At 42.2% G+C, this 230686-nt stretch carries 209 protein-coding genes and 11 pseudogenes (2 of these 220 only partly in view); 101 read left to right on the top strand and 119 right to left on the bottom strand.

Translation table 11 applies throughout. The features are described 5' to 3' along the window. Window positions 1-400: the beginning of a hypothetical protein gene (locus tag V7K49_RS07795; protein WP_335205103.1), read on the bottom strand. 563 nt of this gene lie to the left of the window's left edge; the window shows 400 of its 963 coding nt (coding positions 1-400); its start codon is at window positions 398-400; its stop codon lies off the left edge, out of view. Window positions 401-817: 417 nt separating this feature from the next. Then, window positions 818-1123: pseudogene (locus V7K49_RS07790) on the bottom strand (3-deoxy-7-phosphoheptulonate synthase); the annotation flags it as partial. Between the two features lie 78 nt (window positions 1124-1201). Between V7K49_RS07790 and V7K49_RS07785 the strand changes: the two are divergent. Further along, a pseudogene (locus V7K49_RS07785) lies at window positions 1202-1464 on the top strand (helix-turn-helix domain-containing protein); the annotation flags it as partial. A 103-nt stretch (window positions 1465-1567) separates the two neighbouring features. Here V7K49_RS07785 and V7K49_RS07780 read toward each other — a convergent pair. The 3 genes from V7K49_RS07780 to V7K49_RS07770 all read right to left on the bottom strand — a co-directional run bounded on the left by V7K49_RS07780 (window position 1568) and on the right by V7K49_RS07770 (window position 5093). Then, window positions 1568-2770, bottom strand: a complete 1203-nt coding sequence (locus tag V7K49_RS07780) for an AAA family ATPase (protein WP_334864601.1) — start codon at window positions 2768-2770, stop codon at window positions 1568-1570. A 661-nt stretch (window positions 2771-3431) separates the two neighbouring features. After that, the gene (argJ, locus tag V7K49_RS07775; RefSeq protein ID WP_335205102.1) at window positions 3432-4595 is read right to left on the bottom strand and encodes a bifunctional glutamate N-acetyltransferase/amino-acid acetyltransferase ArgJ; all 1164 of its coding nucleotides are present in this window, start codon (window positions 4593-4595) and stop codon (window positions 3432-3434) included. A 135-nt stretch (window positions 4596-4730) separates the two neighbouring features. Then, window positions 4731-5093, bottom strand: a complete 363-nt coding sequence (locus V7K49_RS07770; RefSeq protein ID WP_335205101.1) for a sensor histidine kinase — start codon at window positions 5091-5093, stop codon at window positions 4731-4733. Window positions 5094-5763: 670 nt separating this feature from the next. Between V7K49_RS07770 and V7K49_RS07765 the strand changes: the two genes are divergently transcribed. Then, on the top strand, window positions 5764-6549 hold the full coding sequence (locus tag V7K49_RS07765) for a hypothetical protein (protein WP_335205100.1): 786 nt from the start codon (window positions 5764-5766) through the stop codon (window positions 6547-6549). A 128-nt stretch (window positions 6550-6677) separates the two neighbouring features. Here the strand turns inward: V7K49_RS07765 and V7K49_RS07760 are convergent, their stop codons facing one another. Together V7K49_RS07760 and V7K49_RS07755 are read right to left on the bottom strand one after the other, a co-directional pair. Continuing rightward, complete coding sequence (locus tag V7K49_RS07760; protein ID WP_335205099.1) at window positions 6678-8738, bottom strand: potassium channel family protein; 2061 nt, start codon at window positions 8736-8738, stop codon at window positions 6678-6680. A gap of 158 nt (window positions 8739-8896) precedes the next feature. Further along, window positions 8897-9670 carry a glucosamine-6-phosphate deaminase gene (locus V7K49_RS07755; RefSeq protein ID WP_335205098.1) on the bottom strand — a complete coding sequence of 258 codons (774 nt, stop codon included), beginning with the start codon at window positions 9668-9670 and terminating at the stop codon, window positions 8897-8899. A gap of 194 nt (window positions 9671-9864) precedes the next feature. On the opposite strand from V7K49_RS07755, the gene V7K49_RS07750 reads away from it, so the two are divergent. Continuing rightward, complete coding sequence (locus tag V7K49_RS07750; protein WP_335205097.1) at window positions 9865-10563, top strand: HAD family hydrolase; 699 nt, start codon at window positions 9865-9867, stop codon at window positions 10561-10563. A 373-nt stretch (window positions 10564-10936) separates the two neighbouring features. Here the strand turns inward: V7K49_RS07750 and V7K49_RS07745 are convergent, their stop codons facing one another. Further along, window positions 10937-11563 carry a PadR family transcriptional regulator gene (locus tag V7K49_RS07745; RefSeq protein ID WP_334864613.1) on the bottom strand — a complete coding sequence of 209 codons (627 nt, stop codon included), beginning with the start codon at window positions 11561-11563 and terminating at the stop codon, window positions 10937-10939. A gap of 260 nt (window positions 11564-11823) precedes the next feature. After that, complete coding sequence (locus V7K49_RS07740) at window positions 11824-12726, bottom strand: alpha/beta hydrolase (protein WP_335205096.1); 903 nt, start codon at window positions 12724-12726, stop codon at window positions 11824-11826. Window positions 12727-12918: 192 nt separating this feature from the next. On the opposite strand from V7K49_RS07740, the gene V7K49_RS07735 reads away from it, so the two are divergent. After that, window positions 12919-13389 carry a helix-turn-helix domain-containing protein gene (locus V7K49_RS07735; RefSeq protein ID WP_335205095.1) on the top strand — a complete coding sequence of 157 codons (471 nt, stop codon included), beginning with the start codon at window positions 12919-12921 and terminating at the stop codon, window positions 13387-13389. A gap of 228 nt (window positions 13390-13617) precedes the next feature. Here V7K49_RS07735 and gatA read toward each other — a convergent pair whose 3' ends face one another. Continuing rightward, window positions 13618-15078 carry an Asp-tRNA(Asn)/Glu-tRNA(Gln) amidotransferase subunit GatA gene (gene gatA, locus V7K49_RS07730; RefSeq protein WP_335205094.1) on the bottom strand — a complete coding sequence of 487 codons (1461 nt, stop codon included), beginning with the start codon at window positions 15076-15078 and terminating at the stop codon, window positions 13618-13620. 410 nt (window positions 15079-15488) lie between these two features. Between gatA and V7K49_RS07725 the strand changes: the two genes are divergently transcribed. Together V7K49_RS07725 and V7K49_RS07720 are read left to right on the top strand one after the other, a co-directional pair. Then, complete coding sequence (locus tag V7K49_RS07725; RefSeq protein WP_041565237.1) at window positions 15489-15629, top strand: hypothetical protein; 141 nt, start codon at window positions 15489-15491, stop codon at window positions 15627-15629. Window positions 15630-15805: 176 nt separating this feature from the next. Continuing rightward, entirely contained in the window at window positions 15806-18745 is a 2940-nt protein-coding gene (locus V7K49_RS07720; RefSeq protein WP_335205093.1) for a glycerol-3-phosphate acyltransferase, read from the top strand. 386 nt (window positions 18746-19131) lie between these two features. On the opposite strand, the gene V7K49_RS07715 is transcribed toward V7K49_RS07720, so the two are convergent. From V7K49_RS07715 to V7K49_RS07705, 3 genes are all read right to left on the bottom strand, one after another. After that, window positions 19132-19563 carry an NUDIX hydrolase gene (locus tag V7K49_RS07715; RefSeq protein WP_335205092.1) on the bottom strand — a complete coding sequence of 144 codons (432 nt, stop codon included), beginning with the start codon at window positions 19561-19563 and terminating at the stop codon, window positions 19132-19134. A gap of 8 nt (window positions 19564-19571) precedes the next feature. Continuing rightward, a complete protein-coding gene (locus V7K49_RS07710; protein WP_273762926.1) occupies window positions 19572-20024 on the bottom strand; it encodes a DUF3531 family protein in 453 nt (150 codons plus the stop codon). A 99-nt stretch (window positions 20025-20123) separates the two neighbouring features. Then, entirely contained in the window at window positions 20124-21056 is a 933-nt protein-coding gene (locus V7K49_RS07705) for a Sll0314/Alr1548 family TPR repeat-containing protein (protein WP_334864628.1), read from the bottom strand. 317 nt (window positions 21057-21373) lie between these two features. Between V7K49_RS07705 and V7K49_RS07700 the strand changes: the two genes are divergently transcribed. Next, window positions 21374-22048: an ABC transporter ATP-binding protein gene (locus V7K49_RS07700; RefSeq protein WP_334864630.1), complete on the top strand. Its 675-nt coding sequence runs from the start codon at window positions 21374-21376 to the stop codon at window positions 22046-22048. Between the two features lie 212 nt (window positions 22049-22260). Then, on the top strand, window positions 22261-22998 hold the full coding sequence (rsmG, locus tag V7K49_RS07695; protein ID WP_335205091.1) for a 16S rRNA (guanine(527)-N(7))-methyltransferase RsmG: 738 nt from the start codon (window positions 22261-22263) through the stop codon (window positions 22996-22998). Window positions 22999-23498: 500 nt separating this feature from the next. On the opposite strand, the gene V7K49_RS07690 is transcribed toward rsmG, so the two are convergent. The 5 genes from V7K49_RS07690 to V7K49_RS07670 all read right to left on the bottom strand — a co-directional run bounded on the left by V7K49_RS07690 (window position 23499) and on the right by V7K49_RS07670 (window position 26764). Further along, window positions 23499-24278 (bottom strand): superoxide dismutase, encoded by a 780-nt coding sequence (locus V7K49_RS07690; protein ID WP_335205090.1) that lies wholly within the window; start codon window positions 24276-24278, stop codon window positions 23499-23501. A 115-nt stretch (window positions 24279-24393) separates the two neighbouring features. After that, the gene (locus V7K49_RS07685; RefSeq protein WP_334864637.1) at window positions 24394-25512 is read right to left on the bottom strand and encodes an ABC transporter ATP-binding protein; all 1119 of its coding nucleotides are present in this window, start codon (window positions 25510-25512) and stop codon (window positions 24394-24396) included. 49 nt (window positions 25513-25561) lie between these two features. Further along, window positions 25562-25792, bottom strand: a complete 231-nt coding sequence (locus V7K49_RS07680; protein WP_335205089.1) for a type II toxin-antitoxin system HicA family toxin — start codon at window positions 25790-25792, stop codon at window positions 25562-25564. Window positions 25793-25821: 29 nt separating this feature from the next. Continuing rightward, window positions 25822-26010 carry a type II toxin-antitoxin system HicB family antitoxin gene (locus tag V7K49_RS07675; protein WP_335205088.1) on the bottom strand — a complete coding sequence of 63 codons (189 nt, stop codon included), beginning with the start codon at window positions 26008-26010 and terminating at the stop codon, window positions 25822-25824. A 25-nt stretch (window positions 26011-26035) separates the two neighbouring features. Continuing rightward, window positions 26036-26764 carry a GUN4 domain-containing protein gene (locus V7K49_RS07670; RefSeq protein ID WP_335205087.1) on the bottom strand — a complete coding sequence of 243 codons (729 nt, stop codon included), beginning with the start codon at window positions 26762-26764 and terminating at the stop codon, window positions 26036-26038. Window positions 26765-27038: 274 nt separating this feature from the next. Between V7K49_RS07670 and V7K49_RS07665 the strand changes: the two genes are divergently transcribed. Further along, window positions 27039-28460: an NADP-dependent isocitrate dehydrogenase gene (locus tag V7K49_RS07665; protein ID WP_335205086.1), complete on the top strand. Its 1422-nt coding sequence runs from the start codon at window positions 27039-27041 to the stop codon at window positions 28458-28460. Window positions 28461-28918: 458 nt separating this feature from the next. On the opposite strand, the gene V7K49_RS07660 is transcribed toward V7K49_RS07665, so the two are convergent. The 4 genes from V7K49_RS07660 to mtnA all read right to left on the bottom strand — a co-directional run bounded on the left by V7K49_RS07660 (window position 28919) and on the right by mtnA (window position 33506). Further along, window positions 28919-29554 (bottom strand): hypothetical protein, encoded by a 636-nt coding sequence (locus tag V7K49_RS07660; protein ID WP_335205085.1) that lies wholly within the window; start codon window positions 29552-29554, stop codon window positions 28919-28921. 3 nt (window positions 29555-29557) lie between these two features. Continuing rightward, on the bottom strand, window positions 29558-31711 hold the full coding sequence (locus V7K49_RS07655) for an ATP-binding protein (RefSeq protein WP_335205084.1): 2154 nt from the start codon (window positions 31709-31711) through the stop codon (window positions 29558-29560). Window positions 31712-31718: 7 nt separating this feature from the next. Next, window positions 31719-31853 carry a hypothetical protein gene (locus V7K49_RS07650; protein ID WP_335205083.1) on the bottom strand — a complete coding sequence of 45 codons (135 nt, stop codon included), beginning with the start codon at window positions 31851-31853 and terminating at the stop codon, window positions 31719-31721. A 591-nt stretch (window positions 31854-32444) separates the two neighbouring features. Then, window positions 32445-33506 (bottom strand): S-methyl-5-thioribose-1-phosphate isomerase, encoded by a 1062-nt coding sequence (gene mtnA / locus V7K49_RS07645; RefSeq protein ID WP_335205082.1) that lies wholly within the window; start codon window positions 33504-33506, stop codon window positions 32445-32447. 414 nt (window positions 33507-33920) lie between these two features. Between mtnA and V7K49_RS07640 the strand changes: the two genes are divergently transcribed. The 4 genes from V7K49_RS07640 to V7K49_RS07625 all read left to right on the top strand — a co-directional run bounded on the left by V7K49_RS07640 (window position 33921) and on the right by V7K49_RS07625 (window position 38749). Further along, entirely contained in the window at window positions 33921-34280 is a 360-nt protein-coding gene (locus V7K49_RS07640) for a hypothetical protein (protein WP_335205081.1), read from the top strand. Window positions 34281-34672: 392 nt separating this feature from the next. Beyond that, the gene (locus tag V7K49_RS07635) at window positions 34673-35680 is read left to right on the top strand and encodes a DUF2235 domain-containing protein (protein WP_335205080.1); all 1008 of its coding nucleotides are present in this window, start codon (window positions 34673-34675) and stop codon (window positions 35678-35680) included. Window positions 35681-35830: 150 nt separating this feature from the next. After that, the gene (locus V7K49_RS07630) at window positions 35831-37471 is read left to right on the top strand and encodes a peroxidase family protein (protein WP_335205079.1); all 1641 of its coding nucleotides are present in this window, start codon (window positions 35831-35833) and stop codon (window positions 37469-37471) included. Between the two features lie 96 nt (window positions 37472-37567). Then, a complete protein-coding gene (locus tag V7K49_RS07625; protein WP_335205078.1) occupies window positions 37568-38749 on the top strand; it encodes a catalase in 1182 nt (393 codons plus the stop codon). A 108-nt stretch (window positions 38750-38857) separates the two neighbouring features. Here V7K49_RS07625 and V7K49_RS07620 read toward each other — a convergent pair whose 3' ends face one another. The 5 genes and pseudogenes from V7K49_RS07620 to V7K49_RS07600 all read right to left on the bottom strand — a co-directional run bounded on the left by V7K49_RS07620 (window position 38858) and on the right by V7K49_RS07600 (window position 43993). Then, window positions 38858-39241 (bottom strand): M10 family metallopeptidase C-terminal domain-containing protein, encoded by a 384-nt coding sequence (locus V7K49_RS07620; RefSeq protein WP_335205077.1) that lies wholly within the window; start codon window positions 39239-39241, stop codon window positions 38858-38860. Then, window positions 39242-39295, bottom strand: a pseudogene (locus V7K49_RS07615) (hypothetical protein); the annotation flags it as partial. Beyond that, the gene (locus V7K49_RS07610) at window positions 39285-40448 is read right to left on the bottom strand and encodes a calcium-binding protein (RefSeq protein WP_335205076.1); all 1164 of its coding nucleotides are present in this window, start codon (window positions 40446-40448) and stop codon (window positions 39285-39287) included. The pseudogene V7K49_RS07615 and the gene V7K49_RS07610, both read right to left, overlap by 11 nt. Window positions 40449-40907: 459 nt before the next feature. Beyond that, window positions 40908-42815 (bottom strand): 1-deoxy-D-xylulose-5-phosphate synthase, encoded by a 1908-nt coding sequence (gene dxs, locus V7K49_RS07605; RefSeq protein ID WP_335205075.1) that lies wholly within the window; start codon window positions 42813-42815, stop codon window positions 40908-40910. Between the two features lie 728 nt (window positions 42816-43543). Further along, a complete protein-coding gene (locus V7K49_RS07600; protein ID WP_335205074.1) occupies window positions 43544-43993 on the bottom strand; it encodes a hypothetical protein in 450 nt (149 codons plus the stop codon). A gap of 268 nt (window positions 43994-44261) precedes the next feature. Here V7K49_RS07600 and V7K49_RS07595 point away from each other — a divergent pair, with 268 nt between their 5' ends. Together V7K49_RS07595 and V7K49_RS07590 are read left to right on the top strand one after the other, a co-directional pair. After that, entirely contained in the window at window positions 44262-44432 is a 171-nt protein-coding gene (locus tag V7K49_RS07595) for a hypothetical protein (protein ID WP_334864671.1), read from the top strand. A 281-nt stretch (window positions 44433-44713) separates the two neighbouring features. Continuing rightward, window positions 44714-45490: an intradiol ring-cleavage dioxygenase gene (locus tag V7K49_RS07590; RefSeq protein WP_334864673.1), complete on the top strand. Its 777-nt coding sequence runs from the start codon at window positions 44714-44716 to the stop codon at window positions 45488-45490. 628 nt (window positions 45491-46118) lie between these two features. Here V7K49_RS07590 and V7K49_RS07585 read toward each other — a convergent pair. The 4 genes from V7K49_RS07585 to V7K49_RS07570 all read right to left on the bottom strand — a co-directional run bounded on the left by V7K49_RS07585 (window position 46119) and on the right by V7K49_RS07570 (window position 48903). Then, window positions 46119-46886, bottom strand: coding sequence for an alpha/beta fold hydrolase (locus V7K49_RS07585; protein ID WP_334864675.1), 768 nt, complete (start codon window positions 46884-46886; stop codon window positions 46119-46121). A gap of 100 nt (window positions 46887-46986) precedes the next feature. Further along, window positions 46987-47109 (bottom strand): hypothetical protein, encoded by a 123-nt coding sequence (locus V7K49_RS07580; protein ID WP_335205073.1) that lies wholly within the window; start codon window positions 47107-47109, stop codon window positions 46987-46989. A 16-nt stretch (window positions 47110-47125) separates the two neighbouring features. Continuing rightward, entirely contained in the window at window positions 47126-47950 is an 825-nt protein-coding gene (locus V7K49_RS07575) for an alpha/beta hydrolase (RefSeq protein ID WP_335205128.1), read from the bottom strand. Window positions 47951-48132: 182 nt separating this feature from the next. Then, a complete protein-coding gene (locus V7K49_RS07570; RefSeq protein WP_335205072.1) occupies window positions 48133-48903 on the bottom strand; it encodes an SDR family oxidoreductase in 771 nt (256 codons plus the stop codon). A 213-nt stretch (window positions 48904-49116) separates the two neighbouring features. Here V7K49_RS07570 and V7K49_RS07565 point away from each other — a divergent pair, with 213 nt between their 5' ends. Next, on the top strand, window positions 49117-50055 hold the full coding sequence (locus V7K49_RS07565) for an AraC family transcriptional regulator (RefSeq protein WP_334864680.1): 939 nt from the start codon (window positions 49117-49119) through the stop codon (window positions 50053-50055). A 190-nt stretch (window positions 50056-50245) separates the two neighbouring features. Beyond that, the gene (locus V7K49_RS07560) at window positions 50246-50491 is read left to right on the top strand and encodes a hypothetical protein (RefSeq protein WP_334864682.1); all 246 of its coding nucleotides are present in this window, start codon (window positions 50246-50248) and stop codon (window positions 50489-50491) included. 112 nt (window positions 50492-50603) lie between these two features. On the opposite strand, the pseudogene V7K49_RS07555 reads toward V7K49_RS07560, so the two are convergent. The 13 genes and pseudogenes from V7K49_RS07555 to V7K49_RS07495 form a co-directional block, all read right to left on the bottom strand. After that, window positions 50604-50768: pseudogene (locus V7K49_RS07555) on the bottom strand (Uma2 family endonuclease); the annotation flags it as partial. A gap of 129 nt (window positions 50769-50897) precedes the next feature. After that, on the bottom strand, window positions 50898-51788 hold the full coding sequence (gene modA / locus V7K49_RS07550; protein ID WP_334864684.1) for a molybdate ABC transporter substrate-binding protein: 891 nt from the start codon (window positions 51786-51788) through the stop codon (window positions 50898-50900). Window positions 51789-52473: 685 nt separating this feature from the next. Continuing rightward, complete coding sequence (locus V7K49_RS07545; protein ID WP_335205071.1) at window positions 52474-54087, bottom strand: iron uptake porin; 1614 nt, start codon at window positions 54085-54087, stop codon at window positions 52474-52476. A 128-nt stretch (window positions 54088-54215) separates the two neighbouring features. Then, window positions 54216-55262 carry a Gfo/Idh/MocA family oxidoreductase gene (locus V7K49_RS07540; RefSeq protein ID WP_335205070.1) on the bottom strand — a complete coding sequence of 349 codons (1047 nt, stop codon included), beginning with the start codon at window positions 55260-55262 and terminating at the stop codon, window positions 54216-54218. Between the two features lie 361 nt (window positions 55263-55623). After that, on the bottom strand, window positions 55624-57024 hold the full coding sequence (locus V7K49_RS07535) for a sugar porter family MFS transporter (protein ID WP_335205069.1): 1401 nt from the start codon (window positions 57022-57024) through the stop codon (window positions 55624-55626). A gap of 190 nt (window positions 57025-57214) precedes the next feature. Next, window positions 57215-58213 (bottom strand): ABC transporter permease subunit, encoded by a 999-nt coding sequence (locus V7K49_RS07530; RefSeq protein WP_334864692.1) that lies wholly within the window; start codon window positions 58211-58213, stop codon window positions 57215-57217. Continuing rightward, window positions 58210-59766, bottom strand: a complete 1557-nt coding sequence (locus tag V7K49_RS07525) for a sugar ABC transporter ATP-binding protein (protein WP_335205068.1) — start codon at window positions 59764-59766, stop codon at window positions 58210-58212. Before V7K49_RS07525 ends, V7K49_RS07530 begins: the two co-directional genes overlap by 4 nt. Before the next feature lie 271 nt (window positions 59767-60037). After that, window positions 60038-61090 (bottom strand): ABC transporter substrate-binding protein, encoded by a 1053-nt coding sequence (locus tag V7K49_RS07520; protein ID WP_334864697.1) that lies wholly within the window; start codon window positions 61088-61090, stop codon window positions 60038-60040. Between the two features lie 120 nt (window positions 61091-61210). After that, window positions 61211-62224: an ABC transporter substrate-binding protein gene (locus tag V7K49_RS07515; RefSeq protein ID WP_335205067.1), complete on the bottom strand. Its 1014-nt coding sequence runs from the start codon at window positions 62222-62224 to the stop codon at window positions 61211-61213. Window positions 62225-63134: 910 nt separating this feature from the next. Continuing rightward, window positions 63135-64031: an inositol oxygenase family protein gene (locus tag V7K49_RS07510; protein ID WP_335205066.1), complete on the bottom strand. Its 897-nt coding sequence runs from the start codon at window positions 64029-64031 to the stop codon at window positions 63135-63137. Window positions 64032-64173: 142 nt separating this feature from the next. Then, a complete protein-coding gene (locus tag V7K49_RS07505; RefSeq protein WP_335205065.1) occupies window positions 64174-64659 on the bottom strand; it encodes a gluconokinase in 486 nt (161 codons plus the stop codon). Window positions 64660-64935: 276 nt separating this feature from the next. After that, entirely contained in the window at window positions 64936-65706 is a 771-nt protein-coding gene (locus tag V7K49_RS07500; protein ID WP_335205064.1) for a DsbA family protein, read from the bottom strand. A 42-nt stretch (window positions 65707-65748) separates the two neighbouring features. Beyond that, a complete protein-coding gene (locus V7K49_RS07495; RefSeq protein ID WP_335205063.1) occupies window positions 65749-66630 on the bottom strand; it encodes a 4-hydroxybenzoate solanesyltransferase in 882 nt (293 codons plus the stop codon). 481 nt (window positions 66631-67111) lie between these two features. Between V7K49_RS07495 and V7K49_RS07490 the strand changes: the two genes are divergently transcribed. The 6 genes and pseudogenes from V7K49_RS07490 to V7K49_RS07465 all read left to right on the top strand — a co-directional run bounded on the left by V7K49_RS07490 (window position 67112) and on the right by V7K49_RS07465 (window position 74677). Beyond that, window positions 67112-68764: a Ppx/GppA phosphatase family protein gene (locus V7K49_RS07490; RefSeq protein ID WP_335205062.1), complete on the top strand. Its 1653-nt coding sequence runs from the start codon at window positions 67112-67114 to the stop codon at window positions 68762-68764. A gap of 517 nt (window positions 68765-69281) precedes the next feature. Continuing rightward, window positions 69282-69572 carry a hypothetical protein gene (locus V7K49_RS07485; protein ID WP_335205061.1) on the top strand — a complete coding sequence of 97 codons (291 nt, stop codon included), beginning with the start codon at window positions 69282-69284 and terminating at the stop codon, window positions 69570-69572. Window positions 69573-70233: 661 nt separating this feature from the next. Beyond that, window positions 70234-71004, top strand: coding sequence for a PIG-L deacetylase family protein (locus V7K49_RS07480; RefSeq protein ID WP_334864713.1), 771 nt, complete (start codon window positions 70234-70236; stop codon window positions 71002-71004). Window positions 71005-71123: 119 nt separating this feature from the next. Further along, window positions 71124-71975, top strand: a complete 852-nt coding sequence (locus V7K49_RS07475; RefSeq protein WP_334864715.1) for a hypothetical protein — start codon at window positions 71124-71126, stop codon at window positions 71973-71975. Window positions 71976-72350: 375 nt separating this feature from the next. Further along, window positions 72351-73435 (top strand): annotated as a pseudogene (locus tag V7K49_RS07470) (DMT family transporter). A 111-nt stretch (window positions 73436-73546) separates the two neighbouring features. Then, window positions 73547-74677 carry a peptidoglycan-binding protein gene (locus tag V7K49_RS07465; protein WP_334864717.1) on the top strand — a complete coding sequence of 377 codons (1131 nt, stop codon included), beginning with the start codon at window positions 73547-73549 and terminating at the stop codon, window positions 74675-74677. 195 nt (window positions 74678-74872) lie between these two features. Here the strand turns inward: V7K49_RS07465 and V7K49_RS07460 are convergent, their stop codons facing one another. Further along, complete coding sequence (locus tag V7K49_RS07460) at window positions 74873-75304, bottom strand: DUF2141 domain-containing protein (protein ID WP_442942145.1); 432 nt, start codon at window positions 75302-75304, stop codon at window positions 74873-74875. Window positions 75305-75883: 579 nt separating this feature from the next. On the opposite strand from V7K49_RS07460, the gene V7K49_RS07455 reads away from it, so the two are divergent. From V7K49_RS07455 to V7K49_RS07435, 5 genes are all read left to right on the top strand, one after another. Continuing rightward, window positions 75884-76369, top strand: coding sequence for a glutathione peroxidase (locus V7K49_RS07455; RefSeq protein ID WP_334864722.1), 486 nt, complete (start codon window positions 75884-75886; stop codon window positions 76367-76369). A 139-nt stretch (window positions 76370-76508) separates the two neighbouring features. Continuing rightward, window positions 76509-77333, top strand: a complete 825-nt coding sequence (locus V7K49_RS07450; RefSeq protein WP_335205060.1) for an SDR family oxidoreductase — start codon at window positions 76509-76511, stop codon at window positions 77331-77333. Between the two features lie 22 nt (window positions 77334-77355). Further along, window positions 77356-78285: an alpha/beta fold hydrolase gene (locus tag V7K49_RS07445; RefSeq protein ID WP_335205059.1), complete on the top strand. Its 930-nt coding sequence runs from the start codon at window positions 77356-77358 to the stop codon at window positions 78283-78285. Window positions 78286-78361: 76 nt separating this feature from the next. Next, on the top strand, window positions 78362-79096 hold the full coding sequence (locus tag V7K49_RS07440; RefSeq protein ID WP_335205058.1) for a redoxin family protein: 735 nt from the start codon (window positions 78362-78364) through the stop codon (window positions 79094-79096). A 609-nt stretch (window positions 79097-79705) separates the two neighbouring features. After that, window positions 79706-80464: a phosphatase PAP2 family protein gene (locus V7K49_RS07435; RefSeq protein WP_335205057.1), complete on the top strand. Its 759-nt coding sequence runs from the start codon at window positions 79706-79708 to the stop codon at window positions 80462-80464. 178 nt (window positions 80465-80642) lie between these two features. Here the strand turns inward: V7K49_RS07435 and V7K49_RS07430 are convergent, their stop codons facing one another. After that, entirely contained in the window at window positions 80643-81374 is a 732-nt protein-coding gene (locus V7K49_RS07430) for a class I SAM-dependent methyltransferase (RefSeq protein ID WP_335205056.1), read from the bottom strand. A gap of 398 nt (window positions 81375-81772) precedes the next feature. Here V7K49_RS07430 and V7K49_RS07425 point away from each other — a divergent pair. Beyond that, window positions 81773-82152: pseudogene (locus V7K49_RS07425) on the top strand (DUF1634 domain-containing protein); the annotation flags it as partial. Window positions 82153-82282: 130 nt separating this feature from the next. Here the strand turns inward: V7K49_RS07425 and V7K49_RS07420 are convergent. From V7K49_RS07420 to V7K49_RS07405, 4 genes and pseudogenes are all read right to left on the bottom strand, one after another. Continuing rightward, on the bottom strand, window positions 82283-82513 hold the full coding sequence (locus V7K49_RS07420) for a hypothetical protein (RefSeq protein WP_335205055.1): 231 nt from the start codon (window positions 82511-82513) through the stop codon (window positions 82283-82285). A gap of 161 nt (window positions 82514-82674) precedes the next feature. Then, window positions 82675-83202 carry a Fur family transcriptional regulator gene (locus V7K49_RS07415; RefSeq protein ID WP_442942146.1) on the bottom strand — a complete coding sequence of 176 codons (528 nt, stop codon included), beginning with the start codon at window positions 83200-83202 and terminating at the stop codon, window positions 82675-82677. 295 nt (window positions 83203-83497) lie between these two features. Next, window positions 83498-84358 (bottom strand): annotated as a pseudogene (locus tag V7K49_RS07410) (PepSY-associated TM helix domain-containing protein). Window positions 84359-84612: 254 nt separating this feature from the next. Beyond that, window positions 84613-85620 carry a TonB-dependent siderophore receptor gene (locus V7K49_RS07405; protein WP_335205054.1) on the bottom strand — a complete coding sequence of 336 codons (1008 nt, stop codon included), beginning with the start codon at window positions 85618-85620 and terminating at the stop codon, window positions 84613-84615. Between the two features lie 32 nt (window positions 85621-85652). Between V7K49_RS07405 and V7K49_RS07400 the strand changes: the two are divergent. Next, window positions 85653-85848: pseudogene (locus V7K49_RS07400) on the top strand (IS701 family transposase); the annotation flags it as partial. A gap of 57 nt (window positions 85849-85905) precedes the next feature. On the opposite strand, the gene V7K49_RS07395 reads toward V7K49_RS07400, so the two are convergent. The 3 genes and pseudogenes from V7K49_RS07395 to V7K49_RS07385 all read right to left on the bottom strand — a co-directional run bounded on the left by V7K49_RS07395 (window position 85906) and on the right by V7K49_RS07385 (window position 87649). Beyond that, entirely contained in the window at window positions 85906-86052 is a 147-nt protein-coding gene (locus tag V7K49_RS07395) for a hypothetical protein (protein WP_335205053.1), read from the bottom strand. A gap of 56 nt (window positions 86053-86108) precedes the next feature. Next, window positions 86109-86357 (bottom strand): annotated as a pseudogene (locus V7K49_RS07390) (TonB-dependent receptor domain-containing protein); the annotation flags it as partial. A gap of 287 nt (window positions 86358-86644) precedes the next feature. Beyond that, window positions 86645-87649 carry a helix-turn-helix transcriptional regulator gene (locus V7K49_RS07385; protein WP_335205052.1) on the bottom strand — a complete coding sequence of 335 codons (1005 nt, stop codon included), beginning with the start codon at window positions 87647-87649 and terminating at the stop codon, window positions 86645-86647. A gap of 550 nt (window positions 87650-88199) precedes the next feature. Here V7K49_RS07385 and V7K49_RS07380 point away from each other — a divergent pair. Continuing rightward, window positions 88200-88661, top strand: coding sequence for a hypothetical protein (locus V7K49_RS07380; RefSeq protein ID WP_335205051.1), 462 nt, complete (start codon window positions 88200-88202; stop codon window positions 88659-88661). Between the two features lie 96 nt (window positions 88662-88757). Here V7K49_RS07380 and V7K49_RS07375 read toward each other — a convergent pair whose 3' ends face one another. Beyond that, the gene (locus V7K49_RS07375; protein ID WP_335205050.1) at window positions 88758-89567 is read right to left on the bottom strand and encodes a prohibitin family protein; all 810 of its coding nucleotides are present in this window, start codon (window positions 89565-89567) and stop codon (window positions 88758-88760) included. A gap of 312 nt (window positions 89568-89879) precedes the next feature. Here V7K49_RS07375 and V7K49_RS07370 point away from each other — a divergent pair, with 312 nt between their 5' ends. After that, complete coding sequence (locus tag V7K49_RS07370) at window positions 89880-90134, top strand: hypothetical protein (protein WP_335205049.1); 255 nt, start codon at window positions 89880-89882, stop codon at window positions 90132-90134. Between the two features lie 118 nt (window positions 90135-90252). On the opposite strand, the gene V7K49_RS07365 is transcribed toward V7K49_RS07370, so the two are convergent. The 6 genes from V7K49_RS07365 to folK form a co-directional block, all read right to left on the bottom strand. Further along, window positions 90253-92013 carry an ammonium transporter gene (locus V7K49_RS07365; RefSeq protein WP_335205048.1) on the bottom strand — a complete coding sequence of 587 codons (1761 nt, stop codon included), beginning with the start codon at window positions 92011-92013 and terminating at the stop codon, window positions 90253-90255. Between the two features lie 824 nt (window positions 92014-92837). After that, window positions 92838-93071, bottom strand: coding sequence for a hypothetical protein (locus tag V7K49_RS07360; protein WP_335205047.1), 234 nt, complete (start codon window positions 93069-93071; stop codon window positions 92838-92840). A 4-nt stretch (window positions 93072-93075) separates the two neighbouring features. Then, on the bottom strand, window positions 93076-93360 hold the full coding sequence (locus tag V7K49_RS07355) for an ADP-ribosylglycohydrolase family protein (RefSeq protein WP_335205046.1): 285 nt from the start codon (window positions 93358-93360) through the stop codon (window positions 93076-93078). Between the two features lie 38 nt (window positions 93361-93398). Beyond that, window positions 93399-93716 carry an ADP-ribosylglycohydrolase family protein gene (locus tag V7K49_RS07350; RefSeq protein WP_335205045.1) on the bottom strand — a complete coding sequence of 106 codons (318 nt, stop codon included), beginning with the start codon at window positions 93714-93716 and terminating at the stop codon, window positions 93399-93401. A gap of 7 nt (window positions 93717-93723) precedes the next feature. Then, on the bottom strand, window positions 93724-94272 hold the full coding sequence (locus tag V7K49_RS07345; RefSeq protein ID WP_335205044.1) for an NUDIX hydrolase: 549 nt from the start codon (window positions 94270-94272) through the stop codon (window positions 93724-93726). Window positions 94273-94340: 68 nt separating this feature from the next. Next, window positions 94341-94856: a 2-amino-4-hydroxy-6-hydroxymethyldihydropteridine diphosphokinase gene (folK, locus tag V7K49_RS07340; RefSeq protein WP_334868514.1), complete on the bottom strand. Its 516-nt coding sequence runs from the start codon at window positions 94854-94856 to the stop codon at window positions 94341-94343. A gap of 847 nt (window positions 94857-95703) precedes the next feature. Between folK and V7K49_RS07335 the strand changes: the two genes are divergently transcribed. Further along, the gene (locus V7K49_RS07335) at window positions 95704-97971 is read left to right on the top strand and encodes a transglycosylase domain-containing protein (protein ID WP_442948653.1); all 2268 of its coding nucleotides are present in this window, start codon (window positions 95704-95706) and stop codon (window positions 97969-97971) included. A gap of 260 nt (window positions 97972-98231) precedes the next feature. Then, window positions 98232-98459, top strand: coding sequence for a photosystem II assembly protein Psb35 (psb35, locus tag V7K49_RS07330; RefSeq protein WP_334868510.1), 228 nt, complete (start codon window positions 98232-98234; stop codon window positions 98457-98459). Between the two features lie 141 nt (window positions 98460-98600). Here the strand turns inward: psb35 and V7K49_RS07325 are convergent, their stop codons facing one another. The 4 genes from V7K49_RS07325 to V7K49_RS07310 form a co-directional block, all read right to left on the bottom strand. Beyond that, window positions 98601-99023: a tellurite resistance TerB family protein gene (locus V7K49_RS07325; protein WP_273769603.1), complete on the bottom strand. Its 423-nt coding sequence runs from the start codon at window positions 99021-99023 to the stop codon at window positions 98601-98603. Window positions 99024-99080: 57 nt separating this feature from the next. Further along, entirely contained in the window at window positions 99081-100568 is a 1488-nt protein-coding gene (gene rsmB, locus V7K49_RS07320) for a 16S rRNA (cytosine(967)-C(5))-methyltransferase RsmB (RefSeq protein ID WP_335205042.1), read from the bottom strand. Between the two features lie 85 nt (window positions 100569-100653). Next, window positions 100654-102108, bottom strand: a complete 1455-nt coding sequence (locus V7K49_RS07315) for a glycoside hydrolase 100 family protein (protein ID WP_334871036.1) — start codon at window positions 102106-102108, stop codon at window positions 100654-100656. A 532-nt stretch (window positions 102109-102640) separates the two neighbouring features. Then, the gene (locus tag V7K49_RS07310; protein WP_335205041.1) at window positions 102641-104413 is read right to left on the bottom strand and encodes a DnaJ domain-containing protein; all 1773 of its coding nucleotides are present in this window, start codon (window positions 104411-104413) and stop codon (window positions 102641-102643) included. Between the two features lie 447 nt (window positions 104414-104860). Here V7K49_RS07310 and V7K49_RS07305 point away from each other — a divergent pair, with 447 nt between their 5' ends. Further along, window positions 104861-105160: a hypothetical protein gene (locus tag V7K49_RS07305; RefSeq protein WP_335205040.1), complete on the top strand. Its 300-nt coding sequence runs from the start codon at window positions 104861-104863 to the stop codon at window positions 105158-105160. A gap of 438 nt (window positions 105161-105598) precedes the next feature. On the opposite strand, the gene V7K49_RS07300 is transcribed toward V7K49_RS07305, so the two are convergent. Beyond that, window positions 105599-105862 carry a type II toxin-antitoxin system HicB family antitoxin gene (locus V7K49_RS07300; RefSeq protein ID WP_335205039.1) on the bottom strand — a complete coding sequence of 88 codons (264 nt, stop codon included), beginning with the start codon at window positions 105860-105862 and terminating at the stop codon, window positions 105599-105601. A 54-nt stretch (window positions 105863-105916) separates the two neighbouring features. On the opposite strand from V7K49_RS07300, the gene V7K49_RS07295 reads away from it, so the two are divergent. Next, complete coding sequence (locus tag V7K49_RS07295; protein ID WP_335205038.1) at window positions 105917-107110, top strand: Coenzyme F420 hydrogenase/dehydrogenase, beta subunit C-terminal domain; 1194 nt, start codon at window positions 105917-105919, stop codon at window positions 107108-107110. Window positions 107111-107839: 729 nt separating this feature from the next. On the opposite strand, the gene V7K49_RS07290 is transcribed toward V7K49_RS07295, so the two are convergent. The 7 genes from V7K49_RS07290 to lepB all read right to left on the bottom strand — a co-directional run bounded on the left by V7K49_RS07290 (window position 107840) and on the right by lepB (window position 114978). Next, a complete protein-coding gene (locus tag V7K49_RS07290) occupies window positions 107840-108370 on the bottom strand; it encodes an ATP-binding cassette domain-containing protein (protein ID WP_442948650.1) in 531 nt (176 codons plus the stop codon). Between the two features lie 5 nt (window positions 108371-108375). After that, window positions 108376-108729, bottom strand: coding sequence for a hypothetical protein (locus V7K49_RS07285; RefSeq protein ID WP_335205036.1), 354 nt, complete (start codon window positions 108727-108729; stop codon window positions 108376-108378). 230 nt (window positions 108730-108959) lie between these two features. Next, window positions 108960-109580 (bottom strand): hypothetical protein, encoded by a 621-nt coding sequence (locus V7K49_RS07280; protein ID WP_335205035.1) that lies wholly within the window; start codon window positions 109578-109580, stop codon window positions 108960-108962. Window positions 109581-109640: 60 nt separating this feature from the next. Next, window positions 109641-111374 carry a R3H domain-containing nucleic acid-binding protein gene (locus V7K49_RS07275; protein WP_334865206.1) on the bottom strand — a complete coding sequence of 578 codons (1734 nt, stop codon included), beginning with the start codon at window positions 111372-111374 and terminating at the stop codon, window positions 109641-109643. Between the two features lie 527 nt (window positions 111375-111901). Beyond that, complete coding sequence (gene ldpA / locus V7K49_RS07270; protein ID WP_335205127.1) at window positions 111902-113089, bottom strand: circadian clock protein LdpA; 1188 nt, start codon at window positions 113087-113089, stop codon at window positions 111902-111904. 144 nt (window positions 113090-113233) lie between these two features. Continuing rightward, complete coding sequence (locus V7K49_RS07265) at window positions 113234-114019, bottom strand: MOSC domain-containing protein (RefSeq protein WP_335205126.1); 786 nt, start codon at window positions 114017-114019, stop codon at window positions 113234-113236. A gap of 317 nt (window positions 114020-114336) precedes the next feature. Continuing rightward, window positions 114337-114978 (bottom strand): signal peptidase I, encoded by a 642-nt coding sequence (gene lepB / locus V7K49_RS07260; RefSeq protein WP_334865204.1) that lies wholly within the window; start codon window positions 114976-114978, stop codon window positions 114337-114339. Between the two features lie 409 nt (window positions 114979-115387). On the opposite strand from lepB, the gene V7K49_RS07255 reads away from it, so the two are divergent. Next, the gene (locus tag V7K49_RS07255; protein ID WP_335205034.1) at window positions 115388-116707 is read left to right on the top strand and encodes a dihydroorotase; all 1320 of its coding nucleotides are present in this window, start codon (window positions 115388-115390) and stop codon (window positions 116705-116707) included. A gap of 670 nt (window positions 116708-117377) precedes the next feature. After that, on the top strand, window positions 117378-118553 hold the full coding sequence (locus tag V7K49_RS07250; RefSeq protein WP_335205033.1) for a patatin-like phospholipase family protein: 1176 nt from the start codon (window positions 117378-117380) through the stop codon (window positions 118551-118553). Between the two features lie 792 nt (window positions 118554-119345). Here the strand turns inward: V7K49_RS07250 and tsaE are convergent. Both tsaE and V7K49_RS07240 read right to left on the bottom strand, forming a co-directional pair. Then, complete coding sequence (tsaE, locus tag V7K49_RS07245; protein WP_335205032.1) at window positions 119346-119801, bottom strand: tRNA (adenosine(37)-N6)-threonylcarbamoyltransferase complex ATPase subunit type 1 TsaE; 456 nt, start codon at window positions 119799-119801, stop codon at window positions 119346-119348. Between the two features lie 85 nt (window positions 119802-119886). Then, entirely contained in the window at window positions 119887-121257 is a 1371-nt protein-coding gene (locus V7K49_RS07240) for a gluconeogenesis factor YvcK family protein (RefSeq protein WP_334865196.1), read from the bottom strand. A 174-nt stretch (window positions 121258-121431) separates the two neighbouring features. On the opposite strand from V7K49_RS07240, the gene ruvC reads away from it, so the two are divergent. Next, window positions 121432-121923 (top strand): crossover junction endodeoxyribonuclease RuvC, encoded by a 492-nt coding sequence (gene ruvC / locus V7K49_RS07235; RefSeq protein WP_334865194.1) that lies wholly within the window; start codon window positions 121432-121434, stop codon window positions 121921-121923. Window positions 121924-122014: 91 nt separating this feature from the next. On the opposite strand, the gene V7K49_RS34600 is transcribed toward ruvC, so the two are convergent. Next, window positions 122015-122134 (bottom strand): type I restriction enzyme subunit R domain-containing protein, encoded by a 120-nt coding sequence (locus V7K49_RS34600; protein WP_442948652.1) that lies wholly within the window; start codon window positions 122132-122134, stop codon window positions 122015-122017. A 47-nt stretch (window positions 122135-122181) separates the two neighbouring features. Next, entirely contained in the window at window positions 122182-122484 is a 303-nt protein-coding gene (locus V7K49_RS07230) for an NERD domain-containing protein (RefSeq protein WP_335205031.1), read from the bottom strand. Between the two features lie 243 nt (window positions 122485-122727). On the opposite strand from V7K49_RS07230, the gene V7K49_RS07225 reads away from it, so the two are divergent. Beyond that, a complete protein-coding gene (locus V7K49_RS07225) occupies window positions 122728-123093 on the top strand; it encodes a hypothetical protein (protein WP_335205030.1) in 366 nt (121 codons plus the stop codon). Between the two features lie 161 nt (window positions 123094-123254). On the opposite strand, the gene V7K49_RS34595 is transcribed toward V7K49_RS07225, so the two are convergent. The 7 genes from V7K49_RS34595 to V7K49_RS07195 form a co-directional block, all read right to left on the bottom strand. Continuing rightward, window positions 123255-123458 carry a hypothetical protein gene (locus V7K49_RS34595; RefSeq protein WP_442948649.1) on the bottom strand — a complete coding sequence of 68 codons (204 nt, stop codon included), beginning with the start codon at window positions 123456-123458 and terminating at the stop codon, window positions 123255-123257. Window positions 123459-123846: 388 nt separating this feature from the next. Further along, a complete protein-coding gene (locus V7K49_RS07220) occupies window positions 123847-125394 on the bottom strand; it encodes a hypothetical protein (RefSeq protein WP_335205029.1) in 1548 nt (515 codons plus the stop codon). A gap of 2 nt (window positions 125395-125396) precedes the next feature. Next, window positions 125397-127007 (bottom strand): hypothetical protein, encoded by a 1611-nt coding sequence (locus tag V7K49_RS07215; protein WP_335205028.1) that lies wholly within the window; start codon window positions 127005-127007, stop codon window positions 125397-125399. After that, on the bottom strand, window positions 127000-127410 hold the full coding sequence (locus tag V7K49_RS07210) for a hypothetical protein (RefSeq protein WP_335066761.1): 411 nt from the start codon (window positions 127408-127410) through the stop codon (window positions 127000-127002). Before V7K49_RS07210 ends, V7K49_RS07215 begins: the two co-directional genes overlap by 8 nt. 315 nt (window positions 127411-127725) lie before the next feature. Next, window positions 127726-128559 (bottom strand): type III-B CRISPR module RAMP protein Cmr4, encoded by an 834-nt coding sequence (cmr4, locus tag V7K49_RS07205; RefSeq protein WP_335205027.1) that lies wholly within the window; start codon window positions 128557-128559, stop codon window positions 127726-127728. A gap of 1 nt (window position 128560) precedes the next feature. After that, window positions 128561-129547 (bottom strand): type III-B CRISPR module-associated Cmr3 family protein, encoded by a 987-nt coding sequence (locus V7K49_RS07200; protein ID WP_335205026.1) that lies wholly within the window; start codon window positions 129545-129547, stop codon window positions 128561-128563. Then, window positions 129532-131097, bottom strand: coding sequence for a Cas10/Cmr2 second palm domain-containing protein (locus V7K49_RS07195; protein WP_335205025.1), 1566 nt, complete (start codon window positions 131095-131097; stop codon window positions 129532-129534). Before V7K49_RS07195 ends, V7K49_RS07200 begins: the two co-directional genes overlap by 16 nt. A gap of 488 nt (window positions 131098-131585) precedes the next feature. Here V7K49_RS07195 and V7K49_RS07190 point away from each other — a divergent pair, with 488 nt between their 5' ends. From V7K49_RS07190 to V7K49_RS07150, 9 genes are all read left to right on the top strand, one after another. Then, the gene (locus V7K49_RS07190; RefSeq protein ID WP_335205024.1) at window positions 131586-131756 is read left to right on the top strand and encodes a hypothetical protein; all 171 of its coding nucleotides are present in this window, start codon (window positions 131586-131588) and stop codon (window positions 131754-131756) included. Window positions 131757-132183: 427 nt separating this feature from the next. Then, a complete protein-coding gene (locus V7K49_RS07185; RefSeq protein ID WP_335205023.1) occupies window positions 132184-134262 on the top strand; it encodes a WYL domain-containing protein in 2079 nt (692 codons plus the stop codon). Between the two features lie 678 nt (window positions 134263-134940). Further along, the gene (gene csx18 / locus V7K49_RS07180; RefSeq protein ID WP_335205022.1) at window positions 134941-135204 is read left to right on the top strand and encodes a CRISPR-associated protein Csx18; all 264 of its coding nucleotides are present in this window, start codon (window positions 134941-134943) and stop codon (window positions 135202-135204) included. A gap of 44 nt (window positions 135205-135248) precedes the next feature. After that, a complete protein-coding gene (gene cas1 / locus V7K49_RS07175; protein WP_335205021.1) occupies window positions 135249-136241 on the top strand; it encodes a CRISPR-associated endonuclease Cas1 in 993 nt (330 codons plus the stop codon). Continuing rightward, window positions 136242-136520 carry a CRISPR-associated endonuclease Cas2 gene (gene cas2, locus V7K49_RS07170; RefSeq protein ID WP_335066750.1) on the top strand — a complete coding sequence of 93 codons (279 nt, stop codon included), beginning with the start codon at window positions 136242-136244 and terminating at the stop codon, window positions 136518-136520. A gap of 201 nt (window positions 136521-136721) precedes the next feature. Beyond that, window positions 136722-136943: a hypothetical protein gene (locus V7K49_RS07165; RefSeq protein ID WP_335066748.1), complete on the top strand. Its 222-nt coding sequence runs from the start codon at window positions 136722-136724 to the stop codon at window positions 136941-136943. Between the two features lie 266 nt (window positions 136944-137209). Continuing rightward, window positions 137210-137521, top strand: coding sequence for a hypothetical protein (locus tag V7K49_RS07160; protein WP_335205020.1), 312 nt, complete (start codon window positions 137210-137212; stop codon window positions 137519-137521). Then, window positions 137514-137798 carry a helix-turn-helix domain-containing protein gene (locus V7K49_RS07155; RefSeq protein WP_335205019.1) on the top strand — a complete coding sequence of 95 codons (285 nt, stop codon included), beginning with the start codon at window positions 137514-137516 and terminating at the stop codon, window positions 137796-137798. Before V7K49_RS07160 ends, V7K49_RS07155 begins: the two co-directional genes overlap by 8 nt. 105 nt (window positions 137799-137903) lie before the next feature. Further along, window positions 137904-139211: a hypothetical protein gene (locus V7K49_RS07150; RefSeq protein ID WP_335205018.1), complete on the top strand. Its 1308-nt coding sequence runs from the start codon at window positions 137904-137906 to the stop codon at window positions 139209-139211. Between the two features lie 130 nt (window positions 139212-139341). Here V7K49_RS07150 and V7K49_RS07145 read toward each other — a convergent pair whose 3' ends face one another. Beyond that, entirely contained in the window at window positions 139342-139965 is a 624-nt protein-coding gene (locus tag V7K49_RS07145) for a ribbon-helix-helix protein, CopG family (protein ID WP_335205125.1), read from the bottom strand. 242 nt (window positions 139966-140207) lie between these two features. Here V7K49_RS07145 and V7K49_RS07140 point away from each other — a divergent pair, with 242 nt between their 5' ends. From V7K49_RS07140 to V7K49_RS07120, 5 genes are all read left to right on the top strand, one after another. Then, complete coding sequence (locus V7K49_RS07140) at window positions 140208-141056, top strand: TnsA endonuclease C-terminal domain-containing protein (RefSeq protein WP_335205017.1); 849 nt, start codon at window positions 140208-140210, stop codon at window positions 141054-141056. Between the two features lie 18 nt (window positions 141057-141074). Continuing rightward, entirely contained in the window at window positions 141075-143270 is a 2196-nt protein-coding gene (locus V7K49_RS07135; RefSeq protein WP_335205016.1) for a hypothetical protein, read from the top strand. Next, on the top strand, window positions 143260-144867 hold the full coding sequence (locus V7K49_RS07130) for an ATP-binding protein (RefSeq protein ID WP_335205015.1): 1608 nt from the start codon (window positions 143260-143262) through the stop codon (window positions 144865-144867). The genes V7K49_RS07135 and V7K49_RS07130 overlap by 11 nt, the downstream gene beginning before the upstream one ends. Window positions 144868-144878: 11 nt before the next feature. After that, window positions 144879-146195, top strand: coding sequence for a TnsD family Tn7-like transposition protein (locus tag V7K49_RS07125; protein ID WP_335205014.1), 1317 nt, complete (start codon window positions 144879-144881; stop codon window positions 146193-146195). Window positions 146196-146479: 284 nt separating this feature from the next. Then, window positions 146480-148411 carry a TnsD family transposase gene (locus V7K49_RS07120; RefSeq protein ID WP_335205013.1) on the top strand — a complete coding sequence of 644 codons (1932 nt, stop codon included), beginning with the start codon at window positions 146480-146482 and terminating at the stop codon, window positions 148409-148411. A gap of 386 nt (window positions 148412-148797) precedes the next feature. Here the strand turns inward: V7K49_RS07120 and V7K49_RS07115 are convergent, their stop codons facing one another. Then, a complete protein-coding gene (locus V7K49_RS07115) occupies window positions 148798-149079 on the bottom strand; it encodes a hypothetical protein (RefSeq protein ID WP_335205012.1) in 282 nt (93 codons plus the stop codon). On the opposite strand from V7K49_RS07115, the gene V7K49_RS07110 reads away from it, so the two are divergent. Together V7K49_RS07110 and V7K49_RS07105 are read left to right on the top strand one after the other, a co-directional pair. Continuing rightward, entirely contained in the window at window positions 149070-149663 is a 594-nt protein-coding gene (locus tag V7K49_RS07110) for a hypothetical protein (RefSeq protein WP_335205011.1), read from the top strand. The two genes, V7K49_RS07115 and V7K49_RS07110, sit on opposite strands and share 10 nt — an antisense overlap. A 351-nt stretch (window positions 149664-150014) precedes the next feature. Then, complete coding sequence (locus V7K49_RS07105) at window positions 150015-150269, top strand: hypothetical protein (protein WP_334865188.1); 255 nt, start codon at window positions 150015-150017, stop codon at window positions 150267-150269. A 5-nt stretch (window positions 150270-150274) separates the two neighbouring features. On the opposite strand, the gene V7K49_RS07100 is transcribed toward V7K49_RS07105, so the two are convergent. Continuing rightward, entirely contained in the window at window positions 150275-151264 is a 990-nt protein-coding gene (locus V7K49_RS07100) for an AraC family transcriptional regulator (RefSeq protein ID WP_335205124.1), read from the bottom strand. A gap of 409 nt (window positions 151265-151673) precedes the next feature. On the opposite strand from V7K49_RS07100, the gene V7K49_RS07095 reads away from it, so the two are divergent. The 13 genes and pseudogenes from V7K49_RS07095 to V7K49_RS07035 all read left to right on the top strand — a co-directional run bounded on the left by V7K49_RS07095 (window position 151674) and on the right by V7K49_RS07035 (window position 161315). Further along, the gene (locus tag V7K49_RS07095; RefSeq protein ID WP_335205010.1) at window positions 151674-152069 is read left to right on the top strand and encodes a (R)-mandelonitrile lyase; all 396 of its coding nucleotides are present in this window, start codon (window positions 151674-151676) and stop codon (window positions 152067-152069) included. A 51-nt stretch (window positions 152070-152120) separates the two neighbouring features. After that, on the top strand, window positions 152121-153116 hold the full coding sequence (locus V7K49_RS07090) for an aldo/keto reductase (RefSeq protein ID WP_335205009.1): 996 nt from the start codon (window positions 152121-152123) through the stop codon (window positions 153114-153116). 103 nt (window positions 153117-153219) lie between these two features. Beyond that, window positions 153220-153705, top strand: a complete 486-nt coding sequence (locus V7K49_RS07085) for a lipocalin-like domain-containing protein (RefSeq protein WP_335205008.1) — start codon at window positions 153220-153222, stop codon at window positions 153703-153705. A gap of 88 nt (window positions 153706-153793) precedes the next feature. Continuing rightward, on the top strand, window positions 153794-154420 hold the full coding sequence (locus V7K49_RS07080) for a TMEM175 family protein (protein WP_335205007.1): 627 nt from the start codon (window positions 153794-153796) through the stop codon (window positions 154418-154420). 43 nt (window positions 154421-154463) lie between these two features. After that, on the top strand, window positions 154464-154733 hold the full coding sequence (locus V7K49_RS07075; RefSeq protein WP_335205006.1) for a hypothetical protein: 270 nt from the start codon (window positions 154464-154466) through the stop codon (window positions 154731-154733). Between the two features lie 115 nt (window positions 154734-154848). Continuing rightward, window positions 154849-155346, top strand: coding sequence for a (R)-mandelonitrile lyase (locus V7K49_RS07070; protein ID WP_335205005.1), 498 nt, complete (start codon window positions 154849-154851; stop codon window positions 155344-155346). A 116-nt stretch (window positions 155347-155462) separates the two neighbouring features. Next, window positions 155463-156233: an SDR family oxidoreductase gene (locus tag V7K49_RS07065; protein ID WP_335205004.1), complete on the top strand. Its 771-nt coding sequence runs from the start codon at window positions 155463-155465 to the stop codon at window positions 156231-156233. Between the two features lie 110 nt (window positions 156234-156343). Then, window positions 156344-157333, top strand: a complete 990-nt coding sequence (locus tag V7K49_RS07060) for an aldo/keto reductase (protein ID WP_335205003.1) — start codon at window positions 156344-156346, stop codon at window positions 157331-157333. A gap of 29 nt (window positions 157334-157362) precedes the next feature. Next, on the top strand, window positions 157363-158082 hold the full coding sequence (locus tag V7K49_RS07055; RefSeq protein ID WP_334869083.1) for a carboxymuconolactone decarboxylase family protein: 720 nt from the start codon (window positions 157363-157365) through the stop codon (window positions 158080-158082). Window positions 158083-158133: 51 nt separating this feature from the next. Beyond that, window positions 158134-159393: an arabinose transporter gene (locus tag V7K49_RS07050; protein ID WP_334869084.1), complete on the top strand. Its 1260-nt coding sequence runs from the start codon at window positions 158134-158136 to the stop codon at window positions 159391-159393. Window positions 159394-159415: 22 nt separating this feature from the next. After that, the gene (locus tag V7K49_RS07045) at window positions 159416-160411 is read left to right on the top strand and encodes an aldo/keto reductase (RefSeq protein ID WP_335205002.1); all 996 of its coding nucleotides are present in this window, start codon (window positions 159416-159418) and stop codon (window positions 160409-160411) included. A gap of 185 nt (window positions 160412-160596) precedes the next feature. Beyond that, window positions 160597-160968: pseudogene (locus V7K49_RS07040) on the top strand (zinc-binding dehydrogenase); the annotation flags it as partial. Between the two features lie 149 nt (window positions 160969-161117). Next, complete coding sequence (locus tag V7K49_RS07035) at window positions 161118-161315, top strand: hypothetical protein (RefSeq protein ID WP_334869091.1); 198 nt, start codon at window positions 161118-161120, stop codon at window positions 161313-161315. Window positions 161316-161379: 64 nt separating this feature from the next. On the opposite strand, the gene V7K49_RS07030 is transcribed toward V7K49_RS07035, so the two are convergent. The 4 genes from V7K49_RS07030 to V7K49_RS07015 form a co-directional block, all read right to left on the bottom strand. After that, window positions 161380-162651, bottom strand: a complete 1272-nt coding sequence (locus V7K49_RS07030) for a lactate racemase domain-containing protein (protein WP_335205001.1) — start codon at window positions 162649-162651, stop codon at window positions 161380-161382. Between the two features lie 2 nt (window positions 162652-162653). Next, complete coding sequence (locus tag V7K49_RS07025) at window positions 162654-163490, bottom strand: SDR family oxidoreductase (RefSeq protein WP_335205000.1); 837 nt, start codon at window positions 163488-163490, stop codon at window positions 162654-162656. A gap of 389 nt (window positions 163491-163879) precedes the next feature. Next, complete coding sequence (uxaC, locus tag V7K49_RS07020) at window positions 163880-165298, bottom strand: glucuronate isomerase (protein WP_335204999.1); 1419 nt, start codon at window positions 165296-165298, stop codon at window positions 163880-163882. A 220-nt stretch (window positions 165299-165518) separates the two neighbouring features. Beyond that, window positions 165519-166547, bottom strand: a complete 1029-nt coding sequence (locus tag V7K49_RS07015) for a LacI family DNA-binding transcriptional regulator (protein WP_335204998.1) — start codon at window positions 166545-166547, stop codon at window positions 165519-165521. 238 nt (window positions 166548-166785) lie between these two features. Here V7K49_RS07015 and V7K49_RS07010 point away from each other — a divergent pair, with 238 nt between their 5' ends. Beyond that, entirely contained in the window at window positions 166786-169008 is a 2223-nt protein-coding gene (locus tag V7K49_RS07010; RefSeq protein WP_335204997.1) for an FdhF/YdeP family oxidoreductase, read from the top strand. Between the two features lie 202 nt (window positions 169009-169210). Here the strand turns inward: V7K49_RS07010 and V7K49_RS07005 are convergent, their stop codons facing one another. The 4 genes from V7K49_RS07005 to V7K49_RS06990 form a co-directional block, all read right to left on the bottom strand. Then, the gene (locus tag V7K49_RS07005; RefSeq protein ID WP_335204996.1) at window positions 169211-169660 is read right to left on the bottom strand and encodes an orange carotenoid protein N-terminal domain-containing protein; all 450 of its coding nucleotides are present in this window, start codon (window positions 169658-169660) and stop codon (window positions 169211-169213) included. Window positions 169661-170295: 635 nt separating this feature from the next. Continuing rightward, entirely contained in the window at window positions 170296-170850 is a 555-nt protein-coding gene (locus V7K49_RS07000) for a GUN4 domain-containing protein (RefSeq protein ID WP_335204995.1), read from the bottom strand. 142 nt (window positions 170851-170992) lie between these two features. Continuing rightward, on the bottom strand, window positions 170993-171574 hold the full coding sequence (locus V7K49_RS06995; protein ID WP_335204994.1) for a toll/interleukin-1 receptor domain-containing protein: 582 nt from the start codon (window positions 171572-171574) through the stop codon (window positions 170993-170995). Window positions 171575-171577: 3 nt separating this feature from the next. Next, window positions 171578-172069 carry a hypothetical protein gene (locus V7K49_RS06990; RefSeq protein WP_335204993.1) on the bottom strand — a complete coding sequence of 164 codons (492 nt, stop codon included), beginning with the start codon at window positions 172067-172069 and terminating at the stop codon, window positions 171578-171580. Between the two features lie 55 nt (window positions 172070-172124). Here V7K49_RS06990 and V7K49_RS06985 point away from each other — a divergent pair, with 55 nt between their 5' ends. Then, the gene (locus tag V7K49_RS06985) at window positions 172125-172331 is read left to right on the top strand and encodes a hypothetical protein (protein WP_335066826.1); all 207 of its coding nucleotides are present in this window, start codon (window positions 172125-172127) and stop codon (window positions 172329-172331) included. Here V7K49_RS06985 and V7K49_RS06980 read toward each other — a convergent pair. Beyond that, window positions 172296-172484, bottom strand: a complete 189-nt coding sequence (locus V7K49_RS06980; protein ID WP_335204992.1) for a GUN4 domain-containing protein — start codon at window positions 172482-172484, stop codon at window positions 172296-172298. The genes V7K49_RS06985 and V7K49_RS06980 overlap by 36 nt on opposite strands. A 78-nt stretch (window positions 172485-172562) precedes the next feature. Here V7K49_RS06980 and V7K49_RS06975 point away from each other — a divergent pair, with 78 nt between their 5' ends. Continuing rightward, the gene (locus V7K49_RS06975; protein ID WP_335204991.1) at window positions 172563-173252 is read left to right on the top strand and encodes a Uma2 family endonuclease; all 690 of its coding nucleotides are present in this window, start codon (window positions 172563-172565) and stop codon (window positions 173250-173252) included. 33 nt (window positions 173253-173285) lie between these two features. Here V7K49_RS06975 and V7K49_RS06970 read toward each other — a convergent pair whose 3' ends face one another. Next, window positions 173286-174467, bottom strand: a complete 1182-nt coding sequence (locus V7K49_RS06970) for a serine hydrolase domain-containing protein (RefSeq protein WP_335204990.1) — start codon at window positions 174465-174467, stop codon at window positions 173286-173288. 143 nt (window positions 174468-174610) lie between these two features. Here V7K49_RS06970 and fdhD point away from each other — a divergent pair, with 143 nt between their 5' ends. Together fdhD and V7K49_RS06960 are read left to right on the top strand one after the other, a co-directional pair. Further along, on the top strand, window positions 174611-175480 hold the full coding sequence (fdhD, locus tag V7K49_RS06965) for a formate dehydrogenase accessory sulfurtransferase FdhD (protein WP_335204989.1): 870 nt from the start codon (window positions 174611-174613) through the stop codon (window positions 175478-175480). 429 nt (window positions 175481-175909) lie between these two features. Continuing rightward, a complete protein-coding gene (locus V7K49_RS06960) occupies window positions 175910-176701 on the top strand; it encodes an MFS transporter (protein ID WP_335204988.1) in 792 nt (263 codons plus the stop codon). 251 nt (window positions 176702-176952) lie between these two features. On the opposite strand, the gene V7K49_RS06955 is transcribed toward V7K49_RS06960, so the two are convergent. The 4 genes from V7K49_RS06955 to V7K49_RS06940 form a co-directional block, all read right to left on the bottom strand. After that, on the bottom strand, window positions 176953-178074 hold the full coding sequence (locus V7K49_RS06955; RefSeq protein WP_335204987.1) for a hypothetical protein: 1122 nt from the start codon (window positions 178072-178074) through the stop codon (window positions 176953-176955). Between the two features lie 407 nt (window positions 178075-178481). After that, window positions 178482-179849, bottom strand: a complete 1368-nt coding sequence (locus V7K49_RS06950; protein ID WP_335204986.1) for an NACHT domain-containing protein — start codon at window positions 179847-179849, stop codon at window positions 178482-178484. Then, entirely contained in the window at window positions 179810-180064 is a 255-nt protein-coding gene (locus tag V7K49_RS06945; RefSeq protein ID WP_335204985.1) for a hypothetical protein, read from the bottom strand. The genes V7K49_RS06950 and V7K49_RS06945 overlap by 40 nt, the downstream gene beginning before the upstream one ends. Before the next feature lie 734 nt (window positions 180065-180798). After that, window positions 180799-181374 carry a TMEM175 family protein gene (locus V7K49_RS06940; RefSeq protein WP_335204984.1) on the bottom strand — a complete coding sequence of 192 codons (576 nt, stop codon included), beginning with the start codon at window positions 181372-181374 and terminating at the stop codon, window positions 180799-180801. A gap of 827 nt (window positions 181375-182201) precedes the next feature. Between V7K49_RS06940 and V7K49_RS06935 the strand changes: the two genes are divergently transcribed. From V7K49_RS06935 to V7K49_RS06925, 3 genes are all read left to right on the top strand, one after another. Next, on the top strand, window positions 182202-183257 hold the full coding sequence (locus tag V7K49_RS06935) for a metal ABC transporter substrate-binding protein (RefSeq protein ID WP_335204983.1): 1056 nt from the start codon (window positions 182202-182204) through the stop codon (window positions 183255-183257). 18 nt (window positions 183258-183275) lie between these two features. After that, window positions 183276-184109, top strand: coding sequence for a metal ABC transporter ATP-binding protein (locus tag V7K49_RS06930; RefSeq protein ID WP_335204982.1), 834 nt, complete (start codon window positions 183276-183278; stop codon window positions 184107-184109). A gap of 106 nt (window positions 184110-184215) precedes the next feature. After that, on the top strand, window positions 184216-185070 hold the full coding sequence (locus tag V7K49_RS06925) for a metal ABC transporter permease (RefSeq protein ID WP_335204981.1): 855 nt from the start codon (window positions 184216-184218) through the stop codon (window positions 185068-185070). A gap of 603 nt (window positions 185071-185673) precedes the next feature. On the opposite strand, the gene V7K49_RS06920 is transcribed toward V7K49_RS06925, so the two are convergent. Further along, entirely contained in the window at window positions 185674-186312 is a 639-nt protein-coding gene (locus V7K49_RS06920) for a transaldolase family protein (protein WP_335204980.1), read from the bottom strand. Between the two features lie 277 nt (window positions 186313-186589). On the opposite strand from V7K49_RS06920, the gene V7K49_RS06915 reads away from it, so the two are divergent. Then, on the top strand, window positions 186590-189115 hold the full coding sequence (locus V7K49_RS06915) for a sigma 54-interacting transcriptional regulator (protein WP_335204979.1): 2526 nt from the start codon (window positions 186590-186592) through the stop codon (window positions 189113-189115). Between the two features lie 405 nt (window positions 189116-189520). Then, window positions 189521-189859, top strand: a complete 339-nt coding sequence (locus V7K49_RS06910; RefSeq protein ID WP_335204978.1) for a hypothetical protein — start codon at window positions 189521-189523, stop codon at window positions 189857-189859. A 194-nt stretch (window positions 189860-190053) separates the two neighbouring features. Here V7K49_RS06910 and V7K49_RS06905 read toward each other — a convergent pair whose 3' ends face one another. Both V7K49_RS06905 and V7K49_RS34590 read right to left on the bottom strand, forming a co-directional pair. Then, window positions 190054-190389, bottom strand: coding sequence for a hypothetical protein (locus tag V7K49_RS06905; protein WP_335204977.1), 336 nt, complete (start codon window positions 190387-190389; stop codon window positions 190054-190056). After that, window positions 190292-190489 (bottom strand): hypothetical protein, encoded by a 198-nt coding sequence (locus V7K49_RS34590; RefSeq protein WP_442948648.1) that lies wholly within the window; start codon window positions 190487-190489, stop codon window positions 190292-190294. The genes V7K49_RS06905 and V7K49_RS34590 overlap by 98 nt, the downstream gene beginning before the upstream one ends. 55 nt (window positions 190490-190544) lie before the next feature. Here V7K49_RS34590 and V7K49_RS34585 point away from each other — a divergent pair, with 55 nt between their 5' ends. After that, window positions 190545-190805: a hypothetical protein gene (locus tag V7K49_RS34585; protein WP_442948647.1), complete on the top strand. Its 261-nt coding sequence runs from the start codon at window positions 190545-190547 to the stop codon at window positions 190803-190805. Beyond that, entirely contained in the window at window positions 190756-191757 is a 1002-nt protein-coding gene (locus V7K49_RS06900) for a hypothetical protein (protein ID WP_442948646.1), read from the top strand. The genes V7K49_RS34585 and V7K49_RS06900 overlap by 50 nt, the downstream gene beginning before the upstream one ends. Before the next feature lie 402 nt (window positions 191758-192159). Here V7K49_RS06900 and V7K49_RS06895 read toward each other — a convergent pair whose 3' ends face one another. After that, complete coding sequence (locus V7K49_RS06895; protein ID WP_335204976.1) at window positions 192160-192627, bottom strand: hypothetical protein; 468 nt, start codon at window positions 192625-192627, stop codon at window positions 192160-192162. 807 nt (window positions 192628-193434) lie between these two features. After that, entirely contained in the window at window positions 193435-195276 is a 1842-nt protein-coding gene (thrS, locus tag V7K49_RS06890) for a threonine--tRNA ligase (RefSeq protein ID WP_335205123.1), read from the bottom strand. 410 nt (window positions 195277-195686) lie between these two features. On the opposite strand from thrS, the gene V7K49_RS06885 reads away from it, so the two are divergent. The 4 genes from V7K49_RS06885 (at window position 195687) to V7K49_RS06870 (ending at window position 198090) form a co-directional block, all read left to right on the top strand. Continuing rightward, entirely contained in the window at window positions 195687-196001 is a 315-nt protein-coding gene (locus tag V7K49_RS06885; RefSeq protein WP_335204975.1) for a DUF2605 domain-containing protein, read from the top strand. A 319-nt stretch (window positions 196002-196320) separates the two neighbouring features. Beyond that, entirely contained in the window at window positions 196321-196650 is a 330-nt protein-coding gene (locus V7K49_RS06880; RefSeq protein WP_298914881.1) for a DUF2973 domain-containing protein, read from the top strand. Between the two features lie 420 nt (window positions 196651-197070). Next, window positions 197071-197244 (top strand): hypothetical protein, encoded by a 174-nt coding sequence (locus V7K49_RS06875; RefSeq protein ID WP_335204974.1) that lies wholly within the window; start codon window positions 197071-197073, stop codon window positions 197242-197244. Between the two features lie 186 nt (window positions 197245-197430). Further along, window positions 197431-198090: a hypothetical protein gene (locus V7K49_RS06870; RefSeq protein WP_335204973.1), complete on the top strand. Its 660-nt coding sequence runs from the start codon at window positions 197431-197433 to the stop codon at window positions 198088-198090. 122 nt (window positions 198091-198212) lie between these two features. Here V7K49_RS06870 and V7K49_RS06865 read toward each other — a convergent pair whose 3' ends face one another. Further along, the gene (locus tag V7K49_RS06865) at window positions 198213-200504 is read right to left on the bottom strand and encodes an amylo-alpha-1,6-glucosidase (protein WP_335204972.1); all 2292 of its coding nucleotides are present in this window, start codon (window positions 200502-200504) and stop codon (window positions 198213-198215) included. A 581-nt stretch (window positions 200505-201085) separates the two neighbouring features. On the opposite strand from V7K49_RS06865, the gene V7K49_RS06860 reads away from it, so the two are divergent. The 4 genes from V7K49_RS06860 (at window position 201086) to trpE (ending at window position 205751) form a co-directional block, all read left to right on the top strand. Next, complete coding sequence (locus V7K49_RS06860) at window positions 201086-201280, top strand: hypothetical protein (protein WP_334869147.1); 195 nt, start codon at window positions 201086-201088, stop codon at window positions 201278-201280. Between the two features lie 209 nt (window positions 201281-201489). Beyond that, a complete protein-coding gene (locus V7K49_RS06855; RefSeq protein WP_334869149.1) occupies window positions 201490-203505 on the top strand; it encodes a DICT sensory domain-containing protein in 2016 nt (671 codons plus the stop codon). A 204-nt stretch (window positions 203506-203709) separates the two neighbouring features. After that, window positions 203710-204138: a photosystem I reaction center subunit II PsaD gene (locus V7K49_RS06850; protein WP_334869151.1), complete on the top strand. Its 429-nt coding sequence runs from the start codon at window positions 203710-203712 to the stop codon at window positions 204136-204138. Between the two features lie 98 nt (window positions 204139-204236). Further along, a complete protein-coding gene (gene trpE / locus V7K49_RS06845; protein WP_335204971.1) occupies window positions 204237-205751 on the top strand; it encodes an anthranilate synthase component I in 1515 nt (504 codons plus the stop codon). Between the two features lie 344 nt (window positions 205752-206095). Here trpE and V7K49_RS06840 read toward each other — a convergent pair whose 3' ends face one another. Then, window positions 206096-206848 (bottom strand): SDR family NAD(P)-dependent oxidoreductase, encoded by a 753-nt coding sequence (locus V7K49_RS06840; protein WP_335204970.1) that lies wholly within the window; start codon window positions 206846-206848, stop codon window positions 206096-206098. Between the two features lie 388 nt (window positions 206849-207236). Between V7K49_RS06840 and V7K49_RS06835 the strand changes: the two genes are divergently transcribed. Together V7K49_RS06835 and V7K49_RS06830 are read left to right on the top strand one after the other, a co-directional pair. Beyond that, the gene (locus V7K49_RS06835) at window positions 207237-208001 is read left to right on the top strand and encodes an ABC transporter ATP-binding protein (protein WP_335204969.1); all 765 of its coding nucleotides are present in this window, start codon (window positions 207237-207239) and stop codon (window positions 207999-208001) included. Window positions 208002-208190: 189 nt separating this feature from the next. Continuing rightward, the gene (locus V7K49_RS06830) at window positions 208191-208481 is read left to right on the top strand and encodes a GNAT family N-acetyltransferase (RefSeq protein WP_335204968.1); all 291 of its coding nucleotides are present in this window, start codon (window positions 208191-208193) and stop codon (window positions 208479-208481) included. Window positions 208482-208586: 105 nt separating this feature from the next. Here the strand turns inward: V7K49_RS06830 and V7K49_RS06825 are convergent, their stop codons facing one another. Continuing rightward, window positions 208587-209117, bottom strand: a complete 531-nt coding sequence (locus V7K49_RS06825) for an orange carotenoid protein N-terminal domain-containing protein (protein ID WP_298914922.1) — start codon at window positions 209115-209117, stop codon at window positions 208587-208589. Window positions 209118-209333: 216 nt separating this feature from the next. On the opposite strand from V7K49_RS06825, the gene V7K49_RS06820 reads away from it, so the two are divergent. Further along, window positions 209334-209711, top strand: coding sequence for a hypothetical protein (locus V7K49_RS06820; RefSeq protein ID WP_335204967.1), 378 nt, complete (start codon window positions 209334-209336; stop codon window positions 209709-209711). A gap of 151 nt (window positions 209712-209862) precedes the next feature. Here the strand turns inward: V7K49_RS06820 and V7K49_RS06815 are convergent, their stop codons facing one another. After that, on the bottom strand, window positions 209863-210498 hold the full coding sequence (locus V7K49_RS06815) for an HAD-IA family hydrolase (RefSeq protein ID WP_335204966.1): 636 nt from the start codon (window positions 210496-210498) through the stop codon (window positions 209863-209865). Next, complete coding sequence (queG, locus tag V7K49_RS06810) at window positions 210473-211447, bottom strand: tRNA epoxyqueuosine(34) reductase QueG (protein ID WP_335204965.1); 975 nt, start codon at window positions 211445-211447, stop codon at window positions 210473-210475. The genes V7K49_RS06815 and queG overlap by 26 nt, the downstream gene beginning before the upstream one ends. A gap of 272 nt (window positions 211448-211719) precedes the next feature. Between queG and V7K49_RS06805 the strand changes: the two genes are divergently transcribed. After that, the gene (locus V7K49_RS06805) at window positions 211720-212151 is read left to right on the top strand and encodes a ketosteroid isomerase family protein (protein ID WP_335204964.1); all 432 of its coding nucleotides are present in this window, start codon (window positions 211720-211722) and stop codon (window positions 212149-212151) included. A gap of 107 nt (window positions 212152-212258) precedes the next feature. On the opposite strand, the gene V7K49_RS06800 is transcribed toward V7K49_RS06805, so the two are convergent. From V7K49_RS06800 to V7K49_RS06790, 3 genes are all read right to left on the bottom strand, one after another. Then, on the bottom strand, window positions 212259-212684 hold the full coding sequence (locus V7K49_RS06800; protein WP_273763103.1) for an ATP-binding protein: 426 nt from the start codon (window positions 212682-212684) through the stop codon (window positions 212259-212261). A 3-nt stretch (window positions 212685-212687) separates the two neighbouring features. Beyond that, window positions 212688-214361, bottom strand: coding sequence for a SpoIIE family protein phosphatase (locus tag V7K49_RS06795; protein ID WP_335204963.1), 1674 nt, complete (start codon window positions 214359-214361; stop codon window positions 212688-212690). Window positions 214362-214522: 161 nt separating this feature from the next. After that, window positions 214523-215242, bottom strand: a complete 720-nt coding sequence (locus V7K49_RS06790; protein WP_334721400.1) for a response regulator transcription factor — start codon at window positions 215240-215242, stop codon at window positions 214523-214525. A gap of 329 nt (window positions 215243-215571) precedes the next feature. Here V7K49_RS06790 and V7K49_RS06785 point away from each other — a divergent pair, with 329 nt between their 5' ends. Together V7K49_RS06785 and ftsE are read left to right on the top strand one after the other, a co-directional pair. Continuing rightward, window positions 215572-216327, top strand: coding sequence for a WecB/TagA/CpsF family glycosyltransferase (locus tag V7K49_RS06785; RefSeq protein ID WP_335204962.1), 756 nt, complete (start codon window positions 215572-215574; stop codon window positions 216325-216327). A gap of 188 nt (window positions 216328-216515) precedes the next feature. Beyond that, window positions 216516-217262, top strand: a complete 747-nt coding sequence (ftsE, locus tag V7K49_RS06780; protein ID WP_335204961.1) for a cell division ATP-binding protein FtsE — start codon at window positions 216516-216518, stop codon at window positions 217260-217262. A 36-nt stretch (window positions 217263-217298) separates the two neighbouring features. On the opposite strand, the gene V7K49_RS06775 is transcribed toward ftsE, so the two are convergent. Both V7K49_RS06775 and V7K49_RS06765 read right to left on the bottom strand, forming a co-directional pair. Beyond that, on the bottom strand, window positions 217299-218072 hold the full coding sequence (locus tag V7K49_RS06775) for an armadillo-type fold-containing protein (protein WP_335204960.1): 774 nt from the start codon (window positions 218070-218072) through the stop codon (window positions 217299-217301). Window positions 218073-218787: 715 nt separating this feature from the next. After that, a pseudogene (locus tag V7K49_RS06765) lies at window positions 218788-218991 on the bottom strand (hypothetical protein); the annotation flags it as partial. A gap of 138 nt (window positions 218992-219129) precedes the next feature. On the opposite strand from V7K49_RS06765, the gene V7K49_RS06760 reads away from it, so the two are divergent. Continuing rightward, window positions 219130-220026, top strand: coding sequence for an alpha/beta fold hydrolase (locus tag V7K49_RS06760; RefSeq protein ID WP_334869175.1), 897 nt, complete (start codon window positions 219130-219132; stop codon window positions 220024-220026). Window positions 220027-220981: 955 nt separating this feature from the next. Beyond that, window positions 220982-222916 (top strand): hypothetical protein, encoded by a 1935-nt coding sequence (locus tag V7K49_RS06755; RefSeq protein WP_335204959.1) that lies wholly within the window; start codon window positions 220982-220984, stop codon window positions 222914-222916. A 2-nt stretch (window positions 222917-222918) separates the two neighbouring features. Here V7K49_RS06755 and V7K49_RS06750 read toward each other — a convergent pair whose 3' ends face one another. Then, entirely contained in the window at window positions 222919-223506 is a 588-nt protein-coding gene (locus tag V7K49_RS06750; RefSeq protein ID WP_335204958.1) for a Uma2 family endonuclease, read from the bottom strand. A 24-nt stretch (window positions 223507-223530) separates the two neighbouring features. After that, window positions 223531-223815: a hypothetical protein gene (locus V7K49_RS06745; RefSeq protein ID WP_335204957.1), complete on the bottom strand. Its 285-nt coding sequence runs from the start codon at window positions 223813-223815 to the stop codon at window positions 223531-223533. A 55-nt stretch (window positions 223816-223870) separates the two neighbouring features. Here V7K49_RS06745 and V7K49_RS06740 point away from each other — a divergent pair, with 55 nt between their 5' ends. Both V7K49_RS06740 and V7K49_RS06735 read left to right on the top strand, forming a co-directional pair. Continuing rightward, window positions 223871-224989 (top strand): AAA family ATPase, encoded by a 1119-nt coding sequence (locus V7K49_RS06740; RefSeq protein ID WP_335204956.1) that lies wholly within the window; start codon window positions 223871-223873, stop codon window positions 224987-224989. 2 nt (window positions 224990-224991) lie between these two features. Continuing rightward, on the top strand, window positions 224992-225477 hold the full coding sequence (locus tag V7K49_RS06735) for a hypothetical protein (protein WP_335204955.1): 486 nt from the start codon (window positions 224992-224994) through the stop codon (window positions 225475-225477). Between the two features lie 401 nt (window positions 225478-225878). On the opposite strand, the gene V7K49_RS06730 is transcribed toward V7K49_RS06735, so the two are convergent. Together V7K49_RS06730 and V7K49_RS06725 are read right to left on the bottom strand one after the other, a co-directional pair. Further along, window positions 225879-226841: an orange carotenoid protein N-terminal domain-containing protein gene (locus V7K49_RS06730; RefSeq protein WP_334869187.1), complete on the bottom strand. Its 963-nt coding sequence runs from the start codon at window positions 226839-226841 to the stop codon at window positions 225879-225881. Window positions 226842-227977: 1136 nt separating this feature from the next. Beyond that, window positions 227978-228133: a hypothetical protein gene (locus tag V7K49_RS06725; RefSeq protein ID WP_334869191.1), complete on the bottom strand. Its 156-nt coding sequence runs from the start codon at window positions 228131-228133 to the stop codon at window positions 227978-227980. A 177-nt stretch (window positions 228134-228310) separates the two neighbouring features. Here V7K49_RS06725 and V7K49_RS06720 point away from each other — a divergent pair, with 177 nt between their 5' ends. Beyond that, window positions 228311-229774 (top strand): efflux RND transporter periplasmic adaptor subunit, encoded by a 1464-nt coding sequence (locus V7K49_RS06720; RefSeq protein ID WP_335204954.1) that lies wholly within the window; start codon window positions 228311-228313, stop codon window positions 229772-229774. Window positions 229775-229864: 90 nt separating this feature from the next. Further along, window positions 229865-230686: the 5' portion of an ABC transporter permease gene (locus V7K49_RS06715; RefSeq protein ID WP_335204953.1), read on the top strand. It continues 396 nt past the right edge of the window; only the first 822 of its 1218 coding nucleotides appear in the window; its start codon is at window positions 229865-229867; its stop codon lies off the right edge, out of view.

Raw genomic sequence — 230686 nt, 5'->3', positions numbered from 1 at the left:
CCGATATTCCCCAACCAACTAATGCACCAGCAAAAGTTCCAGTAGCAGCACCAATACTTGCGCCAACAAGGGTTGTAACCAAAGCAGTTGCGGCTGCCCCAGCCAGCATTATTGGCCCAACTCCAGGGATTGCTAAAGTACCAAGACCTACTAATAAACCAGTCAGCCCACCAACAGCGCCCCCTGAAAGCCCTCCTACTGTTGCACCTTCGTCGGCTTTATCACCAGTGCGCTCTTTAATTTGATCATCGGCAATCTGATTATTGCGGTCTACATTCTGTAGAACTACAGATACTTTTTCCATCGCCAAGCCAGAATCTCTCAACTCATATAGTGCCTGTTCTGCATCTCGACGATGAGTAAATACGCCTACAGCACGTTGATATTGACTTAAAACCATTATTACTCCTTGATAACAGAGGAAAATTAATTCCCTACAAATCTAGTTTTTCATTATCTGTAATCTTAAATACAACTTTATTTAATCCAAAACCATCCTAAGTAATAAAACTCATTACAGACGCTGTAATCACTACCCCTCTAACCCAATACGGTTCAGTTAAGTACTACTGGTAAAAATTTTTGGTTTTGGAGACGCGATAAATCGCCGTCTCTACAAGTGTTTTGGTCTTATCTAAACTGTATTGCCCTCTAACCCGGATTTCTAACCTGTGAAAAATCCAGGTAAAAACCCCCCTCAGCGTCAGCAGGGCGGGGTAGTTTATGAAAACCCGACCAACGCAACGGATTTTTTACAAGAAAGAATCTGTTGATCGCGTTTAGCCATTTGTAAAAAATCAGTTAAGATTACGTCTATCTACTTTGAGAGTTCTGGCATGAAAAGAATCTGGTTTTCGCCAATGCTATCCAATGCAGGTGTAGACGAGCGATTGACTACTTTGCCCAGAATTGACATTTCTTGAACCAAGCGGTCAAATTTATCAGGGGTGAGAGATTGGGGGCCATCGGATAAAGCCTTCGTTGGATTGGGATGAACTTCAATCATTAAGGCATCTGTACCAGCTGCCTTGGCAGCCATTGCCATAGATGGAACATATTCAGACCTACCCGTACCGTGACTGGGATCAATCATAATCGGTAAATGGGTAAGCGATCGCAAAAGCCGCTTTGAGAGATTTCCTCGTTCCCAGCCTCCGGCTGGGAATGCCATAGGGAGGCTCTGCCTCCTTAATTTAATTAGGTTTTCAACTTTATCGAAGCCCATTATCATCAAGGAATTACTTTGTGTGATGTGGCTCTTGCAGTTGGTTACTCTCCTGGTTACTTAACTAACCGAGTAGCAAAGCAGACAGGAGAGACTGTAAACTGCTGGATTGTCAAACGCATTGGGCTATCAGGATGTGTCTCATTATCTCCCGCCAGTTTCGCCAACATCACGGTTTACCTCCCCAGGCTTGGCGCAAAGAGCATCAACTTGGATCAGAAAAACAGGTGAAAAGGTGAAAGTGCTGAAAGCAGAAATACAGCAATTTTAAGGTATTTAGGCCACGACTGAGATGGGGAGCGGGGAGGGGGAAATAGTGTAGTTCAACAATAACAGCCTTCTTTAAACAAATAGTTGCGTAAACTCATATATTAAATCCACCCTACCCTTACGTAACATGGCTGGATCTAATCTTTCAGTAGTGTTACAAGTCATCAAAATAACTAACCGTTGCTGCATCTGAATACCAGACTCATCAATTACACTCTGATACAAAGTGCCATCCAGTAAACTCAGAATGTGTTCGGTTTTATTATTGTATTGCGCTACCTCGGAAGCACGATTTTGCGCTAGATTATCAGCTTCGTTAATAACGATACAAATACGCTCTATGTAAGTCGGTGGGACAAAGTTAGCGATCGCATCATGATCTAAAATAAAAATTACATATCCTAAAGGTACAAGAATTTCTTTTGCTACTGCCTGTGTCCAGACTGTTTTACCTGTACCTGGTTGCCCATGTACAACAACCGCTAACTGGTTTTGATTAAGAATCGCTTGCTGTACAGAATCAGTAAAGTTTTGGATATCTGCGGGAAATGTGCGAATGGCAAATTGACTGTGAACTTTGCCTACACGACTTTGATATCCACTCAGCATAACTGCTAGATCGTAAGTTGCTTTGTTAATTAGTGGCGCCAGATTTTTCGCCATTAAAGTATATTGTCGTCGTCCGCGATCGTAGGGGTCAATTTGCAACCAAACGTCATCCTTCGACCAGTAAGCATAAACAGTATTGATAACGTCTAAGCGTTCCCAGTTCACAAATTTATCTATAGGAAAATAAAAATCTCTTTCTGAATAATACTGAGTAATAATGTCGGGATTACCCAATACATGTAAAACTCGCAGTACAGTAATTTCTTGCAGTCGGTTAAGAACATAATCAATGGGAATGCTACTACGACTGACAAATTGGACGATGGGCGTTTCCGTACTCAAAACATCTTTGTAGCGATGATCTGGTGATTGAGGATCTGGCGTAATGTAATTCCAAAACTTTTCAACTTCGTAGCGGGTATTATCAGATACAATATTTAATAAATTAGCCCACCAAGCATAATTATTTCGTCCCAAAATATCAGCAACATTACTCGCTAAATTCAAACTTTTTTGAGTTAATTCGCGCGAGTCACTGGACAACAGTTGCCACAAAAACTCCCAGTCTAATTCTCGGTTAAACGGTCGCCAACCGCTAGCAAGCAAGCTTTGCCGGGTATTATTTGTAGGAGTGCCTTCATTGCTTCTAAAATAGTCAAAATCCATATTTGTCAGTTATGCAGCGTTGATCGAGTTATTTTGGGTGAAGTATGAGATTTTGAAAAAGTTTTTTCGTAATATCAACTAATTGCGTACAAATGGTAATTTTATTTCCACCGTGCTGTACCGGGAAGGAAGTCTTTTTAATCTAACTCATTCTTTATGTATTATAATATAATACATTGACAACTACCTCTGTCAACTTTTTTAACAAAGCAATTGGTAAGTGGGGGTTTACTTTTAGCTATTGATGTAGCTATGCCATTTATGCATCTCTAGATCAGGACTAATATCATGCCAGTGGAATTACGTACACCATCAAGCCTGTAGCCTCATTTTTGCCTGACGCCAAAGTTCTTCTTACGTGAATTCGACGGCTTATATAGTGTCCATCTAATTAGCTTGATATAAAAGACCCCCAAGAGATTTTACTACGTAAAACCGTCCCTCTGCGAGTCCCAGAGGCACAGATTTGAACTTTAGTTCAAGGCAGGGAGAGGTTAGTCGAACTCACGTTAAACTTTGGCTAGGGAGGGTATAGAGAAAAATCTGGCAGATAATCTACATGGAATCATGTAGCCGTTCTTGAACCCAATCAAATACCCTTAGTAGGTTAAGTTGATAATACCTTGATTATCCTGTCACGAGAGTAATAAAATATCGTTAATCAAGTCGAGTATTTGCCATTAATTTCTATATAACCCTCTGAAAGATCGCAACCCCATACAGTTGCAGAAGCTTCGCCAATATTGAGGCTAACATGAATATCTACTTTATCTTTGGACATAATTTGCCGCAACTGTTCCAGATTTTCATTAGTTAAGCTATTAGGATAAACTTTCACATTATCAAAACTGATGATAACTCGTTCTGGATTTATCTGCTGTTCATTTTCACATTTGCCTATAGCCATAGCAACTCGTCCCCAATTCGGATCTGCTCCATAGACGGCAGTTTTTACTAATGGTGAATTCACAATTGCTTTAGCTACTGTTTTAGCTTGTGCATAGTTAATCGCCGAATCTACAGTCACCTGAATAATCTTGGTAGAACCTTCTGCATCTTGGGCAATTTTCAGCACCAATTCTTGTGCAACTTCTTGCAATGCGCTGGCAAAATCTGGTTCTGAAACTTCACCGGCTATTCCATTAGCTAAAATCACGGCGGAGTCACTAGTAGAAGTGTCAGTGTCTACACTCAGACAGTTAAAAGTTTTATCTATAGTAGAGCGAAAAATAGAACGAAGGCTATTTGCAGAAATTGCAGCATCAGTAAAAAAGAAAGTTAGGAGGGTAGCCATATTAGGCTCAATCATGCCGACACCTTTGGCAATTCCTACCAGCTTGGCATTTCCTATTTGCCGTGTGGCTAATTTCGCTACTGTATCGGTGGTCATAATACCACGGGCTGCGGCATGAAAATCAGCAGCAGTCAATTTTTTCCCCAATCCTAATAAACCTGCTCGGATTTTTTCAATCGGGTAACGTCTGCCAATTACACCTGTAGAAGCTATCACAATATTATGTTCAGCAATTCCAGTTTCAGTTGCAACCAATTGCAAAACCTCTTGGGCGTCAGCGATCCCAACAGAACCATTAGCTACATTTGCATTCTTAGATATAACGACAATTCCTTGTGCTTGTGAATCTTTTAAGTTATCGCGGCTAATAGAAACACTTGGTCCAGCGAAAAGACTTTGAGTGAAGACTCCATCAGCAACACAAGGAACTGATGATTTAATAAATACAAAATCATCAGTTGTATCTCGAATTCCCAAATTAGTAATAAATGCACTAAAACCCTGAGGTGTGGAAGATATAGTTAATGACATTTTTGGAAATCTAATAATTTGCTTTAATTATCTCATTTTTGTGTAACCATGAGAAGTCACAATAATTTATAATTATGAATTATTTGGTTATTTATTTTATAATTAAAGTCAGCATTTATTGTTTACTTGCAGTTGTTAGGCTAATTTCTGTACTATAGATAAACCTAATCTCGAACCACCTTGATTCCAGATATCTGCATTGGGGAGGCGATAAAATTTCTCAAAGATTTGTGGTAACTCTGTTACCGCAATATCTGCTGAATTACTGGTAGTAATAATAGTTTTTGCGGCCGCTTCCGAGGAATTGTGACGGATAGTTAGGACAATTTTATCACCCACAGGTGTGTATTTACAGGCATTATTGAGCAATTCTACTAAGATTCGTTTCAAGCTAATGCCATCTGAGAACAGCGACAGGAGATTTGAAGGGAGATTTATCTGTAGAGTTTGCTGATGTTCTTGAAGACGAATTTTAAACGGCTCAATAACCGAAGGCAACCAGTGTTGTCAGAGCAACGCATCAGGTGTAATAATTGGATAAGATGAGCTTTCCAGCCGTTGTAAGTCTAGTAGATCGTTAATTAATCCTAGCTCGCGCTCGCGCTCGGCTTCCGTCACCTGTAGATAGCGTTAAAAATATTCCTGAAGTCTAAGGTAAGACACACCTGAAGTATGAAGTTATAAGTTCTCAAGTGAAATATTATTGTAGAGTCTTCTTAAACACAGTCTCAACCACTGGCAGTATCTGGCTGCTTAAAATTCCTAGTTTATTTGTATCCAACTAACTAAAAGCTAATGTCAATAAAGTGATAATATTTCTTGAGATGAAAATCCTATTTAACTTAGCGATCGCTTGTACTCATTCAGTAGGTGAGTGTGAATAATTTAAGGTTTGTATAGCAATCCTACCTGAGTTTGTTATAAACAAGTAAGTTTAGTCATGGGTTTACAATGATAAATTAGTAATTACCGATTATGAATTAGTTTGATTATGAGGAATTGTAAGTTGTTGTGTAAGCTTTAAATGCTTTCAATTTTTCCAAAATAAACTAGGTGAAAGACTTCTGAATGTGTCTTGTCAAAATTTACCTAATTTAGCAGTGGATTGAGTAGACAATATCGGTTTTGAAAATCAATCACAGAAATCTAGAAAAAAGGAACCATAACCATGAAGCCTATTAATTTCTCTAAAGCTGTTTTGGCTACTGTCTTTGCCATCAGTTTCGCTACTTTGTCTTTACCTCCTTCTGTTTCTGCCCAAAGCGGAGGCGGCGGAGGCTCCGGTAGTGGAGGCTCCGGTAGTGGAGGCTCCGGTAGTGGAGGCTCCAGTGGTGGCAGTACCTCCGGTAGTAGCTCAGGTACAGGCACTGGAACTACAGGTAGCGGTACAGGTACAACAGGTAGTGGTACAGGCACTGGCACAGGCACTGGAACTACAGGTACTGGTACTGGCACAGGCACTGGAACTACAGGCACTGGCACTGGAACTACAGGTACTGGCACTGGAACTACAGGTACTGGCACTGGAACTACAGGTACAGGTACAACAGGTAGCAGTACAGGCACTGGTACAGGTACAACAGGTAGCGGTACAGGCACTGGTACAACAGGTAGCGGTACAGGCGCTGGTGTAACAGGTGGTGGCACAAGCACTGGCACAACAGGTAGTGGTACAGGCACTGACACTACAGGCAGTGGTACAACAGGTAGTGGTACAGGCACTGACACTACAGGCAGTGGTACAACAGGTAGTGGTACAGGCACTGACACTACAGGTACTAATAGGAATACAGGCATCGCAGCTTCCGAAGGAACTAGCGATCGCGGTTTCGATTGGGGTTGGCTAGGTTTACTTGGTCTAGGCGGTTTATTTGGTTTTCTGCCTCGTAATCGTGATAAAATCCGGGCTTATAGCGATCCTGATGAAGTAACAGGTTCTCCTCGTTCTAAATAGTATTCACCACACTGTAAAAGACGTACAACCGACGTTTATGTAAACTTCAGGCTATTACAGCGGTTAAACCACACGCATAGGGGCACAATACATTGATATTGCGCCCCTACAATTACACGCCATTTCGCTCAAGTCGAGCTACTATCTTGCCCAATAAAGATTACATTTGCCAAAACTTGTATTTTTGTTAGCTCACGCATAAGACGTTGAGCTTGATGTTTATAAAGTTGTATTGGTAACACTCCAGGCAAATTATTCATCCATTGCCTAGCATTAGCGGAACTACATCCCGTAATCAAGACTATTTCTTCAGCACCATAGACTATAGCATTTGTAGTCAGAGCTTTTTCAATTTGCACCTGCCAAAGGCGAGGCAGCATTTCACCCCATTCAATTCGCTGCAAACTACTGCTTGTGGCTAAAACAATCAAGCGATCGCCAGCATAAAGCTTAACATCATACCAGGGCATCAAGGAATAATTGTCTCGCTGATATTTCTGGTAGAGAATCGGCACAACACTGTAGCCATAGGCTATTTCGGATAGAAGCAACCCATTCAGGGTATCGCCCTCTTCAATCTTGTATTCCGTCACCATGACTATTTGCTCGCTCAAGTGAAACAAGCTCAGAACATTTTCTCCAAAGGCAGCACAAGCAAAGACTTCCGCCGACAAAGCCGCGCCACACAGAACTTGAGCATAGGGGAACAGAGGGGCTACATTATCACTAAATTGGCGGTCTTGAGAGCGGATAATCAAGTTAGTGACGGGGTTCATTGCATGAGCCATCAAACCAATTTCCAGATTTTCCATGTTATCCTCCCCAACTAAAACGATGCTTTTGGCACGGGAGAGATTCACCTTAGTGAGTGCTTCGCTAGCATTGCCAACGATAAGGGGCATATCAGGTAAAGTGTCTTGGTGGAGAGTGGTAGTATGAATTCCTACTAACGGCTGGTTGAGTTCTTGCAAAAGAGCAGCCACTCTCTGTCCCAGCCGATTTAAGCCAATAATCACCACATGGTTGCGTTGTGGCATGGGAGGACGGGAATTGAAAAACTGGAATCTTGATGTGACAAGAGCATCAGTTACCAGTGCATATAATACTCCCACAAAAGCTTGGCCTGTCAACGTGAGTCCCAGGCTAAAGAACCGCAACCACCACGGAATATAGTCTGAGGGTTGTGATTGTGATGTAAACTCAACACCGCCAAATAAATCTCCGTATCCTCCCAAGAGCAAGACTGCTGTCGCATAGAAAGCTTCTTGCAGGCTGATGTGAGGATAATACAAGCGGTAAAGAATTATTCCAATGAGCCACAGGATGAGTACGGTAATGGCATAGATTGTTGCAATTCGCCGGATTTGATTTTGGCTTTGGTAGTAAGATTGCCAAAATTGTGCTATTTTATCCTTGAGATTATTTGCTGTGATGCCTTGAACAAGCTGTTGCCACTGCCACCTTTGGCTATAAGATTTCTGGTGTTGCTCAGATAAAGCCAGTTCGTATGCAACATCAATGTAAACGAGTGTGTCTCCTACCTGAACTTCTGCTTCTGGGTCCCACTCAAACAATTCTCTGAGTGGATCAGATAAAATAGGTGTGTGACTCAAAATGCGGCGAGTTGTGAGATTGAGTCTATGTACTGGCTTGCCATTGCACCAACTATCCTTCGCTTCTACCTGATGCTTTATTACTTGCAATAGTTGCCCTTCTAAGGTGAAATATCCAATAGCTTCAGATCCCAGAGCTGCTAAAGCAAAGGCATAAGCTGAGAGATGGGTAGGCTCAAAGGCAACAAAATTGCCTAAATTTTCATCCAAAAGTTTGTTGAAATTTTGTTTGTCAGAACGTACAATCAGGCGAACATGCGGATTAAGACGTCGTGCTGCAAATGCAGCTTCTATATTCATCCGCTCATTTCTTGTCACTAAAAGTATTGAACGACACTGCCTTATACCTGCCTGTTCTAAAACACTTGGCTGGCGGCAGTCTCCGATGATTAACTTTTCTAGTAAGCTAGGTACTTCTGGAACTTCCCAATGTTCGGGCTGCACATCGTCAATGGCGCTGACTTTAACATCGTACTCCTTTAGGACTGCAACACAATGTTGCCCTAAACTTTGGAGTCCGCATACTAAGAAAAGGTCTTGGGGTTTTTTTGGATTGCTGGTAGCAGGGAGATGCACTTTCTGTTGATTGGCAGCATTCGATACCTTGGCTCGTAGTAAGCGGCTCTAGCCCTTACTACAAACTTTTAATTATTCACGCCCACTTACTTACTCAACAAGTATAACAACATTGGGGTAAATTTGGTGACTTCTCACCCGCTTCACTTCCTACTCCCTCACGACAGCAAACTAGCAGAATTTACGTCTAAAAATAACGTTGCTTGGGGTTGTTGACGGAGAATAGAAGCCGGACAATCCGTATTTATAGCTCCTTTTAACATCTCTTTTACCACATTCGCTTTACGTTTTTCTGGAGCCAGACAGATAATTTTTTTAGCTGAACAAATTGTCGAGATGGTGACAGTAAAAGCATATTGTGGGACAGTTTCTAGATTCGGAAAGTGACCTGTGCTTACTTGTTGCTGACGGTTCACTGTATCCAGTTTCACTAGTTTCACACTGTAAGGATCTTGAAAATTTGCTACTGCTGGATCGTTAAAAGCCAAATGTCCATTTTCCCCAACACCAAGACAGCATAAGTCAATTGGTTGTGCTTGCAGTAATTTAGTGTAGCGAGCGCACTCTGCTACTGGTTGCAATGTATCACCTTCTATATAGTGAAATCTCTTAGGAATAACCAGCTTCTCTACACGTTCTCGCATATAGCGCCGGAAACTGGCAGAATGGTCAGCAGTAATTCCTAAATATTCATCTAAATGGAACAGAATAATCCGTGACCAATCTACACCACCCAATGCAATCAAAGCATCAATAAATTTGAGTTGGGAGTTACCTGTTGCTAACAATACAGCAGCTGTATCCTGTTGTGTAAGAACTTGCTGTAAATGCTTTTGCGCGATTTCTGCAACATCTTGGGCCATTTCGACTTCAGAGTTGTAAATCTGTACTAGTAAATCATCAACGCGAAAAGAGTTTGTAGCGGCTAGCATTTGCTTACATAGAAGGTTATCAATTATACGACAGTTACTTGAGAGGCTCTACCTGTCTGCCCTTACATGCCCAATCCAGTATAGATTTTAGGATTTAGCAGATTAATTTGTGACTTTTTGCGCTGTATAAAGACAAAAAACAATGTAAACTATTTAAATTAAGTTAACAATTATTTACATTTTACCCAAAAATCATGCTGGCTGCAATTCTCTTTGACCTAGACGGCACTATTGTCAACACTGACCCTATACACTACCGAGCTTGGCAGGAAATGCTGTTAAATTTCAGCATTGAAATTGACGAAACATTTTATAAATCCCAAATTAGTGGGCGGCTAAATCCAGAAATTGTCAAAGACATTCTGCCACAATTATCAGTAGTAGAAGGGGAAAAATTTGCAGACGAAAAAGAGGCGCTTTTCCGCAAACTCGCCCCGGATCTCAAACCGCTGAGTGGATTTTCTGAACTACTAGCATGGACAGATACACATCAGTTAAAACGGGCATTAGTAACTAATGCCCCTAGATTAAATGCAGAATTTATGCTAGAGGTTTTGGGAATCAAAGAAGCTTTTCACACAATTGTTTTAGCGGATGATTGTATTGCAGGTAAACCCGACCCTGCGCCCTACCAAGTTGCCCTGAGTAAGTTGGCGATTACAGCAGAAGAAGCGATCGCCTTAGAAGACTCTCCCTCTGGTATTTGGGCGGCGGTGAGCGCAGGTATCCGCACTATTGGCATCGCCTCCACCCACGATCCGCAACTTTTGCAGGAAGTCGGCGCATTTATGGCAATTCCAGATTTTACTGATTTGCAGTTGTGGACATTCCTGAACTCACTCATCGAGCCAGATTTAAGTGCGATCGCTTCATTAGTTAATAGAACCCTATAGCGAGCGATCGTTTGTATACAATACACTCTAACCTCACTTCCATTCCTCTCTCCTAAAAGGCTACCGTGTATACACAAGTCAAATTACCCCCCTTAATTCCCCCGAATATTGGGGGGAAACAGGAATCTAATTCCCTCCCCAATCCATCGGGGAGGGTTAGGGTGGGGTAAAACTGACGCGAAAAACCAGGTGAGTAAACTTATTTCAGACTTGTGTATACACCGTAGCTCCTAAAAGGAGGAGCCACTGCGTTGGGTGGCAAGCCTTGCGTGGCGTCAGAGGCTTTAAATCTTGCTCCCCTTCCCTTGCAGGGAAGGGGCTGGGGGTTAGGTCTATCTATATATATTCTGACTCCTCACTCCCAACTCCCGACTCATTTCTCAGCAAGAATCGCGTAAATTTCCCGTTTAACTTGCTCTAAAAGCTCACGGACTCGATTTATTCGCTCCATATTGCCACTGCGAGCAACCTGCACCACAACAGATGCTAATTCTGTTGCGGCATTTCGTAACTCAATAAACTCTTGGGGCTTACCTTTGACGAAACTTTTGACAGTATCCCAAGGAGAATCTGAAGTTTCTTGTTGGGCACGTTCTGCCAATAATTGTCTACCCTCATCCGTAATCGTGTAAATCCGCTTGCCACCTTCCTGTGCGCTCTTGAGATAACCACCTTCCTCCAGTAATTGAAGTGTTGGATACACTGAGCCAGGACTGAGGCGACGGAAACCACCGTAACGAGTTTCCATCTCTTTAATCAAGTCGTAACCATGACTAGGATGCTCGGATAACAATTCCAGCAGGATGAACTTGATGTCACCCCGACGAGTCCGATGTTCATCTCCCCAACCACGACCAAACATTTCATTGCCGAAGTGTTTGCCATGATCTCTACCATGATGCTTGCTATGCCCAAACCAAGACCTGACAAGCAATGAATCGTCTTCGCTAACTCCTGCCCATGCAGGTGCGCCAAAGTGTGACCGAAAGTGTCTAAACATAAATGAATCTCAAATCAACTTTCTCTAATATACGATATATCGGAATATATCGCGATATATCGAAATATAATTTTGATGAAGATTTTTGAAGTAAGCAACTGTGCCAACACCATAAGCGATGCCTGTGGTGGTCACTGAGCAGTTCGACAGGCTTACTGTGTACACTTCGCAGCGCGATGCCCTGAGCTTGCTGTTGGCGCAGCCTCTCGTAGAGAAGTGCGGGCTGCGCCAACGCAAAGCTAGTTGAAGCTGATGAATGCTCAGGAATTCAAATAGCTACTAGCTTGCACTTGTTGCACAAAAGACTCTACCCATTGCAAATATTGCAAACCGGCAACTACTGCTGTGTCGTTATGATCTGCTCCTGGAACCAACAATAGTTGCTTTGGTTCGGGAGCAACGGCATACAGTTTTTGGGTCATGAAAGAGGGTACAGTCGAATCAGCAGCGCCATGAATGAACAAAACTGGCACTTTTAAGTTTGGCAATTTTTTAATGGAATTAAACCGCTGTGTCAAGATTAAATCCACAGGAAACATCCAAAACATGTTTCGATAAGTTATTAAATCGCGGATGGAGGTAAAAGAGCTTTCCACAATCAAACCAGCGGCTTGGGGGTGTTTCAGTGCTAGGTCAATGGCGATCGCACCCCCTAGAGAATGTCCATAAAGAAAAATTTGGCTGGGTGGAATCTTTTGGTACTGCACCAAGTAATTCCAAGCTGTGACTGCATCTTCATAAACCCGCTTTTCGTTGGGAAACATACCCTCACTGCGACCATAACCCCGATAATCAATCAGCAATACCGAAAACCCTAGCTGATGAAACCGATTCGCATGAGCTATATTTGCGCCAATATTGATACCGTTTCCGTGTAAGTATAGCAACACCTTGGTATTAGGTTCCTTGGCTTGTATCCACCAACCGTGAATGTGTTCTACCTTGCCTGTTTTAACTGCTATAGGTAACCAAACTTCTTCGTAAGAGAGATTAAAAAACTCTGGTGTCTTTTCAATGACAGCAGAGGGAAAGAAAATGAACCGAGGTTGTCCAATAAAAATAAATAGAGAGATGGCACAGTAAGCGATCGCTGCAATTATCCCAGCCCAGAGTAGCAATTGGGAAAATACTTGTATTAGAAATTGCAGTTTATTAACTTTCATGCCCTAATCTTTTAATTATAAAGTATGTATTTTAATAGAAAAAATACTTAGTATGAGCAGCTTTGGTATTTTTAAATCTAGGCTACAACCATGATACAAAAATTTTTCTAATATTAATTATTCAGTAATAATACGTATGCGTATTTAAGTCTTTATATGAATAGTAGAATTAGCCCATACTAGGAGAAGACTGTGACGCTCTTAAACGAAGCTCAAGTTGAGCAGCTAAAAGAAATAACCACATACTTGCGACAAGTAAGACAAGAAAAATCTATTCGCATAGAAGAAATAGCAGCTCAAACACTGATTCGAGCAGGTATTTTGCAAGCTTTAGAAGAAGAACGATTTGAAGAATTGCCTGAGCCTATTTTTGTTCAAGGATTCATCCGTCGCTATGGAGATGCTTTAGGACTGGATGGAAATGCTTTATCACATACTCTTATAAGCAATGTAGTCCACCAAGACTCCAATAATAATCATAAGGATTCAGACAACAAACCAAATACATACATACCTCTTGTTGTTACCTACATTCTATTATTAGTAGCTGCATCTGCTGGTCTGTTATATATACTTAATCCACCACAAATTACATCTGAATCCCTGACTCCAAAAGTCAATGGTCAACAGTCAATGGTCACTAATTCAGTGAACAGTAATTAGACTGATAAATGGGCAGGGGAGTAAGAATTTTAGATTTTAGATTTTAGATTTTGGATTTTCGATTGAAATTTAATCTAAAAGACGCTCTCTTACGAGACGCTCTTGCTAGCTTGCTTAAGAGAAGGGGTACGCGGACTCGCTCTAAGCAAAGCCATGCCGCAGGCTTTACGCTGCGCTATCATCAATCCAAAATCCCAAATTGAATTGCCCAATGCCTAATGACAATTTTCAAGATATTTGCGGTTTACGCAGATGCCAAGTAGTGGATTGCTCATATGCGTAAGCTACCTGAAACAGTTGGTCTTCTCGCAGCACATTGGCAATTAGCTGTAATCCTATCGGTAGCCCCTGATCATCAAAACCACATGGCAAACTTAAACTAGGTAAACCAGCAAGATTCACAGGAATAGTCATCAAGTCATTTAAATACATACTCAAGGGGTCAGTAGTTTTTTCCCCTGCTTTGAATGCTGTAGTAGGAGATGTAGGACAGACTAACACATCAACCATGCCAAAAGCCTTTTCAAAGTCTTGTTTAATCAGAGTGCGGACTTTTTGCGCTTTTAGGTAGTAGGCGTCGTAATAACCAGCCGAAAGTGCGTAAGTGCCAATCATAATCCGGCGTTTAACTTCTGTACCAAAACCAGTGGCACGGGTACGAGTGTACATCGATAGCAGATTATCTACATCAGGAGCGCGGTAACCATATTTAACGCCATCGTAACGAGCCAGGTTTGCTGAGGCTTCTGATGGGGCGATAATGTAGTATGTGGGTAAGCCATAGCGAAAGCGGGGACAGGAAACTATATGAATCTCTGCTCCCAAACTTTGTAGTTGATCTACTGCTTTGGTAATAGCTTGTTCTACTACAGAGTCCAATCCTTCACCAAAAGTTTCTTTAATGATACCGATTTTTAGCTGACCTCTGGGTTTTAAATCTGGTATAAAGCTGGCGGCGTAGTTGGGGATGGCAACTTTGAGGCTGGTAGAGTCTTTGGGATCGTGACCTGCGATCGCATTTAATAATATTGCGGCATCTTCCACTGTGTTTGCAAATGGCCCAATTTGATCCAAAGACGAAGCGTAAGCCACCAAACCATAACGGGAAACCAAACCATAAGTTGGTTTCATGCCCACCACACCGCAAAAAGATGCAGGTTGCCGAATCGAACCACCAGTATCAGAACCGAGAGCAACCACACATTCTTGTGACGATACCGCAGCAGCGGAACCCCCGGAAGAACCGCCCGGAACCCGTGACAAATCCCAAGGATTAGCCGTGACTTGATAGGCAGAATTTTCTGTAGAACTACCCATCGCAAACTCATCCAAGTTGGTTTTGCCAACCATTACCGCCCCAGCATCTGCCAATTTTTGCGTCACCGTTGATTCATAAGGCGGCACGAAATTTTCCAAAATCCGGGAGGCGCAGGTGGTAGGAATTCCCTTAGTACATAAATTGTCCTTGATCCCAACCGGAATTCCTGCTAGCAGCCCAATTTCGTCTCCCGCAGCAATTTTGGCATCCACAGCACCCGCCTGCTCTAATGCCCGTTCTGCGGTGACACATAAAAAGCTGTGCAATTTCGGCTCTAACGCTTGAATGCGCTCTAAAGCTTCTTGGGTAATTTCAACGGCCGAACGTTCTTTTTTAACCAGCTGTTCGTGCAACTCGCGGATGGATGCCATGATTGCTCTCTTTGTGACTCAAGTCCTTGATTTTAGTACATATTGTAATTTAGTTACAAAATCCCGATCATTTTCAGCCTTCCCCTCTGCTTTTCTGCTTGTTCTTGTAATTTAATTACAAAATCCTTAGCATTTTCAGCCTTCCCCTCTGCTTTTCTGCTTGTTCTTGTAATTTAATTACAAAATCCCTAGCATTTTCGGCCTTCCCCTCTGCTCCTCTGCTTCTTCCCCATACCCGATCATTGTAAAAATAAGACTAATACCTCTAAAGAAATAAGTAATTATGGTGATGGAAAAATTGTCAAGCTTAAACAAAATAATATTAGGAATTTAACATCATCCGCAAATAGAAGGACTACAATCAAAACGGACAAATATCTCATGCTCCAACAAAAGAGGATTACAAAGCGGTGTCTGACTTAAATCGAGGAATTATGAAATTTGAGGGTGCAGATTCCCCAAAAGTAGTCACTATCTCTACCGTGTTGCTTCTGGGATCGATCGCTGCTCTGATAATCTGGGCGCTGCAAGCTGCCTATGCGCTAAACTAAAACCATTAGTAGTCTAGAAGGACACTTGTCTTAAACGGTTTCCGTCGTAGCCAAGTGTCCGTTAAGTAACTAGTAAATAAAAACGCCCTATTAACCATCAAAAATTTCAGAAAAACTTTAGATTTGAGATTTGAGGTTTTAGATGGAAAATTTAAATCTAAAATCCAAAATCCAGAATGTTTGAACCTTGGGGTATCTTAGTTATTTTAATTGCCTGCCCCCTCTTGGGCGGATTACCCCTGATTGGATGGATCACTTACGCGCTTACGCACAAGCAGTTATCACAAGTTGGTACAGGAAACATTAGTGTATCAGCTGCGTTTTATCACGGCGGTAAGTTTGTAGGAATTCTGGCAGTCTTGTCAGAAGCTTTTAAAGGAGTTGCAGCAGTCTTACTCACCCGCGTTTTCTTCCCAGAGGGATCGCCTTGGGAATTGATTGCCCTGATCGCTCTGGTAATAGGTAGATACTGGGTAGGCAGAGGCGCAGGTACGACAAATGTAGTCTGGGGATTTGTCGTACATGATCCACTGGTGGCAATATTTGTATCTTTCTTTGCACTCATTAGCTTTACAATTCTGCAATCGAGACGGGTAGTCAAATTTGGGGTTTTGCTTCTGTTTCCTCTGTTTGTGGCACTTTTGCACATTAGCGATATCCCCAGAATAATTGCTGCTGTAGCCTTAGCTGGTTTAATGGGCTGGATTTATAAAAAAATTCCTGATGATCTGAACCTGCCAGCCCAAGATGCACAAACAGAATCGCAAGCGATGTTGGAATTTTTACGCGGCGATCGCGTGATGGTTTCTCTAGATGAAGAGTTGGATGCTGCCATAGTCGGAGAAAAAGCGGCTACATTATCTCAAATTAAGCGCTGGGGCTATCCAGTCCCGAAAGGGTGGGTACTGGCCCCGATTGACGATCCTCAACTGTTGACAGAGTTTCTCCAGCCATCAGAATTATCTCCTTTGGTAGTGCGTTCTTCTGCGATTGGAGAAGATTCAGAACAGGCTTCCGCCGCTGGGCAGTATGAAACAGTTTTAAATGTTACCAGCCCCCAGGCATTGCAGTCAGCGATCGCCCAAGTTCAAGCTTCTTACAATCAGCCATCTGCCGTGCAATATCGGCGCGATCGCGGCTTGAATGACACAGCAATGGCAGTGCTGATTCAACAACAAGTCCAGAGTATATATTCTGGCGTAGCTTTTAGCCGCGATCCCATTACTCAGCAAGGTGATGCGATTATCATTGAAGCCCTTCCAGGAAGCGCGACGCAAGTCGTTTCGGGAAAAGTCACACCTGAACAATATCGCGCTTTTGTCCTTGAGACAGAAAATTCCTCTTCTGTGCAATTAGAGGGCCAAGGACGAGTCCCACAAGCATTAATCAAGCAAGTTGCATATTTAGCTTACCGACTCGAAAAACGTTATCATGGCACTCCTCAAGATATAGAGTGGAGTTACGACGGTCAAACACTCTGGGTGTTGCAATCTCGACCGATCACCACTCTCCTACCCATCTGGACACGTAAAATCGCCGCCGAAGTGATTCCGGGAGTAATTCACCCTTTAACATGGTCGATTAATCGTCCATTAACTTGTGGAGTTTGGGGAGACCTTTTTACTTTAGTTTTGAGCAATAGCTTCTCTTCCAGAGGCTTTGCCAACGGCAACCGCAAAACCGAACGCGCCTTGGGGTTAGATTTCACCCAAACAGCAACTCTGCATTATTCCAGAGTCTACTTTAATGCATCCCTCTTAGGAGATATTTTTCTCCGCATGGGACTGCCGTCAGAAAGTTTGGAATTTTTAACCAGAGGAGCTAAATTCAGTAAACCGTCTTGGGAGTCAACTTGGGAAAATTTGCCCGGACTAGGGAAGTTGCTAAAGCGGGAATTAAATTTAGAAAAGGACTTCAAGCGGGATTATCAAAAACGGTTTATTCCTGGGTTGTCGCAGTTGGCGCAGGAAGATATAGATAACTTGGAACCATCCAAGCTGCTAATAAGAATTGACTTTATTCTGGAATTGCTGCGCCAAGGGACGTATTACAGCATTTTAGCTCCCTTAAGTGCTGCTCTGCGGCAGGCGATTTTTCGGGTGAAGGATGGGCAAATTGATAACAGCGTTACCCCAGAGGTAGCGGCATTGCGATCGCTGAGTGCAATAGCTACAGATGCCAAGCAGATATTGCTTGAGTTTGAACCACAGCAAGTATTTGAGCAATTAAAGCAAACTCTAGAGGGAGAGAAGATCCTGCAAGAATTTGACGAATTGCTTCAGGATTATGGCTATTTAAGCGAAGTGGGAACTGATATTTCCGTTCCCACTTGGCGGGAGAATCCCCAGATGATTAAGCAGATGTTTGTGCAGTTAATGCAGGGTAACGAACCACAATCAGGCGCTAAAGACGCGATTAATAGCATTTTTGCTGGTAAACGCAAACGCTCTTTTATACAACGGCGTGTAGATATCAAAGGACGAGTTACCGAAGTTTATTCACGGATTTTGGCTGAATTGCGTTGGAGTTTTGTAGCTTTAGAGAAGATTTGGTTAAAGTCAGGCTTACTTAATAAAACAGGAGATATCTTTTTTCTAGACTTTGATGAAGTGCGGCGTCTAGTTGTGGGTGAAGATTTCAGGTTAATTGAGCAGTTGGATGAGTTAGTGGAATTGAGGCGATCGCAATTCGTCCAAGATAGTGAGATCATTCAAGTACCCCTTTTAGTCTATGGCAATACACCCCCTCACCCCTTAGCTCCCTCTGCACTCTACTCTGACCAAATCTTACAAGGTATTGGAGCGAGTCAGGGCCAAGCTGAAGGCAGGGTGAAGGTGTTGCGAAATTTACAAGACGTGCCGGAGATTGACCGAGATACGATTCTGGTAGTGCCTTACACAGATTCCGGCTGGGCACCTTTGTTATTAAGGGCTGGAGGATTAATTGCCGAAGTTGGGGGACGCCTTTCTCACGGTGCGATTGTTGCTCGGGAATATGGGATTCCCGCTGTAATGGATGTTCGAGGTGCTACATGGCTCCTGCAAGATGGTCAACGGGTAAGGATTGATGGGTCTAGGGGTATTGTAGAATTATCTAACGATTTAAGACCCAATTGACACTCGCATATGACTTACGCAAAAATCGCCAAAAAGCTTAATTTATTGAATTGCCAGAAGAATCGTAGAGTGTGCGTAAGTTTTATCTCAGAGTAATCCAAGTAATAAAAATGCCCAATTGTCATTGCGAATGGAGCGTAAAGCCAACTCTTAGAGAGGCTGCGCCAACGGCATAGATTCGCTTAACGCGGAGCGTCTCTAAGAGTTGCACAAATGTTGCAATCTCTGAGTCTTTGTGATTGCTTTGCTTGACTGCGTTCTGCAATGACCAATTATTTGGAATGCTCCCAAATCTAAAGCAGAATTAACGCGGATTAGCCTTTATTGGAACGATGCCTGCGGCGGGCTATTTGGCGTCGCATCTACCATTGAAATTTCCAGATGATTTATAAATATTCAAAAAATACCTGAGGTACTAATTTGAATTCCCCAGATTTAAAGCGAGAGATATCTATCCATAATGCCCTATGTTTATGATTTTTTGATTCTGAAAAAACTAAACTTTCCAGTTGATAAAATTTTGAATTAGCAAAGTCACATTGATAAAGCTGAATAATTTCATGACCTTGCCTACCATTAAATGTAAACAGGTTCTCTATACAACCTAAATAATTAATATTCGTTAAGTCTGCTTGAATTTCCTCTTGAAACTCCCGTTGTAAAGCGTCATAGCTGGTTTCGCCAAATTCAACCCCACCGCCCAAAGCCCGATAAAATGTTTCTTGCTTTACGGGATCGTAGCCTTCAGAAAGAAATATGCGTTCGCCATCCCGAATTAGCCCCAAAGCTATTACCCGAATTTCGCCTGCTTTATTCATTTTTGTCACTAATTATCATAAATAGACTGAGGACGACTTTCGCTATCCTCAACCGGCCAATCTGAATTTTCGCCACCAATGTATAATTCTTCAATAGTGACATATTCCTCACTTAGCTGTGTGAGGGCGTTGATTAAAATATCCAGGGCGATCGCATCACTGGTTCCTAAGTCAAACCAACAACGTCCCCATTGACCCTCATATTCAAACTCACCGATGTTGTGCATCAGTGCGAGCAGGCTTTTGTCATACCCTTGGGCATCATAATTCATGTAGCTGATATCAAGTCCAGTGTCCTGCACCTGGAGATTCTCGGCATTAAATGCACCCAATTTACCCAGATAAAACCAGGAATTGAAAACTTCTTCTACATATTGCTTTTCACGCCCAGAAGGATTTGTGCTGAATTTCAGCCAAATCCACATATCAAAAGGATTAATTTCGCGGAACTGAATCTCCATTTTGGTCTAATATCTCAATTACTCTTCTGGAAATAAGCATATCAAAGTAGACAATAGGGAATAGGGGAAAAATTCTTCTCCTCTGCACCCAATGCCCAATTACCCAGCATTCTTCAGGCTAACAGCACTAGTGCGTTCACGCTCAATTTGTTTGACTAAATCGCCTGGGAGTTGGGATTTTTTAGTCAATGCTTTGTCAAAATTAGCGATCGCTTCCTGGATCATCTGCTGGCTTTTTTCTTTTTGCCCCAGTTGTTTCAGGATTTGGGCTTTGAGATAATAAATTTCTGGATTATCAGATGTGGTTTTGATCGCCCGGTTGACATACTCTAAGGCTTGGGGATACCGTTTTAAATCCCGGTAAGCAAGAGCAATACCCCGATCCACGAGATACCCAGGAGCAGCATTTTGTTCTAAGCGTCCAATTGCCTGATCTGGGCTAGCAAAAGGCAAATTAACCGCCAACAGTAAATCCATATAACCCTTGATTAAACTCAGTTCTGGATCATTGGCAGAAATTGCTTCAGCTTTGTCTAAATATTCATAAACTTGCCGTAACCGACTAAAGGCTTGCGGCACACCGTTGACTGTACCCTCACGGGTGATAACTACTGCACCCTCTAAAAAATAACCAACAGCAGTGTATAAATTACCACGCAATGGATCGCTTGGAATCAGTTTTTGTCCAGTTTCTAGAGTTTTCTGACTGTAGGTGTCTAGTTTAGCCCAATCCTTATTTCCGTATGCTAAAGATGCATTCATGGCATAAGCAAGAGGTTCATTTGGCTCTTTGGATAGTGCTTGTTGCAGATAACGCTCTGCCGCTGGATAGTTGCCCTGTTGGAAAATCGCTTTAAAAGCTGCTTCTGTTTGGTCGCCAATTTGATGAGGTTCGCGATTGCGAAATGGATCGCCAGCCAGGGAGGGATTTACCCATAGATTAAGTGCGATCGCAGCGCCAAAAGCAGTCTGAGCAAAGGTAGTGACTCTAGCAAACACTACTAATCGAGGCGAAGAAAACCTTTTAGTCATTTTAACCCTCAGAAGAATTGCGGTTGAAATAGTTGTATGTGTTACTTAGAATGCAAAAAATGGTTAGTTTTAACTTGCCTCTGCTTCAACCAAAATTTTTTTATATAAAGGTTGACTTTGGTAATTTTTCCATGTTCCCAGGCTTGTTGTAACCATTGTTTAAGGGTGAGTCTGCCACAATGGAGAAAAAATGGATTATTCTTGCTGCTAAATTAAGGTGTTAATCCGGGTAATGCGCTAGAAATTTTTCCAGAATTTTCCAGATGCTCTCAGTGTAGCTAATCAGTAATTTGCTGACTTTTTGGTAATTTTAACAAATGCTCTATCTCCGAAATCTAATTTATCACCCGACAGCGTGCCCAACAGCGATTCTCAAATCGATCAACTTGGAATTAGCACCCCAGCAGCTAGGTCTGATTATTGGCCCGAGTGGTTCGGGAAAAAGTACTTTACTAGAAATTTTGTCAGGACTAGCCGAACCCACTACTGGCGCACTCTTCTGGCGGGAACAAGAACTGATAGCCGAACAGCTACAACAATTGGCCGGGTTGGTATTTCAGTTTCCAGAGCGGCACTTTTGCGGTGGTTCGATTTTAGAAGAATTGCGTTTAGGACATCCTGAGTTAGGGTCAGAACGAGTTAGACAGGCGCTGAGTGAGGTGGGATTAGAACATTTATCGCTTTCCGCTGCCCCTCATGCCTTAAGTGGTGGTCAGCAACGACGTTTAGCTTTGGCAGTGCAATTGATTCGCCAGCCAAATTTACTGTTATTGGATGAACCCACAGCTGGGTTAGATTGGTCAATGCGTCGGCAACTTGTAAGTTTATTAGCGAAACTGAAACAAGATTGGACACTGTTAGTAGTGACACACGATGCTGGGGATCTGTTAGCGATCGCAGACCGTTGCTGGACACTCAACCACGGTGAACTACAATCAGTAGACCCAAAGACACTGGAAGGCAAAGTAAAAGAACCCCTACCAGCAGTATGAAAGGAAAGCAGGGGAAAATGACAAAGATAAGGGAGATCAGGAGATGGGTAGATAAAGAAAATAACTTTTAACTCCTAAGGGACTTCCAGTTAAAAAAACATCCCATCCCTGCGGGACGCTCCGCGAACGTAGGGGATCTTGGCCAAGATCTCCTACAAATGTACAAATAATTTTGGATAATTTATTTTTTGTCAGTCCCTAACTCCTAACTAATGACTTACTTATTGCCTGAGATGGCAGAAATTTGGCAGCAAACTCTTAATTGGGAACCAACAACCCAACAGCAAGCGCAATTCCAAAGGCTTTATGAGTTAATCCTAGAAGGTAACCGCCAACTAAATTTAACTCGCATCACCGATCCCCAGGAGTTTTGGGAAAAACATCTGTGGGATTCTCTGCGAGGAATTGCGCCACAGGGGCAATTTATCCCGTCTCTTCAAAAAGGTGCGTTTGTAATTGATATTGGCACGGGTGCGGGTTTTCCAGGTATTCCAGTGATAATTACTGCGCCTAATTGCCAAATTACTCTAATGGATTCAATCCAGAAAAAAATTACTTTCATCGAAAAAATATTAACTGAACTTGCCTTGACCAATACCAAAACTCTCGTTGGTAGGAGTGAAGAAATCGGTCAGCAACCCCAACACCGACAAGCTTACGATATTGCCCTAATCCGCGCTGTTGGCACAGCTTCTGTTTGTGCAGAATATGCTCTACCATTACTCAAACAAAGTGGTTTAGCCGTAATTTATCGTGGTAATTGGACAGAGGAAGAAACCACAGTTTTGCAAAATGCTGTTAACCAGCTAGGTGGCGTGATTGAATTAATTGAAAAATTTACCACTCCTCTAAGTGATAGCATCCGTCATTGCCTTTATGTGCGAAAGGTAGCAAACACACCAGCTAATTTTCCCCGTGCTGTAGGTGTACCTTCTCAAAAACCGCTTTGAGTGGGAGTGCGAGAAAGAGGGCGTTGCTGAGTGAAAGGATGAATTAGCCACATAAAATGATTCCTCCCCGCAAGAGGGAGGTGAGCAAAAATCAAACTTTGTCAGAGCAGGGTTGGTAAAGATATTGTTTGGAGGAAATTAAGCAGACAAAATATTAATCCTAATTCCTAAGAATATACCAAGTGCCATTACTCGGTCGCCATTATTAAATAACACCTCCGCCAAAAATAGAGGTAGTCTAGCTTTTAATGAGGTACATTTCCAGCCAGAGGCTAGAAACGAGATGTTTTAAAGGAGTTTTACCTTAAGTTGACATGCATGGGCATTGTCGTGCCCCTACGATAAATCTATATGTATCAAGGTTTTTGTTAATTGGTATTACACTTTTTGGTGAAACAATCTATCCTTTACACATTTGGCATCACATAAAAAACTGGCAGCAAAATGTTGTTTTTGTTGCCAGCTTTTAAGCCCCTAGAACTCTAAATTATTGTCTGGTTTCAGGCAAATTTACTTGCTGCTGCAAACCGATTGTTAATCTCATCCCAATTAACCACGTTCCACCAAGCATCTAAATAATCGGCACGGCGATTCTGGTAATTTAGATAATATGCATGTTCCCATACGTCATTACCCAGGATGGGATATTTACCTGCACTTAAAGGACTATCTTGGTTAGCTGTAGTTGTCACTTCCAACTTGCCACCTTTGTTATGCACTAGCCAAACCCAACCACTACCAAAACGACCAGCACCAGCTTCGTTAAACTGTTTTTTGAAAGCTGCAAAAGAGCCAAAATTTTGATTAATCGCGGAGGCTATATTTCCTGTTGGCTCTCCCCCACCTTTCGGCTTCATAATTTTCCAGAACATTGAGTGGTTCACATGACCACCGCCATTATTGCGTACTGTTTTGCGAATATCTTGTGGTACATTGTCAAGTTTCTGCAACAGTTCTTCAACAGTTTTACCTTTGAGTTCTGGGTGTTTGTCTAAGGCCGCATTCAGGTTTTTCACATAAGTTGCGTGGTGTTTATCGTGGTGAAATTGCATCGTTTTGGCATCGATGTGTGGTTCCAGCGCTTCGTAGGCGTAAGCTAAAGGTGGTACTTGGATAGCTCCTGTTGTATTTAGTGTTACATTTGGTGTTGTATTTGGTGTTGTATTTGGTATTGCAGTCTTTGCTTCAGGAGATTTCTCTGCCAATGCACAAGCATCTAATGCAAAAGCACCCGCACCTGCTGTGAGTAAAAACAAGAAATGGCGTCGATTAATAGTCATATAAGTTTTTGCAGCTAATCCATTAAGTCTTTATTGCAGTTTTTATTTTCTTAGATTATGGCTACAAAAAATTGGGAATTGGCGATTATTTTTTGACAGCTTAAAAAACTATTTATCAAATTCTGTCCCCAGTTTTGGGATCAAACACAAACAATTGATTTAAATCGAGTTGTAGAGAAAGGCGATCGCCTGGACGCGGACGCACATCCCCACCCACCTGAATATTCAACACCACCGCCGAACCAGGTAAACCAGCACGAATCAAAGTTTCCCTTCCCAAAGGTTCCACCACTTTAACTTCTACTGATAACTGTCCTGAGTTTTGAGTTTTGTTAGCGGTAGCGGGGCGTTCAGCCCGTTCTGAGTCAGTATTAATTTTTATATGCTCTGGACGAATCCCCAAATCAAAACTGTGTCCTTGACGCGACTGTAATTTCTCTTTCACAACTGCTGGAATCGCTAATAACTGCCCACTCACATCAAAATCGTTATTTTCATAGATTGCAGGCAAAATATTCATTGGTGGACTGCCTAAAAAACTTGCCACCATCTGATTAGCAGGATTTGCATAAATAGTTTGGGGATCGCCGATTTGTTGAATTCGCCCTCGATTTAGCACGACAATTTTATCAGCCAAAGTCATCGCTTCAACTTGATCGTGGGTGACGTAGATTGTTGTAATGCCTAATTCTTGATGTAGCTGTTTCAATTCTGCCCTTGTATCATCGCGCAATTGGGCATCTAAATTAGATAAAGGTTCATCAAGTAAAAACACTTGTGGTTCACGAGCGATCGCTCTCCCTAATGCTACCCGTTGTTGCTGTCCCCCAGAAAGTTGTTTGGGTTTACGATCCAGCAGGTGCTCCAGAGAAAGCGATCGCGCCACATTCATCACCCGTTCTTGAATGATTTTCCGGTCAACTTTCCGCATCTCCAAGCCAAAGCCGATGTTTTGCGCCACACTCATGTGAGGATAGAGAGCGTAGTTCTGAAATACCATCGCCACATCCCGTTGTCTGGCTGGGATATTATTTACCAAGCGATCGCCAATAAAGAGTTTACCAGATGTAGCGGTTTCTAAACCAGCGATCGTTCGCAAAATTGTAGACTTACCACAACCCGATGGCCCAACTAAAACCCAAAACTCACCATCAGGAATTTCAAAGGTAATATCCTCAATAGCGGTGACATTATTAAATCTACGTTTAATTTCTTCTAGACGAACGTTTGCCATTATCCAATTTGAGATAGTGGGTTTGGAATTGGTAGAAAACTTCCTAACTCTATGATTCCAGCAATGCGATAAATTCTTCTTTCGTCAGTTCAGCATCGCGTAGTATTTTGCGTAGTAATCCTTTACCTATTGTTTTACCAGCATGAACAGGAATAGTTACTAGGCGTCCATTCTCATGTTCCATTTGTACATGAGATCCTTTTTGACGCACCGCCTGAAATCCTATTTTCTCAAGGGCGTTAATAACTGTTTTACCTGTTAAAACTGGTAGTTTTGGCATTAAATTACTACCTTTTGAATACCTATAAATTATGGTATTTCTTCATCGCTTTTTGTTTCTAAACAAAGTTCAATTACTTCTTTCATATTAGCCATCAACTCATCAATTGTTTCTCCCTGACTGTAACAGGCTTTTAGCTGAGGGACTTCTCCGACATAGTAGCCATCTTCATCTCGTTCAATGATGACGTAGAATTCTCGTTTGGTGGGATTTATCATAATCTATTTGTACGTAGGCTCAAAATCATTTTTCTGGATTCTTCGACCAGGCAGGGTGAGAGAGTAAAGAAGCAAAGACTCGTACCCCCCGAAGTTGATTAGAGAGGGGTAAATGACCTCTAGGCGCACTCAAATCCCAGGTAAACTCGTTAGGGTAACGCGTCCAACTGTTACCTTCTTTCCAGCCAATTTTAGGCCAGAAATTCTCCCAATTTTTACCCAAACTCAACCAGATTTCTCGCTGCACTGAAAAGCCAAATTTACCTTCGGAGTGGACTAACCATAGGTTGTTAATAGTTTGCAAGTCAACAGCGGAGGAATTTTCTACCTCACTAAAATACAACCATTTTCGTTGTACAGCTGTTGGCCCTGATAGTTCACACATTTTCTCTATAGTCACGCGATCGGCAGCTTGGAAGTCTTGAACAGCCAGTTGTTGTTGCAAAGAATTATAATTAATGCCGCACTCTGATTTTAGAGGTACAATTCCCTCAGGAAAACAGGAGCGCAAAAATTCTTTAGCTTGAGGTGCATCAGAGTTATAGAGGACTTGGTAAGCTTTGCCATCAACCCAAGTCGCTGGGTTCTCACGTCGTTTCAGTAAAAATTCCATCAACACGTCTAATCCCTCATTACCCAACTCAGCTAACTGTGGGATTATCTGTTGTTGGACTTTTTCAGACCCAGTGATTAATGGTCGTCGCAGGGAATCGATGTCATTAGCAGGGCCTGATAAAATCATTGGGTCTGTCATGCCATTCTCGTTTTAGCGGTCAGTGAAAAAGTGGTAAGCTATTAGGCTTCTTTAAGGCGAAGCACTGATAGCGAAAAGTAGTTTACTATTTTTGATCGTACAAAATTGCGATCGCTTCACTGAATCCCACACTTAATCCCCAAATAATGTACAAGGGGAATAGGGGGAAAATCTGCGCCTTATGGCTTGGTAAACAAAAGATACAGCAAAATATACAAGCCTGCCAGATAAGGTTTTTTTAACTAGCAGCGTATCGATTAGGAGTGTGTGAACTATGTACGACAAGATTACCCCCCCCGCAACCGGAGCAAAAATCACCTTCAAAAATGGTGAGCCAATCGTACCTGACAATCCAATTATCCCCTTTATTCGAGGCGATGGTACAGGTATAGACATCTGGCCTGCTACCCAAAAAGTGCTAGATGCTGCGGTAGCCAAAGCATATAAGGGTCAGCGTCAAATTAGTTGGTTCAAGGTTTACGCTGGGGACGAAGCTTGCGATTTATACGGTACTTATCAATATTTACCTCAAGACACTCTCACGGCTATTGAAGAATATGGTGTAGCTATTAAGGGGCCTTTGACTACTCCCATTGGGGGGGGAATTCGTTCTTTAAATGTGGCGCTGCGGCAAATTTTTGACTTGTATGCCTGCGTGCGTCCTTGCCGTTACTATGCAGGTACGCCCTCACCGCACAAAAATCCTGAAAAGCTGGATGTAATTGTTTATCGAGAGAATACGGAAGATATTTATTTAGGCATTGAGTGGCGACAAGGTAGCGAAATTGGCGATCGCTTAATTAAGATTCTCAATGAAGAACTGATCCCCGCCACCCCAGAACATGGGAAAAAACGAATTCCTCTTGATTCTGGTATTGGTATCAAACCCATCAGCAAAACTGGTTCTCAGCGCCTAGTCAGACGTGCGATCAAACACGCCTTGCTATTGCCCAAACACAAGCAACAGGTGACTTTGGTGCATAAAGGCAACATCATGAAGTACACCGAAGGCGCATTCCGCGATTGGGGTTATGAACTAGCAACCAGCGAATTTCGCCAAGAAACTGTCACTGAACAGGAATCTTGGATTTTGAGTAACAAGGAAAATAACCCCAATATTTCCTTGGAAGAAAACGCCCACCAGATTGAGCCTGGGTTTGATGCTCTCACTCCAGATAAGAAAGCGCAAGTTGTCAAGGAAGTTGAAACTGTTCTTAACACAATTTGGGCAACCCACGGCGATGGCAAATGGAAAGATAAAATTTTGGTGAATGACCGGATTGCTGACAGTATTTTTCAACAAATCCAAACTAGACCGGATGAGTATTCGATTTTGGCGACAATGAACTTAAACGGCGATTACTTGTCTGATGCCGCTGCCGCCATTGTTGGGGGATTGGGAATGGGTCCAGGGGCAAATATTGGTGATGCTAGTGCCATATTTGAAGCTACCCACGGCACTGCACCTAAACACGCTGGCTTAGATCGGATTAATCCTGGTTCAGTGATTTTGTCTGGTGTGATGATGCTGGAGTTTCTGGGTTGGCAAGAAGCCGCAGACCTAGTTAAGAAAGGTTTAAGCGATGCGATCGCGAGTAGTCAAGTCACTTACGATTTAGCCCGATTGCTAGAACCGCCAGTTGAACCCTTAAAATGTTCTGAATTTGCCGAGGCAATTATTCAGCATTTTGGTTAAGTTTACTAGAGTTAATGAGTCGAATAAAAAGACCTCTAAGAGGTTTTACTGTGCAAAACCTTTCCCTCTCCGACGGGCGAGAGGGACAGACTTGAACTTTAGTTCAAGACAGGGAGAGGTTCGTCGAACTCATGTTCAATTAGCTCCTTAGCCCACTCAAGTGAACTCAAACTTTTGCTCAGTCATCTTTAGAAGACTTTAGCTATTAGCTTCAGAATTCATTCTGAGGCGGTTGTTAGGACTGGTGTAAGATTTTAGTTTCAATCATCGTGTAAATATTTGGCTAGAGATTGAATTCTTGTAACTAATTTAGTATTAAAGCCACACTTTGTAACATTTACACCATTATTATCTTTAGCTAGTACCTCAATTGTCAAATTGACAAAATCTGCGTTAGGTGGTATACCGCATTTAACCTAAAAAATATGTTATTAACAACTGACAAAAAATCGGAATTTTTAGAGAAATTGAGAAGCATTGTCCGATCTAATAAACTGATTTTTCGTTAAATCAACTTTTTCATCTTCTTCAGCTTCTTCATCTCTCAATGCCGCGTTTCTTTTCTCCTTCTCCAAATTTTTATCCAAATACATTAAAATGTCGTCTGAAACCCTTCTCAGTATTTCGATTTCATAATCAGCAATGACTTTGGGGAATACCTGATTAACCTCTTTCTGCAAATCAGGTAATATTCGCGTTTGATTGTTCAACCTAGTAAGAGGAATATTGCCATATTTTATTCCTTTAGCGTTTACTATCAGCCACCCGGATAGCGAATCTATTAGCAAGACTGCGAATGCTGTTTTATATCCTTCATCCTCTTTTTTTTTCAATCCTTGCACATCCTTCTCACCAAGCTGTACAGTACCTTTAATTGTTGTTTTTACTTCAACAGAGAAATTAGGATACTGTGAGTGATTCCAAATGTCTATGTCTACACCCTGAGAAAAATAATTTTCTACTTTAAACCCCAATCGACAGAAAGTGATAGCCAATAAAATCTGGCAAGCCTTTCCAAATCCATTATCTTTTTTAGATTTGGTATTCAAGTATAGCGAAATCTTCTTCAGGGCATCGTAAGTATCTACATCCATTTCCTACTCTACTCTGATGGAGGGACCAGCATCTTCAGTCCAACCTTCTAGTCGATAGACTTTTTTCGGCTTGGTTAAGTTGTTATTAAAGTGAGTAGCAAAATCATCTTCGGATGTAGCTATGATTAATTGCTTGTTTTTCAGTACGTCATTCAAGACACCAGCCAGCCTTTCTTTATGTTCTGGATCAAGGTTTTGAGATGGATCATCTAAAACCATGAAGCTGATATTGTGAGTTAAATTGTTAGAGGTTGCTAATCCCAGGAATATACTCAATGCTGCACAGTTAATGTCCCCTTTATTTAAAATCCGCAAGGCAATTTCAGTCTCTCCCTTTCCAACTGCCATCACTTCATACTTGTCCGAATCTATTTTAATATCTGGATAATCAGTGCGGACAGCTAATTGGCGATAAATGTTGGAGATGAGATTTTTTGTGGATTCTATTTTCTCTTTGGCAGAAATTCGGAGTACATCTTCAATAGCTTCCCCAATTGTCACTACAGAGTCGCAAAGAGAAGATAATTTATCGCGTTCGGATTCAAATTGCTTATGTTCAGGGCTGTTTTGAATCTCAAATAGCTTTTCAACTTCTTGCCGCCGCTGGAGTATATTGGTAATTCGTTTGATATCTTCTAGTTGTTCTTCAATGATATCAATCCGATGATTTCCTTGCTCAATAGCTTGTAGAATCTCTGCTAAATCTTTACTCACCTCAGTAATTGCTTGCTCGAGTAAAACCAAAGGATCTGCCTCCTCGGAAATTTCTGTTTCCAAAGCTACTGCAATAGCCTTTTTTGCATCTCGAATATCTTGACGTTTGTCTTCTAAGTCGCGTTGGAAATGCTCGAATTTTTTGATAACTCCCGACAAGGCTGATAATTCTGTTTCAAGTCTGCTTATTTCTGTTTCAAACGGCTTTATCTGTGATTGCATTTCTTTTTGCCATGCTTCTATTTGCTGCCGAAGCTGACTAGGAGTAATTTTATTAGAACAAACCGGACAGTGCGGCTCGGTATCTTGTCCAGAATCCAAAAACTTCAGTGTCTCCCGAATCACCCCTGCCTTGTTGTTGATTGTGTAAAGCCCTTCCCTGGCTACTGGTAGGTGTTCGTTCTCAATTTGGTTTTTCTTAGCTAATACAGATGAGAGAGTTCCGTGTTTATCTTTAAATTTCTGAATCTGCTCATCTTGTTGCTTTTCAGCATTCCGCTTGCCATCGAAACTAACTTTCAAACGAGTTAGTTCATTTTCCTGACTGAGCAAGGCTTTCTGCCTTTCAACGTCTGGCTGCTCATTGCGTAGCTTTTTAATAGCTTGCTTGCCTGATTTGAAAAACTGTTCTAAGTCTTCATTGGTCTGATATTTAGGCAGCATTGGCAACAACAAACTATAGTCATTAGCAAACCGCTGCATTGTTTCGACAACAGTTTGACAACGGGACTTTGCCCCGTTTAGTGTTAGTTCTTTTTCTGCAATGTCATGGGTCATTGCCTCGTCTTCAGCAGTAGCTAAGTCTCTTTGCTTAATGTTTTTTGCAGTTTCTATTTTGTTCTTAATTTGGGCAGAATCCTGCTCAAATTTCTTGAATTCATCGGTGGCTTTAGCATTTTTAATTCCTTCGACAAGATTACGCCAATTCGTTAATCCCATGAGTCTGTCAAGGGCATTACGCCGTTCTTTGGGTTCTTGGACAAGTAATGCATTTATCACCTCTTGATGAAGATAAATACAACTCATATAGTCACTTAATTCGACACCAAGTAACACCGCCAAACGGTTTTCATCTTCATGAAGAGTTCCATCATTGGTTTGATAATAGAATGATGGTTTTCCCCTTCGCTTACGATCGCAACGATATACTTTGAGCAATTCCCCGTCGTCTCGCTCAAAGGTAACTTCGACAGTTGCTTCGCTTGATGTTTTATTTTTGACTAGCCAATCCTTGCGCTCATCAATCTTTGTAGCAGACTTATTGGCAACTTTATCTCCAAACAAACACCATTCGATTGCGTTGAGTGTACTGCTCTTAGCTCCACCTTGGATGCCCAACAACAGAGTGCAGGAGTTATCAAAAAGAAATTCTCTCTCGCCAGCGCGGTCTGGAAACCCTCGAAATCCTTTGACTTTAAGCGAGATAAGCTTGTAGTTTTCCATGTCCATCCTATAAACCCATTGCTACGGTTAGAGCTTTTAAACTTTGGTTGTAAGCTTTACGCTGTTGCTCAATTTGACTGCTAATCATTTCAGTCACTGCTTTAGACGACCCATCTTCAAATTCGGTAATCAGTTGCTCCATTCGTGACAGTTTAAGACGATATTGCTTTTGTCAATTCGTAATTCTCCTTGATATTAAACCAAATATAATGTATTAAATTAACGCTAATACTGTCTTTTCATCGCAAAAATAGATGATGCGTTTAAATATTACGCGTTCGCTGACTTAAAAATTGTGTTTCCCGCCCTGATTTTGGCTAAATTTTCAGCATTATTGTTTATTGACAAATGGTTAATAACCTTAATCTGTCACCGATGCAACTTTGGAGCCTGCGATCGCATTCAATACTATATTTGTATTTGATAACCCGCAACTTAGGTTATTAATATTTGATGTTAGGGACTTCCAGTTAAAAAAACATCCCATCTCCGGGGCGCAAGGCCAAGATCCCCTAAAAATGTACAAATAATTTTGGATAATTTATTTTTTGTCAGTCCCTTATATAATGTCACCTTAATCACTTACTAAATGTCATTTCCCTAAGCGTACTCCCAGCTGCGCGAACCCAGAAGAGGAGCCACTGCGATGGATGCTCTGAGCAAGAGAGTTGTAGTAAGTGGCGTGGGACTACAGAGGGGGTCTTGTTATGTGCATCTTCATACAGGATTGATGTTAAGCTACTAGCTGTGGCTGGTATTTTACCAATTCTCCGGGTGCGATAGCTCCATTCTCTGTAATAATTGCTGTAATCAACTCAGCCGGAGTCACATCAAAAGCTGGGTTGTAAAAATCTACACCTTCAGGTGTAAGAATAGTATCACCAATTTGATAGATTTCTGTTGGATCGCGTTCTTCAATGGGAATTTTGCTGCCATCGGCTAATTCAAAATCAACGGTGGAAAGGGGCGCAGCTACAAAGAAGGGGATATTATGGGCTTTAGCTGCGATCGCTACACTATATGTACCAATTTTATTGGCAGTGTCACCGTTAGCAGCAATTCGATCAGCACCCACAACTACAGCATGAATCAAACCCTGTTTCATGCAATGAGCTGCCATATTATCAGTAATTAATGTCACTGGAATACCTTCTTCAACACATTCCCAAGTGGTGAGTTTTGCGCCTTGCAAACGGGGACGGGTTTCGTCGGCAAATAAACGTTCTAAACGTCCTTCCCTCCAAGCGGAACGCACAACACCCAAGGCAGTGCCATAACCAGCAGTAGCTAGCGCCCCAGCATTACAGTGGGTAAGTAGCGTCAGCTTTTCTGGGGTAGTGGGCAAGACTGCCAAACCATTGTCACCGATCGCTTGACAGGTTTGCAAATCTTCAGCGTTGATTGCTTGGGCTATTTGAAAAAGGGTTTGCTTGATGTCTTCTACTGTTCCCAGCGTTTCGTAGGCGGCTTTGATCATCCGACTAATTGCCCAAAATAAATTTACCGCCGTCGGCCGAGTAGAACGCAATAACTGGGCTACTTTATCTAAGTGTTGCAAAAATTCGTGGCGATCGCTTGTTTCAATTTCCCTTGCACCAAGATACATTCCGTATGCCGCAGCCACACCAATTGCAGGCGCACCTCGGACAATCATGGTTTGAATCGCCCGCGCCATATCTTCGCTGCGGTGAATTTCTACAAATGTATATTCATTTGGTAACCGGGTTTGGTCAATTAATGACACCGAGTCGTTGTGCCAAATAACGGGATAAATCTGATTTGTGGAAGGTTTCATAGAAAGAGATAGTTATTGAAGAAAGAGACTTGAGGACAAGGGAACAAGGGGAGTTTTACAGATGGGGATTGGGACTCCACCTGAATGGGAGCTACCAAAAAGTGGTGCTTTTGGATTAAACCCGCATTGCGTTTGCCCTGGTGCAGATGGGGAAATAATTTCCCCAAATCTCCAAATCTGGCCATCCCCTTGTCCTCTTGGTAAATGGGCATCTAATACTTAACTTACACAACAGATTTGCCAAAAACATCATAGCCTTACTGAAGTATTTAATAAAAATAATTTCTGCTAAACGCTGCGTTCATAAGCTTAACTTTATCCATTTAGCCAAACTGCGATCGCCCATCTGGATTGATCCAGTAGCAGCACAAAAGGTATTTTCCGCAGGATTGCCAATATATCTAACTCCATTGGATGCAACTAACCAAATTGGGTTTACTCGAGCAGATCAAGCAGCATGGAAAGCAACTGGTACTCTTGAAAGCATTCAGGCATCACAAGGACTATGCTCTGACAAAGATTTCTGGAAATGACCCCTTGATTCCTAATCCAGCTTGGGATTTGGTCGCAGCTATTAACCTGAGTGAGCGATCATTTTGTCCAGAAACACATCTGCATATAGAGGTGAATACAGATGGAAAACCGGAGGTCAACCAAGGTCAAACTGTTGCTATTCCCAATCAACCATTGAATACTAATGTTTGCTTAAATCCTAGTTTAGCTAACTTGCCATTTACCAGCCAAGAGTTATTCTTGGATAAGGCTAAACCCTAGTACAGCACGGCGGAAATAAGCAGACCATTAGAAAAGTCCTAAAGAGCTTATTCCATAATAATTTTGACTTTTGCCTTGCGGTACTAGTCTGTGCCAGAAGCTAATTTTGGGCTAGGGTTGTTGGCTGCTGGTGCAGCAAGTGCTATTTAGTTGCGAAAGCGTCCATATAGACAAACTGCCTATAAATTTCGGCAGCGTTTTCATTCGGGAATTATTTCTTTAAAGGGATTATTGATGAAGTCTGGATTTGACATCAAGTGCGATCACCTTAATTTATCTTAACTTGATGCTGCGATCGCTGTCATAAAATTTTATTTTACTTAGTTAGTAAAAAGTGTTATAAAACCAAAAACATCGTTAATTTAATTACTCAAAGCCTTTGAAATACAAGTATGAAACGTCTTGTTATATGCTGTGATGGAACCTGGCAACAATTAATAAGTCCTTACCCAAGCAATGTGGTTAAGTTAGCTCAATCCGTGAAACCGATCGCCAGTGACGGGGTTACACAAATCATATTTTATGACGAGGGCGTTGGAACCGAGAGTCAAAAGGTTTTAGGGGGAGCTACCGGACTAGGAATCGATAGAAATATAGAAGATTGCTACCGATTTCTTAGTCTCAATTATGTTACTGGTGACGAAATCTATCTGTTCGGCTTCAGTCGCGGTGCTTACACAGTTAGAAGTCTAGCTGGCATGATCTATTGCTCCGGTCTTCTAGACCGCCCCCATGTCACCAAAGCACATGAAGCTTACGAGCTTTACCGTAACCGAGGTATTAAACCTAAGGATAAGACAGCAGTAGAATACCGTAAAGACTACGGAGAGCGCGTCCCCATCACCTTGATCGGTTGTTTTGACACCGTTGGTGCCCTTGGGATTCCTGGGATGCCCGCATTCAGCAAGTTGAACGAGCAGCTAAATAAGCGGTACAGATTCCATGATACTACTTTAAACAGATGTGTTGAGAATGCATTGCACGCTGTGGCGATCGACGAAATCCGTGAAGTCTTTGATGTTACTCCCATGAAAAAGCATCCTGATGCTGAAAAGCAGCGGGTGATTCAAAAGTGGTTTCCAGGTGGACATGGTTGCGTTGGCGGTGGAACCGAAGAATACAGCGGGTTATCAGATGCTGCCTTACAGTGGATGATTGATTCGATCGGTGTCTTAGGATTGGGGCTTGACTTAGATCCAAATGTAATCCCCACAGGCATTAACCCCAATTATGAATGTGACTTTAAGAACGATGTTGGATTCTTTAAATTAGCTGGAATCAAGTTTCGTGAGGTCGGCGATGTCATTGAAGATATTCATGAAAGCACGATCAACCGTTTGAAAAGTCGCAAAGATTATCGACCCAAGAATCTACAAAAGATTATTGACAAATTGAATTAATCTCTTAATAATGTTGTTTCAATGAGTGCCTACTGCTTTAGCGCTCCTACTGATGTTTTAGTCTTACCAAAACCATCAGCAGAAATAACCCTTATTTTCAAGTAGAAGCAAGCGATTAAGTCTGTAAGCGATTATAAAAGAGAAACAATTATGACTGCAAAAAGAGACACATCAAGAGATGGGTTTAAAAACAAACTTGAGACGGCTGTTTTAACCGGCTTTAAACCAATTTGGAACTTTATTCAAAGCAACCCAGGTCTTGCCAGGAAAGTTAACAAAACTCTCACTAGCAATGCCATCTTAAAAATTCCGACTCGTCCATATCCGTTTAGTACAATGTCTCCCTATACATCTTGGGATTCCTTGATTGAGCGAACATATTCGGGACTTCAACTACCACCCTTAGATTGGAAACCCTTGACTAATGAAAACTATATCGGCATTAATTTAACGCCTGCTGAAAAATTTGAGAAAAATCTGCCGCCGATTCAAGATTTAGAGATTTTGTATCGCAAAACTGGGGAAACGAAATACTCGCCCAAATCCTCCCTAATGTTTCCCTATTTTGTTCAATGGTTTACAGATAGCTTTCTAAGAACCGATCGCCACGATCCACGCAGGAATAGTTCCAACCACCACATCGATATGTGCAATGTCTATGGGTTAAATCCAAAGATTACACACCTGCTGCGATCATATAAAGGCGGGAAGCTAAAAAGCCAAATTATTAATGGAGAAGAATATCCTCTCTTTTACTATGATGAAGATGGAAAACCCAAAGAAGAATTTAGAGGGTTGCCCCATCTTTACACGGATGAGTCCACCCCAAAAGCAGAAACGTTCCCTCCAGAAAAGAAACAGAAGTTGTTTGCGATGGGGTTGGAAGTAGAACGAGCAAACGTGCAAATCGGCTATGTCATGCTGAATGTTCTTTCCTTAAGGGAACATAATCGCGTGTGCGATCTCTTGACAAAAAATTATCCAACTTGGGACGATGAACGCCTTTTCCAAACGGCAAGAAATATTGTCATGGCTGAATTTCTCAAGATTGTTTTAGAAGATTACATCAACCACATAACTCCCTATCACTTTCAATTTTTCACCGATCCCCCCGCGTTCACGAATGAAAAGTGGTATCGCCATAATTGGATGTCGGTGGAATTTAGTTTAGTTTATCGTTGGCATAGTATGCTACCCGATACTTTAATCTATAACGGACAAAAGCTTCCCATGCCTACCTCGATGTGGAACAACGACATGATTATCAACAAGGGATTAGGAGCCATCTTTGAGGAAAGCTGTTCCCAACCCGCAGCGCAACTGAGTTTATTCAACACACCTGAATTTCTAATTCCCACCGAAATAGCTAGTATTCATTTAGGTCGGACGGCAAAATTAAGAAGCTATAACGACTACCGTGACTTATGCAGCTATCCCCGCGTGACCGACTTCGATCAGATTAGTAGTAATGAAAAAGTCCAAAAAGAACTGCAACGATTGTACGGTCATGTAGATAACATTGAGTTGTACGTCGGACTCTATGCAGAAGATTTGCGTCCTAATTCAGCCTTACCACCTTTAGTCGGACGACTGATAGGAATTGATGCTTTTTCTCAAGCGTTTACCAATCCTCTACTAGCGGAAAATATCTTCAATCCAGAAACTTTTTCACCAGTAGGTTGGGAGGAAATTCAGAATACAAAAACCCTCTCCCAAGTGGTGCATCGCAATATTCCTCAAGGGAAAAAGTATAGAGTTTCTTTTTATCGCGAAGATTGGCAACCTGCTTGATTAACTAATGAATTTGGGTGTGTTACGAATAATAAAAAACACCCAACTTGTTAAATACACACAAAGTGTTTTCTAATTAATCTTACCTTTCAAAAAATGAACTTATTTACTGAATATCCAGAAAAAGACGAAACCAAATATTGCGCTCTCATGAGTGAGCTAGTCAAAAAGAACATGGAAAATCTTTACGGAGGTGAGAAGAAAAAAACTGCAAAAAGAGATACCCACTCTAAAACTAACGCTGCTGTACAAGGAACTCTAGAAATCTTTGACTTTGATGAAGCAGCAATTAAGCAGGAATTGAGCAAACGCACCTCATTAACTGAAGCTCAACTTCAAGCCATTTCCCTAAAACAAGGTTTATTTGCAAAACCGAAACAATATCCAGTTTGGCTACGATTTGCAAATGGTGCGTTTTCAGTAAAGAATGATTATGAAGGAGATACGCGCTCCATGGCCGTAAAAGTGATAGGGGTAGAAGGAGAAAGACTACCACAAAGTCACGAGTTAAAAACCCAAGATATTATTGCCCACAATACCGAATTCTTTTTTGTTAGAACCATCAAAGACTTCCACAGCTTTTTCTTGACGGTTTATCGAGCAGGGCTGTCTCCGATTCTGAAGCTGCTCGTGCTTTTATGGCTAAAGTTGCATCCCTATGAATCCTCACTTCTAAAAAACAGTTTCAAACGGTTTCCCAAGAGTTTGCTCACAGAACGCTATTGGAGTGCTTCAGCGTATTCTTTGGGACTCAAATCTGATTTTGACCCATCACAACCAGGTCGAGTTCCTGTGGAATATCCAGTTGTGATTAAATATGGATTTACTCCAGTTTCCAGTCAACCACCTCATCAACAACTTCCTCTTGAGTCCAGACCAGAAAGTGAGCTTCAGCGTGCTAAAGCCTCAGGTTCAGAGGACAACTACTACCGAGAGGATATCATTCAAGCTTTAGCAAAGCCTGATGCTGAATATCATTGGGACTTTCAAATCCAATTTCAAACTAGCCCAGAAATGTCCATTGATGATACCACCATTGTTTGGAATGAAAAAGAATCACCCTTCTTTACAGTTGGTCGCCTAACGGTTAAGCATCAGAAGGTTAATTCTCCCAAAGAAAATGACTTTGGGGAAAATCTCAGTTTTTCTCCTGGGAATGGTCTAGCAGTGCATCGTCCTGTGGGTGCGATTAATCGGTTACGCAGCATTGTTTATCCTATCGTTGCTGATGACCGTCACGAAAAACGAGGAGTTAAATACCAGGAACCAACAATCTGACTTTTCATGTCATGTTGAAAAACCAATGCGAAACCTAACTCCTTAGCCCCTCTCTGTTTTGGAAAGGGGTTAGGGGAGAGGTTCTTCCAAGATTACTGAATTGGTGTTCTAGGCAATCAGGCTGAAATTGCTACTACTCAGAGTAATATTAGGATTTCCTAAACGGGCAAACTCAAATACTGTTCCTGTACCCAGAAGATTACCATCCCGATTATAGAATAGACTGCCACTACTTTGACTAAAGACAATACGCGCCTTACTAGCATTGACGAATTGATTGTTAGTGACAACTGCAAAGTCAGTTAAAGCTTGACCGACACTATTAGTAACAGTATTAAAGGTGGTTTTACTCAGCACAATCTGGTCTTGTCCCGCTTCAAACTGAGTGATGTTATCAACACCTAAGCTTGTGCTAAAAACCCCGTTACTTTGGAACAGATATTTATCCTTCCCAGTTCCACCAGTGAGAATATCATTGCCCAGTCCTCCCAACAGTTGGTCATCACCATTACCTCCCTGGAGGGTGTCATTTCCGTCACCGCCAATTCAAAGTATTATTCAGTGTATTACCAGTAAGAAGGTCATTACCTGTGCCACCCGTTGCATTTTCGATCACGTTGTTAGCAGAGATAATGAGTTTGAGATTGCTATTAACCGTTTGCGAGGTGGTTATACCTAGATTTACATTGACAGCAGCTGTAGTACCACTAAAGTTAACAGTATCAGTACCACCTGTTGTGGTTTCTATAATCGTGTCGGTTCCCAAAGTAGTATTAGCTAAGAAAGAATAGGTATCATTTCCTGCTAACCCTTGGAGTCGGTCATTTCCGTCACCGCCAATCAGATTGTTATTCAGTGTATTACCAGTGAGAAGGTCATTGCCTGTGCCACCCGTTGCATTTTCGATAACGTTATTGGCAGAGATAATGAGTTTGAGATTGCTATTAATCGTTTGCGAGGTGGTTACACCTAGATTTAGGTTGACGGGAACTGTAGTACCGCTAAAGTTAATAGTATCAGTACCACTGATTGTGGTTTCTATAATTGTGTCGGTTCCCAAGGCACTATTAGCTAGGAAAGAATAGGTATCGTTCCCCGCACCACCATACAAGGTATCACTTCCAGCATCACCTAATAACTTGTCATCTCCCTGTTCACCAAACAAACGGTCATTACCGCTATTACCTACCAGGCTATCGTTACCTAAACCGCCAAACAAATCATCATTGTAACCACTTCCGCTGATGGTGTCATTCACAACTGCACTGTTGAAAATGAAATCACCGGCTTGCAATTGACTTTTGCGAATGCCATTGATTTTGAGTCGATAATAATAATCGCCGTTATAGAGGCTATTGCGGGTGCTAATTATCGCATTAGTATCTACATCCTCACTTGTCAGAAGTGAGATAGTATTGAAGTCACTAATACCAATAGTTCTGAGATCAATTTTGTCTGCTCCCTTCTGAAAATCTGTTACGATGTCTTGGTCTTTAGTATTACCATTACCATCAAAGTTCTCTAAAACAAATTGATCGTTACCTGCACCACCATATAAGGCATCACTTCCAGCACCACCTGATAATTGATCGTTTCCACCTAGCCCAGAAAGGGTATCATTACCGTTTAAGCCTTGAATAGTATCATTTCCAGAAGTGCCGACTAAATTATCGTTATTGTTTGTTCCTTGAATAGCCATAGTTTTACTGTGCTTTTTTTAGGTTTAAAAGGTGCAGACAAAATTTGACATATCATGCAATATCTATTACATGATTTTCGTAAATTCAATAATTAATATTAAATATTAATTATTATGTTGTTCTTCACTCTCAATCAATCTATTTGAAAAAAGTACGACGAAATACGGGGTTAAACTTCACTTGTTTAACCCATGAAAACTATAAAGCGATCGCTTGCTATTGAATTGATCCTGCTATTGAATTGATGGTATAATCAGCGTAGTAATTAACTAAATTAAATATACAGATAATGGAAAAATAGAAATAAATTTAAGTAATTATTTAATACTTAATCATTTTTGGTAATTAACTAAGGTTTAACCGAACATGATATTTTTAATATTAAACTTGCCATTTTCACAAGCAAATCGCCCACACCTGAATCACAAGTGTGAGCGATTGATTACTACAAAAATTAACTAAACAACAGCAGATACTTGCTGTTTAAAGTAAGCTTGCAATACTCTCTCTGCTATTTGATGGCTAGTTAAACCTAATTCTGTCTTAGATTCATTGGGTTCAGCATGATCTACTAACACATCTGGTACACCGAATCGCTTGACAGGAACTAGAATATCTGCATCCAATAAGGCTTCGGCGATCGCACTACCAAAGCCACCCATCACACAGCCTTCCTCCAAGGTGATGACGCGGCCAATTTTCTTAGCCAAAGGCAAAATCAACTCGGTATCCAAGGGCTTAACGAAACGGGCATTGATTACAGTTGCTTCAATGCCGTGCTCACTGAGAATTTCAGCAGCTTGCATCCCTGGATAAACCATTGTGCCATAGCCGACGATTAACACGTCATCGCCGGTGCGGAGAATTTCGCCCTTACCAATTTCCAACGCTTCCCAACCTTCCTCCATCAGGGGAACGCCGTAGCCATTGCCACGAGGGTAGCGCATAGCGATCGGGCCACTAGTATGGTTAACACCAGTTACTACCATGCGTTGGAGTTCTGCTTCGTCTTTAGGTGCCATCATTACTATGTTGGGAATGCAACGCAGATAAGCGATATCATACAGACCTTGGTGGGTGGGGCCATCAGCTCCAACAATTCCTGCCCTATCCAAGCAGAAGAATACTGGGAGGTTTTGGATGCAGACATCATGAATTATCTGGTCATAGGCGCGTTGCAGGAAGGTAGAATAAATGGCGGCGATGGGGCGCATCCCTTGAGTTGCTAGTCCCGCAGCTAGAGTAATAGCGTGTTGTTCAGCAATGCCGACATCAATATATTGATTGGGTAGTTTTGCTTGAAGTTTATCTAAACCTGTCCCCGTTGCCATAGCCGCAGTAATCCCAATGATTTTGGGGTTTTGTTCGGCAAGTTTCACCAGAGTGTGAGAAAAGACTTTGGCATAAGCCGGGGGTTTGGGTTTACTGGAAGGAATGGCTTTGCCAGTTGCTACGGTGAAGGGGCTTTGGGCGTGGTAGCCAACTTGATCTAGTTCGGCAATTTCATAGCCTTTGCCCTTAACTGTTGCTACATGTACCAAAACTGGGCCTGGTATCTGATGTGCCTGTTGGAAAGTGGCAATCAATTCTTCTAGATTATGCCCATCCACTGGTCCAATATAGGTAAAGCCGAGTTCTTCAAAAACTGCACCTACCTTGGGAACAGCCAAGCGTTTCATACCTTCTTTGATGCGTCCGAGTTCCGGAGACAGGGATTCGCCAACGAAGGGAATTTGCTTAAACTGTTCCTCAAGATTATCTTTAATAAATTGTACCGGTTGGCTGAGGCGCATTTTGTTCAGATAGCGGGGAATCGCGCCGACGTTGGGAGATATAGACATGTCGTTGTCGTTGAGAACAACCAACAGGTTAGTTTTCGGCAAGTGTCCGGCATGGTTGATCGCTTCTAAAGCCATACCCCCAGTCAGCGCCCCATCGCCAATAACAGCAACGGCTTTAAATTTTTCCCCTTTCAAGTCTCGCGCCAAAGCCATGCCCAATGCCGCTGAGATACTTGTAGAAGCATGTCCAGCCCCAAAGTGGTCAAACTTGTTTTCACAGCGTTTGAGATAACCCGCAACTCCGTCTTTTTGTCTGAGGGTGTGGAAGCGATCGTAGCGTCCTGTAAGCAGTTTGTGGGGATAAGCCTGATGTCCTACATCCCAAATCACTTTATCCCGATCTAAGTCCAGTGTCTGGTAAAGTCCTAGTGTTAATTCTACAACACCCAACCCTGGCCCCAAGTGTCCACCATTAACTGCTACGGTTTGGAGATGCTTATCTCGAATCTGACGGGCAATCTGTTGGAGTTGGCGAACAGATAAACCGTGCAACTGATTAGGATGGGTGATTTCGCTCAGATGCATATTATAGGGTTTTCCTCTCTAAATTCAGGTTTTCGGTATTTTGATTTTCCCACGGTCGGGCTATCCACATAATCAGACTCTTAATATTGTTACTAAGTTGTAGTGGAAAGTATAACTTCGTAATTGATAATCGTGAAAAATTTGTCACCCATTAACAATTCGTCAAAAGAAGGTTGCAATTAGTTAAATTTAGATCACATTTGTAAATAAGTAATGCTACTTAAAGATACTGTTAGTTTTGTATAAAAAAAGCAAGTCTATCAGGAGCGGTTTGCGGAAATTCCTTAACTAGATCATTCATTTTTGTCTTTTCAAGCTAGTACAAAAGAAAGCTAAATATCTCATTTTTAACTTTAATATTCAGCATAATCGCTGGTAAATATTTAGCAATTATTTCTTCTCTTCTTCGCTAACAGCAGCTAATTTTATCAGCGATCGCCAGTTCATCTGGGCGTAAAATATGTATATAAAAATACTAAAATGTTTTGAGCTAAATTCAGTATTTACTTAGTAAAATAATCTTCTTAAACAATAAGATTCCCGACTCCTCTAAGAAGTCGGAAATCTAAGCCTTTCGATTTGAACGAAATCAAATAGGATTGCTATAGCGGTTCCCACATAGGTGAGGTACAGAAAAAAATAATTAACCACAGATGAATACGGATACAAGGTAGGAGACGGCATTGGCGTGTACCTCATTCAAATGAGAATCGCTATATATCTATTCTCTATTTACCAAAAGCATCCTTGATGCTATCAACAGTACGTTCAACAACATTCTTTGTGTTGTCTACTGCTTTCTGTGTGCGAGCCGAATCTTCGTTTGCTCTTTTTTCAATTGTAGCCGCATCTTTCTTTGCTTTGCGCTCAACAAAACTACCATTGTCATCCGTTGCTTGGTCAACCTTACTGGCATTGCTCCTGGCAGCTTCCTTAACTTTATCTGTCGTATCTTGGATGAAATTTTTAGCTCGTCCAGCATCTTTACTGGTTTTGTCTTTAACTTCATCGCCTGCATCTGCCGATGCAATCAAGGTTCCAACAGGATCAGCCATTGCTGAGGTGTTTGAGAAAAACGTACCTTGCCAAACAAAAGCGATCGCTAACATACAAAACAGTGTTGTAGCCATCCAGCGTTTTACTGTGACAAGCTGTTTTGTGAAATAATTCAGTTTCATAGAATACAATTTTCGTCTGATTTAGTATCCTATTTCTACTTCATTTAGTTTATTAGCCATATCCTTCCTTAGATAGAGGTTTTTGCGTCATAAGTGGTTAGACTAATTCACTATTTTGATAGATTGAATTTTGAGTCAAGATTTTTTCGCTGAGAGTCAAGGATCGAATTAAACAGCTCACAGATTTTGGACATGGGCGATCGCGTTTAACTCGACTTTATCCAAAATTAAGAACTCGGTTTTCTTTATCCGCCAAAACCCTGGCTTTTTGGCAAATATTTTTTCCACGTCACAGATTATCGATGAAGTTAAAAAAGTAAAACTACTGGATCACAAAGGTTTTAGCGATAGTAAGCCTGTTGCGAAAAAAATGGATAAAGTCGAGCTTAGAGAAAAGTTAGCGATCGCTGTTCAGTTACAGCTATTTTCAGGTAAATAGACCACGCGGTAGGGCCGCAAGGCCTTGCGCCCCTACGACAGATGTGGTTCAAATACTTGAATTCTGCTGTAACTTGCGATCGCTTCCAGCGGGCGGTTACGCCATCGCAACTGACTTTTTCCAGTTGGGACGCTTGCGGTTTGATTTTTTATTCTTAAGCTTGCCGTAACGCACCCTTGTATCTTAGAAGAGTGGCGGGTTATTTAATCCACATTTGTTAGTGATTAGAACTCCTGGGAAAGTATTTAATATCACCTTGATAAAAGTATGGTGAACACAGCATGAAAAAAGATGATTGTCAAATAAGTGGCATTCTGAGTCGAAGAAAGGCACTTGCTCTATTTAAAACAGTTGGAGCCGCAATACTTGTAGTTGGATGCATACCTAGAAAGTCTAGCTCCACACAAGTAAAATCGAGTCTAGCCGTCCCAGCATCATCTTTAGCCAATGGTACATTGCCTGCATGTGTCGTGACTCCAGAGCAGACGGAAGGGCCCTATTTCGTGGACGAAAAGCTCAACCGCTCCGACATCCGTTCCGATCCGGGGGACGGTTCAGTGAAAGACGGCGTACCACTCCAACTGACGCTGCGGGTTTTGCAGATTGGCAATACTGGCTGTACGCCACGCGCAGATGCGATCGTGGATATTTGGCACTGTGATGCGCTAGGCATTTATTCGGACGTGACAGACCCAGGTTTTAGTACCGTCGGCAAAAAGTTCCTGCGCGGCTCTCAAGTGACGGACGCGAATGGAACCGTCCAGTTCATAACTAATTATCCTGGTTGGTATCAAGGCAGAACAGTCCATATCCACTTTAAGGTTCGTACAGATGCGGCATCAGCCCAGAGTTATGAGTTTGCATCGCAGCTATACTTTGATGACTCGATCACCGATCGAGTACACACCCAAACACCATACGTCAGCAAGGGACAACGCAAGTTGAAGAACGCTGGAGACGGAATTTTTCAAGATGGTGGCAAACAAATGTTGCTCAAGCTTACTAAAACAAACCTTGGCTACGCAGCAACCTTTGATATTGGGCTTCAAATGGCTTAATAGCACCTGACTCTGAAAGCAAAGCTAATTTAACATTAGCAGGTAGGTAGAGTTTTCCATGAGCAGGATGTAATTGTACACGAATACCAAGCCATTTTTAGACCTCACAGCCAATGTATCGACCTGCAATGTTAATGTATCGACTGACAATGCTAATGCATCGATCTGTAATGTTAATGCATCGACTGACAATGCCAATGTATCAGCTTACAATAGCATTGCATTAACTTACAATGCTATTGCATCGGCTTATAATGCCAATGCATCGACTGACAATGCCAATGCATTGGCTTGTAAAAATTAACCCACCCTACGTTACTTAGCAGCTCTAAAAGACTCGTGTATACACGGTAGCCTTTTCAAGGGGCTTAGGGGGGATCATAAGAGGCCAAAGCGATGACCTTTTTTGAATTAAAAATGCAAAATTAAGATTTGCTTCTTCAATTTTTAATTAATAATTTTTAATTTTTAATTGGAGCGTTCGCGCAGCGTCTCGTAGAGAAGCGACTTGACATAGCCTAAAATACCCATCACCACGTAGAAAAAATGAGCGGACGGTTGTTCACGCTCTGACTCAATCATCATCTAGATTCCTCATTTCCCGAATGCTCTCTGAGTTGCTAGCACACTATGCGATCGGATGAAATGTAGGGTTAATGGTGATTTTTGTCAGTGCATCTGCAATAATTTTGGGAGCAATGAACAGCGTTTCATGACCTCCAGGGCATTCAATTAGCTCATACGTGCCAAGGCTTTGTGCCATCTTGAGATAGGTTCCCGGTGGAAGCGAGCGGTCATCTTTGCAGAACAACACTGTTCGAGGGATATTTAAGGCTAAGAAGTCATTAGTGTTGACCTTAGTATTGAAGAGAACGAATGGTTGTGGTACCAGACGACTCAGCAGTGCATTTTGTACTTCCGTTGAGTCATCTTTCATTAGAGCATTGCGAATTAAATCTTCCAAAATAGGTACGCTTTTATGAGGAGAAGCAATACTCCCGTAGGGAGTAGCTACCGTCATCGCAGCATCAATCAAAATTTGGGCGACTTCGGGGAGAAACATATCTAATTGCGAAGCACCATTTGGCAAGATAAAGGCATTGTGAAAGACGAGATGAGCAATCTTCTTGGCTGCTCTGGGTGCAACTGCTTGCAGAAGAAAACCTGCACTGGAATGACCGACGAGAATAACAGGTTCTTGTTGTTGCTCTAGCACAGCCGCGATCGCGTCTAGATAGTCAGCAAACGTTACCGATGCCAAGTCATCATCAGGATTGTTTCCAGGGAGCGTTGGAGCAACCGCCGTGTGACCTGCATTTTCCAGTTCTCGAATCACGCCGTCCCAACACCAACCGCCATGCCATGCACCATGAATGAGGACGAAATGTTGACTCATATATTTCTCCTGTTGTGTAAATTTCAGATTGCCGTATATCTAATACGGTTCGGTTAAGATCCCCCCGCCTGCGGCGATCTCCAAAGGGGGTAAAAGAAATTCATGAGCAAGCCTTTTTTAAGGGGGGATCTTCAAAATCTGGAATTGGAACTGCGATCGCACTTGGGTCTGCGCCGCCCGTGGAGACAATCACTGGCTTAAAATTAGATGGGGTTGAGAGCAACAGATAAATTTCAACCTTACTTTAAATGTTCGGTAAAAAATGACGTGAGTTTATCAAAGGGAATTAACTCAACTCTGTCATATAAATCAACGTGTCCTGCTTTCGGAATGATATACAATTCTTTGGGTTCGGCTGCACGTTTGTAGGCATCCTCACTAAACTCTCTTGAGTGAGCCTTATCACCCGTGATGAAAAGCATAGGACGAGGGGAAATCGTTTCTATATCATTAAACGGATAAAAATTCATAAACTTAACGTTACTGCTTAGCGTCGGGTGCGTTGTGAGTTCCGGTGATCCTCCTTTAGGCGTGTATTCACCTCTCGGTGTACGGTAGAAATCATAAAACTCACGCTGGATAGGATGTGTGTTTTCATCTAACCTATGTACAGTCCCACTCGTGTATTTGGTTTCACCATCGGTAAACTCTACATAACGTTGCTTTGCAGCCTCCTCCTGGATTTTCTTTCTCTGCTCAAGGGTCAGCGAATGGTTAAGTGCATTTCGGTTGGCTGCTCCCATATCGTACATGCTGACAGTTGCAATAGCTTTCATTCGCGGATCAATCTTAGCGGCACTGATAACAAAGCTTCCGCTACCACAAATTCCAATTATTCCGATTCGGTTTCTGTCAACAAATGGACGGGTGCCAAGAAAGTCAACTGCTGCACTGAAATCTTCAGAATAAATATCAGGCGCAACAGCGTTGCGTGGTTCGCCCTCACTCTCACCCCAGAAAGACAAGTCAAGAGATAAAGTCACAAACCCTCGTTCAGCCATATTTGCAGCATACACATTGGCACTTTGTTCTTTTACAGCTCCCATAGGATGCCCAACAATGATCGCCGAATGTTTTTTAATTTTTGCGAATTCATAAACCTAATTCCTTCGCGCACTTTGCGTCTTCGCGGTTCAATAATTCATCCCTGTTTTATGCAACGCCTGTTTTCTGAATGTAAGCAATAGCGGCAATGCTGCTAAAAGTTTTAAAAAGCTCTGCTGGTAAAAACGCTTTTCCCAAATCTTTATACCGTTTGTCCGCCGTCAGCTACTAGCGTGTGACCTGTCACAAAGGATGAAGCATCCGAGCATAGCCAGATGACAGCATTGGCAATCTCTTCCGGTGTTCCCGCTCTGCCAATAGGTTCCTGAGAAATAGCTCCTTTGCGCCCTTCTTCCGTTCCGCCCGTGAATCGATCCATCATCGGCGTATCAATGATGCCCGGAGCCACGACATTAATCCTGATATTGTATGTTGCATAATCCAGAGCTGCCGAGCGGGTTAGACCAATGACTCCATGCTTCACTGCTGTATAAGCTGCCTGTCCTTTAAATCCTTTGACTCCTGCGCCGGAAGATGTGTTGACAATGGCACCACCGCCGCTTTTGAGGATCAGGGGAATTTGATACTTCATGCCAAGAAAAACACCTTTCAGGTTAATATTCATCTGGCGATCAAATTCTTCCTCGGTAATATCAGCCAATGGCGTTCCCGGATGATCAACACCGGCATTATTAAAGGCGTAATCCAGCCGTCCATACACCTCGATAGTTTGATCAAGTGCCGCTTTGACATCTTCTGCCCGTCGCACATCGCACTTGATGGCAAGAGCTTCTCCGCCTTCCTGTTTGATACGATTTATTCCCTCTTCAAGGTGTTTATCAGACGAACCGACAATCACCACACTGACACCTTCTTTTGCAAATGCTACTGCGGTGGCAACGCCAATACCTGTTCCGCCACCGGTGATAAAGGCAACCTTGCCTTTAAATGATTTATTTTCTTTCGTTTCCATAATCTTTAAATTCTCCGGTTTAATGACTGTTTTTCTTTCGGTTTATTTTTACCAACCTGCCATCAGCAGCGTTTCTACCGTTTGCTATATGAGTTCAATTATGCGGCCGTGAAAACGGATAGCGTGAGGACGTTCATCGAAAAAAACCGGACAATTCTCCAAAAATCTGCTGCATCACGTCCTGAAGAGAAACAAAGCGTTTAAGATCAATTTATGAACCAAAAAGAAGCAGAATTTGAAAAGCGAAAGATGCAGATCAATCGGGAAGAGATGATCGAAAGAATGATTCGTCTCGCTTCCGAAGACAGCCTTTTGGAACTGTTTCCGGGCATTTTCATATATCAATCGTTGAAACCGACCGAGAGCCAGGTATCCGTATTAAAGCCCGCCTTCTGTGTCATCGCCCAGGGCAGCAAGGATGTGCTTTTGAACGATGAATTATTTCACTATGATTCCGGTCATTACTTGATCTCGACGCTTGATCTGCCGATTATGAGTAATGTCGTCGAAGCGTCTGAGGAAAAACCTTATTTGAATCTTCGGATAGACCTCGATCCGGCACTTGTTGCTGCGGTGATGATTGAATGCGGCATCAAAACAAAAAAAAGCGATGCCGGAGTCAAGGCGATGGATGTCAGCCCGGTTGATGCTGATTTACTCGATGCGGTCGTCAAGTTGGTGAAACTATTTGACACGCCGGACGAAATGAAGTTTCTCGCGCCGCTCATCATCCGCGAGATCATCTATCGGCTTTTAAAGGGAAAACAGCGCGCGCGGCTCAGCCAGCTTATCACTACGGAAGGCGACGTGCAGCGCATCTCCACGGTTGTCAGGGAAATCCGCGAGAACATTGATCAGCCGCTGAAAATCGAAGATACAGCCCGCGAACTCGGCATGAGCGTGTCAGGCTTTTACTCTCATTTCAAGTCTGTTACGGCAATGAGTCCCTTGCAGTTCCAGAAACAAATACGGCTTCAGGAAGCACGCCGTCTGATGCTCGGTGAAAACATGGACGTGGCGATCGCCAGCTTTCGCGTCGGTTACGATGACCCGTCTTATTTCAGCCGGGAATATAAAAAACTATTTGGTATTCCCCCGCATCGTGACATCGCCAAGCTGCGCTGCAATTTAGGGCAATACGTACTACAGTGATACTTCAGGATACTTTGAATTGATCGGAATTTCAAGAGCCAAGCAAGTACTTAATAATAGCTCGGTCAAGAATTTGCAGCACGTTAGGGACTTCCAAGGAATAAATTACTCAACAAAAAGGGAGGGATGAGCAGCCTCATGGCTGCTCATCCCTCCCCCTAAATTATGATAATGATTATTATTGGACTTGGTGATTTTATTATTTGGAAGTCCCTTACCCGATAACGAACAGAGAGCGATGTTTTGGCAGGCGATTCATCGTCAGCCAGTCTCGATTGCAGAGATTCGTGAAAATGTTGTTGATCAAGTCTATCAGCAGAGCGTACCTAATCTAATTAACTCGCTGATCCGGCGATCGCTGCTTGAAAAAACAGATGGGTTATTTTTCTTGCAACCAGTTGTAATGGAATATGTCACGGAACGATTCATACTATGATTATTTAATTACGCGAGACTTGCTTGCAATTAGCGGCTGACTTGCTCAAACAAACCCATTCTTAGACCTACGGCGAGATGGCTATGTCCAGGTTGATTTCCCTGCTGACGCGCTATTGCAGCCCATCCGCTAGAAGCGATCGCTCGCTTCCACGAAACAGGCTTAATTGGTACTCACCCTCAACTAGCCAATAAATCGATAGTGTGGGCTGTTTAGGATTGCCGATAAATCGCCTGTCTGCCAGTGCACCGTAATCTACAATCCAATATTCCGGGATAATGAATTGCAACTATTGATTCAGCATAATCTGACTTTCCACATCCCGTGAAAAGTCAAGATTATACCTGGGTTGATTCCTATTTGCAGTTGTGAGTTCAATTTTGATTGAGAATACAGCCAAAAACCTTTAATCCACTGCTGCTTTAGCTTTGGCTTTGGCTTTTACCGTTACCTTTCGCTTCATCATCAGGCCGACTATACCTACTGCTATTGAGCCACCAGTAGTCATAGGTTCGGGGATAGGCGAGAATCCAGATACCTGAAACACGCCTAACGCTTGAGAACTACCCAGAAAGGAGTTGAAGTCCCTAGCTGCGTCTGGGTTTTGAGTTTGTCTGAGTACAGCAGAGCCATAAACAATCGGAGAGTAAAGGTTGATAGGCGGAGTGTATGCAATTTTGACTTTATCAAGTGCTGTTAGAGCGTCTGTAGTGTAAACAATGCCTGCATCTACAGTGTTGCTTGACACTAATGATAGTACATCACGCACATCTGTGCCCAAGACAAGATTGAGTTGCCCCGATATCCCGGAATTGGCAAATAATTGCTGGGCGAATACTCCTGCTGGAACAGACACAGGATTACCAATAGCCACTTTAAGCGGTAATAGGTCTTGAACGCTTGATATAGATATGGTTGAATTTATCGGCGTGATTATAGCCAAGGTGTTGTTTAGTATGTCTTGCCTGGTTCCTTCTATTAGTTGGTTGGCGCGTTGCAGATTATCTAACGGTGCTTGGGATACTGAGAAGAAGATATCTACTGGCTTTGGATTTGTTCCCATTATGATTTGATTAGCGAGACCAGTAGAACCCCCAAAAGTATTCATAAAGGTGACGTTGGGGTTGCTTTGCCGATAAAGTTCCTCAACCTGGGGTAGGGTATCCGTCAAGCTGGCAGCAGCATAGATGTTAATCGGGCCACTAAGTGTGGCAGCTTCTGCTGGTTTAGCTTGGATTACACCAAAACCCAAAGCAATGCTAGCGGTTGCAAGTGCTAATTTGTACCCTGTCTTCATAAAATATTTCCGGTAGGTTAATGTGCGAGTTACTACAATTTTTGAAATTCCAAATCTTGTACCCAACATTGAAAGTTTGCTTTTAAATCCTGCCATAAAAGACGCTGACAAGAAGTCTTAGCTGGGAAACAATCTTTGGTACTTCAGTATTTACAAGGTACTTGCACGTCCAAAAAATGACCACCGTTTTGAAAGCTTCTTTATATAAAAAATACAGTAACCTATGTACTTATACTGCTAGATAAAAGCTTGAAATACCATGAAAGTAGGTAAATGCATCTGTACTGTAGGGAAATTTTTGTATAAAGTTAGGACTTACACACTGTACAAATTAATCTTGGTATGCATTTACCATGCATAGGTCGTTTCAGGCTTTTATTAATCATTCTTTGATAGTAAACTGCACTTTTGGGGCACAGCAATGCTCATTGGTGTCAACTTAAGCTACAACCTTCGTAAAATCTCGTTTCCAGTCTCTGGCTGGAAATGCGTACCCTGGCGGCAGAACCTCCGAACTGGCATTCCCAGTCTGAGACTCTTAACGAGGTAACGAGGCAATCTCTGAAAGCTGTTTCTAGTCAAGTTTTTACTTTAAGTTGACACCTATGAGCATTGCTGTGCCCCTACGACAGATGTGGTTTTTCAAATCAGCACTCTGTTAATCAAGCAAACCATTCACATTCAGTTAAAAATCGAAGGTTGTGCGAATCACACCCACATACTGGGTATCATTTCTGCTGTCGTTTTCCGGGTTGAGAATCACCCAAAAACCAGGAGTCACTGAGATATTATCGTTCAGTCGGTAGCGATAGAATGCTTCGATATGATAAGCATTGTCTCGGTCTTGACGGACATCACTGTTAGAAACACGCGGTGGTATACCAAAGAGAATTCCCGGCAAGTTACCCCTACCCCCCACATCGGGAAACGACATCCCAATCGCCCCAAACCAGACATTGGCATTGTCACCATTGTTTACAAACAGAGAATCTGTTCCACCCCTACCATTGGAAATATCACTCAAACCAGAGTTCTTGGCATTTGCCCAAATATATCCACCCCAACCGTGGATTTGGAAATTCGGGGAGAAGCGATAGAATCCCTGTGCGCCGACAATGTTGTTGGAAGTAGCAATGTTGTTGCCAAAGGGAGCATTTGACAGGGCGCTACCTGTCCCAGCGGCGATATCTACTACTCCACCAGGGCTATAGCCATGAGAGTAGGCAACACCGATCGCTCCTTGCTTACCATAATAGGCTAAGTGCGCTAGGGCGTTGTAGCCGCCATCAAATAACCCGCTGCTAGCCGATGGGACATTGGGACTGCTTGCTAAATAGCCCAAGGTGAGAACGAAGTCTTTGCTAATGTTCCAGTTAGCGGCTGCACCGCCGCCACCTCGCCGGAATAAGGGACTGTATGACCCAAATAGTGAGGGAACCCCATTGCCGTCGTCAGCGATTGTGGCGGGAGTGACGGTGGTTGAAATGTCGGTGTAACCAATGCCTGTGGGCCCAACAACGAAGTTAAGAGAATCACTGACTTGGAAGTAGTAACGGATGTGGGGAACAAAAAGTGTATCGTTGCTGTCGCTGTCGAAGTTCAGGCGTGTCATTCCAGTGCCTGTGGCTGCGGCAATTTGGCTTGCACCATTGGAATTTGCAAAGTTGCCAAACTCCAACCGGACTCGCAATAAATCTTTGCCGGTGAAACTGCTCTCAAAGTTGAGACGACCCCGGTTTGCAAAGTAGATACGGGATTCATCGCGATCGCCACCCACCCTATTACCAAAAGTATCACTAACGGCGGTAATAATTTGAGCATTCAGCTTAGTAGTGGTGGAAAATTGCTGTTTCTCCAGCGTTGCTGTATGTGCCTCCAGCGTATCCACCCGCCCACGCAGAGTTGTCAATTCTGCCGCAAACTCTGTTTGCAATTTTTGCAGGACTACCAAATCTTCTTTCTTGACTAAATCATTAGTACCCGCAGCAATTAATTCATTCACCCGATCTAAACAGGCATTTAAACCAGCTGCAAACTCATAACGGCTCAAAGCACGGTTGCCACGATAGGTTGCGTCAGGATAACCTGCAATACAGCCATAACGTTCGACCAGTGATTGCAGTGCCTGGAATGCCCAATCACTCGGTTTAATATCAGAAAACTGGGAAACAGAATTGACTTGTCCCTCCAAATTCCGATTAGCATCTGCTGCATTAGAATTATCTTCTGGAGGTGCTGCCCAAACGGCTGGAACTGCAAAAAATAGAATAAAAAAGCTATGAACAAGAATTTTGATCATTGACTTATTACTTGAAAATGGTTGAATTATGACTTTGTAACTCAAGAGATTACACTCGAACGAAAGCTTCCAGGTTATAAGCTAACCAGGATGAAAGTTACATATTTTGAGTTTAAGTTTTAGGTTACTTAAAGCAACGCTATGACTTTTTGCTCATTGCTGCTTTTAATAGCCGCTTCTATAATCTGCATTACATTAATTCCGTCTTCGGCAGTAACAGTAATTGGCTGATTATTAACGATTGATTTGTACACTGCATCGTAATAATCTAAATAACTGCCCTGTGAACTTATTACTTTTTCCCGAATTACTTTTGTGTCTTTTTCTGTATGAAGCAAGCCATATTCACTTTCCGGCTCTGTATACCAATCAAGTGTATTAGGCTTCATCCCCGCTACTAAATACTCTTCTTGTTTATCGGCTCTGCTTTTAAGAAAAGAACCCTTAGTGCCATGTATGATATAGGCAGGTGCAGGCTCACGCACAAGGAAACTTGCTTTTAATTTTACGCGCAGTTTGCCGTAGTATAGTATCAATTCAAAATAATCATCTACCTGCGATCGCTGCCTGGTGATGCGGATATCTGCAAAAATAGCATCAGGCATCCCAAATAAATGCAAAGCTTGGTCTATTAAGTGCGGCCCCAAGTTGTTTAATGTTCCTGCCCCCGAACCTGGAACTTCCACGTGTTGTTTATGGCTGAGGGTTGGTTTATATTTTTGAATTTGAAATTCTGCTTCAATAATATCACCCAGCAAGCCTGACTCTACAATTTTTTTAACTGTTTTAAAATCACTATCCCATCTGCGATTTTGATATACAGATAATTTTTTCCCCTGTTTTTGTGCCAATTCTTTCAGTTTTTCGGCTTCTGCTACCGTTGTAGTGAACGCTTTTTCTACCACTACATGTTTATCTGCAAGCAAAGCCTGTTTAGTATAATCGTAATGGGTATAAGTGGGTGTATTTACTACTACCAATTTTACTTGTTCATCTGCTAGCAATGCTTCTAAAGAAGGATAGCTTTTTACTCCCGGATAATTTTTCTGTATCAGCTTTTTGCTTCTTTCCCAGGAGCCTACTAATTGAAATCCGGGATGCAAATCAATGAACGGCGCATGAAATACCCTACCGGACAAACCATAAGAACAAAGAGCCGTATTGATAGTTTCCATCTTTTTGCTGATTGACTGAAGCGAAAGTTTGTATTTAGGGGACTTCCAATAAAAAAATATCCCAAAACTGACGCAAAAATCCTCTCTATTTTTCCTCTCTCTGCGTCTGGAGTGATTCGTTTATTTGGATAATTTATTTCTTGTAAATTCCTAGTTGTTGTCAAATATTCCACATCAAAGTTGTATAATCAGGGCGAGCATCTTGCCTACCCCACAAGAGTTAGAGCAATCCTATGTGGTTTGTGAAAATTTCCGGTATCCAGATCCCTGACAACTTTTACGAAGTCGGGGATCTAACTTTTCACGAATGATTTAGGTCAGAATTATGAATTACGCCACAGAGGTATTAGATGGATACCAATTACATATCTTCTAACTCAATTCCTTTGGTTTCCTTGATAAAAAAGATAATGAAAAAGAATGAGGTAGCCGCTGCAATTGTATAGAGTCCATAGGCAGAACCTAAACCGAAATATTGCAGTATGGGAGGAAATGTTGTGGAAATAACGAAATTCGCAACCCATTGGATTGCAGCAGCAATTGAAAGTGCAGCAGTTCGAATTTTATTATTAAACATTTCTCCCAACAGTACCCAAACTACTGGGCCCCAGGAGAAACCGAAGCAAAATACATAGAGGTTGGCTGCGATCAGAGCCACAGTCCCTGCACTTCCGGTGAGAGTGGGGTTTCCAGCAGCATCCAGGGGAGCGTTGCCAAAAATAGAAGCCATCGTCCCCAAGGTCAATGTCATGCCAATCGACCCTAGTATGAGCAAGGGCTTGCGACCAAATCTATCCACGAAGGCGATCGCAATTAGTGTTGTAATAATATTTACGGCTCCTGTAATCACCGTGATGCTTAGGGAACTTTGTTCTGAAAACCCAACAGCCCGCCACAAAACGCTGCTGTAGTAAAAGATTACATTAATACCAACAAATTGCTGGAATACAGATAAGCCGATTCCTATCCAAACAATGGGGAGGAGTCCGCCACTTCTGCTTAAAAGGTCGGAAAATTTAGGCTGGCGTTCTTGAAGCACTGTCTGCCGAATTTCTTCAATTTTTGGCAGCACATCACCCCCCAAAATCTTGGTCAGAACGTTAGCAGCTTCTGGCTCCCGTCCTTTGGCAACTAAGTAACGGGGGGATTCAGGAATTGTTAAAGCCACCATCCCGTAGAATACTGCTGGCGGGACTGCTGTCCAAAACATCCAGCGCCAAGCTGCAACCCCAAACAAAAACGGCGAGTCTGCTGAACCTGCTGACACAGCGATAAAGTAGTCGCTCAATAAGGCGATGAAAATTCCCACTACAATCGCTAATTGTTGCAGAGATCCTAATCTTCCCCGCAAATGAGTGGGAGAACATTCCGCAATGTAGGCTGGCGCGATAACGCTAGCAACGCCGATTCCAATCCCACCCAATACTCGCCAAAAGATAAAATCCCAGATAGTGAAGGCAAACCCAGAGCCAATGGCACTGATAGTAAATAACGCCGAAGCGACCACCATTGCTTTGACTCGACCATAACGGTCTGCAATCTGTCCGGCAAAGAAGGCTCCTATCGCAGATCCCAGCAACGCTAGGGACACTGCTAGCCCAGTCAGCCAACTACTGGTGTTAAAAGCTTTTGATAGAGATAAAACCGCGCCGTTGATTACAGCAGTATCAAAACCGAACAGAAAGCCGCCGAGGGCAGCAGCACCAGCAATCAAAACGACATATAACGTGTTGGATTTACGACGAGCAGTAGTGGAGGTCATATTTATAAGTAGCTGTTATTAACTGCATACATTAATCGAGAGCAGGGGAGGCAGGGGAGTAAGAATTTTAGATTTTAGACTTCGGCTACGCTCAGTCGAACGATTTTGGATTAAAAAATTGAAATTTAATCTAAAATCATCAATCCAAAATCCAAAATTGAATTGCCCAATGCCCAAAGAAATTAATTCTTTACCGTCTGGAACGTCTGCGTAAGCGATCAATCATCACTGCCAAAATAATTACTAGTCCTTTGACGACTAGTTGCCAGAAGTAAGACAGGTTCAACAGAGTTAAACCATTGTTGAGAATAGCAATGATTAATGCACCTAAAAGAGTACCGCCAATGGTACCAATACCGCCTGTAAAACTGGTTCCACCAAGAATAACAGCAGCGATCGCATCTAATTCATAACCCTGACCTAATATCCCACTAGCACTATAAAGACGGCTGGCACTCATGATTCCTGCCAAACCTGCCAGTAATCCACTAATACCATAGACAAATAGCAATACACGATTAACTTTTATTCCAGTTAATCGGGCAGCCCGCTCGTTACCACCGACAGCATATATCTGCACTCCTAAAACAGTTTGTCGCAGTACAAACCAGCTAACTATCACAGCTAGTAACGCAATGATCACTAGCCAAGGAAAGGGGCCGACATAGGTATTACCTACCCAAGCAAAATTTATGTCACGGTTAATTAGCGTTGTCCCCTTGGCAATTAAAAAGGCCACACCCCGCAAGGCTGTAAGTGAACCCAACGTGACAATAAAAGGTGGCACATCCAAAAAGGTAATGAGAGCGCCGTTGACTAAGCCTAAAAGCAATCCTGCTAGCAACGCAGCAGGCACAGCCGCCCAACTTAAAGCCGGTAGTAGTGATACCAGCAGGGCAACTACGGCAGAAACAGCCAATATTGACCCAACAGAAAGGTCAATACCTCCAGTGAGAATTACAAAGGTCATTCCTGTCGCCAGCACAATATTGATTGATGCCTGACGCAGGATATTAACGATGTTACCGCCTGTGAGGAAGTTGGGAGAAAGGAATGCAAATAAGATGCAGATAATTACTAGGATTGGCAGAATACCCGCAACTTCCAGTAGAGTGCTAATTGATTTCCGGTTGCGGGATGTGGGATTGTTGGCTAATTTATTGGCAGGCGGTCTGACTGTCTGACTCATGATTCTAATACCTCCGATGCTCCAGTTGCATAGTGCATAATTTTTTCTTGGGTAATTTCTTTACCAAGACTGCCGTCCAGTTCGCCTACCAGCTGGCCTTCTCGCATCACTAAGACGCGATCGCTCATGCCGACAATCTCTGATAGTTCGCTGGAAACCATTAAAATAGCAACACCTTGTGCTGCCAATTCGCTCATAATTCGGTAAATTTCGCTTTTGGCACCGATATCTACGCCGCGTGTCGGCTCATCTAACATCAAGACTCTCGGTTTAATGGCTAACCAACGCGCTAGCAGTAGCTTCTGCTGATTACCGCCAGAAAGATCCAGTGCTCTAATTTCCAAATTGGCTAGGCGGATGTTAAAGTTCTCTACCGCTTCTGTTGACAGCCGATTGACTGAACCCCAGTTAACAATTCCACCCTTTGCATCTTGCTTGAGTGTGTTAATGGCAATATTCTTGCGGGAACTCATCTCCAGAAATAAACCTTGGTCTTTGCGGTCTTCTGGGACGTAACCAATTCCCGCAGCAATGGCATCACTGGGTGTATTAATTTCCAGTTTTTTGCCATTCAAGAATACTTCACCACTGGCTTTACGGTCTGCACCAAAAATCAGCCGGGATAGTTCTGTGCGTCCGGCACCAACCAGCCCTGCTAAACCGACAATTTCTCCAGCATGAACTTTAAAACTAGCTGGCTCAATCTTTTTGCGGGCGTCGCTCATATTTCTGACTTCCAGCACGACTGGCCCCGGATTCATTTGCCGTTGATGTTCGTAAAAGTCTTGCATGGAGCGACCGACCATCATCTGCACCAATCGCTGTGGAGAAATTTCACTGCGTGTCAGACTGCCAATATATTGACCATCGCGCAGTACGCTAATCCGGTCAGCTAGGGCATAAATTTCTTCCATGCGATGGCTGATGTAGATAATGGCAATGCCATCACGCCGCAGTTTGCGAATTACCTCAAACAAATGGTCACTCTCGCGGTCAGACAGGGCTGCTGTTGGCTCATCCATTACCAAAACGCGGCTTTTGTCTTTTAATGCTCTGGCAATTTCTACTTGCTGCTGTTCTGCGATCGACAAAGTACCAACTACAGTCTGCGCTGTAAAATTGGCTCCAAGGCTTTCCAGCACTTGCTCTGCTTCCAGGTGCATCCCTTTGCGGTCTAAAAACTGACCTCGCCGCAACTCGCTACCCATAAACATATTTTCGGTAACGGTTAAATTAGGTGCAACATTCAGTTCTTGATAAATAAGATTAATACCCGCCTTGCGTGCTGTCCCCGGATCAGTAATTTTCAGGGGTTGACCATTGATGCGAATTTCTCCTTCATCGGCAATGTAAGCCCCAGCCAGGATTTTCATCAATGTGCTTTTGCCTGCTCCATTTTCACCCATAAGAGCGTGAACTTCTCCTGGATAAATCGTGAGATTAACATTTTGAAGCGCAGATACACCATGAAATCGCTTGGTAATCCCTTGCATTTCTAATACAGGGGTGGTGGTTGGTGCATCAGGAAATGAGGTTTCAGTACTTGTTGTCATCAGCAGTTCCTCTAAAAACAATTTAAAAGTTGCAATTGTGAGTTAGAAATCAATAAACTCAAAAATGATTTGAAATTAAAATCATCACAAAATCATGTTTTAAAACCGACCACTATCTTGGAAACTTGTAAACGTCGTTTTCCAACATTTAGAAATTTTCTCAGATGCACATAGATACATCATGAGTATGTGCAAAAAGTCTGTCAATGCACCAAAAGACTCAATTCAGATTAGAAATAATTTTTAATTGCAAATTCACAATTTTTATTATTTACCAGCCTTTTTCTGTGCTGACATTATCTTTTGTGATCAACTTAACTGGAATCAAAATGGTGGGTGACTCAGGTTTTTTACCATTTAAGATGTCGTTTCCAACCTGAACTGCTTTTTGGGCCATCCCTCGTGGATTTTGAGTAGCAGTTGCGGCATATAAACTATCTTTAGAACCGATCGCAGTGATTGCTTCTGGCGCACCATCAACCCCTACAATAAAGAAATCTTTACGTTGTGCTTGCTTTGCTGCTAGTTCTGCGCCAACTCCACTCGGATCGTTAATGGCAAAAACAGCATCAATCTTCGGAAAAGTTGTGAGCAAATCAGTCATAACTCTAAGTCCTCCATCCCGACTACCGTCTGCATTCTGGTTTTTAGAGAGGATTTTGATATCGGGATATTTAGACAATACATTCTCGCAGCCACTTACTCGCTGAATCACCGAGTCCACTGGCGGTCCGTTAACTATTACTACATTGCCTTTGCCTTTAAGGCGGTCAGCAATATATTTGCAACTAACTTCTCCAGCTTGAACATTATTAGTAGTGATGGTGGCATCCACACCTCCCTCAGCACCTGTGTCTACGGCAATGACAATTCTACCTGCAAGTTTGGCTTTTTCAACTATTGGCTTAATTCCACTTTTATCAGCAGCATTCAAAACAATGATATCAGTATTAGCAGCAGTAAAATTTTCAATTTGATTGGCTTGTTGGTTAAGGTCATAAGCACTGGAAGCTATACTAACATTGACATTTTTTCCGCCAATTCTCTTCGCTTCTGCCTCAACTGCTTGTCCCATAACGACGAAGAAAGGGTTACTTAGATCACCAACGGTGAAGGCAACCGATCGCAACTTTGTATTTCCAGTGGCGGTTTTAGTTTCTGCACTAGTATTGGTAGCAGGTTTAATATCAGTGTTAGTAGCAGTGTTGCCATCAGGAGAACCATTTGTACAGCCGACAAGGTTACCACTGATGAGACCTAGTATGCTAGCTGCGATTACGCGAAGTGCAACACCAGAGGTAAACGCAATCTTTTTCACATTCATATATCTCCTAAAAGTCATTCTTACTTACACCAAATTTAGAAACGATGTATTGTTCAAAAAACAGAGTAAAGTATTGTAACTCTCGTGTATCAAGCCTTTTCTGCGTGTTGTAATTACGAATTACCAGCCTTTGTAGCTGCTAAGGTTTTCTTTAGTAACCAACTTGACTGGAATCATAATCTCAGATGACTCAGGTTTTTTACCCTGAATGATATCGTTGCCAATCTGAACCGCTTTTTCAGCCATCCCTGCGGGATTTTGAGCCGCAGTTGCAGCAAATACACCATCTTTGTCTTCCATTGCTTTGGTTGCATCTGGTGATCCGTCAACCCCAACAATAAAAAATTCTTTACGTTTTGCTTGTCTAGCTGCTAAATCTGCGCCGACACCGCTTTGATCGTTAGTGGCAAAAACGGCATCAATTTTCGGAAAGGTTGTGAGCAAATCGCTCATAACCCTCAGTCCTCCATCCCTAGTCCCTTCTGCGTTTTGGTCTTTAGAGATGAGTTTGATATCAGGATACTTGGACAATGACTTCTGGCAGCCACTCACTCGCTGATTTATTGAGTCCATCGGAGTCCCGTTGAGGATGACTACACTACCTTGACCTTTGAGGCGATCGGCAATATATTGGCAAGCAACTTCTCCAGCTTGGGTATTGTTGGAACTAATCATCGCATCCACATTTGCATCAACGGCTGAATCTACCGCAATGACAACCTTACCTGCAAGCCTTGCTTGGTCAATTACTGGTTTAACTCCTTTTTTGTCAACAGCGCTGAGGATAATTAGGTCAGTATTCGCAGCAGTAAAATTTTCAATTTGGTTGGTTTGTTGGTTCAGGTCAAAGCCACTGGAAACCGCATTAACTCTGATATTACCCCCGATTTTCTCGGCTTGTGTCTCAGTTCCCTTCTGCACTGCATTATAGAACGGGTTACCCAAGTCACCAAGAGCAACGCCGATTGTTTGCAATTTTCTATTTGGACTACTAACCTGACTCTCTAAACTAGTGTTGGTAGCAGTGTTAGTAACAGTATTACTAACAGTGTTGTTATTTTGAGCGCCATTAGTGCAACCAATAACAGCAAAACCTAATATGCCAACTATGAGCAAAATTCTCTTGATATTCATCTATTTATGACAACGGATTGAAATTTTAAAAAGGTTAGTAGAATATTAATTTGCCAATTTATTACAATATCAGCTAGGTCTGAAAACTTCAGACATAACCTAGCATTACTGCTAGTTTTGGCAATTACAACTCATCTTAAACGTCTTTTAATGTGACGTGATTGAAGTTAGTGCTATTATTTTCCCTAAATTAGATGTTTTGTTTTTTAAAGCAAAACTATGAGCGCTACACTACATCAAAAAATCACATTCTTTTGTGAAAAAACATTTGAAGTACGTAGCTTAAAACAGGTTCTAACTAAAATTTTTAGCACCTTATGTTATTTAACTGCGAACTTGTATTTTGTTTTACATTCCTTTAGTTTAACCTGCATCATTACAAATATGATCCCCGTTTATCGAACTTTACAAAGTAAATTAAACTCTTCCATCTCTATCTAACTCAAGCTTTTTTTTCTGAGTATTTGCCAAAAACAAGTAGCTTTTATTTGAGCTAAAGTTTAAAAAAGTTAACATGTTTTACTCAAGTTGAATTTAGAAAAATTAATACCATAGTAGATAAATATTTACTTTTAAATCTATCTTTTAGGGGTAGAAAGTTATAGACCATCACCATATATAAAAATCCTGTTGCCTGATATTCAAAGTTGACTTAAATATGCTTATCAAGTGCGCTTAGTTGTTATACTAAGTAGCCAGAGTTTGTCTTGTTATATCTCGACCAATTCTTTGGATAGAGTCGGAATGAACACCAAACATGTCATTATCAACCCATTACTGCTGTTGTCAATATGTGAAAGAACGAACGTGATCAGTATTAGGGAAAATAATCGTAATCTCCACAACCCCAATCAGTTATAATATCTGTAGGGGATTTTTTAAATTATTTGCCTTTGCTATTAGCGGAAATTTAGAATTTTAAGGTTGAGGGGAAATATTTAGCCATTAAATCTTCATAGTAAGGCTTTAAATTTTGCCAATCAGGAGGATTAGGGTTCTTTGAATACAAATCGTAGGGATTGAATAACTTCACCCATTTAAACATTTCTTTATCATGTTTATCCATCAAATATTCGTAAGCATTTTCGCGATGTTGAGGATAAAATGAGTGATAGCGGAGGATGTACAATGCAGATTCGGGCAAATAGTTTTTCATAATGTAATATACATACTCATCATGTCCCCATGACATATGTACATTACTCAAGCCACAATTCGGCTGGTAAACACCATATGTAGTGTTATATATAGGGTTATTGTAATCAGGGTTTTCTTTGAAAAATTCCGAGAAAACAATTTTATCAGAAAATGCACAACCTACAGGAAAGGTATCGCCTACTGTAGCCCATTGGGGTTCACCAAATAAACAAAGTACTTTCCCCATATCGTGAAACAAGCCAGTAAGTACCATCCAGTCTGGGTGACCATCGGCGCGAATGGCTTCTGATGTTTGCAATAGGTGCTGTAACTGATCTAAGTCTGTATCAGGATCTGAATCATCAACCAATTGATTCAAAAATTCCAATGCATCCCAGACAGACATTTCTTTCTTATCCAACTTCAGAAAGTGTTCTTTTTTCTCTAATACAAAATCATAGGTTTGATTGAGATGATTTAACCGATAGAACTCTTTCACTGTATCTCTAATCGGCGCTTCGTAATTCCTGTACTCTTCGGTGGTTTTACCTTCTTTAACTATGCTGTCCGGATCGGGATAGCGATTAAGTAAGTCTTCTTCCCATTCTTCTAGCGAATGTAAGGGATTCTTTTGAGCTTGGTCGATGGCATTACTTAGAGTTTGAGACATATCTTTTGAGTTGTCGATATTGATTTGTTAAATGGTACTTTCACGCCCTATAGTTTGCACACGTGTGCAATTAAGATTATTTTTGCACAGGTGTGCAAAAAATGCGTGTTAAGTTTTTTATCATGCAGTTGTAACCAATAAGCTAAATTCCCAAAGCCGTTCTAATGTTTTGGACAATTACCTGGGGTGGCTGTGCAACATCCATAGATATAGTGTCTAATGGTTCTTCAAGAGTAATAAACTGGCTGTTGAGGAGTTTTTCGGTCATGTAGTGATTGTGACGCTCTTGCAACCGCATTTGAATCAACTCATAAGACCCTTTGAGGTAAACTAGCTTGATGCGTTCGCTATCGAATACCAAAAATTGCCGATAGCTGTCTTTTAAAGCCGAACACGCCAGCACGACATTTTTATTTTCTTGCAGCCAATGTTTTATGGCTGTTTGCAAATCTTGCAACCAAGGCGTCCTGTCAGCTTCACTTAAAGGGATACCGCGCCGCATTTTCTCAACATTCTCTGGCGAGTGGAAAGCATCAGCGTCGCTAAACTCCCAGCCTAACGAGTCTGCTAGCAGTTTTCCTATGGTAGTTTTGCCAGAACCGGATACACCCATTACGACAATAATCATAGACGGCTTTTCCCAGCAATTTTAAGAGTGATTGAGTAGCATTTGAGTAGCATAAATCAAAACTCTGGGCACTCAGCCGAAATTATTTCTGGGTGGTAGTAATATTTCAAGACCATAGCCACGTTATCGCCAATCCACAACGCCACCTTATTTGGTGTGACTCCAGAGGCGATCGCCAACGTAGTAAACTTAATTAAATTGTCTCTTAGTAAGCGGCTCTAGCCCTATTTTAAGGACTAAAGTCCTTACTACAAACCTTTAATTATTCACGCCCACTTACTTAGCACCAGTCAATATACTTTCGATATCTTCTAGCTGCACCACTCCTGAAACAGTTGGACTATTAATTACAAAGAAAGGTGTACCAGAAACAGCCAATTTATCTGCTAATTGGATATCTTTTGTAATGGCGGGAGTAGCAAGAGTAAGATCGCGTTTAAATTTATCCAAATCTAGCTTCAGTTTTTTAGCAATATCTAAATATAATGCCTCACCTAGTTGCTTTTGATTAGTAAATAGCGCATCATGATATTCCCAAAATTTGCCCTGCTGATATGCTGCCCAAGCCGCTGTCGCAGCTGGCAATGCTTCAGCATGAATTGAAGTTAGCGGTAAATTCTTGTAAACAAATCTTACTTTATCTGGATATTTTGCTAACAATTGTTTCAATGTTTTATGCGCCTCAGCACAATAGGGACATTGAAAATCTGAAAATTCTATTAGCACAGCTTTTGATTGAGTTGAACCTATGGTAGGAGACTCACCAATCACTGTTTGAGGATTCGCCTTGAAATCCTGTAAAAATGCTTGCTGTGCTTGCTTTGTTTTCTGTTGTTGTTGCTGCTGATAGGCTTGAACAGATTCGATAATTGCCTCTGGATGTTCGCGGAGAATTTGTAATACTTGCTGTTCCAGTTGCGGATCAATGCGGCTAGCAGCTTGTGCAGTAATTGACCAGGTGACAACAACTAAACATAGCAGACCTATTGCTGTCCAAGTACGCACATACTTAAACAAGGGACTAAACAAATCAAAGAATATACCCATAAATACTTCTTCCAGGGAATTCTATACATTACTTTTTACTTGTTAAAAAGATCCAGCAATCATCCCAGCAAGTAAAATAAAACCAATCCACACGTTTTGTCGGAACATTTTACCATAAACAGGATTAGGTAAGTCTCGCTGTCTTAATCGCAGAGACTGCCAAATCCATTCGATAGTAGCAACTGCAAGGCTAATCCAGAAGGCGAAGTGTAGATGTATGAGTACACCTAACCAAGCCAATAACAAGATTGTGCCAGCAAAGAAAATTCCAATAGCTACAGGGGCATAATTCCCAAAAAATAGAGCGCTAGAATTAACACCAATGCGGCGATCGTCTTCCTTGTCGCTCATGGCGTAAAGTGTATCAAATCCTAATGTCCACAGTACAGTCGCCCCCCAAAGTAACCAAGTTGGTTGGGAGATGGTTTGTGTCACCGCACTCCAGCTAATTAATACCCCAAAACCCCAAGCGATGGAAAGCACCAGTTGCGGCACAGGAAACACCCGCTTTGCGCCTGGATACAGCAGAATTACAGGCACTGCTGCCACACATAACCAAAAACTCAGGGGGTTAAGATAAAAGGCGAGGATAGCTGCACATGCTAGCGATACGATCGCGACTACAATTCCAACTTTCACAGACAGGGCGCGAGAAGCTAGGGGCCGATCGCGTGTTCTCTCCACATGTGGATCAATATCCCGATCCCACAAATCATTGACAACGCAACCAGCCGCACTCGTGGCGAGAGTACCCAATATAATCACACCAACCAGAGGCAAAGGCGGTTTCCCAGAAGCTGCCAAAAACACAGCCCAAAGGGCAGGAATCATTAAAATTAAGCGTCCTTCTGGTTTATGCCAGCGCAAAAGCCGGATGATTACAAGCCAAACTGGTTGCTGAGGGCGTTCTGGCGTCGTTAACATATAAATCAACAAATAACTTTAGATAGATGAATTCACACATCTTTACATCTATAGAATAACGTTATTTGATATTTATAAAAACATGCCTCTATTCGCCGAATTATGCCAATAATACAGCATCAATCCATCAAATAACAGGCTATTACGATTTTCTCTTCTTTAAATTCACACATATTTACATCTCTTTACATCTAAAGAATAACGTTATTTGTTATTTGTAAAAACATAACCCCAAGTGGCAACTTAAAATATCTTTAAATAGTCACTACGGTTAGAAACAGTAGGGTGAATATACTTAGCTTAGTTCCCCTCGACCAAAGATGAAGAGTGCTGAGTATTTTTTAATTTACTGAGTACGGGCTAAACCATAGCTATCCGCTAACAGCACTCAGTTTGAGCAAGTGTGTTGCAACAAATATCAGTGCCAGCTACCCCGACATATCACCGTTTGCCATCATTTCTTATAAAGAGAGAAAACTAGATGCTGAATTTAGTTTCGGCTAGCTGGGAGAGTGTTCCAACTCAACCACCTAAGCAAGATCGGATTATTGCTGCCATTGACTTGGGAACAAATTCTCTACACATGGTAGTAGTCAAAATTGATCCCACACTACCAGCCTTCAGCATTATTGCCAGAGAAAAAGAAACCGTGAGACTTGGGGATCGCAATCTTACCACTGGGGAACTCAAACCAGAGATAATGAAAAAGGCGATCGCTGCTTTAGGACGCTTCCAAGAAGTTGCCAAAACTATCAACGCTGAAACAATCATTGCTGTGGCAACTAGTGCTGTGCGGGAAGCCCCCAATGGGAAAGATTTTTTGCACAGAATAGAAACAGAGTTGGGTTTAAGCGTTGACTTGATTTCTGGTCAAGAAGAAGCGCGACGAATCTACCTTGGCGTGCTGTCGGGCATGGAATTTCACAACCAGCCCCACATGATTGTTGATATTGGCGGTGGTTCCACAGAGTTAATTTTGGGCGACAGTCACGAACCGCGCACTCTCACCAGTACCAAAGTCGGTGCAGTGCGACTCACTAGCGAGTTAATCATCACTGATCCCATCAGCAACACTGAGTTTCACCATCTGCAAGCCTATGCACGTGGGATGTTGGAACGTTCCGTGGATGAGGTGCTAGCAAATCTTCAGCTTGGGGAATCTGCGCGTTTAGTGGGTACATCTGGCACAATTGAAACCCTGGCGATGATTCATGCAAGAGAAAAGTCAGGTGTTATTCCTTCCACTTTAAATGGCTACCAGTTCAGTCTTAAAGACTTGCGAGAGTGGGTAAATCGCTTGCGGAAACTGAGTAACTCAGAAAAAGCTGCGATTCCCGGTATGCCAGATAAGCGGGCTGAAGTTATACTCGCTGGCGCAGTGATATTACAGGAAGTAATGACCCTTTTGGATAGTGAATCAGTCACAGTCTGTGAGCGTTCTCTGAGGGAAGGCGTAATTGTAGACTGGATGTTAGCCCACGGTTTAATTGAAGATAAGCTGCGCTACCAAAGTTCTGTTCGGGAACGCAATGTTCTAAAACTCGCTAATAAATACCACGTGAATTTAGAATATAGCGATCGCGTGGCAGCATTTGCCCAGAGTTTATTTGACCAAACTCAAGGTACACTACACCACTGGGGATCTGACGAGCGACAACTACTGTGGGCAGCTGCAATCTTACACAATTGCGGTCATTATGTCAGTCATTCGTCTCACCACAAGCACTCTTACTATCTAATTCGCAATGGTGAGTTACTCGGTTATACAGAAACTGAGATTGAAATCATTGCCAACTTAGCGCGTTATCATCGCAAATCACCGCCCAAGAAAAAACATGAAAATTACCAGAGTTTGCTGACTAAACAGCAGCGACAAATGGTCAGTCAACTGAGTGCGATTCTGAGATTGGCAGTGGCATTAGATAGACGACAAATTGGTGCGATCGCTCAAGTGCAATGTGAGTATTATCCACAATTGAGGCAGTGTAATTTACTAATATTCCCATCTCAACCTAAGGATGACTGCGCCTTAGAACTCTGGAGTTTAGAATATAAAAAAGGAGTGTTTGAGGAAGAATTTGGTGTAAAATTAGTAGCGAGTTTAGAAAAGTCTAGCGTTGCTAGCTTCTCCTAGAAACTAGAAATTAGGGTGCGTTAATGCTGTGTAACGCACCTGCTGAATAAAGTATAAGCGCTCATATATGCGCCACTACAAATTATCTGTGATTTACGCATATGCTTTCAAAATTCTAGTGAAATTATCATATAGTTTTTCATTATACTTAAGGATGAATTGATCAACTACCCCAAGAAGTAAGTGGGCAAGAATAAATCAAACTATGTTACACAATGTAAATTTATTAAATTGTCTCATAGCAAGGGTTTCAGCCATTACTACAAACCTTTAATTGTTTACGCTTACTTACTTTGTTTAAAAATAAAAATTAGAATTATAATTAGACTAGAGTTAACAATCTATTTAATGTAGGTTATGTTGCTATAGGATATCTAAGCTGGGAAAACTTAGATATCCTTTTATGAAATTTCAATCAAGCAGGCTAAATTGCTCAGTTTTCTGCATTGGAGAATACTCAGGCTTCAGCATATAGCTTGCATTTATTGATTGTGAGAATTCTTCAGCTTTGAGAACTATGATCGATATCAAAGCTGGAGGTAAAAATCTGATGAATTTATCTGTGACAACTTCCTCTACTAAAACTGTACCTAAGTTGACTTACGATGTACTGATTGAAAATGAACAAGATGGCAGGGTTAGTGCGACAGTGCTAGGCTTTCCAGATATTAAAAGCTCTAGTGCGACGAAAGAAGAAGCGCTAGAGAAACTCATTCAACTTTTAGAAGAGCGAAAACCAGAAATAGTGACTTTGGAAATTGAACCTCCCCAAACCGAGGCTACTTTAGAGTTTTTAAAAAATGTGTGATCGCTAGGATTTGACCAGTATGCTATTATTCTTGATTCGTCAAAGAATCCGCATTAGTACTCAAGATTTACGCATTGCAGCAATTACATTGTCAGTGAATGGGATTTGAGTTATTCGGAACTGCAAAGATTTTGAAAAAGTGCCTAATTTGAGTACTGTTTCTGAGAAATTTGTTTAAGGATATTTATATCAGCACCCTGTACACCAACCGCAAAAAACAACAGTCGGCGTTGTGCCCCTGCTTCTCTGGATCTTTGCGCGGCTGACTCCCAGTCGTCTGATGGCTCAGTTTATGTCAATAAGCAACGATTAATGCGATTTTTGAGCTTATTGAGAATAAAATTATTTTGTTGACATGATGCAGCCGCCCGTGATCACTGTACGCACTTAAGTTTTAGAAATAACATAAAATTTCCATCGTACTGACACACATTTAATAAAATATCGAATAAGATAAAAATCTAAATCAAATACAAATTAATCTTTGTCATTCAATCCAGATGCTAGTTAGCAGTTTGGTAATGTTTATGTCTGCGATGAAATATTAATACCATTTGGGTAATAATTTTTCAGATAGTAATTTCAAATCATATCTGGTGCTATGAAAATAAGATATCTTCTTCATCGCTTAAGGTTCGGACTGCACAATAAGTGGTGGTTATTGAAATACCGATTTCGAGAACTACTGATTAAACTACAGTTCTACTGGCTTCTGTATCAAGGCAGTAAACTACTAAATATTAACCAGAAGTCGGTAATTGTATTTTCTCCTCACCAAGATGATGAAGCACTAGGTTGTGGGGGTATGATTGCACTCAAGCGAGAACAAGGAATACCGATTAAAGTTGTTTTTGTTACAGATGGAGGAGGTTCTCATCGAGGTCATACCAAGATTACCCGTTCAGAAATTGTTCAACTTCGTAGACAAGAAGCGATAGCAGCTTTGAAAATTTTAGGAGTGGAATCAACAGATGTTCACTTTCTTGATAAATGTGATGGCGCATTATACAAAATGACAGAAACTGAACAACAGCAAACCATTGAAGAAATGGCGCAATTATTAAGTAGTTTTCAACCACAAGAGGTGTACGTTACTCATAAACAGGATCGCAGTCGAGATCATGAAATTACTTATAAATTGGTTAAAGCTGCTATTTCTAAAGCAGAAGTGACAGTAGAACTGTGGCAATATGCTATCTGGTTGCTTTGGAAGTCTTTATTGTTTCGCAGTCTGAAGTTTGATGAATTGGTAGGCGCTCATCGGATCGCAATTCATCAAGTGCAATCTAAGAAAAAGCAGGCTATTGAAATCTACCGTTCTCAATATTTACCTATAGATGCTGAATCGAGTGCCGTCCTTCCCCCTGGTTTTCTCTGGCGGTTTTTGTTACCTCATGAGATTTTTTTCAAATCAGACTCCGGTCAGGAGTAAAAAAGGTTTTAGATAAGAAGAACTCATAAGTCAGAATTCAGCAGGAATTCTGTACGAGTGGGTGATGAGTAATTGAGTACTTTCACATTTTTAAGCTTTTACCCTCAAATCATAAAAATATGAGTGAACAACAATTCTGTTTTTGCACTTTAGCATTAGGCAAAGTGTATCGGGGGCTGGCTAGTTTATTAGCAAAAGACCTAGAACTATATTCACCTAACACTGCTTTTATTGTTCTCACTGATAACCCTCAAGAGTTTAGCAAATATCCTCAAGTTTTGGCATTTCAGCATCAGCAGCAGGGTGTTAAGTGTTACCACGATAAAAGATTTGCGATTGCTAAGGCTTTATCTCTATTTAATTCATGTATATTCATTGATTCAGATATGCGAATCTTGGCACCTGTACCAGAATATATAGAATGGCTTTTAGAGCCAGGGATAAGTGCTAGAGCTTGTATGGATATGCCGAAAAAACTTGCCAAAGCTTTGACAAAAACTAACAAGCATTTTTCTAGAGAAATTGAAGTCATAAAAAAAGCAGCACAATTTTTAAATTTAGATCCAGAATGTGAAAATGTTACGTTTGTCCATGAATATTTGTTTTCTGTTACTAAGTCAACAGGAAAAGAAATTGAATTTTTAGAAACATGGGAAATCCTTGCCAAATATTTTGAGCTAAATGGAGTTTATGAAGGCGAAGGTAATGCCATAGGTCTAGCTGCCTATAAAGCAGGGCTGCCAGTGAGATGGAGCGAGATGTCAGGTATTTCCTTTTTCAATAACAAAACTGAATTGATCAAAATTCAAAAGGGACAGTCAAACATGGATGAAATGTTGACATATTTTCAGGAACACGGAAAACTTGCAGATCCTAAACGCTCTATTTTGGAGAAAATTGTATTTAAACTTAGCAAAGCCATAATGCATGTTTATAGAGCAATAAAGTACAGAGTCGTTACTTCACTGTGAGAAAAGAGTTTTTTAGAAATAATCTCTACCTGGATTTCTTTTACAGCATTTGTTGAGGTGATAAAACTAAATTGAGTCAACTGCCCTAAGAGATAAATCACTTGCATTATTAGTTTAAACAAGCACTTTATCAGTAGGATTTTTACATATAAAAACTACTGTATATCTGCCTGATTTGAAGCGTTTGTGCTTGTTGCCTGATAAAGCTTTTTAAAGCTATCCGTCTGATTACAATCTTCAGCCTCGTGTAACCTTAGCTACACCTGAATATTAATTCCTTTTCTCCCTGACGCTACGCGATCGCAAAACTACATAATTCGGTAAAATTAGGTGAAGCAAATTTTGCGCTTGTTAAACAAAGGCATCAGTAAACCCATGCAACTGAAACTCAGTGCATCTCAACTTCCCTTCGCCCCCATCCTGTTAATTACCCCCTTTTTCCTATGGGGGACGGCAATGGTAGCCATGAAAGGAGTGATACCCCACACCACACCGCTATTCATGGCAGGTGTGCGTCTGATACCAGCTGGAGTGTTAATTTTAATAGCAGCTGCATTCATGGGTAAACCCCAGCCCAAGAGTTGGGCTGCATGGCTGTGGATTGGCTTATTTGCTCTAGTAGATGGGACTCTGTTTCAAGGCCTTTTGGCAGAGGGATTAGTCAGAACCAGTGCGGGGTTAGGGTCTGTGATGATTGACTCGCAACCCTTGGCTGTTGCCTTGCTGTCGTTGTGGCTATTCCAAGAACATATTGGTTTTTGGGGATGGCTGGGGCTAGGCTTGGGAATCACAGGCATTGGTTTAATTGGCTTACCTGATGAGTGGATTTTCCATTTTCTCGACTCAGGCGCAAATATCACAATTGGGAACTGGCAAGATTTCTTTGCTAGTGGCGAGTGGTTGATGCTGTTAGCAGCGCTATCAATGGCTGTGGGAACAGTGTTGATTCGGTTTGTGTGCCGACATGCTGACCCACTAACTGCTACGGGATGGCACATGATTTTGGGTGGATTGCCACTATGGGGAGTTTCATCAGTTGTCGAATCTCAGCAGTGGGAGAATTTAGGAGCATCTGATTTAGTGGCTTTGGGTTATGCTAGCGTATTTGGCAGTGCGATCGCCTACGGGTTATTCTTCTACTTTGCCTCTAGTGGCAGTCTCACCAGTCTTAGTTCCCTGACCTTCTTCACACCCATCTTTGCCCTAGTATTTGGTAATCTCTTCCTCTCAGAAGTCCTCAATCCGTTGCAGTGGGTGGGTGTTTTCCTTACTTTAATCAGCATCTATCTGATTAACCAACGCGATGCTTTAGAGGGTAAAACGACACAGTTACTGTCGGCGAAATAGCTAATATACAGCAACCAGTTTTAGAAGCATCGGCTAAAAAATTGAACCCCCTAACCTTAGCAGTCAGAGAATCCGAACAGAAATTTTACCTTAACTTGTTAAAGGGGAGATGAGGGAGTAGGGGAGCAGGAGAAGAAATGACAAATAACAGTTAACATTTGGTCATCTTGAAGTTATTGTGGGATCAAAGACTTCAAAAGCACGTTCAGGCTGAAACTTGCAATATGAGGCTATGCCGTTCCTCAATCTTGATATTTACCTGTTTTTCTTGCGTCGGTTTTTACCCAAATCGCGCAAGTACAGCCACACCTAACCTAGCACCTGAAATTTTAGAACTTGCACAAGCTAGTTCGATAGTTACTGCTAGTCCGGCTGTTTTGAGATATGGTAGTCGAAAATCAGATGTGCAAAGACTACAAACCCAATTAAAGCAGTTGGGATACTACAGTGGCGTGGTAGATGGACAGTACAACCACAGTACGGAAATCGCTGTAGCTAAATTCCAGAAAGCAAAGGGTTTAAAAGTAGATGGACTTGCTGGTCTGGCGACTAGGGAGAGACTGCAAGCAGCTTTGGCAGATAAAAATCAGATTATCACCTCTCCAATTGTTGCCTCTCCTACTCCGACTTCCAAGTCCAAGCTGACTGAGAGAGGTTTTGTCTGGTGGTTAATATTTGCCATTGGAGTTCTAGGAAGTATTGGCGCACTTGTTTACCTACTGAGGTGGTTTCGTCAGGTGAAACAAGTACAAAAGTCCGAAATATCAAGTACTAAAAGTTTGAGTGAAGCTAACAAAGACCCAATGACACCACCCTCACCAGAGACTGTAACTAGTCCACAAACAGCTACGCCACTACTCACCACACAATTGCTGCTACCAGAAAAAACTTCCCGGCTTGCTAAACTCAATATCGTTGACGAATTAATTCAAGACTTACGCAGTTCTGACCCAACGAAGCGACGCAAGGCTATTTGGGATTTGGGTCAGCAGGGAGATTCGCGGGCAATTCAGCCTATGGTTGACCTGATGATTGATGCTGATTCTCAAGAAAACAGCTTAATTTTGGCAGCTTTGGCAGAAATTGGGACCCGCACACTCAAACCGATGAACCGGGCTTTAGCAATGTCAATTCAAGATGAAAGTCCACAAGTACGGCAAAATGCTATCCGTGACTTGACGCGCGTTTACGACACGATGGGTCAAATGAGTCAGATGTTACTCCATGCGTTAGATGACCCAGATGCCGAAGTGCAAGCAACAGCACGATATGCTTTAACTCAGATGAATCGAATGCGTGGCTTACCGGAACAACAAGGTCTACCAGAAGATTCACACGACGATTCACGAGAATAGAGCAGAAGTCATTCGATTGTAGATTTTAGATTTTAGATTTTTCCTTCAATCCCTGACGCTCGTAAGCGTTGCCTCAGCGACTATGCGTAGTGTCTGATATCATGTCCGCTTGATTACTTATTAAATAGACATGATATTATATGTGGTTTTGAGTTCTAGTTTGTCTACTACACCAAGTTTAAATCCGTTCTCAGCCTAAAAATATTTCAATTGGATTTGGATATTAGTGTTTGGGCCTGCGACCAAAAATGCTGCTTCGCTAAATTTGGGCGCTCTTGTGCGAATTTCTGGGTTGCTGGAAAATCCAAAGCCTTCCCTTGGTATACCAAGTCCATTTCTATTGAGAGTGCGGTCATTATTTTGATCCTGGAAGACAGCAACGGCATAACTACCTGCTTTCAAGTTCTCAAAGGTAATGATAAAGGGAATATCAGTAATCTTGGTACACTGCTTTTGTAAGACGCGATCGCGATCGCTAGGAAATCCTTCACTGCTTGCAAATAGACTGGCACACACTTGTCCTTCTTTATTCTTCAAGCCATCAATTTCCACGGTGAGTTTGCCGTTAAAATTAGCCTTGGCACTAAATGACCATGCCAGATTTCCCAGAACCGCCAATAACAGCATACTAACTCTCAATCCTCTAACCATAAAATTGTCACAAGGTAAAATAAGTTTTGCTGAAATTAAGTTTTCACTTTGATTTAGATCACGCAGATTGATCGTGACATTATTCGGTCAATACTCGCAAGTATCCTGGCATATTTCCTCTCTAGATTTGTCTGTATACACAATAGTCAGTATTCATGATTTATCTCTGCGAAAAGAATTTGTATCAAAAGCAACGCATATTTCCAATACCTATCCTGAGAGAGGAGATTGTCGAGCTATTTATAGAAGAATTATCACTTAGTTAAATCTGGTTGTCAGTGTAAACTCACAGGCGATCGCTATCTTAATTGATCAGCTGCACCAGTTGAGCAAAAATGCTCCGCATCCTGGCTTATCGTTAGACATCGCCTTGCCCATTAAGCACCAATCAGTAAGGGAAACATCTATCGAAACTTCCATACAAGCTTATAGCCTGAGTTAAATAGAATCGTAGTGGGAAACTTGGCTAACAAACCTAATTTCCTTAAATAAACCGGGTTTAGAGTACCTGTAATATGGGAAACTTGGCAATATTCCCTATAAATCAGATTCAAGATGAGTAACACAATTTCGGACATCGCGGTGAAGACCATCAACGGTGAGGATAAGCAATTAAACGACTACACCGGAAAGGTACTCTTAATTGTGAATGTGGCTTCCTACTGCGGTTATACTTCTCAATACGAAGGGTTAGAAAAATTGAACCAGAAGTATGGGGAAGCAGGGTTACGTATTTTGGGGTTCCCCTGTAACGATTTTGGAGCGCAGGAACCAGGAAGCAATCAGGAGATTGTGCAATTCTGCACGAGTAAATATGGTGTTACCTTTGAACTATTCGATAAAGTTCATGCCAAAGGCTCGCAGCAGCATCCACTTTATGAGCGACTTACCAAAGCAGTTAAGCCAACGGGAACTGTTGATTGGAACTTTGAAAAATTTTTAGTTAATAAACAAGGTGAAGTGAGCGCTCGATTTAATAGTAGTGTTCAGCCAAATTCACCAGAGATAATTGCCATAATTGAAAAAGAATTAGCACAATAGTCATTAGTGATTAGGTAAAACTTTCTGTACTATTGACTATTGAGTGTTAGCTCTGGACTGTTAAATTTATTTACATCCAGTCCCTTAATTTAGAATCTAGTCTCGATCAGTAGTTTAATTTATTTGTATCTAATTTGTTATGAACGTTGCAATCATTGGTTGTGGTTATGTTGGTTATGAAGTTGCTCAATATTGGCAGCAAAAGATGAATTTTGTTGTCAGTGTAACCACAACTTCCCCTGAGCGTGTCCCGGCACTACAATCAGTATCCCAAAGAGTTGTAGTAACCTGCGGTAATGACTTAGATAGTCTAAAATCAGTTTTGCACAATCAAGATGTTGTACTTTTGAGTATTGGTGCAAAAAATGGGGAAGTTTATGAAGAAACTTATCTACAAACTGCCCAAACTTTAATTTCATCCTTGCAGCAGATTCCGAGTGTGAAACAATTAATATACACTGGGAGTTATGCAGTTTATGGTGACAGAAATGGTGTGTGGGTAGATGAAGAAACACCGCTTGCACCCGCTAATCTAAATGCACAGATTCTCCGAAAAACAGAGGATGTACTGCTATCAGCATCTAGTGAAAATCTCCGCGTTTGTATCTTTCGCTTAGGAGGGATTTATGGAACTGGCAGAGAACTGTTGAAAATATTTAGCAGATATTCTGGTACAACCCGTCCTGGCAATGGCGAAGATATCAAAAATTGGATTCATTTGGATGATATTGTTGGTGCGATAGAATTTGCCCGTCACCGTCGTTTGCAAGGGATTTACAATTTGGTAGATGATGCACATCTCACCAGCCAAGACTTGCTAGAGCGCCTATTTGAAAAACATAATTTACCCAAAGTAAAATGGGATACTTCTATCAAAAGTACCCGCCCATATAATGCTTGGGTATCGAATGAAAAACTTAAAGAGGCTGGATACCAGTTAATTCATCCACAGATGATTTTTTAGCAAGGATTAAAAACTAGGAATTATGCAACCATCTACTGTAGCTAACACAATCAATTTGACAGCATCTCCTAGCCAGTTTTACAGTTGGCAGAATTATCGTTGTGCTTACGAAGTTCATCAACCAATTAATACAACACCTGAGGGTATTCCCTTACTGTTAATTCATCCTATTGGCGTCGGATTGTCACGGCAATTTTGGCAGCGATTTTGTCGCGAATGGTATAATACAGGTGAGCGTAATTCAATTTACAACCCTGATTTACTAGGATGTGGTGAAAGTAATATGCCTCATGTAGCTTACACTCCTAGTGATTGGGCAGAACAATTGCAGTACTTTTTACAAACAGTAGTCCAAAAACCTGTGATTGTAGTAGTACAAGGTGCTTTATTACCAGTTGCGATCGCATTAGTTCAAAAGGAATCAAACTTAATTGCCAGACTTGTACTCTCTGGGCCTCCAACATGGGCTTTGATAACAAATAAATCACCACAATGGCAGCAAAAAGTTCTTTGGAATCTGTTAGATTCACCTTTAGGGAGTGCTTTTTATCGCTATGCACGCACCCGAAAATTTTTACATTCTTTCTCGACTCGTCAACTCTTTGCTTCTGATAATGCTGTGGATGCAGAGTGGTTAGATACATTGCTTGCAGGTGCAGAAAATCCTGCGAGTCGCCATGCGGTGTTTTCTTTTTTAGCAGGGTTTTGGCGACAGGATTATACTAATTCTATCGCCTCTATTGGGCAACCAACATTAACGGTTATGGGGGAAACTGCATCGAGTATTAGCCAAGAAGGCAAAAAAGAAACGCCAGATGAACGCTTGGCTGACTACCTGTCCTGTTTGCCTCAAGGTCGAGGTATAAAAATAAATGGGCGTAATGTTTTACCATATGAATCAACCGCTGAATTTGTCGCAGCGATAGCTCCATTTATTAATGAAGTTTTTTAGCTGATTGATAGTTACATGATACTAGTCTTCCTATGATAGGTTATGACTGGAATTGATTACTTCAGGAAGCAAAATTATGTTCTCCGATCGCCGTGGACAACAGGTTCCCAATGTCAGTTTTCATACTCGTGATAACAACCAGTGGGTGGATGTGACAACCGATAAATTGTTTGCTGATAAGACAGTGGTTGTCTTCTCCTTGCCGGGTGCTTATACTCCGACTTGTTCATCAACTCATCTCCCTGGTTACAACGAGTTAGCTGGGATTTTAAAAGAAAATGGTGTTGATGACATTATCTGTATTTCTGTCAATGATGCCTTTGTGATGAATGAATGGGCAAAGGATCAAGAAGCAGAAAATATTACATTGATTCCCGATGGAAATGGTGAATTTACTGAAGGCATGGGAATGCTGGTAGATAAATCAGACTTGGGGTTTGGTAAGCGATCGTGGCGCTACTCGATGCTAGTAAAAGATCGTGTAATTAACCAAATGTTTATTGAGCCAGATGAACCAGGAGATCCCTTTAAGGTGTCCGATGCCGAAACAATGCTCAGATACATCAATCCTCAAGCAGTGAAGCCCGAAGTAGTTTCCCTGTTTGCGAAAGTGGGTTGTCCCTTCTGTGCCCGTGCTAAGGCGATGCTCAAGGAACATGGCATCAACTACGAAGAAATTACCTTGGGTAAGGATATCACCACACGCTCTTTACGAGCAGTTACAGGTGCGACAACAGTTCCCCAAGTGTTTATCGATGGTAAATTAATTGGTGGTTCTGAGGCACTAGAAGCTTACTTCGCTGCTAAGTAGATTTCAAGCGTAAGCGTTGCTCCTTGCAAAGCAGCGCTTACATCATTGTTGAGTGCGACGTATTAGTACTTATCTTAGTGATACTTGGAATTTTTAGAGTATCAAAAACTGATCAAAAGCTTTGTCTAATAAAGAAAATATATCAACATGCTTAAAAATGGTTTTAAATCTAATCGTGATAAATAAAAGAAGTTAACTGATGTAAAATCTCTGTCATTTTTAAGTTTAAGACAATGGTGAATCTCTCAATAATATCTGATTTGTCGTTTAGAAGGAGGTGTAGATACTTCATTTGTGAATCGGGGAACACCATCAACTTGGTACTCAAAATAAGGATTGCCAGGTGCTGTCTCTGCATCTCTACCACCATCTGCTCCATAAAGGGGAGTAATGCGGGCTGCTTCTCCAAATCTTACGTTGAGGATACTGTTTATTAATCTTTGAAATTTAAATGCATCTAACTCATTGATTCGACATGCTTGCCTCAGAACAACACGATTAAATTTGTTTGGTGTTCATGAGTCAAAGTCACTCAAACTGACTAATGATAGATGACATTGACAAACAATTTATACGTTAATTGATTACAACCGACTTAATATATAAAAAGTGAAAAAAGCCAATAAAGAGAGTCAGTCGCCTCTTGATTTTCTCAAAAACCTGTTGATTGCTCGTTGGCGATCGCTCTTACTCCTGTTGATAGGAGTCTATTTACCTTTGCAAGTTTTTGAAATCCTGACAGTGAAGATATGGCAGAATCAAGCTGGCTTCCCGTGGGATGTGCCTATTCTGTTAGCAGTTCATTCTACAGAAAACCCCCAGCTTGATGTTTTAGCAGTGACGCTAGCTATAATTGGGTTGCCTTGGACGGCGATACCGATTTTGGGTGCGATCGCACTAATATTACTACTTCAAAAACGCTGGCGATCGCTAGCTTATTTACTCACCGCCTCACTGGGAAGCATCATCATCAACCGCACAGCAAAGGAATTGATGCATCGAGTGCGTCCACAATTGTGGCAGTCCATTGCGCCTGAGTCTAGTTTTGCATTTCCCAGTGCTCATGCCATGACGAGTGTAACACTGGTAGCAATTTTGCTATTCTTAACTTGGGCTAGCTCTTGGCGCTGGTTGGTTCTCATGTTCGGCAGTTTATATGTAATAGCTATTGCGTGGTGTCGTCTCTATCTGGGGGTTCATTTTCCCAGTGACGTTCTCGCAGGTTGGATGGTTACATTAGGTTGGACAATTGGCGTCAGTCTAATTATCAAACCCTATAGAACTATAGCCAAATCCGTAGATGACGAACCCCCTAAGGATGAAACCACCTTACTCCCTGAAGAAAGGAAGTTGATAACTAAGGACTGATATTATGTCTGCTTAAAGACTTATTATTTAGGCTGACACACAGACACGGAGAGATTTTAATAATTAGTGATTAGCCGGACTCCTAAGGCCGCCGTACAAGGGATGGGGAAAGTGGAGAGTTGTTTTAACATGTTCCCCGTGTCAGCTTTTCGTTTGTATAGCCAAAGATTAAACAGAGTTAGTTCTCACAACTTAGACCAACTATCAAGGGATTTTCTAAGAAGTCACGCCAGTAATCTTCTGTGTATTGTTCTATAGCTTTTGGGGGAATTTCTATAGGATGCCATGCAAATTTCTTAAACCCAGCTTCCATCACAGCCCATTCATAAATGGATTGACTCCACATAAAATAGTTGATTATAAAAGGTGGCTCAGTGTGAAATTCAGCTTCAGAATAATAGCCATCTGATAAGGCTTCTTGTTTTAGCACTGTTAGCCCGTATTTTGTAGAATTCGATTTTTTCACAGAAAAATCTGGATTAATTGTAAGAGCAACTAAACGTCCGTTTTCCACTAAATTATTACGAATATTTTGGAACATTTTTAGTAAGTGTTCTTTATTTTCTGCATAATTCAGAAGATAAATTGCAGTTACGAAATCAAATCTACCAAGTTTGGGAAGTTTGGCAATATCGAACACTTGGTATTCATTACCTAGTGGGTTTTTCTGTTCATCCTGGCGTGCAACCTCTACCATTTCTTGTGATATGTCTACACCAACAACTTTTGCAGATCCTTGTTCTCTTAATAACCTGCTATAAAAACCTGTGCCACAAGCCAAATCTAAAATGGTTTTTCCTTGAAATTTATCAAGGATTTTGAAGAATGTGAAATTTTCAGCTATTGGCAATGTAGCTTTAGTTTTGAACTGCTCATAAGTACTACCAATATTATCATATAGCTCAGTCATCAGAATCCTCAATAGACTAGCGATCGTTCATTATCTATAAATACTCTATTTAACATTATAACTAATGCTAAATAGAGTATTTATAGTTGAAAACCAGATTATCTTTCTTTATCGGAAGTACTGGCGCAATATTAGATGCTGTAATTGCACCTACGACAATACAGCATCTAATATTGATTTGATCGTTGCACTTCAGAAAACTTAATCAGACTTTTGAGTTAGAATTTCTCCCGACTTCTGGCTCCTGAATACTCAAGCAAGAGGGTATTACAGGCGATTATGAACAGCTATATATGTCAATACGGTTGGGTTAGTGATATTTTGCCCCAGAAGATTCCCGCAACCCACGCCACTTAATCCACTTGGGGAAACCCCAGACGCTCTCTACCAGACGCTGCAAAACATCAAGTGAGCAGCAAGTGGAATATTTGCTCAGTAACCTCATGAAATATGGCGTTTTGATAGCTAGTGTTGTCGTTTTGGTGGGGGGATACTCTACTTGATTCATCACGGTGCTGAACCTGCTGGATATCACTATTTTTCAGGGAGAACCATCCAAATTCCGCTCACCAGTAGGTGTAGTAAAAGCAGTTTTATTAGGTAGCGAAGCGATCGCAGCATTATTCAACTCAGACTTTTACTACTAATTGTTACTCCAATTCTGCGCGTTTTTATTTCCCTATTTGCTTTCCTATTACAGCAAGAATTTATCTATGTGATTGTTACTTTATTGGTAATGGTTAGTCTGATTTACAGTCTTGTCGGAGCGTATTATTAGTAATATTTTCAAAGGTTAAGGGGTAATTTTAACCTTTTCCCCTTAACCTAAATGTATTGAAATGCAGCTAAAAAAAATTTCAAACTTATTATGAGCCTTGCAAAAGCTCATTGATTGAGCTTAGACTCTGTTAAATTTGTTTTATCATATAAGTTCTTAATAAGTCAATAGTTTCGGCTGAAAAATTGAGTAATCCCAAAGCATATAATAGGCTCGAAATTCCAATAAATAGAGCCAAAAATCTCCCAAAAAAACCGGGATTAATTTCAATAAAACCTAGTTTAGATTTCCCGATGACAGCAATTGTTATAAAAACAATTCCTGCTATTAAAAAGTTGCTATTTGGAGTTAAGTCTGTCATTTTCCGATTAAGATGCCTCAGTACTTCTATTGTAGCTATTATTAGTTCAAATTTCTGCCCCTGCTATATGTAAAATTATTCGGTCAGTTGTCCACAAAACGAGTGCTGTTCATGGGAGTGGGGATAGGGTCTTCCCTATTCCCCTTTTCTGAATGGAAGGATTAGTAGAGTTGCAACGGGAGCGAATCATCACCCTGATTTGCCTTGAGAAATCTGGAACATACCCAATGAATCGGTACACTTTGCGGCCATCCCTTGTGCATAGCCTCTGGGCAAATGACGTGCAGTGTTAGCTGACAATCTATAAGTTGCAGTCCCACTTTATGCACCTGTCTAAGTCCTTGTTCGATGATGGAGTTATTCATAAACTCGATCGCTTGGTGACATTGCACACAAACAATATGGTGGTGATGAGAACTTGATGTTGTGTTGAGTTCGTGGTGTTTGTGTGCTTGTGCCAATTCTACTTCTCGCAAAATTCCCATCTGTGTCATGATTTTCAGGGTGCGATAAACCGTAGACAAACTCATCCCCTCTCCACGCTTAAGAAGCAACAGGTATAGTTTCTCTGCACTCAAATGATTCCCTGCTGGCAGGTTTTGAAAGATTTGAAAAATCAGTTGGCGTTGTGGGGTTTGGCGATAACCTTTGGCGTTGAGTTCTGCTCTTAAGGAATTATCACTATACATAAGCACAACTGACTAGAGGAAAATCATTAATTACTGGCATCATTTGTGTAATAAAATTGAACTTGTTTATCAACAATCAAAAAGGATAGATTCTATTTTGATGATTTGAAAACTCCTCAAAATTAACGTTTACAAATTAGGACTTACGCAAACAATAGCCGAAAAGAAAGATTTTTAGGTAGGTGCAATTCATGAGTTGCCCCTACAGGGCGTGTAGTTTTGCGTAAGTCCTATAAATCTGGAATCAGAACCGAATAGAGGCTGAGTCAATCAAAACTTTTCACATCAGCACACATCAACGCATACAAATTACTTCAACAGGGGATATGGTGAAATTGCTAATTGAGAATCTAATTCTTTGCTGAAAACTTAACCATTTCCAAGCCGTTTTTAATTGTTCTTTTAGTCCGATCGCAGACTTACCAGCAATGGGAACAGAAACCGGATATGCTTGCTTTTGGCTAAAGGTGACAGCATAGATCATCGGGTTGACGAACTCACTGAAGCTCCAGCAAAATCCCGTGAAAAATGCGAAGATTAAAAATACTGCTGCAATCACACCAGCTACTTTGTGAACATCAAAGTTAACTCGCTTGGGATGGGCATTCCACTTGATTTTGAAGCCGGATATCAATCTACGCCAACCAGTCCAAAGGATAATGCCTGTAATGCTCATGAAGGACATCAGTAAACCAATAATGCCTACAAACTTATATCCCAAGTCACCGCCTAAAAGAGCATAGTGAAGTGGGTAGACGATTTCAAAAAACTTATCCACAAAACTGGGCTTTAAGTTATTGCCGAGAATCGCTCCTGTGTAAGGGTTAACGTAGTTTTCTATCCAGTCCTTTTCCTTGGTTTTCAGGACAACATTCATCGGCTGATTTGGCTTCGAGGGCAGATAAATAGCCTGGACTTTTGCGTCTGGTTAATTAGTATATGTCTTTTTCACAGTGTTCAGGACAACCATCAGGGGCAGTTGTTCACCTTGAGGAACAATTGTGCCAATGCGGCGCTGCTGCTCGAAGGTGCTAATTTCTGAGTGGAAGACTAATAGACTACCTGTCAAGCCGACAAGAATTGCAATCAGTCCCACCGCTAAACCAATGTAGCGGTGTAGAGTAAATACCAGATTGCGTAGTTTTTGAGAGTTCATGATCAATACCTTTTCTAAGCTTACATTCTGCCGAACAAATAAAGGATTCTGGTTGACAAGCTGTCAGATGTACCGGATCTGCTCAGTAAAAATGGTTCATCGGTGCGTAAATCGACAAGCGCGATCGTTGAGATAAAATAACCCCAAGCCTTGCCCTAGTCCTTTCAAATTTCCAGATTGAATTTCGGATGTTGTCCAGAGGTTGAAACTGTGTTAGGGCAAGTTGTTCAACCAATGACCAACAACACCAATAGTTAAAACTCCCAACTAATGGAACCCGTGATTGTAAACGGATTAGCTCTTTGAATAATAACTCTGTCGTAAGATAAGTCTACATAGTCCGTATCAAATAAATTACGGACATTAATCGCTGCCTTAAAACCATTTTTTTTGTAGTAAAGCGCCGCATCAGTCCGCAAATAATCTTGGAGTGTAAACGAGTTATCCAAATTGCCTTGCCGCTCACCCACATAAAACAGCCCCAAACCACCTCCAAACCCTTTCAAATCACCCTCTTGAATCTCATAGGTTGTCCAGAGGCTGACTTGATTTTCTGGTACACCGTTTAATCGATTACCTACAGGAATTACATTATCTTCGGTAACTTTTGCATCGGTATAGGTATAGGAACCGATTACCTTCAGCCCTGGCAAAATTTCACCCGCAATATCCAACTCAATCCCTCGACTCTGCTGCTCCCCAGTCTGAATGGAGAAACCTCGCAAAGCTCGTTCAGGATCGGGATCGGGGGTTAGCACATTTGTCTTAGTAAGCTGATAGGCAGCTAAAGTTGTCGAAAGCTTTCCGTCTAGAAAGTCTGTTTTGACACCGACTTCATATTGGGTTCCCCGGCTCGGCTCAAATGCCCTCCTATCCGGGTTAAATCCTGTAGACTGCCTAAAAGAGCGACTGTAGCTGGCATAAAGAGAAACCGTTTTGCTGGGCTGATACACTAAACCAATCCGGGGGCTGAAGGCACCATCATTTTGTTCCGTCTGCTCAGATCCTGTTGGTTCATCTTCATTGGACAACCAATCATAACGACCACCAAGCATGAGTTTCAGGTTATCACTAAACGCAATTTGATTCTGAAGGTAGACTCCGTATGATTGAGTCTTGGTCGTACCAGCAAAATTTAATGAATCAAATTCGGGTCTTGGAATATTGTAATTTGGGTTGAGGATATCGAGATTGGGTAAATTATTAATACTAGGGCTAAAGTATGCAAAATCTGTGAAAAAGCGGTTTATATCGAAGCCCACTAAAAGTTGGTGTGAAATCGATCCAGTATTAAATTTCCCCAACAGTTGCGCTCGGAGATGAATATTGTGCAGAGGATCAAGATTTATTTAAAGAGGTGAGAAATTATGAGTGCTTCAAATATTTGCACTTAGGAATAATCTCGCCAATAAAAAGAAAATCATTACCAGAAATAGCTAAAGTTGTGAGTATAAACTCAGCGAACGTCATTACATCATTTTATAGCCAATTAAAATTGGTCAATAAATGAATTAAAAATCCGAAGATTAAATCAAATCAAGAGAGCATTATATTGCATCATAGGAGTCATGACGTTGGAGCGAAAGTGGTAAGGTTGCTCTGGCGATCGCACTAAATGTTGCAATGCTTTCGGTAGTTCCCTGGAGGGATTGCCGATAAAGGACTGCAACAATGACTGTGTAGGTTAAAGACAATCTAATGTAATTTTAGTGACCTCATGGAAAATGCTCCCATAATATTCCTGATCTCATCAGAACTCCCAGGAAATAGTTCCTTGTAACGTTAGTGGGTCTCCTGGAAAAACGCTGAGGTTACGCTGAGCTGATGCATAATAATCAACATCGAACAGATTTCTAATGTTGAGCGCTACTCGGAAATTATTTCGCTCATAGAAAACAGCAGCATCAGTGCGTAAATAGCTAGGTAACTCGAACGTGTTTGCCAAGTCTCCCTGGCGATCGCCTACGTAGTATAGTCCTAAACCAAACCCCAAACCCTTTCTTAATGCATCACTGATGCGGGTTATCCGTTGCTCTTCAATCAACTGTCGAGGAATAACTTGAATCGACTGGGGAATATCGCGCAGAGGAGTGTCAGTCTTGGTAGGAGTTGAGGAATCTTCTATGCGATATCCATCTTGCTCACCTGTCACTACCAATTCAATCGGTTTATCTGTCTGAGAAGATGGTTGAGTTTGCTGTGTCTGACTTGCTGGCTGATTTAGTTCAGGTGTTGGTTGCGTTTGTGGTTGTGCTGGTGGTTGGCTAGAAGCAGTTTTTTTGGTCACTATAAGGAGTGTTTGCGTTGCATCAAGTACTGTTTAGGATTAACGCCAAATTTTTTCCTAAAAGCAGCAGCAAAGTGATTCCGACTGGCAAAGCCGATTTTCTGGGCAACTTCACTTACCTTCATTTCCCCAGTTTCCAGCAATTGATGCGCCTGTTCTAAGCGGTAATCGTGGAGATAAGCAAACAATGGTTTGCCAAATACCTGTAGAAACCCACGTTTGAGTGCATATTCATTGAGTTTGACTAAGCGTGCCAATTCTGCGGTAGAAGGTGGATTGTCCAGCTGTTGCAATAACAAGTCTCTGGCATAAAGAATCCGCTCTAATGTTTCCGGCTTTAACGGCTTCTGTGTCCGGCTTCCCATCTGAATTTCTGCTTCTTGCCCCAGCAGCAGTGCTAACAGTTCCAGCACCTTGCCTTCCAGGTACATCCGCTTGATGATGCCCTGGTAGGGACAATGCAAGATCCGCTGCACATTGTATTGCATCATGGGAGTCATGACGTTAGAGCGAAAGTAGAGGGGTTGCTCTGGCTCACGCACTAAATGTTGCAATGCTTTTGGTAGTTCCCCGGAAGAATTGCCGATGAAGGACTGTAACAATTCTGGTTCCAAATGCACACCCACCAACAGTTGCCGTCCCTGTGAAAACTCATTTTCTCCTCTAACAGCCATGCCACTGCCGCAAAAACCGTATTGTCCGCCTTCCATCTCATTAACTGCCCAAAGAGAGTTTCCCCTCCATTGCCCTGAAAGCATAAACCAAAACTCTAGGGGATGTGGATGGTCAATGCTTTGCATTATTAAATTGTCATGGCGCTGATAGCTTTCAATCTCCAACAATAAACTCTGTCGCAATTCAACTCTTCGAGAATATCCTTCTGCCAATGCCTGGGGACACTTGCAGGTAATATCTAACTCATCATCGGGGTCATTACTTTGTCGGGTTTCCTCAACTTCTTGCCAGAGTTCCTCGTGCGCCTGTTGTGAAATAGTGATGGTCATGATTAATCAAACTAGAATTTATTGAGATTAATTATCACTATTTCTTTAACCCTGCACAAGTTAGATGCTCGACTTTTCGCTACGGCTGGCTGTGACGCTCCTGCGTCGCTCTAAGCGAAGCTATGCCGTTCGCGCAGCGTCTCCTTTAGGAGAAGGCTTTACGCTACGCTATCGGTGACATGTCATATTTCAAAGCATCATTCATTCTTACCCTCACGATCCAATAAAAAGTTTAATTTTATACTTTTAAGTTGCTAATTTATAGCCTAATTACTATTGACAAAACTGATTTTTTCTTAAACTTCCACGAACGCTGAAGGATTAGCCCAGATTCTCCAAGAAGCGATCGCACTCATGCGCCTCTGGTAGAAATCAGTTATTGTTAAGTTGTAGCTGAGTTAAACCTAAATTTTGCTTTTTACTATTTTGCTGAAACTATTCAGTGGTAAAACTTTCAGCATCAAAAAGCCAAAATGTTATCACTCCTGTACTAGACTTTGATTTAATTTATATATTAAACTACACTAAGACGATAGGAATAGTGGGTTTTATGGAAAGCGTCCAAAACGTTAGTCAAGAGTTGAATGTAACAGGAGACACAACTCTGGAGGACTTACAACAATCTACTCCAGAAGATTTCAAAAAAGACATTTTCAAAAAACTCAGAGGTGGATTTTTTCTGGTACTGGGATATTTGTTGTCACCACTCTGTTGGTGGAATGACCTACTATTCAATCTGCCAATAGCTTATGCTTTTGGGTATGCATGTAGTTTACTTTCCCCAAAATTACTTTTACCTTGTTCAATTATAGGGTACTGGCTCTCTAATATTGTGGGAATTCTCTTGATGCAATTCGGTTCTAAGGACATTTTTCAAAAAGAACCTCAAGAGCATAACCTCAAGAAAGAATTATTCACTGGTTTAATTTCTTCAACAGCTTATACCCTGTTGATTATACTATTGATCCAGTTGAAGATTCTCGATTCTCCCATTTTATTCTCCAACGGTTAATTTAGTTTATCACGTTTCTACAAAGGAATCGGTTGTAGGGGCGCACATCTGTGCGCCCCTATATTTTATGTAGCAAATATTTCGTGAAAAAGAATATCAATTTTCATCAAATTTTAAAATTTCACTCAAATTCAACAATTTTGGAGTTTCCTTACTTACAATTAATGGTAGCTTTCCATTCCATTTTTCTATTGCTTGTCTTTGCAGAATTTCTGGAGTTAAACCGTCACGCAATAATCTATGTGCCTCTGCCTCTCCTTTTGCTAAATTAACTTTTGCCTCAGCCTCTTTTGTTGCTTTTAGTGCGATAAACTCTGCTTGTTTTGCTTCTTGTTCAGCAATCTGCTTCGCCTCCACCGCTTCACCAAATCGTTCTGAAAAATGGACATGAACTAGAGAAATATCATCAACTGCAACGTGATAGCTACCTAGTCGTGTGGACAATGCATCATCTACTCCACCTTTAACTTCTCCTCGCTTAGTAATAATTTCTTCAGCAGTATACTTTGCCATTACTGCTTTTAGTACTTCTTCAACTGCTGGGTTAATAATCCGAATGACTACATCTTGTTCATCTCCAATTTTCTGAAAAATGGCATTTGCTTCCTGGGGAATAATATGCCAATTGAGAGCGACATCGGTGAAAACATTTTGTAAATCTTTGGAAGAAGCCTCAGCAGAAATTTCCTGTTTTTGGACTCGAATACTCAGCTTTTTCACAGTATTGACTACAGGAATAATTAAGTGAAGTCCTTCTCCTAATATCTGGTTTTGGACTTCGCCAAATTTCATCAGTACACCACGTTCGCCTGCATTTATAATCACACAAGGCGTGAGAAAGATAGTTATCAGGAACAAAAGAGCAGTCAGTTTACCGGCACTGTTAAAAGTTGTATTTTTTCTCATCTGTATGAAACATGTATGCGTCTGGTGTAGAGACACATATTTAGGAGTTGTAAGCTTCTTCTGGTCATCCTCTTATAACTTTGGCTCTAAGTCAATTTTCATGTGACTCTAGCCAAGGTAACAAATCAGTATTACCAATAAGTAGCAAGTTCCTGACTGAGCAGTTAATCTGTTCAATGTACAGGCATATAGGTAAGCCACCAATGTGTACTTTACTACCCAAACTTGGAGATAGTGAAGGTTAGGGTAGCTTTATGTTTACCCAAATTACTGTAATAATATCGAAAAACCGTAGTATTTGAAAAGGTAAGTTTGCCCCCATTAGGCATCGCATCACCCAGACCAGAACGACTTTTTCTCCATCAGGACTTACGCACAGGTAACAGAAAATCGAACCACAGAGAAGCCAGTGCGCCCTTGCGGTTCCCCGACTTGAAGCAACTGGCGCGACGCAGAGAAGCCAGTGCGCCCTTACGGTTCCCCGGTACCCCTCCGGGGAAGCAAGCTACGCGCAGCGTCTCCGACAGGAGAAGCAACTGGCGCGACGCAGGGGACACGGAGAAATAAGAGTTTGAGAGGTTTTTTGCGTAAGTCCTATCCATAAAAAGCCCCACCGAGTGATGGGGATAGAGACTGATGAATTTTTGGCATCATCTCTCTTTAGGGTGCGCTTGGCGCAAGTCCTCTATCTATTCAATTCTTCTAATGCAGAGCTATCAGGGTTAACTGATGGACTAATGACATATTCAGGGTAGGCTGGTATACCATGCTCGTGTAAATCCAAACCTTCCAATTCGCCTTCTTTCGACACACGCAGTGTCCCTGTCAAATTTACCAAATACATCAACCCCATTGCCACAGCGAATGTAGACACAGCGATGATTAGGTTACCAATAACTTGTGCGCTCAACACTTGTATCCCTCCACCATAAAACAGACCTCTTAACGGTGCAGAGACATCAGGTGAGATGGGGCCAGTCGCGCCGAATTCACCAGTGGCAAACAAGCCCAGCGACCACGTTCCCCAGATTCCGCAAAAACCATGTACAGGAACTGCACCGATGGGGTCGTCAATACGAAGCCATTCCAAGAGTTCTATTCCTAGAACTACAACTACACCGGCTACCGCTCCAATGATGATAGAACCTGTCGGATTAACCCAATAGCAAGGGCAAGTGATCGCAACCAAGCCCGCCAAGAAACCGTTGACTGTGAAACCCAAATCCCACTTTTTTGTTTTCGGATAAACGAAAAACAGTGCCGACAGACCGCCTGCACATGCTGCCAAGGTAGTATTGGCGGCAACCCGTCCAGTTCCCACAAAGTCCATCGCTGAGAGTGTCGAGCCGGGGTTGAAACCGTACCAGCCGAACCACAGAATCAGACCACCAGAAGCAGCAATTACAAGGTCATGGGGTAACATCGGGCCGCCACCATCGCGTTTGAACCGACGACCTAAACGCGGGCCGAGGGCGATCGCACCTGCTAGGGCAATGAATCCCCCAATGGTGTGAACAACTGTAGAGCCTGCAAAGTCATGGAAGCCAATTCCCAAGAAAGGCAGGAAACCCTCTTTGCTGCCCATTGTTGCCAGAAAACCGTCTGGCCCCCAAGCCCAGTGTCCGATAATTGGGTAGATGAATCCAGAAACGCCAGTGCTGTAGAGAAGATCGCCAATAAACCCTGTCCGCCCAATCATCGCCCCAGAGGTAATCGTCGAGCAGGTGTCTGCAAAGGCGAACTGAAACAGCCAGAATGCCAGAAACGCTACACCTGTACTTTCATAAGTCGAGGCTGCACCTTGCAAGAAGAACCAATTCAGTCCAATCAAGCCGTTACCATGACTGAACATGAAGGCAAAGCCCCAGGCATAGAATAGTAACCCGCAAAGACAAGTGTCAACGATGCACTCCATCAAGACGTTGACGGTTTCACGAGAGCGACAGAAACCTGCTTCTAGCATCGTAAAACCTACTTGCATTGCGAATACTAGGAAGGCGGCTAGTAGCGTCCAGAGGGTATTAATTGGGTTAACGATGTCATTGCCTTTGAGTACTGGATCGGCTGCTAGAGCTGGTGTGACCATCAAATTGGGGATGAAGGCCAATACCATGAACAGCATCATGATCGCCATTGCCTTGCCCAGCAGTAGTAAGTAACCGTAGCGCCTCCATTCTGGGTCACGTAAACGCTGTCTTAATCGTGCCAACTTGTTAACTTGCTGACTTTGCCTAACAGTTATCGGCAATTTCTTCATTGTGGGCAATTGCTGATGCTTAACCCGGAAAAAGCCTTTCTTGACTGGGGTAGATTCCGCTTTCAGGAAAAAGTCCCAAAAGCTTGTTACTAAATAGAGAATTATGTTGAGGTAATTTAGACTTTTTTTTCCCAAAGAACTACAAGCTTTAAATAAGACAGTTTTTAGTCTGCTTCTTTTGTTATCCACTAAGTAAAACCTCCATCAAGGTAAATATTTTTCAACAACTAAAATCTCAATTCTCAGTCAAGCTGCTGAGGAAGAATATGAAGGTATTGATGCCAAATCAACTTGAACGTGATTGTTTCAAAATCGACAGACCATCACGTTACGATAGTTGTGGCGGCATCAACAACATTAACGAAGTTTTTCTGCAAGTCCTTAACCACATTTTTCTAATATCAAAAACCCTGATATTATGAAAAATCTGAATGTTCCCTTACAGGAATAAACTAATAAATTTGACTAATTTTTTATTTTATCTTTCCCGAAAACTGTATTTGTATTAAATAATACAGTTTTCGGGAAGGAGTCGCATGAAGTTACTCTCGCCACATCACATATAACAAATGTATCCTTTGTAGTAACAGTATTTACCGATATTAAGATAGAAACATCCAGAAGATTATTAATTTTATATACAACAAATCAAGAAGTTGTTACTTTTTAGCAAATCAATATTGTCACATTTTCGTCATAAATTTGTCATAGATTTGTCAAACAAATGTGCAGATATAACTGGTTAGCTGATAAAATCAGCTTATACTTGCAGCGCTCTTACCTCTTTACAGGTATAATATTCCCCGTTATTAAACATTTGAAGTTACGAAAGTTGAGAAGCTCTAAAGCTCATACTCAACGGGATCATTAAACGAAATCGCTAGCCGTTTAAGAAGTTGTTTGAAAAGTCTAATTTATTACTTGCCTTGGCGACTGGAAGTCGCACACCAGTTGGTTGTATTTTTATTTATCATCTGTGTGAAATATGTATGCGTCTGGCATAGAGACACATATTAGCTCATCTTTTTGTTTACTAAACTCATCAGCTGCTTATCCAAGCCGATAAGGTAATCTCTGCCGTAAGCCCCATTCTCTAAGCCTGTAACGAGATGATTGGGAATGTCTTGTCTAATTTCCTCGCTACAAGAACCAGCAGCTAGGGCGTAGGCGTAGCCCGTCGTAGACATCGCAGCTACTGTATCCACATCCCCAGTAAAAGCAATACAATCTTGTAAAAGTTCGCTCATGCTATCATTTCGCATCACCGCAGTAATCGCTGCCCTGACACTCATCCAAGCCTTTAAACTTGACTTTACCTGACCAGGGTTTAGACCACTCTCCAGATACATAACCTTCTAAAAACTGTCCTAATTTGCGTTTTGCTCCCAGTCGATAGATAAAATAATGTGACATCAAAGCAGCCGCAACCGCAGCATTGATCCCATCAGGTGTATTGTGGGTAATTGCCGCTTGAATTGTTGTCGCCTCAATGACTTTCTCTGCTGTCGGATAAATACCTATGGGCGCTGCACGCATTGCTGCCCCACTTTTATCACTGTCAGGGCGAATTTCGGTTAAAAATCCTGAATTCCTACTAAAAAATGGTAGAAGTTTCTAGCATAACCCTCTCTGGGGTCGCGTTTAAAGGCTCTAACAAAACTATCGGCTAAAACTTCTAGCGTCCACGCTGCTTGAGCAACAATCACTTCCGCAATGGCAATGCTCATCTGGGTGTCGTCAGTGTAAGTGCCAGGGATGAATCGAAAACGCGGATGTTCAACGTATCGACTCAAATCGTTGTTAACGATCATCTCGTTAGCATATTCAAAGCCTGCACCGTAGGCATCTGCGTAGGCGTAGCCCGCCGTAGGCATCGCTAACTCTAGCAGCATATTGGTATTAAACTAAAAACGGACGCGCCAGAAAGAAGCTAGAAACTGATTTAGCATCTACCGGCTCTCCTTCCAGAATAGCTTTCTCTAATTCTTCGGGAGTCAAAAACACAGTTTCGATATCCTCGTCTCCATCTTGTGGTGGTGGTATCTCCAGCTTTTCTAAATCTCGCGCCAGAAATGCATAGATAATTTCATCAGAATAACCAGGCGCTAGGAAAAATTCGCCTAGTTTGTCCCATTTATGGCCGCTATAGCCAGTTTCTTCTTCAATTTCACGCTGTATCGTTTCTAGGGGATCTTCATTTGGTTCTACAGTTCCCGCTGGAAATTCTAATATTCGTCCCTGAATTGCAAAACGATACTGGCGCACGAGTATAAGTTTGCCCTCTGATGTCACAGGCACAGCTAAGGCACCACCAGGGTGACGAATACATTCCCATTCTCCTTCCGCTTTATTCGGCAAACGCAAACGATTAACTTCAAAATCAAACTTGCGTCCTTTATAAAACAAGCGTTGTTTCAGCAGTTGTGGTAATTCTCTACCTAATGGCATAGTAAAATCTGATTATCTGTGAATACAGAGGTGAAATCAGCGTTCTTCTGTGTTTAAGGATGGTAATTTTAATTGTTCATCAATAAATGTACATCAGAACAGTCTACTTCTTTCAGCAGTTCTTTAATAACACACCCAGAAACTGGTTCTACCCAATCTGAGGCAATTTCTGCCAGTGGTACTAGCACAAAGGCCCGATCTCGCATTCGGGGATGGGGAATCTGGAGGTTTGGTGTATCCACAATCAAGTCATCATATAATAACAAATCCAAATCCAGGGTTCGTGGTCCCCAGCGTTCCTGACGCACACGCCCAAATTGTTGTTCGATTCCTAACAAAGCTTCTAATAACTGCTGGGGTAGCATTTCTACTTGCAATGTGACGCAGCCATTTAAGTAATCTGGCTGCTGTGGCCCTACTGCTTTGGTTTGGTACCAACTTGATCTGGCTTCTAAGAGAATACCTGGCGTTTGGACTAAAGTTTCGATAGCTGCTTCTAAAATTGTCTGTGAATCGCCGATATTACTACCAAGGGCAACAGCGCTTCGTCTGGGCTTGGCGTAGGCATAGCCCAACTCAGGCATCACACTCTCCTTAAGTAAGCTGTTTTCAGGCTGTGTTTGCGGATATCCAGAAAATGTCAATAGTTTTTATATTTCTAAAAATTATGATAATTGCAGTAGTTTTACAAAACTCACTCTAATATACATTATTATTCTATAGTGAGTTTTGTTAAGTATTTTATTGATCAAGCGTAGCAATCTAGCCTCTCCCACTCGTCTTAACTAAAGCTCAATTGATAAACTTTCGGTCTTTTTTTTATTGATATGGTAGCTAATTTGCATTACCATTTACTGTAGCAGGAAAGGTAATCAACCTGTTTAAAAACCTGATTGCTGTTTAACATGGAGACGCCGCACCTTGACAATTAAATCTATGGGGTTCTACTTTGTTGTTCTAGTGGCTTGACAATTTTTGTTAAGCAGCCTGAAAGTAGATAAAAGATTTACAGGAACTAGACGACTGGCACTTAACTCAAATCAATTTTGGAGTAATCCGACTACCGAGGGACACTCGGCAAGTAACGCTTAGGGAGAGAACCACCTCTGGTGAGAGTACCGCAAGTTGCTCTAATTAAATGGACTCGTTGAACTAAGAATCTCCGTGGCTTGAGCCAGAAGAGTGTCAAACTAACATAAAGATGGTGCTATAACCCTAAAGCTTATTGATAGTGGTTAAGTAGTTAGGACTTTATATAGAGGAATCAACGTATAAAAGCTTACCTCGTGTTTAAAGCGAAAACCAACTAATTAGAGTGACTCTAATCGGGAGGAACCGTGATTGCCGCTTGGTAATCATCATCAACACGAAGAATCGACAATTGAGATACTACCAGCACATCTGGCGCAGGCAAGGCAGTTACTGAGCAAAATGAAAATTTTACCATCTAGGATGAAGACCAATCAGGCAACTGGCGGTAAACCACTTTATCGTCGCTTATGGTTTTGGGCAGGCTTGGGTGTAGGTGGTGGGATAGTAGCTTTCATCTACGGCGTCAGTCTAATAGATCGCACTTTGCCAGATAAGGCCGAGCTAAACGCCGTGCTTAGAGAGCAAACACTGACCATTAAAGCTGCTGATGGAAGCATATTACAACAACAAGGTGAAGCCAGTAGAGAACAGCTAAAGCTAGAACAAATACCAGATAATTTAAAAAAAGCTTTCATCGCCTCAGAAGATAGAAGATTTAAGCAGCACAACGGATTTGATCCTCAAGGAATTGTGAGAGCAAGTTTGAATAATTTGCGATCGCAAGGTGTGGTAGAAGGTGGTAGCACCATAACCCAACAGCTAACGCGGATTCTCTTCCTGAAACAAGAACAGACAATCTGGCGCAAACTCAAGGAAGTCCGCCTCGCCCAAAAAATGGAGCAAGAATTAACCAAAGATCAGATTCTAGAGCGTTACTTGAATCTGGTTTATTTGGGAAATGGAGCTTATGGTGTAGCAGATGCAGCCTGGGTATACTTTAGTAAATCGCCAGATCAACTGTCACTCGCCGAAATGGCAACGATTGCTGGATTGGCTCCTGCTCCTAGCTTGTACGCCCCAAACAAGAATCCAGAAGCTGCAAAACGGCGGCGGGACTTGGTATTGCTACGGATGCAAGAGGATAAAATAATTACGCCAGAGCAAAGGCAGGCAGCAGTTCAGGAGCCACTAACCCTGAAAAGCAGTTTACCCAAGCGAGTGCAAGTAGAATCACCCTACTTTACTAGCTACATCCAAAAAGAATTGCCGAAGTACGTTTCTCCTAAGGTGCTAGCAAGTGGGGGTCTAGTAGTGGAAACCACGCTGAACCCAACTTGGCAGAAGGTAGCAGAAGAAGCAGTTGCTAAAACACTGCAAAATCAAGGACGCTGGGAGAACTTTAAGCAAGGATCAATGGTTGCCATTGACCCCCGCAGCGGTGAAATTAAGGCAATGGTTGGCGGAAAAGACTTTGGTAAAAACCAGTTTAATCGGGTTACTCAGGCACAGCGGCAGCCAGGATCGACATTTAAAGGGTTTGTATATGCCACTGCGATCGCTAGCGGTAAAAGCCCCTACGATACCTATGAGGATGCACCCATTGTTGTAGATGGCTATGAACCGAAAAACTTTGGTAAAAACTTCCACGGCTCAATGAACATGCGAGATGCCCTCACGCGCTCGATTAATATTATTGCGGTGAAGGTGCTGATTGATGTGGGATTTACGCCAACGATTAAACTTGCCCATGATATGGGGATAAAATCTGAACTCAGGCCCACTTATTCTTTGGCTCTCGGCTCCAACGAAGTGAATTTGCTGGAATTGACCAGCGCTTACGGCAGTTTTGCCACCCAAGGATTGCATACAGAGCCTCATGGTATTACTCGCATTCTCAACCGCCAAGGCAAAGTAATCTGGTCAGCTAATTTCCCGTCTAAACGCGCCCTTGACGCTGACAGTGCCGCCATCATGACTTGGATGCTACGCAACGTTATAGAAGCCGGGACTGGTGGTGCTGCTCAGTTAGATAATAGACCAGTTGCAGGCAAAACCGGCACCTCCGACGAAGCCCGTGATTTGTGGTTTATTGGCTACATTCCCCAGATGGTGACAGGGGTCTGGCTAGGTAACGATGACAACCACCCCACAGACGGCAGCAGTAGTAGTGCCGCTTATACTTGGCACGAATTTATGGAAAAAGCGGCAGAGGGGATGCCCGTAGAAAAGTTTCCCAAACGACCCAAGTTAGAAGGTCGCAAAGGCACTATCAAAGCCCAGTCCATCAAGCCCAAACAAGTGTTGAATCATTCTATTTCTGAGGATGATGACTCACAAGGGGAAAGTTCTACAAATTCTAATTCTGAGGATAGTGGTTCATCTAGAAGACGTAGAAATAGGAGGAGCTATTCTGAAGAAGAACAGCAATCTAGCGATTATACCCCAAGACGGAGAAGGCGCGATCGCAGCCAAGAATCAAGTTCCAGTAACTCTTCCTCAGAATCATCTACCCCACAGCGGCGATCTAGAAAAGTCGAATCTGATTCTTCTTCTCCCTCGCCTCGAAGAACTCGGCGATCGTTCTCTCCCGCAAATAGCTCCGGTTCTTCAGGTTCTTCACCCTCACAGCCATCCTGGCGGGATAGACTTAGACCGTCTCATGAATGAGGAGTTGGGTATTGGGCATTGAGCATTGGGCACTTGTACTGAGCGAACGCAAGAGCGTCTCGTAGAGAAGCCGTTGGCGCAGCCTCTCCAAGAGTTGTATTGAACATTGGGCATGGAGTAAAAATCCTGCTTTCCGTGTCCCTGCGTCCACATTTCTGTGCAATATCAAGTTGCTTAAACTTAACTACGGGGGGATGTTACGTGATAGGCTCATTTGATAGTGTGTTAAGTACTGTTATTTAACCTTGGAGAATATTCTCATGCATTTATTTATGCAGACAGCAGCACCAGGCATAGATGCTGCTCCTCATTTTCCCTTGGCTTTTACCTTGGTGTATGTCGTTGGTTTTGTTGCTGCTGTAACCATTGGTTCAATAGCTTGGTATAACTCAAAACGCCCCGCAGGTTGGGAAAGCAAAGAGCGTCCTGATTTTGTGCCTAAGGTCAATAAAGAAGAGACTCCGGGTCTGGGTGAACCGAAGCCATAAACAGTAATGAGTGATGAGTGCTGAGTGTCGAGTGCTTAGTTGTAAGTGCCAAACTTAAAAATCATCTATCTACAGAAGCGATTATTCGCCTCTTGTCAACTAATAACTAATAACTCATAACTCATAACTCATAACTCCCGGTTAGTTTTGCACTTCAACCCAACGGCGGTAAAGCTTTTGAATTTGTTTTAGAAGTTTAGTCTGAACTGGTTGAGTTGAATCATGCGGTTTGGCTATATCTTGCAATTCCGTTAGGAGTCTGGCTTCTTCAACGGCAACTTCACCATCGCTATAAATTAAGCCACTGATGGCTTCAATCAAGTTTTCACAATCTTCAAGGCTGGGGCGATCGCCTAAATACTCCTGCACCCAGTCATAGCACTCTTTTGGTTGTACAGGAACTAGTTCGTACAGCCAAGGCTTAATTTCTGGATCGTTAGCCAAACCCTTTGCTTGAGCTATTTCGCGCAGATATTGCCGTTCTTCTGGCTGGATTCTGCCATCGATCCAGGCTGCTCCAATCAGGATTTTAACTAAGTTTTTCACATTGGAAGGGGTAACCATTGCTGCCTCCTCTGGTAGATTCAGACCTCCATCAAATCGTACAATCCCAAACAGTATTCATTCGGAATTATTGGTTTTTCTTAAGCGCACCATAAAAAAGCCATCCATGTCCTGTCGATGGGGCCAGACTTTAAACCAACCTTGAGGCATGGTACGGGCAGAATCAGGGAACTCAAAGCCGCTGGGAGACTCAATTTGCCAATCAGGTGACTCAGCTAAAAATGCCAAAATCACTTGTTCATTTTCTGCTGGATGCAATGTACAGGTAGCATAAACTAGTACACCACCAGGTTTGACAAAAGTAGATGTATGTGTTAATAATTCTTTTTGCAGCAGCGAAAGTTCTCGGACAGATTCTGGTGTCTGTCGCCAACGAGCATCAGCATGACGGTGCATGGTTCCCAAACCAGAACATGGAGCATCCAGTAATACGCGGTCTGCGGTGTTTTTAAATTGGGCAAAATGACGACTGTCACCAGTGTAAATTTGAATAGATTGTAAATTCAGCCGTTGAGAATTTTCTTGGAGTTTGCGAAGACGAGAAGGAGTGCGATCGCAAGCCCAAATTTTCCCCTTATCTGCCATTAATTCAGCGATGTGGGTTGTTTTACCCCCTGGTGCAGCACAGGCATCAATTACCACCTCACCTGGTTGGGGGTCGAGCAAATGACTTACCAATTGGGCACTACTATCTTGTACAGTCCACCAACCCTCTCTGAAACCAGGTAGTTTTTGAATTGACCCAGTACTACCAATCAATCGTAAAGCTTGGGGTAAATGAGGAATCCGTCTCACCAAAATACCAGCAGATTGCAAAGCCGTCTCAACTTCCTCAATTGAAGTGCGAAGGGGGTTGATACGCAAGTCAATTGTTGGTGATTGGTTCATCCATTCACATAATTGTTCTGTCTGGGCCAAACCTAATTGTTCTAACCAAACTTGAATAATCCAGTTAGGAAAGCTGTGTAAAATACCCAAGCGTTCCACCTGACCTGGAAAAGTTAACGCGGAACCTAACCCCCCAGCCCCCTTCCTTAGTAGGGAAGGGGGAGAATTCAAAACCTCTTCCCTACTAGGGAAGAGGTTTTCCAGATTGGGTGAAAAGTCAAAGCGTTCCACTGGGTTTTCTGGAAGTTGTAACGGATCTGCCTTTATCTTTTCTGCAAGGCGGATGTACTGGCGTAATAGACCATTAACAAAACCTGTGAGTCCAGAAAAACCGTTTTCTTTAGCGAGTTGGACGGTGGTATTAACAGCAGCTGAGGCGGGAATACGCTCTTGATAGCGCAGTTGGTAGAAGCCCAGATGTAAGATGGTGCGGAGGTCTTGTGGTTGTTGATGAGATTTCTTTTTAGCGAGTTGATCAATGAGACTATCAAGAGTGCGCTGCCTTCTGACGCTCCCATAAACCAATTCTGTCACCAAGCGGCGATCGTTATCAGCCAAATTAACTTTTTGCAGCACTCTATCAAGGGCAACATCAGCATAAGCCCCCTTATGAACATCTCGCAGGGCGATAAAAGCTAGTTGACGGGGGTTTGTCATGGAAACATGAGTCAGGAGGCTTTTGTATTTTAACTCCCAACTCTTGTACAGACGCGATTAATCGCGTCTCTGACTCCTAACTTCCCTATCGAGTCATATACGGATCTACACTGGCGATTTCTAACTCACATGCTCTAGAAACCTGTTCTGCTGGTAATTTACCAAAGCTGATTAATGGTAAATAAGTGGGATTTGCCATCAGTTCTTTTGCTAATAAGAACCCGGTAATTGTCCAAGTTTGATATTTCCTAGCTTGTTTCCCAATCAGTCGCCCTTTCTTACCGTCGTAATATTCTGGCCATTCATCTGTACTGAGCCGTCCTTGGGCAGTTTCAATAGCCTTTTGTGCAAGACCTATTTTGTTAGTTTTCATAGCCGCAGCTGCCAACATCCACATTAAAACTGGCCAACTACCAGCATTATGATACGACCAGGGGATATTTTTTGGATCACATCCAGTTACAATTCTGTATTCTTCATGTTCCAAAGCTGGGAAACAAATTTTCATTGGCATATCTCCCACCAAATCTTCCCATCGTTCCTCGATGAGAGTCATAATTGCTTGTGACTGTTCTTCGGTGGCTAAGTCTGAAACAATTGCCATTAAGTTTCCCAGTGAAAAGAAGCGAGTATCTAGCTGCGAGGGCCCAACATTACCTGCTAGATAACCACCTTTTTTTGACAGCCACTTATCTAATTCATAATAAGGAAGAGAATCTACATATATGTTGAACAGATTAACAGCACCCTTACCATATTCTTCACTTTTGAAGTGATAAATTGCATTCAGGCGATTAATATCTATCCAATAATGCTGACGAATATGAGCACATAAAAGAGGCAAACGGTTATCAATGGCTGCAACAATATCAGAATTTCCTTGACAAATTAGCAGTTCACGAGATGCACGCAATGCCGTGTAAAAAAGAACTTGTAGTTCTAGAGGATGCCCATAAATGCCCATCCGACGGTCAATCATACAAGCACCATCTGGAACCAACAGCGTTGGGTACATATCAAAACGATTCGCCAAGCAGATTTCCATGATTAACCTGATTCCGTTTTGGAATTCAGGTTGATAGGCTAGAGAAAAATCTTCTGTGGCGACTACATAAGCACGCAACAAAATAATCCACCATAGGCAAGAATCTACAGGTGTAACTCTAGCGATCGCATGTTCACCAAAGTCTGCTTCTAAATATTCTTGCCCATTTTCTGATACAACTTTAAAGCTAGCTGGTATTAATCCTCGTCCCGGCTTATAGGCGTCTAATGCCTTTTCTTTAGGCTGTAACTTTAAGGTTTCTTCTAAGAAATTGCGAACAATATCTGTTCTACCTTTAATCAGAAAAATTAGACCGGCAGAGACAAAATCCCTAACAAAGCACTGGTCATAATTGAGCGCCGCTACAGATGCATCATAAGAGGCTACCGTACCAACGGGGCGGCCTTGATAGTAGAGAATTGATTTTTCTAGTGCTTGCCACCCTGCTTCCACTTCTTTTAAATTTTCAGTAGTTTCCAATTCGTTTAGGTGCATCGCCAGAATAACTCCATTTGGGTTGTGAATTTGTGGTAGATGCGTCTTAATTTATTATTTTTGCTATTCTCAGCATAACAAAAACGCTTTTTTGAATAGCAAATATAATTTGCAGAAAATTAATCAACTAACTATAAATAAATCTGCTGACATTTATGTAGGTTTATTGCTAGTTAATTTGCTTATAATCGATTACTCTTTGGGTTAATTATAGTTGTTGTTCTTCACTACAAACAGTAATATAATTATTAAAAATAGTCACACAAGATATATTTTTAGATTATTTTTTGTTCCGTTTCATGTCCGGAATCTTTGCTTTACTAAACAAAAATATATCTTCAGTACTGTTTAGGGTTTGCGTGAAGTTAAAACTGGTTGCAGTATATTTACTTGAGCCGGATTAGTTTTTGACACTAAGAGGTTAGATTATTCCCCTATAATCTAATAATTTATAACTTTTTTTCAGAATATGCAAGATTAACACTTTAAAAGTTTAAGATGTCAATACTTCCGAAGAGTTATATATTTTACCCTACTGACATTTGTCAGTGTTTAACTGCTCCTGGAATTCTTTATAAGCTTGATTAATTGCTTGCATTGAAGCTTTTGCGATCGCAGAACTGTTGAGATCAGGATGATACTGTCTTGCTAATCGAAGGTAGGCAAGTTTTACAGGATTGGCATTATCACTCTGATCTACACCCAAGACTTCCCACCATTCCCCAGATAATACAGAGTCGAGATTAAATTTATCAAAGCTTTGCATTTGACTCCAAATCTTGATGCATCCGCCATTACCGCCACTTACCAGCGTCTTGCCATCAGGACTGAAAGCAACGGGATTTCGCCCAGAAAGATTTTCTAGTAGTTCGCCAGTATGTAGGTTCCAAAGTTTGATGATACCGTCTCTGCTGGCACTGACGAGAGTTTTTCCATCAGGGCTGATGGCAACAGATAAAACCGCCGCTGAGTGTCCAGTCAGAGTGGAGAGTAATTCTCCAGTTTGAAGATTCCACACCTTTATTGTGGTGTCTGTGCTACCACTAATAAGAGTTTGACTGTTAAGACTAATAACAACTGTATTCACAGCTCCCAAATGTTCAGTGAGAATGTAGCGCTGTTGCCAAGTTTTGATATCCCAAAGCCTGATAGTTTGATCCGCGCTACTGCTTGCAAGGATTTTACCATCGGGACTGATGGTGACAGACAAAACTGCATCTGAGTGTCCATTCAAGGTGCGTTTTATTGTTCCCGTGTAGCGTCCCCAAATTCTAACAGTCTTATCGTCAGCACCACTGGCAAGAATTGCCCCATCAGGACTGTAGGTTACCGAGTTAACAAAGCCATTATGACTGTAGGGAGAACTTAAATAAAATAATGTCCGGTGAAATTTTCTTGTGTCCATCTGCCAACTGCTGATTTTACGATCGACACTGCCACTTGCAATTTGTTGTCCATCAGGGCTGATAGCAACAGATAAAACTGCCTCTGCTTGTCCAGAGAACATGTAAAGCCATTTTCCTGTTTTCAAGTTCCACAGATAAACTTGTCTGTCATCACTGCCACTAATCAAGGTAGTACCATCAGGACTGATAGCGATCGCATTAACTGCCGCTAAGTGACCCTTGAGTGTACGTACACATCTCCAGCTTTCAGGTAACTGGGTTGTCAGAGATATTGTTTCTGCTTCAATATTGGCAGTAGAAGGTTTAGGAGTAACAAATTCTGATTTTTTCTTTAATTCAGCCTTAAGTGCCTGTAACTCATCTTCGACTTCCAAAGCAGCAAATTTTTGGTTGAAATCCTCACCAGATAAAAATGCTTCTAATTCCATCACTGCTTCTGAATAGGCATCCATCAGCAAAACTTTCTCTTCCATTCGCTCAAAAAGCTGTACTGGAGTTTCGCTAATTTCAGATTCGTCTAACAGTTTGGTAATACCATAGGCGGCGAGTCCCACCACTGCACCAATACCCGCCATCGGGACTGCACCAATCCCAAATGCCAGCCCTACTTTAGGCGCGACTAAACCCATACCACCGACGACACTATAAACACCAGCACCGCCGACTGCACCAATTCCCATTGTAGCGATCACAGTAGCATCTCCCTGTGCGATCGCTTTAAAAGCACCATAAGCAGCAGCACCAGCCACAGCGCCAGCAGCCACTACAGGAGTTGCACCAATGCCAACAGCACCAAATCCTCCGGCTAATCCCATCCCACCTACGGTTGCGGAAACACCAGCACCTGCTATGGTTCCGCCTGCGATAAATGCTGCACCTGTTTTAGAGTTTTGTGTCACTGGTTTTTGTTTTTGAAGAGGAACAAATTAGGAAAAAAGAAGGCAGGTGCGATCGCGTTTTAGCTAAAACTAGAGATACACATACAGAGGCTTGAGAAAAGCAACCTTTTAAGTTATTTTACTGAATATTTTCAAAACTTTATGTATACTAACTCTACACTAAATAACTTAGGACTTACGCAAAACTATACGCTGTAGGGGCAATTCATGAATTGCCCCTACCTAAAAATCAGGGTTTCAGCTATTGTTTGCGTAAGTCCTGTAACTAAACATTAATAATTTTGTCATATAACAAAACCCCCTAAATATATAAAGTTTAGGGGGTTTATTTAAAAAACACGATCAAAATTAAATTCCTTTACACCAGGACCATAACTCGGTTATACGAGACATAGGACGTTCTGGTGTCTACGTAATATAATATAGCGAATATTATAATAGTTGTCAATGCCTCAGCCTAAACTAACAGATGATGAGCTAAAAGATATTCTGATGAATTTTTCAGCCGCACGTATGAAACCATATCTTAGCGCTGCAAATAGTAATCACGGCAACGCCATCAGAATATGTCAGATCAATACTCAACTTTGCGAGGCACTATATCCAAGTCTACATACTTTAGAGATTGCCCTACGCAATACAATCGACAACGTATTATCCGTTAAGCATGGTAATGATTGGTTATGTAATGGAAAAATTCAATTAGACAGTTATGAACATGAGACTGTTATAGCGGTGTGCAGTTGAGTGAGATACAAAAACTTTGCTGAAATGATTTGACAGCAAGGATTTTGGTGTTATCATCCAATCGATAACCGCTATAACGCTGTTCTTAAAAAATGCAATCATAACTTAAATCACTTAATTCCAGAACTGAGTTTTGGATTTTGGAAAAGCTTAATAGATAAAACATATTATGAAATTACGATATGGCGTCCTTTTTGTAAAAAAATATTCAAATATGCTAAATCTTCTGAGCTAAATATTAAACAAATACGACCAAAAATCAAAAGTATACATTGGTTACGTAACCGCAATTTTCACCATGAACCAATTTGGAATTACCTGCAACTTGACAATATACATAGTGATATTTATTGTTTTATTAATTGGATTAATCCAAAAGTTAGTGCTTGGCTCAGAGAATATAACCGATTTCCACAAGTATATCTAAGTACATCAACACTAGTTGAACAAATGAAGGTTGCTCGAAATAAAAGATGCCCATTTGGTTAAAAACATCAAATTTTTGGGCTGCACTGGCGCTAGCTGCTGTTGTGCGTTACTTCCCCATGTTCTTCGCTTATCTGCCAACACACGCAGAGCTAATGCTTGCACTCTGGTAAAAACTGCTTCCTTTGTCTGGCCATAAAGCAGTACACCAGGAAAACCAATCACTTCTGCCAAAAAGCGTCCATCCTCTTCTTGAATCTCTATCGTCAAGTTCATAGCCAGTAAAGGTATTGTAATAAAAGCGATTCCTGGATAAAACAAAAAATTTACATGACCTCAGTTTCTCCTCACAAAAAAGCCAGAGCCTTAAAACCTACCAGCCGCCGCCCTGCTAAAGAACTCTGTAGCGAGTGCGGACTATGCGATACATACTATATTCACTATGTCAAGGAAGCCTGCGCTTTTATTAATCAACAAATAGGCGAACTTGAAGAAGAAACGCACACGCGATCGCGCCATCTCGACAACCCTGATGAACTCTACTTTGGTGTTCACCAAGACATGATAGCGGCGCAAAAACAACAGCCCATCGAAGGCGCACAATGGACGGGTATTGTTAGCAGCATTGCCATTGAAATGCTCAATCGCGGCTTAGTTGAAGGTGTCGTCTGTGTGCAAAACACTAAAGAAGACCGCTTTCAACCTATGCCGATCATCGCCCGGACTCCAGAAGAAATACTAGCAGCGCGGGTAAATAAACCAACACTTTCCCCCAACCTTTCTGTATTGGAACAGATAGAAAAATCGGGGATGAAGCGGCTATTAGTAATTGGTGTTGGTTGCCAAATCCAGGCGCTACGAGCCGTAGAAAAACAACTTGGCTTAGAAAAGCTGTATGTTTTGGGTACGCCCTGCGTAGATAATGTTAACCGTGCCGGACTGCAAAAATTCTTAGAAACCACCAGCCGATCGCCTGAGACAGTTGTGCATTACGAATTCATGCAAGACTTCCGGGTTCACTTCAAACATGAAGATGGCTCATCAGAAACAGTGCCTTTCTTTGGCTTGAAGACAAACCAACTCAAAGATGTCTTTGCCCCATCCTGTATGAGTTGCTTTGATTACGTCAACTCCCTAGCTGATTTAGTCGTTGGCTACATGGGCGCACCCTTCGGCTGGCAATGGATTGTAGTTAGAAATGACACTGGTAAGGAAATGCTGGATTTGGTGAAAGACCAGTTAGATACTCAACCAGTCATGTCTAAAGGCAACCGGAAGGAAGCTGTACAGCAAAGTATTCCCGCTTACGATAAAGGCGTTACCCTCCCGATGTGGGCAGCAAAACTCATGGGTGTGGTCATCGAAAAAATCGGCCCCAAGGGTTTAGAGTATGCGCGGTTTTCGATTGATTCTCACTTTACTCGGAATTATTTGTATATGAAGCGAAATCATCCAGAAAAATTAGAAGCGCATGTTCCAGAGTTTGCCAAGCGTATTGTTGGGCAATATAAGTTACCAGAATAGAAAAGTACACAGAGAATCTGGCGACTGGGGCATGGGGCACTTGTACTGAGCTTGCCCTGAGCATCTCGGCTCCGCTCGATGGAACCGGAGTCGTAAAGCCTGCGGCATAGCTTCGCTTAAGGCGCAGCCTCTCCAAGAGTTGGGAGCCGTTGGCGCAGCTTCTCGTAGAGAAGTATTGGGCATTAATTGGGTATTGGGTATGGGGCATTGGTTATTCTCCTTGTCTCCCTTGTCTCCCCCTATGGTGTACACACAAGTATGACCAGCATAGGTTTCAACTCTTCTAGTTGTTTCGTAGGGTTCGTTATGGAGACGCCAAAATAACAAATGCGCTCGCCGAAATAACAAATGCGCTCGCCGAAATAACAAATGAGTTCGCCGAAATAACAAATGAGTTCGCCGAAATAACAAATGAGTTCGCCAAAATAACAAATGAGTTCGCCAAAATAACAAATGAGTTCGCCGAAATAACAAATGAGTTCGCCGAAATAATAAATGCGTTCGCCGAAATAACAAATGCGTTGGCGTAGCCCACCGCAGGCATCGCCAAATTGCAACAATTTAGCTTTGTCACGCCAGCGTAACGCACCCTTCTCCTATCGGAGACGCTACGCGAACGGGTTCAGTAGTCGCCTGCGGAGGGAAACCCTCCCGCAGCGCTGCTTCACCGCAAATCTTTGGTGGATGAAGTTTTTCCGACTTGTGTGTACACCTTAGCCCACTCCCGACTCAATTGTAGCTACTTGCTTGACGAGTAAACATCAAGTGATACTGTCCGCCTAGTGCAATGAGTTCGTCATGAGTGCCTACCTCGATAATTTGACCGTGTTCTAGTACTACTACTCGGTCTGCTAGTTTTGCCAAGGCGAGGCGATGGCTGACTACAACGGCTATTCTCCCCTTCACCAAGGTACGCAAAATGTTGTAAATCTCATGTTCTGTTTTCGGATCAAGGTTCGCTGTTGGCTCATCAAGGATGAGTAGTTCGGCTGGAGACAGTCGCAACAAAGCACGAGCGATCGCTAACCTCTGCCATTGTCCCCCTGATAGATCAATACCGCCTTCTAGTTGTTTGCCTAAGAGAGTTTCCATACCGTGATCTAGGTTTTGAATTACTCCAGCCAAACCAGCCTTGGCGATCGCTTCGGTGATAGCGTCGTCATCCTGCATTTTAGGTAAATCCCCAAAAGCAACATTTTCCCGCACAGTAGTCGGAAAACGAGCGTAATCTTGCATAACTACATCAATCCGCGATCGCAAATATTCTAACGGGAGCGATGCCTACGGCGGGCTACGCCTACGCGCAGGGAAGTAGATACAAAGTTATTGATGCTAGCGATCGCATCACTCACCAAATTCACCAGCAGTGAACCTGCAATACTGGAGAGTAGCAGTGGTTGAGAAAGTATCAGGGCGATAGCATTGTGCGTTGTCCCGATGCTCAATAAGCGAGTAATTTCATCAATGATCACCTTGTTGAGCCAAATGGCGATCGCTGGGCTTGAACCACCCAGTAATGTCAAAATTGTCACGTAGCGTAGCTCCTTTGGAACTACCTGCATTACCGTTGTCACACTTCGGCGAAATGCTTGAAATGGAGAAATTTCAATTATTTGCATATAGTTTAAAGTAGCAAATAATCGCAAAATTCCCAGATTTTGTGATCTCAATTTCAACGAGTAGCAAATGCGATCGCACCCTTAGCTAAATATGCGATCGCCTTCCATTAATTTCTCAATAAGCCTTATTAAGAGTGCCAATAATTAGTTAGGACAATCATATCTTGATCTCCATCAGGATATGATAATTCAAAAGCTCATTAGTCATGACTTTGTACTGGTTGAGTAAATTAACAACAATCAGAAGCTGACTGTGACTGAATCATCCACACTAAAATACCTAAAACTTGCTCTACTGGAGGAATTAAGTATTCAGTTAAATCAATAGTTACAGTATTGTCTTTCAACTTGAGGAAAGTCCACAAGTTGCCACTAGTAACACTACCGTAGATAATGGCAATAGGTTTTTCGTATTTGGCATTAAACCTTTGGGCGGCGATCATTTCTGCAATACACTGCCCCAAACCACCTTTAAGATTTTCCTTTTTGGCTTCCACAATCACCACTGCTGGGGCTTCAATAAATAACTGTTCTGGCGAAATGCTAATCAGAAAGTCGCAAAATCCCGCCAGTCCAACTTCTGGTTCAACATTAAATTCTTCTCCAGAAAAAAAACTGATTTGTCTGTTGAGAATTTTTCGGACTTCAAACAATATTGGGCTGATAATCAATTCTGATCTAGCTTTCTCAGAACCCATTGCAATTGCTAACTGGATACTTTCTGCTAAAAATTCAGCCAGTAGAGGACTAGGTGAGATTGGTTCTATAGGAGGTAAAAATCGCCCACCTTCTACTAAAGTGAGATTAAAGTCTTGTTTTACTTTTCTTAAAGAAAAGTCTCTATAGGACATTAAGTTAAGTGTCTCCTAGTGACATCCCCTCTCCGTTTCGGAGAGGGGTTAGGGGTGAGGTTACGCCGGATAAATCCGCAATCTTCTATTTGGTTCTTCACCAAAACTATGCGACTTGAGGCGATAATGTTCTACCAACTCATGTTGCATTTTGCGGACTTGGGGAGAACGCGGCAATAACTCGACTGGCTGTCCTTTAGGAATCACAATTTGCTCAACAGCAAGTCTGGCTTCTTCAAGAGCGTCCATCTCATCGTCGCTACCACTGTGCAAAAACAGTTGCAGTTCGCGATCATCAGCCATTTCTGGGTCGTCCATGTTCAGCAACCGCCGCAAGCCACGGGTAATTTGGGGAATGGTGCTGGACTTAATCATGTGGATGGGTACATGACGGGCTTTGGCCATTTGGCGTAATTTGGCGTGGTTTTTGACGTGCGATCGCAGTGCTAAAATTGCATCAGCACTATCTATATCTTTTGTCAACACCACAGGTAAAGTTAGCACACTGATTACCTGTTCTAGTTGGTGGCGGCTGACGCCATAGGGGTAAACATGCAGTGGCAAATCTTCACCATTAGGTCCTGGCTGTCTGGTAGCAGCACCTAAATCAATGCTCTCCGAATAATTGAAGGATTCATCCAGCAAACGGTCAAACTCACTCCGCCCAGTTACCCGCTCTACTGGCAATTGCGGCAGTGCTACCATTTGCCCAGATGAACGCCAGCCATTAGACGGGCGCGCCGGTGGGAAAGATTCCTCCACTGTCGCTAGCTGTCCACCGCGACCGTTGACAACGGCTAACTGCCTTGTAACCCCGACTTTGCCGTGGTCATCAACAGTTCTCGTTTGTGGGGTAGGCTGACGCCCCCGCAGCAGATTATCTACTGTGTCAGCAACACTTTCGTGTACTGTCCAGCGTTGCCGTTCCAACATTTCCACAGCAATTTCAAAGGTAGGAGGGGCTTTCCGCTCCAAAACAGTTTTTTGAGAACCCCGGCGTCTGGCTTCGTCGTCTCCCAGTGTTACAGCTTGGATACCCCCAACTAAATCAGCAAGGGTGGGGTTTTTAATCAGATTTTCTATCTGATTCCCGTGGGCAGTACCTACCAACTGTACACCCCGTTCAGCAATGGTACGAGCCGCTAAAGCTTCCAGTTCCGTGCCAATTTCATCAATGACGATGACTTCTGGCATATGGTTTTCCACTGCCTCAATCATCACCTGATGCTGTTGTTCTGGATGAGCCACTTGCATCCGCCTAGCGCGACCAATGGCGGGGTGGGCAACATCACCATCCCCAGCAATTTCGTTTGAGGTGTCAATAATCACCACTCGCTTATCCAGTTCATCCGCCAAAACACGGGCAATTTCCCGTAAGGCAGTAGTTTTGCCCACGCCTGGACGCCCCAGCATGAGAATCGATTTACCAGTTTCTACCAAATCGCGGATCATGCCAATGGTTCCGAATACCGCCCGACCAACGCGACAGGTCAAGCCAATAATCTTACCCGTGCGATTGCGGATGGCGCTGATCCGATGCAAAGTTTGCTCAATTCCTGCCCGATTATCTCCGCCAAAGATTCCGACTCGTTGAGTGCAATCATCTATCTGTTCTTGAGTAACGGGTACTTCGCTCAGATACTCAGCTTCATTGGGAAAGCGAGCCTCTGGGCGACGACCCAAATCCAAAACCACTTCTACTAAACTATCTCGTTTGGGATGACTCTCTAGTACTTGTTGCAAATCTTGGGGCAAAATGTCTAATAACTTTTGGAGATCGTCTGTAATCGTCATGCTTTATATGGTGACGGAAACAACAGCAAATGAATACTTTCAGCCTTTAACTGTTCTCAAGCGCTCACTTCATGCTCAAACTCCCTACCTTGACTATACGAGCATAAATTATTAGTATAATTCGGTACTCAGTGTTTGTGCTTAACAAATGCTCACTCTCTCAACCTATCGAGGAATGAGGGACAAAAGCATACCTCTATCTTATATCTCTAAAGTTGTTGAAGTAATAGTCTAAGAACTTTCACTACGTGGAACCTACAAAAAAAACCCAACCCTTTTAGGGTCGAAGACTAGGTGCGTTACGGTTGTAAACTGATTTACTGATTTAGCAGTCCGATAGCTATCAATACGGTTCGGTTAACCAAAAATCTAAATTTTTAGAATCCTCAAAGGTTTATCATTAGTTTCCATTTCTGAGAATAATGTCAATTATCAACCTTATCCGAATCGTATTGCGATAGCTATCTCTTAAGTTTCAGATTTGCGTGCAAGAGAACCCATTCTGGGTAATTGTCCTGAGCAAGAAATTAACGCTCCTGTTGTGACTTGATCTGGGAAACGAGAGAATAGGCAAGTTCTACAGCTTGCCAAAGTAATCCGTCATCTTCTTCTAGGCGAACAGTCGCCTTAATATTGGTGTTACTTACCTCCTTATTCTCTAATTGCTCGAGAATCGGTGACAGCAGTACACGGGCGTAGCTACCGTAGGCAATCCCGGCAATTTTGGATTTTGGACTTTGGCATGAGCGCTCAGTCGAACGATTTTGGATTTCAGATTGGGGATTGGCGTCTTCTAATCCAAGATCTAAAATCGGCAATCTAAAATCGTTTAGCAGTCCCATTGCCCTTAACTTAGCAACGGTATAGCTATTAGTGCCGCCTGCTAACTGCACATATCCCGGTAATTTAGCTGCCAAAACTTTTTGCCCTAATTTCACCGCGGCTATTGTAGTGCCATCGCCAATATCGCCGCTCATGGGGCGACCGTCGGTTTGCCATATTAAAGCACTCTTGAGTGGGGCAATCAGGTCATATATTGCTTTTAGGTAGTCAGTCATCCCATCGCCATCGGGACAGCTGATGGCTAGTACCTTTAATTGGTCGGTCCACGGGGAAATTGCTTGCCACAATCGCTGAAATTCTGCCAACCGCCCTACTTGTGTATGGATTTCTAGGGCATCTACTCCCGTTGACATTATCAATGGCGCGATCGCTCCCGGCGTTGTCACATATGAAGATGTATAAATTATACCATATGGACAAATTGGTAGGCAACGACCGCAGCCATAGCACTTTTCGGATACTACTCCCGAAAAGTCTTCTTTTTTATTGTTAAATATGATTGCTTGTGCCGGACAAATCCGTTCACAGGGTCTAGGGCAATCTGTAGGACACTCAGTAGGATTAAATTCTGCTTTCCGAAAATGGGGGTCTTCTCCATCGTTCAGGCTGACCATCAAAAAAGGTGAATTGCCTTTGTAGTCAAAGCCTCGCTTTTGGGCATCTCTAGCAAGAGTTCTAGCTACAAGTAGCGCTGCTTGCGCCGCTGCAATTACCGCTGGGTCAGCTGCAACATCTATACAGTCAGCGCCCGCCAAAGTATAGGCTAACGTTAAACTTCTGACTGCCGACAAATGCTGGAAGCTGGCTCCGCAGATCAGCTTGAACCAGTCACCTTGTTTGAGAGATTGTAAAGGGGCGAATAGATCAGTCACACTTACTTGATTTTCTGGTTTCAAAAGCTCTCAACTTGTACAAAAACCTATATTTAACTACAACAATTTTAAAATTTTCATGCAAATAAATGATAAAAACAAAAAAAGTTACGTTGTATTTTTTAATTCAAATAAATGTTACTTTTATTGTGGAAGTATGTTAACCTTATCGCCGATTTGTAAAATTTTTCCGGCTGACGATGGGGGTAATTGGGTATTGACACTCAATCTGTAAAAGTGATTAAAAGGCGATGAAGCAACCCAATCTGGCAAGGTTGCTTGCCGCTGGTTCGCAAAGATTTTTTGAAAGTTTGGGTAAGCTTCCCCTAAGTAAGAATCGCGTGTTGGGACTATACAACGCTGACATGGGTTAACCCCAAAAAAGTGGACATCTCCCACTCGAAAGGAAAATAAATCACCTTGTTCACTAAATAGCTGATCTTCCCAAAATGCTGGTACACCATCAATCTCAATGTTGGCACGCATCCGACGGCGCATTTCATCTACACTTAAACCGGGAAACCAAGAAGCTACCTCTGCCAACGTTGCTGTACTAATTACCGTTGAACCTGGTGCAGATGTATCGTCAGGAAAGCCCATAAGAGAGTTTTGCCTGAATGTGACAGCAAACCCAAAAAAATCACTCAAAGTTGCTTCTAGCGCTTGCCGTTCGTCATCTAGATGAAAAATTTGTTGTGAGTCGCCGCCTGGGATTTGTAGCGAGATAGTTCTATTGAAGAGTGCAAATTGCGCCCTTAGTAAATGGATTTTAGCATGACGCTTGGCATTGACAAATTTACCCTGTTCGTCAAAAATGGCAAACTCACGGTCATACTGTAGTGCGCCACTGGCAAGAACTCCAGCGTTCTCGACTTCAACACCATCCAGTGACTTAACTGGATACACTAAAATCTTGGCTAGGTAAGGCATCATAGCAATTTTGGATTTTAGATTTTGCGAAAAGTTGTCAGGAGAGCCACTGCGTTGCGCGGGTTAAGAGCGTTGTAACAAGTCTCTCCGTAGCCAACTTTTCAAGACAAATTTTAGATTAAAGATTGGTGATTTAGCAGTACCCAATCTAAAATTCTTTTGTTACTTATCCACATTAGGAATAAGAATTAAATAACATACAATTTATGTCCCTGACTTACCTCACCCTCAATCCCTCTCCTTATAAAGGAGAGGGAAGCAAGATAGAGGATGAAGTTTTGCATTTTATTTAATCCACGTTCCTTAGTAATATTAATTTATGGATATAGTGGCGATTTATCTATTCCTCCAACATGATTTAGAGGCCAGAAGCGAACTACAGCCCGTCCAATAATATTCTGGCGGGGGACAACACCCCAGCAGCGACCATCATAACTATTGTTACGATTGTCACCTAGTACTAAGTATGAATCGGCTGGTATAGTCTGGGGTTTTGCCAAAAAAGGTGGTTGTGGCCCTGATTGACAAACATCAATTACTGTACTCTGCCCAGAACTGAGGTAATTGGCTTCTGAGAGGGGTTTGTTGTTGATATAGACTTTGCCATCTCTAAGTTGTACTTTTTCTCCAGGTAAGCCAATTACCCGTTTAATAAAAGCATCCTGGTATTGTTCTTTTTGCAGTTCTTTTGTAGGTGAAAACACTACAATATCTCCCCTCTGCGGGTCAGCAAATTTATATTTCAACTTATCGACAATGATTTTGTCTGCCTCCCACTGGTTTGGCGTACCATGCAGAGTCGGTTCCATCGATCCAGAAGGAATCCAGCGTGCTTCAGCAACAAATGTACGAATTCCCAGAGCTAGAACAATGCTCAATACAATTGTTCTACCTAGCTCTGCGATCCAAGAATTATCAGGTTGTTGACTAGAATTGTTATCAGGCACTTGATTTTGCATGAAATTACTTAACTGAACGAAAGATGTAGGTAATTAACTCGCCTGGTGAGACTTTATTTGTTAATCTTAACGGGAAAACTTTAATTTCCTAGTCATGTTCGCATCTTGACTACCAATTTTAGATTGTGGATTTGAGATTTTGGATTGGAGGTGTTTCTTACGGGTCATGACTCGCCTCTAGTGGGTGAAACCAATTGTAAAATCCCCAAGCCGCATCCCTTCTAGGGTACGGTCAATAACAAAATCCTAAATCTAAAATCCAAAATTGATTAACGGGCTTCTTCATAAATTAAAAATAAACTTTTTTTTAACACACGGCAAAAATTGGTTACTCCGAGCGCGAATAAGTTTAACCTAAAAGCATGGTTTTCTGTAATACATAGCTTCCTGTCTGAACAAAGTTAACTCTATGTCATCCCCACAAAATTTACTGATTCGTCGCGCTCGCATAATTCTACCCAATGGTGAACTGATGATTGGGGATGTGTTGACGCGCGCTCGCAAAATAGTCGAAGTTGCCCCAGAAATCTCCCAAACAGCACTAGCCACTGAAATTGACGCACAAGGGTTAACTTTGTTGCCAGGAGTTATCGATCCGCAGGTGCATTTTCGGGAACCTGGGCTAGAACATAAGGAAGATTTATTCACTGCCAGTTGTGCCTGTGCTAAAGGTGGAGTCACTTCTTTTTTAGAAATGCCCAATACGCGCCCCCTGACGACGACACAGCAGGCTTTAGACGACAAGCTAGAACGTTCCTCCCACAAGTGCTTGGTTAATTATGGCTTTTTTATTGGGGCAACAGCAGAGAATCTCCCAGATTTGCTTTTGGCAAAGCCAACACCAGGAATTAAGATTTTCATGGGGTCGATGCATGGTCAGTTGCTGGTTGATGCCGAAACAGCACTCTCGGCGATATTTGCTAAAGGCTCGCGCTTGATTGCCGTTCATGCCGAAGACCAAGCTAGAATCAACCAACGACGCCAAGAATTTGCCAACATCCACGATCCAGCTGTTCACTCGCAAATTCAAGATAATCAAGCGGCAATGCTTGCAACCCAACTGGCATTAAAACTTTCTCAAAAATATCAACGTCGTCTGCATATTCTGCACATGTCAACTGCCGAGGAAGCAGATTTGTTGCGTCAGGAGAAACCTAGTTGGGTAACAGCAGAGGTGACACCACAGCATTTGTTGTTGAATACTAGTGCTTATGAGAAGATTGGTACATTAGCACAGATGAATCCACCTTTGCGATCGCCCCACGATAACGAAGTTCTCTGGCAAGCTTTGCGCGATGGCGTGATTGATTTCATCGCTACAGATCACGCCCCGCACACCTTAGAAGAAAAAGCTCAAGAATACCCCAATAGTCCTTCGGGAATGCCTGGGGTGGAAACCTCCCTCGCTTTAATGTTAACTGCGGCGATGGAGGGAAAGTGTACTGTTGCTCAAGTTGTGAACTGGATGTCTAAAGCTGTAGCTGTGGCCTATGGTATTCCCAATAAAGGAGCGATCGCACCTGGTTACGATGCTGATTTAGTGCTTATAGATTTAAACACATACCGTCCAGTCCGGCGGGAGGAACTTTTAACTAAGTGCCGTTGGAGTCCCTTTGAAGGCTGGAACCTCACCGGCTGGGCTACAACCACCATTGTCGGTGGTGAGATAGTTTATGACAAAGGCCAGGTAAATACGCAAGTCCGGGGTCAAGCTTTAACTTTCTTATAGCAAATATTTATTTAAGCTTACGTAATAGACAAAGAATTATACATCAAAGTCATACTTGAACTGGCAAGATTTTCATCTACCAGAGTCAAGGTTAGTAGTCTGTCAAGTTTAAATTGATGGGTAAGCAAGTTCGTAGTTAGGACTTTAGTCCTTATTTTCTAAGCACTAAAGTGCTTACTACAAACCCTCAAAACTAGCTTGATAAAGTACTAGTACCGCAAGGCGGAAGTCATTCATTCAAAAGTCAAAAGTCAAAAGTATTACGGAATGGGCTTTTTAGGGATTTTAAATGGTTGCTCTATTTACGCCGTGGCGTACTAGACCTTGCTTGATTAATTAACTTGTCGCTTTATCCGAAATTGCGACTTGAAACCTTGAATTTATTAGTGTCTTAGGTAAAAAACAGTTTCTGTACCCGCGGCCACTCTCAATACAGTTCAGATCAGAAGACCCCCACTTCCATTTACCCCTCTCTAAAGAGTAAATGGAGGAAAATAGCCCCCTTTCTAAGGGAAAGCAGTGCATTGCAAAAGAATTCTGTCAGAACTTTGGAGAGTTCCTTCCCTTGTTGTACTTCAAAGGAGAATCCGCTATGAAAGCAACTGGATAGGAGGGATCTTCGAGAGCTAAACAAGGTAATGGAACCTAGAAATAATTAAGGAGAATTGCTATGTCCTTCAAAATTTTGGCTTTAGACGGTGGCGGTATTCGTGGAGTCATTACAGCACGAATACTTCAACAAGTAGAACAAGAAATAAGAAATCAGGGGAAAGGAAACTTTTTACACGAATACTTTGATCTGATTGCTGGCACTTCTACCGGTTCAATATTAGCAGGAGGGATCGCTATAGGAAAGGAGAGTGATGAACTGATTAAACTGTATAGAGATAGAGGTCAAGATATATTTCCGCCAGATAGAAAAGAGCGCTATAAAAACTTGCCGTCCATCATCAAATCAATTATTGATGTATTTTCAGCACCTAAATATTCTCATGATGGAATTATTAGTGCCCTCAAAGATGCGTATAAATCCACAAGAATAAAGGATATTGAAAAACCTATTATCTTGATTCTTGCTTACGATACGCTATATCGTAATACAACCTTTTTTACAAATTGTCATCCTGATCTAGGAGACAGATGGTACGATGACTGTTATTTATGGGAGATATGTACCGCTTCTGCCTCAGCTCCCACTTTTTTTCCACCATATAAATTAGTACCTGTAGATAAAGAAAAATTTGGTGATTGGGAATTCCCACACATTGATGGAGGAGTTTCCGCTAATAACCCCTCTCTTTCAGCTTTAAGTCTAGTTATGAGGCTTAGTCAGTCTTCAGTCTCTCCAACAATTAAGCAAAAATATAAACTTGATAATCTACGATTGGAAGATATTTCTATCCTTTCTATTGGCACAGGTCAAACTGGTGAACCATATCAATATGAGCAAATAAGCAAATGGAGAGGCTTAGACTGGGTACAACATATTTCTAATATCTTCATGGAACCTACATCTGAGATTGGTAGTACGATTTGCCGACAAATCATGGGTGGGTACGATTCTAAACGTTACTTACGGCTTCAGTTTGACTTAAATGAGACATTTAAACCCAAGCCAAAAGAGACTTATAAAGATCCTCGGATTGTATTACCTCCAGAAGATCGAAAAAACCGATTTACAGGACAAAAGGTCACTGAAGAAATAGATAATACTAATTCGGAGATTATTCAGCAGTTAATAGATACTACCTCTGCATTCATTGATAAAGGTCTTACGTACTATACCAGAGACGACTCCGGTTCTCAGGTTAAAAAGGCGATCGCTTCTTTCATTAGAGATAACTAGTGCATCCACGTAGGCATATTAACCTCAACTAATTTAGGATAAAATATCTCGTATTTCTACGATAATTATGTAGAAATACGAGATATTTTATTTTAATTTTTTTATGTCAGTGCTAATTACAGATGTGAATATAAAAATCATTTGCTAGTTAAACTTATTTAAAATAATTTCAAAAATCCTCAAATAATTTCTTGTTTTGGATAGATTTTGAACCTAACTTGGGAATACTAAGTGTGAGGAAAGTTAGACAAATTCTACAGAACTTGATTGTTGTTAAACTTTTCTCTTTTAGCTTTCGCTGCTAAATAATCCAGATTGCTTCTCCGAATGACAGTAGGGAACTAATCTAGTTCAACCAAGCTGACTAAGTTCTGTAAAAACTCTCATTTAAGCCAACAACAGTTTATTTACATTTGCTTGATTCATCCACTATCTATCTAAATCAGGTTTTAACTGCTGATTACAGCAATAAAGCCACTAGATGCCAATCTGGAATATCTATCAATACTGTTCAGTTATGAATCACTATAGGTTCAAAACTAAAAGAACCGGATTGTAATTCAACCTTGGATCTCTGTTTTTAGCTTTAACTGAACCTGATTGCAATATATCTGCTGTTGAACAATTCTTTCGTTTATTTTTGGTTGAGATAACAATGTTAGTGATTTACAATGGTGAGCGTGGTAGTGGCAGATAGGACGAGTGGGGAGTTCTCCCTCGACTATTTGCAGAAATTTTCTAGTGTTGTGATCAAAAAAGTGAAATCCCCCGTATTTAAGTCGGGAGATGAGCTTAAATCGCGGCAATGACTTCGCTAATGGTACAATTGAATGCTATAAGTTCGACTTGACGTGTACCCTCATGCCCATAAGTTAAACTCACACTTAGATAACTATCTGGCTTGTAGGGCAAGCGTTCCGCCCATTCAACTGCCACAATTCCTGGTATGACCTCAACACCTTCCCAGTAACTTTCTAAATTCAGGGCTGCAACTTCTTGTGGTTCTAAGCGATATAGATCTAGGTGGTAAAGCGGGAGGCGTCCTTCCGTGTACTCATTAATCAGGGTAAAAGTGGGACTGACAATAGGTTCAGCGATTCCCAAACCCTTGCCAATACCTTGAACTAGGGTAGTTTTCCCAGCACCTAAATCACCTTCTAGTAAAATTACACTGCCAGGAGTTAGGGATTCACTGAGAGTAATGCCTAAACGTAGCATCGCCTCTGTATCTGCAAGAAAGATTTTCATAATTAGTCAAGAGCAAAGCCGGAGACTTGCGTTGCCTCCGGTTAAGAGTCAAGAGCTAGCTCACTATGAACTTTAGACTATTAACTCATCTTCCATGATGAGCTCTACCGTACCACCGCAACAACACTTGTGCTAGTTTCTGTGGATTGTGACGGACAAAACCCGTTTCATCTTCATACAAAACATTCGCTGGAACAATCCTTCGCCCTAGCTGAGTTACGGCTTCTCTATCCAGGAAAACGGGATGGGAGTTTTGTTGGGCGTAGCGGATGAGTGATTGCTCGGAGGGGGGTTTTTTATGTATTAGCACAGCATCGAATAGCCGTCTTTGCCCACAAGCAGCATCAATTGCTCTGATGTGATCGGCAACAGTGTAGCCTTCGGTTTCACCTGGTTGAGTCATTATATTGCAGATATAAATACGGGGGGCATTTGTTTGAGCGATCGCATCGGCAATTTCTGGTACTAGTAAATTAGGAATCAGGCTAGTATAAAGACTACCTGGGCCAATAATGATGTAGTCAGCTTCTTTAAGTGCCTTAATAGCTGCTGGGACTGCTGGAGGATTAGCTGGAATGCAGCCAATTTTGACAATTTTACCGCCAGCTTTGGGAATACTAGACTCCCCATCAATGCGGCGACCATCGGCTAATTCTGCCCAAAGGCGAACATCACTGAGAGTTGCTGGTAGTACTTGTCCCCGTACCGCTAGCACTTTGGAACTGGCTGCAACTGCTTGTTCTAAATCTCCAGTAATATCGCTCATTGCCGTTAAAAACAAATTGCCAAAACTGTGACCCGTCAACCCATCTCCAGCCCGAAAGCGGTATTGAAACAATTCTGTTAATAACTTTTCTTCATCTGCTAGGGCAGCCAAACAATTGCGAATATCCCCTGGTGGTAGCACTCCAAATTCTTGACGCAACCGTCCAGAAGATCCACCATCATCGGCTACAGTCACAATAGCAGTAATATTAGCGCTGTAGGTTTTCAGTCCCCTCAACAAAGTAGAAAGTCCCGTACCCCCACCAATTACCACTATTTTCGGGCCTCGGTACAATCGATGATGTGCCAGCAAGACATCGATAAGTTCTTCTCCACCTTCTGCTCTTAGTACCTTAGTAATTGAGCTTACAGTGCGAGTTTGCCCCCAAAGCACTAACAGCAAGCCGCCAAGCAGCACCAAAGGCCCACTGATATAGTTGGGTAAGAAGTTGGTGATTGCTCCCAGAAAATTCTTAAACAACTCGATCGTCCAAAAAATTGGGGTCAGCTTAATCCAAATAGCTAACCCCAAACTCGTTAGCAGTACACCCCCAACACTGATCAACAACCAACGTTTTACCGATAGTCCAGGGGATAACCATTTGAACCACTGATTAACCCGATAGGAAGTACGAGAGCGCGACTGCTTTTGCAGGGCGTTGAGGGCTTGTCTGAGAAAACCAATTGACATACCTGATTTGGAGCAGTGCTACAAACAATAATTAACAGAAAATGTACACCACTTGGTTTTAAATACCAGGCGTGGAACTATTATATTTGTCAATTCCTTTAGACTAAGAGCAAGTCGTGAAGATTGCCAGTATTCCTAGTTAAACAATACCCTAGCTTGGTAAAAGTGAATTTAATGGAAAAACGAATTTTAGGATTAGATCCAGGACTGGCAATTTTAGGATTTGGGGTAATTACCTGCACACAAATTCCCAACAAAGTGCAAGAGACTACAGTAAATATGCTGGATTTTGGGGTAATCAAAACGTCAGCAGATGTAGAAATGGGACAGCGCCTATGTACCTTGTTTGATGATTTACATACCCTGATGGAGGAATTTAAACCAGATTTAGTAGCGATCGAGAAACTATTCTTCTATCGGATGTCAAGTACAATCCTGGTTGCACAGGCGCGGGGTGTACTCATTTTGGTGTTAGGGCAGCGTCGTCTTCCCTACGTAGAGTTTACTCCTGCTCAAATCAAGCAAGCTTTAACAGGCTATGGTAATGCTGATAAGTTAGATGTGCAAGAGGCGGTGGCGCGGGAGTTGGATTTAGATGAAATTCCTAAACCTGATGATGCTGCGGATGCTTTGGCAGTAGCATTGACTGCTTGGTTTCAAGTGTAGGGTTGTACGCAAACAATAAAGTTCTTTACTGCTTCGTAAAGTTCTTTACTAGTTCGTAAAGTCCTTTACTAACTGCACAGAGGAAAAATACTTACGACACGATACGAGCGTAAGCGTAGCCCGCCGTAGGCATCGCTTGCAATAAGTTATGTTCTTTTAGAAGATTATCGAAATACATGACACTTTTACGGGGTGCATCAAACCCAGTCAACAGTTTATTGCAGATGTGGTTGGACAAGATTTATCAGCAATTGGCGGTTAAATAGGTATCATTTTCCATTGGTTAGCCTCAATGTTCTCAATATTATTGATATCGATAGATTTCACTTCGATGATGGTTAACCCCAAATCCTTGCTAACAAGTAAAATATCCATCTCGCGCCGAGTTTGTTCCTCGTGGGAGAAAGCACGGTAGCCCCATATTGCAATCCCTTCTCCTTGCGTCAGGTTCTGATGAAGTGTGTCCCAAACAATTCGTTCGCCTTGATAACCTGTTCCACCAGTTGACTCAGTTTCAATAAATTTCCAAGCAACAACTTGCCTATTGGTAGCTGTAACCATAAATATAGCTAATTATTTTTTTATATAAAAAATTGCTGAGATTGTAATTTAATCATCAGCTATAAATTCTGTGTTGAAACGTTTATACAACAATAAATTATTTTTAACTTTTAATTTATAAAACGTCTATACCAAAACAGTTAATTAAATATTTATAGATATTTTGTAGATCATCTCAATTATTGGGAAAACTAAAATTAGCTTTTTGTGGCTATAAGTGTATTTAATGGGTCTGCCTGAATAATGAATAGTTTATTAAAGATACCGTCGTTGCTGTTAAATCTCCTAAAGCCAAAATCTTATAAGCCAGAAATTGAATGCTATGGCCAAAGCGATAGTGGGCTGGATGCAGAGCAAATTCAACAAATTATGGAGTGGTTGTTTGCTAGTCTTTTAAATGCAGGATACCTTAGCAGATCGCATCTAATTTGGGATTTGGGCGATCAGGATTGGAAACAAATAGCTTTAACAGGGCTGCTAAGAGATGAGCCAGTCTTTTTATATCGCTGCAATGATAGACCTTCTTTACCACCTGAACACTGCTGCTGGCGCTTAATGACAGAATATTCATCTTTAAGAATTTATCAGTTGGAAGTCTTGGAGCAGTGAATTCTCATTTGATTATTTTGTTTTTAGTTTAGTGACGGTGCAAGGTCAATTAATAATCTTTTCCAATCCCGTGCAGCGTTTCCATCTATTAATTCCATTTCTCCCAAGAGAAGTGACTAAATAATACTTACGTTATTGAAGCTGTTTCTCCTAAGTTTCCATTAATTCCACTTCTTGGAAGAGAAGCGGCTAAATTCAAAGTGTACAATAAATGTTTTTGATTTAATAGTTTCCATTAATTCCACTTCTTGGAAGAGAAGCGGCTTCAACATTGTAGCTCCAGCATTCTTTATGTACAGCACCTTGGTAGTTTCCATTAATTCCACTTCTTGGAAGAGAAGCGGCTCGGCAGTTAGGGCAGACATTATTGGTTCCCATTGAGGTTTCCATTAATTCCACTTCTTGGAAGAGAAGCGGCCCCTCTTATTTAAACCCTTACCCAGCTTAATGTCCAGATGCCATTTGCGACGGGGTATACACTTACAGCAAAATTCAACCATAATACATAGACAGAAAAATCCTGAAACCTTTAAGCAGAGAGACATCGGCGGGGTCAACGAGAGAATAAGCATTCGCAACTTTTACCGACCCCGCCGCAAGGGCTTCCATTCTAGAAAGCAAAAAAGTAACTCCTTAACCATAGCAAAGATTATTGGATCACCAAAAGACCTATAGAAATTCCAGAAAATGGGGATGTTGCATTCCAAATTTTTGCCTCTTTCTAGACTCTTAATTATCTTTTATCTTTAGCACTTAAATAAGAGAGTCTGCTATTTCTTGAAGTTTTTTATTCAACTTCTCTCTTTTGTAATCAAGTTGGAAATAATTAATAGCGTTCAAAAATGGTTGCTTAACATGATTAACATAAGCTGACATAACATCATTGACTTGATGGTTTTTAAATCCCAATAAATAATCAATTACTTCCTTCTCTTCAACGCCGCACAAATTGTGCATTAATTGGTTACGGAGGTCATCTTCTGTATTTCTATTAGAGTCACAATACCATAATAATAACGGCCACTTGGCAAAAGTCTTATCTATATTCTTTAACCAGGCAATTAGAGCAAAGTTTTTGTTAGTAACATCAAAATCTTTATCTGTATTAAATCTAAAGTTCTTTACAGGAAACCTTAATTTTTGTAAAACTCCTTTTTTTTCATTAATACTTTGATAATTAATAGATTTTTTTAAAAATAACCCACGGGGAATCCATTCTACTAAATAAGAAACTTTTTGAGAGCTACCATTTAAAATCACAGTTTCATTAATCATCGCTAATTGTGACAAAAGAGCTATCTTTAAAAAGGTTTCTTGAGCAGCAGCAAGAAGAGTAATCCCTTGAAGATAATTTCTTTGATTGAAGAAAAAACCTATGAGATCAAGAGCATCAACAATTCGCTGAGTAGCTTCGGGAATGGTAAAATCTTGGCTGCTATCTATTAGAGTACTATGGAGATTAAAAAAATCAATAATCTTCTTTAAGTTAGCTATAGCACCTTTGTCTATTCTATCTATATCTTCTAATATTTTGAGTGCAGCACCAGGGAAGCCTCCTATAATTAGCTGCTTGGCTTTTTGAATCTGTATGCCCCGCCGATAATTAGAGCTTTCAATAGCTTCTGATTTAGATTTCTGTTCATAATTTTCATCAAAATATTCATTACTAACTAAAAACTTAACTTTCTGAAATCTGCCTAAGCTAACAAATTGTACAGCCGAAGATATCGCTGGTGTTCCAGCTTGATGACTAACATAAACACGTTTTAGTGGATTAGAGTCTAACTTGCAAAATGCTTCTTCTACCAAAGAAAGGGTTTCATTCCAATTATCTATACCTTGATGGGCGTTTTTTGGTGTAAGATGTAAAAATTCTAGTTGACAGTTAAACTTTTTTTGCAAATACCACTCTAATAAAGGTCTAAGTGTACAAGTGTCTTGCCAGTAAGGACATTTTTCGTAAATAATTTGGTCTTGGTTAAATATTTCACTTTGATCTGTCAGCAAAATTATAATTCTTTCCGGCTCGATGTTCTCATCTAGGAAATGTTGATAATAAGTATCAAGGAGCGGAAATTTTAAATCTGACTCGTATTCATCTGGTTTATTGCCATAGACTAGACCTAAAACTCTAGCAGGGACTGTATATCCTGCCTCTTGATTATAGGGATCTTTCGGAGGAGGTGAAGCGAACTCTGTACATTCCAAATCATATCTAACTTCACTATATAAACTTCCCCAATTTTTATCCTGTTTGAGAATGACATCACTATTACCTGTTGTGACAATCCAAATAGTCATATTTACTCTCCCCAAAGTTTGGTAAACTCGCTGGTTGCTAAAAAAGTTAAAAATTCTTGTGTTTTCTCATCTTTTTTATCAGGAAAAATGGTGAGTAACTCTACAAACTCTTTTCCCTTGCGCTTCATCTCTCCTTCCCTATTTATGATGTACCGAGGATACATTCGATGCCAAATTCTACCAATCTGACTCATTTTACCTGTGAGGCTTGAGCCTTTAATTGATTTGCTTCCTTGGTAATTACCGTGAAACCATCTCACAGCTAAACTATCATCCTCATCTTGGGCAATGCGTCCCCAGACTTGCACTTTTTGCGGATGGAATGATTCACGCCAAGAAGTTAATTTATTAGTTGAGGTTTTATCTTTTAATTTCAGCCAGTTATTTACAGTTTTATGAATATCATTCAGGATATTAGTGATATGACTAAGGCTATTTACTGGGAAATAGTATTGATTTGATTGCTTGGGGAATTCCCAATGACAACCTATCATTGGTTTACCATTTAAATACTCTGGAAAAAAGATGTGGTGGTTAATGCGTCGCCACGATTTACCAAAGCCACCAAGCAGCATAGCAAATCTGAAAATTTGTGTTGCTAATGTTTTTAATTCTTTTTTGTATTCTTTTGAAGTATCACCCATGCTGAGAATATTTAAACTTCCTGTATTTAATTCATAAATAGGCATGGTTACATTCCCATACCGATATACATCAATCTCTAAATCAACAGCATTAAAAGCAATTCCTAACTGTCCGACAACAGCACCATTTATCCCTGCAAATCCTCCCCAAAGCTCTCTAGTTAATTCTTCGGCTGTATTTTCATCAGTAACGCCACTAAATAACCGCAGGGTGTGACCGCGTAAAGCAGCTTTAAAAATATTGGGACGAAATTCGCCGGTTTTATCGATTAATTGTGAGGCTAATCCTTGTCCACGCAGATTAATGCTGACTAATTTAGTTTCTGGGTGATTTATCGGTTGACCGTAACCAGCACTAACTCTAGAACCAATACCTCGTTCTATGGCTTTATCCCAAATACTCCAGATAGTCTCCCATTCACTAAGTTCTATTTTTTCAGTGCTGGAAATGCCAAATATTAAAGTAGGTTGATAGAGGGATATCTGAATAAATGCTGAGTGGCTACCGTTATTTTTAATTTGCCAATCTTGTTGAGGATGAACTACATCAATTAATGGTTGGTCAACCCAAGTTGCGTCTTTAGGATAACCCCCATGAAAGCGAAGAATTCCCGGTATGGTATCGTTGCTAGTCAGTTTCCCACCGCAATATCTTGCACCCTGTTCTGAGTTACAAGCACGTAAAAAAGCGCCTTTCATGCTTGCGCCTGGGTAAAATGGAAATCCCTTTGCGGCGATGACTGGGCGAATTATATCTTCGTCTTGCCCACTGTTAGAAACAAAGCGCCAAGTTATTTTATATTCTTTTGTTTTAACATTGGTGTTAAACGTGGGAGAGTCTATTGCAGAACCTTCTACCCATTCATCAACCCATCTCTCAGACTGTTCGGGATTTCTGATATATTGAATCTGCCCGCGCCCTGAGATTTGCGCTTGAAACATTAACGGAACTTCATTACTATTATTCATCTGCAAATCCTGATTTCTTGTAGCGTTGAGTCCACCAAACCAAGCTGTCACAGAATTGAGTAAGAACAGCTAAACAAATTCTTTGGTCTTCAATGGGAAGTTCCCATAATTTGGCGGCGAATTGCTGAATTTTTGAGGTTTCATTATTGCTGACATCTTCTTGAGGAAGCTTAATTCCAGCCTGTTGCATAATTTTGACAAAGCTTTTCCATGTATCGCGCCAATATTCGCCTTTAGCTTTTTCTTTGTCTAAAAGTCGTAATTGTTCTCCCCAAAACCTCTCTAAGCCATAAGCTACGGTTATCCGCATTTTGTGAGATTGGCCAATCACACCTTTTTGGTCACGGTGTTTGAGGACTAGGCGTTGTGCTTCTTGGTCTAAGTCGTAAGATTTCCAAGTCATAAGTGATACTAATTCCTAATTCGTAATTAAGATTTGGAGGTTGGGTTGAGGAACGTAACTCAACATTTTTCGTGGTTTGTTGGGTTTCACTTCTTTACGAGACGCTGTTCGCGTTCGTTCAACCCAACCTCCGATTCTATTTCACAATCCAAAATCTAAAATCGTTCGACTGAGCGGAGCCGAAGTCCAAAATCCAACCAAAATGGTATTAGATTTAGACTCCATCAGGACTTACGCAAAATCATGAAAAAACGAACCGCAAAGGACGCAAAGGACACAGAGAAATAAGAGTTTCAGAGAGTTCTTACGTAAGTCTTATCCATTTAAAGTTAAACTACAGTGGCCAAAGCCGATAGATTCTAAGCCACCAAGGTAAATATCTGTGTTTTGAGTATCATTTAAGGGTTTCCATTGCTGCCCTGATTTATCATCTTTGATAGCGATGGGAAAGACTAAAATAGTTCCTTCTGGCAAGGCTTCAGTGTTAAAGAAGCCGCCACCATCGACAACCTTTTGGTCAGGTTTTAAGCGCACGCGACTTTGACGATATAAAGCCATGTCATGAATCATGGAAATATCACTGTCTTCTACTATTACTGCTGGCTTTTCTTTTCCAGATGGAAACCAAGGGGATAAGTCTGCTGTTTTGTTGATGGTCAGAAAACCTAAATTGAAAAATAAGGTTTTTTTACCTTGAGATTCCCGCGCTTTTAAGTTCTTTGAGCCTGTATAGGGGTCTGGTATATCTATTTCTTTGAGAGATTTACCATTAAATTTGACAGTATCACCGACAATTCTTTGGTAGCGTTGGAGTAAACGTGGACTAGTTACCCAGACAATTGGTTGACCGGGGCAAAAGACGGGTAGCCAGAGAATAGAAGCGTATTCAAATTTGATGATAGACTCGTTATTAATTTCTGATTGTTCTGAACCTGCTTCATTGCCATACCAATAATTTGCTGCTTGTTCTCCATCTATCAGGCGCATTTCTGAACGCAGGCGACCGCGAATCGAACTACCGGGAAGAATACCAGTTTGAGTAAATTGGTCACGAAAGATCAGGTTTAAATTACCACTTTCTTCTCCGGCTGTGGCACCGACGTGCAAAGGTGCTAAAGTTTCAATAATTCCATAGGCCTTTTTGTACATTTTAGGCGACTCCTTTAATTTCTATTGGTAAACATAGACCGCATCCTACACGTTTAAGGCTGTAACCTTCTTTGGGAAACCATGCTTCATGCCATTCGCACCAAGGTTTATTTAAAGGTTCTGCAAGCACATAAACACTACCAGCCGGAACTGCATAACGTCCCCTTCCTAAATTCCCTTTGGCACGGTAACGGTAGGGTACTGGTTTATCTGTTAGCATTTCTAGAGTTTCGGGAAAAGTCTCATGTTGAGGATGGCGGTAAGATAAGCGATTAGAACCCCATGTAGCTGGTGTAATTAAGGCAAAGGTGCGTTTTATTGGCTGATTTAATAGGTTTAAAAATTTCTTATTTTTGATTTCCTCACATTCTATTTCGACAATGTGATTTTCACCACCGAATCGATACCAACCGTTTTCTATAGGATATGTTGATAGATAAACTAAACAGGTGTCGTCTGCCATTTGGACGGAATTTTCTAGAAAAAGCCCATCGGAGTTTTCTACACAACGTTCAGTTGCTTTAATTTTGGGATGGAGAAAGGAAACGTATTTCCAAGGATTCTCAGCAACAGATTGATTAGACTTCAAAATTTTGGGTGTAATTTCCCAAGAATTTATAGATTGCCAACGATAATCTGGTTCTAGTTTTTCACTTTTATTTTCTAACTGCCATTTACCATTTTTAAATTTCCACTCATCTACTGCTTTTTTGGCAATTATTTTATTCCAAGGAATGGGAATATAAAAATTTTGCTTATCTTTGAGTTTTGCCCAAAAAGGGCCAGCTACAAATAGGTTAGCACTCAACTCTTCTTTAGGAAACTTCTCTGTAATTTTGTTAATGCTAAACATTAAACCTGATAGGGTTGCGGCTTCTGGTGGGAATTTAGCACCAGAACGACCCACTAAGTTTTCTGGTGAGAGGAACGCACCTGCACTTCCATACATCAAACCTAAAGGATTAATGGTGATTAGATATTTGAACATAAATGCCAGCCTACTTTAATTAAGTTACTTATCCAATCAATTGTGGCTTTTGCTCTGTCATAAGTATCATCTTCATCACTAAAACCAACAAGATGTTTAGCACGTTCCGAATTTAGTAATTCTTTGCCTTCGCCTGGAAAGTAAATATCAAAGAATTGAATAGCGAATTTTTCTACAAAACTTTTTTTGTCAAGATTAAAAGCCCGACGTGATTCTAATATTGATAAATCTTGATAAATATGGCTCCAGTTTGATTTCTTCTCCCTGTCTTGATACTTGGTCAAGATATTTAAATAATCCCAAGGACAAGTCCATTGCACATATTGACCACTGTTAAAGACAATTCTGATGGTGACTCGCCCACGTCCTGAAGATTTAGCTAGCTTTTCTGCTTCACGACAATGTTGTAAAATATCCCTTTGGGGAACGCTGGAACCTGCCCAAACAAATCCGACGCTTAAGCCTATCTCTTGGTCATGTCTTTCCCAGATTTTGGGTAGTGTAATTAACCATGCAAAAGCTTCCTTGGCTGTAATCGGTTCTTGATGTTTCTCTCGATAAATTGCACCTAAAAAATCGTCTCCACCTGCATAAACTACTCGACCAATTTCTTGGGGGAAGTCTCTGCTAAAGTCTTTCCCCCAGTTACGCATGGCTTGGCTAAACTTTTGAAGTTCATCATCACCATTTTCTAAGTCGGCTAATTTTTTTAAGTGTTTCCCAACTTCATCGCCATCGCCCATAAACCAACCTGTCCAGCGTCCTTTACCTTGCTCATTTTTGGCTTCGGGGCCTCGATAAATTTCGCTGAAGCTTTCTAGTTTAGACATCCCTAAATTGGTAGCGATTTCTGGTAAGGTGACTAAACGTTTCACCAATTCGGGGATACTTAATTTTTCATTGAGGGCAAAAAATTTCCCATCTGGTTCTGTATCTGGGGAACGATTTTCTAATACACAGGCGAGGCGTTTATAGAAGGTTTTAATATTTTCCTTTTCTATAGTCCACTGGCGATTTTTAGGATTTCTCTCCACGCCACCCAATCCCGGAAATGCAATTCCATCCGTACCTGTTAAACTAGAACTCTCCCCAATCCAGTTGACGGCAGTCCACCCACGGCAAAGTTTGCGGGTTTCTAAATCATCCATTGCCGCTTGAATACTGTCGCCTTCTCCCCAAAAAATTTCCCAGGCGTGGTTTCCCCAGTTTGCCCACTCCCTCTGCCAGTAGTATGTATAGTCAGGTAATTTCGCTTCAATCCAGCACCGACATTCTTGCAACATTCCCTGCCACGCAGACAACAAGGTTTTTTCTACCTCTGATTTGGAAAATTCTCCTTTAATAAGGATGCGATTTGGCATTCCTTTTTGGAGGTTGGGGATTGCTGGGGAAATGACTGTTGTGGTTTTTTCAGCTTCTTTTACTAGCTTCTGGCTGAGATAGGAGAGAATCAGAGATGCACCATACAAGTCTCGGAGTTTACGGGATTTCTCGATAAACCCTTGCACGGGAGCAAAGGTGATTGCTGTATATTTGGCCACGTTTCCCATAGTCACTGGATGCGGTCTTGTCTAAGGTGATTTCTGACAAAGAATATACCCAGGTTGACGAGTTTCGACACAACGACCGACTCAGTGCATCGCTTCGCTCAACTCTCGATTTCCTAGTTGGTTGAGCGAAGTCGAAACCAACGGCGGCGGTAAATTTATTAACGGAAATTGCCTAAATTACAGTAAAAAATTGAACTTTTATTCAGTAGTTATACTTTAGTTTGTAATAATTATTGTTTTGGGAATTATTAGTTTTCAGAAATAAGCTAGTAAAAGGACAAGCTAAATAAGCACTAACAGTACTTAAGTGTTTTGTGCCAGTTTGGAGTTATAATATAGCACTGGGCGAATTAGTGTGACATTTATATCTTCTCGGAAAAATCGAGAATGTAAATACCTTTTCATGCGAATGACGAAATTTGATTAGATGTCTGAGCAAGATTTAATTGTGTAGACTGTTAACTGCTGACTGTAAAGGGAAGTTTGAAATGTTCATCGACACCACTCGCCGAATCGCCGAAACCCTATATTTTTCGTTGAGTGGTGTCGATGCCTTACCTGACTTGAGTTTGAGGTATGTATTTTACTTAATTTCGTACAAGATATATAATGTTTTTTACAGTGGTGTCGATTTGGCGGCTGAAAGTCTTACAGGGTAAAGCCTCCTAGACGGACTCCCTACCGATTGGGTTAAATCGGAATTAATGGAAACTCGTTGGCTCCTCGTTCAATGAAAAACTGCGCATGGAACTCGACCCTACCGATTGGGTTAAATCGGAATTAATGGAAAAACAATGCCATTACTTCGCTTCTATAAAAGAGAAGTAAGGTGATTTCTGATGAAAAAAATACCTATGTTGACGAGTTTCGACTTCTCTGCGAGACGCTACGCGAACGCTCAACTCTCGATTACTCAGTTGGTTGAGCGAAGTCGAAACCAACGGCTATGGTAATTTTATTACTAGAATTCACCTAAATATTAATTAAACTTTTCATTAATACCGTCATTGTTCGCTTGAAAAGCCTAGACAACAAATAAATAACAGTTAAAAGTTAAAGTAGAAAACTTTTATCCTTGAACTCCTGATGATTTGTCACTTCGTCATCGGTGTCCCCGGTAGTGGGAAAACCACTTTTGCAGCCGAGTTAGCAAAACTGGAGAATTATCGCATTGTCTCCACTGATGTAATTCGCCAACAACTCTATGGCGATGCAAGTATCCAGGGTGAGTGGAGTCAGATAGAAGAAAAAGTAATTTCTGAGATTGCTGATGCAATTGCTCAAGGTGATTCCGTAATCTATGATGCTACCAATGCCAAGCGTGTATGGCGGATGGATTTGTTGATGAAGCTAAATTCATCTGTTGCTTGCCTTGGACAACATGGGGAAGAGGTTTTGTGGATGAGGTGGTATTTGCAAACTCCCATTGCAACTTGCAAGTTGTGGAACCAAAAGCGGACTCGCCAAGTTCCAGATATGATCATTGAGAATATGCACAAATCTCTGCAAGAGTTTCCGCCAGTAGCAGCAGAGGGATTTGCATCTGTAAAAGAAATTGATGTCACCTCTTCCAAGTTCGACATTCAAAAAATTCCAACCCAAATCCAACAGCTTTCTCGTACTCTTACCAACCGCGCTAATCGTAATCACCACATTACCTTACACGGTTACAGTAAGCTGCTGGACTTTGAGCGCTTAATGCATTTAATTTCCCTGATTCTTCGCTATCCAGGAATTGGGAATCTGCAAACTACTCATCCTAGTTTGCTGGAAAGCATTTTGGGTAATGCTCCTCTGTTTGCAAGTTCCTTAGAGGAAGTTACCGCTTTCATGGATAAATTATGCGGTACTATTTACGCTAATAAAAATGCCATCGGATCTGATTTACACTGGCTACAACAAAATTCCCTCATTGGAGCCAATAGCATTGCCCCTTCTTCTGGCATTACCGTACCACCCGATCACTCCATTACCCCATCGACTTTTGTAACTCATGCTTATTCTGACTGCGATAGCTTCCAAAGGTTGATCCAAATCATTCGCTTGATTCTTCACCACCCATTTTTGCAAGATACAGGAAAGGGGAGTTTACAAACTCTGGTGTCTGCACTCAGAGAAAATGGGATTATTGATGGCGATGGACTAGATACTGTCCGCAAGGATATAGAAAAGGTTCTCAAGCCTTATAAAATATTGCCAGAATTTCCGCTCAGAGATGGCTACTTTGCCGGAACAGCGATTCTGTCAGCACATGAATTAACCAAAGTGTTTGATGTTCTCCAGTCTCAGGCTAAAAGTCTTGATGACCCAGTAGCATTGGAAATTTATGAAACATTTGCCACACGAATGCTAAAAAGTAAGTTGGGGATAAGTAATGTGTATCCGGTACGGGCGATTTCTAATCGCAGTATGATTGACCCAGAGTTTTTACCAGATGATGCTCTTTCTAAGAATTTACAGCCATTAGAAGAGGCAATAGTTAAAGGGCAATTGCTGGAATTAAATCGCTTTGCTGGCGGCGGTAAATTTACTCTTGATGAAGAAGGCTTTTTTTTGGTATTTCCTTTGCAAATCGTTTTTTGTAACCAAGCATGGTATTTAGGTTTTGAGTATGAAAGTGGAAAGTATGCAGGACTGTTCCGGTTTGAACGTTTAGATAGATTGTTTATTGGTCAACCCCAAGGGAGATTCCGTTCTCTGGTGGAACAAGAAAAGTCATTACAGAAATTACAGAAACTCTCTGCTGCTAGCGCCGGTATTTTTTTAGGGTATAGTGCGAGTGACCAGCGTCAGTTTCTCAGTCATGATCAGCAAGAGCGTTCACAGGCTTGGGTAACAGTAGAACTGTGGTTTAATGATTTTATCTTCCGATTTATTACTGAGGGAACCAAGAGATTTTCTGCTAGACAAATGAAGATGTCTCCACCTGTAGAGGGTGGGAGGTTAATGTTACCTAAGTCAATTTTCTGCCTGAAGAAAACCACAGATAAACTCTTTCCCAATCGCTTTCGGGTGATATTGCCTAAATGGTATTTAGGTGATGTAGAGTTTATGCGGTGGATTGTTGGTTTTGGTGGGAATGTGAAGGTAGCGCAACCAGAGGAATTAGTTGTTAAGGTTAAGGGAATTGGTGAAGCGATCGTTAGGGTTTATGAGCAGCAATAAATAAAAATATATAGCAGTCCTCTTTGATTTTTGATAATTGCAAACAGCAGATCCCCGACTTCTTAAAGAAGTCGGGGATCTTGTTTTTCACGAGACTATATTAAGGCTGAAAGAGACTTGAGTGTACGCTTTGTTTAGATGAATTCCACTTTTCACAAGAAAAGCGACTTATTGGTGACGCTGTGAAGGAGTGGTCTAAACAGTTTGCATTAATTCCGCTTCTCAGAAGAAAAGCGACTTTGAGGCGGATAGCCAAACTCTCGTATTAGAGATGTTTCCATTAATTCCGCTTCTCAGAAGAAAAGCGACCTCAATCACAAATCTTACTCTAAGTTGTGAGAAATGCAGTTTCCATTAATTCCGCTTCTCAGAAGAAAAGCGACCCCTCTTATTTAAACCCTTATCCTGCCTGATGTCCAGATGCCATTTGCGACGGGGTCGGAGATTAGAGAAGTTTTCCCCGTGTTCAGCCAACATAAAAACGCTAAAATCCTTATACAGAAGGACATCGGCCGGGTCAACGAGAACATAGGCATTTCCGAGTTTTGCCGACCCCGCCGCAGAGAGGAAAAAACTTAGTAAATTTCGTCATTCGCATCAAACCACTAGCACAATCTCAAACCAGCCTCTACTTTGAAGGTATAGAGAAAACTGCAACAAGCATCAAACATCATATATATGTATATCTCTTCTCGTGCAGCATTAGTCCGCAACCTTGGTGTCGCCTTACTCAACGGCTCTATTACATTAATTATCCTGTTAATTGCACCATTAGGACTAGCAGCAGTAATTATCAACACAATTTTGGTTACAATAGCCAGCTTTGTCAACGCTACAGCAGGTGATACTGTAGTGAATTTTTTACAACCATCGCAAATTAAAACTTTGCTAGCCGAAACTATTTCCCAACAGTCACAACTGTCCAAACAAAGTAAAAACTAACTAACAATATTTTAATTGTTTTTTTGATCTACTCTTGACTTTTTATGCGTACACTCTACGTTTCCCGACAAGGTTGTTATATCACCCTCAAGGGCGAAACCCTAATTATCAAACAAGGAGAAACTATTCACGGTGAAGTACAATTACCGTTGCTAGAACAAATACTAATGTTTGGTAAATCTCAAATCACTACCCAAGCAATTCGTACTTGTTTATGGCGAGATATCCCCATTGCCTACTTATCGCGCATGGGATATTGTTATGGTAGGCTTATGCCAATTGCCAGAGGATACCGTCAATTATCTCGTTATCAGCAACAATTAACAGCAATTGAACGCTTGTTAGTAGCCAGACAAATAGTCCAAGCCAAACTCAAAAATAGTCGTACCTTTTTACTGCGGCAGCAACGGCGCAATCCTTCCGAAACTTCTGAAATTGCGATCAAAAGTTTAGAAGTTCTGGGACAAAAATCAGGAGAAGCTGAAACGATAGAACGATTGATGGGATTAGAAGGCGCTGGTGCAGCACAATATTTTTCAGCCTTCGGTGAATGTTTGAATAATCCCGATTTTATATTTATAGCGCGTAGCCGCCGTCCCCCAGGAAATCCAGTCAACGCCATGCTGAGTTTTGGCTACCAAATCCTGTGGAATCATCTGTTGACACTAATTGAACTCCAAGGATTAGACCCTTACTACGCTTGTCTACATCAAGGTACAGAACGCCATGCCGCTCTTGCTTCCGATTTAATTGAAGAATTTCGTGCCCCAATTATTGATTCTCTGGTACTTTGGTTAATCAATAGCAAAGTCATGGATACTCAAAAAGATTTTGAATATTATGATAGCGGTTGCTATCTGAATAACTCTGGTCGACCAAAATATATCAAATATTTCTTACAACGCTTGGAATCAGAAGTACAAAATTCTCAGGCAGAAAAACAACCTCGTTGGGATTTAATCACACAGCAAATTAAATTATTTAAAGATTTTGTTTATCAACCTAGCAAACTCTATAAGCCATATCAAATTCGTTGAATGCTATTTTATATAATAGTATATGATATACCTTGTAATAAAAGACGTAAAAAAATATCTGATTTATTAGAAGGATATGGTCAACGAGTACAATATTCAGTATTTGAATGTGTTCTTGACCAAAATAAATATAATGAACTTAAAAAAAGACTCCATAAACAAGTGAAAGTTTCAGAAGACAGCGTGCGGTTTTATCCCCTCAGCCGACACACGTTTAACCAAATTGAAACTTGGGGAGAACCACCAGTTACAGAACTACCAGGTTCAACTATTATCTGATTTACTCCTCTTCGGTCACTCTGAGAGAAGGAAAATTCGTTTTAATGATTACCATATTTAATGGGTATCGTTTCCGGTACTACAGGCGACAAAATCATTAATTGACGCAATCAGAATAAACCGTCAATGGAACCACTGGAATACTGCCGTTTGTACGTTAAAAGCCCAAAGCCAGAAAAAAGAGGGTATAGAGCAGCGTGCGTGCGAACGCTCACAGAAGCAACCTTTGGGGTGTACTCGTACCAAACAATCGATAAAAATTGGGGTTCTCAATTTGAGAAACGACCAGATACAGTGCTACAAATTATCGAAGTCGCTCATACCATTAACCTTATAGCCATCAAACTAGAGGATATTCAACCGACAATTACAGAGCTTTTAGAACAGGTATCAGCAGTAGCACCCTACAAAAAACACAAATAAATCAGAAATTTCCATGTATACAGATATGATTTACCATCCAGAACGAGTAAACTATGATTGATGATAACAACCTAATAACAACCTACTTCGCTATTGACTTGCAATCAAGCTGAGAGGGTTTAGTTTGGTGATTCAAAGAAAAACAGGTGAGATTTTATCCAAGGCATGGGTAAGCATTGTTCGCCATGCTAGAAACCTTTTGTTTGCAAAACGGATTTTTTCTAATACTTGCTGTTCTTGATTAATCTGCAATTGAGTAGATTTTTATGCCTGATATCCTTCCCCAAATACCGCCAGTAGCCTTACCAGAGGTTATTCCCCGCGAATTACCTCAACAGAAATTTCATCTTGGTGAATGGGTGCGCTGGTTTCAAGTACCCAATGGCGACTTCGGTCGCGTCATCGGAGTCATTTACACTCAACAAGCTAGTTGCATTGCGACTGGCTTGCACTACTTGGTTTTGTTAGACGAGCGCAGTCCCTCTCGTGAAATTTGCACCTGCGACTTCGCTTTCGAGGATGATATCAAACCCCTGGATAACTCATCCTTGGAAGGGCTTCGGGGCAATTATGTCTAAAGCTCAACAACATCAGCAATTGCTAGAATTGCACAACCAAATGTTCATGTCTCCCCAAGACTTTAGCTATCGTTGGGGATTGGGTTATGAAGAATTAGCAAAAATCTGTACCATCTCTAAATCGACGGCTTATCACTGGTTGGGTGGACAAGCCAGCCGCCGAGAAGCTGGATTACCTTACCAGAGAATTATGGCTGTGGCTGATTTTCTTTTGGCCAACGCCGAAGTAATTAACCCTCTGTTGGAACAGTGGCATAATTCTCCACCACCAAATTAATTCTTCAGTTTTTGCAAATTGACAAAACTTTTGTTCATCACCTTGACTGACATAAAAAATAGGTAGTAGGGTGCAATTTATCGTCACCAGTCTATCCACTGCTCCATGAACCGCTCCACCAATGACTCCTATTATCTACCCGACAGTATTGAATTGACACAAAGCCATGTCTTGATTCATCGCATGGCAATCCCTCTCAAAAATGCCATCAGCTACTTACAACAATTTCCCCACTCAGAATACGAGGATATTTGCCGGGATGCTTTTGAGTTAGGATTTCTTTGCTTGCAAACGGCTCAAACTCGTCATGGCAATGAATTAATTAAGCAGCAGATGGAATCTTTATTGGTGGAGTTTCAGCAGGCAGTTAGGGTAATAGCTGAGTCTTTTGGGCAGGAATTAGTTAATCAAGTAGGGACAGATAATGGTCAATTGTTAGCTCCACTACAAAATCAAATTAATCTCACTTCAGCCATCCTCACTGAAAAACTCAATAGCGTAGGCACTTTGCTTACACACGAAATTGACCCCGCCAGGGAAACTTCTGTTGTTGGCCGCTTTCTCTGTTCATTACGTCAACTTTTAGATGCTAAACGCTCTGATTCTATTCAGGGGGCATTTAAAGCAGCATTAGTAAATGCCACTAAGGAAAACGGTACTCTGGCAGTGGCAGTGAAAAATGTGGTTTCCGAATCGGTCAAACCGCTAGCTGAACAAGTCGAAAAACTGACTAGGGAAATTCGAGATCAACAGGTAACACAACAAGTACTTTCGCAGACAACCGCAAAAGGCATAACTTATGAGGAGTTAGTCGTTGTCGAACTGCAAAATTGGTCAAAGTTGAGTGGTGCAGAGGTAGAGTATATTGGTCATGATGGAGACACTGGCGATATTCTGGTAAAGTTTACCAGTAAATCGCTAGCTGCAATTGAAGTATCAATTGTGATCGAGCTAAGAAACCGACCCTCAAAACCTTTTGGTCGCCAAGCAATCACTCAACATTTACAATCAGCAATGGTGCGGCGTTCTGCAAATTCGGCAATTTTTTTAAGTTATTCCCGTGAGGGGTTAGCACAGGAAATTGGCGATTGGGCAGAGGGAGTTACTGAGTCAGGTTATTGGATCGCCACAACCCATCCGTTTTTAATTATTGCTATACGCTTTTTAGTGATCCAGCAAAGGTTAAATAAATTGCGTACCTTTCAATCAGAACTGGATGTGACTGCTGTAGAACAACAAATTCAGCAAATCCGCACAGCTTTGGCCAGAATCAGAACCATGAAAAAATCCCTGACAGAAGTTGGTAAGAGTGTGGCTGTAATTAAAGCTGAGGCGGATGCTATGAGTACAGATATTCAATCAGCCCTGAAATTAATTGAGCAAACACTGAGTGTTGCGACTACAGAAGGCTAACTTAAAATAATGTATTAGTGGCAGGGTTAAATAGATAAATCTCTAACAGTTATCTAAATTCTTAAAGATATATCAAAAATATGAAATTTGCTGATTCATTGAGTATTACAAAAATTTGTAATTATCTTAACTATATAAGGGACTTTATTTGTTTACCAGGGCCAACTATATCTTTGATATAATCATACACATCATTAGAAATATGTTCAGGTTTTTTAGTAACCTCTTTTTTCTGAAGTTCTCTAGACAAAGATCGAGATATAATATCTTCCCTAATTCCGCCGAATACATTCCTGATTTCTTTTGAAACAATGTTAATTAATCTGGCATCATTACACTCTATCCAGAATACTAATACTTCATATTCTTTATATTCAAATAATTTTAATAAAGATTTTAAGAGATTCTCATCCATTAATCTCTCTTTAAGGTTATTGGTAAAATCAATATATTCATATTGCCAATTAGTTATTAAATATGCTCCAGGAGAGTTAGGTAATTTCTCACGCTGATCAAATGGCAAAAATTTTACTTTAGAAATAGTCATATCAAGCGCAGGCAATGTTTGAACCGCACCTTCTATTAGAGCTGCTACCGAAGGATCTATGAAATGATCGCGGTGATCTTTTAAAGGTATTTGTCCTCGCGCAATTCGTTCTACCAACTCTGATTTTGATATTCCTCTTTGAGCAGCCATTAAATCTAGCTTCTGTATAGCTGTGGGAGTTATGGAGAGGTTAACTCGCGTCTTCATCTCGTCCTGTAGTTCTGGGACTCCTTTAACTCGTTTGCTTCCTTTTGGCATTAGCCACGCTCACTCTCAAAAAACTTACATATACTTTGTCTCAATGATAAGAGCTAGCGCACAGTTTACACAGGTAAATACATTGCAAAGAAATTTAAAGTTTTTTTATTTTAGAACATACACATTTTTGTGTAACTTCTGAGTTTAGAATATACGTATTAACGTGTATGTTCTAAATAGTTCTCACACAGATGCTTCAGCAGAAATCCCAAAAAAACCGGAAGGACATTAACAAGCGCCTAAATGAAGGCTGTGGTCAAGGTCGCGGTATTAATTACAAACCAGCAATTTGGATAATAGACTTTCCATCTCAAGGTTTTTCTGTCCAAGGCTTGGGTTGGAAAACTCAAAGAGAACACCACTTGTTTAGCATGAGTGAGTTTCGTTATTTTTATGCGCTCGAATGGTCGCCTATCGTCATCGACATCCGAGAGCAGTTTCCTTTAGAACTCGAAGAAACCTTAGATATTGCTAAACAGTGTGGTTACAAGCACCCAGTCAATCCTAATACTGGGGAACCTAACGTGATGACCACAGACTTTGTTGTAACTATTCCAGGAAGTACATGTATAGGAATTATGGATCAAGCTAGGACAGTTAAGCCTTCACGGGAATTACAAGATCCGCGAGTTCTTGAAAAGTTTGAAATTGAACGTCGTTATTGGGAGTCCCATAAAACTAGCTGGGGCATAGTTACTGAACAAGATATTCCAGAGGTGTTGGTCAAAAATGTTGAATTTTTACACAACTACTTTTTTATTGAAAACCTTTCACCTCTTTCAGAGCTTAATATTAAACAAATTACAGCCGTACTCGCTAAAGGTGTAATTCAGGGAGACGTTTCACTAAGTGATTTAGCAGCTCGGTGCGATGAACGACTTGCCTTGGAAGCAGGCAGTAGCCTTGCAGTTGCTCGTCATCTAATTGCTAATCGGCAATGGCTAATTGATATGAACCAACCACTACAGGCTCAGTTTAGAAAGAAATTGGCACTTTTGGCTACTCCTTCCCTTAAATATGAAATAAATAAGAGCTGCTAAATGAATTTATACCAGAATATGCTGATTGAACTACACAATGAGTGTGGTGATATTTTTACCGTTATCAGATTACTCTGGATTGACCCATCTGGAACAGATATAGTCACAATTGATCTGAATAATTCTAAAGCATTTCCAGTTTTACAGAGGGCCGAAGAAATTGAAGCAGCATTAACTGAACAAAAAGCTTTTATTATAGATACTGACCCCTATGCATATCTACATCGCCCTGAAGATTTAATTCCTGAAACTCACCGTAATTTTAGAGATAATGCGTGGAACAAAATCGCTTTAATTATTGAAAGTGGATATAAAGCGTTTTTTCCTTATGAGCGAGGTTTATTAGTTAGGCAGGCAATAGAACTGACAGGAAGTAATAAGCCAACAATTTACCAGTTATTACGATCTTACTGGCAAAGAGGACAAAAACTAAATGCACTTCTACCAAACTATGATCATTGTGGCGGAAAAGGTAAAAAACGGAATATCACTAAAAAGCTAGGCGCTCCTAGTAAAAAAACTAAGTTAAAAGGTGAACCTCCTGGTATTAATATAAATGAACAACTACGAATAATTATTGTTAAAAGTGCAAAGAAATATCATGAAAAGCAGAAATTAACACTCAAAGATGCTCACCAGAGAATGTGCGAAGATTGTTTTTCTGTAAAAATAAAACAAAAAGATGCAAATGAAATCCCTCTTCTTTTACCTCAAGAACAATGCCCCACTTTGAGACAGTTTAACTATTGGTATTACAAAGACCGCGATCTTAAAAAATCACTCATATCTCGTGAAGGTAAGCGTAAGTTTAACCTCAGCTACCGAGAGGTGCTGGGTAACTCAACTGAGATGGCTCCTTTTCCAGGTGCGCTCTGGCAAATTGACTCTACAATAGCTGATATTTACTTAGTTAGTTCTTTGGACAGAAGTCGTATAATTGGGCGACCTGTTCTCTACTTAGTTGTAGATATATTTTCCCGAAGCATTGTAGGATTTAGCGTGGCTCTTGAAGGGCCGAGTTGGTTAGGGGCATCTTTAGCTCTGGAAAATGCAACTACAGATAAGGTAAAGTTTTGCCAGGAATTTGGTATCACGATTACAACAGAAGATTGGAATTGTAACCATCTTTGTAAATTACTTCAAACCGACCGTGGCAGCGAATACTTAAGCAATAATGCTAGAGAAGCACTCAAAAGTATTGGTATAGAAATCTCACCTACACCGCCATACCGTCCCGACTGGAAGCCTTTTGTAGAAAGGTTGTTCCGCTTAATTAACGATGAGGTCATTCATTTTCAACCAGGAGCAGTGCATAAACCAAAGGAAAGAGGTGAGCGAGATTATAGACTAGATGCTATTTATACCCTCGATGAATTTCGAGCAATTATGATCCGCCTCATCCTTTACTACAATAATTACCATTATTTAACTGAGTATCCTATGACAAAGCACATGATTGAAGATCATGTGCAACCTGTTCCGTCGGAGTTGTGGGAATGGGGAATCCGTAGTTACGGTCGTCCTCGTCAGGAGACACTTGAGATTATTCGTTTAAATCTTTTACACAGAGCAGATGCTAGCGTTACTCGTTATGGGATTTGTTTGCGAGTCAAAGGCGTTAATTTATATAATCGCCTGCGTTACACCTGTGAGTCTGCTATGAGGGAGCAGTGGTTTATCAAGGCTGGAATGAAAGGAACTTGGAAAGTTCCAGTTGCTTATGATCCTCGAAAGCCTCTGGTGATCTATATACTTCTCGATGCTGGGAAACGTATGGAAGTTTGTGAAATGCTTCCTGTTTCAAAAACCTTTTTAGACAGCAATCTAGAGGAAATTATGGATCACTTTGCTGAACAAAACTTCGCACAAGAAGATGCTCAACCCAATCAAAGACAGGCAAAAGCTTCTTTGAATGCTTACCTAAAACAGCAAAAAACTGATGCAACAGAAAAAACCGAAAAAGCTCGTCAAGGTAAGTCTAAACAGTCTCTTCTTAAAGGAATAATAAATAATCGAAAAGCTGAAAAACATTATGAACAAGATAAAAATGCTCGTGATTTAAGGCCCGAAAAGACTGCTGATCAACTAGAAACAGCCCTTCCAATCCAAGCTAATAATCAGTATAAAGACACTGAGGAAGGCTATATACCTGCACCAGAAGAAACTGAAATGTTAAATGAAGTTATCGAGGGGATGTGGAGAAATGACCGATGATGAAGTGTACAAACCTCCATTTTTAGTATTCACAGGGCAAAAGATTAATGCAATATATTCCGACCCAGAAGTTTCCAAATATCGTGGTAATCCACTTATTGAAGCTTTACCAAAAATTCTGACGAAATTAGAGGCAGCAAAGGGCCTGGCTAAGTTTCCACACTACAGTGAAGATATGCGTAATCAGCCTGCTCACTTACGCCTTCATTATATCCAAGATACTCTAGAATTTTTTACACCCCTTGGTATTCACATTGATTTAGAACAGAGAATTTCGCGCATTATTAGGTTAGGCTATCAAGCTAGAAATCCTATATTGCCACAATTTTGGCAAAACACTAAGCGTTCACTGGATTTAATTGACCCCAATGGATTCGTACCTAGATCCCCACGCTCAACAGCAAAGAGCATGACAATCATTGGACTTAGTGGTATTGGCAAGAGTACCGGAGTAGAAGAAATATTGTTGCTTTATCCGCAAATTATTAATCACAGCCGTTATCTTAATAAAAACTTGACTTTAAGACAAATAGTCTGGCTAAAACTTGACTGTCCTTATGACGGTTCAATCAAAGGTCTTTGTATCAACTTTTTTCAAGCGGTTGATGACCTATTGGGAACACAGTACTACACACGCTATACCAAAGGACGCCAAACCGTAGATGACATGATTCCTAATATGGCGCGTGTCGCATCAATCCAGTCACTGGGAATGCTTGTAATTGATGAAATCCAAAATCTTAGTTTAGCTAAAAGTGGTGGCTGCCAAAAAATGCTCAACTTTTTTGTACAATTAATTAACACCATTGGGCTGCCAGTTATTTTTGTGGGAACTTATAAAGCTTGGTCTGTTTTAAGCAGTCAGTTTCGCCAGATACGGCGGGGAACAGGTCAAGGAGATTTTGTTTGGGACACAATGAAAGAGGACGAAACTTGGCAAACTTTTGTCAAATCTCTCTGGCGATACCAATATGTACAAATAGCTTCTCCACTGACACCAGAATTAAGCCACACCCTTTATTACGAATGCCAAGGCATTACAGATTTTGCTGCCAAGATTTATATGCTGGCGCAAGTGCGAGCTGTATCAAGTGGTAAAGAGAGAATTACAGCTTCAATCATCAAATCAGTTGCTAAAGATTGTCTTCGTACTGCAACAAAAGTTCTGAATGCCTTGAAAGAGAAAGATGCCGACAAAAAACTGAGACTGCTCATGGATTGTGAGGATGTTAAACCAATTGATCTCGAACCTTTTATAGAAGAAGGAATAGAGCGTTTAGCAAATGAAGATTCATCTAGTGTTATTGGTGAAGATCAATCTGATTCGGAGAGTAGCCCATCAGAGGAAATTAAGCAAACTGAACTCTCACAGGAATTATCCGAGTTAGTAAACTCAAAACTACTAAAAGAAAAAGAGATAAGCTCTACTTCAGTTCCTATTAAGGCTACTCAGAAATCAAGGACAAGTAATAAACAGACTGACTCAAAAGATACTTTACCAGAAATAGTTGCTGAAAAAGCTTCAGTAGGTCTTTCAGGCTATGAAGCTCTCAAGGAAGCAGGTTATATAAAATCTGTCAGTGAGTACCAATTGTAGGATACAGCAAAATGATTGGTTCGTTTCCAGATCCTTATCCAGATGAATTATTTTATAGTGTTTGTGCGCGGTACTCTGAACGGATGAGTTATAAACATAAAAACTACTTATACCAAGACCTTTTCGGAAAAAGTTGTTATTCTGTAGGTTCTTTTGCATATCTATACCTAGCTACTAGGTTAGATTATTTGATTACATCTTTGCCTCCAGGAAATTATTACACAGCAGATCGCTTAATTGATGAGCATACTTTATTCTCATTTTATAGTGCATTTTCTCCACCATACTTAATTAATCTAATTCGAGATACGATGAAACAAAATAGCCCAATAATTCCTTTGAGATCGCTAAATATTTATATAAAGCGTAAACATTATTTACGTTTTTGTTCTCAATGTATACTAGAAGATAAAAAGCAGTTTGGTGAGTGCTATTGGCATTGCATACATCAAGCTATTGGGGTTGAAGTTTGTCTAATACATAGCATTATTCTACAAAAAATTGAGATAGAACCATATTATTGCAAAACGGGATTTATACTTGCAGAAAAAGCAGTAAATACTCATACAAATAACTATTTAGAATTATCAAATAATAATTTTAAACGTTTTATGGAGTTAGCTTATAATATTGATTGGCTTTTAAAGCACCCAAATATTATCTTTTTTGGAGATTCTATACGTAGAGTTTACATTAAACTTTTATATAAAAAATATGGAAGATTTAATTTTAAAGTTAAAAACTCTTTAAATAAAGTGATGAATGATTTCATAAACTACTACTCTCCTCCATTTCTACAAATGTTGAAAAATGATTTGGGTAAATCTAGTAACTGGCTTAGAGATATATTTGTTTCAGATGGGAAGATAAAAAATCCCTTGCATCACTTATTAGCAATTACTTTTTTGGAATCTACGGTTGAAGATTTTTTTAAAATTTCTTTTGATTATAAGCCTTTTGGAACAGATTATTGCCCATGTATAAATCGAGGCGGTGAATATTTTCAACGGCTATTAATTAAGGATAAATACCAGTATACAGGCTATAGTAATAGCGCTAAGACAGTAACTGAAAGTGAGTTTCGTTGTATTTGTGGTTTGGTATCTTCACAAACAGCTTTTAATAGAATTGATGAATATAAAGTGCCAATACTGGAAAGAAAAATAAAATACAGTTCTTCTTGGGAATATGCTTTAAAAATTTTATGGGAAAATCAAGCATTTACTTTTACAGAAATTGCTCAATATCTTGGTGTTAGTGAGGAGACACTTGAGCATCAAGTAGGTTACTTAAAACTACCATTATTAAGACCAATACTAAGTAAATAGTTTATATTATGCCTGTAATTAAGTACATGTTTAAATTAAAACCGATGTAGGGTCTATTAGGGCTTCTGCTGCATACCGTTTCATTCATTCGTTAGGCTAACGTCGTAACCCACTCAACACCATCTTCTAATTATTTGTGTATACTTACTTATGTTTTTTTGTAATTATTGAAACACAAACATTTTGAATAAGGTTGTTAGCAATACATAAATATTTTTCAGTTATTAAGCATTAATAAATTATCTAAAAAATTAATTTTTATATTTTTCAATAAAAGATAGCCTATGCTTGGTTTCTTTCCTAATCCTTACCCAAATGAATTGTTATATAGTGTTTGCGCTCGCTTTCAAGAGAGAGTCTATTATCCTAGCCAAATTTCAGTAGTTCAAGATTTATTTCAAACAAAAAATGCGATCGCGATTTTTGACCTACCAAGTAAATTGAACAGATTGGTTGCTGCTTTACCCACCGGACATTCTTACACAGTTGATAATTTCATAGACAATCACACTTTATTACCCTTTTATAGACCTTTCCTGCCACTAGAGCGACTTCAATTAGTTCGGCAGGATATGTGTGGTGATAATGGGTCAAAAATTCATACACGCTTGGGAATTGTCGCTGGATTCATTGAAATGCCTTCTCATTTGCGCTTCTGTCCATTGTGTATGGAAGATGATCAGAAGCAGTTTGGTGAGTGTTACTGGCATCGTCTTCATCAGTTACCTGGTGTTGAAGTCTGTTCCACTCATGGAGTTTTTTTAGAGAAAAGTGCTGTATTAACCCACAATCGTAGACGCATATCTGAATTTATTTCCTTAGAACAAGCAACTCAATTAGTATCTCTTCGTCCAGTAGACCCCTTAAATCCTGGTCACAAAGTTCTGTTGAAAATTGCCACAGATATAGACTGGCTTCTGAATAATTGCCGCTTCGTCCCTAGCTTAGAAGCTTTGTACCAAAAATACCTATCTTTGGTAAAAACCAATCCAGAGTTAGTCACTTACACAGGTAGGATTCGTGTTCAGGAATTATTGAGGCTCTTCAAAAATTACTACCCTTCGCAAGTGTTAGATTGGCTGCAATGCCCACTTGATGAGCAGATTCGCGATAACTGGCTTGCTCAATTAGTGCGTTTCCCTAAAAGAGTTCACCATCCACTACGGCATCTGCTATTTATTCACTTCTTAGGATACACAGCACAAGAATTTTTTGAACTAAAAGAAGCACTAAAACCATTCGGTAATCCTCCCTGGCCCTGTTTTAACCCTGTTTGTAAATATTTCAAAAAACCACAGATAAAGGAATGTTTGATTACATATAACCAGGAAAGTCGCAAACCAACTGGTACATTTTTTTGCAGGTGTGGTTTTGTTTACTCTAGAATAGGTGCGGATCAATCAGCAGAGGAGCAATTTCGATTCTCAAAAATCAAAGTTTATGGTTCTGTTTGGGAAGAATCCTTAAAAGTTTTCTGGGAAGACTCATCACTCACTCTTAAGGAGATTAGTCAACGTCTGGGAGTTCAAGTGAAGGCAGTGCTTCGTCAAGCAGATAAACTAAAGTTTACCTTTCCCCGACCTAATACTAAAGCGAGAGCAACTGAGTTATGCCCCTCACTTAAGCCTCATATATTTTCATTTATTCAGGCTCCAGATATCCTCGAAAATTGCCGTAAGCAATGGTTAGAGGTAATTGAAGCTAATCCTGATGCGGGAAGAACACAATTACGAAGTAAAGCACCAGCAATTTATGGTCAATTATACAAATATGACAAAAATTGGCTTTTGAAGCATCTGCCGCCACCACTAACAAATAATGGCACTCTAGATGTGGACTGGGATAACCGAGATGTTAAAACGGTGGAAGCAGTAAAGGTTGCTGCACAGCGCTTGAAGCAAGATGTCAATCGACCAATTTGGATTAGCAGGACAGCGATCGCTAATTTTCTCGATCATCCTGCAAGCGCTTGGGTAAAAAGACATCTGAACAGATTACCTATGACCACAAATATATTGGATGAATTGGCAGAAACCAGAGAAGAGTTTGCGGTGAGAAGAGTGCAGTGGGCAGCAAATACTTTTCATCAAGAGAATATTACTCCTCAGAAGTGGCAACTAGTTCGTCGTGCAAGCCTACGCAAAGAAACGAGAAAGTTACCTTTGGTCGAGGAAGCGATCGCAGTTGCTTTGGAAGTTTTAAATTCACTGATATAAATAAAAAAAGGTTATTGATCAAGCTTAAAACCTTATATTTTGTGGTTAGTGAGTGTTCTCCAAGAATAAAAATCAACCTTTATCAATTAGTACATATGAACTTGTGACAGTAAAGAACTTTATTGTTTGTGGCTCACATTGTATTGCGGTTAGCATTTTCTTCAGTAAAGAACTTTAACAAAAAATTGGCAACGCAATAACTAGTGTTTCAGGCGCTGCCAGTAAAGAACTTTATTGTTTGCGTACAAGGGTTGTACGCAAACAATAAAGTTCTGAAGTGAACAATAAAGTTCTTGTCTAACTGGCACATGAGTACAAAGACCTAAGAAATTTCTGCAATTGACAATGGGTGTCTGCACGGAAACGTTTAGATTGGAAGCATGATTTCATACTTTCACGTCAATAAAGTCTGTATATAGGGCGATCGCTGTCACAGAATATAATTTTTGAAACGCCCCCTTCCTGAGTATGGCGATCGCACCAGTTTTAAAAGAAGTAAAATTATAACTTTCATAAAAGTCAAATATGGAAATATACTCCGCCTTCAGCTTGAAAAATAAACGTACTAATAATCGTAACTTCTCAATAAGCACTGGTAAAGCTAATAAAGGTATTTCAGGAAGGCGACGGGATGAATGCCGAATGAAGTGGGGTTGCTTTGAGAGCAAAAATCTGGTTTAACATTGATATAAGCAACCCTCCCGATTACAAAGATATTTCTTCTTCAGAGCGCACACCATTGGTGGAGTGGTTGCTGAATATCATTGCAGAACAACAGAAGATCATAGATAAGCTCTCTTCAAAAGTCTGTCAACTAGAGCTTCATGTGGAAAACCTGGATGAGCAACTATTAGTTGCCAAAAAGCTCAAGGGTCAACCAAAAATCCGACCAAGTACCCTAAATCAAAGAGAAGAACCGCCTGTATCAGCAAAAAAACGGGCTGGTTCAGAAAAAAGGAGTAAAAAAACCAGCTTTGTAGCAGATGAAGAAAGGGTAATTGAACCTGTTGAATTGCCATTCGGATCAAAGTTTAACGGGGATCGTGAATATGATCTACAAGATTTGCTACTCAAGAAGCATAATATCCGTTTTTTGTTAGCCGAATATGTCACAGATGATGGAAAAACCATTGTTGGGAAACTGCCTGAAGAATATCAGGGACATTATGGCGTGACATTGAGAGGATTTATTCTCTACCAGCATCATCAATGCCGCGTGCCCCAACCAATAATAGTTGAACAGACCCAATAAAAAGAGTAGAATTTCAAGAAAAAATTACCCAATATTTAACGATAGCGAGAGAACAGCCAGAGAGGAACGAAGGCGATCGCTACCAGCACAATTGGTAGTAAGTCTTGTAATTGCAATGAGTCTATGGTCGAATGGCATTAAGAAAAGCTCTAAGCTATGCTCCGTAATTATTACAGGCATTTATGCCATTAAGCAGTCAAGGAGTAGCTGCGTAGTTTACCGCCGCAGGCATCGCTATTTTTTGTAGGTGCTGTGAAATGGAGGCAGTGACTGTGCGGGTTGCCCAAAAATTTTTTTAGATCGAATTATTCAAAAATTAGAGTTTCACTATACTCTTAAACACGCTTTTTGGTGAGCCAGTGCGTTGGGAGGGTTCCCCGACTTGAAGCAACTGGCGAACCCGAAGAGCTGAATCAAGTAGAAATTGAATTATCTGTTTTATCTCGCCAATGCTCAGAACGGCGTATTTCTAATACAGAAACATTAACTTGTGAGATTGCCGCTTGGGAGAAACAACGTAATAAACAAAAAGCCAGTGTCTATTGGGGTTTTCAAACCAAAGATGATCGCCGAAAAATGCAGCGTTTATATCCGAATTTAACCTAGCAAAGTTACCTTGGCAGACTGCTAGCAGTCTCTCTAGCAGCTTCTCGCAGCCGCACCACATCGCGTATCGGTGGTGTACCAAACAGCCGCTTGTACTCTCGGTTGAAGTGCGAAGCATCGTCATAACCCACACGGTAGGCAGCGCTAGCAGCGTCAAGGTTTTGCCCTAACATCAGACGGCGAGCCTCCTGGAGCCGCAGTTGCTTCTGGAATTGCAAAGGACTCATTGCAGTGACAGACTTGAAGTGATGGTGGAAACCTGAAACACTCATTCCCATCTCTCGGGCGATACTTTCAATCCGAAGTGGCTCCTTAAAGTCTTTACGAAGTCGCTCGACGGCAAGAGCGATGTGGTGAGTGTAGCCACCCAGAACGGCAATATGACGAAGCCGCGCGCCTTGCTCTCCAATCAAGAGTCGGTAAATGATTTCCCGTGCGACCAGCGGCATCAGAACCCGCGCTTCGGCGGGCGTGTCCAACAGCCGAACGAGCCGGACAACGGCATCGAGCAGCGGCGCATCTAGTGGACTCACGTCGATCGCTTTGACACTGGCACTTCTTTGTGCAGAGGGATAGCCCGTTTCAACCATGACTGAACCAACGAGGACGGGGTCGAGATCGAGGCGAACGCTCAGGTACGGCTTCTGTTTGGACGCTTCCAGAATTTGACTCACAATCGGCAGTTCCACCGTCGCCAGCAGATAATGCATCGGGTCGTACTGATAGCGATCGTCGCCCAGCAGGACTTCTTTGCTGCCCTGAGCAATCACACAAAAGGCAGGAATAGAGACCCCATGACAGAATTCCATAGGCGAAGAGGAGCGTTTGAGGTGTAATCCTTTCAGCAGATCGATCGTCCCATCCTGACGAATCGCCTGGGCAATCCGCTCAGTTAGTTCGTCTCGATTGGCTTGCGCTCGGTCTGCCTCGCGCTTTGCCTGCGGGTCGTTCAGTAAATTCCTGTCGGACGTTTCACTTGTTTTTGCAGCGTTCATTTCTAATACCAGTTCAAACAGATTTTTGGACACATCAAGCTCCAGAAAAGGATTGGCAGTGCCAAGCCTATACAGAATCTATCGCGACTTGAATCGAAACAGGTGTAAGTTTGCAGGATTGTACAACTATCTTAGACGATCGTTTTATTGCTTGCTCTCTAGAATTCCTACAATGAAACTAAAGCAATGAAAAACGATTCCGGCTTCTTGTAAGCATCTGGATTTTTATCCAAGAGACAATTCAGGTTTGATGGGGCAAGAGATTCGCCGATTGACGACCCAAAAGATATCAAGGCTAACCTTGCTTCCTAAAAAATTTCCATCCCTACTACATAGAGCAGGTGATAAGTGCTCAATTTCTCCGATCGGACTAGCAACTGACATGACATTAAGTAAAGGAATTCAGAAAATGGACATCAAACAAAGTGGCTCACAGCCTTCCGCCAAAGGATCGGCTGAGTATTTTATCGGCACGGTTCGCATTGACCCCCTGTTCGAGGCACCCAATCCAGCCCGCACATCTGGAGCCAGTGTCACGTTTGAGCCGGGCGCTCGAACCGCATGGCATACCCACCCGTTGGGACAAACCCTGATCGTGACGGCAGGCTGCGGTCTTGTACAGCTCTGGGGCGGTGCGATCGAGCAAATTCGACCGGGGGACACGATCTGGTTTGCACCGGGTGAGAAGCATTGGCACGGTGCTACACCAACCACGGCGATGACGCACATCGCCATTCAGGAACATCTTGATGGCAAGTTCGTGGACTGGATGGAACAGGTTAGCGATGAACAATACCAGAGCTAACCGTGAAGTAAGACAGTTCCGACCTTTAACTTAAAGAGAGGAGTTCAAAAAATGCAAAAGCGCAAACTTGGAAACAGCAATCTGGAAGTCTCGGCGATCGGGCTGGGCTGCATGGGCATGAGCTGGTCCTACGGGCCGCCCAAAGACAAGCAGGAGATGATCTCCCTTCTCCGTGCTGCCGTCGAACGAGGTGTCACCTTCTTCGACACCGCTGAGGTTTACGGTCCCTTCTTGAACGAAGAGCTTGTGGGTGAAGCCCTCGCTCCGTTCTGCGGGCAAGTGGCGATCGCTACTAAGTTCGGTTGGGCACCTCGACCTAACGACGGGAACAGGTGGACTGTCTTAAACAGTCGGCCCGATCGCATCAAGCAGGTCGCTGAGGCATCGCTCAAGCGACTCAAGGTCGAGGCTATCGATCTGTTTTACCAACATCGTGTCGATCCGAACGTGCCGATTGAAGACGTAGCGGGAGCGGTGAGTGACCTCATCCAAGAAGGTAAGGTGAAGCACTTCGGTCTTTCGGAAGCCGGGGCGCAGACCGTCCGTCGCGCCCATGCAGTTCAGCCAGTGACTGCACTTCAGAGCGAATACTCGCTCTGGTGGAGAAACCCTGAAGCCGAAGTGCTGCCGACCCTGGAGGAATTGGGCATCGGCTTTGTTCCCTTTAGCCCGCTGGGGAAGGGCTTTCTCACAGGCAAGATCGACGCAGATACGAAGTTCGATAATACGGATTTCCGCAGCACCGTCCCCCGCTTTAATCCAGAGAATCGTAAAGCAAATCAGGCGTTGGTTGATCTGCTCACTGAATTTGCGGAACAAAAGAGAGCGACCCCTGCTCAGGTCGCGATCGCGTGGCTGCTGGCAAAGAAGCCGTGGATCGTTCCGATTCCTGGCACAACGAAGCTGCATCGCCTTGAAGAAAACCTCGGCGCGGTGGACATTGAACTTACGCCGGACGATCTTTGCGCCATTGAAAGTGCCTCCTCAAACATCAAGGTAGAAGGCGCTCGGTATCCGGAATTTCATGAACAGCTAACTGGCCGGTGAACGGCAGCCAGCTCGCGCAAAACATTTTGAAGATACGTCTAAGAACGAAGCGTGCTTGGGAGTCGGGGTTATGCCATTTCAGTTGTAACAAAAGGAATCGTGTATGAAAGCACTATTTTGTGGGACGTTGGCAGTTGTTGTGGCGCTCAGTGGACCTTCGTGGGCGCAATCCACAGAAAGGAAAAACGCAAGCCCTGGTTCTGCTAGGGAGACGTTAGTCGGAGCGTGGCATTTGCTCTGGCTGGACGAACCAGGAGCGGACGGGAAACTAAAGCGCATTACGGATGCGAAGGGTTCGCTGATCTACACGCCTGATGGACATATGTCAGTGCAGGTCATGTATGCAAAACCGGAGTCCGCTTCATCCAACAATCCTGTAGCGTATGCTCAGGGCGGGTATGAGGGTTCCTTCGGTCGCTACGACGTGAATGAAGCGGCGCATACGGTCACGCATCACGTGGAAGGAGCGAACGTGCGGGCACTGATGGGGAAGGATCTTCCGCGCATGTATCAGTTTTCTGACGGACACCTGATCATCAGATCGTCTCGGACAGACGAACATTGGTCGGTTACGTGGGAACATTACTAACTGATCTGCATTTTGGTCACCGTAGCAAACTACCCACACGAGACAAACGACTGCTGCAAGCCCGTGAACTGGATGGAACAGGTCAGCGATGAACAATATGAGGGGAAATCCAAATAACTCATCACTCATGTCAAAGGATAGAGTTGAAAGTTTCAGCGACGGTGTTTTTGCGATCGTAATGACCCTGCTTGTTCTAGAATTGCGCGTCCCAGAGATTGCAGATCATTCCAGCTTGGGTCAGTATGCCGCTGCAATGGCACCGCTGATTCCGAAATTTGTCAGTTTCGTGCTATCTTTTGTGATGGTTTCCATTTATTGGGTGAATCATCATTATTTTTTCCGCCATTTACGCAGTGTGCCGCTCGGACTGGTCTGGTTGAACAACCTTTTCTTGTTATCGATTTGTTTTCTTCCATTTCCAACTGCTTTTGTTGGCGATCATCCAACTGATCAATTTCCGATTCTTTTGTATGGTGTAAATTCCCTTATAAGTACATTGGCTATATATGGATTAAGAGGCTACGCAAGCTATAGAGGGCTTTTCACCGTTGATCATGAATCCGCAAAAGTTCTGGGACCAAGAAACAGCATTCCTGCGATCGTCATCTACGTGCTATCAATTTTCTTAGTATTTGTGAATGTCTATCTGTCCTTAGGCTGTTTTCTTCTCGTTCCAGTGCTTTATTTTGTACCAAATCTAATTCGGTTTCAATGAAAAGACGTTTATCCTGCAATCTACTGCCCTCAGTATAGGGATAATGCTAGACGGCAGTTACACCCAAGTGGGTATGCCCGCTAAGGGTGAAGTCACCATCAACAATTTTGCATTCAACAGGAATCGAGTGAACTACAATACTTCACTTGTCGGAGGCATCCCTGAAACCCAGGAACTTATCGATTATTGTGCGAAAAATCAAATTTATCCGGCTATTCAGGTGATAAGAGCTAATGAAGTCAACGAAGCCTGGAGAAAAGTCGTCAATAAAGAAGCACGTTACAGGTACGTAATTGATACGGCGACTATCTAAAACTGACGCTTCGTTAAGCACCGATCGCACGAGAAGCGCCATTATCAAGTCCACGGCGACCCAAGCCTGCGGTGGGGAGGCTTTACATCACTAAATACAAACACGGAGGAAGGAAATGAAACTACTCGCGACGACTGTCATGTCATTTTCCCTGCTTACTTTGGTACACGCTCAGGCGGGTCAGACCCAAGTACCATCTGGCGGTCGCGCACAAACAGTAGAGGTTAGGCGAAATGGTTCGCAGCCTTCCACTAAAGGACCAGCCGAAAACTTTACAGGTTCCGTCCGCATCGACCCCTTGTTCTCAGCACGCGATCCATCACGCATGGCTGGCGGTAGTGTTACGTTCGAGCCTGGTGCGCGGACCGCATGGCATACTCATCCTTTGGGGCAAACCCTGATTGTGACGGCTGGATCTGGATATGTCCAGCAATGGGGCAGACCCATTCAGGAAATCAGACCCGGTGATGTAGTTCACATTCCGCCAGGAGTGAAACACTGGCACGGAGCTACAGCCACCACAGCCATGACGCACATTGCCCTTCAGGAACAGCTTGACGGCAAGAATGTGGATTGGATGGAACAGGTCAGTGATGAGCAATACCGCAAGTGATCTCCGTAACCGAAATTTTTGGGAGTCGAGATGCACGTCCTTGGCTCCATTACCCGGCAATAGATCGTGGAAATCCTGATAAAAACTTCCCGAATAAGCAACCCAAGGAGTAAAAAATGACAACGAACGAGAATGGAAACTACACAGGAAAGGTTGCGTTTGTAACCGGAGCAGCGAACGGCATCGGTCGAGCTACGGCGCTGGCGTTTGCACGTGAAGGCGCTAATGTGGTGGTTGCCGACGTTTCAGAACAGGGCAATCAAGAAACGGCGCGCATGATCGAAGACCTCGGCGGACGAGTGCTTGCCGTCAAGTGCGATGTGACGCGAACCGAGGACGTGACGGCGGCTCTTTCCAAGACCATCGAAACTTTCGGGCGGCTGGACTTTGCTTTTAACAATGCCGGTGTTGAACAGAAGAAGGCTCCGGCTGCGGAACTGGACGAGGCGGAATGGGATCGCATCGTCAACACCGACCTGCGCGGTGTCTTTCTATGCCTGAAGCACGAAATCTCGCTGATGCTCAAGCAAGGTGGCGGCGCGATCGTGAACACCTCTTCGGGCGCTGGGATCATTGGTATCAAAGGCAACCTCGCCTACACCGCCGAGAAACATGGCGTGATCGGCCTCACCAAAGCGGCGGCCCTCGACTACGCCTCGCAGAACATCCGCATCAACGCCGTGTGTCCTGGCTATATCGACACGTCGATGATGGCTCGCTTCACCGGCGGCACTCCCGAAGGCCGCCAAAAGGTAGTCTCAGAGGAGCCGATTGGAAGGATGGGACAGCCCGAAGAGATCGCCAATGCCGTCATCTGGCTATGTTCGGATGCGTCCTCCTTCGTCGTCGGGCACGCCCTGGTCGTCGATGGCGGTCAAACGGTGTAGTAACGGCAACCCAGGCAATGCCGCTTCACGAGTGATAGGCAAGGAGCCAGCTTTGGCAGGGTGAGAGACTCGCCTGCTGACAACAAAATTAAGAGAAGAGGAGAAACAGAATGCAGTACAAGCATCTCGGCCGCACCGGACTACAGGTCAGCCGACTCGGTCTGGGCACCATGAACTTCGGCGAGCTGACGGATGAGACCACCAGCTTCAAGATCCTGGACGAGGCTCTAGAGGTCGGCATCAACTACATGGACACCGCAGATGTGTACGGGGGCCCCCAGTCCCCAAATATGGAGAAGGGCTACGGCATCTCCGAGGAGATCATCGGGCGGTGGCTGTCCCAGGGCGGTCGGCGCGAGCGGAGCGTCCTGGCTACCAAGGTGTACCAGCCGATGGGTAACGGCCCGAACGATCGCCACCTTTCGGCGTACCACATCCGAAAGGCCTGCGAAGACAGCCTGCGTCGGTTGCAGACCGATCACATCGACCTTTACCAGATGCACCACGTTGATCGGCTCACGCCCTGGGAGGAGATTTGGCAGGCAATGGAACTCCTGGTACAGCAAGGCAAGGTGATCTACATCGGCAGCAGCAACTTCGCCGGGTGGGACATCGCCACTGCACAGAATATTGCCGCGTCGCGCAATTTCTTCTTGGGGTTGGTGTCGGAGCAGAGCCTCTACAACCTCACCGCCCGCACCGTTGAGCTAGAGGTCATCCCAGCGCTTCGGTACTACGGCATCGGTCTCGTTCCATGGAGTCCGCGCGGCAATGGGCTGCTGGGAGGCGTTCTGCGGAAGGTGAGCGAAGGTCGTCGGGCCGAGCCGAAGGTACAGCAGCAGATCGAGCAGCATCGCTCACAGATCGAGGACTACGAGGCGCTCTGTGAAAAGCTCGGTGAGCGACCCGCCGATGTCGCACTGGCCTGGCTGTTGCACAATCCTGCCGTCACGGCTCCGATCATCGGACCACGCACCGTGGAGCAACTGACCGAGAGCTTGCGGGCTTTGGAGATATCCCTCTCGGACGAGACGCTTCGACGGCTCGACGAGATTTGGCCCGGACCCGGCGGCGAGGCACCCAAAGCCTATGCCTGGTAGAACGCAGCGCCGTTAAGGAGGTAGTTTTGATGAAAAAGCTCATCGTGTTCTTGGCACTGGTGTCTGTAATAATATTTAACCTTTCATGTATGTCGGATGCACAAACAATGAACAACGATCAAACTTTAAACGCACCACAACAAAGCATCGTCACCATCGCCGCCTTTACCGCCAACGGCGATATGGAACATCTGTCTGCTGCCCTAAATGAAGGGCTTGATGCTGGCTTGACGGTAAATGAGATCAAGGAGGTTTTGGTTCAACTGTATGCTTATGCGGGATTCCCGCGCAGTCTAAACGCCCTCAACGCCTTCATGAGCGTTCTGAAAGCAAGGGAGGCAAAGGGAATCAAGGACAACGCGGGTAGGGAAGCAAGCCCACTTCCGACCGATAAAAGTCGGATCGAGCTCGGAACAGAAATTCAGACGCGCCTAGCAGGAGGTCCGGTTTCTGGAGAAGTTTATACGTTTGCTCCCGCCATTGATCAGTTTTTGAAAAGTCACCTGTTCGCAGACATCTTCGGGCGCGACAACCTGGACTTTCAAAGTAGGGAGATTGCGACCATTGCAGCTCTTTCGAGCATGAAAGGTGTCAACTCCCAACTACAAGCACATTTTAGAATCGGCATGAATACTGGACTGACCAAGGCACAGATGAACAGTCTCGTATCCGTTCTCAAGTCTAAAGTCGGCAAGCCTGAAGCCGATAATGCTGCTGAAGTATTGAATAAGGTTTTAAGCAATAAATAGGTCTCAATAAAGGCTCCAAGCTATACGAAAGCCCTTAACGTGCCCAGTTCTATGTTCAATAAAGCTTCTCGGACATCTACGACTCCTCCCACCGTGGCAGTACTGCTACCGATTATCGGAGTGGTCTTCATTGCATACCTCGTCATTGGTCTGGCGCTGCCGGTACTCCCACTTCACGTCCACCAAGGACTAGGACTCAGCACCTTTGTAGTCGGTCTTGTTGCTGGTAGCCAATTTATGGCATCGCTGCTTTCGCGGATGTGGGCAGGCTACTACGCCGACAGCCGAGGAGCCAAACGCGCCGTTGTTGCTGGACTGCTGATTGCAGTTGCATCCGGGCTGTTCTACCTGCTATCGGTTTACTTCGTTGGCAAGCCTGAAACTTCGGTCACAATTCTACTGATGGGTCGGGCGCTGCTTGGTGTGGCGGAGAGCTTCATCATCACAGGAGCGCTGAGTTGGGGACTTGTGCTCTTGGGTTCGCAGAACACAGGCAAAGTCATGGCATGGGTTGGAACAGCCCTCTATGCCGCGTTTGCGGTCGGCGCTCCGGTTGGCACTACCCTATACGCCCAATACGGTTTTGTGGCGATCGCGATTACCACCACCCTAATCCCGCTCGTCACCCTGCTGCTCGTCGCGCCGTGCCAAGCTGTTCCATCGATGCCCCAGACCCGCCCTGCATTCACCAGAGTAATGGGTGCTGTTTGGGTGCCGGGTCTCGGTTTGGCGCTCAGTGGCGTTGGCTTCGGCGCGATCACAACGTTCATTATGCTGCTGTTTGCACAACATGGGTGGGGACAAGCCTGGCTCGCCTTTACTCTTCTAAGCATCGCCTTCATCGTCGGGCGCGTTGCCTTCGGTCACTTGCCGGACAAGATTGGTGGTGCTAAGGTCGCATTGGTCTGCATCCTAATCGAAGCGATCGGTCAAGCGCTGATCTGGCTCGCGCCTGGGGCTACATTGGCGTTGTGTGGGGCAACCCTCACTGGTCTTGGCTACTCGCTCGTTTACCCTGGTTTAGGCGTAGAAGCACTGCGTCGTGCCCCGGCGGAAAGTCGTGGACTTGCGATGGGAGCCTACACCGCTTTTCTCGACCTGTCGCTGGGACTTGCCAGCCCTGCATTAGGATTGGTCGCGAACGGGGGCAGCTTGAGCGCGGTGTTCCTCGTCAGCACGCTGGTTGTATTGAGCGCTGGAGTTGTCGTCGTGCGGATGCTAAAGCCACCAACGATTACCCGACGACATCATCGGACAACGGGACTTCCAGGACGGAGGACATCAAGCAATCGCTTTAAATCAGGTCTCTAGAATAATTTAGGAAGAAAAGCAAATGCAGAAAAGAAAACTTGGAAACAGCAATTTAGAAGTTTCAGCGATCGGGCTGGGCTGCATGGGAATGAGCTTTTCCTATGGTCCGCCTGCCGATAAGGAGGAGATGATTTCATTGATTCGGTCAGCCGTTGATCGCGGCATTACGTTTTTCGATACCGCAGAAGTTTACGGTCCATTCACCAATGAAGAACTTGTGGGCGAAGCTCTCGCTCCCTTCCGTAACCAAGTAGCGATCGCCACTAAGTTCGGGTTCAGACCTGCTTCTAACGGCGAATCGAGATGGAGTGAGTTGGATAGCCGACCCGAACATATCAAGCAAGCGGTGGAAGGTTCGCTCAAACGGCTCAAAGTCGAGGCGATCGATCTGCTCTATCAGCATCGAGTTGACCCAAACGTGCCGATTGAAGACGTGGCGGGAGCGGTGAAGGAATTGATTGGGTCAGGCAAGGTGAAGCACTTTGGACTCTCTGAAGCCGGCGTGCAAACGATTCGTCGCGCCCATGCAGTTCAGCCGGTGACGGCACTCCAAAGCGAATACTCGCTGTGGTGGAGGGAGCCTGAAGCGGAGATATTACCGACGATCGAAGAACTCGGAATCGGATTTGTTCCGTTTAGCCCTTTAGGTAAAGGATTCCTCACGGGCAAGATCAACGAAACCACGACGTTCGATAGTTCCGACTTCCGCAACACCATCCCGCGCTTTTCGTCGGAAGCTCGGAAAGCGAATCAGGTTTTGGTTGATCTACTTGGCAAGATTGCTGAACAGAAGCAGGCGACTCCGGCTCAAATCGCGCTTGCCTGGCTGCTGGCTCAGAAGCCTTGGATTGTGCCAATCCCAGGCACCACGAAGCCGCACCGCTTGGAGGAAAACATTGGAGCAGTCTCAGTCGAACTCACGCCTGATGACCTTCGTGATATCGATTACGCTGCCTCTAAGATTACCGTGCAAGGGGCGAGATACCCCGAAAAGATGGAGCAAATGATTGATCGCTGAGTGGCAAGAAATAATCATGAGTACAGTCTAGCGTTATCCCTGAGAAGATTCCAGCAACCCCATTTCGAGTGCCAAGCTTCCAACCTCAGACTTGTAACTGACAAACAAGTTTATGTGGAGTGCTTGCCGGCAAACGACTCGGCGCTGAACGCATCATTATTCTGGGATGACACGAATCGCGGCTAGAGATTGCCCGAGGGTTTGGTGCAACGGATGTGGTCAGCAGTCGAGGTGAGGACGCGATCGCATCTGTGAAAGAGATGACCCAAGGCGGTGCAGAGTCAGTACTTGAGTGTGTTGGCAGTAAGTCAGCAATGGCAACAGCGATTGGTATTGCGCGTCCTGGTGGAGTGATCGTGTATGTTGGCGTGCCGCACGGCAGCGGACAGAATTTCAATCTAAGCCGTTTATTTATGAGTAACATCACATTGCGAGGCGGGGCTGCACCCGCCCGTGCTTACATTCCAGAATTGCTAGCCGATACTATGGCAGGTAAACTCAACGCCTCTGCTGTTCTCGATTTAATCGTCGATCTCGACGGTGTCCCCAGAGGGTAGGCTGCAATGGATAGTCGGGAAGCGGACAGTTAATGGTTAAGCGTTGAGTACTAGCCAACAACTGGTGTCTGCATGAAAACATCTAGATTGAAAGGATGCATATAAATAAAGTCTGTATATAGGGTGATCGCTGTCACAAAATATGATTCTTGGAACATCTCATTGCTGAGTATGTAGAACTTTGCCACTGGAGAAGCCTATCCTCCAAAAAACTGGCAGACATCCTCGACCGTAAACAAAAGTATCTACTAGATAATTATCTCAAATCTTTGATTGATGAGGGTAGGCTTCAATTTAGCCGTCCTGATAATCTTCAAGATCCCCATCAATCTTATCAAGCCCTTTAAACAAGCTAAACAAAATAATCATGCCTATATTTAACACGGCAAACAGGCATTAAATTAAGTAGTTCTAATTATCTGGACTTGATATTAGACGGTATAGGATCTCGCCAGCCTTCGGCACAAGCAAAATCCTTTCATCCTCACGGTTAGACCATTCTGTGGGTCGAATGGTAGCCGGATCACGGTAGTTCAAGTTATGAGCAGCACAGCGTTCAGCAGAAATACCAGTAGCTAAAGTGACACGAATCCGCGCTTGTTCCCCTTCTATGGGATCAAACGTACCCATACCTTTTAAGTGAGTACTATGAGCCAGCACTCCACCAGGATACGCTTGGAATTTATCCCACTGTTTGAGAAAGTAATCCCGCACATGATAGCCAATTTGGGCTAGGATTTCGCCATGTGTATAGCTAAACTCGGTAATGTGTGGGGCATATATAATTACTTCGCCTCCGTCAGCCACTACTGGCTCTAGCTTGTACATGCCTTTAGCTGCTGTCCAAATGTCATCATACATTTGGGGCATGACTGAAAGCACTTGTTTAAAAGGCTGATCTACATATTTAATATGCAGTTTGGCCGATAATTTTGCAGCAGCTTCCCAGGCTGACTCTGGTTTATCTATATAAAGTCCAGCTAGCTGATTCGTTTTGGGTGCAACCACCATCGCCAAACAAAGTTTCGGGGTAGAAATTAGGTTAGCGGCTCGGTTAATCAAGCGCCGAACTGGTGTTATTCCCGGTGTACCAATGATTTCATAGCAGGTGATTAAAGCACCTAGCCAGTGTGATATGTCTATTACGTCCTGACCACCAATACCGGGAAAAAAGTATTTATTTCCACCAGAGAAACCGACAACTTCGTGGGGAAAGACTGGGCCACAAATCATTATCAAATCATATTCTGTTACCAGCTTGTTAACACGGACTTCAACTGCCTGATCCAGCATTCCACCGCTAATTTCTGCTATCTCATCTGCCAAAATTACTCCACAAGAAATAAAGGTATCTGGCTGATTCCAAAGGTGGTTAAAAATGCTAACTTTTTTAAAAGTTGTCTCTCGCTCCTTTGGTGTTATCCCCACCAAGTGATTGATTTGTTCCTCACTCATGGGATTATGTGTACCCAGAGCAATCAAAAAATCTAGAGCCGCTACCCTTTTACCCAACTCCTGATGAAGCAATCGAAACATTTCAGGGATGGGAGCAGTGCGGGTGCCATCTGGAATTAATACTAGGATACGCTGTCTATCTAACTTAGGGTTTCCCAAAGCTTCATGAACCAGTTCGGAAACCTGCTGATCTGAAAGCGTTCCGTTAGTTACAGCCAGTGAATACATGATTAAACTCCACTGTAGATACTAAACCCACCGTCTACTGGTACAACTACCCCGTTGACAAAACTAGAACCAGAACTGCATAACCAAATCAAGGTGCTGAGTAATTCGTCCGGTTTTCCGAAACGTCCGGCTGGGGTATGCTCGATGATTTTTTGTCCGCGGATAGTCAAACTGCCATCTGCATTTAGGAGTAAATCTCGATTTTGTTCCCCAATAAAAAAACCTGGTGCGATCGCATTTACTCGCATTCCATCTCCATACTTTTGAGCGAGTTCTACCGCTAACCAGCGAGTAAAGTTATCTATCCCCGCTTTAGCGGCTGAGTAGCCAACCACGCGGCTGATCACCCGAATGGCAGACATAGAAGAAATATTCACAATACAACCGTGGGGCTGATTTTTTTCGACCATTGCTTGACCAAAAACCTGGCTGGGGAGTAGAGTACCGACTAGGTTAAGGCTAACTACTTCCTCAAAGGCTGCGTGTGGCATCTCAAAAATAGTCGCATCAGCAGTAATTGTGGCAGCAGGAATATTACCACCAGCCATGTTTACCAGGATGTCTATCTGACCCCAATGCTGTATAATAACATCCCTAGCTATTTCTAATTGGGAGCGATCGCTAACATCTGCTAGCACAGCCATACTTTCTCCACCATTAGCTGTAATCTCTGCCACTACCGCACCGGCTCGTGCTTCATTGCGACCCAGAACGGCTACTCGCGCTCCAGCAAGGGCCAAACCCTTTGCCATAGCCCCACCAAGTACACCAGAGCCGCCTGTGACTATTACTACCTGCTCTTTTAGGCTAAAAAGTTTATTTAAAATCCAGTCTGGCATAAATGATTTTCCTGCTTATTCCTATTCGTAATTAAAAAAGTCAATATTTAATCTGGATTTCTAAGTTTTCTCTGTAGCTAGAACTAGAGCGTGTTTTCAAACTACTCGTTTAGTCTCCTAACTTTTTAGATTTGTACTACCTTGATGAGGCTTTTCTCATTCTCATACAAAGCATGGGAACCAGAAAAATGCCATTGTTAGTCAATACAATGTTATTGTCAGTCAAGACAATGCCATTGTTAGTCAATACAATGCTACTGTCAGTCGATACAATGCCATTGCAGATAAAAAGACTTGTGTGTAGACTGTAGCTTTAAAAGGGGGATTGAGGGATCTAAGACTTTGAAAACACACTCTAGCCCTAATAGCTTAATTTTGGAGAATTAGTATTAATCCAATTTGTAAGCAACCTTAGCCAGGTCGTAAGCTAAAGCGCGGGCCATGTCGTAGCCTTCTTCTTCTTCAACTAATCCCCGTGTTACTAATCCGGCTAACCAGTTACAAGCGACTCGCCGCCAAACATTATGACGAGCCGGAATAGAAACGAAAGCGCGGGTATCATCATTAAACCCAGCAGTATTATAAATTCCGGCAGTTTCCATTACCTGATTGAAGTAGCGCTCCATGCCATTTACGCTGTCGTGAAACCACCAAGGCGGCCCGAGCAATATAGTGGGATAATGACCGGCTAGCGGAGCCAATTCTCGACTGTAAGTGCTTTCATCCATGCCAAAAAGAATTAAGCAAAAGCGCTTGTCATTACCGTAGACTGACAACAACGGGCGTAGATTTTGAGTCCATTCTATTTTCAACGGAATATCAGCACCTTTATCAGCTCCAAATCTCTCAAACACAGCCAGATTATGGTTACGCATAACACCACAATGCATTTGCATCACCAAACCATCTTCCACACTCATCCGCGCCATTTCCATGAACATATGACCGGTAAAATGTTCTACATCACCTGGATTCAGCTTGCCGGTTAATGCTCTAGCAAAGATAGCTTCTGCTTCCTGGTCAGAAAGGCGTGTAGTATAAGGTGTAGCTGCACTTTGATCGGTAGCTGTTGCGCCCATTTTTTTAAAGAAAGCTCGACGTTCTTCTAAAGCTTGCACAAAAGTAGTGTAAGTGCTAATTTCTCTACCTACAGTGCTTTCCAATTTGGTAAGATGATCACGCCAACCAGGAGCATCCAGGTTAACTACTGCATCTGGTCGAAACGTTGGTCTGATTTGAGTAAAACCTTCTTCGTGGAGCGATCGCTGATTCTCCAGGGAATCACTGGCTGCATCGGTAGTACAAAGCACTTCGATGTTAAAGCGTTTGAATAAAGCACGAGGGGAAAACTCAGGCAAAGCTAACAAACCTTCCAGGTAATCATAGATATGTCCGGCATTGCGAGAGTTTAAAGGTTCATCTACACCAAAGACGTTAGTTAGTTCCTCTTTGAGCCACAACCCGGACGGAGTACCCTGGAATAGATAAAAATGTTCGGCGAACAATTGCCAGATTTTCCGATGGTCTGTTTCTGCTGGTGCATCACTAGTAGGTATGCCCAAAGCTTGCAGAGGCACGCCCCGACTATAAAGCATCCGCAAAAGGTAGTGGTCAGGGATAATCAGTAATTCGGTCGGTGAACCAAAACGGGCTGCGGGATTCGCTAATAAGGCTGGATCTACGTGGCCGTGTGGGCAGACCAGAGGTAACGCAGATATACTGTCAAAAAATTGATGGGCTAGTCGTCTTTGAACTGGTTCTGGAGAAAAGCAGCGATCGGGAGATAAACTTAGTTTTTTGGTTAACATAATTTTTGTTTGGTTAAAATTTTTAGTGTTGCTGAGTGAAAATATGAATATGCTTCATGCCCAGACACAGAGAGTAAGAGTTGCCAATTTTTTCAAATTAAACCCCGTCCATTTTGAAACCTAGAGTTTTTCAGGAGAAGATATTTTCTGTTGTGGCTTGAAGATGGCTTTCCTCTGATTCCAAAAAAACTACAGTTTTCAAGATAAACACGGTTTAAGATTACTTTATCAATGCTGCACTACTACCACGCTGTACTAGAAAAGGAGATAAAACGCGGTTTTCCACAGTTTTTTCTTCTAATAAATCGAGTAACATTTGCATGGCTATGCCACCAATTTCTAACATTGGCTGACTAACTGTTGTGAGTGCCGGCATAACGTAACGGCCCAGAGCAATACCATCAAATCCGACCAGGCTTAAATTTCGTGGTACTAAAATACCTAGTTCTTGGCAGGTTAACAGAGCGCCAACCGCCACCATATCGTTATAACAAAAGATGCCTGTGACCTCAGCAGTCAATAGTTTAGATAGCATCTGTTGTCCAGTAGTAACATCGCATGTTCTTTGATCATATTCATCACTAATTGCAACCCAATCAGTATTTTGTGGTAGACCAGCTTCAGCAAGAGCCATTTGATATCCTTCCAGGCGCTGCTGGTTCGACCTGCTGCGATCGCTTACACCCAGATAACCAATGGCGGTATGTCCAAGACTTATTAGATGCTCTGTGGCTAATCTAGCACCTAAGCGATCGTCTATTGCCACTGAGTGAAATATTTCAGATTGGTCTTCCGTCTGGCTATTAATCAGAACTGTTGGCACAGCAATTTGTGTTAATTGTTTGGTATGCTGTTTACTAATTCGTGAGTCGGCTACTAATATCCCATCCACTCGGCGGCGATGAAAACTATCAATAGCTGCTATTTCCTGCTCAAAATCTCGGTGTGAAGCACTTAACAAAACACTCAAGCCTGCTGGTCTGGCTATCTTCTCGATTCCCTCTACTACCTCCGCGAAAAAGGGATCTGCGATTGAAGTTACTACTACACCAATGGTATTAGTGCGTTTATTTTGCAAGCTTTGAGCAATAGCATTCGGCACATAGTTCATCTCCTGCGCCAGTTGCTTAATTTCCTCTCGCACCTTAGGGCTAATTAGAGCGTTATCTCGCAAAGCGCGTGAAACTGTAGAATGAGAAACGCCTGCTCTCCGAGCAATATCTTCAATTGAAATTCTTCGTTTAATCATTTTTTATCTGAACTTATAAACTACTGCACACGTGTGCAGTGTATATTATAGAAAATAATCGTTCTTTGTCAAGAGATTTTAATACAACTCACATTTTGGATGCAAAGGAGCCAGCACGGTGAGTGTGTGGTCTTCTTTCTTGCCGGCGAGTGCCCAGATTTTTAAAGTCATGCTACTTAAATGCTACTTAAAACGGTAGCCTAGAAGAGTCACTTTCCTCACTCACTCTCTTTGCGTCATGTTGCCGAAACCCAAGAAATATTGGACACCCCAGCACTGGGCAAGTTGGAAGCCTTTCGGGATTGGCGAACAGTACCCCAACAACTATTGGGAAGTTTTTCGGGCAATCTGGTTGTCTCGTGACAAACTACCCTATGCGTGGAATATTCTCGATAAAGGTGTTTGCGATGGTTGCGCTCTCGGAACAACCGGGATGAAAGATTGGACTTTAGATGGCATCCATCTCTGCAATGTCCGGTTGCGGCTGTTGCGGATGAATACTATGCCAGCTTTTGACCCTGTGCAAGTGGCGGATGTCTCGCAATTGCAAAAGCAAAAAAGTGCCCAATTACGAGACTTGGGACGGCTTCCTTACCCAATGATTCGTCAACGAGGAGAAAAAGGCTTTCACCGTGTTAGCTGGGATGAAGCTTTAGGGGTAATTAGCGATCGCATCCGCGCTACTACACCAGACCGTCTCAGTTTCTATATTACCAGTCGCGGTACTGTCAACGAAACTTATTATACCACCCAAAAAGCTGTGCGGGCAATGGGAAGCAATAATGTTGATAACGCTGCCCGGATTTGTCATTCTCCCAGCACAGCGGGACTAAAAGCTGCTCTGGGTGCAGGGGCTACCACCTGTTCTTATAAAGACTGGATTGGTACTGATTTATTAGTCTTCATTGGCTCCAACGTTGCCAATAATCAGCCTGTTACCGTCAAATATCTCCATAACGCCAAGAAAGCTGGCACAAAAATTGTAGTCATTAACACTTACCGTGAGCCAGGAATGGAGCGCTACTGGGTGCCCTCAATTGTGGAAAGTGCCGTTTTCGGTACAAAGTTTGCCGAAGACTTCTTCTTAATCAATATGGGCGGGGATATAGCATTTTTAAATGGCACAATTAAACATATAATTGCTAACAACTGGGTAGACGAGTCATTTATTGATTTGTACACAGATGGCTTTGCCGAACTCAAAACATCGTTAGAAAGCCAATCTTGGGAAGAATTAGAGCGGCTTTCTGGTACATCCCGCGAGGAAATGTACGCCTTTGCTAAAATGGTCAAAGAAGCGAATAAAGCCGTATTTGTTTGGAGTATGGGGATTACCCAGCATGAATGCGGCGAAGATAACGTGCGAAGTATTATCAACTTAGCTCTCACGAAAGGTTTTGTCGGTCGGGAAGGCTGCGGTTTAATGCCAATTCGCGGTCACTCTGGGGTACAGGGTGGTGCAGAGATGGGATGTTACGCCACAGTCTTTCCTGGTGGTAAAACTATCACCCTAGAAAATGCTGCCCAATTGAGTCAACATTGGGGCTTTGAAGTGCCAACAAGTAAAGGTTTAATTGCTCCAGAAATGATTAACGCTGCCCATCAAGGGCAATTAGATGTATTGTTTTCTGTGGGCGGGAATTTCCTAGAAGTGCTGCCAGAACCAGATTATGTGGAAGCGGCGCTCAAAAAAATACCGTTGCGGGTACATATGGATATTGTTCTCTCCAGCCAAATGTTAGTGGAACCTGCTGATACTGTAGTGCTTTTACCTGCGACGACTCGCTATGAAATACCAGGGGGAGTAACAGAAACTAACACCGAACGCCGGGTAATTTTCAGTCCAGAAATTCCGGGGCCGCGCATTGGGGAAACGCGTCCAGAGTGGGAAGTGTTTTTAGAATTGGCAAGGCGCGTGCAACCAGATTTGGCAGATAAGCTGACTTTTGCTGACACAGCTGCTATCCGTCAAGAAATTGCTCAAGTTGTCCCACTATATGCGGGTATTCAACATTTACAGCAAGCTGGCGATCAGTTTCAGTATGGCGGGTCACATTTGTGCTTTGGTTGGAATTTTCCTACACCAGATGGGAAGGCACACTTTGGGGTATTATTGCCACGCCAAAGAGAATTACCAGAAGGTTATTTCTTATTAGCAACGCGCCGAGGCAAACAATTTAATAGTATGGTGCAGGAACGCAAAGATTCAATTACTGGGGCAATGCGTGAGGCGGTGCTAATGAATGCTGCTGATGCGGCCCAGTTGGATTTAAAAGATAGCGATCGCGTCATTCTTAAGAATGATTTAGGCGAGTTGTTCTGTCAAGTCTATATTGCGCCAATTCAGTCAGGTAACTTGCAAGTCCATTGGCCAGAAGGGAATGTCCTACTAGATAGAAGTAAGCGATCGCTTGAAGGAGTTCCTGATTATAATGCGATCGTATGTCTGGAAAAAATCTGACTTAAGTTTCATTTTTCCAATTTTAACACTCCCAACAGCATATCCATTAACTTGCATGAAGGCTACCGCAAAGATGAACATCTCTGCGGTAGTTTTAAGTTAACGACTATAAAAGTAGAGCAAAAACAGCCAAGTCTAGCTTAATTTACTACTTTCATTTATCCTCGATTCTAGAAAGCTATTGAGAAGTTCTTGAACTTGACTAACCCATTGCTTGCACCGCAGTCAGCATGAAATTAATCCGCTGCTCAAACTCTAGTTTTTTGATCGATGCAACAAATTCGTCCGTTTCAGCAGGTGGTTGATAGTCGGACGGCACTTGAATGATGGTTCCATTCTCCATTCCTTCTGCCAGCAGCAGCCAAACGTCTAATCTGGAATTGGCACTTAGAGCATTATAGGCTTGGCTGATATTGCTAGCTGCACCTTTAATAATGTCGCGTTGCGCTTGCAGTTGCTCTTCAGGAGACAAGTCCAGAAATAGGTCAAACACTGCTTTAGCAGGAACTTCTATCCTTTCAGGAGGTGCCGGCTGTAGCTGCTCTTTAAGATCCAAGTAACCGAACCAAAGTAGGCCTAGCTGAGTATCTACATCAAAGTGTTTAAAACTTTCTAAAGCGGGTTTTGTTGCTTCATCAGCTGTGTAAGTCATAATAAACTCCAACTAAATTAAGACTATTCTGAATTTCCTGAGTTACTTACTGAAAAAACTTGCTTTCAGTACCTTCATATAACTTAACAAACTGATAAAGATGGATAATCCTACTTAGGGGATGAATAGAACTCACTACATAAGACAGATAGAGATAACTCAAATTGCTAGTTACAAAAATGCCTGCTTCAATGTATATAAAAGCAAAGATAAAAGCTAATACTTGACAACGGTTTTCATGTATTTAAACCACATCTGTCTAGGGGCACAGCATTACTGTGCGCGTAGGGCGTAGTCTATTTACCTAAAAATAGCTGTAAGTAACATAACGTTTGTGACTGTGAGGATTTTGGTTATATCCAGACATGACGCGAATTTGAGAAGCTACTCTTCAAATGAGCTAAACCTCAGTGATAATATTTAGAATTTAAAAGTGAGCCATCGCTTGCAGGTGTCCCTGATTATGTGGAATTGATCAATTTTCTGTACAAGTTAAGCAAGTTTATGACAAACTCGAACAGATATTATCCGAGAAAGAAGAAATAGAATTTTATTGCCTGAGTGCTTTGCTGGATGCATTAGGGTTGCATTTGGCAGTAACAGTTAAATTAAGCTGAAAGCCTTAAATGCTACACTCAGTAAGTATCAATGCGAGAGAAAAGAATTATAACTTTTCCCTCTAGTTGCCCACTTACGACGGGAAGATGACCCTCAGGCGATGAAATATCAAAATTAATTTCTTCGTCTTCATCACACCCACAAATCCATATTTCATTCACTCGCCATCCAATCTTATCGCCAAATTTTCTCCAAATGTCTTGGTAAAAATCACCATCAAGCGGACCTCCAACATTTAAGTAGATTTTCTTTTGAATACTGAAGCCAAAACGCCCAGCACTGTGTTTTACCCACAGATTGTCAATAGTGTGTAGGTCTGTGCAGGGAAAACTTTTCATCTCTTCTACGGTGAATATGTGACCCTTATTCTTACCTAAAACCTTAATCATAACTCGGTAAGTTTCTTCATCGGCTTGTTCCCACTCTTGTGCTGCTAGTAGGTCGCGCAGTCTGGTGTAGTCGATGCCTTTTTCTGAGGCTAGGTCATCTGTCTGAGTGGGTTGAGGCTGAGTATCAAGATATGGCTTAAGGTGATTTCTGATGAAAAAAATCCCTATGTTGACGAGTTTCAACTTCTCTGCGAGATGCTACCCGTAGCTTGCTTAAGAGCAGGGGTACGCTCAACTCTCGACCACTCAGTTGGTTGAGCGACTTGTGCCGAGCGGAGCCGAGGTAAGTCGAAACCAACGGTTATGGTAATTTTATTCCTAGAATTCACCTAAGATGCTTTACTGCCTCAATGGCTGAAGTGTTCGGCTGAACATTAAGATGTGAGTTAAGAAGCTCTAAAGCGTTTTGAGTAGGTTGAGGCTGAATTATGAATGGTGAATCAGGGATTTGAATTACTGGTTGCTCTTGTGCTTCTGGTTCTCGACCTCTAATGCCACGTATTAATTTTCTTAACGCTGCTTGATCATTTGAACTAGTGAATTTAATCCAAGCCCATTGGCTCAAATAATATAAACTGTCTGGAATATCACTGACACCAGGAAGTAGGACGGGAATCACGCGAAAACCTTGTTGTTCGTGTTTTTTAAGAAAACATTGTATTATTCCACCAAGTTCAAGATTCTCTTGAAAAGTTCCCAATCCATTTTGACCAATAAAGAAAGCGCCTACTTTAGACTGCGAAATCCCCTGGAAGACAAGTTTGTGAATATTGTCTCCCGCAAAAATTTGATCCTCATCTAACCACGGCTTTAGATTGTGCTGCTTAAGTTCTTCTGCAATTGCTCTAACTTCAGGCTTGTCTAAACTATTGTGAGCAAGGAAAACATCAAACTGAGATTGGTGCATTGGTTACTCTTCCACACCTGCAATTACCGCCAACGCCTTGGCATACTTTTCCAACCCATCACGCAAAACTTCCAACTCATTTCTCAACTTCGGTTCCTCTGACCAATTCTGCTCATGTTCCTTCGGACTCAAACCCAGGGGACGCTTTGCTTCCCAAGCTTGCAATAATGGATGCCATTTAGCCAAAAATGGTCTTAACCCATTATTCAATACAGCGATCGCAATTCCCCCCACGGAATCACGAGAACCCCCGACATCAGGCCCGGCTGCTTTGAGAACTTCGCGGGTGATTCCAAATAAACTATAGAGAGAGTTCAACGCTTCCCTTACCAACCCTTGGTCAACTTCCAATGATTGCACAGCAATACGGGTCACAAGTTCCACATACAGCGACCAAGCTGCTTTACGTTCTGTTGGGTCAGCTTCCCAAGACATCGAACCAATCCCAAAAGGCAGACTAACAGATACAGTTTTTAAGATAACGCGATCGCGCATACAGTGTAGTAAGCAAATTTAACTAATTCTTTGTGATTATTATAGTAATTATTAAATGAATACCGAAACTAGCAGCAAAACAAAAGCCACTGTCTGGATGGTGAAAAAAGGTCAGGTAAGACCTCGTTTAGACCAACTCAGCACAGAGGAACCTTTATTCGCCTTGTTGCCTCGTTTCATTCACTCACCATGCAATCTTATCGCCAAATTTTATCCAAACTTCTGGCTAAAAATCACCATCAACCTGACTTCCAACACTTAAGTAAATTTTCTTTTGAATACTGAAGCCAAAACGCCCTGCACTGTATTTTAAGCATAGATTGTCAATAGTGTGTCTGTGTAGGGAAAACTTTTCATCTCTTTTAGCCGATCGCTTGAAGGAGTTCCTGATTATAATGCGATCGTGCGTCTGCAAAAACAAACCTAGATGTTAAAACTCAAACTACTGCTACGGTAAGTTTTTATCACCCATATCACCCCAAAACTTGTAGCCATGTCCGTCGCCAAAGATTTTGAATTCCCAAATGATGTAATATTTCCTCTAGGGGATTTATATAGTGACGAACCACCTTTGGAAAGCGAATTACATCTACGCCAAATAATTCTGCTATTACAATCTTTGGAATTGTTGTGGCGAAACCGCAATGACTTTTACGCTGCGGGTAATCTCACAATTTACTACAGTAAACGCCAGCGGAGGTCAGAAGAATTCCGGGGTCCCGATTTTTTTGTAGTGCTGGGATGTGAACGCAAAGTTCGTAAAAGTTGGGTTGTTTGGGAAGAAGACGGGAAATATCCCAACATAATTGTAGAATTACTCTCGGATTCTACAGCGGCAACTGACAAGGGTTTGAAAAAACAAATTTTTCAAGATATCTTTCGCACACCAGAATATTTTTGGTTCGATCCCAATAATTTAGAATTTGCTGGCTTTATCTTGATTGGCGGTACTTATGAACCGATAGAACCTAATCCTCAAGGATGGCTATGGAGTCAGCAATTAAATTTGTACTTGGGTGTTTATGAACATAAATTGCGCTATTTCACTGCGGAAGAAAATCTAATTCCCACACCTGAAGAAGTCGCTGAACAAGAAAAACAACGTGCTGAACAAGAAAAACAACGCGCTGAACGCCTAGCAGCCAAATTGCGAGAACTGAACATTGACCCAGAAAATTTATAATGCCAGCCCTACAAGCATAATTACAAATTAGAATCATTTATTCTCGACAACCTGTAGACCTGTTCTAGCTACTGATTTAATATCAACATTCTGATTGTTTAGCAGCACTATTATGGTGGTATTTTGATTCGGGAGATATGCAAGCAATGTTGCGAAGCCATAGGCTATACCACTATGCCCAATTGCTTTTGCCAAAGGAGATGAGAACCGTTCTACACCCAACCCATAGCTATAGCCTTCGCCATTATCTCTAAATTTCAGCATTTCTTTGATCATGTTTGAGGAAAGTAAGGTTTTTTTGACAAATAACGCTTTAGCGAACTTGGCTAAATCCTCTGCTGTTGAAACCAATCCACCATCTCCTAAACCATTGCCATCATTGACTTTGGCGTAGCTATCTAGCTTACCATCCTTATTGCGATCGCCATAACCTGTAGCTACTTCTCCAATTATCGGTTCGCGCAGTTCCGTGAAGGTATGTTTTAATCCTAATGGTTTTAAAATCTGACTGCGGATTGCTTGTGCGAGAGTTCCCCTAGTCATATTTTCAACAATCAGTTCCAAAAGAATGTAGTTACAATCAGTATAAATAAATTTTTCTCCGGGATTTGCCTTCGGTTGTTCTTGGTACATATATTGAATAGCTTCTCTAGCTGTCCAAGGGTGTGAGCGACTTCTTTTCGCAGTAGCTTGAATAAATTCTTTTGTATCTAGGTATTCTGCAACACCACTGGTGTGGTTGAGCAGTTGACGAACTGTAATTTTATCGCTGTTGATAATATGAGGACTGATGTCTCTTGGTAAGTAGGTTGCGATCGCCCGATCTAATTGTATCTTCCCTTGCTCCACTAATTTCAGCACAACCACCGCCAGAAAAGTTTTACTCATACTGGCAATGGCAAAACCATCTGTAGGTTTCATCCGGGTTTTAGTTGACAAGTTATTGATACCAGATGCTCCCAACCAAGAACCTTTCGGTGTAGTAATATACATTACCGCACCAGGGATTTTCTGTTCTACAACTATCTCATTTAAAAGTGTCTGTAGTCGAGAACTTTTTCCTACGGTGGAGGTAGATATGACTTGTTTAGCAAGAGATTTTCCAATTACTCTCTGACTAATGTTATTACCTACTAGGTATCCTGCAAAACTAAGGGAAATTACAAAGACTATTGCAAATAAAATTTTGCTGAAAGCCAAAAATTTTAGGTTCATTTTACTTCCTAAACAGAAACCTAGCCGATCTAGCTCAACGGCACAAAGTAGTTGATGAGCATCAACCTGACATCTGATATACAAATAGCATTACTCTGTTTCCAGATTAATATCAAAATTTCAATTCACCAACTCTGATAAATATGACGCCAACTAAAAGCAAAACTAAAGCCACTGTTTGGGTAATGGAAAAAGGTCAAGTCCGGTCTCGTTTAGATCATCTCACTACTGAGGAACCTTTAGAAATTCGTCTTGCCCCTTTCCAGAAGACAGTAGCTGTAACCATGCGGACACCAGGGGCAGATTTTGAACTAGCTGCTGGTTTTCTCTACAGTGAAGGAGTCGTTAGTAGCAGGGAAGATATCCGACGAATTAGCTACTGCGTAGATGAATTGGTAGATGGTGAGCAGCGGCATAACATCGTAAATGTAGAATTGCGGGATGGATTGATTCCAGACTTACAGCCTTTGGAGCGTCATTTCTACACTAGTAGCGCCTGTGGGGTGTGTGGTAAAGCTAGCCTTGAGGCTTTGCGTCTGCGGGGATGTCCAGTGATTCCTCCTGGGCCAACGGTAACACCTGAGATCATTTACAGCCTACCAGACAAGCTCCGGGCTGCTCAAGGTATCTTCACTGCTACAGGGGGTTTACACGCTGCGGCTACCTTCGATTTTCAAGGACAACTGTTAAACCTGCGGGAGGATGTTGGGCGACACAATGCTTTGGATAAATTGATTGGTACAGCTTTGCTCAGTGACGATTTGCCTTTAAATAATTGTATTGTCCTGGTCAGCGGCCGCTCTAGTTTTGAGATTTTGCAAAAGTCTACAACTGCTGGAGTTCCCATTGTCTGTTCTGTTTCCGCTCCCAGTAGTTTAGCGGTGTCTGTCGCCAAGGAATTCGGGATTACCTTAATTGGATTCTTGCGCGGAGAACGGTTCAATATTTATACTGGTTTACAAAGAATAAACGCTGCACAGGAACACAGATTTAATAAAGAGCAAATTTCGTAGGGTGTGTTACTCCAGAGAGGACGACACCGAAAGTATTGGGATGGTGCGTTATAGACCAATACAGTTCAGTTAAGGTTTAGCTCTTTATCAGAGTCAATTTTTTAACGTAGACGCAAAGCGGTGAAGCAGCGCTAGCTTCTCCCAAAGGGAGAGGCTAGTGCCTGCCGTAGGATGCCCGTTCGCGTAGCGTCTCCTTTAGGAGAAGGGCTGTAGGGGGTTTCCCCCATGAGCGACTGCTGAATCCGGAGGGCTTCCCGCAGGGTACCGCCATCTCTGCGAGAGGCCGACGCCAACGCGCAGCGTCTCCAAGAGTTGAACGCATTCGCGTAGCGTCTCGTAGATAAGGAAGAGAAGGAATAAATGCTTAACTGAACTGTATTGCGTTATAGACGCTTCATGTTCTCGATTATTTATACACAGGGTAGTATCATGAATTCACCAGAAGATAACAGCCAATTTGAACGACAGAGGCCAGTTTATCTAGAGATAAACTTTCAGATTATTTGTGCAGTTGTACTAATTGCTGTTATCGGAGTTTCTAGCGTAACTCCGGCTTTTCCAAAGTTAGCGAAAGACTTAAATATCAACCCGAAGAATTTGGGTTTATTGATTACAGTATATACATTACCATCTCTAATTTTAGGGCCGATTATTGGTGTCCTTGCCGATAGATGGGGCAGAAAGATAATTATCGTTCCTTCACTGTTTTTATTTGGCATAGCTGGTACAGCTTGCGCCTTTGCTCGTGATTTTAATTTATTGCTATGGTTGCGTTTGCTGCAAGGAATTGGTGCTGCTTCTTTGCTTTCTCTCAGTATCACCTTAATCATTACTATTACAGCTTCCCAATTAGGTAGATTAGCTAGAAGATTTTCCGCCACAAATTTAATTAGTGCATCTTATATTTTTTATGCTTTAGCTATGTTAATAGTTCCCTCTATGTCAAATATCTGGTTACTATTAATCCCTAGTACAACTTTTGGCATTGGACTTGGCATTGGTTTTCCTAGTATCCAAACACTGTTAGCAGATTTAGCACCAAGAGAATATTTGGCGACGATTATATCGATAAACGGGACATTTTTTGGATTAGGGCAAACATTAGGACCATTGTTGATGGTCTATGCCTTTGGTTTTGGCGGAATTAGTAGCGTGTTTTATGCGGCGACTGGTTTTGCAGTTTTGATATTTTTTGTATTTCGGTATTGTACTTGTGTGTGATTAGTTAACCAGAAATTGCCCTGATGTTTGCCTAACTTCTAAAGTTGGTAAGAAGTACTGGAATTGGTAGCTATATATAAGGGCGTAAAATCTCGACAACAGCCAAGCCCATTATTGTGAAAGTTGCAATCTGGTTAGGTGCGGCGGCTGGTTTTCACCTGTTGGGATTATAGAACTGAATTATGAGTCAGCAGCCAATGGAAAACTCTGATTCACAACAGCTTTGCAAATAACCCATAGCAGCACGGTAACTAGCCAAGTTTGATTCCCTGTTGCTTGAGTAGATTTATCAACAAATTTTTACCTATACCACTCAGGATACCAATAAGAGGAGTAGGCACAGTTAGGAGATATCGGCGGAAAGTTTTGACATCGAAGGGCCAAACAGGCAACTCATCAGTCATAGTGTATAAAGTGCGTAGCTGCTGAATTTTTTCAGATTTTTTCTTGAAAGCTTCTGTGTCTTCAGCCAGACTAGTATAAATTCCTGAATACTCTGCTCGGAACTGGCGAGCAATTTTATGTAAAGACTCTTCTTTAGCTGTTTTCATACCGCCATGTGCTGCCAGCAATGGCCCAAAAAAACATTCCATTGATAGAAAAATATACAATGGAATTACCAGATGAACAAACCAGAATCCTTTTCCGACATCTTGTGTAATCACTTGATACTCAATCACGCCAATCCAGATACCCAAAACACCAACTAGATAGGCAGTTTTAAGCGAATAATCACTTAGACATCGAAGACCACCACAGCGATCGGGATGAAGAGGATTAATATCGAGATCCTTCTTTCCTAAAATTCGATAGAAAATCCAAATATTTGTAATCAGATTGAGGACAAGTATACTACCCATATATACAACTGCAAATGTGGCGATCGTAATAGTCAATATTGGCAGAAGACTAGAGCTAGTCCAACTGGATTCTAATCTAGGTCGGATTATAAAAACAATAGTGCTGAAAAAAATAGCGCTGGCAAGTGCAGAAAGTTTGCGCCATTTTTGGGAATAGAGGTTAATAACGAATTGATCAATCTCTAATTTATCAATTTCTAATACATCAGATATTTCAAGCTCTTGAATTACTTGATCGATTGCTTGAAAACTCCACAAGTAATATCCCAATGTTACTGGATTGATGAAAAGTCCTACTAACCAGGGAATCCAGTCTTGAAGCAACCCCATCTGCCCCTGCTTAGACCACAGCGTATTACTTAAAAATGCACTAAACAAATAAACTCCAGTAGCGGTAACTGCTGCCAATAGTCCAAAAGTTAGAGGAGAAAGACGAAATTTTTCAATTACTAGATACGCAACAGGATAAAAACGGTGTAGATTTCGTTTTTGAGTAAACTTATGGTTCGTCATTTTTTGTTTGACAATGAGTCAGGAAAATAACACCATACATATTTAGAAATAAATGTGCCAATTGGGACAAAATATAGGAATAAATCTGGTGAGCATTTTCCCGATCGCAGAATTTTCAATCAGGTTCAAGCATTTATGAAAATTCGTCTCAGTGGGTTGCTTGCGAGATTTCCGACGAGCGGACTAAGTTGAGAGAATTGGGTATTGGCTGATCACAGCCAAATTAAGCGATCGCCCTCCTTGAGTGAGAAATGATATCAACTGTGATATCAATGCCCCAGCTTAATAAGCGATCGCTTTTTGTGGGAAGCGCTTTGGGAGCATCTCGCCACCTGTAGTGTTAAACCTGAAGCTTTGTACAAAAGGCTATATAGATAGACAGGATATTAGCCTTGATGCCAAATTATTCAATTACCCGGAACCAACAACATCCGGGCCTCAATCTCTTCCCAGGTTGTGCGCGACACCAGCACAGATGCTTGTTTGCACTGGATGAGTAGGTTATTAGCGTAGAGATAATTTTCCAGTGCTTTAGCCTCTTCCTGGGATAAATTGATGATGTCTGGGCTGAGATTGAAAGCATTTCTTAAGGTTTGTTGGAGGCGCTGAAGAAATGTCCGATGCACTTCCTGCGGTTGTTTATCATCAGGAATTTTATCTTTCAGTTCTTTTAGTTGGTCAATCAGCATAGTAAAATTAACGTTATTGAAGATTTTTAATTCTTCAAGTTTACGAGTGTATTCGATGGCTTCGGCGTTGGCGTTGGCGTTGGCGTAGCTGATCGCAACTGCACGTTTACCCACAGGTTTATAATCTCCTGGTGAGCCAGATGTTATTTGTTCTGCCCACTTTAATAAAGCTTGCAGTTTCGGCGTGTTAATATACTTTTGTGCTTCCTTTTCCATCCGCAACAACAAATCATCTGCACCACCGCGCATTAAACCAGCTACTAATAAAAACACTTCTTTCCAGCGTTTATCTATCAGATGTTCAGTAACTAATTTTTCGACTAGACGATTATCATCAATATACTGTGCTGTTAAATATTCTTGTAATGTTAAATGAGAAAAAGAAAATACATCATCTGCCCGTTCTACCAAAATCCCTTGTTGAACAGCGATCGCATTTAAAACTGCCTCACCATCTAATTGCTGAGGTGCATTCAGATTACTCGCCAAAAATGTTTTGATTTGCCCAACAATATCACGCCCAGAACAAAATAGCCTGTCAGACTCAAAATTTATATAGGCAATCTTTGAGAGTAGTATTTCTTCTAATTCTGTATGCAGTCCTTGATATATTTTCTCTCGGTTAATTCGCTTTTCTGATGCCCATTCTTCTAGCAGTATCCGCAGTGCCTTGCGGTAAAGAACACTACGATTATCTGGAAAGTTCTGGGAATGGTCATATACTAAACACAAGAATGTCAGCAATAAAGGCGTGTGGGCTAATTCTTTAGCAGCGCTATTTTCGAGCTTTTCCAATAACTCCCAACATTTCTCGCCTGTCTTCGCTTGTTTCTCTTTATCTTGAAATTGAAACCTGCGACTATTAGCTTGGCGATAGAATTGTTCTAAACTTTCGATAGATTCCAAACTACTCCTAGCATCATTATCTAAAAATTGAACTGCTGTATAGACCGATTCCAGCTTTACAGGGTCACGCATTCCCAACACTTTCAGGATACCGTGCCGTTGTTCGTAGTTCTGAACATACTGCTCTGATGCAGTAAAAATTAACTCCCTAGTACGCCACGGCGTAAATAGAGCAACCATTTAAAATCCCTAAAAAGCCCATTCCATAATACTTTTGACTTTTGACTTTTGACTTTTGACTTCCGCCTTGCGGTACTAGTTTCTTCATTTAGAGTTTTGCCAAACAGCCCTAAAAGCTTTCCTCCGCCTCCCCAGAGTGACTGAAAAATAGGAACAGCTACGCCACTAACAGCTGATGCCGCCGCTGCTATTACTAAAGGTTCCATTCCTGTCATAGGATTACCAGTAAATATATTTAAAATTTAAGGCATTATTGTGTTATTTAGCTTTAAGTTCCGTTATGACAGTTACGCTCAATAAAATCCAATAGTTCTTCTGGAGTCAGGGCATCTTCTTCAATTTTGACTTTTGACTTTTGACTTCCCCGTTCGCGTAGTGTCTCGCAGAGAAGGGGCTGGCGTTGGGATTTACAGCCTTCAAGTCAAAGTTCTTCGCTTCAATTTTTGCACGGACAACAGCCCAACTGCGATCGCTGTCAGTATTTTTTTCAGTCCTTTGTGCGATTATAAGTTTTTCCTAAGCTGTAACGAACGGAATTAAGGACATCCACAACAACAGATGCAGATTTGCCCAAATCAGCTAAACCGCGTCCACGTTGAAAACTGTAGTTCTGTATGAATAGAAAAACCCTCATCCCCAAGCCTCTTCTCCCAATATTGCCAGAAGCGGAGCCGGAAAGAAGTCCCTCTCCCTACTTGGGCTGGTGTACACACAAGCCGTATCACCCCCTTTAATCCCCCCTTATAAAGGGGGGAAATGAGATTTCCGGTTCCCTCCCCTTTACAAGGGGAGGGTTAGGGTGGGGTAAAACCTGTCTTCTTCAGCTATATTTCGGACTTATGTGTACACCGTAGCCCTACTTGGGAGAGGGATTTAGGGTGAGGGCAAAAACTACGGTTCTCAACATAGATGAGGTTTAACTGGAGGAAAAATAAAATAATGTCCTCCTCTAGGAAATGAGAGTCTTCTCAATGCGACGGTCGGGGATAAACCATATGAAGGCAACTAAAACGTACAATGCACAAGCAAACCATGAATTCAGAAAAGCAAGTGGAATTGCCACAGCATAGAACACCAGCGATATTTTTCCCTTGGAGTCTCCACCAAGTGCGATCGCTAGAGTAGAATCCTTACCGTGGTGATAAATGAGGACGCGGGTAAGGATGAAGTAAGCGATCGCACTCAACAACAATACCGTACCATAAAGGGCAACTGGCATGGCGGCAAAGTTATTCTCGCCCATCCAACCGGTGACAAAGGGGATTAGCGACAACCAAAACAGCAAATGCAGGTTAGCCCAAAGGATACGCCCATTAACGTGCCGGACTGCCTGTAGTAGATGATGGTGATTGTTCCAGTAAATGCCGATATAAATAAAACTCATTATATAGCTCAGAAATACTGGGATCAGTGGACGCAGCGCGGCTAAATTGAACCCATGCGGCACTTTGATTTCCAGCACCATAATGGTGATGATGATGGCAATCACCCCATCGCTGAATGCTTCTAACCTCCCTTTTACCATGTCCGCACTCCTTTTCTGTTTACTTGAGAGTCAGTTGTGACACTCTAAACTTTATCGTACCAAGTAGCGGCTTTGCGAACGTTCTACTACCCTATGGGAAGCGGGAGCATCCCAATTTTGCTTAACTCTTTTCCCTCACCCCCAGCCCCTCTCCCAAACATGGGCTACGGTGTACACACAAGTATGACAAGCATAGGTTTCAACTCTTCTAGTTGTTTCGTAGGGTGCGTTATGGAAACGCCAAAATAACAAATGAGTTTGCCGAAATAACAAATGAGTTCGCCGAAATAACAAATGAGTTCGCCGAAATAACAAATGAGTCCACCGAAATAACAAATGAGTCTGCCGAAATAACAAATGAGTCCACCGAAATAACAAATGAGTTCGCTGAAATAACAAATGCGTTCGCCGAAATAACAAATGCGTTCGCCGAAATAACAAATGCGTTCGCCGAAATAACAAATGCGTTGGCTAGCCCGCACTTCTCTACGAGACGCTGCGCGAACGACAAAGCTACTTCGACTGCGCTCAGTACAAGTCAGTGACCACCGCAGGCATCGCCATGATTGCAACAATTTAGCGAGGTTAGGGGATGAGGGATATCAAGGTTTTTGCACATTTAGGATGCTCCCCAACAGGAAGCCATTTTCAGCGTTTACGTAGCCCTCGCAATCATCTATTACAAGTAATTTGCCGGACATGAGATCAATTGGTAAAAAAAATTTAAATATTTCACAGCGAAAATACTCTATGGGGGCATTGCATCTTTATACTGAGTAGAGCTTTAATAATAGGCTGACCCTTGAATTTTAGAAGGCTTGAGTGTAATGAAGACCCTCTCTGGATTGCTATTGGCACTCAGCTTCATGGTAGTAGCTTGCAGTCCGCCTCAGAATACGGCGGTGTCTCCCACCCCTGAAGTAACAACCACTCCAGTTCCAGCAGGAGAGCAAAAGACACAAAATAAGCTTTTAGTTGTCACGACAGTCGCTCCTTTAACAAATATTGTCAGCAACATTGCAGGCGATCGCCTAGAAGTTAAAGGCATTATTCCAGAAGGAACCGACTCTCACACCTTTGAGCCTCGTCCTAGCGATGCCGATATTCTATCCAAAGCTAATCTGATCATCGCCAATGGGTTGCATTTAGAATCCCCAACCGAAAAACTAGCGATCGCCTCCAAGCCCAAAGAAACTAAAATCTTTGAACTAGGCAGTAAAACTATTACCCAAGACCAATGGCTTTTCGACTTCAGCTTTCCGAAAGAAAAAGGTGATCCCAATCCTCATCTGTGGGTAAACCCCAAGTATGCTGAGGCTTATGCCAAGCTAGCCGCCGAACAATTAACCACTTTAGACCCTGCTGGCAAAGATTACTACGCTACCAATCTGAAAAATTATTTACAACGCCTAGAAGCCCTAGACAAAGCAACACGGGAAATCGTCGCCAGTATTCCCGCTAAAAACCGTAAACTTTTGACCTACCACGATTCTTGGGCCTATTGGGCCAGAGAGTATGGTTTTCAAGTGATTGGGGCAATCCAACCTTCAGATTTCAAAGAACCTTCCGCTAAAGATGTCGCAAAGCTTATTGACCAAGTTCGGAAAGTGGGCGTCCCAGCAATTTTTGGTTCTGAGGTCTACCCCAGCAAGGTAGAAGAACAAATTGCCCGCGAAGCAAATGTAAAAACCGCTAACACCGCTGATGACGAGTTACCAGGTAAGGGGTCAGCCAATGCAATTGAAAATACTAATCCTGAGCATACCTATATTGGCATGATGGCTAACAATATGCGGATTATCGGCTCTAGCTTGGGGGGAAATTCTGATTTAGTGAAAAACTTAAATACTGCAAATGTCGTCGGTCCAACAGCAACTAAATAGCATTGAGAAAATAAGTGCATGGAACCGATACTTGAAGTTAGAAATTTGACTTGTGGCTACCAAACCCAGCCAGTTTTTACGGGTGTTAATTTGACGCTTTACCCTGGTCAACTGACCGGCTTGGTGGGGCCTTCTGGCAGTGGTAAAAGCACTTTAATTAGAGCGATTTTAGGGTTGGTGATTCCTTGGACTGGAGAGATTTGGTTTCGAGGAAAGCGCTTAAAGCCTGGATTAGCACCGCCTTTGGTGGGCTATGTGCCGCAAGTGGAAACAGTAGATTGGACTTTTCCAGTCACGGCTCTGGAAGTGGTAATGATGGGGCGTTACCAAAAACAGAAAATGCTGCCTTGGTCTTCAAAACGCGATCGCCAAGTAGCCAGCGAACTCCTAGAACGCGTCGGCGTTGCCCATGTTGCCCATCAACCCATCGGTAATCTATCCGGTGGTCAACAGCAAAGGGTTTTCATTGCCCGTGCTTTAGTAGGAGAGCCGGAAATCGTTCTTTTAGATGAACCTACTAGTAGTTCAGACTTGCACGTTCAACACGAACTTTTGCACCTATTAGCTGATTTGAATCAGCAAGGTTTGACAATTATCCTCTCCACCCATGATCTCAACTCAGTAGCTACTCATTTGCCTTGGGTAGTTTGTTTCAACCACGGTTTAATCAGCCAAGGTCAACCAATCGATATCTTCACTCCCGCCAACCTTGAGCAGACTTTTGGTGGAGAAATGGTGGTTTTCTACCAACAAGACCGAATCTTAATCGCTAGTGGCGGTACTTCTGTACGCCATCAAATGCAAGATAATTTGCCCGACGCACTACGGCGATCTGACTCGAAGTCTGCTTAAGATAAATACTTAGTGTTGCTGATTGACAGTATCAAAAGCTCACGCTCCAGGAGCCAAAGAAAAAAGACTAATTCATTCTCGAATTCAGCAATCCTAAATACTTTATATGGATTTTTTACTCACACCCTTTCATTACGAATTTTTTAGCCGTGCGATTTTAGTAGGCATGATGGCGGGGCTATTATGCGGCATTATGGGAGTTTATATTACAACTCGCAGGATGAGTTACATTGCCCACGGTCTATCTCATGCGATTTTGGGTGGAGCTGTGCTGAGTTATGTACTGGGCTTGAATTTTTACATTGGCTCTGGTATTTGGGGTTTTGCAGCTGCCTTGTTGATTCAATATCTGACTGGACGCAAAGTCTACTCGGATGCAGCAATTGGGATTGTGACAACTGCTAGCTTTGCTTTGGGAGTAGCTGTGATCAGCAGCTATCGTAAGTTTAGCCAAAACTTTGAAGCCGCTTTGTTTGGCAATGTATTGGGGGTTTCCCCTAATGATTTGTGGGTGGTGACAGGTGTGACGATCGTCTTACTCAGTCTTGTTTTCTTGTTTTATCGCCCATTGCTGTTTTGGTGTTTTGACCGAGAAGTTGCTCAGGTTCACGGTGTACCTGTTTTTGCAATGGATACTTTATTTGCTTTGATGCTAGCAACTTTACTGGTGGCAACACTGAATGTGTTAGGGGTGACACTAATTATTTCAGCAGTGGTAATTCCAGCATCAATTGCCCGATTAGTGAGCGATCGCTTTGGTTATCTGATGATTATTTCTGGCATTCTAGGAGCAGCAATTTCCTTTGTGGGGATTTACCTCAGCTACTACCTCGATATCGCCTCTGGAGCCAGTGTAGTGCTGCTTTCAACCGCCATATTTGCCTGTGTGTTGCTCGGTATGAGTCTGCAAGCCCGACACAAACGCCGTTTCCCTTCCCTTTCTACAAAACACGAACGGTGAAATTTTTAAGAGGACTGAAGGGACGAACGGAACTTTTCAAGACAAAAAACACACAGGAAGATAAGTAGAGGAATTAGCTAATTTTGCACTGCGAAGGTGGGAATTCAATCTTGGAGTTGTCACAGATTAACTCCGACTAAAAAATATAGCAGCTAGGACAATTAAACCTAAAAGTGCTAAAGGAACCCAGAGATTAGGGATATCTGACAAACTCATAAATCAACCAATTTTGGATTTTGGACTTCGGCTTACTTCGACTTCGCTCAGTCGAACGATTTTGGATTTTAGATTGACCCCAGCAATCAAGTCACTTGAAAAGTCAATTCATTTTGGATAATAGATTTATTCTGGCGTTTAAATTAGCAAGTTTAAAACATGCATTACAGCAGTTTTCATGTATTTGAAGCACATCTGTCGTAGGGGCACAGCATTGCTGTGCCCCTACCGTGTGGTCTATTTCATCTGAAAATAGCTGTAAATAATGGAACGCAAAAATCTTCTCTACGAGAGGCTGCGCCAACAATTCCATTATCCAAAATTTCAACATCGTAAATTAGGTGATTCAAGATTCAAGAAAGTAGGACTGAATATATGACACAATATTTAAATCGTTAAGCCGATGCCTCCTTTAGCGAATTCTTCAACAGTTTTTTGTGAAAATTCATGAGTAGCGATCGCCTGCAACATTGCCAGTGGTAAAGTCAAATGATCTGCCCCAGCTTGCAATGAGGCGGCTGCTTCTTCAGGAGATTTGATACTAGCTGCCAAGATTTCAGTATCACTGCCTTGGAGGACGCTAGCCATATCCCGGATTAAGGCAATACCATCACCTAACAACCGCGTAGCGCGATTTACATAAGCTATGGCAATTTTAGCACCTGCTTCCCGTGCTACTGCTGCCTGTGCTGCACTGTAAATCGCTGTCACTGAACAGGTAATCTCTGGTGATAGACTCGCCACCACTTCAAAACCTAACGGTGTTGCAGGAATCTTCAAAATTGTTTGCGAACCAATAATCTCGAAAGCTTTTCTGCCTTCAGCTAGCATCCCAGCTTTATCAGATGCCACAAGTTGATAGTATAACGGGCCGGAAGTCAAGGCAACCAATTTTTTGAGCGTGGTTTCTGGTGGGGTATCGCTTTGAGCCAACAACGTGGGATTTGTTGTAATGCCTTTCACCCATCCCCAAAGCTTAACAACTTCAGCTTCAGATGCGATCGCTGAGTCTAGATATAGTGCCATAATTCATCATTTGCATCAAAATTAGTTTACGTTCAATACGAGTGTAATACAAAGGTTTTTAGCTTAGAGATGTTTTCGGGTAAATAGACCACGCCCTACGGGCACAGCAATGCTGTGCCCATACGACAGGTGTGGTTCAAATAAATGAAAACAGCTGTAAGAGCAAGAACAAACATTGCACATTGTGTATTAATGCACAACAACTGAACACAGATATTTTGACATCCGCTTTCAGGGATAATTCTTCTTATACAGCAGCCTACACGGAGAACTTAATATGACATCTCCAGAAACGGTTACATGGCTACAAGAACGAACGACTTTAGGAATTCTCTCGCCTGAAGTGTTAGATGCGATCGCTCAAGTAATTGAAGAACAAGTAGTGAGTGCCGAAACTGACTTAGTTAGCGAAGGCACTCCTTCAGAAGCACTTTATATTCTTGTCGAAGGTCAACTCGAAAGCAATAGCACCAATGAAACCAATCCAGCCTTAGCTTGTGGATTTCTTCCCGGAGCAGTGATTGAACTCAAAGAATTGCTGTTGGATGAATTAACTCCATTCACAATTACTACGGTAACAGAATGTCACTTGTGGGTTGTGCCTGCTGCTAAATTTCGGGAATTAGCCACCCAATACCCCGAAATTGCTCAGGCTTTTTCGCGTCAATTGGCTCAAGAATTAGCTCAGGTCACATCTGCACTTGGCTATGAACAAGAACGATCAGTAGCTTTGCGACCATATTTAGTCACCAAAGCACAACGCGGAATTATCGGTACAAGTCGCTATGCTGTGCGGCTGCGGGAACAAATTCGAGAAGCGGCTGCTGACCGCAAATCAGTGGATATTTTTGGAGAACCAGGTTTAGAAAAAGACAATATAGCAGCCCTGATCCACTTCGGTTCTCCAAAACGGCGAGAACCAATTATTAAAGTAAATTGTGGTATTCTCCAAACGAGCGGTGCAGATTTATTCGGTCGCGCAGGCGGTAAACCAGGACTGTTGGAATGGTTGGGAGAAGGGACTCTAGTTCTCAACAACATCCAAGAATTGCCCGGAGAATTATTACCTCCCGTGACGCAGTTGCTCAAAACTGGCACATATACCCCCGTGGCTCGTTCGGGAGAACCAGCACCTGAACCTTACCCCAGTAAAGCCAGAATTCTGATTGTTTCAGAAAAAACTCAGCCGACAATTGAACGTTCTGTTGGTCACGTTATTAAAGTACCACCGCTCCGGGTGCGGAAAACCGATGTTCAGGCACAGGTTGAATATTATACCAGTCTCTACATTCGGGCTAGAGGCGTTCCGAAACCGCACATCACCCCAGAAGCTTTGCGTCGCCTCCAGTCCTATGATTTTCCTGGGAACCTCAAGGAATTAAAAAATCTAGTAGAAAGAGCGATCGTGCAAGCGGAGGGTGCGAATGAATTAACAGAAGAAATTTTCTGGCCAGCCGAAACTAAGAAAAAACGATTTCGGGTGAATCTTTTAAATGCCTATCCGCGTTTGCGGCAATTTTTACGTAGTCCGTGGTGGCCCGATCGCATTAACTATGGCTTTACTGCAACGGCTTTTGCAATTATTATTGCAGTGTTATTTATTGGCCCGCAAACCCGCGATCGCAATTTCGTATTAAATTTCTTTTGGGCTTGGTGGTGGCCTTTCTTCTTATTTCTCTTTCCCTTTTTGGGACGTATCTGGTGTTCTGTTTGTCCCTTCATGATTTACGGGGAAATTACCCAAAAGTTATCTCTATGGCTGTGGCCTCGAAAACTCAAGCGTTGGCCCAGACAGGAAGCTGAGAAATGGGGCGGATGGTTTATGTTTGGTTTGTTCTCCCTAATTTTCTTATGGGAAGAACTCTGGCATTTAGAAAATACCGCTTATCTTAGCGCTTGTTTGCTGCTGTTAATTACCGCTGGGGCAATGATTTTCTCTGCTCTTTTTGAGCGGCGGTTTTGGTGTCGGTATCTCTGTCCCATCGGCGGGATGAATGGTTTATTTGCCAAACTTTCAATGACGGAACTCCGGGCACAGCAAGGTATTTGTTCTGCCAGTTGTACCACGTATCAGTGCTATAAAGGTGGGCAGCAAAAGGGCGAAGGGATGGAAACGAATGGATGTCCTTTATACTCGCACCCAGCACAGTTAGAAGATAACAGAGATTGCGTCCTGTGCATGACTTGCCTGAAAGCCTGTCCCCATCGTTCCGTTGAGTTCAACTTGCGTCCCCCTGGAATTGAACTGTGGACAACTCATGTACCCCGCAGCTATGAAGTAGCATTATTGTATTTGCTGTTGGGTGGTATATATCTGCATCGCTTGCCAGAGTTGCAATCTTGGTTAGGGTTACAACTGGATTTAACTCAGTTTTGGCAGCACTTCGGATTATCGCTCTTAGTGTTAATTATCCCAGCGATTTTTACCTTTGCGGCTTATGGCTTGCTCCAAGTGTTCAACTTTAACCGTAAGCCTCGAGCATTTGTAGAACTTGCCTATGGCTATCTACCATTAGTTTTGGGGGGAAACTTGGCTCACTATCTGCGTTTGGGCTTAGGCGAAGGTGGGCGAATTTTACCCGTTACTTTTGCTACTCTTGGTTTTAGTGGTGAACAATTGCCAATATTGGTTGCTCACCCGGCTGTGATTGCTTTTTTGCAAGGTGCAACGATAATTTTCTCAGTGTTGATGACTATCTTATTAACGCAAAAGATTGCCAAGCAACCAGTGCGATCGCTCCTTTGGCAACACCTAGCAGCGATTGGGTTGGGAGTTAGTATGTGGGCGATTATCGTGTTTTGAGTTTCACATCTAGCGTAGGCGTAGCCCGCCGTAGGCATCGCTCGTTATCTTGTTTCTAGGTTTAAAGAAGGATAATGCACCTGATTGGGCTGCTGCGGATTGTGTGGGAGGCAGCAGCCCTATTTTAGGCCTAGTCTCTGACTAGGAACGATCAAAGTCTGTTTTAACAGAATATAACCTTTTCTCAGTTGTCTAAAGACTACTTTCGCTATTAAACTGGTGAATTCATTCTGAGGCGGGCTTTTCGGAGAATGAAATAGCCCTGTTGAGCTTCACATCTATTCCACCAGGCGGTTTCTAATCGCCTGGGCTAGGTGCAAAATGTGAGTTAAAAACATTCTTCCCTACGAAGGTGATAGAAAATACTCATATGATTTTTCACTCATAGTGTAAGGATTACAGATAATGCAAGTTCTAAAAAGATCCATCAAACCAGCAACCTATATATCGTTCCTCCACATCTACCAAACTACTTGGGGGACTGCTGGTGATATTTGTTTAATCCGTGAATCTGTAGCCAATGAAAGTACAGCGAAGTTTGTCGGGCACAAAATCGAACTAGCAATTCCAAAAGCATTGGAGCGCGATCGCATCGCCAACTGTTCGATCATCAAAGTTGCAGGTAATGTCGGCGACGGACATCCGAAAGAGCATCCGTTGGAATGGGAGGCTTATGAAGGTGTAAATTCAGAAATAGCTGAAGCGGCTCTCAAACCTTGGGGTTTCAAGTTAATTGAACTCTAATGTGGGTGGCGAGTTGATCAGTTCAACTCGCTGGCGCGTAGCTGATTACGTTAGCGCAGTGTTAGCGAGTATTCTAGCCTGATTACGAATTGGCTTCAACCATGCCTAAGCATCTACACCAAATTAAAAAGCGATCGCTCTTATCTGCCTACTTGATTGGACGCTTAAGTATCCAAAAAAGGCGATCGCGCAATCTAAAAAAACCGTTCTAATTCTTCTACAAGCGCCTGACTGTCTTTCCATAGGGCAATACTTGCATCACGATAGATTTTCGCAATGAATGGAGCAGGATGTTTCCGAACAAATTCTTGCATCGGCACAATTGCTTTGAGAAAAATTGCGGCCATATCTGCCCCTGATAAACTTTGGGAAACAAATATAAACATCTTGACCTGAGCGCGTGCAACAGCAATCCTTTCTAATAAATTGTTGCTAATCTTGCCATCTTTGGTACAAAACAACCCAGCCCATTTTGCCGACCTCTGGCAACCAGTCCACATCTTGAGCGCCTTTGTCAAAGTGTTCGTCATGGATTTTGATAGTGATGCCTGCGGCGCGAAGCGTTTCTACAATGCGTCTGTTACCTAGACATCTATCTATAAAAAAAGTAATGGACTGGGGTTGAATCATGCAACAGCAGGTAGTTCACACCGGATAGCTTCTTCGATCTTGAAGCGATCGCACTTTGATTATTGCTTTGACATATTTACTGGCTGGTGGCAGTGATGATGTGAAAAGACTGCTTATATGGCTGGGCTTTCCTGAGACTAAAACGATTCCTGCTTCATTAAGCCATGATCAAGGTGTTAAAACTCTCAAAATATTTGCCCAAGTCTGGGAACCTAGTCGAGATTTTGCACGATTACACCAAGACTTAGCAAAGCAAATTGCTGTAGTTGCTAGAAAAGTCTCTTGGGAACCGCAAGTGCGACAAGGGGGTAATTGAAGCAATTCAAGCCAAGCTGCACGGGCAAGCACAAGATGCTGATTTTCTCAAGAATTTAATTTACAGTGGTGCCTTAGATATCTGCATTGACGGACTCAACGAAGTCACAGCCGACACTAGGGCTAAAATTTGCCAGTTTGTCGAAAGCTATTTCCGGGGTAACATCATCATGACCACCCAGCCCCTAGAGTGGATACCACCCTCAACAGCCAAGATATATAAATTACAGCCCCTTGAGCCAGCCCAAATTCAGCAATTTTTGCTTTCCCGTCAGCCACGATTGCCCAAAGATGCGAAAGTACAAGGTGATGATTACAAACAAGCCTGCAATAATTACTTAACTCAAGCCTTTAGCAACCAGCAATCATCTGAGGAATTAACTGCTAATCAAAGGGTTCTCTCTAACCCAATGGATTTAACTGTTGTGGCATTAATGATCTCCCAAAGCGCATACCCCGACCTGTTTCACCTGCAAGAACAGCAATATAATTTGATGGCAGCAGAATACCTGCAAGAGTGGAACCAGGAATTTCCCTTAAAAAAATTCTCCGATGCTGTTTATCAAATGCGGCTCAACGATGAACAGGCGCTACCTGGAGATAAATTTCAGCAGGTAGTCCAGTCTTTAGAAGATGAGAAATATAAAATGGTCGTCAGCCGTCAGTGGCAAAACGAAGAAGGTGCAGCCAAGAGAGAATGGTATTTCCGCCACGACAAGATTATGGATTTCTTTTTAGTGCAGAACTTTCTCGGCGAGAAAAATGAAGCTAAAAATCGGCTGATTGACCACATGGGCGACTCCCGTTTTCGGGGTGTATACTTTTTGCTAGTAAACTTACTGGCTTTAGATGCTGCCAAAGAACTGAAAGAAAAATTAGTTCAATACGCCGCCGATACCAAAGACCATACTGTGAGTGATACCTTCGTGCAATTGTTGCGCCCAAGGGTGTAATTCGTAATATTTCGGCTACTTCGGCTACGCTCAGTACAAGTGCGCTCAATACAAGTTTGTAATTTGTAAGTAAGAAAGAGACTTCTAGGCTGAGGGTAAATTGTTTATTTAATAAAAATCTGACTTTTCACGTCATTCGCGGTGTCTAGATCCCCGACTTCTTCAAGAAGTCGGGGATCTAACTTTTCACGAATGATTTAGGACTGCTATATAGAAAAATTCACGCTAAACCTAATCCCTGAGCAAGCTTTCTTACTAGGGAATGGAAGCGAGGTTTTCTAGATAAGAGTGAAAAGTCAGATATTGGAATGAGTGCAAAAAGAGATTGTGTCTGTCCTACCGCTAAGTAGAATCAATGCTCAGTTCACCTGGAACCAAGCTTAATAAATGAAGGCGGAGGGATTAACCACGACCGTAGTCGCGATCGTGCTGATAGCGGTTGTTATTATCACGATTGTTGCGAATGTTATTATAGCGCTCATAGCGGCGGTTATTTTCGCGCTCATAGCGGCGATTATTGTCACGCTCATAGCGGCGGTTATTTTCGCGCTCATAGCGGCGGTTATTTTCACGCTCATAGCGTCGGTTATAATCGCGGTCATGGCGGCGATAATTTTCGCGCTCATAGCGATAGTTATTGTCACGAATGTTGAGAAGATCGTTCTCACGTTCATAATCATCATTTCTGTGGTGACGACTCTGACGTTCGTAGTAACCATCATCGTTGTGTTGATAGCCGTAGCCATCTAACCCAGCAAGATAATCCACTCGTGTATTAGCATCAGCTTTTGGAGAAATACCCAAAGCTGATGCAGATGCTATCAAGCCTGCAAGCAAAATAGAGGTAAAGCGGTTCATGATGTCAGTCAAAAATTGTTGATAGTAATTTATGCAAGTCCAGTCTGTTCAAGTCCAGTCTGTTTAGGAAGAGCAGATTCCACAAGTGTTTGAATCAATCTTATCAATCTTGAATAACTCAAAAAGTTTTCTTGAGTGCGGTGATTGAGAAAGGTTTTGTTGTCTGTGATACTTTCTGACTTTCCAGATATGGTGAAGAGTTAAAATTAAAATGAGTCTTTGATACTCGTGAATCCACCTCTGAACTCCGTTAACGAGTCTTTGATACTCGTGAATGAGTCTTTGAACTCCGTTAACGAGTCTTTGAACTGGATGAATCCACCTCTGAACTCCGTTAACGAGTCTTTGATACTCGTGAATCCACCTCTGAACTCCGTTAACGAGTCTTTGATCCTCGTGAATGAGTCTTTGAACTCCGTTAACGAGTCTTTGAACTCCATTAATGAGCTTTGGGGAGACAGCTACGCTTTGGTGGGGTGGGGTTCTTGGGGTTTAATAAGTAATCAAGCGGACATGATATAAGAGGTTTTATTATGCAAAACCGTCCCTCTCCGACTTCCAAAGGCACAGACTTGAAATTAGTTCAAGCCAGGGAGAGGTTCGTGGAACTGACGTCATATTACAGCAGTTTTCATGTATTTGAACCACATCTGTCGTAAGGGCACAGCATTGCTGTGCCCCTACCGCGTGGTCTATTTACCTGAAAATAGCTGTAAATACGTTACGATCGCACCTTTGCCAAAACCTACCAGCTAGCCTCTGTACCCTACGAAACAAAACGCACACCAATTGTGATTAGTGTGCGTCTGCGGTTAGATTTTAGAAATTCTCGAACTTAGCGATCGCATCCTTCATCTTCTCCACCACCTCATCTACAGGGATGACTCCCAATTCCCCAGAAGCGCGGGTACGGATACTCAAGGTGTTGGTTTCCACTTCTTTAGCTCCCACCACAGCCATCACAGGTATTTTTTCTTTCTCTGCATTGCGAATCTGTTTACCCAAGCGATCGCCACTGGTATCAACTTCTGCACGGATGCCCAACGCTCTCATTTTCGTCACCACATCTTTAGCAAAGTCTACCTGTATATCACCCACTGGCAGTAATCTAGCTTGCACTGGCGCTAACCACAAAGGGAAATCACCCGCATACTCTTCAATTAAGATCCCAATTAGCCGTTCCAGTGAACCAAAAGGCGCACGGTGAATCATTACTGGACGTTTGCGAACACCATCTTCAGCAACGTACTCCAAATCAAACCGTTCTGGCAAAATGTAATCTACCTGCACAGTTCCTAATTGCCACTCCCGATCTAGAGCATCACTAAAGATAAAGTCAAGTTTTGGCCCATAAAAAGCCGCTTCCCCAACTCCCTCAAAGTGTTCCATCCCCAAGGTTTCAACTGCACGGCGAATCGCCCCTTCAGCTTTGTCCCAAACTTCATCGTCACCGATATACTTATCACTAGCTGGATCGCGGAAACTGAGTCTAGCTTTAAAGTTCTTCAGTTGCAGACTATTGAACACCGACAAAATCAAATCCACCACACTGAGGAATTCGCTATCTAGCTGTTCTGGGGTAACGAATAGGTGAGAATCATCCACAGTAAAACCGCGCACCCGCGTTAAGCCGCCCAATTCCCCTGATTGTTCGTAGCGGTAAACAGTACCAAATTCTGCAAATCGCAAAGGTAGTTCCCGATAGGAGCGTAACTCACTCTTATATATTTGGATGTGAAAAGGGCAATTCATCGGCTTCAAGACAAAGCCCTGTTCATTGGCTGCGGACTCCTGATCATCCGCCATTAAAGGGAACATATCTTCTTTATATTTCTGCCAATGTCCAGAGGTTTTAAATAAATCTACTCTGGCAATGTGAGGTGTTACTACAGGTAAATAACCCCGTTTTATCTGTTCTTGCTTCAGGAAGTCTTCTAAAGTACTCCGCAACAGAGTGCCTTTGGGCGTCCACAAAGGTAAACCCGGCCCCACTTGGTCAGAAAATATAAATAATCCTAGTTCCTTACCCAGTTTCCGGTGATCTCGCCGCAGCGCTTCTTCTTTGCGTCGCTTATATTCAGTGAGTTGTTCTGGACTTTCCCAAGCGGTGGCGTAGATGCGTTGTAGTTGGGCTTTAGTTTCATCCCCACGCCAATAAGCACCAGCAACACTTTCTAGTTCAACTGCTTTCGGATTTAATTCACTGGTATTTTCCAGATGAGGCCCCGCACACAAATCCCACCATTCATTCCCCAGGTGGTAAATCGTGATTGGTTCCTCTTTGATATCTCCCAGGATTTCTAGCTTGTAAGGTTCCTTAATTTCCTGAATCCGGCGTTCGGCTTCTTCGCGGCTGACTTCTTCTCGACTAACTGGCAGTTTGCGATTGATAATTTTCACCATCTCTTTCTTGATGGCTTTGAGATCATTTTCGCTAAATGGTTCTGGATTGTCGAAGTCATAGTAAAAACCGTTTTCAATCCAAGGGCCGATTGTAACTTGTGCCTTGGGAAACAGCTTTTGTACTGCCATTGCCATTACATGGGAAGCAGTGTGGCGAATCTTTTTTAAGTTCTCCGATTCGCTGGTACGCGGTAAATAAATTTTTTCAACTTGTTCTGACTGATTTGATGAATTTGGCGACATTGGCTGCTGAACCATTGGCGAAGTGATTACAAAAGGTGATTTATCTGAATCTGTAGGCTTATTCAACTATAACGACTTTGATTTTTGCCAGTTCGGCTTTCTCTTCCAACTACTGAATTAATTTCTCATCGGGGATGAAGATAAATTGGGGATGAAGATAAATTTTTGATGGGTTAGCTGAGTGTCAAACTCAGGATTCCAGGCGATCGCTAAATTATCTGATGAATTGCAACTCGGTGTCAGCTATACCTATAGATGCCTTTCCAAAGGAAGTGTACAAACCCGATATCAACACTATATAATAAGTTATGTGTTCTTTGTTACACATTTTTACATCTTTTGAATTATGAGAGAAATAATAAAAATGTTAAGAAACATAAAGAACGTTAATATTAGTAAGCAAGTTGGAAATATAGTTCTCATTTATGTCAAACTCAAATGTACCAGGGCCTGAGTTGCTGAAAACGGTTTTAGAACCTCTGCTAGAAGATTTTCAGCATTGGTTTACGCGATCGCGCCATTTACTCGAAACTGAGCAGCTATCATTTCTGAGTGACCAAGAGCAATCTGACTTGCTCTTGCGGGTTAAGCAAGCGCAAGACGAACTAAATACGGCGAAGATGCTATTTACTGCAACTGATAAACAAGTCGGGATTGATATGGCAACGATAATGCCTTGGCATCAACTAGTAACAGAATGCTGGAATGTGGCAATGCGCTTCCGTCAAGGGCGTGCATGAAGTCTAAGCAGCAGATGGGAGCATTTGCTAAATTTTGGCAGACTACTTAGCGATGTGTAACGACAAAATGCTAGATCAGTCGTTAAAGAGATAGTAAAAAAATCTTAACAATTTCTTAACATTATTTGGATTAACAAAATAATGTATCCTATGTTACCGTAAGTTGGATAACGGTTGACAAATAGCTCCATATAAATGTAAGCGCACATAAAAGAGCGCGTTAAATACTCGTCCTAACTGTGAGTCACAGTATCGGCAAAGCAAAGCGTTACAAAATCAAAATAAAGTTTTAAAAATTCCTGTCTTGGAGGAAAATCTAATGTTACACCTGCTTTACATTCTTGCTTTTACAATCCTTGCATTTATAGCTGTTGGCAACTTAATTCGTAACCTGATCATGTTCAGTTTTGATCGGGATAGAACTTACCCGACGAATTCCTCGGCAATGAATAATCAAGGCAACTATGGTTATTATTCATCAAAAAAACAGTTTGTACCCCATCCAGAGTTATTAGATAGCGCGGGCAACTTAATTAAAGAGCCACTTTTGGTAATGCGTTCGATTAACGTTGAAGATGCGCGTCAACATCTCGATGCACTTTACGAAGCATCCCCAGGACATAAGAGAGAAAATTCAGAGGAAGCGTAAAAGTTAGAGTACTCCAAGTAAAAAAATGCCCAATTGTCATTGCGAATGGAGCGAAGCGTAATAAAGCAATCGCAAAGACTTTGAGATTGCTTTGCTACACTTCGTTTCACTCGCAATGACGGTTTTTGGCTTATTTATTTTTTGTAACACTCTTAGGAGTCAGGAGTGATTCGAGGCGATTGTACTGGCATAAAAATCACTCCACTAATTTCTTAATAATTATCGATGAGGCACTACTTTTGGTGATCTCTGTTATTACGTCAAACTGCTACGAGGTGATTAGTTAGGAAATCAGTTTTAAGCTATTAGTTCACGTTATAAAGCCAAGTCAACTTCAAAGATTGATCGAATATTTGCGTCCTAATTCTTATTTTCGCTCATATCTTAGATTGTAATGGAGTTTGGACGGAAGGTACTAGAATGCCCACGGGAAAAGATATTCAGATCACTATTCGCTCAATAATTGATGAGGCGCGTTCTACTGCAAGAGAGTTGCTTAACGAGATGGAGAGTCAAGACTTGTCAGTAGAACGATATTTAATGAAGGCTAAGAAGCTTGCCCGTTTACAGAGGGACTCTGACGCACAAAAATGACTAGATTTTGAGCTTAAAGGCTATCCTGACAACTTTTCATTTTCAGAACTTGGTACATGTGTAAGATATGCAGAATCCGGAGGACGTTTAACTGATAAAAAGTATTGGAAGATTAGTTTGCCTTCGTTGGAAGCTCGTTGTAGAGCAGATGAAGCAACCCTATCCAGTTTCAATGCAAATCAACCCTTGGCTGTAGCAGAAAACTTCGTTGTCGCAAGAGCTACAGCAGAATTGATGTCAAAGCAGGCTAATTTACTCGATAGCATAAAGTCAGCATATCAGCAGAATGCGTCGCTACTCTCTGCCCTTAAAGGTTCTATTCATAGTTATGCTACAGAATGTTTTATAGCTATTGAGTTCAGCGATGTTGCACAAGATATTTTTGAGCAAGCCCGTGAGGATGTTGATATTTTTATCCGAGCCAAGTGTCCTGAAGCTGCGGAGAAATTAGTTGCAATAAATGAGCGTATGAGAGAAGACGATGCCGAATCAAGATCAGCTGCATTAACTTCTTGTCGTCGCCTTTTGATGTCTGTAGCAAATGCAATTTTTTCTGCATCTGAGGATAGCTATGTAGATGGAAAAGGTAAAAGTAGAAAAGTAGGTCAAGAGCAGTATAAAAATAGGATAGTTGCTTTTTTGGAGCAAAGGCTTCAAAGTCAAAGCACAACAGCAATTCTAAGTTCAGAAATTGAACATTTAGCGGCAAGATTAGATGTTGTTTATGAGAAGGCTTGCAAAGGTGTTCACGAGAATGTGACTATCGAGGAAGCGCGTCTAGCCGTTATTCAAACTTATTTGATGATCGCTGAGATTGCAAGATTCGATGCTGAAACGGTGGCATAACAACCTAGTCCATCTGACAGGCGAAAGCCGCTACTGTCAATGTAGGCGTTATATGCCGTCGAGTGATCGCATCGCACCAAGCATAAAATAGGAAGTGGTGAATTACCCACTCCCTACTCTTTCTAAGCTTCAATAACTACCCGAAGATTACCCCGTTTTCTGGCAACGCGACAAGCAGTCGTAGTTCCAGAACGCTCGAATTCTAAATCGAGGATGGTGGGGCCGACTCGCAAATTATGAAAGGACAGGCGATTAATCGATTCTGGTAAAGCGGGGTCGATTATTCGCAAGCAGTTATTTTGAGCGTCAGGCACCAAGTTAACCATCATTTGCAGCAGTTGGAAGATACTACCAGTAGCCCAAGCTTGGGGAGTACAGGCAACTGGATACTGCACAGGGGCATTATCACCGTTCCGTTCGTAGCCGCAGAAAAGTTCTGGAGGACGTTGGTAAGGCTGCCGACTAGTCATGTCGAATAAACCTTGGAAAAGTTCTAGGGCTTGATCGATTAGACCAAGCGATCGCAATCCCATTGCAATCAGAGCGTTATCATGGGGCCAAACTGAACCAATGTGATACCCCATTGGATTGTAGGCAGGTGACAAACTACTCAGGGTACGAATGCCCCAACCATTAAACATATCTGGTGCCCGCAAGCGTTCTGCTACACTATAGGCTTTTTCGGGTGTGAACAGGCCCAAATGTAGACAATGACCTGGATTTGAGGTAATACTGTCTACAGGCTTGCCATCTCCATCCAAAGCTAAGGCGCAGAAATCTTGGTCTTCCACCCAAAAATCTCGATTAAAACGAACCTTAAGACTTCTAGCTTCTTCTAGCCAACGATCTGCCAAATCAAGCCGCTTCTTCATCTTAGCTATTTCTGCTAGGCGCATTTTTGCAGCATAGACATAAGCTTGCACCTCACAAAGGGCAATTGGGCCATTGGCTAATTCTCCCTTGTGGTCTACAATACAGTCGCCAGAATCTTTCCAACCTTGGTTAACAAGACCGCGTTTGGATTTACGGAAGTAACTGAGGTAGCTGGTTTGTTTGGTATTGCGATCGATCCACTCCATTGCTGCTAGAGCATTTGGCCAAAGTTGCTCTAAAAGTTCTTGATCATGAGTCCAAGCATAATGTTCGGCATACAGCATCAGCCATAGCGGAGTGGCATCAACTGTACCGTAATAAGGTGTATGGGGAATTTCTTGACAACGAGCCATTTCTCCCAAACGTAACTCGTGCAAAATCTTACCCGGTTCTTCTTCGCGCCATTCGTCGTCGATTTGACCTTGGTATGTCGCCAGTAGTATCAGGGTTTCCTTGGCGATTTGCGAGTTTAACATCAGGGTTTGGGAAGCTGTAATCAGCGAATCCCGCCCAAATAGTGTAGAAAACCACGGCACTCCAGCAGAAACAGTCTTATGCTTACCAAAAGACTGGCGCAACAAATACATATCTTGTTCAGCCCGCTCAATCACTCGATTGAAGGTATTCTTATCTGAGCTAATGCGTGTAATTTGCTGTACCCAGTTTTGCTTCTCCATAAACTCAGCAGCTTTCGCCTGTCCTAAGGTGAAAGCTGCGCTCACGGTTGAACTGGACTGGTTGTTTTTCAACATATTCACTCGGTAGCCCAGCTTTTGAGTTTCGTGAGAAGCCAACTCTAGCTGCCAAACCGCAGTGTAACCCTTGAAATAGTTTGGTTGTCGCTGCTGAAATAGAATACGGGATTCCATCACCGACCCATCCAGACCTTGATAGGCGAGTGTTAAGGATTCTTCCCTAAAAGTTGGTGGCTCTTTGGGTATAGGCAAAACGCCATCGATGAGAGAAAATGTTCCTTCTTCAGCTGTCGGTTCCGCTAAACGTAAAAGCCTACCTCGTTTTTCTCTGTCATAGCCCCGGACTTCAAATAAATCAAGAAAATCTGCATCAAAGCTGATGCTTAGTTCAAAACTGACGATAGTTGTGCTGTAGTTAGATATCTCTATTTCTTCAAATAGTGCCCCATTCAGCACGATTTCCCGGCGAATTCCTACAGTGTCGGCTTTCAGGCGTTCGTCGATTCTGGGGTTGGTACACAAAACTGAGAGTGAAAACCCTTTCTCAGCAGTACTACTGAGGAGTACAGGCGATCGCCCTTCAATTTGCAACTCCAAACGATTGAGAAATCTCGTATCACAACAAAACAGTCCCATGCTGGGATTACCATCGTTGAGGGAACAGCCAGAAATGTTCCCGATAGTATCTGTTACAAAAAATAAATCATCATCTTTTACCGTCAGTGTCGGTTGTGGCCTTTGACTCACAACACATGGCCACTCCGGGATCGGTAATTGTTCGGCAGGAATAAAAGTTTTTCCATCCAGGAAAATTTTTTCCGTGGTCATTAGCGTATCCGGTGTCATTAGTCAAAGTTCCGTGTACAGGTCTAGATTTTTGTGGTCTTTTGAGTAGAGGTCGCTGACGCTCACAACTTCCGAAAAAAATCTGCTCTCTAAAACTCGTTTGAGCTATTCTAGCCAAAGTAATCCTTACATACTGTTGACAAAATAGCAGCGCTCAAATCCATATAAGTAAATTTTGAGAAATTTATATTTTATAAGTCTAAAGTCAAGACTGAAAACTGAGGATTTTGAGATAATTCATTAGTCATTCAACTTTCTCAAGACACAAGACATATAGTATACTCAGCAAAAGGCGAAATTTACAGTTTTTGTTAGATGTAGAGAGCATTTGTTCTCTACTATTATACGATTTTGTCTTAAATATCTTTGGTATTTGATTAGACAAATTTATGATAAAGAATTAATTGATTAAATTTAATCACTAATTATGGATTAAATTATGTGAATGTAGCAGTAATGTTTTTTGGGTAAGAAAATTTCTTTAGTGAGCATAAATCAATGTAGGTAAAGTCGCGTGGACTATCAATCAATGATCAGTGGTTAGTAGTAATTAATTATTTGGTACTTAGCGCTGAAAGATTTTGCCTGTACAAGCAGATGGCAAAGCTGGTCGAGAATGTATATTGGGCATAGTAGCGGATGATTTGAAACATCTTTTTCACCTCATTCCACTGCCTGATGGCGTGGGATTTCAGGGTCATTGGATGATTGGGCATTGGAAAAAACCATGCCCCATGCCCCATGCCCCAAGTCGAGCGGTTGATTCCACCCCTTGAAGAGATGGACTACAAGCCGACTTTCTGTAAATGAAGCTGTACGCGCTCCTGCTAGTTAGTAACAAAGTGTTGCGTTTACGTTGGTGAAAAGTGCTTTTTAGCGTTCTTTACATATTGCAACTAGTCTATTTAACTTGAAAGCCCCTTGTAATTTGTACAATGCAGCTGTGACGTGGATCTTGTTGAGATTGGGCGTTAAACGATAATTCATGAGCATTTCAACTTCTGTGCTGAGTGATCTGCTAAAGTCCCTACCCTACTTGCGGTCCCAGCTATATTTCAAGGCTTCACTAACGGCGCTCTCCCACGCGATGGAAGATCAAGTTTTGGCTGGGACTTTAGCCCAACCCCTTGTAATTGCTAGTTTCCAGCGAGAGCGATTCTACCGCCAAGAAGCTCATCGCTACCAGCGACTAGCCTTACGAAGTAATCAAGTATACGTATTATCTGCTCCAGAAACTGATTTTACCAATTTTACCAATAGTTCAGAACACTACGAAAGGGTAGCTTTTGAGCCAAATGATGGCTTAAGCCAAGAGTGGCATTTGATAGTGATTGCTGACAATTACGCGACTTGTCTGGTTTGCCGGGAAAGCCTTGGTTCTATTGCCAAAAACAAGCAACTACCGGAACTAAGCCCGAATCTGGATATAGACGCAGCGCGAAGATTTGAGGGGATTTGGACATCGGAAAGGGGAGTTAGCCTCAAAGCAGCCGAATTGCTCTTAGACAGGATTTTGGTTTACAGACCTGAACTAGCAAGCAAAATTGAGGAGGGATGCCAAAGGTTTGGCATCAAAGAGCCGCGAAGCTACTCTGGAGCAGAACAGATCAACGAATATGCTTGTGACATCGATACTGATCCCTTTGTGCAGCGCTTACTAACTTATTTGCAAGCTAGCCAGTATAAATTGCACAAAGCCTACCGTTCAATTGCTGCTCAAGCACGTAAAGAACGATTAGTCAATACGATTAGCACTGCCATTCGGCGATCGCTCGATCCTCACGAAGTTCTCCAGGTGGCGGCACAAGAATTAGGACAACACCTAGAAGCTTGTCGCTGTCTAATTTACCGCGCTCAAGCCACAGATAGCCAAGCCATAATAGAACACGAGTTTTTGACTCCTGGTGTTTTATCTGTTCGTGGGCAAACCTGGGAGTTAGAGAAAAATTCTCTATTTCAGGACATAGTGGAACAAGGCGAAGGTCTTTGTGTAAGCGATACGCTGATTGACTCTCGCGTTACCGATTCACCGGGACTTTCCTTGATTGCCAAAAAGTTTGCCATTCGTTCTTGGCTGATGGAACCAGTATTTTATCAGGGGCGATTATTGGGCATCGTGGAGTTGCACTACTGCCGAATGCCACCGCACGAGTGCCAACCTGGGGAATTGGATTTGGTAAAAGCGATCGCTACCCAAGTGGGAGCAGCTCTCATCCAAGCGGAAGCTTACGCCAACCTAGAAGAACTTAACCAGCAGCTAGAAGCCCTAGACCGCACCCGCAGTAACCTCATAGCCATTACCGGGCACGAACTGCGTACCCCCCTATCCACAATTCAAGTGTGCCTGGAAAGTCTTGCTAGTGAGCCGGATATGCCCTTGGAGTTGCAGCAGATCATGCTCAACACTGCTCTTTCCGACTCAGAGCGGATGCGAAAACTGGTACAAGATTTCCTCACACTTTCCAACTTAGAAAGCGGTCGGGTGGAATGGCATCCAGAATCCCTCAGTTTACAAGAGTGTGTGGATTTATCACTTAGCCAAAATCGCACGCGTTCCTCAACGGAAAAGCCGCCCAAAATCAAAACTCAAATTGCCCAAAACTTACCTTTGGTTAGAGCTGATGGTGATTGGCTGGTAGAGGTACTGGCAAAACTCATAGACAATGCTTGTAAATTTACACCACCCCAAGGAGAAATCACTATTAAAGCAGTTCACAACAATCAAATGATCGAGGTGACTGTAGCTGACACTGGACGCGGCATTGAACCGAATCGTTTAGAAGTAGTTTTTGACCGCTTCTATCAAGAAGAGGGAGCGCTACGCCGCACCACTGGCGGAACTGGACTTGGTTTAGCGATTTGCCGTCAAATTGTTAATGGCTGGGGTGGGGAAATTTGGGCAGAGTCAACTGGCAAAGACCAGGGTAGTCAGTTTCACTTCACCATCCCGATTGTTCAGAATAGCTATGAGGAAAAGCGGACAAAAGTCAAGAGTAAATAGTATTGGGCATTGGGCACTTGTACTGAGCGTACCCCTGCGGGGAAGCAAGCTACGCGTAGCGTCTCGTAGAGAAGTATGGGGCATTGGTTTTTGACTAATGACAAATGACTAAAAGACTAAAAACTGTTACAGTCTATGACGCGATCGCAATATGATCCTGGTTGCGGTGTTAGGATTCCCTAAAAACGTTGAGAGAATATTTATATGGCAGAAAAAACACTCTCTGGACAAACCCCGCTATTTGCTGGCAGCACTGGTGGCTTGCTCAGAAAAGCAGAAGTGGAAGAAAAGTACGCTATCACTTGGACTAGCCCGAAAGAGCAAGTATTTGAATTGCCTACAGGTGGTGCCGCTATTATGCGGAAAGGTGAAAACCTGCTGTATATAGCTCGTAAAGAATATGGCATCGCTTTGGGCGGTCAGAAACTCCGGAAACTCAAAATTACAGATTACAAAATTTACCGGATTTTACCCAATGGAGAAACCACTTTAATTCACCCAGCTGATGGTGAATTCCCCGAAAAGGTGAAGCAAGGTCGTGACATAGTGCGTTATGTAGACCGTCGGATCGGAGAAAACCCCAGTCCCGCTAAACTTAAGTTTAGCGGTGTTTATACCTACGACGCTCCATAACTAGCTTTAGTGGCTAATGGGTAATTAGTAATGGATAATTGGTAATAAAAAGAATTACCTATTACCCATTACCAATTACCAATTACCTTTTAAAAATAATGATTTTTCCGGATTTCTCCCAGTTTTGCATCCTAGCGCAACAAGGCAACTTCGTCCCGGTATATCAAGAATGGGTAGCAGACCTAGATACGCCAGTATCTGCTTGGTATAAAGTCTGTGCAGGTCAGCCCTATAGCTTTTTGTTGGAATCGATAGAAGGCGGAGAAAAACTAGGACGCTATAGTTTAGTGGGCTGTGATCCGGTTTGGGTTTTGGAAGCAAGGGGCGATCGCACGACACAGACAAACCGCGATGGTTCGCAGGTCGTTTTTGCAGGCGACCCTTTTACAGCTTTAGCCGAATGTTTAGCACCTTATAACCCAGTTAAGTTACCACAGCTACCGCCAGGAATTGGCGGGTTATTTGGGTTTTGGGGCTATGAATTAATTCGCTGGATTGAGCCGCGCGTGCCAATTTATCCACCAGATGAGCGAAATATTCCTGATGGGTTGTGGATGCAGGTAGACCACTTATTGATTTTTGACCAGGTAAAGCGGAAAATTTGGGCGATCGCTTATGCTGATTTACGTGACCCCAAAGTAGATTTAAAAGCAGCATATCAACAAGCTGGCGATCGCGTCACCCAAATGCTCGAAAAGCTATCTTTACCCTTATCGCCGCAAAAAACCAGATTGGAATGGAAACCGCCTGGAAGTCGCGTATCTGGAGGAGCAGAGGAATACACCAGCAACTTCACCCGCCCTGATTTTTGTGCCAGCGTCCAAAAAGCAAAAGAACATATTAAAGCAGGCGATATCTTCCAAGTAGTAATTTCCCAGCGACTATCAACACCATACACAGGCGACCCCTTTGCCCTTTACCGCTCCCTACGTCAGATAAATCCTTCGCCTTACATGGCTTACTTTAACTTCCAAGATTGGCAAATCATCGGTTCCAGTCCCGAAGTGATGGTGAAAGCTGAAACTGATCCACATGGTGGAGTGATAGCAACGGTACGTCCGATTGCAGGAACGCGTCCACGAGGTAAAACCATTAATGAAGATGCAGCCTTCGCTAAGGATTTACTCGAAGATCCTAAAGAAATTGCCGAACATGTAATGCTTGTTGATTTAGGGCGGAATGATTTGGGGCGTGTTTGTGAAAGTGGTAGCGTCAAAGTTGACGAATTAATGGTAGTTGAGCGCTACTCCCATGTGATGCACATTGTTAGCAATGTTGTGGGTAAATTAGCATTTGGTAAAACAGCATGGGATTTACTGAAAGCTTCCTTCCCAGCAGGTACGGTAAGCGGCGCACCCAAGATTAGGGCGATGGAAATTATCCACGAGTTAGAGTCTAGTCGGCGGGGTGTTTATTCCGGTGTGTATGGATATTACGATTTTGAAGGACAATTAAATACTGCGATCGCAATTCGCACAATGGTAGTGCATGATAATACGGTGAGTGTACAAGCCGGCGCAGGTTTAGTGGCTGATTCTGAGCCAGAGAAAGAATACGAAGAGACGCTGAATAAAGCTAGAGGTCTATTAGAGGCGATTCGTTGTTTGCGTTGAACTTAGGGACTCAGGACTGGGAAATTTGTTCCAAAATATGTTTGGGGTCAAAGCAAATTGCATAATTTTTCCGCTCTTTACGCAATCTCTAGTCCCTTTTACTTTCGCCTATAATTAATTGCACACTGGTTTTTGTTGGTTAATTGTAAAACCAGACTTAATACAAGTACAGTAAGAGTTCGATTTGCTGTATGAGAATCCAGACTAGACTTTAAAAGTTGATATACTAATATTCTTCTATTTTGAATTACATAGGTTTAACTTTGAAGTGCAAGATGTTTGGAAACAATTTGTACTAATTCTAGTTTTGCAGACTCAGCCCAACAAGAAAGAATCTGCGATCGCTACTGCGCGGTGTAGCCGCCGTCCATCAGGTGGAAACTGCCGGTGACGAAGGAGGCACGCTCCGACAAGAAGAAGCTGACCATATCCGCGACTTCCTCGGTCCGTGCGAGGCGACCTAAAGGGTGCGAGGCGGCCATCTGCGCCCGCGCTTCCTCCGGCAATTCGCGCATATTGGGCGTGTCAACATAGCCCGGTCCGATTGCGATCACCCGGATACCTTGGCTGGCATATTCCAGTGCTGCCGCCTTCGTCAGTCCGATGATACCGTGCTTCGCGGCGACGTAGGGACCGATACCAGCGACCCCGACTGCGCCAGCAGCCGACGACATGTTGACGATTGCCCCGCCGCCGCTTTGGATCATTGCCGGAATCTCGTATTTCAGTCCGAAGAAGATGCCGCCGAGATTGGCCGCAATCACGCGATGCCACCATTCGATTTCATAGTCGGCGGTGCTGATCTCGTGTGGTCCAGTGAAGCCGGCATTGTTGACCGCCATGTGCAACCCACCGAAGCGCTCCACCGTCCCGGCCACCATTGCTTCGACGGCACGATGATCGGATACGTCTGTCTCGATGACGTATGCACGCTTGCCAGACGAATCCAGCCGCCCGGCCACTTCATGCGCCCGGGCGACGTCGATGTCCGCAAGGATAATTTTTGCACCATTTTCGTACAGCTTGACGGCAATGGCTTCACCGAGACCGGTCGCCGCGCCGGTGACTATGGCTACTTTGTCTACAAACTCGGACACTGGTTTATCCTCCTTGTCTTTCGGTCATCCCCTCAAGCATGAGCGGCCTAACTCTTATCTATGCAGATATTCTTTGTTTAAGATTCCTTCTTAGGATTTAGACTATAAAGTATTTTGACATACTCCCCCAATTAAATTGGGGGGATTGGTAGGGTCGAGAGAAGTTATTGCTAACCTCCGCCTCCCATCCGAAACCGTGTGTGCGAGATGAGAGAAAAGTATCTGCATCGTCGTCAATACCTGATTCTCTCCAGCAACTTTCATGATCAATTTCTCTGGTAGGGTAGTCGTTAGAAAATGGTAAGCGTTTATATTCAGAGCGACAGTAGTTACTATAGTGACAACTGGTAAGCTACTCTCTTCCCAGTCCAAGATTACCTATTTCCTTATGACAAACACTATTTCAATTACCAATTCCCTGGTTCCTAATCCTGTACCGAAACCAGGAATCATTCGACTAGAAAACATTTTCAAGATTTATGGTAGTGGCGAAACAGAAGTACGAGCGCTGAATGATGTCAACCTAATTGTGGAACAGGGCGAATATTGTGCAATCATGGGGGTCTCAGGTTCTGGTAAATCCACAGCCATGAATATTATCGGTTGTTTAGACCGTCCCACAGGCGGACGTTATTACTTAGATAACCTCGATGTAGCTCAAATGGACGAGCGCTCATTGGCACACATCCGTAATAAAAAACTGGGGTTTGTGTTCCAACAATTCCACCTATTGCCCCAACTAACAGCTTTAGAAAATGTGATGTTGCCGATGGTGTATGCTAATGTCAACCCAAAAGAAAGAAGCGATCGCGCAACAGTTGCACTGACAAGAGTCGGTTTAGCAAATCGCCTCAACAACAAACCAACTCAACTATCTGGTGGACAACAACAACGAGTAGCGATCGCTCGGGCGATCGTTAACCGTCCTGTGGTACTCTTAGCCGATGAACCCACAGGTGCCCTTGATACGCGCACAACCGAAGAAGTGTTAGACATCTTTAGGGAACTCAATGTCAGTGGAATCACCGTTGTCATGGTAACTCATGAACCAGAAGTTGCTCGTCAAACCCAGCGCATCGTTTGGTTCCGTGATGGTCAAGTGGTACACTCCAATCTCACACCTTCTGACTTGAATCAGCTTGCTGTGTCATAAATTTTTAATTTGCTGACTTCAACATCGATCAAATTCTGTGCTGCAATGGTGACATCCAAACGCGATCTCGAAAATGTTGATTGGGAGGAGATGAAAGCTACACTCAGTTAAAAAAACATCCCATCGTAGGGGCGCAAGGCCTTGCGCCCCTACAAATGTACAAATAATTTTGGATAATTTATTTATTTTTTGTCACTCCCTTATGCAGGCGATCAGATTATAGGCACTGCTCGCGGACTATCTAATGGTATTTGTAATGCTTACATAGTGGATGTTTGGACATTTATACCTGATCGTCACCAAGGAATTGCTAGCACAATGATGCGAATCTTATTAGACACATTACAAGGTCAGCATGTCTATTTGTTTACAGATTATTCTATCCAATTTTACAAAAAACTTGGCTTTACCGAAAGAGAAACTTGTATGGAGCAGATAATCGGTAAATGGTTGGTGAACACATCATTAACAGATAGCTAAATAGCAAGCCTATTTGATTTTTAATAATTGAAGGCCCCAGAACCCCGACTTATTAAAGAAGTCGGGGTTCTTGTTTTCACGGTTATGGATATGGATTTAGTCTAATTACAAACTTGACGTTTTGCCAGTTTCTGCTTGCGTTGCGATCGGCTTAACATCCGTGTAACCCACTTCACCAGCTATTGTCCGAAACACCGACATTTGTTCTTCAAATTCTAATCCTTCAATTTGGGAAACCAAATCATTAATTTCTTTAGCTGGCTGGTAGCTGCTTGGCAAATCAACTACCGTATCCCCCATAGCTACCGCCCAAGCATACCAAACTAACAGTTGGTTGTTTTCTTTGATCGCCCCATAAGCACGAGAATATTCTGTATCTTTGCGGTTAACTATATCCCGCATGATATCTAGTTGCTGCTCATCTGATAATTCAAAATAGTCTCCTAGCAGAAGTGGTGCTAAGTCTGGTTCGGCAGCAGCAGGAGCAGCTGGGGTAATCGAGTCACCCATTTTTTTATAAACCAAATAGAACCAAGCTAATTTTGCATCGGTATCTAAGGCGTTAAACGCATCCACCAAGTTTTGAGTTTCATTGCTCTGGGCTTGAGAAATATTTTTATCGTAACTTGCAGTCATAATTTTATTTCCAAGGAAATTTTACACGCCAAACTAAGGCTTACCAAAGTTTGAGCATCAAATCCTACTACCTATAGAAAGATTTAAAATAATTTAAAATTGCAGCTTTAATCTACCTTTTAATAGAGGTAAAAGTCTCCCGCAAGAAGCAAGAAAGCAGCATCTTACTTTGCTATAATCGCCACAGCAATAAAAAATTTACCTAAGGTTTTAATTATGCCTGATGAAGAAGTGAAGCCCAATTTAAATGAAGCTTCCACCCAGGATGCACAATTAGCTGCCGAAAGCATAGCTAGTGGTGAAGAAAAAGCGCCTACGGTGGATTTTGATAATGATTATGCAACTGCACAACAATTCAGCGTTAGTGAAGTAGATCGCACAGGTAAAGGTGCAGCAGCAGCCGAAGCAGCCACCGCACCTGAATATCAAACCTCTAAACCACAAGAGACAACAACTCAAGCGCAGTCAACTGGTAATCCTGATGATTTTCTAGAGTTAGCAAAGGAAGTTGGGAATTCTTCAACTGAGAGTGTAAGCAATGTTAGTGATGATTTAGTAAAACAAGCTTTGGAAAAGGGTGAACGGAAAAATTAAGTTTTCCTAATATCTTGCTATTTTGTTGGGTGGGCAATGTCACAAATATTAAAATTGAAGTTTTCGGCATTGGTAGATGTTGCCCTCTTTACTGTTTTGGTCAATCGCCAATAGTTAAGATTTTTACTATCGACTTTTGATTATTGATCAATTAGCGACCATTCATCACTTCAAGTAGTTCGCTAGGTCGCTGAATTAAGTAATCTGGATTTTGCTTGGCTAGTACTTCTGGTGAATTAAAACCCCAAGTCACTGCAATCACTTGGATATTTGCTTTTCTTGATGCTTCTATATCTCTGGTTTCATCTCCGACATAAATAACTTCTTGAGGTTTGAGTTGATTTTGCCTCAATACATTATTGATTATGGTTGTTTTGCCAAAAATTGTAATTCCTGAGTAGATAAAATCAAATAAATGATTTAAATCATTAATTGTCAGGAATTGCGTAACATTTTCTTTAGAATTAGAAGTGATAATGCCCAGTTTATATCCTTGGTTTTGGAGTTCCATTAATGCTTCTTTAATTCCCGGAATGGGCTTTAATTCTGGGATTTTGTTTTTTAATTCCCCTTTAACTTTTTTAACTAGAAAAGGGATCTTAAATAGAGAAACTCCTGAGTACTTAATAATTTCTCTAGATGTTAAGTTTTTAAGGAGGGCTAATTGCTCTGGACTTATGTGTCTATAACCAAAGTCTACAGCTAGACGATTAGCAATACTAACAAGGGCATCTACTGTATCAGCAATAGTGCCATCAAAATCAAAAATAATTACTTTCGGGGTCATTCTTTCGCCTGGATGCGTCAAGATTAGCTAGGGCGTTGCGTCGTAACATTTCTGGCTTAATCCGCCGCAAGGCAGATGCTGGAAATCGTTTATCCCACTCCTGATCTGAGATTTGGGCTAATTCTAGCAGTTGAGGAGCAATATTCCCAGGATAAGGCTGAAAGTCTTCAATATCAGTTGTGCTGGCAAAACGTTGATTCCAAGGACAAACATCTTGGCAAATATCACAACCAGCAACCCAGCCTTGCAAATGAGGTGTGAGTGTCTGTGGCAATTCCTCTGCCCGATTTTCAATCGTATGATAAGCAATGCAGCGATTAGCATCCACGACAAAAGGCTGAGTAATTGCACCCGTAGGACAAGCCTGAAGACAACGAGTACAGCTACCGCAGTGTTCTGTATGAGGGCGATCGCTCTCTAATTCCAAATTTGTCAACACTTCTCCCAAAAATACCCAAGAGCCAAATTCCGGTGTAATCACATTACCATTTTTGGCAATCCAACCAATGCCGGCAAGTTGAGCCAACACTTTATCTTGCACTGGGCCAGTGTCTGCATAATAACGAGTTCGTACACCTTGATCAAGTGATTCTAACCATGTAGATAGCTGCTTGAGTTTTTTATGCATTACCTTGTGATAATCCCTTCCCCAACCATAACGGGATATTTTGGCGTATTCCTCGCCTTCGGGACGTTGATGTGGTGTATAGTAATTTAGCGCCACACACACTAGCGATCGCGCTTCTGGCATGACTAAGTGGATATCCTGACGTTTTGGGTTAGCCATCCATTCCATCTCGGCGTGATAACCCAGTTCAATCCATGCTTGTAACCTCTGCGCTTCTGTGGCATCTACCCGATCGACAGCAGCAATTCCAACTTTGTGAAAGCCCAACTCGCTGGCTCTCTCTTTTACTACACTGCTGCTTGTTACGGAATACTGATTCATTTTTTTATTTGGATTTTGCCTAACTAAAGGCATGTAAATCATACATTACGTAGTCAATACCTTTTATTAAGATTTGTTGCTTTATCTACATATAAATTTTATTATATCCTAGTAACTAATTATTCAGAAGATGCTATTTGAGATTTGTCTGAGCAAAACTTCTATCGTGAGAAAGATTTGTACATATATGGCAATCTATCTCAATAGCGGCTTTCTTTTTACCGATTTTTGTATTGAAATTAATATTTAGCCAGGATAATACAGGTAATTCTATGACATCTGCTGAATTTAGATCACCAGCGCAGTTTAAAGAAGAATTCCAGATTGAGGGAATTACAGAAACAAGTGTACTGCGTTATTTTGAAACCTTAAATGCAGGAGAATTTGAGGCAACTGCTGCCTTATTTGCGGTAGATGGTGTGATGCGTCCACCATTTGAATCTGATATTGTGGGGACAGATGCGATCGCAGCCTACTTGAAACAAGAAGGCCAAAACATTAAAGCTTATCCCAACACAGGAATAACTGAGACTCTAGAAAATGGTGATATCCAAGTTCAAATAACAGGCAAAGCACAAACCTCATGGTGTAGTGTGAATCTCTTGTGGCTATTTATCCTCAATCAACAACGGCAAATTTTGTATACTAGAATCAAACTTTTAGCTTCTCCCCAAGAGTTACTTTCTTTACGTCGTGAAAATTAGCGAATAATAAGTATAGTTACTTAAAAGATGTGTGCTTATACCCAAAACAAAATCTCGGCATTGAAAATTCGTATAAATCAGATTACTTGAAAAATAGTAAGTTTTGTCTATTGAACTAATTCGGGTAAAGTAGCTTCTAACTTGAGACAGTTGGCACCATTAATCTGCAACTGATAATCCACCTTATCCATGAGACGATTCATAATTAGCCAACCATAACCACCTTCTTGTTTTTCCATAGGATTTGGAGCGTAGTAGGTAGACATATCAAAGCCTTCGCCGTAGTCCCAAATTTCTAGGGCAAGATCCCGATCTTTGACTTCCAAACGCAATAAAATCGGTAAATTTGGTTTGTCCTTGTGGGCATGACGGACTGCATTTGAGTAGGCTTCCACCAAAGCCAGTCTCAAACGACTTGATTGCCGCGACCAATCCACAGAATCTCCTAACTGGATTTTCAAACATCCCAGCAACCAGTTTTCGACAATATTCAGAAAATTCAAGTCGCTTGGTACATGAAGCTCACTTTTCATTACTTACAAAATCTCCAGCGAAAGTATAGTTTGATCGTCTTCTTGAACGTGGTTATCTGCCTGGATGCGAGCTAGTAAATGGTTAAGAGAAAGTGGTTGTTGCTCTTCTTGTAACAGTTGCCAAAGACCATCTTGATTCAGCATAGAACGATTAACTGACTCAACGCTAGACCCAGCTTCTACTGATGGATCACAATTATTTGATACCATTGCTTCTGTAATTCCATCGCTGGCTAGTAACAATGTGTCTCCAGCAGCGAGAACCAAGCGACCAGACTGTGCCTGCCACTTGGGCAAGATCCCTAAAGGAACGCTACGGACTTTGAGGTAATTGGGATTGTCGGCTAAAGCGCCTTGGCGTGACCATAACAGTGGATAGATATGACCGGCATTAGTGTAGACGAGTTCCTTTGTGGTAGGGGTATAACATGCTAACACAAGAGTGATGAAATAATTGTTACTAATTAAATCTTCACTGAGAGCGTGGTTGAGGTTTTGCATGACCACATTCGGCTCGGCTGGTGCTTCTTGAGATAATTCCCGGCGCAAAACTGAAATAATACTAGCCATAAATAAAGCAGCTGGGACGCCCTTGCCAGAGACATCACCCACTGCTAGCCACAAATCACCTTTGGGATGAACAAAAACTTCAAAAAAATCGCCTCCGACTTCTCGCGCCGGGTAACAGCAGGCTTGCACCTTCACACCTTTGATGTCAGGTAAACTTTGGCGTAGCAAGTTGTATTGAATTTGGCGAGCTACTTCCAACTCATTATGAATCTGCTGTTGCTTTTCTTGGAGACGCTGGTAGAGTTTTGCTTGAGAGAGGGCTAAGGCTGCTTGTTCGGCAACACCTGCAATCAGTTGGATGTCTTCGTCTTGCCAGAGGCGATCGCCTCCACATTGGTGGAGGGCGAGGACAGCCAACAAATGCTGCTGGTAGCTAAGTGGCACAACCAGGTGGTGACAGGGGTTGCCGTCGTATATTTCTTGAGCAAGTTGATAATGACGGGTTTCCAGTACTTTTTCAATTAAAGGACTGGGATCGAAGAAGGAATCTGATCCACGGAATTGAGGATCGCGGTATAAGAACTGGTCTTGTGTCAGGCGATCGCCCTCTACTGGTCTGAGCAAGCAACTGGTAGCTTCAAATCTTTGTCCAATAGTTGCTACAATCTTTTGCAGCATACTGTCGTAGTCTAAAGATTCCCGAATTGCCGTTGTTACCGCATTAAACAAAGATTCTCGCCGTAGGGACCGACGCAACTCTTGCGTGCGCTTCTTAACTAGGCGATATGTATCAGCGGCTTGCTCAACTAATGCCCTGAGTTTATCTGGATTCCAGGGTTTGGTAATGTACTTGAAGACTTGACCAGAGTTAATCGCATCCACCAAATCTTCGACATCAGTAAAACCAGTTAACAAAATCCGAATCGTGTCCGGAAAGCGCTCTACAGTGCGACTAAAAAATTCCGTACCACTCATTTCTGGCATTCTTTGGTCAGAAATAATCACCGCCATTTCGCCAAATTGCTCCAAGATTTCCAGAGCACCAAAGGCATGATTGGCTTTATATACTTGATAATCTCGCCTAAAAGTGCGGTAGAGTAAATCTAAGTTATCTGGCTCATCATCTACCACCATGAGCTTAAGTTTTTCCAACCCGATCTCAGCCATATTTGACTTTAGTTTTCACATATTTGAATAGCGAGATAGTGTGATGTTTATCCCACCTGATAAATAATAGAAAATCAGAGAAGCCATTCACTTTGAAATAACTTTCTCAAAGTTGTGAGTTTCCCTTGATCATCCTCAATTGCTCCACACCAAAATTAAGTTTATCCAACTAACCCAGAACGCAAGGCGCGGACTGCTGCTTGGGTACGGTCATCGGCACATAGCTTATTCAAAATATTGCGAACGTGAGTTTTAACAGTCCCAACAGTGATGTAAAGTCTTTCCGCAATTACAGCATTACTACAACCTTCGACAATCAACTGTAACACTTCTAACTCCCTTTCTGTCAGGCTGTAAGGTTGAATTCCTTCCAGATTCTCGACATCATTAGGGTTAGATGCAATAGTTTTGATATCTACAAAAGCCGATTCCAACTTTTGAGGATTTTGTTGCGCTTGTTGTAATACAATCCGAGCGATCGCTGGATCGATCCAGGCGTTGCCATTGTAAGTTACTCGTATTGCTTCCAGCAAATTATCGAATTTGATATCTTTCATACAGTAAGAGTCTGCACCAGCAGCAAAAGCTGCCAACACAGCTTCTTTGTTATCCCGCAGCGTCAAAATTAACACCTTTGTGACTAGCTGCTGCCCATTAGCAGTAGATTTTACCTCCCGTGTCAGCTCAATGCCATCCTTATCTGGTAAACCAATATCTACAATGGCAATATCTGGTTGTACCATTTTTAACATTTTTAGTCCCTCAGCAGCATTGGCAGCTTCACCCACAACTTCAATTTCATCCTTTTGCAGTAATGCTGTCCGAATACCCACACGAGTTAGATCATGATCTTCAATCAGAGCGATACGAATTTTACTCATAGCCAACTTCAGCCCGTTACACTACCTTAACCGTAAAGTCGAGTTTCGTGACATACTCCCACACTAACTGCAAGCAGTATAGTGGGGGCTTCTGTTCCCGGAACCAGAGTTGCGAGTTGAGCGTTTTATACTGAGTGAATATTACACCTTAACAATAAAATTTGGACTGGTTCAGCCCAACTACAAGCGCCCAAGACTAATTAGTTTAATCATGCTTTCTATTGTTGCAGGGTAAGGGGGAATCTCTCCTGCCTAAGTTCTAATCTAAAAAAATTTGATAAACTTAACATTCAAGGAAATCTGGTGTGAGAGTTATTCAAGAATAGGCTATGTCTAACGGCAATCAAGCATTTTCAGTGTTGGGAATACCAGTTCATGTGATGGCTAACTATCCAGGCTGGTTATTAGAATGCCTGCACGCAGGCAGAGGAACTCATGTAGTAACGCTCAATGCTGAAATGATTATGCAGGCAGAGCGAAATCATTTCTTAGCTCAGGTGATTAAAAATGCTGAATTAGTAATTCCAGATGGAGCCGGGGTTGTTCTGTATTTGCGGTGGCTGTTATGGCAAAAAGTGCAGCGTTTTCCAGGGATTGAACTAGCAGAAAAACTTTTGCAAGAACTTGGGCAACAGAAGACAGGGGCAAAGGTATTTTTCTATGGAGCAGCGCCTGGAGTGGCCTCAATTGCGGCAGATTTTTGGCAGCAGCAAATTCCAGATTTGAGTATAGTAGGTACTCACTCAGGCTACCATTCCCCAGAAGAAGAAGCACAATTGCAACAAACTCTTGCTCAATTGCAGCCACAAGTAATTTTTGTCGGTTTGGGAGTGCCACGTCAAGAGTTATGGATTGCCGAAAAGCGCCATTTGTGTCCTCAAGCAATTTGGATTGGCGTCGGTGGCAGTTTTGATATTTGGTCGGGAACTAAAACTCGTGCTCCCGCCTGGTTAGGAAATAATCATTTGGAATGGTTGTATCGGCTTTATCAAGAACCTTGGCGCTGGCGGCGGATGTTGGCTTTGCCAGCGTTTGCTGTGAAAGCGTTTGTTTATCGTTTGACAGCAAGGGGTGCAATTAGTTAAGAGTGGTGAGTTAAGAGTTATCAGTACTGAGTGTTATTACTTAGTTTGTACTAAAGTCTTTAAAAAATTTTAAATTTTCTTTGTTGAATTTTAAATTCCCAGGCGAAACCTGGGAATCCTTATTTTGAGAGGAATGTCACATCTAAGCCGGCAAACTGTTTGGTTGTGGGTATGAGGAAAATTTAACAATGCCAGTATTAACAACTCAAGTTAAGAAAGACTTTTCTGTTCATAGAAAGGACAGTGAAACTCAACAGCACGGTAGTAATACTACTGCAAAGGTGCAATTGCAATCTGTAACCAAGACTTATACTAACGGCACTCACGCTTTGTTGAATGCGAACCTTGAGGTAAAAAAGGGAGAATTTCTGTTTATCACCGGGCCAAGTGGTTCAGGTAAATCAACGCTTTTGAAACTGCTCTATGGCCAGGAGTTACCCACACAGGGAGAAGTAATTGTTGACGAATGTAATGTAACAGGTTTACGGGGCGATCGCTTGTCATTATTGCGGCGACGGATTGGCATTGTGTTTCAAGACTACAAATTGATTAGCCAACGAACAGTAGCGGAAAATGTAACTTTTGTGCTGCAAGCTCAAGGGTATACCCGTAAAGAAATTCAACGACGCCTAGAACCAACCTTGAAACTGGTGGGTTTGCTGAGTAAAGCTGACTGCTTTCCAGATCAACTGTCTGGGGGAGAGCAACAGCGGGTGAGTATTGCCCGAGCGATCGTTGGTACACCACCGCTGCTGTTGGCGGATGAGCCTACTGGAAATCTCGATCCAGATAATTCCTGGCAAGTGATCCAGATTCTCCAGAAGTTAAATTCCTTTGGGGCTACAGTAATTGTTACCACCCACGATGAACAGTTGGTGCGGCGATGCAATCATCGGGTAGTGCAAGTTCGCAATGGACGGCTGTCTCGAAAATAAGCATTGGGTATGGGGCATTGAGCATGGGGCAAATAACTAATAAACGTGGTGCTTGACTTTTGCTGATACGGGTACAAAAGTTGTTGCTGTTTTGGGTGCTAGGACTTGTAGGCGATCGCAGGCTTGTAAACTCTTAAAAGCTGCCTCTCGGATCACAACTTCCTCCTCTCGACTGAGTAGGAGTTGCAAGCATTCGACAACATCTTGCTGCACTGAAGAATCAACTCGCTTACGGCTGATGATTTTAGTTAGTTGACGTAGGGCAATCAACCGCTTCAATGGATCTTTTTCTGTTAAATTCACCAACAAGTGATCGAGGTGGTCTTCTTCTCGATTTTCATTGAAGTTGACAATTTGCCATACCAATAAAATTAAAGTTAACAGGGTTCCCACGCCTTGCACAATAGCACCAGCGGCAATCCAGGGACTGTAAGAGTCAACCCAAATTGCAGCTGCCATGTAAGTGCTGACAGTAGCAAGACCACCACTGACGACTGCTAAGGCTAACCGACGATTTGAACTGTTTAAGAACTTACGGATCTTAGACCAGTGCAATTGCCAGTCCCAATCCTGCATTGAGTAAACCAATACCATTACCCCAACGCCGATTAAAAGAGCCAATAGCAGTTTCCAGTTCCACAACAACATGGCAACGACGATTGTCAAAAACCCAAGAAAGCCCCCAGGCCCAGAGAAGCGCTTAAATGTTTGCTGCTTTGTAGCTCCTTTTGTCTTGAACTTTGTCAGCGACCAGTTCCAGATGGGGATCTGGTTGATCAATTGCTGCCAAGAAGACGAAGCCTGTGCCACAGTGTTTACCTACTTGATTACAAAATTACCTATTGTATAAGTTTTACTAGGGATGAAGAAAGGGTGAAGCCCCAAACCACAAGATGCCCGGTTTTTATGGACGGATAGTAGACTAGTACAGGACGGCGGAAATCAAGATAACATTTTAAATGCCTCAGAGCAAGGGCATAAAGGCTTTTTAAATTTTGAATGCGTGAATTTTGCGAATTTAAAGACAAAAACGAAAATTATCAGGGGTGAATTGACCATCAAAAGCACAGAAGGTAACGCTGTAGATGTTATTCATAGTTATGGATAATAAGGTATTGGGGGAAATTGCCGAGTCTGAATTGGCAAGATTAGCGCTTGGTAGTGCAGTTTGACCGAAGAGTTAGCGATCGCGATCGTCGGCAAAAAGTACTAGCCGTTGTGAACTAGTACCGCAAGGCGGAAGTCAAAAATCACTTGTACTGAGTTTAGCCTGAGCGGCGTCGTTGGCGCAGCCTCTCGTAGAGAAGGGCGTAGCCGAAGTAAAAGTCAAAAGTCAAAAGTATTATGGAATAAGCTCTTTAGGGATTTTAAATGGTTGCTCTATTTACGCCGTAGCGTACTAGTGACAGCATTAACCGAGTTAAGGGACTGACAAAAAATAAATTATCCAAAATTATTTGTACATTTGTAGGGGCGCTTGGCCTTGCGCCCCGGAGATGGGATGTTTTTTTAACTGGAAGTCCCTAACTGGACGCAAGAAAGTAGCTTCTAAAAATCCGCTTTTAGGCGCTCCCATTAAGACTGTTAGCCCTGAATAGGTTGGAAATGCTGGATTTGATGGCTGTATTGCTAGAGAATTGTGAAAAATTACTCCCCAGCATTCGTACTGGCGCTCTACTGTTTCAAAACACTTCAAGTCTTCTAAGTCTAAACAAATACAAGTAGGTATCACTCTGGCAGCGTCGGTATGAGCATCACTCGTAAGGGTGACGCAAAGAAATTATCAAATACTTTCTCTGTCTGGCCGTGCCTAGAGGTCTATTATGTTACTTATGCCAATAATCACTACATTCAACAAAAAATACTTATGTTTCAACCACTAGGATTTGAACAACGCTCCATAAATACCTCACTAGGTAGAATGGTATATTATACTGGCGCTGGGTCACCTTGGCAGGACAATGTAACTGCCAAAGATGATCGGGAAACTTTGGTGTTCCTACACGGCTTTGGTGGTGGATCTTCTGCTTATGAGTGGTCGAAAGTTTATCCGGCTTTTGCCGCCCAATATCGAGTCATTGCGCCAGATTTGATCGGTTGGGGTAGGTCTGAGCATCCAGCACAGAGTTATAAAATTGAGGATTATTTGACCACAATTCGGGAGTTTTTCGAGCAGACTTGTACTGGGCCAGTAACAGCGATCGCTTCTTCTTTGACCGCAGGATTTACAATTCGAGTAGCAGCAGCTCATCCAGATTTATTCAAGTCTTTAATTCTCACTACCCCCTCAGGACTTTCCGACTTTGGCGAAGACTACTCCAATAGTTTGTTTGCCCAGTTAGTCAGCGTTCCCCTTGTTGACCGTTTACTTTACAGCACTGGAATCGCCACCAGTGGGGGTATTCGCAGCTTCTTAGAGCAACGGCAATTTGCTCAGTCTAATCGAGTGTACCAAGAAATTGTAGATGCTTATTTACAATCCGCCCAACAGCCTAATGCTGAGTATGCAGCACTGTCCTTTGTCCGTGGCGATTTATGCTTTGATTTATCCCTTTACATTCAACAGTTAATCACTCCCACCGCCATTATTTGGGGACAAAGGTCGGAATTTACAGGGCCCTCAATTGGTCGCCGCCTTGCCGAAATTAATCCCCAAGCGATCCGATTTTTTCAACAGTTGGAAGATGTGGGGTTAACACCGCAGTTGGAATTGCCAGCAGTGACAATTGGGTTAATTCGCAAATTTTTGCCTTTACTTAATTAGTGGTTTGTTCAGGAATCAAAGGCCCATCTAATTTCCTACCTTTTAGCTTGTTTACTGATATAATCTCAACCATAATTGTGTAGCTAGCCTTTGGATTGTCGAGGCTTAATAAATTAAATGAAGGGCGTTACTGAATCATATTTTGATTTTGTAACGCCCTTCATTTCGGTTTAAACTTACTTACTTCATACTTATGTATACTGCAAAATATCTCACCAAAAATATAAATAATTCAGTTACTATTAGTGCTAATAAATCAAGTTGTGAGTTATTAATTATCGGGTTATCCTAATTAGGCGATCGCACACAATAAAATTTCGGTTATCTACAATGCAACCGCGCCTGGAGGATAATCAAGTACTTAGTTAATCAGATATATTTTGGATTCAAAAAATACTACTTAAAAAGGCTTCTTGATTTTGTTGTTTAATTGGCCAGCTGCGATCGCTATAGCCAAGCCAGTGCGTTGGGTAGCCAGCACTGAACATCATTGCGTCTCCCTTAGGAGAAGACGGGTTTCCCTTATCTGATGACCAAAACAGAAAAGGATACAAGCCCCTAAATTTATTTATGGAGAAGAAAAAAAATGTATTTTAAGACGCACGGCGCGAGAAATACGACGTCCTTATAGCAAGCCCCAAAATTTATTTATGGGGTTCAAAATGTTTGACTTTTGACTTTTGACTTTTGACTTCCCCGTTCGCGTAGCGTCTCCAAGAGTTGGGGCTGACTGGCGTCCGGCTTTGCCGACTTAAAGCAACTGGCGGATGAATTCTATTCGCCAGGGCTGGGCATATTTTACACTCATTGAGATGCTACCAGGTCAAGTTCAAGACGAATGGTTTCATTATAGTATTCAAAATCACTATACTATCCAACCTGACTTGATAAATTGCTAATTACACAAATAAATAAAATAAGGCATAGCAAACTTATCTCGCAGGTAGATTATCTGATGACTATTCCAGAGTCAATTAAAAAATTTATCACATGGATACAAGGTTTTGACCATCGGATTTTACGAAATGAAGACGATGTAAAAGAAAAGTTAATTTTGCCACTGTTTCACTATCTCTGCTATCCAGAGAAATGTCATCGTGAATACCCTTTAAAAACATCTAAATCAGGAAAGTACGGCAAAAATCCAGAAATTGCTCATATTTATTATACAACAGATAATATTGAACAACAAAATACAGATACCTCACTGATTTTTATTGAAGCAATAGAACCGTATAAAAATAAGTTTCATGACGCTATTGAGCAAGCCAAATTTTATAGTATTCATTTTAATCCACTATTTTTTATAGTTACTAACGGATATCAAATAAAGGTTTTTAAACGCCTACGTTACCGTCAGGAAGAGTCGATATTTGATCTAGATATAGATACACTTAGAAATATTGATATTGCCTCAAATTTTTATAATCAACTCAATTTTGATTTGGTTAAAAATATCGATAAAAATACACCCAGTATTTTAACTTATACTAAATATAACTTAATAGAAAGATTTATCAGACGCTATCCAGATTTACAGGATGTTTTAGAACAATGTGATTTTGAGCCTTCTACTACGAAAGAAGGCTACCGCTTAATTGTTGTGAAAACAAAAGTAGCGATCGCATGTAATTTACCCAAAGCTTTTGGAGAGGGTAATTGTGAAATAGAGTTCAGCAGCATCATTTTAAGAGGTCTAAAAATTTACTTAAATCATCAAGATATTTTAGGTCAATTAATGACTGGATTGCACACCCAGCCAGATTGGGGATGTCGTCGGTTTTTTAAACAGTTAGATAAAAATACTTTTGAGGTATATTTAGGTCAAACAACTCTAATCTTATCAGAGTTAGAAGCAGTAGATTTGTGTTTGTGTATTGATGAAGTTTGCCAAGAATATAAAAATTTAATAGTTGAATTTGAAAATACTTTAGAAACATGGAATTTTGAATTTGTAAAATTTTCCGAAAGTCGCGGTTTTATCCTTCTTTCTGTAAAACAAGAATTATGGGAGTTAATGCAGCAGTTTGCTAATGAATTTGATTATACTAAAGGTAAGTCAGAATGGCATCTATTCCATAGAGAATATATATCAATTCGAGTCAGTCGAGGAGTTTGCGATCATACATTTATCTTACCCAAAGTTGATAGTGATTTATATTTATTGCCTAATAATCAAATCAACATAATCTATGAGCTAAATGATATTAATTTACAATCTATTGAGACAGATAAATTAACCTTATTGCAGCAAGATATTGGAGTCCGGGGAACTTGGACAGCTAGATATACCAAACAGTGGTTATTAGAGAAATATATTCCAAAAGTTATCAATTATTACTCAGGAAAATATCAACTATCTGAAGCTGAATTGTTGGCTAAAATAACAAATTACATAAGTGACCGGGCGCTTATTAAACAAATTGATAACCTCAGAGATTTAGTACCTTATCTTCGCGACATCCAATCTTGGCTATATATATATGTGGACAATATTGCTGCTTCGCTCTTGAAACCATATTACCAAGCCTATACAAATTTGGTGCGTAATACTGATTCGTCTATAACAGGTATAGACTATATTATCGGAAATTTGTGTAGGGTTGAGTGGAAAAATACGCAAGAAGAAATTTCTCACAATTCCATAGACTGGAAAAACTTAACTTTTAAACATGCTATGGATTGCTTAGATCGGCAAGTAGCAAGAATAAATAATTGTGAATACGAGAATAGTTTAAAGGCAGATTTAATAACTCGGACATTTATTTGGATTATACAAAATGGTAAAATCTCTTTCTCACAAGCTCAATTAAATGCTGCTAAACAGGCTTTGCTACCACTTTGGGAACAAAGTCGCTTTGAAATGCGCCATGTGTATCCTAATCGATAAAGCTACATAATCTGCTGTAAATGCAACACAAATTCAGGTAGGATATTTTCTCCTGATAAACTAGCAGGATTGTCTAATATCTCTACATCTTTACCTGGACGATAAATTTCTACTCGCTTGTTTTTCCGGTCAATTAACCAGCCTAATTGAGCGCCATTTTCGATATACTCCTGCATTTTATCCTGCAATTCTTTCAAGGAATCAATACGAGAACGCAACTCTACTATAAAATCAGGACAAATTGGAGCAAATTTTTCTTGTTGTTCTGGGGTTAAAGCATTCCATCGCTCAATTTTTACCCAAGAAACATCAGGAGAACGTTCTGCACCATTGGGTAAGGTGAAGCCAGTTGAAGAGTCAAAACCTTTGCCTAATTTAGTCTGTTTATTCCAGATTCCTAACTCAACAACCATATCAAAGTTACGGTTGCCAGTATCACTACCTGTAGGTGGCATAATTAATAATTCCCCTGATCCTGTACGCTCAAATCGATAATCGCGGTTTTGCTGACACATCTGGAAAAATTGATCATCAGTTAAGTCGATTTTCAATTTTAGTGTAGAAGGTAAAGTGGTTGTCGTGGCGTTCATAGGCTATTGTGAGCATCTTACTTTCTAGTTTAGTGGTGTGTGAGGTGCGATCGCATGATGAGATGATGGAGAGCGATCGCACACCACACAACTTGCAACAAAACGTAAGGTACGAACAAACAGAGGCGTAGTATAAGTGATGGAATTACATACTTTCCAAACAACCTCTAAACTGCTTAGTTCATCAACTCCCATTTCTTGAGGATAGCGTTTGTTATGAAAGTAAATGTAATCTAATATGTAGCTAATCCTTCTGTCGAGCAGCAAAGCACCCGAATTCTCAGGACGTTCGTGGCAATGCTTATTCACTACTTAGGCAGATGAAAAAGTTCTTTCACTTTCCACTCCTCGGAATCGTTTTTCTATGCTCCAAAGACTATATATACACAACTTCAGATGCCTAGAAAACTTTCAACTGCCTATAAAGGGAATATCATCTGCTCTCTTGATTGGAAAAAACGGTTCAGGTAAATCAAGTATTGCCTCTGCATTAGAGCTACTTCAGTGCATCGGTCGAGGCATTAATAGAATGCGCGAACTTGAAAAGCTTAAACTTATTAGCCCAAAAGATTTTGCTCGTGGAAGGTGTGATGTTCCGATCCGCTTTGAAATAGAAGTATTACTTGATGATAAATTATACAAATATGTGCTTGCCTTGGAGTTGCCAGAAAAATTTAAAGAGCTTCGAGTTTCTGAAGAACAACTGCTAGTTTCAGGAGATCCAATCTACTCTCGAAAAGAAGCCAAAGTCACTCTTCACAACAGTTCACAAAATCGTGAGGCTCAGTTTTTGGTGGATTGGCATCTTGTTGCCCTTCCAGTAATTCAGGAGCAATCAGAGACTGATCCACTTCGTATTTTCAAGACTTGGCTTGCTCGTATGATCATTCTAGCCCCGATCCCAAGGTTTATGACAGGAGAATCCAACGGCGACACTTTGGAGCCAAAACGGGATGGTTCAAACTTCGGGGAGTGGTTTTCTGGGTTACTCAGTCGCTATCCTGCCGCCTACACACAGGTTGTCCAATATCTCGGTGAAGTTATGCCTGATATTAAGGATTTTCAGAATGAACTAATCGGCAAAGACTCCAAAAACATGATTGTTCGGTTTGATGAAAATAATGCGAATCTGAGTGTTGACTTTGAAGCCTTATCTGACGGTGAAAAATGCTTTTTTCTTTGCGCTGTTGTCTTAGCTGCAAACAAATCATACGGCCCTCTTTTTTGCTTCTGGGACGAGCCTGACAACTATCTCTCCTTGTCAGAGGTTGGACATTTTATAACATCACTGCGACGCTCATTTAAGAATAGTGGACAAATTTTGATGACTTCGCATGATGAGGAAGCAATCCGAAAGTTTTCAAATCAAAATACCTTTGTACTTGATCGAAAAAGCCACTTGGAGCCAACTTCAGTCAGATTGCTCAGTGATATGTCTGTTCAAGGTGATCTTGTAGATGCCTTGATTCGTGGCGATATATAACTATGAGCAGTAATAAGCATAGACCGCACATTCTTGTGTTGCCTGAAGACGATGCTAATCGCCAGATTGCGAATGGATTTATTCTTGATCTAAACCTCAATAGCCGCGTTATTCAAATCCTACCAGAGGCTCGTGGTTGGAAAGACGTTGTGGATAAATTCACGAATGATTATGTCTCTACAATGCGACAATATCCATACAGAATGATTGCTTTGCTGATTGATTTTGATGAGCAGGAAGATAGATTGAGTTATGTAAAGGATCAGATTCCAGATGATTTAGAAAATAGAGTATTTGTTCTGGGAGTGTTATCTGAACCAGAGAGGTTAAGGAAAGATATTAACAAGGATTTTGAAAAAATCGGAGAAGCTCTTGCAAAAGATTGCTCCGATAACACGAATGAATTGTGGGGACATGAGCTTCTCAAACACAATAAGACTGAGTTAGATCGGATGATTTCATCTGTCAACCCATTTCTGTTTAATTAAAGTAGATATCAGGCACTTTATAAATTGCTAAAAAGACTGCTAAATTGCGCTTAAGGGGGATTTATCCAAGCAGTATGTTAGAGGGCGATCGCCAATTTTGGTTGTAGAAGCAACTTAAATATTACAGGCATTTTGCGATCGCTATTCTCCTGCCAAAAATACAATCATCGCCAATCGTTAGCTTCCAAGCTTTTTACGTCCTCCCTTAGTTCAGCTATATCATAGTGCAGAGGCGGCATGTATCTGCAATGGTGACTTTCAACAACGATCCCAGGACAAAGATACCAAAGAAGCCGTTATAAGTTTCTTTTGCTTAAGCATGGCGAGGTGGTGATGTCTATGACGGGCTACGCCTACGCTCCTTCGCTCATCCACGCTTAAGCAGCTACTAATCTAGCCCTCTATTTACGTACTAGGTTGAGCAGTTCTTTAGGAGAAGCGAGCAAGTCAATCGCTACAAAGAAGATTTTGCCTTGGGGATCTAGCAAAAACCGCCATGCAATATTCATCCCCACACTCGCACCGAACCAAGGGGTTTGGACTTTACCGGTGACTTTAACTTGGGTATAGCCATCTTCTAGTGGTTCAGATACACCGCGCTCTGGTATCATCTTCAGACTCTGGCATTCTTCACGCATATAAGCGCGGATTGCCTCTTGACCAACAATCGGTCTTTCAAAGGGAGGTTGCAAAGCACCTTCAGAGATAAACAGAGCAACAGATGCATCAAAGTCATTGGCATTCATGTTGTTGATATAGCCCAGCACCGTGGGATTGTTAACGCCCTCAATGGTGACTTTAGTCCGAAATGCTTGTGCAGTAGGAGGAGCTACAGGCTCTGAAACTTTTTTGTAACTGCCAGGAGCGTTCGGGTCGAATCCCATGCTAATTACCGTATTGCGTAGGATTGTGATTTGTTGACCTGAATCAGCATTCCGGATTGCTTGCAACACGTCGGCAGCTTTAGAAGAAAGCTTGTAACCTTCTGGGATAGGAGCAACGATTCCCTGGGCCATCCATTCTCCCAACTGATACCAGAAGCCCAACTTGATGTTCACGGTGAAGGATGCATAGGAACGGCAGAGGGGAGTGTCAGCACGGTTAGCCAAATCGTACATGGCTTGTGTTTGAGCCTCAAAAGGCATCTGCTTAATTTGTTCCATTAAGCCCTGTGCAAGGATCATGTTGGCTGCCCCAGGAGCAGCAACTGTAATACTTCTACCCATTTCGGTATAGGCAAACCAGAGTAATGCTAGTTGATCTTCAGCATTGAGCTTTGAGAATGATTCGATAACAGTCGGAACAACGTCAGCAACTAGGGTACCGGGAAAAATACTTTGAGCCGACTGGATGGTAAAAGACATAGCAGAAATTCCAAAAAGAAAATTACAGTTCTATCGAATCTGAAAATCAAATGTGCAAAGACGGAACGCAAATGCGTTTAGCTGTTAACAAAGGCACTGAGCAGCAACGAGAAGACAAACAGTCTTTGCGTAGGCGTAGCCTGTCCGTAGACATCGCTCTACCAAAGGCATAGCGATTCTGTTGCCTTTGTGTTTGAACACTCGGCAAAGCACATCGCAGGCTCAACTGCATAGTTATTTAAAAAACTTTGATCAACAGTGGTTTAACGCATTTACGTTTTTTTGTCTCTTTATGTAAAGAAACATAACAACTTTGTTACAAATAAGCAATACTTTGTAAATTATTAATTAATAGTTTTAAATTATATTAATAATAAGTTTTACTGAAGTTAGATTAAACGCAATTGGTGCTTTTGTGTGTATTCACTTCCAAGAGCGATGTCTACGGGGGTCACTGACTTGTACTGAGCGCAGCGATGCACTGAGCTTGTCGAAGTGTCGAAGTAGCTTTGTCGTAAGCAATCTACGCGCAGCGTCTCCTAGAGAAGCGTTAGCGAGTCTTCTCTGTCGGAGACGCTTGTTCGCGTAGCGTCTTTGACAGCAGAAGACATCACCTACTTCTTCCACAAATCCAAAATTCCCTACTTGCTTAGTACGGTTCTCACTACTTTTATTTTCATATTTGGAAATAACTAGAAGACAAACTGCAATATGCCTTTTTGCTTGCCCAAAACACCAACATGAGTGCAAGCTCTACCGAAATCAGAAAGCAATATGCCTTTTTGCTTGCTAAATCTACCGAAATCAGAAAGCAATCAGACATTTTGAGAAAGCAATATGTCTTTTTGCTTGCTAAATCTACCGAAATCAGAAAGCAATTAGGCATTTTGAGAAAGCATTTAAACTAAATGCTTTCTCATTTAAGTATTTTGCTTATTGAATTCGACTTTATTTATTTTTTCGATGAAGTAACTAGTTGTGGTGATCGGTTTGACGACAAGTCCGGAGTTTCGGAGTCTCCCCCTTTGCCTCTACGTCAAGCATTATGCTTCAATACTGCAAGCTAGCATCCTAAGTATTGTGGCTTCTTTGGTGCAATAGTGGCGATCGCAAAAAATGTGGCAATTAAAAGCAAGCTACGGGTTGGCAACGAAGCCAGAGATTAAAAAGATATGGGTAACGACAAAGGCTGAAGCCTGGGTGGAAATTAAGTGCAACCTCACTTCTAATCCGTCTGCTGGCAAAGTTTGACCTAACAATGTGGCTAAAGTCACCCATTTAGGTGAAGACATACAGACATTTAATCCCTATTATGAAGGAATATTAAGCAACTATGAAGCTAATTATGCGTCTAATTGTTAGTTCACTAATTAAAGATTTAATCCAAAAATTTTAACAACTCCACCTTCCTGTATTTGCCCTTTAATTACAGGCTATTCCCATAAAGCAAGATTTATAGGCTTCTAGATATGGCTACGCACATAGAAATTCCTGATTTTGGCAAAGTTAAGTATCCATTCCGCTGGCTGATGGGGCTGATAGCAGGCGGTGTCTTGGTTATTGGTATCACAACCTACAGCCTGGTAAATCAAGGGACAAAAGAAGACATTGCTCAATTAACTGTGCCAGTGGCAGCGAAAAACGTCACCTTGAGGATTACAGCTAGTGGTAAAATCGTGCCAGTTCAGAGCGTAAATATTAGTCCGAAGAACCCTGGAGTGCTATCGCAATTATATGTACAACAAGGCGATCGCATTCAACAAGGGCAAATTCTTGCTCGCATGGATAGTGCCAGCATTGAGGCCCAAAGGAGCCAGTACCGGGCTAACTTAGCCCAAAGTCAAGCACAACTAGCCGAAGCCGTTGCTGGTAGTCGTCCTCAAGAAATCGCTCAAGCAAAGGCACGGTTAGCACAAGCTCAAGCCCAGCTAGCCGCAGCTAGGGCTGGTAATCGTCCCCAAGAGATAGCTCAATCTCAATCCCAAGTGGATGCGGCTCAAGCAAAGGCGAATTATACCAGTGGACAGGTAAAGCGTTATCAATACCTATACGAGCAGGGAGCAGAGAATAAACAATTACTCGATCAAGCCATCAGTGAAGACAAAAGTGCTAAAGCCAGTCTAGAAGAAGCTAAAAAACGATTCTCGTTAGTCCAAACTGGCACTCGAACTGAGGAAATTGACCAACGCCAAGCAGCTGTTACTGAAGCACGGGCAGCATTAGTACTGTTAGAAGATGGCACCCGTCCTGAGGAAGTTGTCCAGCGTCAAGCAGCTGTTGCAGCTGCTGAGGCTCAATTGAAGGGTGTGCAAGTGCAGTTGGAAGATACAATTATTCGCGCTCCTCTTTCGGGAATTGTGACGCAAAAGTATGCCGATCCAGGCGCGTTTGTCACACCCACAACTTCTGCTTCTGCTAGTGCGTCGGCAACTTCCAGTTCAATTGTCGCTGTAGCACGCGGTTTAGAAGTATTAGCTCAAGTTCCCGAAGCCGATCTTGGCAGAATTAAACAGGGACAGCAGGTGGAAATTGTCGCCGATGCTTATCCCGATCAAGTTTTTAAAGGTCATGTGCGCCTGATTGCTCCAGAAGCAGTATTGGAACAAGGTGTGACATCCTTTCAGGTACGCGTTGCTCTTGATACTGGCACAAATAAACTGCGTTCTGGCTTAAATGTCGATCTGACTTTTTTGGGCGATCGCGTTAATAATGCCTTGGTGTTACCAACGGTGTCAATCGTCACCGAAAAGGGTAAAACTGGTGTACTTGTACCAGATGCAAAGAATAAACCCCAATTCCGCGAAATTACAGTTGGGGCACAAATCCAAGACCAAACTCAGATTTTAGAGGGAGTTAAAGAAGGCGATCGCATTTTTATCAACCCACCCAAAGACTACAAAATCGAAAAGGCCAAGGAACAAAATAATAAATAATTCCCTTAGCAAGAATATATTGTTTCAACAGGTTAACGCATAGAAAACCTCTGATCAAAAGATTTTTGAAATTTTAAATTACCAATTAGTATGAACCCCTTAGAAAGCCTTAAGATGGCGGGTAAAACCCTGCTGTCAAATAAGCTGCGTAGCGCCCTCACCATGCTGGGTATAGTTATTGGCAACGCCTCAGTGATTGGCATGATTGGCATTGGCGAAGGTGGGCAAAAGTACGTGAATAAACAGCTGGAGTCATTAGGCCCAAATGTGCTGTTTATCCTGCCAGGTAATCGAGAAACTCAGCGGATCTCCTTTGAAGTGCCAAAAACTCTCGTGTTGCAAGATGCTGAAGCGATCGCTTCTCAAGTACCAACTGTAGTAGGAGTTGCTCCCGAATTAAACACAAGACAGGTAATTACATACCGCAACAGAAACACTGATGTCAACATCATTGGCACAACTCCCAGTTTTCTATCAGTGCGGGATTTTGAAACTGCTAAAGGCAGGTTTTTTAGCGAGGTAGACATCAAGCGAAGTAACCAAGTCGTTGTCCTAGGTGGAGACTTGGCAGAAAAACTATTCGGTAATAGTAACGCTATCGGTCAGCAATTGCGAGTTGGAAATACCAGCTTTCAAGTGATTGGGACATTAATAGCCAAAGGTTCCAGCGTCGGAGCAGATTATGATAATGCTGCGGTAATACCGATTACAACTTCAGCAAACCGACTTGTGGGAAAGAATTCTCCCTATGGTATTGCTTTAGATTATCTCGTCGCTGCGGCTCGTAATTCAGACAGCGTGGATGCAGCAGAATTTCAAATTACTAATTTGTTGCGCCTCCGGCACAAAATTAATGGTGAAGATGACTTTACTCTTCGCTCTCAAAAGGATACTTTGCAAACTGTCGGTCAA

Source organism: Nostoc sp., from assembly GCF_036919675.1.
Taxonomy (GTDB): Bacteria; Cyanobacteriota; Cyanobacteriia; order Cyanobacteriales; family Nostocaceae; genus Nostoc.
The sequence above is the reverse complement of the archived record's forward strand: the minus strand, read 5'-3'. Positions and strand labels throughout refer to the sequence as shown.

What these genes read in the sequence shown, in the direction of transcription:
- V7K49_RS07780 (WP_334864601.1), bottom strand. Translation starts at nt 2,770, where the DNA reads ATGGATTTTGACTATTTTAGAAGCAATGAAGGCACTCCTACAAATAAT.
- argJ (WP_335205102.1), bottom strand. Translation starts at nt 4,595, where the DNA reads ATGTCATTAACTATATCTTCCACACCTCAGGGTTTTAGTGCATTTATT.
- V7K49_RS07765 (WP_335205100.1), top strand. Translation starts at nt 5,764, where the DNA reads ATGAAGCCTATTAATTTCTCTAAAGCTGTTTTGGCTACTGTCTTTGCC.
- V7K49_RS07755 (WP_335205098.1), bottom strand. Translation starts at nt 9,670, where the DNA reads ATGCTAGCCGCTACAAACTCTTTTCGCGTTGATGATTTACTAGTACAG.
- V7K49_RS07750 (WP_335205097.1), top strand. Translation starts at nt 9,865, where the DNA reads ATGCTGGCTGCAATTCTCTTTGACCTAGACGGCACTATTGTCAACACT.
- V7K49_RS07745 (WP_334864613.1), bottom strand. Translation starts at nt 11,563, where the DNA reads ATGTTTAGACACTTTCGGTCACACTTTGGCGCACCTGCATGGGCAGGA.
- V7K49_RS07740 (WP_335205096.1), bottom strand. Translation starts at nt 12,726, where the DNA reads ATGAAAGTTAATAAACTGCAATTTCTAATACAAGTATTTTCCCAATTG.
- gatA (WP_335205094.1), bottom strand. Translation starts at nt 15,078, where the DNA reads ATGGCATCCATCCGCGAGTTGCACGAACAGCTGGTTAAAAAAGAACGT.
- V7K49_RS07720 (WP_335205093.1), top strand. Translation starts at nt 15,806, where the DNA reads ATGTTTGAACCTTGGGGTATCTTAGTTATTTTAATTGCCTGCCCCCTC.
- V7K49_RS07715 (WP_335205092.1), bottom strand. Translation starts at nt 19,563, where the DNA reads ATGAATAAAGCAGGCGAAATTCGGGTAATAGCTTTGGGGCTAATTCGG.
- V7K49_RS07710 (WP_273762926.1), bottom strand. Translation starts at nt 20,024, where the DNA reads ATGGAGATTCAGTTCCGCGAAATTAATCCTTTTGATATGTGGATTTGG.
- V7K49_RS07705 (WP_334864628.1), bottom strand. Translation starts at nt 21,056, where the DNA reads ATGACTAAAAGGTTTTCTTCGCCTCGATTAGTAGTGTTTGCTAGAGTC.
- V7K49_RS07700 (WP_334864630.1), top strand. Translation starts at nt 21,374, where the DNA reads ATGCTCTATCTCCGAAATCTAATTTATCACCCGACAGCGTGCCCAACA.
- rsmG (WP_335205091.1), top strand. Translation starts at nt 22,261, where the DNA reads ATGACTTACTTATTGCCTGAGATGGCAGAAATTTGGCAGCAAACTCTT.
- V7K49_RS07690 (WP_335205090.1), bottom strand. Translation starts at nt 24,278, where the DNA reads ATGACTATTAATCGACGCCATTTCTTGTTTTTACTCACAGCAGGTGCG.
- V7K49_RS07685 (WP_334864637.1), bottom strand. Translation starts at nt 25,512, where the DNA reads ATGGCAAACGTTCGTCTAGAAGAAATTAAACGTAGATTTAATAATGTC.
- V7K49_RS07680 (WP_335205089.1), bottom strand. Translation starts at nt 25,792, where the DNA reads ATGCCAAAACTACCAGTTTTAACAGGTAAAACAGTTATTAACGCCCTT.
- V7K49_RS07675 (WP_335205088.1), bottom strand. Translation starts at nt 26,010, where the DNA reads ATGATAAATCCCACCAAACGAGAATTCTACGTCATCATTGAACGAGAT.
- V7K49_RS07670 (WP_335205087.1), bottom strand. Translation starts at nt 26,764, where the DNA reads ATGACAGACCCAATGATTTTATCAGGCCCTGCTAATGACATCGATTCC.
- V7K49_RS07665 (WP_335205086.1), top strand. Translation starts at nt 27,039, where the DNA reads ATGTACGACAAGATTACCCCCCCCGCAACCGGAGCAAAAATCACCTTC.
- V7K49_RS07660 (WP_335205085.1), bottom strand. Translation starts at nt 29,554, where the DNA reads ATGGATGTAGATACTTACGATGCCCTGAAGAAGATTTCGCTATACTTG.
- V7K49_RS07655 (WP_335205084.1), bottom strand. Translation starts at nt 31,711, where the DNA reads ATGGAAAACTACAAGCTTATCTCGCTTAAAGTCAAAGGATTTCGAGGG.
- V7K49_RS07650 (WP_335205083.1), bottom strand. Translation starts at nt 31,853, where the DNA reads ATGGAGCAACTGATTACCGAATTTGAAGATGGGTCGTCTAAAGCAGTG.
- mtnA (WP_335205082.1), bottom strand. Translation starts at nt 33,506, where the DNA reads ATGAAACCTTCCACAAATCAGATTTATCCCGTTATTTGGCACAACGAC.
- V7K49_RS07640 (WP_335205081.1), top strand. Translation starts at nt 33,921, where the DNA reads ATGCAACTAACCAAATTGGGTTTACTCGAGCAGATCAAGCAGCATGGA.
- V7K49_RS07635 (WP_335205080.1), top strand. Translation starts at nt 34,673, where the DNA reads ATGAAACGTCTTGTTATATGCTGTGATGGAACCTGGCAACAATTAATA.
- V7K49_RS07630 (WP_335205079.1), top strand. Translation starts at nt 35,831, where the DNA reads ATGACTGCAAAAAGAGACACATCAAGAGATGGGTTTAAAAACAAACTT.
- V7K49_RS07625 (WP_335205078.1), top strand. Translation starts at nt 37,568, where the DNA reads ATGAACTTATTTACTGAATATCCAGAAAAAGACGAAACCAAATATTGC.
- V7K49_RS07610 (WP_335205076.1), bottom strand. Translation starts at nt 40,448, where the DNA reads ATGGCTATTCAAGGAACAAACAATAACGATAATTTAGTCGGCACTTCT.
- dxs (WP_335205075.1), bottom strand. Translation starts at nt 42,815, where the DNA reads ATGCATCTGAGCGAAATCACCCATCCTAATCAGTTGCACGGTTTATCT.
- V7K49_RS07600 (WP_335205074.1), bottom strand. Translation starts at nt 43,993, where the DNA reads ATGAAACTGAATTATTTCACAAAACAGCTTGTCACAGTAAAACGCTGG.
- V7K49_RS07590 (WP_334864673.1), top strand. Translation starts at nt 44,714, where the DNA reads ATGAAAAAAGATGATTGTCAAATAAGTGGCATTCTGAGTCGAAGAAAG.
- V7K49_RS07585 (WP_334864675.1), bottom strand. Translation starts at nt 46,886, where the DNA reads ATGAGTCAACATTTCGTCCTCATTCATGGTGCATGGCATGGCGGTTGG.
- V7K49_RS07570 (WP_335205072.1), bottom strand. Translation starts at nt 48,903, where the DNA reads ATGGAAACGAAAGAAAATAAATCATTTAAAGGCAAGGTTGCCTTTATC.
- V7K49_RS07565 (WP_334864680.1), top strand. Translation starts at nt 49,117, where the DNA reads ATGAACCAAAAAGAAGCAGAATTTGAAAAGCGAAAGATGCAGATCAAT.
- modA (WP_334864684.1), bottom strand. Translation starts at nt 51,788, where the DNA reads ATGAAGACAGGGTACAAATTAGCACTTGCAACCGCTAGCATTGCTTTG.
- V7K49_RS07545 (WP_335205071.1), bottom strand. Translation starts at nt 54,087, where the DNA reads ATGATCAAAATTCTTGTTCATAGCTTTTTTATTCTATTTTTTGCAGTT.
- V7K49_RS07540 (WP_335205070.1), bottom strand. Translation starts at nt 55,262, where the DNA reads ATGGAAACTATCAATACGGCTCTTTGTTCTTATGGTTTGTCCGGTAGG.
- V7K49_RS07535 (WP_335205069.1), bottom strand. Translation starts at nt 57,024, where the DNA reads ATGACCTCCACTACTGCTCGTCGTAAATCCAACACGTTATATGTCGTT.
- V7K49_RS07530 (WP_334864692.1), bottom strand. Translation starts at nt 58,213, where the DNA reads ATGAGTCAGACAGTCAGACCGCCTGCCAATAAATTAGCCAACAATCCC.
- V7K49_RS07525 (WP_335205068.1), bottom strand. Translation starts at nt 59,766, where the DNA reads ATGACAACAAGTACTGAAACCTCATTTCCTGATGCACCAACCACCACC.
- V7K49_RS07520 (WP_334864697.1), bottom strand. Translation starts at nt 61,090, where the DNA reads ATGAATGTGAAAAAGATTGCGTTTACCTCTGGTGTTGCACTTCGCGTA.
- V7K49_RS07515 (WP_335205067.1), bottom strand. Translation starts at nt 62,224, where the DNA reads ATGAATATCAAGAGAATTTTGCTCATAGTTGGCATATTAGGTTTTGCT.
- V7K49_RS07510 (WP_335205066.1), bottom strand. Translation starts at nt 64,031, where the DNA reads ATGTCTCAAACTCTAAGTAATGCCATCGACCAAGCTCAAAAGAATCCC.
- V7K49_RS07505 (WP_335205065.1), bottom strand. Translation starts at nt 64,659, where the DNA reads ATGATTATTGTCGTAATGGGTGTATCCGGTTCTGGCAAAACTACCATA.
- V7K49_RS07500 (WP_335205064.1), bottom strand. Translation starts at nt 65,706, where the DNA reads ATGGGTATATTCTTTGATTTGTTTAGTCCCTTGTTTAAGTATGTGCGT.
- V7K49_RS07495 (WP_335205063.1), bottom strand. Translation starts at nt 66,630, where the DNA reads ATGTTAACGACGCCAGAACGCCCTCAGCAACCAGTTTGGCTTGTAATC.
- V7K49_RS07490 (WP_335205062.1), top strand. Translation starts at nt 67,112, where the DNA reads ATGCTGAATTTAGTTTCGGCTAGCTGGGAGAGTGTTCCAACTCAACCA.
- V7K49_RS07485 (WP_335205061.1), top strand. Translation starts at nt 69,282, where the DNA reads ATGATCGATATCAAAGCTGGAGGTAAAAATCTGATGAATTTATCTGTG.
- V7K49_RS07475 (WP_334864715.1), top strand. Translation starts at nt 71,124, where the DNA reads ATGAGTGAACAACAATTCTGTTTTTGCACTTTAGCATTAGGCAAAGTG.
- V7K49_RS07465 (WP_334864717.1), top strand. Translation starts at nt 73,547, where the DNA reads ATGAGGCTATGCCGTTCCTCAATCTTGATATTTACCTGTTTTTCTTGC.
- V7K49_RS07460 (WP_442942145.1), bottom strand. Translation starts at nt 75,304, where the DNA reads ATGCTGTTATTGGCGGTTCTGGGAAATCTGGCATGGTCATTTAGTGCC.
- V7K49_RS07455 (WP_334864722.1), top strand. Translation starts at nt 75,884, where the DNA reads ATGAGTAACACAATTTCGGACATCGCGGTGAAGACCATCAACGGTGAG.
- V7K49_RS07450 (WP_335205060.1), top strand. Translation starts at nt 76,509, where the DNA reads ATGAACGTTGCAATCATTGGTTGTGGTTATGTTGGTTATGAAGTTGCT.
- V7K49_RS07445 (WP_335205059.1), top strand. Translation starts at nt 77,356, where the DNA reads ATGCAACCATCTACTGTAGCTAACACAATCAATTTGACAGCATCTCCT.
- V7K49_RS07440 (WP_335205058.1), top strand. Translation starts at nt 78,362, where the DNA reads ATGTTCTCCGATCGCCGTGGACAACAGGTTCCCAATGTCAGTTTTCAT.
- V7K49_RS07430 (WP_335205056.1), bottom strand. Translation starts at nt 81,374, where the DNA reads ATGACTGAGCTATATGATAATATTGGTAGTACTTATGAGCAGTTCAAA.
- V7K49_RS07420 (WP_335205055.1), bottom strand. Translation starts at nt 82,513, where the DNA reads ATGACAGACTTAACTCCAAATAGCAACTTTTTAATAGCAGGAATTGTT.
- V7K49_RS07415 (WP_442942146.1), bottom strand. Translation starts at nt 83,202, where the DNA reads ATGTATAGTGATAATTCCTTAAGAGCAGAACTCAACGCCAAAGGTTAT.
- V7K49_RS07385 (WP_335205052.1), bottom strand. Translation starts at nt 87,649, where the DNA reads ATGACCATCACTATTTCACAACAGGCGCACGAGGAACTCTGGCAAGAA.
- V7K49_RS07380 (WP_335205051.1), top strand. Translation starts at nt 88,200, where the DNA reads ATGGAAAGCGTCCAAAACGTTAGTCAAGAGTTGAATGTAACAGGAGAC.
- V7K49_RS07375 (WP_335205050.1), bottom strand. Translation starts at nt 89,567, where the DNA reads ATGAGAAAAAATACAACTTTTAACAGTGCCGGTAAACTGACTGCTCTT.
- V7K49_RS07360 (WP_335205047.1), bottom strand. Translation starts at nt 93,071, where the DNA reads ATGAGCGAACTTTTACAAGATTGTATTGCTTTTACTGGGGATGTGGAT.
- V7K49_RS07355 (WP_335205046.1), bottom strand. Translation starts at nt 93,360, where the DNA reads ATGCGTGCAGCGCCCATAGGTATTTATCCGACAGCAGAGAAAGTCATT.
- V7K49_RS07350 (WP_335205045.1), bottom strand. Translation starts at nt 93,716, where the DNA reads ATGCTGCTAGAGTTAGCGATGCCTACGGCGGGCTACGCCTACGCAGAT.
- V7K49_RS07345 (WP_335205044.1), bottom strand. Translation starts at nt 94,272, where the DNA reads ATGCCATTAGGTAGAGAATTACCACAACTGCTGAAACAACGCTTGTTT.
- folK (WP_334868514.1), bottom strand. Translation starts at nt 94,856, where the DNA reads ATGCCTGAGTTGGGCTATGCCTACGCCAAGCCCAGACGAAGCGCTGTT.
- V7K49_RS07335 (WP_442948653.1), top strand. Translation starts at nt 95,704, where the DNA reads ATGAAAATTTTACCATCTAGGATGAAGACCAATCAGGCAACTGGCGGT.
- psb35 (WP_334868510.1), top strand. Translation starts at nt 98,232, where the DNA reads ATGCATTTATTTATGCAGACAGCAGCACCAGGCATAGATGCTGCTCCT.
- V7K49_RS07325 (WP_273769603.1), bottom strand. Translation starts at nt 99,023, where the DNA reads ATGGTTACCCCTTCCAATGTGAAAAACTTAGTTAAAATCCTGATTGGA.
- rsmB (WP_335205042.1), bottom strand. Translation starts at nt 100,568, where the DNA reads ATGACAAACCCCCGTCAACTAGCTTTTATCGCCCTGCGAGATGTTCAT.
- V7K49_RS07315 (WP_334871036.1), bottom strand. Translation starts at nt 102,108, where the DNA reads ATGCACCTAAACGAATTGGAAACTACTGAAAATTTAAAAGAAGTGGAA.
- V7K49_RS07305 (WP_335205040.1), top strand. Translation starts at nt 104,861, where the DNA reads ATGCCTCAGCCTAAACTAACAGATGATGAGCTAAAAGATATTCTGATG.
- V7K49_RS07300 (WP_335205039.1), bottom strand. Translation starts at nt 105,862, where the DNA reads ATGAACTTGACGATAGAGATTCAAGAAGAGGATGGACGCTTTTTGGCA.
- V7K49_RS07295 (WP_335205038.1), top strand. Translation starts at nt 105,917, where the DNA reads ATGACCTCAGTTTCTCCTCACAAAAAAGCCAGAGCCTTAAAACCTACC.
- V7K49_RS07285 (WP_335205036.1), bottom strand. Translation starts at nt 108,729, where the DNA reads ATGCAAATAATTGAAATTTCTCCATTTCAAGCATTTCGCCGAAGTGTG.
- V7K49_RS07280 (WP_335205035.1), bottom strand. Translation starts at nt 109,580, where the DNA reads ATGTCCTATAGAGACTTTTCTTTAAGAAAAGTAAAACAAGACTTTAAT.
- V7K49_RS07275 (WP_334865206.1), bottom strand. Translation starts at nt 111,374, where the DNA reads ATGACGATTACAGACGATCTCCAAAAGTTATTAGACATTTTGCCCCAA.
- V7K49_RS07265 (WP_335205126.1), bottom strand. Translation starts at nt 114,019, where the DNA reads ATGCCTTACCTAGCCAAGATTTTAGTGTATCCAGTTAAGTCACTGGAT.
- lepB (WP_334865204.1), bottom strand. Translation starts at nt 114,978, where the DNA reads ATGCAAAATCAAGTGCCTGATAACAATTCTAGTCAACAACCTGATAAT.
- V7K49_RS07255 (WP_335205034.1), top strand. Translation starts at nt 115,388, where the DNA reads ATGTCATCCCCACAAAATTTACTGATTCGTCGCGCTCGCATAATTCTA.
- V7K49_RS07250 (WP_335205033.1), top strand. Translation starts at nt 117,378, where the DNA reads ATGTCCTTCAAAATTTTGGCTTTAGACGGTGGCGGTATTCGTGGAGTC.
- tsaE (WP_335205032.1), bottom strand. Translation starts at nt 119,801, where the DNA reads ATGAAAATCTTTCTTGCAGATACAGAGGCGATGCTACGTTTAGGCATT.
- V7K49_RS07240 (WP_334865196.1), bottom strand. Translation starts at nt 121,257, where the DNA reads ATGTCAATTGGTTTTCTCAGACAAGCCCTCAACGCCCTGCAAAAGCAG.
- ruvC (WP_334865194.1), top strand. Translation starts at nt 121,432, where the DNA reads ATGGAAAAACGAATTTTAGGATTAGATCCAGGACTGGCAATTTTAGGA.
- V7K49_RS07230 (WP_335205031.1), bottom strand. Translation starts at nt 122,484, where the DNA reads ATGGTTACAGCTACCAATAGGCAAGTTGTTGCTTGGAAATTTATTGAA.
- V7K49_RS07225 (WP_335205030.1), top strand. Translation starts at nt 122,728, where the DNA reads ATGAATAGTTTATTAAAGATACCGTCGTTGCTGTTAAATCTCCTAAAG.
- V7K49_RS34595 (WP_442948649.1), bottom strand. Translation starts at nt 123,458, where the DNA reads ATGTCTGCCCTAACTGCCGAGCCGCTTCTCTTCCAAGAAGTGGAATTA.
- V7K49_RS07220 (WP_335205029.1), bottom strand. Translation starts at nt 125,394, where the DNA reads ATGACTATTTGGATTGTCACAACAGGTAATAGTGATGTCATTCTCAAA.
- V7K49_RS07215 (WP_335205028.1), bottom strand. Translation starts at nt 127,007, where the DNA reads ATGAATAATAGTAATGAAGTTCCGTTAATGTTTCAAGCGCAAATCTCA.
- V7K49_RS07210 (WP_335066761.1), bottom strand. Translation starts at nt 127,410, where the DNA reads ATGACTTGGAAATCTTACGACTTAGACCAAGAAGCACAACGCCTAGTC.
- cmr4 (WP_335205027.1), bottom strand. Translation starts at nt 128,559, where the DNA reads ATGTACAAAAAGGCCTATGGAATTATTGAAACTTTAGCACCTTTGCAC.
- V7K49_RS07200 (WP_335205026.1), bottom strand. Translation starts at nt 129,547, where the DNA reads ATGTTCAAATATCTAATCACCATTAATCCTTTAGGTTTGATGTATGGA.
- V7K49_RS07195 (WP_335205025.1), bottom strand. Translation starts at nt 131,097, where the DNA reads ATGGGAAACGTGGCCAAATATACAGCAATCACCTTTGCTCCCGTGCAA.
- V7K49_RS07190 (WP_335205024.1), top strand. Translation starts at nt 131,586, where the DNA reads ATGTTCATCGACACCACTCGCCGAATCGCCGAAACCCTATATTTTTCG.
- V7K49_RS07185 (WP_335205023.1), top strand. Translation starts at nt 132,184, where the DNA reads ATGATTTGTCACTTCGTCATCGGTGTCCCCGGTAGTGGGAAAACCACT.
- csx18 (WP_335205022.1), top strand. Translation starts at nt 134,941, where the DNA reads ATGTATATCTCTTCTCGTGCAGCATTAGTCCGCAACCTTGGTGTCGCC.
- cas1 (WP_335205021.1), top strand. Translation starts at nt 135,249, where the DNA reads ATGCGTACACTCTACGTTTCCCGACAAGGTTGTTATATCACCCTCAAG.
- cas2 (WP_335066750.1), top strand. Translation starts at nt 136,242, where the DNA reads ATGCTATTTTATATAATAGTATATGATATACCTTGTAATAAAAGACGT.
- V7K49_RS07160 (WP_335205020.1), top strand. Translation starts at nt 137,210, where the DNA reads ATGCCTGATATCCTTCCCCAAATACCGCCAGTAGCCTTACCAGAGGTT.
- V7K49_RS07155 (WP_335205019.1), top strand. Translation starts at nt 137,514, where the DNA reads ATGTCTAAAGCTCAACAACATCAGCAATTGCTAGAATTGCACAACCAA.
- V7K49_RS07150 (WP_335205018.1), top strand. Translation starts at nt 137,904, where the DNA reads ATGAACCGCTCCACCAATGACTCCTATTATCTACCCGACAGTATTGAA.
- V7K49_RS07145 (WP_335205125.1), bottom strand. Translation starts at nt 139,965, where the DNA reads ATGAAGACGCGAGTTAACCTCTCCATAACTCCCACAGCTATACAGAAG.
- V7K49_RS07140 (WP_335205017.1), top strand. Translation starts at nt 140,208, where the DNA reads ATGCTTCAGCAGAAATCCCAAAAAAACCGGAAGGACATTAACAAGCGC.
- V7K49_RS07135 (WP_335205016.1), top strand. Translation starts at nt 141,075, where the DNA reads ATGCTGATTGAACTACACAATGAGTGTGGTGATATTTTTACCGTTATC.
- V7K49_RS07130 (WP_335205015.1), top strand. Translation starts at nt 143,260, where the DNA reads ATGACCGATGATGAAGTGTACAAACCTCCATTTTTAGTATTCACAGGG.
- V7K49_RS07125 (WP_335205014.1), top strand. Translation starts at nt 144,879, where the DNA reads ATGATTGGTTCGTTTCCAGATCCTTATCCAGATGAATTATTTTATAGT.
- V7K49_RS07120 (WP_335205013.1), top strand. Translation starts at nt 146,480, where the DNA reads ATGCTTGGTTTCTTTCCTAATCCTTACCCAAATGAATTGTTATATAGT.
- V7K49_RS07100 (WP_335205124.1), bottom strand. Translation starts at nt 151,264, where the DNA reads ATGAACGCTGCAAAAACAAGTGAAACGTCCGACAGGAATTTACTGAAC.
- V7K49_RS07095 (WP_335205010.1), top strand. Translation starts at nt 151,674, where the DNA reads ATGGACATCAAACAAAGTGGCTCACAGCCTTCCGCCAAAGGATCGGCT.
- V7K49_RS07090 (WP_335205009.1), top strand. Translation starts at nt 152,121, where the DNA reads ATGCAAAAGCGCAAACTTGGAAACAGCAATCTGGAAGTCTCGGCGATC.
- V7K49_RS07085 (WP_335205008.1), top strand. Translation starts at nt 153,220, where the DNA reads ATGAAAGCACTATTTTGTGGGACGTTGGCAGTTGTTGTGGCGCTCAGT.
- V7K49_RS07080 (WP_335205007.1), top strand. Translation starts at nt 153,794, where the DNA reads ATGAACAATATGAGGGGAAATCCAAATAACTCATCACTCATGTCAAAG.
- V7K49_RS07075 (WP_335205006.1), top strand. Translation starts at nt 154,464, where the DNA reads ATGCTAGACGGCAGTTACACCCAAGTGGGTATGCCCGCTAAGGGTGAA.
- V7K49_RS07070 (WP_335205005.1), top strand. Translation starts at nt 154,849, where the DNA reads ATGAAACTACTCGCGACGACTGTCATGTCATTTTCCCTGCTTACTTTG.
- V7K49_RS07065 (WP_335205004.1), top strand. Translation starts at nt 155,463, where the DNA reads ATGACAACGAACGAGAATGGAAACTACACAGGAAAGGTTGCGTTTGTA.
- V7K49_RS07060 (WP_335205003.1), top strand. Translation starts at nt 156,344, where the DNA reads ATGCAGTACAAGCATCTCGGCCGCACCGGACTACAGGTCAGCCGACTC.
- V7K49_RS07055 (WP_334869083.1), top strand. Translation starts at nt 157,363, where the DNA reads ATGAAAAAGCTCATCGTGTTCTTGGCACTGGTGTCTGTAATAATATTT.
- V7K49_RS07050 (WP_334869084.1), top strand. Translation starts at nt 158,134, where the DNA reads ATGTTCAATAAAGCTTCTCGGACATCTACGACTCCTCCCACCGTGGCA.
- V7K49_RS07045 (WP_335205002.1), top strand. Translation starts at nt 159,416, where the DNA reads ATGCAGAAAAGAAAACTTGGAAACAGCAATTTAGAAGTTTCAGCGATC.
- V7K49_RS07030 (WP_335205001.1), bottom strand. Translation starts at nt 162,651, where the DNA reads ATGTATTCACTGGCTGTAACTAACGGAACGCTTTCAGATCAGCAGGTT.
- V7K49_RS07025 (WP_335205000.1), bottom strand. Translation starts at nt 163,490, where the DNA reads ATGCCAGACTGGATTTTAAATAAACTTTTTAGCCTAAAAGAGCAGGTA.
- uxaC (WP_335204999.1), bottom strand. Translation starts at nt 165,298, where the DNA reads ATGTTAACCAAAAAACTAAGTTTATCTCCCGATCGCTGCTTTTCTCCA.
- V7K49_RS07015 (WP_335204998.1), bottom strand. Translation starts at nt 166,547, where the DNA reads ATGATTAAACGAAGAATTTCAATTGAAGATATTGCTCGGAGAGCAGGC.
- V7K49_RS07010 (WP_335204997.1), top strand. Translation starts at nt 166,786, where the DNA reads ATGTTGCCGAAACCCAAGAAATATTGGACACCCCAGCACTGGGCAAGT.
- V7K49_RS07005 (WP_335204996.1), bottom strand. Translation starts at nt 169,660, where the DNA reads ATGACTTACACAGCTGATGAAGCAACAAAACCCGCTTTAGAAAGTTTT.
- V7K49_RS06995 (WP_335204994.1), bottom strand. Translation starts at nt 171,574, where the DNA reads ATGCACCAATCTCAGTTTGATGTTTTCCTTGCTCACAATAGTTTAGAC.
- V7K49_RS06990 (WP_335204993.1), bottom strand. Translation starts at nt 172,069, where the DNA reads ATGCGCGATCGCGTTATCTTAAAAACTGTATCTGTTAGTCTGCCTTTT.
- V7K49_RS06985 (WP_335066826.1), top strand. Translation starts at nt 172,125, where the DNA reads ATGAATACCGAAACTAGCAGCAAAACAAAAGCCACTGTCTGGATGGTG.
- V7K49_RS06975 (WP_335204991.1), top strand. Translation starts at nt 172,563, where the DNA reads ATGTCCGTCGCCAAAGATTTTGAATTCCCAAATGATGTAATATTTCCT.
- V7K49_RS06970 (WP_335204990.1), bottom strand. Translation starts at nt 174,467, where the DNA reads ATGAACCTAAAATTTTTGGCTTTCAGCAAAATTTTATTTGCAATAGTC.
- fdhD (WP_335204989.1), top strand. Translation starts at nt 174,611, where the DNA reads ATGACGCCAACTAAAAGCAAAACTAAAGCCACTGTTTGGGTAATGGAA.
- V7K49_RS06960 (WP_335204988.1), top strand. Translation starts at nt 175,910, where the DNA reads ATGAATTCACCAGAAGATAACAGCCAATTTGAACGACAGAGGCCAGTT.
- V7K49_RS06955 (WP_335204987.1), bottom strand. Translation starts at nt 178,074, where the DNA reads ATGACGAACCATAAGTTTACTCAAAAACGAAATCTACACCGTTTTTAT.
- V7K49_RS06950 (WP_335204986.1), bottom strand. Translation starts at nt 179,849, where the DNA reads ATGGTTGCTCTATTTACGCCGTGGCGTACTAGGGAGTTAATTTTTACT.
- V7K49_RS06945 (WP_335204985.1), bottom strand. Translation starts at nt 180,064, where the DNA reads ATGACAGGAATGGAACCTTTAGTAATAGCAGCGGCGGCATCAGCTGTT.
- V7K49_RS06940 (WP_335204984.1), bottom strand. Translation starts at nt 181,374, where the DNA reads ATGGTAAAAGGGAGGTTAGAAGCATTCAGCGATGGGGTGATTGCCATC.
- V7K49_RS06935 (WP_335204983.1), top strand. Translation starts at nt 182,202, where the DNA reads ATGAAGACCCTCTCTGGATTGCTATTGGCACTCAGCTTCATGGTAGTA.
- V7K49_RS06930 (WP_335204982.1), top strand. Translation starts at nt 183,276, where the DNA reads ATGGAACCGATACTTGAAGTTAGAAATTTGACTTGTGGCTACCAAACC.
- V7K49_RS06925 (WP_335204981.1), top strand. Translation starts at nt 184,216, where the DNA reads ATGGATTTTTTACTCACACCCTTTCATTACGAATTTTTTAGCCGTGCG.
- V7K49_RS06920 (WP_335204980.1), bottom strand. Translation starts at nt 186,312, where the DNA reads ATGGCACTATATCTAGACTCAGCGATCGCATCTGAAGCTGAAGTTGTT.
- V7K49_RS06915 (WP_335204979.1), top strand. Translation starts at nt 186,590, where the DNA reads ATGACATCTCCAGAAACGGTTACATGGCTACAAGAACGAACGACTTTA.
- V7K49_RS06910 (WP_335204978.1), top strand. Translation starts at nt 189,521, where the DNA reads ATGCAAGTTCTAAAAAGATCCATCAAACCAGCAACCTATATATCGTTC.
- V7K49_RS06905 (WP_335204977.1), bottom strand. Translation starts at nt 190,389, where the DNA reads ATGACGAACACTTTGACAAAGGCGCTCAAGATGTGGACTGGTTGCCAG.
- V7K49_RS34590 (WP_442948648.1), bottom strand. Translation starts at nt 190,489, where the DNA reads ATGATTCAACCCCAGTCCATTACTTTTTTTATAGATAGATGTCTAGGT.
- thrS (WP_335205123.1), bottom strand. Translation starts at nt 195,276, where the DNA reads ATGGTTCAGCAGCCAATGTCGCCAAATTCATCAAATCAGTCAGAACAA.
- V7K49_RS06885 (WP_335204975.1), top strand. Translation starts at nt 195,687, where the DNA reads ATGTCAAACTCAAATGTACCAGGGCCTGAGTTGCTGAAAACGGTTTTA.
- V7K49_RS06880 (WP_298914881.1), top strand. Translation starts at nt 196,321, where the DNA reads ATGTTACACCTGCTTTACATTCTTGCTTTTACAATCCTTGCATTTATA.
- V7K49_RS06875 (WP_335204974.1), top strand. Translation starts at nt 197,071, where the DNA reads ATGCCCACGGGAAAAGATATTCAGATCACTATTCGCTCAATAATTGAT.
- V7K49_RS06865 (WP_335204972.1), bottom strand. Translation starts at nt 200,504, where the DNA reads ATGACACCGGATACGCTAATGACCACGGAAAAAATTTTCCTGGATGGA.
- V7K49_RS06855 (WP_334869149.1), top strand. Translation starts at nt 201,490, where the DNA reads ATGAGCATTTCAACTTCTGTGCTGAGTGATCTGCTAAAGTCCCTACCC.
- V7K49_RS06850 (WP_334869151.1), top strand. Translation starts at nt 203,710, where the DNA reads ATGGCAGAAAAAACACTCTCTGGACAAACCCCGCTATTTGCTGGCAGC.
- trpE (WP_335204971.1), top strand. Translation starts at nt 204,237, where the DNA reads ATGATTTTTCCGGATTTCTCCCAGTTTTGCATCCTAGCGCAACAAGGC.
- V7K49_RS06835 (WP_335204969.1), top strand. Translation starts at nt 207,237, where the DNA reads ATGACAAACACTATTTCAATTACCAATTCCCTGGTTCCTAATCCTGTA.
- V7K49_RS06825 (WP_298914922.1), bottom strand. Translation starts at nt 209,117, where the DNA reads ATGACTGCAAGTTACGATAAAAATATTTCTCAAGCCCAGAGCAATGAA.
- V7K49_RS06820 (WP_335204967.1), top strand. Translation starts at nt 209,334, where the DNA reads ATGCCTGATGAAGAAGTGAAGCCCAATTTAAATGAAGCTTCCACCCAG.
- V7K49_RS06815 (WP_335204966.1), bottom strand. Translation starts at nt 210,498, where the DNA reads ATGACCCCGAAAGTAATTATTTTTGATTTTGATGGCACTATTGCTGAT.
- queG (WP_335204965.1), bottom strand. Translation starts at nt 211,447, where the DNA reads ATGAATCAGTATTCCGTAACAAGCAGCAGTGTAGTAAAAGAGAGAGCC.
- V7K49_RS06805 (WP_335204964.1), top strand. Translation starts at nt 211,720, where the DNA reads ATGACATCTGCTGAATTTAGATCACCAGCGCAGTTTAAAGAAGAATTC.
- V7K49_RS06800 (WP_273763103.1), bottom strand. Translation starts at nt 212,684, where the DNA reads ATGAAAAGTGAGCTTCATGTACCAAGCGACTTGAATTTTCTGAATATT.
- V7K49_RS06795 (WP_335204963.1), bottom strand. Translation starts at nt 214,361, where the DNA reads ATGGCTGAGATCGGGTTGGAAAAACTTAAGCTCATGGTGGTAGATGAT.
- V7K49_RS06790 (WP_334721400.1), bottom strand. Translation starts at nt 215,242, where the DNA reads ATGAGTAAAATTCGTATCGCTCTGATTGAAGATCATGATCTAACTCGT.
- V7K49_RS06785 (WP_335204962.1), top strand. Translation starts at nt 215,572, where the DNA reads ATGTCTAACGGCAATCAAGCATTTTCAGTGTTGGGAATACCAGTTCAT.
- ftsE (WP_335204961.1), top strand. Translation starts at nt 216,516, where the DNA reads ATGCCAGTATTAACAACTCAAGTTAAGAAAGACTTTTCTGTTCATAGA.
- V7K49_RS06760 (WP_334869175.1), top strand. Translation starts at nt 219,130, where the DNA reads ATGTTTCAACCACTAGGATTTGAACAACGCTCCATAAATACCTCACTA.
- V7K49_RS06755 (WP_335204959.1), top strand. Translation starts at nt 220,982, where the DNA reads ATGACTATTCCAGAGTCAATTAAAAAATTTATCACATGGATACAAGGT.
- V7K49_RS06750 (WP_335204958.1), bottom strand. Translation starts at nt 223,506, where the DNA reads ATGAACGCCACGACAACCACTTTACCTTCTACACTAAAATTGAAAATC.
- V7K49_RS06740 (WP_335204956.1), top strand. Translation starts at nt 223,871, where the DNA reads ATGCTCCAAAGACTATATATACACAACTTCAGATGCCTAGAAAACTTT.
- V7K49_RS06735 (WP_335204955.1), top strand. Translation starts at nt 224,992, where the DNA reads ATGAGCAGTAATAAGCATAGACCGCACATTCTTGTGTTGCCTGAAGAC.
- V7K49_RS06730 (WP_334869187.1), bottom strand. Translation starts at nt 226,841, where the DNA reads ATGTCTTTTACCATCCAGTCGGCTCAAAGTATTTTTCCCGGTACCCTA.
- V7K49_RS06725 (WP_334869191.1), bottom strand. Translation starts at nt 228,133, where the DNA reads ATGTCTTCACCTAAATGGGTGACTTTAGCCACATTGTTAGGTCAAACT.
- V7K49_RS06720 (WP_335204954.1), top strand. Translation starts at nt 228,311, where the DNA reads ATGGCTACGCACATAGAAATTCCTGATTTTGGCAAAGTTAAGTATCCA.